This window comes from Pseudomonas chlororaphis, from assembly GCA_001023535.1.
Classification (GTDB): domain Bacteria; phylum Pseudomonadota; class Gammaproteobacteria; order Pseudomonadales; family Pseudomonadaceae; genus Aquipseudomonas; species Aquipseudomonas chlororaphis_E.
This window is the reverse complement of the sequence record CP011020.1, coordinates 3,269,011-3,499,696: the sequence shown is the minus strand read 5'-3', so window position 1 is coordinate 3,499,696 and position 230,686 is coordinate 3,269,011. Positions and strand designations below refer to the sequence as shown.

At 62.6% G+C, this 230,686-nt stretch carries 196 protein-coding genes, 10 tRNA genes and 1 pseudogene (2 of these 207 running past the window's edge); 126 read left to right on the top strand and 81 right to left on the bottom strand.

The window, feature by feature from the left end; translation table 11 throughout:
• From VM99_15520 to VM99_15440, 17 genes are all read left to right on the top strand, one after another.
• Nucleotides 1-842, top strand: partial view of a cell invasion protein gene (locus VM99_15520; GenBank protein AKJ99404.1) — the 3' portion only. 211 nt of this gene lie to the left of the window's left edge; only the last 842 of its 1,053 coding nucleotides appear in the window; its start codon lies beyond the left edge, outside the window; it ends in the stop codon at nt 840-842.
• A 13-nt stretch (nt 843-855) separates the two neighbouring features.
• Nucleotides 856-1,947 (top strand): Invasion plasmid antigen IpaD, encoded by a 1,092-nt coding sequence (locus VM99_15515; GenBank protein AKJ99403.1) that lies wholly within the window; start codon nt 856-858, stop codon nt 1,945-1,947.
• 18 nt (nt 1,948-1,965) lie between these two features.
• Complete coding sequence (locus tag VM99_15510; GenBank protein ID AKJ99402.1) at nt 1,966-2,220, top strand: hypothetical protein; 255 nt, start codon at nt 1,966-1,968, stop codon at nt 2,218-2,220.
• Between the two features lie 189 nt (nt 2,221-2,409).
• A complete protein-coding gene (locus tag VM99_15505) occupies nt 2,410-3,558 on the top strand; it encodes a hypothetical protein (protein ID AKJ99401.1) in 1,149 nt (382 codons plus the stop codon).
• Between the two features lie 243 nt (nt 3,559-3,801).
• Nucleotides 3,802-5,061 carry an invasion protein regulator gene (locus VM99_15500; protein AKJ99400.1) on the top strand — a complete coding sequence of 420 codons (1,260 nt, stop codon included), beginning with the start codon at nt 3,802-3,804 and terminating at the stop codon, nt 5,059-5,061.
• Complete coding sequence (locus VM99_15495; GenBank protein AKJ99399.1) at nt 5,058-5,552, top strand: invasion protein IagB; 495 nt, start codon at nt 5,058-5,060, stop codon at nt 5,550-5,552. The genes VM99_15500 and VM99_15495 overlap by 4 nt, the downstream gene beginning before the upstream one ends.
• Nucleotides 5,553-5,678: 126 nt before the next feature.
• A complete protein-coding gene (locus tag VM99_15490) occupies nt 5,679-6,854 on the top strand; it encodes a type III secretion system protein PrgH/EprH (protein ID AKJ99398.1) in 1,176 nt (391 codons plus the stop codon).
• A gap of 7 nt (nt 6,855-6,861) precedes the next feature.
• Nucleotides 6,862-7,122: a protein MxiH gene (locus tag VM99_15485; protein ID AKJ99397.1), complete on the top strand. Its 261-nt coding sequence runs from the start codon at nt 6,862-6,864 to the stop codon at nt 7,120-7,122.
• A gap of 58 nt (nt 7,123-7,180) precedes the next feature.
• A complete protein-coding gene (locus VM99_15480) occupies nt 7,181-7,489 on the top strand; it encodes an invasion protein PrgJ (protein ID AKJ99396.1) in 309 nt (102 codons plus the stop codon).
• Nucleotides 7,486-8,208, top strand: coding sequence for a pathogenicity island 1 effector protein (locus VM99_15475; protein AKJ99395.1), 723 nt, complete (start codon nt 7,486-7,488; stop codon nt 8,206-8,208). The genes VM99_15480 and VM99_15475 overlap by 4 nt, the downstream gene beginning before the upstream one ends.
• A complete protein-coding gene (locus VM99_15470) occupies nt 8,195-8,761 on the top strand; it encodes a secretion system protein (GenBank protein ID AKJ99394.1) in 567 nt (188 codons plus the stop codon). The genes VM99_15475 and VM99_15470 overlap by 14 nt, the downstream gene beginning before the upstream one ends.
• Nucleotides 8,733-9,434 carry an oxygen-regulated invasion protein OrgB gene (locus VM99_15465; GenBank protein ID AKJ99393.1) on the top strand — a complete coding sequence of 234 codons (702 nt, stop codon included), beginning with the start codon at nt 8,733-8,735 and terminating at the stop codon, nt 9,432-9,434. Before VM99_15470 ends, VM99_15465 begins: the two co-directional genes overlap by 29 nt.
• Nucleotides 9,415-9,861 carry a hypothetical protein gene (locus VM99_15460; protein AKJ99392.1) on the top strand — a complete coding sequence of 149 codons (447 nt, stop codon included), beginning with the start codon at nt 9,415-9,417 and terminating at the stop codon, nt 9,859-9,861. The genes VM99_15465 and VM99_15460 overlap by 20 nt, the downstream gene beginning before the upstream one ends.
• 203 nt (nt 9,862-10,064) lie before the next feature.
• Nucleotides 10,065-11,273 carry a hypothetical protein gene (locus VM99_15455; protein AKK01770.1) on the top strand — a complete coding sequence of 403 codons (1,209 nt, stop codon included), beginning with the start codon at nt 10,065-10,067 and terminating at the stop codon, nt 11,271-11,273.
• Between the two features lie 97 nt (nt 11,274-11,370).
• Entirely contained in the window at nt 11,371-12,390 is a 1,020-nt protein-coding gene (locus VM99_15450) for a dihydroorotate dehydrogenase (GenBank protein AKJ99391.1), read from the top strand.
• Nucleotides 12,391-13,464: 1,074 nt separating this feature from the next.
• Complete coding sequence (locus tag VM99_15445) at nt 13,465-15,738, top strand: 50S rRNA methyltransferase (GenBank protein AKJ99390.1); 2,274 nt, start codon at nt 13,465-13,467, stop codon at nt 15,736-15,738.
• Nucleotides 15,739-15,880: 142 nt separating this feature from the next.
• Nucleotides 15,881-18,265, top strand: coding sequence for a nucleotide cyclase (locus VM99_15440; protein ID AKJ99389.1), 2,385 nt, complete (start codon nt 15,881-15,883; stop codon nt 18,263-18,265).
• Nucleotides 18,266-18,634: 369 nt separating this feature from the next.
• Here the strand turns inward: VM99_15440 and VM99_15435 are convergent, their stop codons facing one another.
• The 5 genes from VM99_15435 to VM99_15415 all read right to left on the bottom strand — a co-directional run bounded on the left by VM99_15435 (nt 18,635) and on the right by VM99_15415 (nt 26,697).
• Nucleotides 18,635-21,040: a TonB-dependent receptor gene (locus VM99_15435; protein ID AKK01769.1), complete on the bottom strand. Its 2,406-nt coding sequence runs from the start codon at nt 21,038-21,040 to the stop codon at nt 18,635-18,637.
• Nucleotides 21,041-21,199: 159 nt separating this feature from the next.
• A complete protein-coding gene (locus VM99_15430; protein AKJ99388.1) occupies nt 21,200-22,849 on the bottom strand; it encodes a cyclic peptide transporter in 1,650 nt (549 codons plus the stop codon).
• Between the two features lie 290 nt (nt 22,850-23,139).
• Nucleotides 23,140-24,015: a chromophore maturation protein PvdO gene (locus VM99_15425; protein AKJ99387.1), complete on the bottom strand. Its 876-nt coding sequence runs from the start codon at nt 24,013-24,015 to the stop codon at nt 23,140-23,142.
• A gap of 34 nt (nt 24,016-24,049) precedes the next feature.
• Nucleotides 24,050-25,330: a class V aminotransferase gene (locus VM99_15420; protein AKJ99386.1), complete on the bottom strand. Its 1,281-nt coding sequence runs from the start codon at nt 25,328-25,330 to the stop codon at nt 24,050-24,052.
• Entirely contained in the window at nt 25,327-26,697 is a 1,371-nt protein-coding gene (locus VM99_15415) for a peptidase M19 (GenBank protein AKJ99385.1), read from the bottom strand. Before VM99_15415 ends, VM99_15420 begins: the two co-directional genes overlap by 4 nt.
• A 244-nt stretch (nt 26,698-26,941) precedes the next feature.
• Between VM99_15415 and VM99_15410 the strand changes: the two genes are divergently transcribed.
• On the top strand, nt 26,942-28,558 hold the full coding sequence (locus VM99_15410) for a PvdJ/PvdD/PvdP-like protein (GenBank protein AKJ99384.1): 1,617 nt from the start codon (nt 26,942-26,944) through the stop codon (nt 28,556-28,558).
• Nucleotides 28,559-29,053: 495 nt separating this feature from the next.
• Here the strand turns inward: VM99_15410 and VM99_15405 are convergent, their stop codons facing one another.
• The 3 genes from VM99_15405 to VM99_15395 are packed head-to-tail and all read right to left on the bottom strand — an operon-like array spanning nt 29,054 to nt 33,581.
• Nucleotides 29,054-30,448, bottom strand: a complete 1,395-nt coding sequence (locus tag VM99_15405; protein AKJ99383.1) for an RND transporter — start codon at nt 30,446-30,448, stop codon at nt 29,054-29,056.
• 10 nt (nt 30,449-30,458) lie between these two features.
• A complete protein-coding gene (locus VM99_15400) occupies nt 30,459-32,429 on the bottom strand; it encodes a macrolide ABC transporter ATP-binding protein (GenBank protein ID AKJ99382.1) in 1,971 nt (656 codons plus the stop codon).
• On the bottom strand, nt 32,430-33,581 hold the full coding sequence (locus VM99_15395) for a hemolysin secretion protein D (GenBank protein AKJ99381.1): 1,152 nt from the start codon (nt 33,579-33,581) through the stop codon (nt 32,430-32,432). It abuts the gene before it with no gap.
• A 474-nt stretch (nt 33,582-34,055) separates the two neighbouring features.
• On the opposite strand from VM99_15395, the gene VM99_15390 reads away from it, so the two are divergent.
• From VM99_15390 to VM99_15355, 8 genes and pseudogenes are all read left to right on the top strand, one after another.
• On the top strand, nt 34,056-34,538 hold the full coding sequence (locus VM99_15390; GenBank protein ID AKJ99380.1) for an RNA polymerase sigma factor: 483 nt from the start codon (nt 34,056-34,058) through the stop codon (nt 34,536-34,538).
• Nucleotides 34,539-34,686: 148 nt separating this feature from the next.
• Nucleotides 34,687-36,021 (top strand): ornithine monooxygenase, encoded by a 1,335-nt coding sequence (locus VM99_15385; protein ID AKJ99379.1) that lies wholly within the window; start codon nt 34,687-34,689, stop codon nt 36,019-36,021.
• 381 nt (nt 36,022-36,402) lie between these two features.
• Nucleotides 36,403-39,635, top strand: a pseudogene (locus VM99_15380) (histidine kinase).
• Between the two features lie 158 nt (nt 39,636-39,793).
• Nucleotides 39,794-40,228: a chemotaxis protein CheY gene (locus tag VM99_15375; protein AKJ99378.1), complete on the top strand. Its 435-nt coding sequence runs from the start codon at nt 39,794-39,796 to the stop codon at nt 40,226-40,228.
• A gap of 114 nt (nt 40,229-40,342) precedes the next feature.
• Complete coding sequence (locus VM99_15370) at nt 40,343-40,957, top strand: DNA-binding protein (protein AKJ99377.1); 615 nt, start codon at nt 40,343-40,345, stop codon at nt 40,955-40,957.
• Between the two features lie 160 nt (nt 40,958-41,117).
• Nucleotides 41,118-41,984 (top strand): quercetin 2,3-dioxygenase, encoded by an 867-nt coding sequence (locus VM99_15365; GenBank protein AKJ99376.1) that lies wholly within the window; start codon nt 41,118-41,120, stop codon nt 41,982-41,984.
• A gap of 214 nt (nt 41,985-42,198) precedes the next feature.
• Nucleotides 42,199-43,641, top strand: coding sequence for a mechanosensitive ion channel protein MscS (locus VM99_15360; protein AKJ99375.1), 1,443 nt, complete (start codon nt 42,199-42,201; stop codon nt 43,639-43,641).
• 280 nt (nt 43,642-43,921) lie between these two features.
• Complete coding sequence (locus VM99_15355) at nt 43,922-44,362, top strand: alkylhydroperoxidase (GenBank protein AKJ99374.1); 441 nt, start codon at nt 43,922-43,924, stop codon at nt 44,360-44,362.
• 59 nt (nt 44,363-44,421) lie between these two features.
• On the opposite strand, the gene VM99_15350 is transcribed toward VM99_15355, so the two are convergent.
• Nucleotides 44,422-45,573, bottom strand: a complete 1,152-nt coding sequence (locus VM99_15350) for an MFS transporter (GenBank protein ID AKJ99373.1) — start codon at nt 45,571-45,573, stop codon at nt 44,422-44,424.
• A gap of 205 nt (nt 45,574-45,778) precedes the next feature.
• Here VM99_15350 and VM99_15345 point away from each other — a divergent pair, with 205 nt between their 5' ends.
• Nucleotides 45,779-46,771 (top strand): DeoR faimly transcriptional regulator, encoded by a 993-nt coding sequence (locus VM99_15345; protein ID AKJ99372.1) that lies wholly within the window; start codon nt 45,779-45,781, stop codon nt 46,769-46,771.
• A gap of 197 nt (nt 46,772-46,968) precedes the next feature.
• On the opposite strand, the gene VM99_15340 is transcribed toward VM99_15345, so the two are convergent.
• From VM99_15340 to VM99_15325, 4 genes are all read right to left on the bottom strand, one after another.
• A complete protein-coding gene (locus tag VM99_15340; GenBank protein ID AKJ99371.1) occupies nt 46,969-48,216 on the bottom strand; it encodes a cytosine deaminase in 1,248 nt (415 codons plus the stop codon).
• Between the two features lie 128 nt (nt 48,217-48,344).
• The gene (locus tag VM99_15335) at nt 48,345-49,196 is read right to left on the bottom strand and encodes an alpha/beta hydrolase (GenBank protein AKJ99370.1); all 852 of its coding nucleotides are present in this window, start codon (nt 49,194-49,196) and stop codon (nt 48,345-48,347) included.
• 216 nt (nt 49,197-49,412) lie between these two features.
• A complete protein-coding gene (locus tag VM99_15330; protein AKJ99369.1) occupies nt 49,413-49,769 on the bottom strand; it encodes a 6-carboxy-5,6,7,8-tetrahydropterin synthase in 357 nt (118 codons plus the stop codon).
• Between the two features lie 83 nt (nt 49,770-49,852).
• The gene (locus VM99_15325; protein ID AKJ99368.1) at nt 49,853-50,932 is read right to left on the bottom strand and encodes a hypothetical protein; all 1,080 of its coding nucleotides are present in this window, start codon (nt 50,930-50,932) and stop codon (nt 49,853-49,855) included.
• A 240-nt stretch (nt 50,933-51,172) separates the two neighbouring features.
• Here VM99_15325 and VM99_15320 point away from each other — a divergent pair, with 240 nt between their 5' ends.
• The 6 genes from VM99_15320 (at nt 51,173) to VM99_15295 (ending at nt 57,321) form a co-directional block, all read left to right on the top strand.
• The gene (locus VM99_15320) at nt 51,173-51,481 is read left to right on the top strand and encodes a peptidase (GenBank protein AKJ99367.1); all 309 of its coding nucleotides are present in this window, start codon (nt 51,173-51,175) and stop codon (nt 51,479-51,481) included.
• Nucleotides 51,481-51,792, top strand: coding sequence for a peptidase (locus VM99_15315; protein ID AKJ99366.1), 312 nt, complete (start codon nt 51,481-51,483; stop codon nt 51,790-51,792). Before VM99_15320 ends, VM99_15315 begins: the two co-directional genes overlap by 1 nt.
• Entirely contained in the window at nt 51,792-52,460 is a 669-nt protein-coding gene (locus tag VM99_15310) for a transcriptional regulator (GenBank protein AKJ99365.1), read from the top strand. The genes VM99_15315 and VM99_15310 overlap by 1 nt, the downstream gene beginning before the upstream one ends.
• Nucleotides 52,461-52,470: 10 nt before the next feature.
• Entirely contained in the window at nt 52,471-53,784 is a 1,314-nt protein-coding gene (locus VM99_15305; GenBank protein AKJ99364.1) for a histidine kinase, read from the top strand.
• Between the two features lie 279 nt (nt 53,785-54,063).
• The gene (locus VM99_15300; GenBank protein ID AKJ99363.1) at nt 54,064-55,383 is read left to right on the top strand and encodes a sodium:proton antiporter; all 1,320 of its coding nucleotides are present in this window, start codon (nt 54,064-54,066) and stop codon (nt 55,381-55,383) included.
• Between the two features lie 258 nt (nt 55,384-55,641).
• Complete coding sequence (locus VM99_15295) at nt 55,642-57,321, top strand: chemotaxis protein (protein AKJ99362.1); 1,680 nt, start codon at nt 55,642-55,644, stop codon at nt 57,319-57,321.
• Between the two features lie 375 nt (nt 57,322-57,696).
• Here the strand turns inward: VM99_15295 and VM99_15290 are convergent, their stop codons facing one another.
• The gene (locus tag VM99_15290) at nt 57,697-59,016 is read right to left on the bottom strand and encodes a protease (protein AKJ99361.1); all 1,320 of its coding nucleotides are present in this window, start codon (nt 59,014-59,016) and stop codon (nt 57,697-57,699) included.
• Between the two features lie 147 nt (nt 59,017-59,163).
• Here VM99_15290 and VM99_15285 point away from each other — a divergent pair, with 147 nt between their 5' ends.
• Nucleotides 59,164-60,225 carry a membrane protein gene (locus VM99_15285; GenBank protein AKJ99360.1) on the top strand — a complete coding sequence of 354 codons (1,062 nt, stop codon included), beginning with the start codon at nt 59,164-59,166 and terminating at the stop codon, nt 60,223-60,225.
• Here VM99_15285 and VM99_15280 read toward each other — a convergent pair.
• The 4 genes from VM99_15280 to VM99_15265 all read right to left on the bottom strand — a co-directional run bounded on the left by VM99_15280 (nt 60,222) and on the right by VM99_15265 (nt 62,464).
• Nucleotides 60,222-60,404: a filamentous hemagglutinin gene (locus tag VM99_15280; protein AKJ99359.1), complete on the bottom strand. Its 183-nt coding sequence runs from the start codon at nt 60,402-60,404 to the stop codon at nt 60,222-60,224. The two genes, VM99_15285 and VM99_15280, sit on opposite strands and share 4 nt — an antisense overlap.
• 88 nt (nt 60,405-60,492) lie before the next feature.
• The gene (locus VM99_15275; GenBank protein AKJ99358.1) at nt 60,493-60,687 is read right to left on the bottom strand and encodes a hypothetical protein; all 195 of its coding nucleotides are present in this window, start codon (nt 60,685-60,687) and stop codon (nt 60,493-60,495) included.
• A gap of 245 nt (nt 60,688-60,932) precedes the next feature.
• Nucleotides 60,933-61,008 (bottom strand) — tRNA-Asn (locus VM99_15270).
• Between the two features lie 259 nt (nt 61,009-61,267).
• Nucleotides 61,268-62,464, bottom strand: coding sequence for an aromatic amino acid aminotransferase (locus tag VM99_15265; protein ID AKJ99357.1), 1,197 nt, complete (start codon nt 62,462-62,464; stop codon nt 61,268-61,270).
• Nucleotides 62,465-62,796: 332 nt separating this feature from the next.
• Between VM99_15265 and VM99_15260 the strand changes: the two genes are divergently transcribed.
• From VM99_15260 to VM99_15210, 11 genes are all read left to right on the top strand, one after another.
• On the top strand, nt 62,797-64,812 hold the full coding sequence (locus tag VM99_15260) for an excinuclease ABC subunit B (protein ID AKJ99356.1): 2,016 nt from the start codon (nt 62,797-62,799) through the stop codon (nt 64,810-64,812).
• Nucleotides 64,813-65,044: 232 nt separating this feature from the next.
• Nucleotides 65,045-66,526 carry a glutamyl-tRNA synthetase gene (locus VM99_15255; GenBank protein AKJ99355.1) on the top strand — a complete coding sequence of 494 codons (1,482 nt, stop codon included), beginning with the start codon at nt 65,045-65,047 and terminating at the stop codon, nt 66,524-66,526.
• A gap of 146 nt (nt 66,527-66,672) precedes the next feature.
• Nucleotides 66,673-66,748: transfer RNA gene (locus tag VM99_15250), tRNA-Ala, on the top strand.
• Between the two features lie 79 nt (nt 66,749-66,827).
• Nucleotides 66,828-66,903 (top strand) — tRNA-Glu (locus tag VM99_15245).
• 53 nt (nt 66,904-66,956) lie between these two features.
• Nucleotides 66,957-67,032, top strand: a tRNA-Ala gene (locus tag VM99_15240).
• 76 nt (nt 67,033-67,108) lie between these two features.
• A tRNA-Glu gene (locus VM99_15235) sits at nt 67,109-67,184 on the top strand.
• A gap of 182 nt (nt 67,185-67,366) precedes the next feature.
• Nucleotides 67,367-67,906: a TetR family transcriptional regulator gene (locus VM99_15230; protein AKJ99354.1), complete on the top strand. Its 540-nt coding sequence runs from the start codon at nt 67,367-67,369 to the stop codon at nt 67,904-67,906.
• A 28-nt stretch (nt 67,907-67,934) separates the two neighbouring features.
• Entirely contained in the window at nt 67,935-68,768 is an 834-nt protein-coding gene (locus tag VM99_15225) for a hydrolase (GenBank protein ID AKJ99353.1), read from the top strand.
• 45 nt (nt 68,769-68,813) lie between these two features.
• Nucleotides 68,814-69,272, top strand: a complete 459-nt coding sequence (locus VM99_15220) for a 4-hydroxybenzoyl-CoA thioesterase (protein AKJ99352.1) — start codon at nt 68,814-68,816, stop codon at nt 69,270-69,272.
• Between the two features lie 246 nt (nt 69,273-69,518).
• Nucleotides 69,519-70,478 carry a tRNA-dihydrouridine synthase C gene (locus VM99_15215; protein ID AKJ99351.1) on the top strand — a complete coding sequence of 320 codons (960 nt, stop codon included), beginning with the start codon at nt 69,519-69,521 and terminating at the stop codon, nt 70,476-70,478.
• 120 nt (nt 70,479-70,598) lie between these two features.
• A complete protein-coding gene (locus VM99_15210; GenBank protein AKJ99350.1) occupies nt 70,599-71,051 on the top strand; it encodes a heat-shock protein in 453 nt (150 codons plus the stop codon).
• A gap of 60 nt (nt 71,052-71,111) precedes the next feature.
• On the opposite strand, the gene VM99_15205 is transcribed toward VM99_15210, so the two are convergent.
• Together VM99_15205 and VM99_15200 are read right to left on the bottom strand one after the other, a co-directional pair.
• The gene (locus tag VM99_15205) at nt 71,112-74,390 is read right to left on the bottom strand and encodes a histidine kinase (protein AKJ99349.1); all 3,279 of its coding nucleotides are present in this window, start codon (nt 74,388-74,390) and stop codon (nt 71,112-71,114) included.
• Nucleotides 74,391-74,459: 69 nt separating this feature from the next.
• Complete coding sequence (locus VM99_15200; GenBank protein ID AKJ99348.1) at nt 74,460-75,350, bottom strand: LysR family transcriptional regulator; 891 nt, start codon at nt 75,348-75,350, stop codon at nt 74,460-74,462.
• A gap of 156 nt (nt 75,351-75,506) precedes the next feature.
• On the opposite strand from VM99_15200, the gene VM99_15195 reads away from it, so the two are divergent.
• The 19 genes from VM99_15195 (at nt 75,507) to VM99_15105 (ending at nt 94,680) form a co-directional block, all read left to right on the top strand.
• Entirely contained in the window at nt 75,507-76,925 is a 1,419-nt protein-coding gene (locus VM99_15195) for an isopropylmalate isomerase (GenBank protein ID AKJ99347.1), read from the top strand.
• Nucleotides 76,926-76,936: 11 nt separating this feature from the next.
• Complete coding sequence (locus tag VM99_15190; GenBank protein ID AKJ99346.1) at nt 76,937-77,581, top strand: 3-isopropylmalate dehydratase; 645 nt, start codon at nt 76,937-76,939, stop codon at nt 77,579-77,581.
• A 149-nt stretch (nt 77,582-77,730) separates the two neighbouring features.
• Nucleotides 77,731-78,495 (top strand): SAM-dependent methyltransferase, encoded by a 765-nt coding sequence (locus VM99_15185; protein ID AKJ99345.1) that lies wholly within the window; start codon nt 77,731-77,733, stop codon nt 78,493-78,495.
• Nucleotides 78,496-78,559: 64 nt separating this feature from the next.
• A complete protein-coding gene (locus VM99_15180) occupies nt 78,560-79,642 on the top strand; it encodes a 3-isopropylmalate dehydrogenase (protein AKJ99344.1) in 1,083 nt (360 codons plus the stop codon).
• A gap of 54 nt (nt 79,643-79,696) precedes the next feature.
• Nucleotides 79,697-80,809 (top strand): aspartate-semialdehyde dehydrogenase, encoded by a 1,113-nt coding sequence (locus VM99_15175; GenBank protein ID AKJ99343.1) that lies wholly within the window; start codon nt 79,697-79,699, stop codon nt 80,807-80,809.
• Between the two features lie 311 nt (nt 80,810-81,120).
• Nucleotides 81,121-82,131, top strand: coding sequence for an aspartate-semialdehyde dehydrogenase (locus VM99_15170; GenBank protein AKJ99342.1), 1,011 nt, complete (start codon nt 81,121-81,123; stop codon nt 82,129-82,131).
• Between the two features lie 208 nt (nt 82,132-82,339).
• Nucleotides 82,340-84,955 carry a peptidoglycan-binding protein gene (locus VM99_15165; protein AKJ99341.1) on the top strand — a complete coding sequence of 872 codons (2,616 nt, stop codon included), beginning with the start codon at nt 82,340-82,342 and terminating at the stop codon, nt 84,953-84,955.
• A gap of 368 nt (nt 84,956-85,323) precedes the next feature.
• On the top strand, nt 85,324-86,148 hold the full coding sequence (locus tag VM99_15160; protein ID AKK01768.1) for a pseudouridine synthase: 825 nt from the start codon (nt 85,324-85,326) through the stop codon (nt 86,146-86,148).
• Between the two features lie 63 nt (nt 86,149-86,211).
• Complete coding sequence (locus tag VM99_15155; protein AKJ99340.1) at nt 86,212-86,844, top strand: N-(5'-phosphoribosyl)anthranilate isomerase; 633 nt, start codon at nt 86,212-86,214, stop codon at nt 86,842-86,844.
• Between the two features lie 257 nt (nt 86,845-87,101).
• Nucleotides 87,102-88,022 carry an acetyl-CoA carboxylase subunit beta gene (locus VM99_15150; GenBank protein AKJ99339.1) on the top strand — a complete coding sequence of 307 codons (921 nt, stop codon included), beginning with the start codon at nt 87,102-87,104 and terminating at the stop codon, nt 88,020-88,022.
• Nucleotides 88,019-89,326, top strand: a complete 1,308-nt coding sequence (locus VM99_15145; protein ID AKJ99338.1) for a folylpolyglutamate synthase — start codon at nt 88,019-88,021, stop codon at nt 89,324-89,326. The genes VM99_15150 and VM99_15145 overlap by 4 nt, the downstream gene beginning before the upstream one ends.
• Nucleotides 89,310-89,972: a cell division protein gene (locus VM99_15140; GenBank protein ID AKJ99337.1), complete on the top strand. Its 663-nt coding sequence runs from the start codon at nt 89,310-89,312 to the stop codon at nt 89,970-89,972. The genes VM99_15145 and VM99_15140 overlap by 17 nt, the downstream gene beginning before the upstream one ends.
• 90 nt (nt 89,973-90,062) lie before the next feature.
• Entirely contained in the window at nt 90,063-90,623 is a 561-nt protein-coding gene (locus tag VM99_15135) for a colicin V production CvpA (GenBank protein AKJ99336.1), read from the top strand.
• Between the two features lie 41 nt (nt 90,624-90,664).
• Nucleotides 90,665-92,170, top strand: a complete 1,506-nt coding sequence (locus VM99_15130; protein ID AKJ99335.1) for an amidophosphoribosyltransferase — start codon at nt 90,665-90,667, stop codon at nt 92,168-92,170.
• A 50-nt stretch (nt 92,171-92,220) separates the two neighbouring features.
• Nucleotides 92,221-93,432, top strand: coding sequence for an O-succinylhomoserine sulfhydrylase (locus VM99_15125; GenBank protein AKJ99334.1), 1,212 nt, complete (start codon nt 92,221-92,223; stop codon nt 93,430-93,432).
• Nucleotides 93,429-94,202 (top strand): oxidoreductase, encoded by a 774-nt coding sequence (locus tag VM99_15120; protein AKJ99333.1) that lies wholly within the window; start codon nt 93,429-93,431, stop codon nt 94,200-94,202. The genes VM99_15125 and VM99_15120 overlap by 4 nt, the downstream gene beginning before the upstream one ends.
• A gap of 103 nt (nt 94,203-94,305) precedes the next feature.
• A tRNA-Val gene (locus VM99_15115) sits at nt 94,306-94,381 on the top strand.
• A 58-nt stretch (nt 94,382-94,439) separates the two neighbouring features.
• A tRNA-Asp gene (locus tag VM99_15110) sits at nt 94,440-94,516 on the top strand.
• Nucleotides 94,517-94,603: 87 nt separating this feature from the next.
• A tRNA-Asp gene (locus tag VM99_15105) sits at nt 94,604-94,680 on the top strand.
• A 188-nt stretch (nt 94,681-94,868) separates the two neighbouring features.
• Here the strand turns inward: VM99_15105 and VM99_15100 are convergent.
• Entirely contained in the window at nt 94,869-96,152 is a 1,284-nt protein-coding gene (locus tag VM99_15100; GenBank protein ID AKJ99332.1) for a gamma-glutamylputrescine oxidoreductase, read from the bottom strand.
• Between the two features lie 183 nt (nt 96,153-96,335).
• Between VM99_15100 and VM99_15095 the strand changes: the two genes are divergently transcribed.
• From VM99_15095 to VM99_15085, 3 genes are all read left to right on the top strand, one after another.
• Nucleotides 96,336-96,412: transfer RNA gene (locus VM99_15095), tRNA-Val, on the top strand.
• A gap of 291 nt (nt 96,413-96,703) precedes the next feature.
• On the top strand, nt 96,704-96,946 hold the full coding sequence (locus VM99_15090) for a hypothetical protein (GenBank protein ID AKJ99331.1): 243 nt from the start codon (nt 96,704-96,706) through the stop codon (nt 96,944-96,946).
• Between the two features lie 99 nt (nt 96,947-97,045).
• Nucleotides 97,046-97,666, top strand: coding sequence for a hypothetical protein (locus VM99_15085; protein ID AKJ99330.1), 621 nt, complete (start codon nt 97,046-97,048; stop codon nt 97,664-97,666).
• 610 nt (nt 97,667-98,276) lie between these two features.
• Here VM99_15085 and VM99_15080 read toward each other — a convergent pair.
• Complete coding sequence (locus tag VM99_15080) at nt 98,277-100,190, bottom strand: hypothetical protein (GenBank protein ID AKJ99329.1); 1,914 nt, start codon at nt 100,188-100,190, stop codon at nt 98,277-98,279.
• 473 nt (nt 100,191-100,663) lie between these two features.
• Here VM99_15080 and VM99_15075 point away from each other — a divergent pair, with 473 nt between their 5' ends.
• The gene (locus VM99_15075) at nt 100,664-102,040 is read left to right on the top strand and encodes a hypothetical protein (protein ID AKJ99328.1); all 1,377 of its coding nucleotides are present in this window, start codon (nt 100,664-100,666) and stop codon (nt 102,038-102,040) included.
• Between the two features lie 95 nt (nt 102,041-102,135).
• Here VM99_15075 and VM99_15070 read toward each other — a convergent pair whose 3' ends face one another.
• Nucleotides 102,136-102,561 carry a GTP pyrophosphokinase gene (locus tag VM99_15070; protein ID AKJ99327.1) on the bottom strand — a complete coding sequence of 142 codons (426 nt, stop codon included), beginning with the start codon at nt 102,559-102,561 and terminating at the stop codon, nt 102,136-102,138.
• Between the two features lie 162 nt (nt 102,562-102,723).
• Between VM99_15070 and VM99_15065 the strand changes: the two genes are divergently transcribed.
• Nucleotides 102,724-102,924: a hypothetical protein gene (locus VM99_15065; GenBank protein AKJ99326.1), complete on the top strand. Its 201-nt coding sequence runs from the start codon at nt 102,724-102,726 to the stop codon at nt 102,922-102,924.
• Nucleotides 102,925-102,949: 25 nt separating this feature from the next.
• Here VM99_15065 and VM99_15060 read toward each other — a convergent pair whose 3' ends face one another.
• A complete protein-coding gene (locus tag VM99_15060; protein ID AKJ99325.1) occupies nt 102,950-103,849 on the bottom strand; it encodes a LysR family transcriptional regulator in 900 nt (299 codons plus the stop codon).
• A gap of 124 nt (nt 103,850-103,973) precedes the next feature.
• Between VM99_15060 and VM99_15055 the strand changes: the two genes are divergently transcribed.
• Both VM99_15055 and VM99_15050 read left to right on the top strand, forming a co-directional pair.
• Entirely contained in the window at nt 103,974-104,417 is a 444-nt protein-coding gene (locus tag VM99_15055) for a membrane protein (protein ID AKJ99324.1), read from the top strand.
• A gap of 299 nt (nt 104,418-104,716) precedes the next feature.
• Complete coding sequence (locus VM99_15050) at nt 104,717-104,917, top strand: hypothetical protein (protein ID AKJ99323.1); 201 nt, start codon at nt 104,717-104,719, stop codon at nt 104,915-104,917.
• A 267-nt stretch (nt 104,918-105,184) separates the two neighbouring features.
• Here the strand turns inward: VM99_15050 and VM99_15045 are convergent, their stop codons facing one another.
• Together VM99_15045 and VM99_15040 are read right to left on the bottom strand one after the other, a co-directional pair.
• Complete coding sequence (locus VM99_15045) at nt 105,185-105,616, bottom strand: membrane protein (GenBank protein ID AKK01767.1); 432 nt, start codon at nt 105,614-105,616, stop codon at nt 105,185-105,187.
• 214 nt (nt 105,617-105,830) lie between these two features.
• A complete protein-coding gene (locus VM99_15040) occupies nt 105,831-106,037 on the bottom strand; it encodes a hypothetical protein (protein AKJ99322.1) in 207 nt (68 codons plus the stop codon).
• A 517-nt stretch (nt 106,038-106,554) separates the two neighbouring features.
• Here VM99_15040 and VM99_15035 point away from each other — a divergent pair.
• Nucleotides 106,555-107,049, top strand: a complete 495-nt coding sequence (locus tag VM99_15035) for an integral membrane protein (protein AKJ99321.1) — start codon at nt 106,555-106,557, stop codon at nt 107,047-107,049.
• Between the two features lie 128 nt (nt 107,050-107,177).
• Here VM99_15035 and VM99_15030 read toward each other — a convergent pair whose 3' ends face one another.
• The gene (locus VM99_15030; protein AKJ99320.1) at nt 107,178-109,028 is read right to left on the bottom strand and encodes a Fis family transcriptional regulator; all 1,851 of its coding nucleotides are present in this window, start codon (nt 109,026-109,028) and stop codon (nt 107,178-107,180) included.
• A 423-nt stretch (nt 109,029-109,451) separates the two neighbouring features.
• Between VM99_15030 and VM99_15025 the strand changes: the two genes are divergently transcribed.
• The 6 genes from VM99_15025 to VM99_15000 are packed head-to-tail and all read left to right on the top strand — an operon-like array spanning nt 109,452 to nt 115,403.
• Entirely contained in the window at nt 109,452-110,546 is a 1,095-nt protein-coding gene (locus VM99_15025) for an ABC transporter ATP-binding protein (GenBank protein AKJ99319.1), read from the top strand.
• Complete coding sequence (locus tag VM99_15020) at nt 110,546-111,655, top strand: ABC transporter ATP-binding protein (protein AKJ99318.1); 1,110 nt, start codon at nt 110,546-110,548, stop codon at nt 111,653-111,655. The genes VM99_15025 and VM99_15020 overlap by 1 nt, the downstream gene beginning before the upstream one ends.
• Nucleotides 111,652-112,518 carry an ABC transporter permease gene (locus VM99_15015; protein AKJ99317.1) on the top strand — a complete coding sequence of 289 codons (867 nt, stop codon included), beginning with the start codon at nt 111,652-111,654 and terminating at the stop codon, nt 112,516-112,518. The genes VM99_15020 and VM99_15015 overlap by 4 nt, the downstream gene beginning before the upstream one ends.
• Nucleotides 112,519-112,528: 10 nt before the next feature.
• Complete coding sequence (locus VM99_15010) at nt 112,529-113,329, top strand: sugar ABC transporter permease (protein ID AKJ99316.1); 801 nt, start codon at nt 112,529-112,531, stop codon at nt 113,327-113,329.
• A gap of 10 nt (nt 113,330-113,339) precedes the next feature.
• The gene (locus tag VM99_15005; protein ID AKJ99315.1) at nt 113,340-113,612 is read left to right on the top strand and encodes a membrane protein; all 273 of its coding nucleotides are present in this window, start codon (nt 113,340-113,342) and stop codon (nt 113,610-113,612) included.
• Nucleotides 113,613-113,660: 48 nt separating this feature from the next.
• Complete coding sequence (locus tag VM99_15000; protein AKJ99314.1) at nt 113,661-115,403, top strand: ABC transporter substrate-binding protein; 1,743 nt, start codon at nt 113,661-113,663, stop codon at nt 115,401-115,403.
• A gap of 302 nt (nt 115,404-115,705) precedes the next feature.
• On the opposite strand, the gene VM99_14995 is transcribed toward VM99_15000, so the two are convergent.
• The 17 genes from VM99_14995 to VM99_14915 all read right to left on the bottom strand — a co-directional run bounded on the left by VM99_14995 (nt 115,706) and on the right by VM99_14915 (nt 135,076).
• The gene (locus VM99_14995) at nt 115,706-116,647 is read right to left on the bottom strand and encodes an alpha/beta hydrolase (GenBank protein ID AKJ99313.1); all 942 of its coding nucleotides are present in this window, start codon (nt 116,645-116,647) and stop codon (nt 115,706-115,708) included.
• A 405-nt stretch (nt 116,648-117,052) separates the two neighbouring features.
• Nucleotides 117,053-117,847 carry a hypothetical protein gene (locus VM99_14990; GenBank protein ID AKK01766.1) on the bottom strand — a complete coding sequence of 265 codons (795 nt, stop codon included), beginning with the start codon at nt 117,845-117,847 and terminating at the stop codon, nt 117,053-117,055.
• Complete coding sequence (locus VM99_14985; GenBank protein ID AKJ99312.1) at nt 117,819-118,988, bottom strand: cellulose biosynthesis protein; 1,170 nt, start codon at nt 118,986-118,988, stop codon at nt 117,819-117,821. The genes VM99_14990 and VM99_14985 overlap by 29 nt, the downstream gene beginning before the upstream one ends.
• Entirely contained in the window at nt 118,988-119,677 is a 690-nt protein-coding gene (locus VM99_14980) for a hypothetical protein (GenBank protein ID AKJ99311.1), read from the bottom strand. Before VM99_14980 ends, VM99_14985 begins: the two co-directional genes overlap by 1 nt.
• Complete coding sequence (locus tag VM99_14975) at nt 119,674-121,569, bottom strand: hypothetical protein (protein AKK01765.1); 1,896 nt, start codon at nt 121,567-121,569, stop codon at nt 119,674-119,676. Before VM99_14975 ends, VM99_14980 begins: the two co-directional genes overlap by 4 nt.
• Before the next feature lie 161 nt (nt 121,570-121,730).
• Nucleotides 121,731-123,035 carry a polysaccharide biosynthesis protein gene (locus VM99_14970; GenBank protein ID AKJ99310.1) on the bottom strand — a complete coding sequence of 435 codons (1,305 nt, stop codon included), beginning with the start codon at nt 123,033-123,035 and terminating at the stop codon, nt 121,731-121,733.
• Nucleotides 123,032-124,036 carry a polysaccharide deacetylase gene (locus VM99_14965; protein ID AKJ99309.1) on the bottom strand — a complete coding sequence of 335 codons (1,005 nt, stop codon included), beginning with the start codon at nt 124,034-124,036 and terminating at the stop codon, nt 123,032-123,034. The genes VM99_14970 and VM99_14965 overlap by 4 nt, the downstream gene beginning before the upstream one ends.
• Nucleotides 124,037-124,051: 15 nt before the next feature.
• Nucleotides 124,052-125,188: a glycosyl transferase family 2 gene (locus VM99_14960; protein AKJ99308.1), complete on the bottom strand. Its 1,137-nt coding sequence runs from the start codon at nt 125,186-125,188 to the stop codon at nt 124,052-124,054.
• A complete protein-coding gene (locus VM99_14955; protein AKJ99307.1) occupies nt 125,181-126,140 on the bottom strand; it encodes a glycosyl transferase family 2 in 960 nt (319 codons plus the stop codon). Before VM99_14955 ends, VM99_14960 begins: the two co-directional genes overlap by 8 nt.
• Complete coding sequence (locus VM99_14950; protein AKJ99306.1) at nt 126,137-127,507, bottom strand: polymerase; 1,371 nt, start codon at nt 127,505-127,507, stop codon at nt 126,137-126,139. Before VM99_14950 ends, VM99_14955 begins: the two co-directional genes overlap by 4 nt.
• Nucleotides 127,504-128,607 carry a glycosyl transferase family 1 gene (locus VM99_14945; protein ID AKJ99305.1) on the bottom strand — a complete coding sequence of 368 codons (1,104 nt, stop codon included), beginning with the start codon at nt 128,605-128,607 and terminating at the stop codon, nt 127,504-127,506. The genes VM99_14950 and VM99_14945 overlap by 4 nt, the downstream gene beginning before the upstream one ends.
• Entirely contained in the window at nt 128,604-130,196 is a 1,593-nt protein-coding gene (locus tag VM99_14940) for a lipopolysaccharide biosynthesis protein (protein ID AKJ99304.1), read from the bottom strand. The genes VM99_14945 and VM99_14940 overlap by 4 nt, the downstream gene beginning before the upstream one ends.
• Nucleotides 130,197-130,210: 14 nt before the next feature.
• On the bottom strand, nt 130,211-131,236 hold the full coding sequence (locus VM99_14935; protein ID AKJ99303.1) for a polysaccharide biosynthesis protein: 1,026 nt from the start codon (nt 131,234-131,236) through the stop codon (nt 130,211-130,213).
• Between the two features lie 20 nt (nt 131,237-131,256).
• Nucleotides 131,257-131,901 carry a cobalamin biosynthesis protein CobQ gene (locus VM99_14930; protein AKJ99302.1) on the bottom strand — a complete coding sequence of 215 codons (645 nt, stop codon included), beginning with the start codon at nt 131,899-131,901 and terminating at the stop codon, nt 131,257-131,259.
• Nucleotides 131,902-132,648 (bottom strand): sugar transferase, encoded by a 747-nt coding sequence (locus VM99_14925; GenBank protein AKJ99301.1) that lies wholly within the window; start codon nt 132,646-132,648, stop codon nt 131,902-131,904. It abuts the gene before it with no gap.
• The gene (locus tag VM99_14920) at nt 132,645-133,715 is read right to left on the bottom strand and encodes a UDP-glucuronate 5-epimerase (GenBank protein ID AKJ99300.1); all 1,071 of its coding nucleotides are present in this window, start codon (nt 133,713-133,715) and stop codon (nt 132,645-132,647) included. The genes VM99_14925 and VM99_14920 overlap by 4 nt, the downstream gene beginning before the upstream one ends.
• A complete protein-coding gene (locus tag VM99_14915) occupies nt 133,712-135,076 on the bottom strand; it encodes a UDP-glucose 6-dehydrogenase (protein ID AKJ99299.1) in 1,365 nt (454 codons plus the stop codon). The genes VM99_14920 and VM99_14915 overlap by 4 nt, the downstream gene beginning before the upstream one ends.
• A gap of 428 nt (nt 135,077-135,504) precedes the next feature.
• Here VM99_14915 and VM99_14910 point away from each other — a divergent pair, with 428 nt between their 5' ends.
• The 5 genes from VM99_14910 to VM99_14890 all read left to right on the top strand — a co-directional run bounded on the left by VM99_14910 (nt 135,505) and on the right by VM99_14890 (nt 141,910).
• Nucleotides 135,505-137,202: a sulfatase gene (locus VM99_14910; protein ID AKJ99298.1), complete on the top strand. Its 1,698-nt coding sequence runs from the start codon at nt 135,505-135,507 to the stop codon at nt 137,200-137,202.
• A 190-nt stretch (nt 137,203-137,392) separates the two neighbouring features.
• Nucleotides 137,393-138,061 (top strand): ABC transporter ATP-binding protein, encoded by a 669-nt coding sequence (locus tag VM99_14905; GenBank protein ID AKJ99297.1) that lies wholly within the window; start codon nt 137,393-137,395, stop codon nt 138,059-138,061.
• Complete coding sequence (locus VM99_14900; GenBank protein AKJ99296.1) at nt 138,058-140,532, top strand: ABC transporter permease; 2,475 nt, start codon at nt 138,058-138,060, stop codon at nt 140,530-140,532. Before VM99_14905 ends, VM99_14900 begins: the two co-directional genes overlap by 4 nt.
• A complete protein-coding gene (locus VM99_14895; protein ID AKJ99295.1) occupies nt 140,529-141,602 on the top strand; it encodes an iron ABC transporter permease in 1,074 nt (357 codons plus the stop codon). Before VM99_14900 ends, VM99_14895 begins: the two co-directional genes overlap by 4 nt.
• Nucleotides 141,603-141,667: 65 nt before the next feature.
• Nucleotides 141,668-141,910 (top strand): hypothetical protein, encoded by a 243-nt coding sequence (locus VM99_14890; GenBank protein ID AKJ99294.1) that lies wholly within the window; start codon nt 141,668-141,670, stop codon nt 141,908-141,910.
• Between the two features lie 645 nt (nt 141,911-142,555).
• Here the strand turns inward: VM99_14890 and VM99_14885 are convergent.
• The 4 genes from VM99_14885 to VM99_14870 form a co-directional block, all read right to left on the bottom strand.
• Nucleotides 142,556-143,074 (bottom strand): Major exported protein, encoded by a 519-nt coding sequence (locus tag VM99_14885; protein AKJ99293.1) that lies wholly within the window; start codon nt 143,072-143,074, stop codon nt 142,556-142,558.
• Between the two features lie 209 nt (nt 143,075-143,283).
• Nucleotides 143,284-144,660, bottom strand: coding sequence for a hypothetical protein (locus VM99_14880; protein ID AKJ99292.1), 1,377 nt, complete (start codon nt 144,658-144,660; stop codon nt 143,284-143,286).
• A gap of 130 nt (nt 144,661-144,790) precedes the next feature.
• Nucleotides 144,791-145,720, bottom strand: a complete 930-nt coding sequence (locus VM99_14875) for an alpha/beta hydrolase (GenBank protein ID AKJ99291.1) — start codon at nt 145,718-145,720, stop codon at nt 144,791-144,793.
• A gap of 17 nt (nt 145,721-145,737) precedes the next feature.
• Nucleotides 145,738-147,189: a monooxygenase gene (locus VM99_14870; protein AKJ99290.1), complete on the bottom strand. Its 1,452-nt coding sequence runs from the start codon at nt 147,187-147,189 to the stop codon at nt 145,738-145,740.
• Between the two features lie 184 nt (nt 147,190-147,373).
• Between VM99_14870 and VM99_14865 the strand changes: the two genes are divergently transcribed.
• A complete protein-coding gene (locus tag VM99_14865) occupies nt 147,374-148,612 on the top strand; it encodes a glutamate carboxypeptidase (protein ID AKJ99289.1) in 1,239 nt (412 codons plus the stop codon).
• Nucleotides 148,613-148,750: 138 nt separating this feature from the next.
• On the opposite strand, the gene VM99_14860 is transcribed toward VM99_14865, so the two are convergent.
• From VM99_14860 to VM99_14850, 3 genes are all read right to left on the bottom strand, one after another.
• Entirely contained in the window at nt 148,751-149,083 is a 333-nt protein-coding gene (locus VM99_14860) for a hypothetical protein (GenBank protein AKK01764.1), read from the bottom strand.
• A gap of 510 nt (nt 149,084-149,593) precedes the next feature.
• Nucleotides 149,594-150,928: a membrane protein gene (locus VM99_14855; protein ID AKJ99288.1), complete on the bottom strand. Its 1,335-nt coding sequence runs from the start codon at nt 150,926-150,928 to the stop codon at nt 149,594-149,596.
• Nucleotides 150,929-151,211: 283 nt separating this feature from the next.
• Entirely contained in the window at nt 151,212-152,024 is an 813-nt protein-coding gene (locus tag VM99_14850) for an exonuclease III (protein ID AKJ99287.1), read from the bottom strand.
• 175 nt (nt 152,025-152,199) lie between these two features.
• Between VM99_14850 and VM99_14845 the strand changes: the two genes are divergently transcribed.
• The 7 genes from VM99_14845 (at nt 152,200) to emrB (ending at nt 163,450) form a co-directional block, all read left to right on the top strand.
• Nucleotides 152,200-152,850, top strand: coding sequence for a GNAT family acetyltransferase (locus VM99_14845; GenBank protein AKJ99286.1), 651 nt, complete (start codon nt 152,200-152,202; stop codon nt 152,848-152,850).
• Between the two features lie 65 nt (nt 152,851-152,915).
• Nucleotides 152,916-154,643: a membrane protein gene (locus VM99_14840; GenBank protein ID AKJ99285.1), complete on the top strand. Its 1,728-nt coding sequence runs from the start codon at nt 152,916-152,918 to the stop codon at nt 154,641-154,643.
• Nucleotides 154,640-158,326 carry a hypothetical protein gene (locus tag VM99_14835; protein AKJ99284.1) on the top strand — a complete coding sequence of 1,229 codons (3,687 nt, stop codon included), beginning with the start codon at nt 154,640-154,642 and terminating at the stop codon, nt 158,324-158,326. The genes VM99_14840 and VM99_14835 overlap by 4 nt, the downstream gene beginning before the upstream one ends.
• A gap of 225 nt (nt 158,327-158,551) precedes the next feature.
• The gene (locus tag VM99_14830; GenBank protein AKJ99283.1) at nt 158,552-159,025 is read left to right on the top strand and encodes a MarR family transcriptional regulator; all 474 of its coding nucleotides are present in this window, start codon (nt 158,552-158,554) and stop codon (nt 159,023-159,025) included.
• A complete protein-coding gene (locus VM99_14825) occupies nt 159,022-160,488 on the top strand; it encodes a multidrug RND transporter (protein AKJ99282.1) in 1,467 nt (488 codons plus the stop codon). Before VM99_14830 ends, VM99_14825 begins: the two co-directional genes overlap by 4 nt.
• Before the next feature lie 15 nt (nt 160,489-160,503).
• On the top strand, nt 160,504-161,706 hold the full coding sequence (locus VM99_14820; protein ID AKJ99281.1) for a hemolysin D: 1,203 nt from the start codon (nt 160,504-160,506) through the stop codon (nt 161,704-161,706).
• A gap of 214 nt (nt 161,707-161,920) precedes the next feature.
• The gene (emrB, locus tag VM99_14815; GenBank protein ID AKJ99280.1) at nt 161,921-163,450 is read left to right on the top strand and encodes a multidrug resistance protein B; all 1,530 of its coding nucleotides are present in this window, start codon (nt 161,921-161,923) and stop codon (nt 163,448-163,450) included.
• A 149-nt stretch (nt 163,451-163,599) separates the two neighbouring features.
• Here the strand turns inward: emrB and VM99_14810 are convergent, their stop codons facing one another.
• Both VM99_14810 and VM99_14805 read right to left on the bottom strand, forming a co-directional pair.
• Nucleotides 163,600-164,355, bottom strand: a complete 756-nt coding sequence (locus VM99_14810; GenBank protein ID AKJ99279.1) for a UDP-2,3-diacylglucosamine hydrolase — start codon at nt 164,353-164,355, stop codon at nt 163,600-163,602.
• Nucleotides 164,352-164,855, bottom strand: a complete 504-nt coding sequence (locus VM99_14805; GenBank protein AKJ99278.1) for a peptidylprolyl isomerase — start codon at nt 164,853-164,855, stop codon at nt 164,352-164,354. The genes VM99_14810 and VM99_14805 overlap by 4 nt, the downstream gene beginning before the upstream one ends.
• A gap of 249 nt (nt 164,856-165,104) precedes the next feature.
• Here VM99_14805 and VM99_14800 point away from each other — a divergent pair, with 249 nt between their 5' ends.
• The 3 genes from VM99_14800 to VM99_14790 all read left to right on the top strand — a co-directional run bounded on the left by VM99_14800 (nt 165,105) and on the right by VM99_14790 (nt 168,864).
• Nucleotides 165,105-166,802 carry a glutamate--tRNA ligase gene (locus tag VM99_14800; GenBank protein ID AKJ99277.1) on the top strand — a complete coding sequence of 566 codons (1,698 nt, stop codon included), beginning with the start codon at nt 165,105-165,107 and terminating at the stop codon, nt 166,800-166,802.
• Nucleotides 166,803-166,823: 21 nt separating this feature from the next.
• On the top strand, nt 166,824-168,206 hold the full coding sequence (locus VM99_14795; GenBank protein ID AKJ99276.1) for a cysteinyl-tRNA synthetase: 1,383 nt from the start codon (nt 166,824-166,826) through the stop codon (nt 168,204-168,206).
• A gap of 202 nt (nt 168,207-168,408) precedes the next feature.
• Nucleotides 168,409-168,864 (top strand): membrane protein, encoded by a 456-nt coding sequence (locus tag VM99_14790; protein AKJ99275.1) that lies wholly within the window; start codon nt 168,409-168,411, stop codon nt 168,862-168,864.
• A 197-nt stretch (nt 168,865-169,061) separates the two neighbouring features.
• Here the strand turns inward: VM99_14790 and VM99_14785 are convergent, their stop codons facing one another.
• Nucleotides 169,062-169,256 carry a carbon storage regulator CsrA gene (locus VM99_14785; GenBank protein AKJ99274.1) on the bottom strand — a complete coding sequence of 65 codons (195 nt, stop codon included), beginning with the start codon at nt 169,254-169,256 and terminating at the stop codon, nt 169,062-169,064.
• A gap of 260 nt (nt 169,257-169,516) precedes the next feature.
• Between VM99_14785 and VM99_14780 the strand changes: the two genes are divergently transcribed.
• Nucleotides 169,517-169,882, top strand: coding sequence for a sporulation protein (locus VM99_14780; GenBank protein ID AKJ99273.1), 366 nt, complete (start codon nt 169,517-169,519; stop codon nt 169,880-169,882).
• Between the two features lie 136 nt (nt 169,883-170,018).
• Here the strand turns inward: VM99_14780 and VM99_14775 are convergent, their stop codons facing one another.
• Nucleotides 170,019-170,708, bottom strand: a complete 690-nt coding sequence (locus VM99_14775) for a deoxyribonuclease (GenBank protein AKJ99272.1) — start codon at nt 170,706-170,708, stop codon at nt 170,019-170,021.
• Between the two features lie 5 nt (nt 170,709-170,713).
• Nucleotides 170,714-170,992: a hypothetical protein gene (locus VM99_14770; protein AKK01763.1), complete on the bottom strand. Its 279-nt coding sequence runs from the start codon at nt 170,990-170,992 to the stop codon at nt 170,714-170,716.
• Nucleotides 170,993-171,275: 283 nt separating this feature from the next.
• Here VM99_14770 and VM99_14765 point away from each other — a divergent pair, with 283 nt between their 5' ends.
• Genes VM99_14765 through VM99_14735 form a run of 7 tightly spaced genes read left to right on the top strand, consistent with a single transcriptional unit; the run spans nt 171,276 to nt 178,251 of the window.
• Nucleotides 171,276-172,232, top strand: a complete 957-nt coding sequence (locus VM99_14765; GenBank protein AKJ99271.1) for a LacI family transcriptional regulator — start codon at nt 171,276-171,278, stop codon at nt 172,230-172,232.
• 56 nt (nt 172,233-172,288) lie between these two features.
• Nucleotides 172,289-173,842 (top strand): sugar ABC transporter ATPase, encoded by a 1,554-nt coding sequence (locus VM99_14760; GenBank protein AKJ99270.1) that lies wholly within the window; start codon nt 172,289-172,291, stop codon nt 173,840-173,842.
• A complete protein-coding gene (locus tag VM99_14755) occupies nt 173,839-174,816 on the top strand; it encodes an ABC transporter permease (protein AKJ99269.1) in 978 nt (325 codons plus the stop codon). Before VM99_14760 ends, VM99_14755 begins: the two co-directional genes overlap by 4 nt.
• A gap of 3 nt (nt 174,817-174,819) precedes the next feature.
• Nucleotides 174,820-175,839, top strand: coding sequence for a LacI family transcriptional regulator (locus VM99_14750; protein ID AKJ99268.1), 1,020 nt, complete (start codon nt 174,820-174,822; stop codon nt 175,837-175,839).
• Between the two features lie 23 nt (nt 175,840-175,862).
• Entirely contained in the window at nt 175,863-176,777 is a 915-nt protein-coding gene (locus VM99_14745) for a ribokinase (GenBank protein AKJ99267.1), read from the top strand.
• On the top strand, nt 176,774-177,178 hold the full coding sequence (locus VM99_14740; protein ID AKJ99266.1) for a ribose pyranase: 405 nt from the start codon (nt 176,774-176,776) through the stop codon (nt 177,176-177,178). The genes VM99_14745 and VM99_14740 overlap by 4 nt, the downstream gene beginning before the upstream one ends.
• Nucleotides 177,179-177,222: 44 nt before the next feature.
• Nucleotides 177,223-178,251: a nucleoside hydrolase gene (locus VM99_14735; GenBank protein ID AKJ99265.1), complete on the top strand. Its 1,029-nt coding sequence runs from the start codon at nt 177,223-177,225 to the stop codon at nt 178,249-178,251.
• A 60-nt stretch (nt 178,252-178,311) separates the two neighbouring features.
• On the opposite strand, the gene VM99_14730 is transcribed toward VM99_14735, so the two are convergent.
• Complete coding sequence (locus VM99_14730; GenBank protein ID AKJ99264.1) at nt 178,312-178,509, bottom strand: hypothetical protein; 198 nt, start codon at nt 178,507-178,509, stop codon at nt 178,312-178,314.
• Between the two features lie 129 nt (nt 178,510-178,638).
• Between VM99_14730 and VM99_14725 the strand changes: the two genes are divergently transcribed.
• The gene (locus VM99_14725) at nt 178,639-178,944 is read left to right on the top strand and encodes a hypothetical protein (protein AKJ99263.1); all 306 of its coding nucleotides are present in this window, start codon (nt 178,639-178,641) and stop codon (nt 178,942-178,944) included.
• A 162-nt stretch (nt 178,945-179,106) separates the two neighbouring features.
• Nucleotides 179,107-179,421: a lipoprotein gene (locus VM99_14720; GenBank protein AKJ99262.1), complete on the top strand. Its 315-nt coding sequence runs from the start codon at nt 179,107-179,109 to the stop codon at nt 179,419-179,421.
• 68 nt (nt 179,422-179,489) lie between these two features.
• Here VM99_14720 and VM99_14715 read toward each other — a convergent pair whose 3' ends face one another.
• Nucleotides 179,490-179,702, bottom strand: a complete 213-nt coding sequence (locus tag VM99_14715) for a DNA-binding protein (protein ID AKJ99261.1) — start codon at nt 179,700-179,702, stop codon at nt 179,490-179,492.
• 289 nt (nt 179,703-179,991) lie between these two features.
• Nucleotides 179,992-180,294: a hypothetical protein gene (locus tag VM99_14710; protein AKJ99260.1), complete on the bottom strand. Its 303-nt coding sequence runs from the start codon at nt 180,292-180,294 to the stop codon at nt 179,992-179,994.
• Between the two features lie 375 nt (nt 180,295-180,669).
• Here VM99_14710 and VM99_14705 point away from each other — a divergent pair, with 375 nt between their 5' ends.
• The 9 genes from VM99_14705 (at nt 180,670) to VM99_14665 (ending at nt 188,137) form a co-directional block, all read left to right on the top strand.
• Entirely contained in the window at nt 180,670-182,592 is a 1,923-nt protein-coding gene (locus VM99_14705; protein AKJ99259.1) for a threonyl-tRNA synthetase, read from the top strand.
• 17 nt (nt 182,593-182,609) lie between these two features.
• A complete protein-coding gene (locus VM99_14700; GenBank protein ID AKJ99258.1) occupies nt 182,610-183,143 on the top strand; it encodes a translation initiation factor IF-3 in 534 nt (177 codons plus the stop codon).
• 60 nt (nt 183,144-183,203) lie between these two features.
• A complete protein-coding gene (locus VM99_14695; protein AKJ99257.1) occupies nt 183,204-183,398 on the top strand; it encodes a 50S ribosomal protein L35 in 195 nt (64 codons plus the stop codon).
• Nucleotides 183,399-183,428: 30 nt separating this feature from the next.
• The gene (rplT, locus tag VM99_14690; protein ID AKJ99256.1) at nt 183,429-183,785 is read left to right on the top strand and encodes a 50S ribosomal protein L20; all 357 of its coding nucleotides are present in this window, start codon (nt 183,429-183,431) and stop codon (nt 183,783-183,785) included.
• Between the two features lie 109 nt (nt 183,786-183,894).
• The gene (locus tag VM99_14685; GenBank protein ID AKJ99255.1) at nt 183,895-184,911 is read left to right on the top strand and encodes a phenylalanyl-tRNA synthetase; all 1,017 of its coding nucleotides are present in this window, start codon (nt 183,895-183,897) and stop codon (nt 184,909-184,911) included.
• 36 nt (nt 184,912-184,947) lie between these two features.
• Nucleotides 184,948-187,326, top strand: coding sequence for a phenylalanyl-tRNA synthetase (locus tag VM99_14680; protein AKJ99254.1), 2,379 nt, complete (start codon nt 184,948-184,950; stop codon nt 187,324-187,326).
• Nucleotides 187,327-187,329: 3 nt separating this feature from the next.
• On the top strand, nt 187,330-187,632 hold the full coding sequence (gene ihfA, locus VM99_14675) for an integration host factor subunit alpha (GenBank protein AKJ99253.1): 303 nt from the start codon (nt 187,330-187,332) through the stop codon (nt 187,630-187,632).
• Nucleotides 187,613-187,969, top strand: a complete 357-nt coding sequence (locus tag VM99_14670; protein AKJ99252.1) for a MerR family transcriptional regulator — start codon at nt 187,613-187,615, stop codon at nt 187,967-187,969. The genes ihfA and VM99_14670 overlap by 20 nt, the downstream gene beginning before the upstream one ends.
• Before the next feature lie 91 nt (nt 187,970-188,060).
• A tRNA-Pro gene (locus VM99_14665) sits at nt 188,061-188,137 on the top strand.
• Between the two features lie 313 nt (nt 188,138-188,450).
• Here VM99_14665 and VM99_14660 read toward each other — a convergent pair.
• From VM99_14660 to VM99_14650, 3 genes are all read right to left on the bottom strand, one after another.
• A complete protein-coding gene (locus VM99_14660; GenBank protein AKK01762.1) occupies nt 188,451-189,587 on the bottom strand; it encodes a ferredoxin in 1,137 nt (378 codons plus the stop codon).
• Nucleotides 189,588-189,596: 9 nt separating this feature from the next.
• Nucleotides 189,597-190,853, bottom strand: coding sequence for a (Fe-S)-binding protein (locus VM99_14655; GenBank protein AKJ99251.1), 1,257 nt, complete (start codon nt 190,851-190,853; stop codon nt 189,597-189,599).
• A gap of 137 nt (nt 190,854-190,990) precedes the next feature.
• Nucleotides 190,991-191,929: a LysR family transcriptional regulator gene (locus VM99_14650; GenBank protein AKJ99250.1), complete on the bottom strand. Its 939-nt coding sequence runs from the start codon at nt 191,927-191,929 to the stop codon at nt 190,991-190,993.
• 176 nt (nt 191,930-192,105) lie between these two features.
• Between VM99_14650 and VM99_14645 the strand changes: the two genes are divergently transcribed.
• Both VM99_14645 and VM99_14640 read left to right on the top strand, forming a co-directional pair.
• The gene (locus tag VM99_14645) at nt 192,106-192,813 is read left to right on the top strand and encodes a TetR family transcriptional regulator (protein ID AKJ99249.1); all 708 of its coding nucleotides are present in this window, start codon (nt 192,106-192,108) and stop codon (nt 192,811-192,813) included.
• Complete coding sequence (locus VM99_14640) at nt 192,803-193,588, top strand: pyrroline-5-carboxylate reductase (GenBank protein ID AKJ99248.1); 786 nt, start codon at nt 192,803-192,805, stop codon at nt 193,586-193,588. Before VM99_14645 ends, VM99_14640 begins: the two co-directional genes overlap by 11 nt.
• 48 nt (nt 193,589-193,636) lie before the next feature.
• On the opposite strand, the gene VM99_14635 is transcribed toward VM99_14640, so the two are convergent.
• Entirely contained in the window at nt 193,637-195,673 is a 2,037-nt protein-coding gene (locus VM99_14635; GenBank protein AKJ99247.1) for an N-methylproline demethylase, read from the bottom strand.
• 191 nt (nt 195,674-195,864) lie between these two features.
• On the opposite strand from VM99_14635, the gene VM99_14630 reads away from it, so the two are divergent.
• Entirely contained in the window at nt 195,865-196,767 is a 903-nt protein-coding gene (locus VM99_14630) for a glycine/betaine ABC transporter substrate-binding protein (GenBank protein ID AKJ99246.1), read from the top strand.
• 170 nt (nt 196,768-196,937) lie between these two features.
• On the opposite strand, the gene VM99_14625 is transcribed toward VM99_14630, so the two are convergent.
• Nucleotides 196,938-198,881, bottom strand: a complete 1,944-nt coding sequence (locus tag VM99_14625; protein ID AKJ99245.1) for a chemotaxis protein — start codon at nt 198,879-198,881, stop codon at nt 196,938-196,940.
• 286 nt (nt 198,882-199,167) lie between these two features.
• On the opposite strand from VM99_14625, the gene VM99_14620 reads away from it, so the two are divergent.
• Nucleotides 199,168-200,196: an AraC family transcriptional regulator gene (locus tag VM99_14620; protein AKJ99244.1), complete on the top strand. Its 1,029-nt coding sequence runs from the start codon at nt 199,168-199,170 to the stop codon at nt 200,194-200,196.
• 115 nt (nt 200,197-200,311) lie between these two features.
• Here VM99_14620 and VM99_14615 read toward each other — a convergent pair whose 3' ends face one another.
• The gene (locus VM99_14615) at nt 200,312-201,034 is read right to left on the bottom strand and encodes a quercetin 2,3-dioxygenase (protein AKJ99243.1); all 723 of its coding nucleotides are present in this window, start codon (nt 201,032-201,034) and stop codon (nt 200,312-200,314) included.
• 230 nt (nt 201,035-201,264) lie between these two features.
• Here VM99_14615 and VM99_14610 point away from each other — a divergent pair, with 230 nt between their 5' ends.
• Both VM99_14610 and VM99_14605 read left to right on the top strand, forming a co-directional pair.
• Complete coding sequence (locus VM99_14610) at nt 201,265-202,215, top strand: AraC family transcriptional regulator (protein ID AKJ99242.1); 951 nt, start codon at nt 201,265-201,267, stop codon at nt 202,213-202,215.
• 183 nt (nt 202,216-202,398) lie between these two features.
• Nucleotides 202,399-203,865, top strand: a complete 1,467-nt coding sequence (locus VM99_14605) for a transcriptional regulator (GenBank protein ID AKJ99241.1) — start codon at nt 202,399-202,401, stop codon at nt 203,863-203,865.
• Here VM99_14605 and VM99_14600 read toward each other — a convergent pair.
• Nucleotides 203,812-206,619: a transcriptional regulator gene (locus tag VM99_14600; protein ID AKJ99240.1), complete on the bottom strand. Its 2,808-nt coding sequence runs from the start codon at nt 206,617-206,619 to the stop codon at nt 203,812-203,814. The genes VM99_14605 and VM99_14600 overlap by 54 nt on opposite strands.
• A 257-nt stretch (nt 206,620-206,876) precedes the next feature.
• On the opposite strand from VM99_14600, the gene VM99_14595 reads away from it, so the two are divergent.
• From VM99_14595 to VM99_14565, 7 genes are all read left to right on the top strand, one after another.
• Complete coding sequence (locus tag VM99_14595; GenBank protein ID AKJ99239.1) at nt 206,877-207,698, top strand: chloroperoxidase; 822 nt, start codon at nt 206,877-206,879, stop codon at nt 207,696-207,698.
• 176 nt (nt 207,699-207,874) lie between these two features.
• The gene (locus tag VM99_14590) at nt 207,875-208,822 is read left to right on the top strand and encodes a LysR family transcriptional regulator (protein ID AKJ99238.1); all 948 of its coding nucleotides are present in this window, start codon (nt 207,875-207,877) and stop codon (nt 208,820-208,822) included.
• On the top strand, nt 208,819-209,232 hold the full coding sequence (locus VM99_14585) for a LysR family transcriptional regulator (GenBank protein ID AKJ99237.1): 414 nt from the start codon (nt 208,819-208,821) through the stop codon (nt 209,230-209,232). Before VM99_14590 ends, VM99_14585 begins: the two co-directional genes overlap by 4 nt.
• Nucleotides 209,225-209,842: an antibiotic biosynthesis monooxygenase gene (locus tag VM99_14580; protein AKJ99236.1), complete on the top strand. Its 618-nt coding sequence runs from the start codon at nt 209,225-209,227 to the stop codon at nt 209,840-209,842. Before VM99_14585 ends, VM99_14580 begins: the two co-directional genes overlap by 8 nt.
• Before the next feature lie 156 nt (nt 209,843-209,998).
• Nucleotides 209,999-211,837: an amidohydrolase gene (locus tag VM99_14575; protein AKJ99235.1), complete on the top strand. Its 1,839-nt coding sequence runs from the start codon at nt 209,999-210,001 to the stop codon at nt 211,835-211,837.
• 140 nt (nt 211,838-211,977) lie between these two features.
• A complete protein-coding gene (locus tag VM99_14570) occupies nt 211,978-212,607 on the top strand; it encodes a hypothetical protein (protein AKJ99234.1) in 630 nt (209 codons plus the stop codon).
• Between the two features lie 257 nt (nt 212,608-212,864).
• Complete coding sequence (locus VM99_14565) at nt 212,865-213,746, top strand: LysR family transcriptional regulator (protein AKJ99233.1); 882 nt, start codon at nt 212,865-212,867, stop codon at nt 213,744-213,746.
• An 82-nt stretch (nt 213,747-213,828) separates the two neighbouring features.
• Here the strand turns inward: VM99_14565 and VM99_14560 are convergent, their stop codons facing one another.
• The 15 genes from VM99_14560 to VM99_14490 all read right to left on the bottom strand — a co-directional run.
• A complete protein-coding gene (locus tag VM99_14560; protein ID AKJ99232.1) occupies nt 213,829-214,305 on the bottom strand; it encodes a hemerythrin in 477 nt (158 codons plus the stop codon).
• A gap of 339 nt (nt 214,306-214,644) precedes the next feature.
• The gene (locus VM99_14555) at nt 214,645-216,108 is read right to left on the bottom strand and encodes an NADH:ubiquinone oxidoreductase subunit N (protein AKJ99231.1); all 1,464 of its coding nucleotides are present in this window, start codon (nt 216,106-216,108) and stop codon (nt 214,645-214,647) included.
• 7 nt (nt 216,109-216,115) lie between these two features.
• On the bottom strand, nt 216,116-217,648 hold the full coding sequence (locus tag VM99_14550; GenBank protein AKJ99230.1) for an NADH:ubiquinone oxidoreductase subunit M: 1,533 nt from the start codon (nt 217,646-217,648) through the stop codon (nt 216,116-216,118).
• A gap of 39 nt (nt 217,649-217,687) precedes the next feature.
• Complete coding sequence (locus VM99_14545; protein AKJ99229.1) at nt 217,688-219,541, bottom strand: NADH-quinone oxidoreductase subunit L; 1,854 nt, start codon at nt 219,539-219,541, stop codon at nt 217,688-217,690.
• Nucleotides 219,538-219,846 carry an NADH-quinone oxidoreductase subunit K gene (locus tag VM99_14540; protein ID AKJ99228.1) on the bottom strand — a complete coding sequence of 103 codons (309 nt, stop codon included), beginning with the start codon at nt 219,844-219,846 and terminating at the stop codon, nt 219,538-219,540. The genes VM99_14545 and VM99_14540 overlap by 4 nt, the downstream gene beginning before the upstream one ends.
• 4 nt (nt 219,847-219,850) lie before the next feature.
• On the bottom strand, nt 219,851-220,351 hold the full coding sequence (locus VM99_14535) for an NADH dehydrogenase (GenBank protein AKJ99227.1): 501 nt from the start codon (nt 220,349-220,351) through the stop codon (nt 219,851-219,853).
• A 9-nt stretch (nt 220,352-220,360) separates the two neighbouring features.
• Nucleotides 220,361-220,909 carry an NADH dehydrogenase gene (locus VM99_14530; protein ID AKJ99226.1) on the bottom strand — a complete coding sequence of 183 codons (549 nt, stop codon included), beginning with the start codon at nt 220,907-220,909 and terminating at the stop codon, nt 220,361-220,363.
• An 11-nt stretch (nt 220,910-220,920) separates the two neighbouring features.
• Complete coding sequence (locus VM99_14525) at nt 220,921-221,928, bottom strand: NADH:ubiquinone oxidoreductase (GenBank protein AKJ99225.1); 1,008 nt, start codon at nt 221,926-221,928, stop codon at nt 220,921-220,923.
• Nucleotides 221,925-224,639 (bottom strand): NADH dehydrogenase, encoded by a 2,715-nt coding sequence (locus VM99_14520; protein AKJ99224.1) that lies wholly within the window; start codon nt 224,637-224,639, stop codon nt 221,925-221,927. The genes VM99_14525 and VM99_14520 overlap by 4 nt, the downstream gene beginning before the upstream one ends.
• Before the next feature lie 142 nt (nt 224,640-224,781).
• A complete protein-coding gene (locus VM99_14515; protein ID AKJ99223.1) occupies nt 224,782-226,140 on the bottom strand; it encodes an NADH dehydrogenase in 1,359 nt (452 codons plus the stop codon).
• Nucleotides 226,137-226,634, bottom strand: coding sequence for an NADH dehydrogenase (locus tag VM99_14510; GenBank protein AKJ99222.1), 498 nt, complete (start codon nt 226,632-226,634; stop codon nt 226,137-226,139). Before VM99_14510 ends, VM99_14515 begins: the two co-directional genes overlap by 4 nt.
• Before the next feature lie 2 nt (nt 226,635-226,636).
• Entirely contained in the window at nt 226,637-228,421 is a 1,785-nt protein-coding gene (locus VM99_14505; protein AKJ99221.1) for an NADH:ubiquinone oxidoreductase, read from the bottom strand.
• 74 nt (nt 228,422-228,495) lie between these two features.
• Entirely contained in the window at nt 228,496-229,170 is a 675-nt protein-coding gene (locus VM99_14500; protein AKJ99220.1) for an NADH dehydrogenase, read from the bottom strand.
• Nucleotides 229,171-229,180: 10 nt separating this feature from the next.
• The gene (locus VM99_14495; GenBank protein ID AKJ99219.1) at nt 229,181-229,594 is read right to left on the bottom strand and encodes an NADH-quinone oxidoreductase subunit A; all 414 of its coding nucleotides are present in this window, start codon (nt 229,592-229,594) and stop codon (nt 229,181-229,183) included.
• 624 nt (nt 229,595-230,218) lie between these two features.
• Nucleotides 230,219-230,686 carry the 3' portion of an isocitrate lyase gene (locus VM99_14490; protein ID AKJ99218.1) on the bottom strand. The gene runs 858 nt beyond the window's last position, so only the last 468 of its 1,326 coding nucleotides appear in the window; the start codon falls outside the window, past its right edge; its stop codon occupies nt 230,219-230,221.

Genomic DNA, 230,686 nt, shown 5'->3' with positions numbered 1-230,686 from the left:
TGGCGGCCTCGATGATGCTCAGCGACGACGCGCGCAACGAACTGATCTTCGACCCCGGTGCCTGGGAAAAGCACGCCAACGTGTTGGTGGCCGCGATCATCGCGCTGAACATCGCACGCGTCGCCAACGCGCAACTGCGCGGCCATTTCACCGTCATGGCGTCCGACGCGGCCAAGGCCCAGGGCAGGGCCATCGTCGAGTCCGGCCAGGCGGCGCTGTACAGCGCCATCACCGCGGCCGTGGTGTCCGGCGCCGTCGCCGGTTTTTCCATGGTCAAGACCCTTCACGGGCAGGCGCTGAAGCACGCCGACATCGACCTGCACAGGCGCAACGCCTTGGACGCCGGCAACCTCGAACGCGACCTCAAGCTGCAGCGCCAGCGGGAGGACTGGGACCCGAAAACCACCTACAAGATCAATACCCTGGATGATTTCGCCCGTCCGACCACCGTCGATTTCAAACCCAAGGGCGCCACCCTGACGCCCCAGGAACAGGCCTGGTTCGACGGTGAGATCCTCAAGGCCCAGAAGGTCGGCCAGACCTCCGACTGGCTGAGCCAGATGGGCAGCAAGGGCATCGAGAAAAAACTGGAAATCGGCCGCGCCCTCGGCGCCATGTCGATGAACTTAAGCCAGGTAGTGGCCAACGTGGTGCGCCTCACCGAGCACGCCGCCCGGGAGCAGGAAGTGCTGCAGCAAAGCGCGCAGAACAGCCAGAAGAGCCTGGCCGATGAAGTCGCGCAGAAAGACGCGGCCGAAGCCGCGTTGTTGCAGAAGCTGATGGACATGGTGATGCAGCTTTTCCAGTCACGCGCCGACGTCGTGCGTGCCGTTACCGCTTGAGGGCATTCATAAGATGGACATACAAGGTGTCACCCAAACGCCTCGGCAAGCGACCTATGCCGATCATTCGGATCCCGCGCCGGCCCCGCCTGAAATGAGCGCGATGGGTCAGTCGGCCTTCCAACCGGTGGACGTATTGGAGCGTTCTTTCAAGACGCTCAATCGCCACCTCCAACGAATGCTCGAATGCTCGGCAGACACGATCGGTCGTTTGAAGAGCCTGGCGGCCGAAGGCTTGGCGAAGATGGATCTCGCAGAGGCCTTCGAACAGATCCACGCCAAGCGCACACGGTCGCAGTTGTGGAGCTTGCAATTGCGTCAGTGCAGCGCGGCCATGACCGGCTGCATGAGTGCTCTGGACGAAACCCGGCTTCGCCAGCTCGAAAGCAAACAAGGCGAAATCCTGCGCGATCTCAAGGTGCACCTGGACAAGGACAAACCCATCGAGATCGCGGAGGCCCTGGACGCCTCGATCAATTCCTCGAACGATTTCTTCGAAAAGCTCCTCGAACTGATCGACCTGATCAAAAACGGCTACCTCGCCGGCTACGAGCACATCATCGCCGCCTATTCGGACTTCTTCGCCGACTTCAACGCCGAGATCACCGCGCAGATGAAGGACTGGATCGAGGGCGCGAACGACGGCAAGGACGTCAAGCTCGATGCCGGTGCCCTGCGCGCCGCACTGACCCGGCTGATCGAAAAATACAGCCACCCCAATCCGGCTTCGGTGCTGTTTCCAAAGCCCGGAGAAGGCGGCGCCAGCAAGGACGAAGCCGAGAAATGGCTCAAGGCCCTGGGCCTGCCCGGCAGGTGTCTCAAGCCAAACGGTGACGGCACCTGGTGCGTGGTCATCGACCTCGACCCGCTCAACCTCATGAAGAGCGGCCTGCCCGCCAGCGGCGGCACCGTGACCTGGGACACCGCCAAGTACAACCAGTGGCAGACCGGCTTCAACGCCCAGGAAGAACGCATGAAGAACCTGCTGCAATCGTTGACCCAGAAGTATTCGAACGCCAATGCCTACCACGACAACTTCAACAAGACGCTGTCGGCGCATTTGAATCAGTTTGCGGATATGTTGCGGGCGATGTTGAATTTTTAATTTGTGTAGGTGCTGTGGATGGGCTTGTCGGTCGTTGAGATTTCTGTTGAGGCTAAGGTTGCTTATATACTGTCCGAGTATTTGGGTGTGTCGTGTAAGTTGGAAAGTTGCTTGAGAATAGTTGAAGACTTGAATGTCGACTCTATGGGGGTGGTAGAAATTGTTGTGCTGATTGGTGAGGAGTTTGATATAGAGGTTCCTCCAGATCAGGTGGCAAGGTGGAGGTCTGTTATGGATATAATTAATACTGTGCAGGACGTGTTGAGGAGGTAATGATTTAAATATTGTCGTTTTGTTGATTTAATGTTTTGTCGATGTTGTTTTTGGTGCTTGAGGTTTATTATGTTTTGTCAGGCTTCTGCTGGTGCGGGTATTTCTTCTCTGGTTTCGGTCTGTGATGGAGTTAGTTCACTAGCCCTGGGTGAGTCGCGTCTTGATTTAAACGAGCAGGAAATTCAGGAGATGTTACAGTCTAGAGGTAATAATGACCTGCTTAGAGAGCGTACGGGGAATAACCTATTGCTTGTTGCCCATCGGGGTCTAGGTCCGACGAGTGTGTTTGGCTCCACCTTTCCAAAGGAGTTGCCTCCCGAAAACAGTATCTCTAGCATCAGGGCTGCCATCATGCAGGGCGCAGACGCTATTGAAATTGATATCTTCAAAGCGGCGGATGGCACTGTTGTTGTTACGCATGATGATGAAATTTGGCGCAATGAGTACGGAGCAGATCGTACGGGCGCTCAGTTACCTTTTGGTGAGACGAAAGACTCATATCTAGTCGGTAAAAAAACGATTGATCAGTTGAGAGAGGTGTCGATAGGGCGCGATGGAGAGGTTATGCCCACGTTTTTAGAAGTGGCTGAGCTCGTCAATAATGCTAATGATGTATTGGCGAAATATGAGCAGCGACCTATTTTGTTGAATATTGAAATAAAAGATTCGACAGTGGTCTCCGAAATATTGGATTTGGTATGTGAGGGAGTTAGGCAGGCTGATAAATTTCCACTGGAGGATATAATTTTCTGTTCGTTTAAGCATGACGCGCTCAAAGATCTAAAGGTAGAGGCGGAGCAGCGAGGTATGCTGAATGTTAATATTGCTCCTGGCATAAAAACGACTGAATTATTTGGGAGGGAGAATGTCAATAAAGATTTTTCATTAAAGCAAGCTGATGCTACATATCCCGAATGGGCAATGGACAGTCTTCGGGCTCTCGTGGAGGGTAACGGATTTCAAGGTTACGATGGGGTGCTATGGGATTTGCGTGAGCCAATCGTCGATTTGGCAGTGGCCGGAAATAAAGTGATTCATGCATCGACTTCAGATTTTAGACAATACAATGATAATCGGGGTTTTGCCTTGCTTTTGTTGGAATTGAGTGAGCGAGTAACTACTTTTTTCAAGTGTGATAACGTTGATGATGCAAGGAAGGTTCTGCTGGAGTCGAGTCTTCTGCTGAATGGTGTTGGGATGCAGATGATGTATAAGCAGACGGCGGAAGGCGAAGACTGCTTTTATTTCTATAAAAGTCACGGTTGGCAAGATAATAGCGAAATTCTTACATTGGGGGCGGGCAAGGCTAAACCCTATTCGCAACTCAGGAATTACTGAGTTCACTTTTTTCAGTTGTCGAAGTTTAAGTGCTTCGTTGTTTTTTGTTGGTTGGCTTTGGGTTGTTGCTGCTGGTGGAATAATCCTACAAGCCTGGTCGTGTTTTCATTGTGACATAAGTTGTTTTTTCCTACGGATTAGCCTGAGTCAACTTCCTATAGTCACGCACCTCGCCATCCCGAGCCTGCCCACCCGGCAGGCTCAATTGCGCTTCAGTAACTTTCTATAGAGAAATCTCAGAGTATGGACAGTGCAACTGATCAAACGCCGGTCGGATCATTCGTGTTCGACCACTGGCTATTGCAAAGCGATGGAACGCTGACGCGAGACGGACAAGGTGTCCATGTTCCCCCCAAAGAATTGCACGTGCTGCGCCTGTTGCTGGGTTCGGCGGGTTCGGTGGTCGGCAAGGACCACCTGCTGGACCAGGTCTGGCCCCGCATGGACACGGCCGAGGAGTCGTTGACCCGCTGCATCTATGCTTTGCGCAAGTTGCTCAGGGACAACAAGGATTTCATCGCGACGGTGTACGGCCAGGGGTATCGATTCACCTGCCCGGTGGTGGCGCTCGATGGGCCGAGCCAGGCGAGGGCTACGGCGCCTTCGCTGGCGGTGCTGCCGTTTCGCAATCTGGACGAGACGGCGGCGCTGGATCTGCAGGATGTAATGATCCGTCAGTTGAGCGTGGCGTTCGGCGAGGCGTTGCGGGTTATTCCCTCGGGCATGATCGCGGCCTGTGGGGCCGTGCAGGATGTGTGCTCGTGGGTCGGGCGGTTGTCGGTGGATTACTGCCTGAGTGGGCGTTTCAGCGGTTCGGGCGCGGCGCCGCTGTGGTCGGTCGAGTTGATGCGCGGCGCCGACCAGGCGTTGCTCCATGGGCAGACGCTGGACGCCCGCGATGCCGGCGAGGCGTTGGGCGCGCTGACGTGTCTGGTGGCCCAGCGCGTACCCGGCCTACGCCCGGTGGGTGATCGGTGTGGTGCCTATCCGGTGGCGGTGGCTTATCTCAACGGGCTGTGCCAAGTGCAACGACACACGGTCCAGAGCCTGCGCGATGCGGCGGTGCTGTTCAGGCAGTGTGTGAACCTCGATGCCGGGTACGCGCCACCGTGGTGCGGCATGGCCGATGTCTGGCTCGGGCAGGCGATGATCGGGGTGGTCGATCAGGTGCGGGCCATCGAAGAGGCCCATGTGGCGGTTTCCAAGGCCTTGGCACTGGACCCCGGCAGCCTGCCGGCGTTGACGCGATTGGCCTTGCTTACCAGTCTGCGCGGCTGCGAACAGGCGGCCGAGGTGTTGTTTCGACGCTGCCTGTTGTCGGCCGATCAGGCGGACGTGTTGTACTTTCACGCCTGGCATCACTGGTTCTGGCGCCGTAACGAACTGGCTGCGAGCGTCATCGACCAGTGCCTGGCGCACGATCCCGATTGTGTCCGGGCCCGACTGTTGAAGGGGCGCATTGACGAGCAGCTGACCTGGGCCGGCGAGCGGCGCCTGGCATGAAGGGGCGTCGCAATCCTTGGTTGTGCTGGCCGGTGTGTCTCGGTCTGGGCCTGGGCGTGACGCAGGCCAATGCCTGGTGCTGGAGCAAGGCCGGGCAGTTGCATGGCATCGAACCCGAGCTGCTGCAAGCGATTGCCGAGGTCGAGTCGGGGCAGCAGCCCGGCGCGATCAACCACAACCGCAACGGCACCCGCGACATTGGCCTGATGCAGGTCAACAGCAGCCATCTGCCGCGCCTGCAACGCCAGGGGATCACCGAGCGGCGGTTGCTGGAAGAGCCGTGCCTGTCGGTGGAAGTCGGGGCGTCGGTGCTGGCCGAATTCATCGCCCGCCATGGCTACAACTGGACGGCGGTCGGCGCTTACAACGCGGGCAACTCACCCCATCGCCAGGCCGCACGCCTGCGCTACGCGCGCAAGGTCTGGCAGCGCTACCAAGCGCTCACTCAGGGCCAGCCAGGACGACCTGCAACCGAACCGTCGGACGGATAAGCCTCGCCACGGGGCTTGCTCGGGATTCTGATCCCTTGCGCGGCACAACCGGCAGATTTCGATCAGGAAGCCTGTTTGCGCAGTGCCTACCATGGCGGCTCATTCGACTGCCCTGGAGTTTGGACGGTGACAGTGCCGACGACCCCTACGCTACAGCCTTGCGTCCTGCGGATACTCAATGGCCCGTTGCAGGGCTGCGAGTTTGCGCTGGGCGAAGGCACCACGGTGTTCGTGGTCGGGGCGGTGGAGCTGTTGGAGGAGGGCGCGCTTTCGGCCGGTGTGCCTGCCGAGGCCATTTTCGTTCCACTGCAGACCGGTGGCTGTAACTTCGAGGTGCTGGCCGACCAGGCCACGCCGCAGGGCGTGCCGTTGCGGGTGCTCGGCGATTCGGTCGAGGTTCGCCATGCGGCCTTCCAGGCCAGGGTCCAGGTCGGTGGTTTGTACATCGCCTTGCGAGCCCAGAACGAAGTTTGGGCGCCCGATCTTTTCAAGCATCCGAGCGCTGCGCCTGATCATGCAGCCGCCCCCATCGCGTGGAACAGCCCACGGCCCCGTTGGATCGCCTGCGGCCTGGTGCTGGCTGCACTGGCGATTGGGCTCGGCTTCGTGGCGCGACCGGGACCGGCGCCTGAAACCGCCGTTCGCGCGTTGATTGCCGGCGCCAGCGCCCAGGTACAGGTGCTGGGCGGGCGCGATGGGGCGGTGTACGTGTTCGTTTCCAGCGAGCGCGATGCCGGCTGGAGCCGTCAGGTGCTGACTCGCCACCCCGGCTTCGAGGGCACGGTGCTGCTGTTGGAGCAGGAGCGGCGTCGGCTGGAGCAGGTGCTGATCGACCATGACCCGCAACTGGCCTGGCATGTGCTCGATCTCAAGGACCCGTCATTGCCGCGCCTGTGGCTCAGCGCACAACGCAACCTGCTTACGCCCGACAGCCAGGCGCGCCTGCTCGAAACACTGCTGGCGGCGGCGCCGTATGCCCGCGATGTCCTGCTGCAGATGCAGGATGACCGAACACTGGCCGACCTGGCCCAGGGCGGTTTGCAACGCCTCTCGCTGGCCTTCAGCCGGGTCGAGCACAGCGACAGTGTCACGTTCGCCGTCGAGGGCAACTTGCAAGATGCCGAGCTGGCTGCGGCGCGCCAGTACGTCGACGATTTTTACCGGCAGTGGGGGGATCGCTACGTGCACTTCACCGTCGAGCTCAAGGACGACGCGCTCAAGGGCAAGTCGTTTCAAACCGGCCCCCAGGGCTACGTCAAGACGGGGTCTTCGTCCTGGCATTTTCTAAATCAGACAGAGTAGGTAACGCATGGCTGGTATCGGACTCCCCATCACATTCCCCGATGACTTTCTCGGTGAGCAGGCCGCGGCATTCGAAGAGGGTGCGAAGAAACTCAAGGAAGCCTTGGACGAAGCGCTGGAGAAGCTGAAAAACGATGCGTCCGACCCTGGGCTGCTGGCGGCCTACCAGACCGCGTTTTCCTCGTACACGGTCTTTCGCAACGCCCAGACCAACACGATCAAGGGCTTCAAGGACATCGACATGGCGATCATCCAGGCGGCGCGTTGACGCTTTCTCTTTCGGCTGGCCATCGCGTGTGACGATGGCCCTTTCATGAGTGCACCGTATGCCTTTGCAAGGTCTTTACCCGTCGGCCATCGAGCGGTTGGCCATCGCTGAATTGCATGGCCCCCAGGAGGGGCCGATCGTTTCGCTGGAGTCGCGACTGATCGACAGCTATGCCAGGGCTTTCGTTGACAGTGGGCAGGATGTCTCGGCCATCGGTCAGTTGCTGCGCCGCCCCGACGTCACCGACCCTGACGTGTTGGCCCAGTTGCAGGAGCTGACCGGGCAATACAACGTCGACATCAACTTGCTCAACGTGATGGTGCGCAAGGCCGTGGGCACCGCCGAAACCCTGTTGCGTGCTTCATGAGAACGAGCCTTTGTTGCGTGTTGCTGTGCCTGGCCCTGGCGGGGTGCCGCCAGCCGAGCCTGCTGGAGGGTCTGGATCAGCAACAGGCCAACGAAGTGCTGTCGGTGTTGCAGCGCAACAACATTGCCGCGGTGAAGGTTGACACCGGCAAGACCGGTTACGCGGTGAAGATCGATCCACTGGATTTTGCCGCCGCCGTCGACCTGCTCAACCTCTACGCGCTGCCTTCCAGGCCGCGCCTGCAAGTCTCCGAGATGTTTCCCGCCGACGCCCTGGTGGCCTCGCCCCGCGCGGAAAAGGCCCGGTTGTATTCGGCGTTGGAACAGCGCGTCGAGCAATCGCTGGGGGTGCTCGAAGGGGTGGTGTCGGCGCGGGTCCACATCAGCTATGACTTGGACGCCGGCGAGGGCGGTCGCAAGCCTGCGCCTGTGCACCTCTCGGCGATGGTGTTGCATGAGCGCGACGTCGAGGCGCAATTGCTGATCAACGACATCAAGCGTTTCCTCAAGAACAGTTTCGCCGCGGTGGACTACGAGAACATCTCGGTGGTGCTGTCCAGGCGCTCGCCGACCCAGCACGTTGCGCCATCGCGGTTGACCACCCAAGGGTATTCGCCCTGGCCGTGGTTGTTGGGGGTGATGAGCGGACTACTGGTGGCTGGTGGAGCGGCCTGGCTTTACCACTTTGCCGGTGTGAGGCGACGTGATGTCGGACGTTGAATGCCTGCGGCGTCTTCTCGTCGAGCCTTTGGCTTATCTGCACCCGCAGCGCCTGGTGGTGCCGCCGGACTTCGAGGGCGAAGAGGCGCGCCGGCGGCTCAATGACATGCTGCGTGATGGGCTGGCGCTGCCACTGGCGCTGCCTTCGACAGCGCTGGGCGGCGTGGCAAAACAGTGGGTTCGCCAGTGGCGGCAGTTGCCCTGCGTGGCGTTGCTGATGGGGGCCTATCGGCTGTGGCCCGCGTTGGCGCGAGGGGCGGCATGGCGATGCCTGCCGGCGTCGGTGCGCCGGTTCGCCGGCTGTCGCCTAGGGGCCCGCGGCGGCCTGCCGGTCGCGGGCCTGCCGGTTTCAATCGAGCAGGTCGAAGCGGCCGGCCTCAATGCGCTGTGGGGCTGGCACAGGCAGGTCCCACCGTGGCTGCTGGAGTGCCTGGCCTTGCAGTTTTCCGAACCGGTCGTGGGCTTGCATCGGCAGTGGCCGGTCCCTGAACCGGACCCGACGCTTTTCTTCCTGGCGGTGCAGCATGCTCGACTCGATCCGATCCATCGCTGACCTGCCCGTTGACGAAGACGTGCACCTGGCCCGCGAGGACATCGCCGCCGCCCGCCGCCGTCGACGCCTGCAACTCGAAGCCCAGCGCCGGGCCCGAGAATGTCTCGAACAGGCGCGGCGCGAGGCCGAAGCGGTGCACGCTGAGGCGTTTCGGCAGGGGTATGCCGAGGGCATCCTGCGGGCGGCCGGGCAGTTGGCGGAAGGCTTGTTGACCGCCCAAACCCTCGGCCAACAACTGCACCAGCAACTGATCCGGGCTGCGGGCGATCTGCTCGCCCAGGCCTTGAATCAGCCCCAATGGCTGGACGACATGCTGGCGCGCTGGCTGGTCGGGCAAGCCGGCGACAGCGACGCGGTGTTGCAGGTGTTATTGCCGCAACACTGTCGTCCGCGCGGCGATGAAATGCGCGAGTGCGTGGGCAAGCACTGGTCGGGTGAACTGCACCTGGAGTACCACCCGCAGGATCGCTACGTGCTGCGGCTGGCGGATCAACTGCTGGAGTTCGACCTGGAAGCCACGCGCGAGCGGCTCGCGCCGCGCTTGTTGGCGAGCATTGCCGACTTGCCGGATTCGGTGCGCGTGCTGGACCAGGCCGCGTTGCAAGCCCTGTCGGCGCTGTGCGCCAGTTTCGCCCCACACACCGCGTCTGCCGATGTGCCTTGTGAAGATTGAACCCACACCCGGCACCGTTGCCCTCGATCGCGACGCCAGCTCCCCGGTGCAAACATTGGAATCGCGTTTGCTGGCCGCCCATGAACCATTGACCGCCACCAAGCGTCCTGACCCTGGGTTCGAGCAACTGTATCAATGGCTGTTAGGGATGGAGGGGCAGGGCGAAAAGGCCCTCTATGAATTTTTGCGCGGGCTGCGAGGGCCAGACGGCCACACCGCGGCGTACCCCACCGCGAGCGCATTGAAGGCGGTCACGTTGCAGGTGCTGTTTCGATTGAAGGACGAGGGGCTGGAAAAGTCCCGGCTCTACAAAGAGATCAGCGGCGCCAATGGGCTGGCGTTTGCCATGGAGGTGTTTGTCACGGGGTGGATGCGTGAGGTGTTTGAGCCGATGGGGGATGAGGCGTGGGAGAGGAGTGAGTGGTGAGAAAGTTTTGATGGTTTATATGAGAGCAAGGAAAAATAACCATGCAAATTGGACAAGGTGCGAGCATTTCTACAGATGTCGCCCGAAGTGATTTCGTTTCATCTTCAACTAGTTCGGTAGAAACATCAGCGACGCTTGAATCTGTACTGCTGGACACTACTGATTTTCAATTGGACCAATTGGGGGCGCCTAAACATGTCGCAATGGGTTTTGTGCATCTGGGTAATGCCACGACGGCCTCGCTGAAGGAACTCTCTGCCGATCTGGGACAGTACGATCGCGATGTAACCGATCAGATTACGCAATTTGTCGAAACCGGTGTAACGCTTCACGAGCCTGACAGCCATGCAATTTTTGATTTAATAAATGAAAGGGCCGAAGGCTGCGAGAATCGTGAGGATCGCTTGAAGTCTGTACTTGAGGCTGGCATGGAACTGCTCGAATCCGCCAAGGGGCCAGGTCTCAATCTGTTGAATGTCGCCGGGAACACGGGGGTAATCATTGCGCTGACCACCTTGTTGCGCGAGTACGTTGGCTATCTCGTCGAACACGCTCTGGGTGCGGGTGATACACCTGAGGCCACGCGGGCATGGGCGGCTGTGGCGCTGGCAATGACGGGGCCAGCGTTGACGCTGATGGGGGCTATCCGCAGAGAGGTCTCAGGGGAGGCGAGCTGGAAATCTCGGCTGGGGAGTGTGTGCATAGCGTCTGCAGCGCTGGGAGGCTGTGTCGCGGCCGTTCTCACGGGAACGGCGTCAAAGCTTTTCCCTGCAATGGCCGGCGGGGTCGTGTACATCATGGCCCGGGCGCTGGCTCAATCCTTTTTCCCTTTGAAAGACAACGCAGGTTCCGCGAACGCAGCGTCAACCGCTGTTACAGCAGCGGCTTATGGCGCGTTTCAATTTGCATTGGCGGAACTGGGTAAGGTCATGCCATTGAGTGGGCCTGCCAGGGCCGTCGAGGCGATGGATCACGATTTCGGGGCGGACGCTATCAAAGCCGGATTGAATGCGCTCGGAATGGTAGCCGATGTGTCTACCTTGATTATCTGCAAGAGTTGGCATGTGCTATCCCCCCAGCCAGGGTCGGATTCGGTCTTTTCTGATCCGGAGTCTTTACGACAAATGGCGTTGGAGGTTCGCGCGGGTGTTCAGTGGCCCACCAGGACTCAATTAGCCGATGCATTCGTGAATGTGGCGGGGGCACGCCTATCGTATGGCCACGCTGTCAGTCTGGTCGTAGGTGCGGCAGGCGCTTTGTTGAGCGAGTACGACTTCGGAGAGGATACCCAGGGCCATCTTCTCAATGGCTGTTTCGCCGTGATGATGATGTTTCTTTACTTTCCACTTATCTTTGCCAACCTGAAGCAAACCAGCAACACCCATACGCTGCAGGAAACGACCACGGATTGATCCAGCCCAAGAGTGGGCAGCCATCGGCTGCTCGCTCCCAGCGCTCCACCCCGGCTATAATCCGCGGCTCATTTCGTCGATCGAGTCAAACCCGCCCATGTACACCCTGGCCCGTGAGCTGCTGTTCAAACTTTCCCCCGAAACTTCCCACGACCTGTCCCTGGACCTGATCGGCGCGGGCGGGCGGCTGGGGCTTAACGGTTTGCTGTGCAAGGCCCCGGCGAAACTGCCGGTGACGGTGATGGGCCTGGAATTCCCTAACCCGGTCGGGTTGGCGGCGGGGCTGGACAAGAACGGTGCGGCCATCGACGGGTTCGCCCAGTTGGGCTTCGGTTTCGTGGAAATCGGCACCGTCACCCCGCGTCCGCAGCCGGGCAACCCCAAGCCGCGGCTGTTCCGCCTTCCGCAAGCCGAGGCGATCATCAATCGCATGGGCTTCAACAACCTCGGTGTCGACCATCTGCTCGCCCGGGTGGCGGCGGCCAAGTATCGGGGCGTGCTGGGGATCAACATCGGCAAGAACTTCGACACACCGGTGGAGCGCGCCGTCGACGATTACCTGATCTGCCTGGACAAGGTCTACGCCCACGCCAGCTACGTGACCGTCAACGTCAGCTCGCCGAACACCCCGGGGCTGCGCAGCCTGCAATTTGGTGACTCCCTCAAGCAACTGCTGGCCGACCTGGCCCGTCGTCGTGCGGAACTGGCGGTGATCCATGGCCGGCATGTGCCGCTGGCCATCAAGATCGCCCCGGACATGAGCGACGAAGAAACCGCCCAGGTGGCCCAGGCCCTGGTTGAGACCGGCATGGACGCGGTGATCGCCACCAACACGACCCTGGGGCGCGAAGGTGTCGAAGGGCTGGAACACGGTGACGAGGCGGGCGGCTTGTCTGGCGCGCCGGTGCGTGACAAGAGCACCCACACGGTGAAGGTCCTGGCCGCCGAACTGGCGGGGCGCTTGCCGATCATCGCGGCGGGCGGGGTCACCGAGGGACGGCATGCCGCCGAGAAGATCAGCGCCGGTGCGAGTCTGGTGCAGATCTATTCGGGCTTCATCTACAAGGGGCCGGCGTTGATTCGTGAGTCGGTGGATGCGATTGCGGCGTTGGGTTGATTCAGCCTTTCTGAAAATCGGGCAAATCCATTGTGGCGAGGGAGCTTGCTCCCGCTGGAGTGCGAAGCACTCCCGAAATCTGCTAACGCGATATGACTGAATCACCGTGTGTCATGGTGTTTGGGCTGCCGTGCAGCCCAGCGGGAGCAAGCACCCTCGCCACACCTGTGTTCACAGCCAGGCATCGGCGTTGTTCATAAGATTCCGGCAATAAAAAGGGCTCCTCGAAGGAGCCCCTGGGCCGTAGCCCGCCGTCCGGATGGGACGCGCGTGGTTAAATCGATTGGCACATCAGATTGTCGAGTTCTTGAGTGTTAAGCCCTGTGTCAGCCGACGGCGTGAAGTTCGTTGAGTCTATGGATACCCGCAGTGCCGGTCATACCGTCCCAGTTGTCGCCGCGTCCTTCTCGCCAGCCGTTGATCCAGGCTTGACGTACTGACGGTAGAGTAAAGGGGCAAAGCTCACGGGATTTACCACCAACGCCATATTGGTAACCGCGTAAAAATGCTCTTTCCAACGGATCACGCTTAAGTCTTCTCATAGGGTGTTGCCCTCACTTGTTGACTGTTTCTTTAGCGTCGGCCCTTGTCGGGGCCGGGGCAGAATCATTCTGCCGTTGGTGGCTCGTTGCCGGCGTGACGAGCCAAGGTGTTGGCGCCGTGGCGACGTCAACCTGTGTTGAGTTCTAACCAAAGCGTCACATGGATGGAATGATCGTTTTGTCATAAGCACGTAACAATAAAGATGTTAGGGCGATAAGTAACTTGATGTTCAGCGTCCGCTTTTGAGCAAGACCCCTGTATGATCAGCCCTGCGCTCAAAGGCGCGGTCCTGACCCGGATGAGAATGTCCTCCCGTTGCACTCGGGTACTATTCGACGAAAGGGTCGGGTTTTCACAATTTGTTGCACAGAATTTTTTATCTGCCCCCGCATCTAAGCTCTTTTAACCTGAGCGGCGAGGGTGGAGCGGCACACCTTCGTGCCACGCGGGTGCTCTTGAGAAAAGCACCTGACTGAACCCGACCCGGCAATGCGTTGCCCGGTCCACTTAGCCAAAGGCGCTGGAATCCCCATGTCCGACCGTTTCGAACTCTTCCTCACTTGCCCCAAGGGCCTCGAAGGCCTGCTCATCGAGGAAGCCGTCGGGCTTGGCCTTGAAGAGGCGCGCGAGCACACCTCGGCCGTGCGCGGCATGGCCGACATGGAGACCGCGTACCGCCTGTGCCTGTGGTCGCGCCTGGCCAACCGGGTGCTGCTGGTCCTCAAGCGGTTCGAGATGAAGAACGCCGACGACCTGTACCACGGCGTGCTGGACGTCGACTGGCAAGACCACATGCTGGCCGACGGCACCCTGGCGGTGGAGTTCAGCGGACACGGTTCGGGCATCGACAACACCCACTTCGGCGCCTTGAAGGTCAAGGATGCCATCGTCGACAAGCTGCGTACCCCGTCGGGCGAGCGGCCGTCCGTCGACAAGCTCAACCCGGACCTGCGCATCCACCTGCGCCTGGACCGTGGCGAAGCGATCCTGTCCCTCGACCTTTCCGGCCACAGCCTGCACCAGCGCGGCTATCGCTTGCAGCAGGGCGCTGCGCCGCTGAAGGAAAACCTCGCCGCCGCGATCCTGATCCGGGCCGGTTGGCCGCGCATCGCCGCCGAAGGCGGGGCGCTGGCCGATCCGATGTGCGGCGTGGGCACGTTCCTGGTGGAAGCCGGCATGATCGCCGCCGACATGGCGCCGAACCTGCGTCGCCAGCAGTGGGGCTTCACCGCGTGGCTCGGCCATGTGCCGGCGCTGTGGAAGAAACTCCACGAAGAGGCCACCGCCCGCGCTGCCGCCGGGCTGGCCAAGCCGCCGCTGTGGATTCGCGGCTACGAGGCTGATCCACGGCTGATCCAGCCGGGCCGCAACAACGTCGAGCGTGCCGGCTTGAGCGAGTGGATCAAGATCTATCAGGGCGAAGTCGCCACCTTCGAACCCCGCCCGGACCAGAACCAGAAAGGCCTGGTCATCTGCAACCCTCCGTACGGCGAGCGGCTTGGCGACGAAGCGAGCCTGCTCTACCTCTACCAGAACCTCGGCGAGCGCCTGCGCCAGGCCTGCCTGAACTGGGAGGCCGCTGTGTTCACCGGCGCGCCGGACCTGGGCAAGCGCATGGGTATCCGCAGCCACAAGCAGTATTCGTTCTGGAACGGCGCCTTGCCGTGCAAATTGTTGCTGATCAAGGTGCTGCCGGACCAGTTCGTCACCGGCGAGCGTCGCACCCCGGAACAGCGTCAGGCCGAGCGCGAGCAGGCCCTCCTTGACCAGCAAGCGCCCGCGGCAACGCAGGAGCGCCAGTACAACAAGAATGGCAACCCGATCAAGCCGGCTCCTGTCCCCGCCCCGGTGGTGGAGCAGGCACGCTTGAGCGAAGGCGGGCAGATGTTCGCCAATCGCCTGCAAAAGAACCTCAAATTGCTGGGTAAGTGGGCCAAACGTGAAGGTGTGGACTGCTACCGGGTCTACGATGCCGACATGCCGGAATACGCCATGGCCATCGACCTGTACCATGACTGGGTCCATGTGCAGGAATACGCCGCGCCGAAATCCATCGACCCGGAAAAGGCCTCGGCCCGGCTGTTCGATGCCCTGGCGGCCATTCCCCAGGCCCTGAGCGTCGACAAGAGCCGCGTGGTGATCAAGCGTCGCGAACGCCAGAGCGGCACCAAGCAATACGAGCGCCAGAGCGCCCAGGGCAAGTTCACCGAGGTCAACGAAGGTGGCGTCAAGCTGCTGGTCAACCTCACCGACTACCTGGACACCGGGCTGTTCCTCGACCACCGGCCGATGCGCCTGCGGATCCAGAAAGAGGCGGCCGGCAAGCGCTTCCTCAACCTGTTCTGCTACACCGCGACCGCCAGCGTCCATGCGGCCAAGGGCGGTGCTCGGAGCACCACCAGTGTCGACTTGTCGAAAACCTACCTGGACTGGGCGCGACGCAACCTCTCGCTCAACGGTTTCTCCGACAAGAACCGCCTGGAGCAGGGCGACGTCATGGCCTGGCTGGAAGCCAGTCGCGACGAATACGACCTGATCTTCATCGATCCACCGACCTTCTCCAACTCCAAGCGCATGGAAGGGATCTTTGACGTGCAACGCGACCACGTCCAGCTCCTGGACCTGGCCATGGCCCGCCTCGCACCGGGTGGCGTGCTGTATTTCTCCAACAACTTCCGCAAGTTCCAGCTCGAGGACAACCTCGGCGAGCGCTACGCGGTGGAGGAAATCACCGCCAAGACCATCGATCCGGACTTTGCCCGCAACGGCAAGATCCACCGTGCCTGGAAGATCACCGCCCGTTGATCGATTGCTGATTGGATCCACGCAGGCCTTGTAACTCAAGGCTTTCAGCTCATCTTGGGGCTGGTCAAAATGATGGCTAATAGCTATAACTTAGCCTGTGGCCGGGTTGAACCTACTGCCTGGCCCTTTTTGAGTCGTGTTTATGGCCTTGCATCAGGTGCGCCCCAGGATCCTGGGCTTTATCAGCGAAGACGTCTCGGCCTGGCTCGTGGCAACGCTGGTCTTGCTGGCCGGCAGCTTTCTGACGGCGGTGCTGAGCTGGGCGATGATGAACCTGTTCGGCCAGCAACTGCGCCAGCGCTTCGAACTGCAGGCCGAGGAGCGTTTCAGCCGGATCGAGGAGCGCTTCCAGGAGCAGGAGCAGCGTCTGGATGGCCTGCGGCGCTTCTTCGCCAACTCGGAGTCGGTGTCCAATGACGAATTCCGCGGGTACGCCGAAGCCTTGTTGCGACGTACCCGGGCGCTTGCCTGGGCGCCCAGGGTGCGACGGGACGAACGGCTGGCGTTCGAACAGCAGGCGCGGGCCGACGGCTCGATAAACTTCACCGTCCGTGAAGCCGACGGCAGCGGTGGTCTGCGGCCGGCCGCCGAGCGGGACGAGTATGTGCCGGTGCTCTACGTGCAAAGCCAGGCCTCCTATGGCTCGCCCTTGGGCATGGACCTGCTGTTCGAGCCCGTTCGGCGGGCCACCCTGGACCGGGCGCGGCAGAGTGGCCGGCTGGCGGTTTCACAGCCACTGGACCTGATTGGCGTCGATCCGGCCTTCACCCGCGGCGTGTTGCTGGCGGCACCGGTCACCCGACCAGGGGCCACCGAACCGTTCGGGTATGTGGTCGCGGCCATCAGCATGCGCCAACTGGCGGGCGACGGCCTGCCGACGGCCGGTCATGACAATCTGTCGATGCGGGTTATCGACCTGTCTGCGGACGATCGCGAGGAAGCCCTGTTCGAATCGCCCACCCCGGCCGGCCACAGCGAATTGTCGGAGACCCGCCGAGTGCGTCTGGCCGATCGCGATTATCGGGTGGAGTTGCGGCCCAGCCGGACGTTCCTGACAACCAACCACTCATCGGCGGCAAGCCTGGTGGTGCTGGGTGGTTTGCTCAGCCTGTTGCTCAGCGCCTTGCTTTACGTGCTGGTCAGCCAGCGGCAACGGGCACTGAAACTGGTGGAGCAACGCACCCGCGAATTGCGGGCCAGGGAGCAGGAACTGCGCGGCACCCATGGCCAGTTGCGCGGGGTGCTGGATGCGGCGACGGAGGTGGCGATCATCGCCACGGACCTGCGCGGCGTCATCACGACTTTCAACGCCGGCGCCGAACAGATGCTCGGCTACCCCAGCAGCGAGGTCCTGCAAAGCATGACCCTCGAAAGCCTGCATGTGCCGCGTGAACTCCAGGCCCGGGCCGCCCAGCTCGGTGCGCGTTTCGGCAAGCCGATCCCCACCTGTCACGCGATGTTGCTCGAGGGGGGCGAGCAGGGCGGCCAGCAGGCACGGGAATGGACCCTGGTGCGTCGCGACGGCAGCCATCTGACCGTGAACATGCTGGCCACGCCGATGCTCGATGACCAGGGGCTGTGGGTCGGGCACCTGGCGATCTGCATCGACATCACCGAACGCAAGCGCGTCCACGAAGCCCTGGCGGCACGGGACCTGTTGCTGAAGAAACTCAGCGCCCATGTGCCGGGCGGCATCTATCAGTTCAAGATGGATTTCAACGGCCGTTTCAGTGTGATCTACGCCAGCGACGGCATTCGCGACATCTACGAATTGGAGCCGCACGTGCTGGTGCAGAACGCCGAGGCGATTTTCTCGCGCATTCATTGCCTGGACGCCAGCCGCGTGCGCAGCTCGATTCGTGCGTCGGCCGATACCTTGAGCCCCTGGCGTGAAGAATACCGGCTGCAGTTGCCGCAGCGGGGCCTGCGTTGGGTCCGGGGCGAGGCCACGCCGGAGGAACTGCCCGGCGGCGGGGTGTTGTGGCACGGCTACATCTCGGATATTTCCGACCTCAAGCGGGTGGAGGAAGAACTGCGGGCGCTGTCGGTTACCGATGCCTTGACGGGGATTCGCAACCGCCGTTATTTCCAGGAGCGACTGACCTCGGAGATGTCCCGGGTCGAGCGTGGTTCCGGGGGGCTGGCGGTGATCATGTTGGACATCGATCACTTCAAGCGCATCAACGACCAGCATGGCCATGCGGTGGGCGACCGGGTGTTGCAGGCGGTCTGCCAGCGGGTTGCCCAGCGGTTGCGACGTACCGATGTGTTCTGCCGATTGGGTGGGGAAGAGTTCGTGGTGTTGTGTCCGGACACGGACAGCGAGAGTGCCTATGCCCTGGCCCTGGGACTGTGGGAAGGCTTGCGCTCGGCCCCGATCGAGGACGTGGGAATCGTCACCGCCAGCTTCGGCATCGCCACCTGGCGCGCCGGTGAGGGCGCCGATGCCTTGTTGCTACGGGCCGACTCGGGCGTGTATGCCGCCAAGCAGGCTGGGCGGGATCGCGTGGAAACGCAGTTGGGATAGCGATGGGTCAGTGAGTGATGATGCGACCGTGCCGCCGTCTTCGCGAGCAAGCCCGCTCCCACAGGTTGATCGTTGGCGACCACAGATGTGTGTTCACCGTAAATCCCTTGTGGGAGCGGGCTTGCTCGCGAAAGCGGTGGGTCAGTTTGCATTGATGTTGAATGTACCGCCGTCTTCGCGAGCAAGCCCGCTCCCACAGGTTGATCATTGGCGACCACAGATGTGTGTTCACCGTAAATCCTTTGTGGGAGCGAGCTTGCCCGCGAAAGCGGTGGGTCAGTTGATGGAGATGTTGGACAGGCCTGGCCTCTTCTTCGCGAAGACGGCAGTCCAGACAACCTCAGCCGCAATCCTTTGCGGCGGTGAGGGTTACCAGTTGTAGGTCAGGTCGGTGGTGAGGGTGCGGCCCTGGCCGTAGTAGCAGTCCCAGTTGCTGCGGCAACTGGCGACGTATTTCTTGTCCTCGAGGTTTTCCATGTTCATCCGCACGCTCACGCCCTTGATGTGCAGCGGGGATTTCTCGAAGTCGTAGGACATCATGGCGTCGTAGACCGTGTAGGACGGAATCGTGAATGCGCCTTCGTAGTCGGTGCCGTAGCTCTCGCGCACATACCGTGCGCCGATGCCCGCGCCGAGACCGGCCAGGGGGCTGGCGCCGGTGAAGGTGTAGTCGATCCAGGCCGAGGCGGTGAGGGGTGGCGCACTGGCCGGGTGACGGCCTTCGCGACCGTCGTTGTCCTTGGTGTACTCGATGTCGTTGCGCGACACCGAACCGATCACCCGTACGTTCTTGTTGAGGTTGACCTTGCCTTCCAACTCGATGCCCTGGGAACGCACTTCACCGGACTGGCCGCTGAAGCCGGGGGTGAGCGGATTGGACGTCACCACATTCTTTTGCACGATGTCGTAGACCGACAACTGGATAAAACCGTCGATAGCCTTGGGTTCGTACTTGATCCCGGCTTCGTACTGCTTGCCTGTCGTCGGCTTGAACGCGGTGTTGCCAAACCCGGTGTCAGTGACGGGGAGGAATGACTCCGAGTAGCTCACATAAGGCGTCAGACCGTTATCGAACAGGTAGCCGAAGCCGGCCCGACCACTGAATTTTTCATCCCGGGTCTTGGTGCTGGTCCCGTCAAGCGGACGCTTGTTGTCGGTTTCGGCAAAGTCATAGCGGCCGCCCAGCGTGAGGAACCACTTGTCCCATTTGAGCTGGTCCTGGACATACAGCCCGGTCTGGCGAACGGTGTTGTCCCAGCGGTAGGGCGAGCTGAAATTGATCGCGCCGCCGTACACCGGGTTGTACATGTCGATGGCCGACGCGCTGCGATCGTACAGGCCGAGGAACTTCGATTCGAAATGGTAGTGGTCCACGCCCAGCAAGACGGTGTGGTCCAGTGCCCCTGTGTGGAATTTGGCCTGGGCAGTGGTATCGATGTTGTAGACCTTGTTGGTCTGCGACCAGTCCACTCCGTAGCGGCGCATGTAGCGTTGGTCGTTGGCCCCGGTGACCGGGTTGGCGATGAAGCCGTAGCCGTGCAGCGGATCCACGTACTGGTCATCGACCTGGGCGTAACGGGCGGTCTGCTTCAGCGTCCAGACATCATTGAGTTCATGGGAGGCCTCATAGCCCACGACGAACTGCTCGCGGTTGTACTTGTTCACGTCCGGCTCGCCGAAGAAGGTCGAGCGGCTGTACTTGCCGTTCGGGTTCGGCAGCACCGTGCCGGAGGCGGGCAGGCCCTGGGCGGACGGGGTGTCGTGGTCTTTCTGGTACTGGGCGAAGAAGGTGATGCTGGTTTCGTCGCTCGGGTTCCACGTCAGGCTCGGCGCCAGGAGCATGCGGTTTTTCTCGACGTAGTCGATTTCCGAACCGGAATCCTCCGCCACGCCGGTCAGGCGATAGAGGAATTCGCCCTGGTCATCCAGCGGGCCGGCCAGGTCGAAGCCGAGTTTCTTGCGGTCGTTGTCGCCGGCGCCCAGGGTCACCTCATGCAACGGCGTGGCGGTGGGGCGCTTGCTGACCATGTTGACGATCCCGCCCGGCTGGTTCTGGCCGTAGAGCACCGAGGCCGGGCCCTTGAGCACTTCGATGCGCTCCAGGGTGTACGGGTCGATCTGCAGGGCGCCGCCGGTGCTGCCGCCGCCGTAGGGCAGGTGCAGGCCGTCGAGGTACAGCGGCGTCGGGATGAAGCCGCGGGAAGTCGGTTCGTCGAAGATCGTCACACGGTCGGAGAAACCGCCGCCGGTCATGCCGGCGGTGTAGCGCAGGGCTTCGGTGACGCTCTGCGAGCCACGCAGCTTGACCTCGTCCTGGGTGATGACGTTGACGGTCTGCGGCACTTCGTTGAGCGGCGTGTCGGTCTTGGTGCCGGTGCCGGTTTTTTTCGCGACGATCCCATCCACCGGCCCCCATGCCGACTCCTGGGTGCCCGAAATGTTGATCGGCGCCAAGTCCAGGCCCGCGCCATCGTTGCGGCTGCGCAGTGTCATGCTGTTGCCCTGGACGCTGTAGGCGATCGGGGTGCCCTGGAGCAACCGGGCCATGGCGGCGGCCGGCTCCAGGTCACCGCTCACCGCGGTGCTGCGCAGGCCACTGACGTCGGCCGGGTTGTAGAGCACTTGCAGGTTGGTCTGGCGACCGAACTCCTGCAACGCGCTGCCCAGCGGTTGCGCCTGGATGTTGATCGGCAGGCTCTGGGCCTGGGCCGTCAGCGGCAGGCCCAGGACCAGCGCGCAGAGGACCGGGACATGCGGTCGAAACGAATGACGGATCAGTAGAGCCTGGGTGAGCGGTTTCAGTCCTAGCGGTGCTGGCATTATTTTTTCTCGTCAGAATGTTACTGAGAACTATTTCTATTGGCTGCTAGTAAGACGTTGGGCCTTTGGTAAACCGGAAAGACCCAGCGTCTTTTTTTAAAGAAATGTTCACCGTCAGGCCGGTTGCAGCTCGGTGACGACATGGCCGGCTTCCATACGCACCAACTGGTCGGCGATATCGAAGTAACGGTCGTCGTGGGAAATCACGATGATGGTCTTGCCCAGGCGCTTGAGGTCCGGCAGCAGCTCGGTGTAGAAAATCCGCCGGAAAGTCGGGTCCTGGTCGGCGGCCCATTCGTCGAACACCAGCACCGGGCGCTCTTCCAGCCAGGCGTTGACCAGGGCCAGGCGCTTGCGTTGGCCGGTGGACAGGTCGGTGGTGGTGAAGGTGCCGTCGCGCACGCTGACCTTGTGGGCGATCTCCAGGCGTTGCAGATACTGGTTGGCGTCGTCGGGGATGTGGGTCTCGCCCTGCACGACGTCGTCGAACAGGTAGTAGTCGGCAAAGATCGTTGTGAACAGTTGGCGGTAGTCGTCGCGGTCCAGGTCGGTCACCGCCCGGCCATTGAGGCGGATTTCCCCCTGTTGCGGGGCATACAGGCCCAGCAACAGCTTGATCAGCGTGGTCTTGCCACAGCCGTTTTCTCCGACGATGAAAATGATCTCGCCCTGGTCGATGCGCAGGTTCACCGGGCCCAGGCGAAAGGGCGTGGCGCCTTCGACCGACGGGAAGCTGTAGGCCACGTTGTTCAGTTCCAGGCTTCGCACGGAGGCCTTGCTATTGCCCGGGTCGCTGAGCAGCAGGTGTGGTTCGGGCGAGGAAAACCGTTCCGACAGCTCGGCGATCCGGCGGAAGGCGATCTGCGCGCGGCTGACGATCGGCAGGGTGCCGATCAAGTGTTCCAGCGGCCCCTTCATGTACAGCAGCACCAGCACGAAACCGCTCATCACCGCTTTGTCCGCGCTTGGCCACAGCGATTGCAGCGCCAGGGCCAGGCCGATAACCACGAAAAACAGCATGGAGCCTAGGGTCTTGGCGACCACGAAGATATTCACCGAGCGGATCTGTGTGTCGCAGATCGTGTCGGCGGTGCGTTCGATGCCCGAGACGAACATGCGCTGGCGACGGGGGCGGTGGATGCGCAGCTCCTTGGCGCCCTCGGCGATGGCGTTGTAGTGCTTCTGCAGTTCGTCCTCGTGTTCGCGGGCGTTCAGGAAACCCTGCATGCCGCGGCCTCGGGCGATGTACTGGATGACCGTGCCGATCAGGATCGCCACCACGGTGACCAGGAACATCGGCCACGACAGCAGCGCCAGGTAACCCATGCAACCGAGTGTGACGGTCAGGGAAATGGCCAGCGGGGCAAAGGCGAAGGCGAAGTCGCTGATGGTGTCGACGTCGTGGGTCAGCACCGGGATCAGGCGATGGCTGCGGTAGCGCTCGATCTGTTCGATGGGCGCCGACAGCACTTTTTCTCCCAGGGTCTTGCGCAAACGGGCGATGATTTTCTGGCCGACATAGTTGGTGCCGATGTCCGAGAAGATCGAGCTGGTCAGCGCCAGCAGGCACAGCCCGGCAAACACGCCGACCACCGTGGCGCTGAGGCCGTTGTCGGCGTGCAGGACCTGGTTGATCGTCGCCAGCAGCACCGTGACGCTGAGCCCGCCAAGCATGCCCAGCGCAATGGCGCCGATGACAATCAGCCGGAAAGGTTTGAGCAGCGTGAACAGCTCGTGCATCACCCCGCGTGTTGGTTGGTTCATGGCGGTTTCCTGCTTGAAGAAAGGGCGAAGGCCCCCGCAGGTATTCATCGCAAGGGCTTGAGGACGGAGCGCGCCGGTTGTGTCGCGCCCCCCTGTAGAACGGTTGGAAGAACATGGGATTTAGCGACCGGTGTCCGTGGCGAGGGAGCTTGCTCCCGCTGGCCGCGCAGCGGCCTCTCGTACCCTCAATCCGTCCGACACAACGCATGCCCAGGCTATGGGGGCACTGCGCGCGCCAGCGGGGATAAATCCCCTCGCCACAAAGTGCACCCCACAAGTGAATTCAAGGGCTACATATCCCGCACCACCCGAAACCCCAGCCAATCCCCACGCGCATCGGGGTACGCCGCGTTACGGTTGCCCGAGCGGGAAAACACTGGCGCCTCGCCCCAGTCGTTGCCACGGATACGCCGCACCTTGCAGTCGCCGTCGAGCCAGGCGCTGCCGTCGTTCGGGGCGCCGGTGTAGCTGTCGTTGTAGCAATCGGCTGTCCACTCGTAGACATTGCCGTGCATGTCGTACACGCCGAAGGCGTTGGCCGGGAAGCTGCCGGCCGGCGAGGTGAAGTTGAAGCCATCGGCGGCGCCGTAGGTGTTGGCATGCCGGGCGATGCTGTAGTCCTTGCCTTCATCGAACGGGAAGGGGAACGGCCCGGTAGTGCCGCCGCGCGCGGCGTATTCGCGCACCGACTCGCTGGTCAGTCGGTAGGGCTTGCCGGTTTTCTTCGACAACCAGGCCACGTAGGCATTGGCCTCGTTGAAGTCCATGCACACCGCCGGGTGGCGGTCGCTGTATTGCTTGCGCGGGTCGCTGCCCTGGTAATCCGGGATGCCGGCCTTGCAGGCGCGGCCAGGGCGGTCATCACCGTCTGGCATCGTGTAGCCGGTGTCGCGCAAATAGGCGAACCATTCACCCTTCAACACCTGGAAGCGGCTGATCGCCAGAGGCCGGGCGAACGTCACCGGGTGCATCGGGCCTTCGTCCGGCTCGCGGCCGACTTCGTCCGGCGGGGTGCCCATTTGGAAGGTGCCGGTGGGCAACACGACCATCTCCGGGCAATCCTTGCAATCGCGAAACACCTGGCCCGGTTGAGACGCTTCGGCGCCGCTGGGCAGCAGGGCGACCAAGGCCAATGCGGCAAGTACCTTCAGTGGAAAACGGTTCATTTTTTTCTCTCGATTAAAGTCCAACAAGCGCGGGTCAGATCGCCTGGTTCAACAGCGTCATGAAACGATCGATTTGGGCTTCGTTGTTGAGCAGGCCCGGTGCGGTGCGTATCACCGGCCCGGCATCGCGGTGAACGGCGTCGACGATCACGCGTTGCTTCATCAGGTCACCGGCCACCCGGTCGCTCTCGCGGCCCTTGATGCGGAAAAAGGTAAAGCCGGCCGACAGCGCCGGGCTCAACGGCGTGACCAGTTCAACCTGCGGCATCGCCACCAGCTGTTTTTTCAGGTAGCTGTTGAGGGCGTGAATGCGCGCCTGAACCTCGGCCTTGCCCAGCTCCAGGTGCAGCTTGAAGGCCTCGTCCACCGCCCAGCGGTGCTCGAAGGCATGGAAGCCGCCCGGGGTCATGACGGTGGAAAACGCCGTGGCTTCGGAAAAGGTCGGGATGATCGGCGTGACGTATTTGAGTTCGTCGCTGCGGCTGCACACCAGCCCCGTGCCGCGCGGGCCGAACATCCACTTGTGGGTGCCGGCGATGAAGAAGTCGCAGTTCATCGCCGCAAAGCCCACGTCCTCCACGCCGAAACCGTGTACGCCGTCCACCACGTAGACGATGCGTTGGTCATCGCGGCGGCCCTGGTTGTGCCGCTCCACCAGCGCACCGATCTGGTCGATGGGCAACTTCACGCCGCTGCCGGAGTGCACCCAGGTCATGCCCAGCACCCTTGTTTGCGGGCGGATGGCGCGGTCGATGGCGGCCAGGATTTCATCGTGACTGGCGCGGTGGGCGTCCTCGAACAGCTTGATCTTGCGCACGCGGGTGCCGTCCCGTTGGGTGCGTAGGTCGAGGATGGTGTGGGTGGCGTAGTGTTCGTGGACGGTGGTGAGGATTTCCTGGTCAGGCTTGACCTGGACCCCGCCGTAGATCATCGCCAGGCCCTGGGTGGTGCTGCCGGTGAGGGCGATCTGCCTGGGGCCCGCTTGCAGGTAGCGGCCGGCCCAGGTGCGCACGTTCTCCTCGCGGGCTTCGGTGATGCCCAGGTCCCAGTCCATCTGCAGGCCGGGGTTCTTGTCGAGGGCGGCGCGGTGTTGCTCGATGGCCTCGCGCACTGGGCGCGGGTGGGTGGTGACGAGGAAGTTGGCGAAATGCAGGTAGTCCGGATCCTGGTCGAACAACGAGCGCAGTTGCGCCCATTTATCCCGGGGCAGCGACGGCAGCGATGGGGTGCCGGCCGTGGCGGGCAGGCTGTTGGCCAGGGGTAGGCCGGCGGCGAGGATCCCGGCCCGCTTCAGGAACGTGCGGCGTTCATTCATGGCTGGCCGACCTTCTGGTTCGAGGCCACGGCCGGTCGCGCGGCCTTCTGGACCTGATCCCAGACCCGCAGGAAATTGCCGCCCCAGAGTTTGGCGATGTCGGCTTCGGAGTAGCCGCGGGTGAGCAATTCGGCGGTGACGTTGCGGATGTCGCCGACGTTTTCCCAGCCTTTCACGCCGCCGCCTTCGTTGAAGTCGGAGCTGATGCCTACGTGGTCGATGCCGATCTTGCGCACGGTGTAGTCGATGGCGTCCCCCAGGTCCTTGAGGCTGGCCTTGGGTTCTTCTTCCAGGATGCCGTAGAGCTGGGCGGCGTATTCACCGAACTTCTGCTCGGGCCAGGCGGCGATGATCGGATCGCCGGGCATCAGCGCCATGGCCAGGTTGGGCAGCGGCGGCAGATCGAAACGCGCGCGCAGGGCGTTGAGCTTGTCCTGGGTCTTTTGCGTGAGCGGGCGCAGGTACTGGGAGAAGCCGACGATCTGCACCACGCCGCCGCTGCGCTTGATCAGTTGCAGTTCCTTGTCGCTGAGGTTGCGCGGGATGTCCACCATCGCCCGTGGCGCGGAATGCGAGGCCACCAGCGGTGTGCGGCTCAGTTGCGCAACCTGCTCCAGGGCCTGGGTCGACATCTGCGACACGTCGATGATCACACCGAGGTCATTCAGGCGGGTCACCGCTTGCTTGCCGATGTCCGACAGGCCACCAAGGGCATCCGGCGAGTCGTTGAAGAACGGCAGCGGGCGCGAGGAATCGGCCCAGTCGTTGTTGCCGATGTAGCTGAAGCCGAACATGCGCATGCCTCGCGCCGTCCACAGGTCCAGCAGGTTCAGATCATCGCCAAGGGGGTAGGCGTTGAGCATGCTGATGAAAATCGCGAACTTGCCTTCACCGTGCAGCCGGCGAAAATCCTCCGGGGTGTAGGCGATGGCGACCTGGTTGGGGTAGTCGCGGACCAGCCCGGTGATGATCTTGTAGCGCACTTCCTGTTGATTGCGTGCCTCCTCGACGAAGCCGGCGGTGGGCTTGTGCGGCGCGTTGGGGCCGTTCCACAACTCCGGCCAGCCGAACACCGTCAGCGCCGCGCCGGACAACTGGCCGCGATTGGCTTTCACCAGGTCGAACTGGCCGTCGCCGTCCTTGTCGGCTTCGTGGCCGGCGGTGCCGAAATCCAGCGGCACGGTGATGTGGCTGTCGAAGGAGAGCAGGCGCTCATGCAGCGCCCGAGCCTCTTTCATCACCTTGACCGGGTAGCCGGGGTTGTCCCGCCACCCGTAGTCCCAGGCCGCGAGGCCACCGCCCACCACCAATGCCAGGGCCAGGGGCACGCCGGTGAACAGCGCCTTTTTCGAACGTCGTGTTGTCATTGCCGATCTCAGTCAGGTTCGCCTTTGCTGTCTGGGAAGAACGAGTGATCGGTGGGGAAATTTAGCGGTCTGGGAGGGCCTCTTCGCGAGCAAGCTCGCTCCCACAGGGGATCTCCTCCAGGTGGCTGACCTTTGTGGGAGCGGGCTTGCTCGCGAAGAGGCCCCCACAGTCTTTAAATTTGTCCCCCCAGCCATCGTCCTAGCTTGGATAACGCCCACCCCAGGGCTGAACACAGGTAAGGCAATGACGATTTCTCGACGAGGGTTCATGGCAGGCCTGGCACTGACCGGTGCCGCTGTGCCTGCGGTGTATTACGGACATCGCGAACTGACCCGCCCGGACCCGACCATCACCCCCGGCGAGGCGTCCTTCGATGTGGCGAATGTGGCGGGCCAGCGTCAGGCGGATACGTTGCGGGGGATCTGGACGATCCGTTTCAGCGGGCAGGAGGCCGGCCTTGCGGGCGTGCCGGACGACGATCTGCAGCTCTTCCTCGACATCGCCCACAAGGGCCGTGGCCTGGTGGGCTGCCTCGACACCGCCGAGCGGCTGCGCAGCGGCGGCGAGCCGCGCTACCGGGTGCTGGGTGACCTGGCCGGAACCGACCCCCGGCAGTTGAGCTGGCGGCTGGTCGATGGGGCGAGCGGCGTGCCGCGCTATGAATTCATCATGACCCTGGACGAAGTCTGGGCCGGTTTCGGCAATGCCGGCCCCGCGACCCTCAGTGGGCGCGCGTGGTCGTTGGATCGTCCGCTGGCCCAGCCGGAACTCGACAACCGCTTCATCGCCGTCAAGCAGCCATTTCCCGAAGCCCGCGACCGCGTGCCACTGAGCCCGGCGCTGTTGGCCTGGTTGGTGTCGCCCGAGCATCGCTTGTTCCATCAACTCTGGCATGCGACGCGGGACAAATGGCACACCCTGGACGAAGACAAGCGCAACGCCTTGCGCGGCATCGGCTGGCAGCCCGGACCAAGGGGCCAGGAGCGCGACGCTCGCGGGCCGCGCAAGGATCGCAACGGCTCGGGCATCGACTTCTTCTTCATGCACCGGCACATGCTGGGCACGGCGCGCTCGTTCCAGCCGTTGCCGTCCTGGCCGCGCTTCCCGTTGCCGCAACCGGAACTGGCGCGTGATCGCATTGGGTTCGCCCGCTATTTCGACAACCACGACGGCACGGCCTTGCCGCCCACCTGGCTGGCCGACGGCGACGAGCAGTACGCCCAATGGGTGAGCGACATCAAGACGGCCGAGACCTACCACAGCAATTTCCAGGTCTGGGAATCGCGCTACCGTGACCCGCGCTACCTGTCGAAACTGACCCTGGGCCAGTTGGGTTCGGAGATGGAACTGGGGCTGCACGACTGGCTGCACATGCGCTGGGCCTCGGTGCCCAGGGACCCGTCCAACGGCCACCCGGTGCCGTTCGCCCGTGACCCGGCCGACTTTGCCCAGCGCTGGTATGCAGCGGAAAACGACTTTCTCGGCGACCCGTTTTCTTCCCACGTGAACCCGGTGTTCTGGTCCTTTCACGGCTGGATCGATGATCGTCTCGAAGACTGGTTCCGTGCCCACGAACGTTTCCACCCCGGCGAAGTGAGCCGCCTGGACGTCAACGGCGTACCCTGGTTCGCCCCGGGCCGCTGGGTGGAAATCGCCGACCCCTGGCTGGGCCCGGACACCCACGGTTGCAGCACCACGCCGGGGCTGCAAGTGGGGCGTTCGGTGGAAATGGACCCGGAAACCATGAAACTGGCCCTGCGCATCACCTTCGGCAGCGATGACAAAAAGCTCTCCGAACTGTTTCGCCGGGTGCCGCAACGACCGTGGTATGCGCGCAATCTCAAGGCCAAGCCTGCTTAACCTTTCTGATTGGATGAACAGGGGCGGGAATTATTTGTGGCGAGGGAGCTTGCTCCCGCTCGGTTGCGCAGCGACCGCAAGATCTCAGGGCTGCTGCGCAGCCCAGCGGGAGCAAGCTCCCTCGCCACGGGTGTCACTTGGCTTGGAGGTATGCGTTTAGCGCGGCGCGGCGATGTCCAGGGCGCGGTTTGCTAGCAGTTCTGCCAACTCAAATCATTTGCTGGATGCCCAGCGCTCGCTTGCCACGGCGCAAGGCGATGTAGCCTGGCTGGGGAGTCCTACATGGCCGGATAAACAGAACCAAAGCCGAACACCCTTTATAGGGACGGGAATTACTTGTGGCGAGGGAGCTTGCTCCCGCTCGGTTGCGCAGCGACCGCAAGGTCTTAGGGCTGCTGCGCAGCCCAGCGGGAGCAAGCTCCCTCGCCACGGGTGCACTTGGCTTTAGATTGAGCTCAAGTGAACAGCTGGGTGACTTGATGGTGTGTTCGAGGCCTACATCACCCGCCACCCCCCACCCAACGCCTTGTACAACGCCACGCTGGCCTGGACTCGGGCCAGGCGCAGTTGCACGTTCATGTCCTGGGCGGCGTAGAGGGTGCGTTGGGTTTCCAGCACGGTGAGCAGGTCTTCGGCGCCGGCCTGGTAGCGGCGCTGGGCGATGTCGAAGGCGCTTTGGGCCTGTTGCAGTTCTTCGGCTTGCCACTGCCGTTGTCGTTCCAGGCCGTTGATGCCGTTCAAGGCTTTTTCGACGTCGGCGAAGCCGTTGATGATGGCCGCGCGGTAGGTTTGCAGCAGCTCTTCCTGGCGGGCGGTGGCCTTGTCCCGTTCGGCTTTCAGGCGGCCGTTGTTGAACACTGGCGCCGCCAGGCCGGCGGTGAGGTTGTAGACGTTGTTGCGCAACACCTGGTCGGCGATGTCGGCACCGCTGGCGAGGCTCAGGCCCAGGGTCATCGAGGGTAGCATTGCCGCGCGCGCCACGCGGATGTCGGCTTCGGCGGCGCTCAGGCGTGCTTCGGCGGCGGCGATGTCCGGGCGGCGGCGCAGCAGGTCGCTGGGCACGCCGGCGTCGATGGACGGCCAGTGCAGGCGGTCGAAGTCCTCGGCCTCGAGGCGGACCGCCTGCACCGGCTGCCCCAACAGCGTCGCCAGGGTGATCAGCGCCTCCCGGGCCTGTTGCTGCACCTGCGGCAGCCGGCGCTGCTGCGCTGCCACCAGGCCTTTCTGCTGGGACAGTTCCACGGCGGTGGCGCTGCCGGCGTCGTAGCGGGTCTGCACCAGGTCGAGCACGCTTTGGGCATTGGCCAGGTTCAGTTCGGCGATGCGTCGTTGTTCGCCCAGGGACAGCGCCTGGGTGTAGCTGTTGGCGACGCCACTGAGCAGGGTCAATTCCACGGTCGCCCGGTCGAACCGGCTGGCCGCCAGGGTGCCCAGCGCGCTGTCCCGGGCCGCGCGTTTGCCTCCCCAGAAATCCAGCTCATAGGTGGCGCTGAGGTTGGCGTCGTAGTAATCCAGCGAGCGGTTGTCCCGGTCCACGTCCAGTTGGCTGTAGCCCTTGCCGCGCAATAGTTCCTGGCGCGTGCCGTTGAGCCCGGCCTTGAGTTCCGGCAGCAGGGGCGCACCGGCGATCACTGCGTTGGCCTGGGCCTGGCGAACCCGTGCCATGGCGGCGGCGAGGTCGTGGCTGTCCAGGCGTGCCTGCTCGATCAGACGATTGAGTTGTGGGCTGCCAAATTGCGTCCACCATTGCCGGTTGTCTGCCTCGGCGGCGGGAGTTTCGAGGTGCTGCCAGGTCGATGGCGATTGGATGCCGCTGTCCGGGGGCGACAACGGAGTGCTGCACGCCGCCAGTAGCAGGCTGGCGGCCAGGAGGGTCAGGTGCGCTTTCATCGGCATGCATTCATTCACTGGTGAGGGCCGCGACGGGGTCGAGGCGGGCGGCCTTGCGGGCCGGCATGAAGCCAAACACAACGCCGGTGGCCAGGGCGCAACCGAAGGCGCCGAACACCGCCAGCCATTCGAACGCCACCGCGATCTTGCCCAGCAGCAACGCGCCGCCCACCAGCAAGGCCAGGCCGATGCCAGCCAGGCCGCCGACCACCGAGAGCATCACCGCCTCGGTGAGGAACTGGCGCAGGATGTCCCGTTGGCGGGCGCCGGTGGCCATGCGAATGCCGATTTCCCGGGTCCGTTCGCGCACGGTCATGAGCATGATGTTCATCACGCCGATGCCGCCCACCAGCAGCGAAATCGCAGCAATCGCCCCGAGCATCAGCGACAGCGTCCCTTGGGTGCGCGCCTCGGCCTGGATCATCGCGGCGTTGTTGGTCAGTTCGAAATCCTGCTGGCCGTCGTGCAGGCGCAACAGGGTGCGGGACACCGCCTGTTCGGCCTGACGGACCTTGCCGGAGTCCCGGGCGGCGATCACCACGTATTCCGGGTGCCGGCTACCGAACAGTCGCACGCTGGCGGCGGAGTAGGGCACGGCGATGCGGTTGTCGGCGTCGGAGTCGCCGGAGCTGGCGCCTTTTTCCGCGAGCACGCCGACCACCTGGAACGGTACGTTCTCGATCAGGATGTAGCGGCCGATGGGGTCGGCGACGTCCTTGAGCAGTTTCTGCCGGACCTTGTGGCCGATCACGGCGACCGCCGCCGCGCTGCGCTCATCGGCATCGCTGAAGTAACTGCCCTGGACCACCGGCCAATTGAAGATAAGCGGAAAGTGCGTGTCGTTGCCGCCGACGTAGCTTTTGTGGTCGAGGTTGCCGAAGCGCACACTGGCTTCGGCACCGTTGACCGGCATGATGCGTTGCACCTCGGGCAGGGCGGCGAGGGCGGCCAGGTCCTGTTCGCTGATGATGCCCTTGGTGGCGCGCGGGTTGGGCGCGATGCCGTTGAGGTAGATGATGTTGGAGCCGAAGGCGCCCATCTGGGCCATCACCTGGCGCTTGCTGCCTTCGCCCACCGCCAGCATCACCACCACCGACGCCACGCCGATGATGATGCCGAGCAAGGTCAGGGCGGTGCGGAAACGGTTGATCCACATCACCCGCCACGCGGCGTGCACGGCGTCGAGCAGTTCGCCTTTCCAGGCGCCGTTGTGTTCGCTGCCGGCACTCAGCCGCTGGCGCAGGTCCACGGCCTGCAACGCCTTTGGGTTGGCGCAGGGCGTCGCGGGCGCGCCGTTGGCGCTGTCGCTGATGATCGACCCGTCGCGGATTTCGATGATGCGCTTGGCCCGTGCCGCCACTTCGCGGTCATGGGTGATCAGGATCACCACGTGGCCCTGGCTCGCCAACTCGTCGAGCAAGGCCATGACTTCGATGCCGCTCTGGCTGTCGAGGGCGCCGGTGGGTTCGTCGGCGAGGATGATGTGACCGCCGTTCATCAACGCTCGGGCAATCGACACCCGTTGCTGTTGCCCGCCGGAGAGTTGGTGCGGACGGTTGCCGGTGCGGCTCGCCAGGCCAAGGCGTTCGAGCAGCGCCTGGGCCCGTGCGTGGCGTTCAGCGGCCGAGGTGCCGGCGTAGATGGCCGGCATTTCGACGTTTTCCTGGGCGGTGCCGGACGGGATCAAGTGGTAGCCCTGGAACACGAATCCGAAGGCTTCGCGCCGCAGCCAGGCCAATTCGTCGCTGCCCAGGCGGGCGACGTCTTCGCCGGCGAAGCGGTACTCGCCGCTGGTGGGCCGGTCGAGGCAGCCGAGAATATTCATCAGTGTCGATTTGCCGGAGCCGGACGCCCCGACGATTGCCAGGAATTCCCCGGCGTGGATCGACAGGTCGATGCCCCGCAGCACCTCCACCCGAGGGCTGTCGCCACCGCCGTAAGCCTTGCGGATGTCCCGCAGTTCGATCAGGGGCGTGTCCATTCAGCCTCCGCTGCCGGGCGCCGGGCCGATCAGCACCCGTTCGCCTTCATTCAGGCCATCGAGCACCTGGGTGCGCAGTCGATCACTGATGCCGGTGCGCACCGTGCGTGGTTGGACGTCGCCATTATCGGCCACCACCAGCACCTGGCCGGCGGCATCCTGCAACGCGGCGGTGGGCACGCTGAGCACGTCGTGGGCCTGGGCGGCGACGAAAAATACTTGGGCGGTCATGTCCGTCATCAGGGCGCGGTCGGCGTTGTCGACATCCAGCAGCACGGTGTAGAGCACCACGCGCTCGCTGCCGCTACGACCACCGGTGGGGCTGCCGCCCTGGCTGGCTTCCAGGGGGCGGGGCGGCACCGGGAGGATCTGGCGAACGGTGCTGCTCCAGCGCCGGGTGCCGCCCGCCAGGGTGGTGAAGTAGGCGTTCATGCCCGGTTTGACGTGGCCGATGTCGGCTTCCGAGACCTCGGCCCAGACCGTCATGGGCGTCAGCCGGGCGATGCGCAGGATCAGCGGAGTCTGTTGCTGCGCGTTGAGCGTCTGGCCTTCCCGGGCGCCGACGGCGACCACGGTGCCGCTCATGGGCGCGTAGATCCGTGTGTAGCCCAACTCGGCCTCGTCGCTGCGCAGGCTGGCTTGAGCTTCGCGGATCCGGGCCTGGAACATGTCGATGCGCGCCTGGGTGGCACGCACCTCGGCCTGGGCGGTCTGCACGTCTTCCTCGCGGGTAGCGCCGCCGGCCTGCAGTTGCTGCTGGCGGCGGGATTTCTGCTGGGCCAGGTCGTGTTGCGCCCGTTGCTCCTGCAACTGGGCCTTGAGGTTTTCGATGGCGAAGCGCCCGGCGTCCAGCTTGGCTTTTTGCGTGGACGGATCGATTTCCACCAGCAACTGGCCTTCGCGCACTTCGTCGCCGGCTTCCACGTGGATCTTCTGGATCTGTCCGGACGCCTGGGCGCCGACGTCCACGTAGCGCCGCGGTTGCAGGGTGCCGAGGGCGGTGACGCTGTTTTCGATGTCGCCACGGCTGACGGCGGCGGTCGCCCGGGCGGTGGGCGTCGGCGCGACGGCTTGCCAGGCGGCGAAGGCGACGGCGGGCAGCAGGGTGATGGTAAGGAGCCAGGCGCGTCGGGTAGGGCGGGGACGTTTCATGCAGGGTTCCGGCCGATGGGTTCAAGCCCGTCGTAGCAGGGGCAGGGACGGGAGGCTGTTCTGGTAAACGAGCGTTTTGGGCGGGAATTTACTGGTTGAAACACTTGGTAGCAGGTTGGCGCGTCAGCCGCCGCGACCGTGGCGAGGGAGCTTGCTCCCGCTGGGTTGCGAAGCGACCCCAAACACTCAACCTCCGATTTTTCTGGCTCGGTGGAAGTGTTTGCTCTTGGGCCTGCTGCGCAGTCCAGCGGGAGCAAGCTCCCTCGCCACAAAAGCTGTACTGGCCTAGAGATCTAGGGTGTGCGGCTGCGGTTCAACTTGAACGAATAGGCATCGACACAAACGAAAGCTTTAAATCTATATGAGAATTACTATAAATTACGCGATTGAATCTGCCACTATCGTGCCACTGCCTGTTCCAGGCACGCCGAGTGGACACAGGGATAGCGGTCGCAGCCATTGCGCACGGGAGTCATGTTGGAAAACTACTATCGCGAGCTGGTGTGTTTCCTGAACGCCAGGCTAGGCAGCCGCCAGGCGGCCGAGGATGTGGTGCATGACGCCTATGTGCGGGTTCTGGAGCGCGCCAGCGACACGCCCATCGAACAGCCGCGGGCCTTCCTGTATCGCACGGCGTTGAACCTGGTGATCGACGGCCATCGGCGCAACACCCTGCGCCAGGTCGAATCCCTGGACGTGCTGGACAGCGAAGAACGCTTCTTCACGCCATCGCCCCACACCTGTCTCGATCACGGCCAGCGCCTGGACATGCTCCAGCGCGCCCTGGCCGAGTTGCCGCCGCTGTGCCGCGAAAGTTTCCTGTTGCGCAAGCTCGAAGGCTTGTCGCACCCGCAGATCGCCGAGCGCCTGGGCATTTCCCGGGCGCTGGTGGAAAAGCACATCGTCAATGCCATGAAGCACTGTCGCGTTCGGGTGCGACAGTGGGACACGCCTTGATTTGCCGCTGGCGATTCGCGCGGCGGTAAATTTTTTTTCCTTGTCCTCGTTCCTCTCAACAGACGACTTGCCGGCCCTGCACTCGGGCCGGTCGGTTACCCCCAGGCTTTTCGCGCCCTGTTGAGGGGCTTCTCCAGAGGACACTGGAATGACACAGGCAATTGCATCGCCCATCGTTCACGACTTGATCGGCATTGGCTTCGGCCCTTCGAACCTGGCACTGGCCATTGCGTTGCAGGAGCGAGGGCCGGTCCAGGGCGAGCTGGACGTGCTGTTCCTCGACAAGCAGGCCGACTACCGCTGGCATGGCAACACCCTGGTGACCCAGAGCGAGTTGCAGATTTCCTTCCTCAAGGACCTGGTGACCCTGCGCAACCCCACCAGCCCTTATTCGTTCGTCAATTACCTCAAGCAGCACGGGCGCCTGGTGGATTTCATCAACCTGGGCACCTTCTACCCATGCCGCATGGAGTTCAACGACTACCTGCGCTGGGTCGCCGCGCAGTTCGCCGAACAGAGCCGCTATGGCGAGGAAGTGCTGCGTATCGAGCCGGTGCTGCACCACCAGCAGGTGGAGGCGCTGCGGGTGATTTCCCGTGACAGCCAGGGCGAGGAATTCGTCCGCACCGCCCGTTCGGTGGTGGTCAGCGCCGGCGGCACGCCGCGCATCCCGGACGCGTTCAAGGCGTTCAAGGACGATCGCCGGGTGTTCCATCATTCCCAGTACCTGGAGCGCATGGCAACCCAGCCGTGCGTGAGTGGCCAGCCGATGAAGGTGGCCATCATCGGTGGCGGGCAGAGCGCGGCCGAGGCTTTCATCGACCTCAACGACAGCTTCCCGTCGGTCCAGGTCGACATGATTCTGCGCGGTTCGGCCCTGAAGCCGGCGGATGACAGTCCGTTCGTCAACGAGGTGTTCTCGCCGGAATTCACCGACCTGGTGTTCCAGCAGCCCCACAGCGAGCGCGAGCGCCTGGTCAACGAGTACCACAACACCAACTATTCGGTGGTGGACATCGACCTGATCGAGCGCATCTACGGGATTTTCTATCGCCAGAAAGTCTCCGGCGTGGCCCGCCATGCCTTCCGTACCCTGACCACCGTGGAAAAAGCCACGGCCACCGACGCCGGTATCGAGCTGGCGGTGCGCAACAGCGCCACCGGCGAACTGACCGTGCGCCGTTACGACGCGGTGGTGCTCGCCACCGGTTATGAGCGGCAGATGCACCGTTCGCTGCTGGCCCCGCTGGCGCCGTACCTGGGCGATTTCGAAGTGGACCGGCACTACAAGCTGATCACCGACGAACGCTGCAAGGCGGCCATCTACATGCAGGGCTTCTGCCAGGCCAGCCATGGCTTGAGCGACACCTTGCTGTCGATCCTGCCGGTGCGCGCCGATGAAATCGCCGGCTCGCTGTATGACCATGGCAAGCACCGCGGGCAAGCGCGCCCGGTGCCAGACCTGCACCTGGCGTCGGCGTAACCGCCCACTGCCAGACTCCCCGTGGGAGCTTGCTCGCGAATGCGCTGGGGCAGTCGATGGCGATGTTGGCTGTGCGGCCGCTTTCGCGGGCAAGCCCGCTCCCACAATGGGCTAGGTGGCGACCACAGACTCAAGGCAAACCCAAAGTCCTGTGGGAGCGGGCTTGCCCGCGAAAGCGCTCCACCTGAATTTGCGCTGCATGGCAGGCAAATCCTCAGAAATTTCCTACACTCAGTCCACGCCTGCCGCCATTTGACAGGCCCATGGACGGTTCGCTGTTCTCCCGTATTGGCAGTCTGAACCCATCAGCCGGGTGTCCCGACTCGAACGCAGTCGGCGGCGTCCCGGGCCGACTACGCCAAGCGATACAACCTGACCCCGATGATGCAGCTTCTACGCACAGGCCTGGCGGCGCTGTTGCTGGGCTCGTTGAGTGTGACGCCACCGGTGGAGGCGGCGCCCGAGTCGTTGCAGGTGCTCGGGCGTTCGAACGTGGACGATTATTCGGTGTCCCTGGGCGCGGCGGACTGGGCCTGGCTGCGCCAGAAGGCACGTTGCGGCTGGGCGAGTCGGCGCCGGACTATGCGCCGTTCGGCATGACCGGCGACGGGCGCCACTACGAAGGCCTGACCGCCGACTATGCGCAACTGCTGGGGCAGCTCTTGCACGTCCAGGTGGTGGTCCAGCGCTATCCGTCCCGGGCCGAATCGCTCCAGGCCCTGCGTGGCGGCGAGATCGACCTGCTCGGCAATGCCAATGGCTTCGAGGCCGGCGACCCGGACCTGGCGATGTCCCAAGCCTATGCCGATGACCTGCCTACCCTCGTGGCGCGCACCGACGACAGCCAGGACTTGCCGCCGGACCTGGCGGGCAAGCGCGTCGCGATGCTGTACCACTACTTGCCGCCGGACACCGTCAAGGCGTTTTATCCCGAGGCGTCCTTGCAGTTGTACCCCTCGACCCTCAGCGCCATCGGCGCCGTGGCGTTCGGACAGGCCGACGTCTACCTGGGGGATTCGATCAGCGCCCATTACCTGATCAGCAAGAACTACCTGAACAATGTCCAGCTGGCGGATTTCTCTCGCCTGGAGGTGCAGCCGTTCGCCTTCGCGGTCAGCCGCGACAACACGCGCCTGCTGCGTATCCTCAACGCCGCGTTGCAAGCCATTCCAGCTGGCGAGCGGATGAGCATCCTGCGCCGCTGGAGTGCCGGCGGCGCCAGCGTGCCGGGGCAGCAGGCGCTGCATTTCAGTGTCAAGGAGCAGCGCTGGCTGGACACCCATCCGCGGATCAGGGTGGCGGTCAACGAGCATTTCCCACCGCTGACGTTCATCGATGACCAGGGCCAGTTGCGCGGTATCAGCGCCGACGTGCTGGCCAGGATCAGCCTGCGCACCGGCCTGAAGTTCGATCTGCTGCGCGGCGGTTCGCTCAACGAGCTCATCGAGCAGGTGCGCAGTGGCCAGGCCGATGTGCTGGCGGCCGCGCCCGTCAGCCCCGAACTGGAAGACCAGTTGCGCTTCACCCGACCGTACCTGACCAACCCGTTCGTGCTGGTGACGCCGCGCAAGGTCGCGCTGACCCTGGACCAGATGGACGGCAAGCGGCTGGCGCTGATCCGTGGCAACGTGCTGCGTGACTACCTCTCGGAAACCTTTCCCGGCGTGCACCTGGTGCCGGCTGAAAACACCGCCGACGCCATGGCGATGGTGGCCGCCGGCACGGTGGAGGGCGCGGTCAATTCGTTGATCAGCGCCCGCTACCTGATTTCCCGCCAGTACCGCGACCGGTTGCAGGTCACCAGCACCGTCGGCACCTTGCCGGCTCGCGTGGCCCTGGTGACCCGGCGAGACTCGACGCAACTGCATTCGATCCTGGACAAGGCGCTGCTGAGCATTTCCCCCGAGGAAATGGACGAACTGACCAACCGTTGGCGCAGTGAAGTGGTGATCGATGACAGCTACTGGCTGCGTAACCGCACGACCATCCTGCGCGGCTTCGCCATCGCAGCGCTGTTGTTGCTGGTGACCCTGGGCTGGGTCGTCTACCTGCGGCGCCTGCTGGAGCAGTTGCGCGTGGCCAAGCAAAGCGCCGACGACGCCAACCGCGCCAAGACCACCTTCGTCGCGACCATGAGCCATGAAATCCGCACACCGATGAACGCGGTGATCGGCATGCTGGAGCTGGCGCAGAAAAAAGCCGACCAGGGCGTCGTCGACCGGTCCGCCATCGAAGTTGCGTCAACGGCGGCCCGCGGCATGTTGGACTTGATCGGCGACATCCTCGACATTGCCCGCATCGAGTCCGGCAAACTCACGTTGATGCCGGAACGCGCCGCTCTGCATGAGCTGATCGAGTCGATGGCGCGCATGTTCGACGGGCTGGCCCGACAGAAACACCTGCGTCTGCTGCTGGACGTGGAGGCCACGCTCCAGCGCGATGTGTTGATCGATCCGCTACGCTTCAAGCAGATCGTCTCGAACCTGTTGAGCAACGCCATCAAGTTCACCGACCAGGGCGAGGTCCGCCTGAAGGTCCGCGGCGAACCGGGCCTGAAGGGTGAACGCCTGGACGTGTGCCTGCGGGTCGAGGACACCGGCTGCGGGATTTCGCTTGAAGATCAGCGGCGGCTGTTCAGCCCGTTCAGCCAGGCCGGTCAGAATGCCTCGTCGGCCCGCGGCGGTTCCGGGCTGGGTCTGGTGATCAGTCGAACCCTGTGCGAAATGATGGGCGGTACCCTGAGGTTGAGCAGCGTGCCGGGACAGGGCACGCAGGTCGAGGTGCTGCTCAGCCTGCCGGTGCTCGACGCCCGGCCCGGCGTGCCGCGCGCCGAGACTGAGACTGAGACTGCGGTGGCGGCTCGGGCGCTGAAGATCCTGGTGGTCGACGACTACCCGGCCAACCGCTTGCTGCTGAGCCAGCAACTGAGCTACCTGGGGCACCACGTCCAGGTTGCTGCGGATGGTGAGCAAGGCCTGCGGGCCTGGCGCAGCGAACCCTTCGACGTGGTCATCACCGACTGCAACATGCCGTTGTTGAGCGGTTACGACCTGGCCCGCGCCATCCGGGCCGAGGAGCGCGCCCGTGACGTGCCGGCAACGCTGCTCCTGGGCTTTACGGCCAATGCCCTGCCGGAAGAGAAGCAACGCTGCGCCGAAGCGGGGATGGACGACTGCCTGTTCAAGCCCATCGGCCTGAGGGAGCTCGCCGCGCGTCTGGCCCAGGTCCTGCCGGAGGCGGCGCCATCGTCGCCCAGCGCCGGTTTCGACCTGTCCACCCTCGAACAACTGACCGGCAGCGACACCGACTCTCTCAGGCAGCTGCTGCGCGAACTGCTCAGCAGCCATGTCGAAGATCAAGCCCGGCTGCTGCGCCTGTCCGATCAGCGCGACTTGCCGGGCCTGGCGGACCTGGCGCATCGGATCAAGGGCGGCGCGCGGATGATCAACGCCCAGCCGCTGATCGACGCCTGTGAAGCCTTGGAAAGCGCCTGCCGCGCCGCCGACCGGAGCACACTGGCGCCCGCCGTGGAAGACCTGCGCGTGGTCATGGAGCAACTGGCGCAGCGACTGGCGCGACACATGGCCGCGATGCCCGGTCCGGGGGGCGCATGAAAGGGTTTGCTGGGACGAATCCCAACGTCATGAGGAATGCGTCCTTCTTCAATTTGGGAATAGTCCTACAGCGCCTCTCAAAAGCTTCCTCTAGCCTGACGCCCCTTACTGTTTACGAGCCGGTTCCCGCCGGGCGCGTTGCTATTGGAATGCCTGCCATGCCGAATAAAGCACTACGTATCCTGATTGCCGACACTCAACATACCCATCGAATCGTGCTGGAACGCCTGTTCAATCAACAGGGCTACTTCCGGATTGTCCCGGTGAGCGACGTGCAAGCGCTGCTGACGTTGGTGGAGTACGGCAGCGAGCCCTTCGACCTGGTGGTGGTCAACGCCGGGCTGGCGGAGGGGGCGCTGGACCTGCACGATTTCATCCTCTACAACCCGCAGGTGCGTCACGCCATGCTCTACAACGTGCAGCAGATCGGCCTGTCGCCGGTGCCCGCCGTGCGCCGTTCCAGCCTGCACCTGAGTCACGCCCCGTTGCCTGACCTGACGGCGTTGCGGCGGGTGACGGAGCGGGTCGATCCCCCGGCCAGCGAGCCGATGCAACCCTGGGGACGGTCCTTGAGGCAAGGCCGTGGTGGTTGAGGTGGGCCGTTGGTCCGCACTGTCGGCCCTGACAGGTGGCAGGGCCAGTCACCTGTGGAACAGTCCGCTGCAAACATGGCATCGGCGCCTTTTACATTGACCGGGGGAACAGCCTTGAAAGACGTATTGATCGTGGATGACCACCCTGTGATCCGAGGGGCGCTGCGGCTCATTTGCCAGAACGAAGGCTTCCACCGCGTCAGGGATGCCAGTGGCGTGGCCGATGCCAGGGACCTCATCAAGGAGGGCGCGCCTGACCTGGTGATCCTCGACCTGGTGATGAACGGTTTCGACGGTCTGGACCTGCTGGTCTGGATCATGGGCCAGTTTCCCGCGTGCAGCGTGCTGGTGTTCACCGCCCAGGATGCCCAGCATTTCTGCAACCGTTGCATCTCGGCCGGAGCGCGGGGCTTCGTGACCAAGAAAAGCGACCTGAAGGAACTGATCAAGGCCATCCATGCGTTGAAGTCCGGCTATGCCTACTTTCCACAATTGTCCGTGCGCCTCGACTTCCAGCAGCGCACCGAACAGCAGGCCCTGGAAAGCCTCTCCACGCGGGAGCTGTCCATCTTGCGCATGCTGGCGATGGGGATGCGCGGCAAGGACATTGCCGAAAGCCTGTTCCTGAGCCCCAAGACCGTCAGCACCTACAAGACCCGCCTGTTGGAAAAGCTCGGGCTGAAATCGCTGGTGGGGCTCTCGGATTTCGCCAAGCGCAATCATCTCTAAGCACTTTTTGCCAGGCAGCGGCGGACGTGAACGGGCTCGCTCCCGCAGGGGTATCGTTCTTTTAATGGAACGCTAAGGCTGGTTTTTGCCGTCTAGTGTGTCAAAGGGTTGGGTTTTAAGCTGTGTCATCGAATCGCTACCCCTGATTGGGAGACACGGCATGAAAAACATCATTGGCCTCTACACCAGCCCCCGACCGCATTGGGTCGGCGATGGCTTCCCGGTCCGCACGCTGTTTTCCTACGACCACCTGGGCAAGCACATCAGCCCGTTCCTGCTGCTGGATCACGCGGCCCCCACCGAATTCGCCCCCACCACTGAACGGCGTGGGGTCGGCCAGCACCCCCATCGCGGCTTTGAAACCGTGACCATTGTCTACCAGGGCGAGCTGGAACACCGTGACTCCACGGGCAGCGGCGGCAAGATCGGCCCCGGTGATGTGCAATGGATGACCGCCGCTTCCGGCATCATTCATGAGGAATTCCACTCCGAAGCATTCGCCCGGCAGGGCGGGTTCATGGAGATGGTCCAACTGTGGGTCAACTTGCCCGCCAAGGACAAAATGGCCCCGGCCGGCTACCAGACGATCCTCAAGGCCGACATTCCCAACATCGCCCTCAAGGACGACGCCGGCAGCCTGCGCCTGATCGCCGGGCAATTCGACGGACAGCAGGGGCCGGCCAGGACGTTCACGCCCATCGACGTCTGGGACATCCGCTTGAACGCCGGCAAGACCCTCACCCTTGACCTGGTCGAAGGTCACAACACGGCCCTGGTGGTGCTGCGCGGTTCGGTCCAGGCCAACGGCCGCGAACGGGTCGAGGCCGGTCAACTGGCCCTGTTCGATCGGGCCGGCGACCAGTTGAGCCTGCACGCCAATAACGAGGCGGTGGTGCTGCTGCTCAGCGGCGAGCCCATCGACGAGCCGATCGTCGGCCATGGTCCGTTCGTGATGAACAGCGAGCAGGAAATCCACCAGGCCTTCGGCGATTTCCATTCCGGGCGCTTTGGGCGGATGGAGGGTTGAAGCGCACAAGTGTTGCAGATTGAATAACTAACGACACCGATCCATTGTGGGAGCGGGCTTGCTCGCGAAGGCGTAGTCACAGTCGACATCTTTGTCGAACTTGCCACCCTCTTCGCGAGCAAGCCCGCTCCCACAATGGGGTTTCGCGGTGTCTTCTACAGGCTGCGCAATCTGTGCCACTCTTGCCGTCGATGACCTGCCTGGAGCTGTCCCGATGCTGTCCTTGATCTCCGACCACCCGTTGCTCTGTGCCCTGGTGCTGCTGGTGCTCGACCTGCTGTTGTGGCGACTGGTCAGCGCGCAGCGGACCTATTGGAAAATCGGCACGCGGCTGGTGATTTTTTCGTTGTTCAGCGTGCTGCTGTTCAACGAAGGCCTCAACCCGATGGTACCGGCGCAGTGGGTCGACGACGTGCCCCGGCACCTGGCGGCCACCGGTTTGCAGATTGCCTGGTGGTTGTTTGCCGCGCGGACCCTGACGGAGTTGATCGGTGCGGCGATGATGCAGCGGGTTGGCCACACCGGGCGGTTGCTGCAGGACCTGCTCGGCGCGGTGATCTTCCTGATCGCCGTCATCGCGGCCCTGGCCTACGTGCTGGACCTGCCGGTCAAGGGCGTGCTGGCGACGTCCGGCGCGGTAGCGATCATCGTCGGCCTGGCCTTGCAGAGCACTCTGAGCGATGTGTTTTCCGGAATCGTGCTCAACACCACCAAGCCTTATCAACTCGATGACTGGATTTCCATCGACGGCACCGAAGGCCGGGTCACCGACATCGACTGGCGGGCCACGCGGTTGCAGACCTCCCAGGGCAGCATGGCGGTGATCCCCAACTCCCTGGCGGCCAAGGCCAAGATCATCAACTTCAGCCGGCCCAGCGACGTGCATGGTTTGTCCATCAGCGTCCAGGTCAGCCCGCACGCCCGGCCGCAAAAGGTCATCGAAGCGCTGGAGCGGGCGATGATCGGCTGCCGTGCGTTGCTCGCCAGCCCGGCACCCTGCGTGACGCTCAAGTCCTCCGGCAGCAGCGGGGCGGAATACGAAATCAGCGGGTTCGTGGCCTCGATGGGGCAAAAGCGCGACGTGCGCAATCAGCTGTACGACCTGGCGTTCCGGCATCTGCGGGCGTCGGGCATCAGCCTGTTGTCTACCACGGAAAGCGCGTCGGCCAGCGCGTTCTCGCGGCCCAGGGCATTGCTGGAAAGTTCGAGCATTTTCTCCACCCTGCGCCAGGAGGAAAAGGACACCTTCAGCCAGAACATGACCCTGCAGACCTTCCGCCCCGGCGACATGATCCTGCCGGCGGGAGAGGTCAGCGATCACCTGCTCATCATCGAATCCGGCGTGGTCAGCGTCACCCTCGTGCGCAACGGCCTGACCCTCGAAGGCGGACGCATGGGGCCGGGGGAGGTCATCGGCGAAGCGGGCATCGTCGCCGAGCAAGCCACGCTGGCGAATTTTTCGGCGAAGACGTTCTGCAGCCTTTATCGCATCGAGAACACCTACCTCAAGCCGTGCCTGGAGGCCCGTCGTGACATCAGCGATGCCATGAAGAACCTGCTGGACGTGCGCATCCACCTGGCCGAGAACCTGACGCGCGAAGCCCCCAAGCCGATCGCCAAGAAGCGCTTTCTGCAGTGGCTGCGTAGCCGGGCTTGAGCGAATCCTGAAGTTGCCCCGCCCCCCTGTGGCGAGGGAGCTTGCTCCCGCTGGGTTGCGTAGCGACCCCAGAATCCTTGCGCCTGCTGCGCAGTCGAGCGGGAGCAAGCTCCCTCGCCACAGGGGCGATATTTGCCAGCCCTTTTTGGTTCATGGCCCCTGCGCATAAGTCGCACCGATGGGCGCATTGGCTACCCGAACTTCCCAACAATTGGCTATTTGTCTTGCGCTATTGCAGGGCTAACGTAGCGCCACACCCACCTTTGTTCTGGAGTTCACCATGCAACCGCGCATCGATTTCTACACCGCTTCTCCTGACGCTTTCAAAGCGATGTTCGCCCTGGAAACCGCCGTCTCGAAACTGGGCCTGGAAAAATCCCTGATCGAACTGGTCAAGCTGCGTGCCTCGCAGATCAACGGCTGTGCCTTCTGCATCGACATGCACACCGCCGACGCCCGCAAGGACGGCGAGACCGAACGGCGCCTCTACGCCGTCACTGCCTGGCGCGAGGCGCCGTTCTTCACCGGCCGCGAGCGCGCCGCACTGGCCTGGACCGAAGCCCTGACGCGCCTGAGCGAGACCCACGCCCCGGACGCCGACTACGCTCTGCTGAGCGAACACTTCAATCCCAAGGAAATGGTCGACCTGACCGTGGCGATCAACGCCATCAACGGTTGGAACCGTTTGGCGGTCGGTTTCCGCAAGATGCCCGAGGCTTAAGCCCGCGCGGGTGAGCGAGCCCGACAGCGATCCGTGGGGTATGAAGGGCTGGCCAGGCCTCAGACCTTCAGGACCCTGCCGCTGGCTGCCACCGCCACCAGCGCCAGGGCGATCAGCCCGAAGGCCACGCTCAGGCTGCTGCCATGGGCCACGAAACCGATCAACGCCGGGCCGGCCAGGATGCCGGCGTAGCCAATCGTGGTGATGGCCGGCACCGCGATGGCCTCTGGCATCAGCGTCTGCTTGCCGACCGCGGTGTACAACACCGGCACGATGTTCGAACAACCGGCCCCCACCAACGCATACCCCAGCAAAGCCGCCTGCCACATCGGTGCCAGGGTCGCCAACAGGAACCCCGTCGCTGCGAGGGCCCCGCCGTAGATGATGATGCGTTTGGGCCCCAGGCGACGCACCACCGAGTCGCCTGTCAGCCGACCCACCGTCATGGTCAGCGCGAACGCGGCATAACCCAACCCGGCGTAGGCGGTCTCCACGCCACGTTCGCTGGTCAGGAATACCGCGCTCCAGTCCAGCACTGCGCCTTCGGCCAGGAACACGATGAAACACAGGATGCCGATAAACAGCACCACGCCGTGGGGAATCGCAAACGCCGGTCCCGAGCTTTCGCTGCCGTAGGGCAGCAGATGCGGCGCGGCCTTGAACAGCGCCAGCAGCAACAGCGCGTTGACCACCAGCGTCGCCCCCAGCGGCGACAGGCCCAGGCCAAGCAGAGCGCTGACACCGGCCGCGCCGATGATCCCGCCGAGGCTGAACATGCCGTGGAAGCCCGACATCATGGTCTTGCCACTGGCCCGTTCGACGATCACCGCTTGCAGGTTCACGGTCGAATCCACGGTGCCGAGCCCGGCACCGAACACGAACAGCGCCGCCACCAGCCAGGGAAGCGTCGTCATCGTCGCCAGCAGCGGCAGCGCCAGGCAGACCAGGATCGTGCCGCCACTGAGCACCCGGCGGCAACCGAACCGCGCCGCCAGCGCACCGGAAATCGGCATCGCCAGGATCGAACCCACACCCAGGCACAACAACAGCAGGCCGAGCGTGCCTTCATCCAGGTTCGCCCGCGCCTTGGCGTAGGGCACCAGCGGTGCCCAGGCCGCAATGCCCACGCCGGCGATGAGGTAGGCAAGGCGGGTGGACATCTGTTCAAGGCGTCCGGGGACAAAAGTGGGCGGAGGGGTAATGGCGGTCATGAATCGTCCTTGGTTTTCGGGCGGTGCGGTCGGGTGACGCAGGCAGGGGCCTATGCTTGCATATCCACTGACCGCACCGCGACCCCAAGGTGCCCATGCGTTGTCGCGTCCTTCTGGTGTCCAGTGGCTTTACGGGGATGAGGTGTGCTTTTGTGGCGCGGGACCTTAAAGTGGCGGCTCACCTGGCAGCTTCCGGACCCGATTCATGACGCAGTTCTATGACGCACGCGGCAATCTCTATGGGGTGGTTTCACCGCAACAGGTGCGCGCCTTCGGTGTGGGGTTGCCACCAACGGCTGCCCAGGCCGCCCAGGCCCGCGAATCCTGGGCCGCGGCGGCGATACAGGCATTCTGTGCCTGGCTGCCGGGCGAGAAGCCGGCCGGCGCCAAGGACCATCGCAGCGACGGCCTGTTGATCGGGCCCTTCCAGAAGAAGCCGCCGTTCGATGTGTTGATCGTCAATACCGACGGCACCCTGGCCGAACGCAGTGGCAACGGCCTGACGATTTTCTCCCAGGCGCTGCGAGAGCAGGGCTTGATGCCGGACGATGGCGAATGTGTGCTGCAGGTTCATCATGACAAGCGCCAAGGCTTTTCACCGTTGCAGACTTCGGTGCGTGCCGCTGAGTTCGAGGGCCTGCAAGGCTTCTGGCTGGACCTGGGGCAGCCACTGTTCGGGCCGCAGGCAGTGGGTGCCCAAGGGGTGGACAGTGTGACCTTCGATCAACGAGACCTCAGTCGAGTACCTGCGCTCTGTGAGTTGAACCCGGCCTGGGGCCACAGTCAGTTCGTCAACCTGGGCAACCCGCACTGCGTGACGCTGGTGGAGGATGCCGAGGCGTTGCCGGCCAATGCGCAGATGGGCGCTGCACCACTCTTGCAGGAACTGACCCGCATCGCGTTCGCCGCGCCCGGTGGCGACGGGGTTCCCTGTCCGCTGGGGGTGAACCTGCAATGGGGCTGGCGCGAAGCCGAAAGGCGACTGGCGGCCCGGGTGTTCGAGCGCGGCGAAGGGCCCACCGCCTCCTCGGGCACCAGTGCCAGCGCCGTGGCCTGCGCCGCGTGGCGGGTGGGTTGGGTGACAGCGGGGCCGGTCAGCGTAGTGATGCCGGGCGGCACGGCGCCGATTCTGTTGCAGGAAGAGAGTGGAGAGTTGGTGCGGGTGAGTCTGTTTGGGGCGGCCAGGGTCATGCCTTGAGGGAGTCGTGAGGCTGATGGCCTCATCGCGAGCAGGCTCGCTCCCACAGTGGATCTTCAGTAGTCATCAATCTGATGTACAACGCTGAACCCCTGTGGGAGCGAGCTTGCTCGCGATAGCGCCGGATCAGTCACCCCAGTATCAATTGATAGACCGCCATCGCGAGCAAGCTCGCTCCCACGGGACGGCATCAGAGGTCAGTCCAACTGCGTTCCGAATTCCACCACCGGCATCTGCCGCTTCATCAGCACTTCACCCTGGCGAATCGAGTAGAGCGGCAAGCCCTGGCTGCGGATCACTTCGTAGTCACTGTCGGCCGAGAGGATCAGCAGGTTCGCCGGGCGTCCGGGTTCCAGCCCGTAGCGCTCGCCCAGGGCCATGGCCTTGGCGCTGTTGTCGGTGACCAGGTCGAGGGCGCTCTGCAGGTTGCGGTAGCCGAGCATGTGGCAGATGTGCAGCCCGGCTTCCAGTACCCGCAGGATGTTGCCGTTGCCCAGGGGGTACCACGGGTCGACGATCGAATCCTGGCCAAAGCACACGTTCATCCCGGCTTCGAGCAGTTCGTTGACCCGCGTGACGCCGCGGCGCTTGGGAAAGGTGTCGAAGCGGCCTTGCAGGTGGATGCTCTCGGTGGGGCAGGACACGAAGCTGATGCCCGAGTGCCCGAGTAGCCGGAACAGTTTGGCGCAGTAGGCGTTGTCGTAGGAGCCCATGGCGGTGGTGTGGCTGGCGGTGACTAGAGCGCCCATGTCGCGGCTGCGAGCTTCCTCGGCCAGCACTTCGAGGAAGCGCGAGTGCGGGTCGTCGGTTTCGTCGCAATGCACATCCACCAGGCAACCGGTGCGTTCGGCCAGGTCCATCAAAAATTTCACTGAACTGACGCCCTGGTCGCGGGTGTACTCGAAGTGCGGGATGCCCCCCACCACGTCGGCGCCCATGCGGATCGCTTCTTCCATCAACTCGCGGCCGTTGCGGTAGGACTCGATGCCTTCCTGGGGGAACGCGACGATTTGCATATCGACCAAATGGCGGTTCTCTTCGCGCACCTGCAACATCGCCTTGAGGGCGGTGAGCTGGGGATCGGTGACATCGACGTGGGTGCGCACATGCTGAATGCCGTGGGCGGCGAGGGCCTGGAGGGTTTTGCGCGCGCGGGTCCGGGTGTCTTCCTCGGTGATGGTGGCCTTGCGTTCGCCCCAGCACTCGATGCCTTCGAACAGCGTGCCGCTCATGTTCCAGCGCGGCTCGCCGGCGGTGAGGGTGGCGTCCAGGTGAATGTGCGGCTCGACGAAGGGCGGCACCACCAGGTTACCGCCAGCATCGAGGTCCTGGGGGCCCAGGCTGGGGGCCTCGGTCTGGCGGGCGATGCTGGCAATCAGGCCATTTTCCAGGTGCAGTTCATGCAAGCCTTCGTGGTTGCGCAGGCGGGCGTTGATGATGTGCATCAGGCGAGTCCCTTTCAGAGGTCTTGGAGTGGCGCGTCAGCGGAGCGAGCCCCCATGGCGCTGATCAATAGCACATACGCCAGAGAGTGGCGAGTGCCCTTTACGGCAGTACATCGCGCGCGCGACGGTCAGCCCCGCGTCCCGGACACCGGGGTGTCCGCATTGGCGCCTATATATCGCAACACCGCGGCCACGATCGCCTCTGGCGCGTCCTCCTGGACAAGGTGCCCGGCATTGGGGACGGGCAGCAGTTGTGCGCCCGGAATCAACCGTTGCAGGGCCTGGCCGCGTTCGATGGGGATCCATTGGTCATTCTCTCCCCAGAGAATCTGCGTCGGGCAACGTACGCTGGTGTACAACCCCTCGACTTCGCGGGTGTAGCGCTCGTCCATTTGCGCGATCTGTCGATAGAACGCCGCCTGGCCGGTCTCGCCGAGCCAGGGCTGGACGTAGGGCGCCAGCTCCCGGTCCGGGATGTCCCGTTCGATCGCGCCGCGGATATAGGTCGGCACGATGGCCCGCTGGATGTAATCGGGCAGGCCGCTAAAGGCCGCTTCGTGCTGACGAACATGCTGCACGAAAGGCGAGCCCCAGGGCGATAGCGCCACCGGGTCGATCAGCGTCAGGCTGCGGTAGTTCTTACCATTGAGCAGATGCGTGCGCAGCGCGGTGGCGCCGCCGAAGTCATGGGCCACCACATCCGGGCAGTCCAAGCCCCAGTGCGCCAGCAACTGCGCGAGCAATGGGTTCTGCACGCCGAGGGACACATCGGCATCGGGTTGCGCGGATTGGCCGTAGCCCAACAGGTCGAAGTAATGCACCCGGTGGGTGGAAAAGAAGAGCGGGGCGATCCGGTGCCACACATAGGACGAGAAGGGCGTTCCATGGACAAACACCAGCGGTGGCCCGTCACCCTGGATGGCGTAGCGAATGGAATGTCCGTTGAAGTCGTATACCTGATCCAGCTGCCAGTCGGTCATGGTCGATGCTCCGCCGAGAAGGGTTCAGGGGGTAGAGCATAGGCCAATGCAGGATGGCAGGAGAGCACAGTTGTGGCGAGGGAGCTTGCTCCCGTTGGGCTGCGCAGCAGCCCCGAAAGCGGCGACAACGATCGACCTGACGACGCAGCCCCAGGCTTAAGGGCCGCTTCGCGGCCCAGCGGGAGCAAGCTCCCTCGCCACGGGAACAGCGTGGGGTCACTCGCCGTGATAGATGCAGCCGCTGGTGCAGGTTTCATGGATGCGAATCGCGCTGAGTTCCGGCAGCAATGGCTTCAGCTCGTTCCAGATCCACTTGGCCAGGACTTCGCTGGTGGGGTTTTCCAGGCCGGGGATGTCATTGAGGTAGTTGTGGTCCAGACGCTCGTAGAGCGGCTTGAAGATCGCCTTGATCTCTGAAAAGTCGCGGATCCACCCGGTATGCGGGTCGATGTCGCCGCTCAGGTGGATCGCCACCTTGAACGAATGCCCGTGAAGGCGCCCGCACTTGTGGCCGTCCGGCACGTGGGGCAGGCGGTGGGCGGATTCGAAGGTGAATTCTTTGAAAATTTCCACAGGTTCGGGCTCTTTGAAAGATCAGTCGCGAGGCAGGCGGCGCAGTTTATCAGGTTGCCAACGGTGGTGCGCGGCCATGCTGACTAAAGGGTCAGCAATCGCTCGGCCAGGCCACCGTTGGCGGTCAGCTCGAGAAACTCGTCACCGAGGCGGCGACTCTCGTCCATCGCCTTGCGCCAGTAGGTGCGGCGGCTCGGGTCATCGCCCATGAAACGCTTGAAATCGTTACGGTCTGGCAGTTTACCGTAGGGCAGGCGAGCCAGGTATTCCCGTGACGGCGCCAGTAACAGCACGTCCTGCAGGCGTTCGACGCTGGCCCGACGCCAAGGCAGGCCTTTGTCGAACCAGCCGGGGATCACCCGGTCAGTGAAGTGCGGGTACAGCACGATGTCGTTGCCGCTGTAGGGTAGGTCGAGGTGATAATCCAGCAGGCCGCCGTCGCGATAGGTGCCGGCGCCGGCACCGGGCAGGTCGCGCACCCCCTGCATCACCATCGGGATCGAGCCCGATGCCAGCAGCGCCTGGCGCAGGTTCGAGGCGTCCAGCGGCACGAAGCGGGACGGAAAGTCCTCCAGCGGATGCAGCGGCGGAGCCCGGCGCGGGTCGTGGATGATCAGGCGTTCGAAGTGCCTTGAAAGCCTTGCACGGCCGCGCAGGTTGTCGGCAATCACCGACGATAACCCCAGGCCCAGTCGCCCGCGATGGTCCTGTGCCAGCCAGCCGTGGCTCTTGACCACCATGATGTTGAGCCGGTAGTGCGGGGTTTCGAGGATAGTGTTGTCGCGGCCTTCGAGCAGGTCGTCGAGCATGCGTTGCGAGCTCTGGCTGACGCCGGCCATGGTCACGCCCTTGGCGAAGCTCTGTTCGTTGTACAAGGTGCCCAGGCGTCGGATCCCCTCGGCGGCATCCGGCAGGCAGGCACTGGCGAAGCGCCAGGAACCCACCGAGGCCCCGATCAGCGAGCGTTCCCGGGGCGCGGCAGGCAGCCACTCGCCGAACAGCGCCAGGTCCAGCCCCTGGATCCCCAGGGCTTTCGGGCCCCCGGCGGCACCTGGCAACGTGCCGACGTCGGCGGCATTCAGGCCGGCCTGGCGGATGCGTGCGAGCGCACGAGGGCCGGCCTTGAGGGTGAGGGCGGGGAACTTGATGTGGATGGCTGTCATACCGGTCTCGTGACTTGGGCAAGCGAAGGATTATAGCGACACACGCTATCTGTGGGAGCGGGCTTGCTCGCGAATGGGGTGGGCCAGCTTGCATCGATGTTGGATGTACTGACGCCTTTGCGAGCAAGCCCGCTCCCACAGGATCGCGACCTTGACCTGGGTTCGATGATGGCAATTCAGTTTCAGTTAAGTTCACCCCGATACAGTTCCAAGGTGACGACTATAAAAAGGAGACAACCCATGAACCGCCTGACTGCCTTATTCATCGCGACCCTCATGGCCTTCAACGCGGGCCTGGCTCACGCTCGCGACTTGGGGGCCGATGAGTCCCGCAAGCTGCAAGACGCTGGTACCATCCTGAGCTTTGAAAAACTCGACGCCGCCGCCCTGGCCGAACACCCGGGTGCCACCGTCACCGACTCCGAGCTGGAAGAGGAGTACGGCAAGTACATTTACCAGGTAGAGCTGCGCGATCCCCAAGGCATCGACTGGGACCTGGAATTGGACGCCGTCACCGGCAAGGTACTCAAGAATCATCAGGATACGTAATGAAGCTTAATTTACGCGCCCGCAGCCGCTGGGCGCTGGCGCTGCTGGCGGTCTGTTCGGTGGTGGTGGCCCGGGACCTGGACCAGGACGAAGCCCTGCAACTGCGCCAGCAGGGCGTGATCCTGCCGCTGGAGCAACTGCTGCAACAGGCGCTGGACCGTCATCCCGGGGCCAAATTGCTGGAGGCCGAGCTGGAAGAAAAGCACGGCGTCTTTATTTACGAGGTCGAGCTGCTGGACACCGACGGCGTCGTGCGCGAGCTGGACCTGGAGGCCGCGACCGGCCGTTTACTCAAAGATAAGGAAGACTGATGCGCCTGCTTCTGGTGGAAGATCACGTTCCCTTGGCCGACGAGCTGATGGCCGGGCTGACACGGCAGGGTTACGCCGTCGATTGGCTCGCCGATGGGCGCGACGCGGTGTATCAAGGCAGCAGCGAGCCCTATGACCTGATCATCCTCGACCTGGGCCTGCCGGGCGTGCCGGGCCTGGAGGTCCTGGCCCAATGGCGTGCCGGTGGCCTGGCCACGCCGGTGCTGATCCTGACCGCCCGCGGCTCGTGGGCCGAGCGCATCGAAGGCCTCAAGGCCGGGGCCGACGATTACCTGACCAAGCCTTTTCATCCCGAAGAACTGCACCTGCGGATCCAGGCGCTGCTGCGTCGCTCCCATGGCCAGTTCAACCAGCCGACGCTCCAGGCCGCCGGGCTGCACTTGGACGAGGGGCGTCAATGCGTGATCCGCGACGGCACCGACATCCAGTTGACCGCCGCCGAGTTTCGGCTGCTGCGCTATTTCATGCTGCACCCCGAGCAGATCCTGTCCAAGAGTCATCTCGCCGAGCACCTGTATGACGGTGAGACCGAGCGCGATTCCAATGTGCTGGAGGTCCATGTCAATCACTTGCGACGCAAACTGGGCCGCAGCGTGATCGAAACCCGTCGCGGCCAGGGTTACCTGTTCGGCGGGCAGGCCCAATGAGCGACCTGCCGTGAGATCCATCCAGCGCCGCCTGAGCCTGGGCCTGATCGGTGTGATGGTGGTGGTGGGCCTGGTCCTGGCCCAAACCAGCCTGTGGCTGTTCGAGTTGGGTTTGCAGCGTTACCTGGAAGCCGGGTTGCGCAACGACAGCGAGAACCTGCTGGTGGCGCTGGTGCGTGGCCCGCAGGGCCTGCAACTGGATGAGCGACGCTTGTCGCCGGCCTACCAGCGGCCGTTTTCCGGGCATTACTTTCGCATCGATTTTGCCGATGCCCACTGGCGTTCCCGCTCGCTGTGGGACCAGGAACTGCCCCGGCTCGACCATCCGGGCCTGCACAGCAACCTGCAACTGGGCCCCGAGGGCCAGAAGCTGCTGGTGTTGCGCACCGATTACCGGCGCCTGGGCCAGGCGATCTCCATCAGCGTCGCTCAGGACTACACCCCCGTGCGCGACAGTTTCCGCCGGATGCAGCAGATCGGCCTGGGCCTGGGGTTGGCGGGGCTGCTGCTGATCCTGTTGCTGCAACGCCTCACCGTGCGTCGGGCCTTGCGCCCGTTGGACCGGGCCCGGGAGCAGATTGCGCAGTTGCAACGCGGCCAGCGTTCACAGCTCGACGAGCAGGTTCCGCGCGAGCTGGAACCGTTGGTGGCGCAGATCAACCATCTGCTGGCCCACACCGAGGACAGCCTCAAACGCTCGCGCAATGCCCTGGGCAATCTCGGCCATGCCTTGAAAACACCCTTGGCGGTGCTGCAGAGCCTGGCGTCGAACGAGAAACTCGATCCACACCCCGAGTTGCGCAAGCTGTTGCTTGAGCAACTGGAGCAGGTACGCCAGCGCCTGAACCGTGAGCTCAATCGCGCCCGGTTGGCCGGCGATGCGTTGCCCGGCGCCCACCTCGATTGCGACGCCGAACTGCCTGGCCTGCTGGCGACGCTCAATATGATCCACGGCGAACACTTGCATTTAAGTTACCTCGGCCCTCCTGGCCTGCACCTGCCATGGGACCGCGAGGACCTGCTGGAACTGCTGGGCAACCTGCTGGATAACGCCTGCAAATGGGCCGACGCCGAAGTGCGCCTAACGGTGACCGAGACGGCCGGGGGATTCAGCCTGGCCGTGGAAGACGACGGCCCAGGCATCCCTGAAGACCGCCGCGACCAGGTGTTCAGCCGCGGCACACGGCTGGATGAACAGACCGATGGCCACGGCCTCGGGCTGGGGATCGTGCGCGACATCGTCGACAGCTGGGGCGGCAGGCTGGTGTTGGACGCCAGTGAGTGGGGTGGGTTGAAGGTGGTGATCGAACTGTCCAAGCGCTGAAGCCTGCACTTGCCACTGTGGGAGCGGGCTTGCCCTTTGTGGCTGGCACAAATCCCTCTGTGGGAGCGGGCTTGCCCGCGAAAGCGCAGTGTCAGTCATGAATGTTTAGCTGATACACCGCCTTCGCGGGCAAGCCCGCTCCCACATTTGACGGAGAGAGGCCCGGCGCTTTGTGGCTGGCACAAATCACCACCTTGGCCCTTGCAGCTTGCCGCCGCTTCCTGCAAAGTCGCGCCCTTTTTGTCCGGTGGCTTTCCATCGCTGTGCTTTGAGGTAACGATGATAAATGCAGTAATTGCCGCGGTTGGCATCATGCTGGTGCTCAGCTTGTCTCGTGTGCATGTGGTAATCGCGCTGATCATTGGCGCGCTGGTGGGGGGCTTGACCGGGGGCTTGGGCATCGACGCGACGCTCAAGGCGTTCAACGCCGGCCTTGGGGGTGGTGCGACGGTGGCGCTGTCCTACGCGTTGCTCGGCGCGTTCGCCGTGGCGATTGCCAAATCCGGCATGGCCCACGCCCTGGCGGACAAAGCCCTGGCCATGGTGGACCGTCAGGACGCCGCCGGCGGGTCCGGCGTCAAATGGGTCTTGATCGGCCTGTTGGGCACCGTCGCGGTCGCCTCGCAGAACATCCTGCCGATCCACATCGCCTTCATCCCGCTGCTGGTGCCGCCGCTGCTCTATGTGCTGACCAAGCTGCAACTCGATCGCCGGTTGATCGCCTGCGTCATGACCTTCGGCCTGATCACTCCCTACATGTTTTTGCCGGTGGGCTTTGGCAACATCTTTCTCAATGAAATCCTGCTCGCCAACATCGCCCGCAGCGGTGTGGACGTCAGCGGCATCAACGTCACCCACGCCATGGGCATCCCGGCGTTGGGCATGGTGTTCGGCTTGTTGCTGTCGTTGTTCAGCTACCGCAAGAAACGCGCCTACGACCTGAAGAAAATCGCCCGGGTCGAGCAAGTGGCGGTGCGCTACAACCCGATGAGCCTGATGGTGGCCGGGTTGGCCGTGGCGGCGGCGTTCGCCATCCAGTTGCTGGTGGACTCGATGATCATCGGTGCCCTGGTCGGCTTCCTGATTTTCTCCCTGTCGGGGGTGGTGCGTTGGCGTGAGACCGACGACCTGTTCACCGAAGGCATGAAGATGATGGCGATGATCGGCTTCATCATGATCGCCGCCTCGGGGTTTGCCGAAGTGATGAAGGCCACGGGTGAAGTCCAGAGCCTGGTGGAGGCCTCGGCGGCCTGGATCGGCCATAACAAGGGGATCGGTGCGCTGATGATGCTGCTGGTCGGGCTGCTGGTGACCATGGGGATCGGTTCGTCGTTCTCCACGGTGCCGATCCTCGCGACGATCTTCGTCCCGCTGTGCCTGCAACTGGGCTTCAGCCCACTGGCGATCGTCTGCATCGTCGGCACCGCCGGTGCCCTGGGCGATGCCGGCTCGCCTGCCTCGGACTCGACCCTGGGCCCGACCTCCGGCCTGAACATCGACGGCCAGCACCATCATATCTGGGACACGGTGGTCCCGACCTTCATCCACTACAACCTGCCCTTGCTGGCGTTTGGTTGGGTGGCGGCGATGGTGTTGTAAGGGATATTCAAACAGGCTCAGGACCGAGCCGAACCCTTCGCGAGCAAGCCCGCTCCCACAAAAGATCTGCTGTGAACACCCAATAGGTGCTGCCAGCAGTCCAGTGTGGGAGCGGGCTTGCTCGCGAAGAGGCCATTAAATCCGATGACAAATCGGTAGACCATTCGCGCCAAGCTTTTTCACCTTGTCCTACAGTTTTGCCGTGCGCTGCCGCTAACCCAGCTAACCACGCCAATAACACCAACAAGAGTGAACAGCATGCGCCTGAGCCTGAAGGCTAAAGTCCTGTCCCTGGCAATACTGCCGGTCCTGTTGTCTGCGGTGATCATCAGCCTGACCACGGCCTTCATCCTCACGGAGCAGGCCGGCAAAGAGGTGCAGCAGACGCGCGAACGCCTGCTCGCGGAGGCCAAGGCGACGCTGCAGAACTACGTGGCGGTGGGGTTGACCGCCATCAAGCCGCTGTACGATGCCGCCGCTGCCGGTGACAACGAGGCGCGGGCCCAGGCGATCAAGCTCCTGTCGAACATCAGCTACGGCAAGGACGGCTACTTCTTCGGCTACGACTCCGAGACCGTGCGCCTGTTCAAGGCCAACAGCGCCGACGGCGTGGGCAAGAGTTTCAAGGACAACCGCGATCCCAATGGGGTCTACGTCAACCGTGACCTGGTGAAAGTCGCCAAGGACGGTACCCACTACCTCGAATACAGCTCGCCACTGCCCAACAGCCAGGAACTGGTGCCCAAGCTCGGCTACACCGAATACCTGCCCAAGTGGGACATGGCGGTCGGCAGCTCGGTCAACCTGGACGGCATCGAAGCCCAGGTCGCCCTGGTGGAGACCAAGGTCCATGAGCGCGTGCAGGGTGTGATCCTGAGCATCGTCGGCATCGCCGCCGTGGTGTTGCTGGTGATTGCCGTGGTGGGCCTGCTGCTGGCGAACACCATCCTGCGGCCGCTGCACCTGATGAAGGACAACCTCGATGACATCGCGGCGGGCGAGGGCGACCTGACCCGGCGCCTGGCGATCACCAGCCAGGATGAGCTCGGCCAACTGGCCGGTTCGTTCAACCGCTTCGTCGACAAGATCCACGGCCTGGTGCGGCAGATCACCGACATGACTTCGCAACTGACCGGGCTGGTGACGCAAGTGTCCGAGCAGGCCCAGCGCTCGGAGCAGGCCATGGAGCGCCAGCGCCACGAAACCGACCAGGTCGCTACGGCGATCAACGAAATGTCTTCGGCCGCCCAGGAAGTGGCACGCAGCGCCCAGGGCGCGGCCGTCGCCGCCCAGCAGACTGACGAAGAAGGCCAGTCGGCCAAGCGCGTGGTGGCCGGTAGCATCCAGCAGATTCATGCGTTGGTGAACGATATCCGCAGCAGCGGCGTGTCCCTGGACAGCCTGCAACAGGACGTGTCCTCGATCGTCAGCGTGCTCGGGGTGATTCGTTCGATTGCCGAGCAGACCAACCTGTTGGCCCTCAACGCCGCCATCGAGGCCGCACGTGCCGGGGAGGCGGGGCGTGGCTTCGCGGTGGTGGCCGATGAAGTGCGGGCCCTGGCCAGCCGGACCCAGCAAAGTACCCAGGAAATTCAGGGCATGATCGACCGCCTGCAATCAGGCACCCATGCTGCCGTGGAGGCGATGCGCCGCTCCAGCGAGGCCGGCGACGGCACGTCGGTGCGGGCCAACGAGGCGGGCGCGTCCCTGGACACCATGGCGCAGTTGATCGGCACCATCAACTCGATGAACGCCCAGATCGCCAGTGCCGCCGAAGAGCAGACCGCGGTGGCCGAGGAAATCAACCGCAGCGTGCATCAGATCGCCGTCGCGGTGGACAATGTTGCCGACGAAACCCAGCTCGGCGCCCAGACCTCCCGCAGCCTCAACGAGCTGGGCCAGCGCCTGGGCAAATTGGTCGGCCAGTTCCGCATCTGACCGGCTGGAGCTGCCGAAGGCTGCGATCTTTCGCGCCCGATCCAGATGTGACGCCCGGGCAGCCGGGCCCTATCGGTCGGGGAGGATCGCAGCCTTCGGCAGTTCCTGTCGCGGTCCAACGGCCAATACTGGCCCCAGTGGGAGCGGGCTTGCTCGCGAATGCAGTGCGTCAGGCAATGTATTCACTTCTGACACACCACTTGCTTTCACAAGGAATGGCGGCAGCACCAGGCCTAGGCTCTGTCTGAAAAGCCTTGATACTCGTTCATGCTGCGTTGAAAACCGGCTCGGAATGCTCATTTACTCCAGTAAACTCCGCTTCCTCTCCGGTTTTCGCCTTGCCTGACCTTCGTCTCAAGACTTTTCAAACAGAGCCTAGCGCACATCCCGCATCAACAACCCGAACTGCAGGTCCACCGCATCTGGAATCGGCACATACACCACGTGCCCGTCCCCCGGCGCGACGTCGATGCCCTGGCCTTTGATGTCCTGCAACTGGTGCAGGTCGAAATGAAAGTTGCCCTTGGGGGTCATCAGTTCCAGATGGTCTCCCAGGCCGAAGCGGTTCTTCACCCGCACTTCGGCCAGGCGCTCGCGCCGTTCTCCGGTCAGCTCGCCGACGAATTGCTGGCGCGCCGACACCGAACTGCCGTTCTGGTAGTTCTGATACTCATCATGCACATGGCGTCGCAGGAAGCCCTCGGTGTAGCCGCGTTGGGCCAGGGATTCCAGGTCGGTCATCAAGGTGCGGTCGAAGTCGCGGCCGGACACCGCGTCATCGATGGCCCGGCGGTACACCTGGGTGGTCCGGGCGCAATAGAAGTGCGACTTGGTGCGGCCTTCGATCTTCAGTGAGTGCACGCCCATCCGCGCCAGCCGGTCGACGTGCTGCACGGCGCGCAGGTCCTTAGCGTTCATGATGTAAGTGCCGTGCTCGTCCTCGAAGGCCGGCATGGATTCCTCCGGCCGGTTCGCCTCCTGGAGCAGGAACACCTGGTCGGTGGGGGCACCGATGCCCAGGGTCGGCTCGGGCGTATAGGTTTGCACGATGTCGCCCACCAGGTTCTCGGTGGCTGGCTGCGCCGAATACTTCCAGCGGCAAGCGTTGGTGCAACTGCCCTGATTGGCGTCGCGCCGGTTCAGGTAGCCCGACAGCAGGCAGCGCCCCGAATAAGCCATGCACAACGCACCATGGACGAAGACCTCCAGTTCCATGGCCGGCACCTGCTGGCGGATCTCGGCGATTTCCTCCAGGGACAACTCCCGGGACAGGATGATCCGGCTCAAGCCCTGTTGCTGCCAGAACTCGACGCTCGCCCAGTTCACGGTATTGGCCTGCACCGACAAGTGGATGGGCATCTGCGGGAAATGCCGGCGTACCAGCATGATCAAGCCCGGGTCGGACATGATCAGCGCGTCCGGCGCCATGGCGATCACCGGCTCCAGGTCTTTGAGGAAGGTCCGCAGCTTGGCGTTGTGCGGGGCGATGTTCACCACCACGTAGAAGCGCTTACCCATGGCCTGGGCTTCGCGTATCCCCAGGGCCAGGTTCGCGTGGTCGAATTCGTTGTTGCGCACCCGCAGGCTGTAGCGCGGTTGGCCGGCGTACACCGCGTCCGCCCCGTAGGCGAAGGCATAGCGCATGTTCTTCAGGGTGCCGGCGGGGGCGAGCAGTTCAGGGGCGGCGAGGGTCATGGTGGCGTCGGTCGCAAAAAGCGGCGAGGGTACGCCACGCCGGACCGGGCCTTATTGATGTGGATCAAGGCACAAGCGCAGAACCGACGGCACTCCGGCGATTCCTGGCTGACTAATGTGTAACCCGCCTCAGGACATGGAAAGCTGATGAATCGAAAGATGCTGCAAAACAAATCCCAGATGCTGTTACTGGTCCTGGTCACCCTGGCTTTCATCTGGATCCTGTTGCCATTCTACGGCGCGGTGTTTTGGGCGGTGATCCTGGGCATCGTCTTTGCGCCGATGCAACGGCGGCTGCAACTGAAGTTCGGCTGGCAGCGCAACGTCACCTCGTTGTTCACCCTGAGCACGTGCGTGGTGATCGCGATTTTGCCGGTGATCGTCATCGGCTTGCTGCTGGTCCAGGAAGGCGCGGCGCTGTACAAGAGCCTGGAGAGCGGAGAGCTGGACATTGCCGATTACCTGGCCCGCTTCAAGGATGCGTTACCACCGTACTTCCAGCACCTGCTGGACCGCTTTGGCCTGGGCAACCTCAATGGCCTGCGTGACAAGATCGTCAAGAGCGCCATGCAAGGCAGTGAGTTCTTCGCCACCCAGGCGTTCAGCTTCGGCCAGGGCACTTTCCAGTTCCTGGTCAGCCTGTCGGTGATGCTGTACCTGCTGTTCTTCTTTCTGCGCGATGGCCCTGAGCTGGTGCGCAAGGTGCGTGCCGCGGTGCCGCTGGCCGAACACCAGAAGCGGCGCCTGCAGTTGAAATTCAACCGCGTGGTGCGGGCGACGGTGAAAGGCAACCTGCTGGTGGCGATCACCCAGGGCGCGCTGGGCGGGTTGATCTTCTGGATCCTGGGCATTCCGACGGTGCTGCCCTGGGCGGTGCTGATGGCGTTCCTGTCGCTGCTGCCAGCGGTGGGGGCAGGCCTGGTCTGGGCGCCGGTGGCCGTGTACTTCCTGCTCTCGGGGGCCATCTGGCAGGGCGTGGTGCTGATACTGTTCGGGGTATTCGTGATCGGCCTGGTGGACAACTTCCTGCGACCGATCCTGGTGGGCAAGGACACCAAGATGCCCGACTACATGGTGCTGGTCTCGACGTTGGGCGGGCTGGCGGTGTTCGGGCTGAACGGGTTCGTGATCGGCCCGTTGATCGCCGCGTTGTTCCTGTCGTGCTGGGCGCTGTTCGTCGAAACCGCGCCTCGGGTGCAGTTGCCCTAGGCGGTCAGCAGGTACGGGCCGATGCGTTGCGACATGGCCTGGGCGGCGGGCAGTGAAGTCAGCGGGCCGCTGATGGTCACGCCATCTTGCACCAGATACCAGCAGGCCAGCAGACCGCGCTCCCTGAGCGGGGCGGGGACGGCACTGCCAATGACAGACATGATTTGAACCTTGGGCATGGGAACCTCCATCAATCGATGGGGTTACCTTACGACTCAGCCGCGGTAACGAAAAATCAACCGGCTCAATAGTGGGAATCGATGTCGCTCAATCGACCACCAGATCGAGCATGTGCACCACTTCCTGCTCATGGAGCACGCCTTTGCGCACCAGGTTCTCCGCCAGCAGTGAAATGAACTTGGCGGTTCGGTGGCCTTCCAGGTGCTTGAGTTCTGTGAGCGCGTTGTAGACCTTGCTGGAAGTGCACAGGCCAACGATGCGATGGGGATTTTGCGTGGGCATAGCTTCGTCCTTGTTGTTATGAAGCTGTTGTTGACGGACAGCGTCAGTGTGCGGCACCGCCATGACGCTCACGTGACAGCCTGGGTTGCAGGAAAACAAAGCAGGATTCAGACCATAATGCCTTTTTGGCGCCGGATTATTGTTCCGGTAGCGACCTCGACGAGCTTTTTCAGCCAGCAGCGTTTTTCTTTGACCCACGAAAAAGCCCCTGAACCTTTCGATTCAGGGGCCTTTTTATTGCTGTCTGGCTCCACGACCTGGACTCGAACCAGGGACCCAGTGATTAACAGTCACTTGCTCTACCAACTGAGCTATCGCGGAATGGCGCGTATGTTACTGATTGGAAAAGAGAAGTCAAGCTTTGGATGATGATTGGCGCGTTGCAAGGGCGGTCAGCGGTCCATTGCTCACCTGTTACCGCTTCAGCCAGCCTTAAATGCAAGAAACAAAAAAACAATGTAGGAGCTGGCTTGCTCGCGAATACGGTGTGTCAGCTAAGAATATTTCAACTGACATATCGCCTTCGCGAGCAAGCCCGCTCCCACAGATCTCACCTGGTTCTGCTTTTAGTGAGCAAGCCTCAGATCACCTGGACGATGGCCTGGGTCACCGCGCCGATGTTGTTCTGGTTCAGCGCCGCCACGCAGATGCGGCCAGTGTCCAGGGCATAGATGCCGAACTCGTTGCGCAGGCGGGTGACTTGTTCAACGGTCAGGCCGGAATAGGAAAACATCCCGCTCTGGCGCGCGACGAAGCTGAAGTCATGCTGCGGCGCGGCTTTGGCCAGCATGTCCACCATCTGGGTGCGCATACCACGAATCCGCAGGCGCATTTCGCCCAGTTCCGCTTCCCACTGGGCGCGCAGCTCAGGGCTGTTGAGCACGGCGGCAACGATGCTGGCGCCGTGGGTCGGTGGGTTGGAGTAGTTGGTGCGGATCACGCGCTTGACCTGGGACAGCACGCGGGCGCTTTCTTCTTTCGACTCGCTGACGATCGACAGGGCGCCTACGCGCTCGCCGTACAGGGAGAACGACTTGGAGAACGAGCTGGAGGCGAAGAAGGTCAGGCCCGACTCGGCGAACAGGCGCACGGCCGCGGCGTCTTCGTCGATGCCCGCGCCAAAGCCCTGGTAGGCCATGTCCAGGAATGGAACGTGGTTCTTGGCCTTGACCACGGCCAGCACGTTTTTCCAGTCTTGCGGGCTCAGGTCCACGCCGGTCGGGTTGTGGCAGCAGGCGTGCAGCACGATGATCGAGCGGTCGGGCAGGGCGTTGAGGTCTTCCAGCAAGCCGGTGCGGTTCACGTCATGGGTGGCGGCGTCGTAGTAGCGATAGTTCTGCACCGGGAAGCCGGCGGTCTCGAACAGCGCGCGGTGGTTTTCCCAGCTCGGGTCGCTGATGGCCACGACGGCGTCGGGCAGCAGTTGCTTGAGGAAGTCTGCGCCGATCTTCAGGGCGCCAGTGCCACCGACCGCCTGGGTGGTGATGACACGGCCGGCGGCGATCAGCGGGGAGTCCTTGCCGAACAGCAGGGTCTGGACCGCCTGGTCGTAGGCCGCGATGCCGTCGATCGGCAGGTAGCCGCGCGAGACATGCTGAGCCACGCGAATCGTCTCGGCTTCGACCACGGCGCGCAGGAGTGGAATGCGCCCCTCCTCGTTGCAGTAAACACCCACGCCCAGGTTGACCTTATTGGTACGGGTATCGGCGTTGAATGCTTCGTTGAGGCCCAGGATGGGATCGCGGGGTGCCAATTCGACAGCGGAAAACAGGCTCATTATTGCGCGGCTCTGAATGGAGTGAGGGGGGACGTGTCGCGCTCCAGCCGGATGCACTAGAGCGGTGCACAAACGGGGAGCTAGTATAGAGGCCATCACAGGGCAGGGCGACAGGCGATTCGGTTTTTACGGTAAGTATTTTCGATTTTTTTCGACCGTTAGTCTCTTCTCGACGTCAAAGTCTGCAAGGCGTGTAGGACGTTCGTCTTGAAAGCGAAGGCATTCACCTCCACATTGTGTGCATTCCAGTTTTTTCCTCGGGCGACATCAGTCGTTTCGGTCTTTCTCGTTCCTGTTGGTTGGCCAGCAGGAGTGAATCCAGGGGTTATGTCATGTCTGAATTCCAGCTAGTCACCCGATTCCAGCCCGCCGGCGACCAGCCGGAAGCCATCCGCCTGATGGTCGAAGGCATCGAGGCCGGGCTGGCGCACCAGACGCTGCTCGGTGTGACCGGGTCGGGCAAGACCTTCAGCATCGCCAACGTGATCGCCCAGGTGCAGCGCCCGACCCTGGTGCTGGCGCCGAACAAGACCCTGGCGGCTCAGTTGTATGGCGAGTTCAAGGCGTTTTTCCCCAACAACGCGGTGGAGTACTTCGTCTCTTACTACGACTACTACCAGCCCGAGGCGTACGTGCCGTCGTCGGACACCTTCATCGAGAAGGACGCCTCGATCAACGACCACATCGAACAGATGCGACTGTCGGCGACCAAGGCGCTGCTGGAACGCAAGGATGCGATCATCGTCACCACCGTCTCGTGCATCTACGGCTTGGGCAGCCCGGAAACCTATCTGAAGATGGTCTTGCACGTGGACCGTGGCGACAAACTCGACCAGCGCGCCTTGCTGCGCCGCCTGGCGGATCTGCAATACACCCGCAACGACATGGATTTCGCCCGGGCGACGTTCCGGGTGCGCGGTGACGTGATCGATATCTATCCGGCCGAATCGGACCTGGAAGCGATCCGCATCGAGCTGTTCGACGATGAAGTAGAGAGCCTCTCGGCGTTCGACCCGCTGACGGGGGAGGTGATCCGCAAGCTGCCACGGTTCACCTTCTACCCCAAGAGTCACTACGTCACGCCACGGGAAACCCTGCTGGACGCCATCGAAGGGATCAAGGCCGAGCTGCAGGAGCGCCTGGAATACCTGCGCACGAACAACAAGCTGGTGGAGGCCCAGCGCCTGGAGCAGCGAACCCGTTTCGACCTGGAGATGATCCTCGAGCTGGGCTATTGCAACGGTATCGAGAACTACTCGCGCTACCTGTCGGGGCGTCCGGCGGGTGCTGCGCCGCCCACGCTCTACGACTACCTGCCGGCCGATGCCTTGCTGGTGATCGACGAGTCCCACGTCAGCGTGCCCCAGGTCGGCGCGATGTACAAAGGCGACCGCTCGCGCAAGGAAACCCTGGTGGAGTACGGCTTCCGCCTGCCGTCGGCACTGGACAACCGGCCGATGCGCTTCGATGAGTGGGAAAGCGTCAGTCCACAGACGATTTTCGTCTCGGCGACCCCGGGCAACTACGAGGCCGAGCACGCGGGGCGGGTGGTCGAGCAGGTGGTGCGACCGACCGGCCTGGTGGACCCGCAGGTCGAGGTGCGGCCGGCCTTGACCCAGGTCGACGACTTGCTCTCGGAAATCACCAAACGCGTGGCTCTGGAAGAGCGGGTGCTGGTCACCACGCTGACCAAGCGCATGGCCGAAGACCTCACCGACTACCTGGCCGACCACGGCGTGCGGGTACGTTACCTGCACTCGGACATCGACACGGTGGAGCGGGTTGAGATCATCCGCGATCTGCGCCTGGGCACCTTCGATGTGCTGGTGGGCATCAACTTGCTGCGCGAAGGCCTGGACATGCCGGAAGTGTCGCTGGTGGCGATCCTGGACGCCGACAAGGAAGGCTTCCTGCGTTCCGAGCGTTCGCTGATCCAGACCATCGGTCGGGCCGCGCGTAACCTCAACGGCCGGGCGATTCTCTATGCCGATCGCATCACCGGTTCCATGGAGCGGGCCATCGGCGAGACGGAACGGCGCCGCGACAAGCAGATTGCCTTCAACCTGGCCAATGGGATCACGCCAAAAGGGGTGTTCAAGGACGTCGCCGACATCATGGAAGGCGCCACCGTGCCCGGCTCTCGCAGCAAGAAGCGCAAGGGCATGGCGAAAGTCGCCGAGGAAAGCGCCCGCTACGAAGCCGAACTGCGCTCGCCGAGCGAAATCACCAAACGCATCCGGCAGTTGGAAGAAAAGATGTACCAACTGGCCCGGGACCTGGAGTTCGAAGCGGCGGCGCAACTGCGCGACGAGATCGGCAAGTTGCGTGAGCGGTTGCTGGCTGTCTGAGGTTGTGTGGCGACCTTAAGGGCCTCATCGCGAGCAAGCTCGCTCCCACAGAAGACCGCTTGCAGCCTGGACGACGCGGCCCACTGTGGGAGCGAGCTTGCTCGCGATGGGCGCGACTCGGTCCGACGACGAGCCACACAAATCCCGCTCTCACTGGAGCCCGCCCGCCATCGCCTGTTACCATTCGCCCCCTGTTTGACCTCCGCTTTTATCTTCTTTTCCGAGACATGCCATGACCACCGTCCGCACCCGCATCGCGCCTTCGCCCACTGGCGATCCCCATGTCGGCACCGCCTACATCGCTTTGTTCAACTATTGCTTTGCCAAGCAGCACGGCGGTGAGTTCATCCTGCGCATCGAGGACACCGATCAGTTGCGTTCGACCCGTGAGTCCGAACAGCAGATTTTCGACGCCCTGCGCTGGCTGGGGATCGACTGGAGCGAAGGCCCGGATGTGGGCGGTCCCCATGGTCCGTATCGCCAGAGCGAGCGCGGTGCGATCTACCAGCAGTACTGCCAGCAACTGGTGGACATGGGGCATGCGTTCCCGTGTTTCTGTACCGCCGAAGAGCTGGACCAGATGCGCGCCGAGCAGATGGCCCGCGGCGAAACCCCGCGCTATGACGGGCGTGCGTTGCTGCTGTCCAAGGAAGAAGTCGCCCGCCGCCTGGCCGCTGGCGAGCCCCATGTGATCCGCATGAAGGTGCCGTCCGAGGGCGTCTGCGTGGTCCCGGACATGCTGCGTGGCGACGTCGAGATCCCGTGGGATCGCATGGACATGCAAGTGCTGATGAAGACCGACGGCCTGCCGACGTACTTCCTGGCCAACGTGGTCGACGACCACCTGATGGGCATCACCCACGTGTTGCGCGGTGAGGAATGGCTGCCATCGGCGCCGAAACTGATCCTGCTCTACGAGTATTTCGGCTGGGAACAACCGCAACTGTGCTACATGCCACTGCTGCGTAACCCGGACAAGAGCAAGCTGTCCAAGCGCAAGAACCCGACTTCGGTGACGTTCTACGAACGCATGGGCTTCATGCCCGAGGCGATGCTCAATTACCTGGGGCGCATGGGCTGGTCGATGCCGGACGAGCGCGAGAAGTTCTCGCTGCAGGAAATGGTCGAGCACTTCGACCTGTCGCGTGTTTCCCTGGGCGGCCCGATCTTCGACATCGAGAAACTGTCCTGGCTCAACGGCCAGTGGCTGCGGGACCTGCCGGTGGAAGAGTTCGCCGCGCGCGTGCAGAAGTGGGCGCTGAACCCCGACTACATGATGAAGATCGCCCCTCATGTGCAGGGCAGGGTGGAGACCTTCAGTCAGATCGCACCGCTGGCCGGCTTCTTCTTTGCCGGTGGCGTGACGCCGGATGCGAAGCTGTTCGAATCGAAGAAACTTTCGGGCGACCAGGTGCGCCAGTTGATGCAACTCATCCTGTGGAAGCTTGAGAGCTTGCGCCAATGGGAGAAGGACAGCATCACTGCGACCATCCAGGCCGTGGTCGAGTCCCTGGAGTTGAAGCTGCGTGATGCCATGCCGCTGATGTTCGCCGCCATCACGGGCCAGGCCAGTTCTGTGTCGGTGCTCGATGCGATGGAAATCCTCGGGCCGGACCTGACCCGTTTCCGCCTGCGCCAGGCCATTGATCTGCTCGGCGGCGTGTCGAAAAAGGAAAACAAGGAGTGGGAAAAACTGCTGGGCGCGATCGCTTAAGCGGTCGATGAGGCAGGGCACACCCCGGTTTTCCGGGGTTTGTCGGTAAGTGATTGTTATCCCGGCAAAAAATTTTCAAATTTGTTGAAAATAAATTTGACAGCCCTCCGATACGCCCTTAAGATTCGCCCCGTCCTCAGCGATGAGGGGCTATAGCTCAGCTGGGAGAGCGCTTGCATGGCATGCAAGAGGTCGACGGTTCGATCCCGTCTAGCTCCACCAATTTACACTTCGAGGTCTGGCCACACCGGCCTCGAAGCGATCAACACTCAGCGTTGATCAGTGGTATAGAAGGGTTTGCGTCCCCTTCGTCTAGTGGCCTAGGACACCGCCCTTTCACGGCGGTAACAGGGGTTCGAGTCCCCTAGGGGACGCCAGTTTTACAGAAGCGATGTTGCAAGATGTCGCTCCGCCGCGAGGCGAAAAACCTGGGGCTATAGCTCAGCTGGGAGAGCGCTTGCATGGCATGCAAGAGGTCGACGGTTCGATCCCGTCTAGCTCCACCAATTTACACTTCAAGGTCTGGCCACACCGGCCTTGAAGCGATCAGTTCTCAGCGCTGATCATGTTCAGAAGGTTTGTGTCCCCTTCGTCTAGTGGCCTAGGACACCGCCCTTTCACGGCGGTAACAGGGGTTCGAGTCCCCTAGGGGACGCCACGATTACCCGCTCTGCGGGATTTTATAAGGGTCATTCAATTCTTGAATGGCCCTTTTGTTTGTCTGGCGTTCGGCCAATTCTCCTAACCTTTGAAAACAGGCTTCTGACCGACGGGCAGATATTCCGCTTGCGGAAAATTATTATATGGATAATATTTCAATCGTAATATTCGGAGGCGACGATGAGCGATAAGAAGGCACAAACCCGCGAACGCATTCTCAAGGCCGCCAGTGCGGCGTTGATCAAGCATGGCCCGGCCGAGCCGAGCGTGGGTGAGGTGATGGGCGCGGCGGGTCTGACGGTGGGCGGTTTCTATGCGCACTTCGAAAGCAAGGATGCCTTGATGCTGGAGGCGTTCAAGCAGTTGCTCAGCCATCGTCGCGACTTGATCGCCGGCCTGGACGCAGGGCTGACCGGTGAAGAGCGGCGCACGCTGTCGGCGGCGTTCTACCTGTCGCGCAAGCACCGCGACTCCAGCGAACAAGCCTGCCCGATCCCGGCCTCGGTGGGTGAGCTCGGACGCCTGCCGGATGAGTTTCGCGCGGTGCTCAATGAACACATAGAACTCATGGCTGCGCAGTTGGCGGCCAGCCCCGAAGACACCGACAAGGCCTTGGCCGACATCGCCCTGATGGTCGGCGGCTTGTCCCTGGCGCGGGCGCTGGGCCCTGGAGAGTTATCGGATCGTTTGCTGCGCGCTGCCAAATCGGCGGTGCGATGAGCTAAGGCGCAAGCCCTGGAGATGAGCAATGGACAGGTTGAGCTGGATTCGTGGTGTCAATGGCACGCTTGGGCGGGTAGCGCCGCGCCTGGTGGCGAAGAAAATGCGCTCGCTGTTCATGCGTCCGCGAAACCTGCCGCCACGGGACTGGGAACTGCCATTGCTGGCAACGTCCGAGCGCATCACCTTGCGCTTCGGGCTTTCGGCCCTGCGTTGGGGCAAAGGCCCGACCGTCCTGCTGATGCATGGCTGGGAAGGGCGGCCCACGCAGTTCGCGGCGCTGATCACGGCGCTGGTGGACGCCGGCTACACGGTGGTGGCGCTGGATGGTCCGGCCCATGGCCGTTCGCCGGGGCGCGAGGCGAATGTCCTGTTGTTTGCCCGGGCCATGCTTGAAGCCGCCGCGGAACTGCCGCCGCTGCAAGCAGTGATCGGTCATTCAATGGGCGGTGCCAGCGCCATGCTGGCGGTCCAGTTGGGGTTACGCACCGAGACGCTGGTGAGCATCGCCGCCCCCGCGCGCATTCTTGGCATATTGCGCGGCTTTGCCCGGATGATGGGCCTGCCGCCCCAGGCACGTTCGGCATTCATCCGTCAGGTGGAACTCGACGTAGGCATGCCGGCCTCGAAGATGGACGTGGCGCACTACCAATTGGACATCCCAGGGTTGATCGTCCATGCCGAGGACGATACGTCGGTCTCGGTCAAAGAGTCGCAGGTGATTCATGAGGCCTGGTTCGACAGTCGCCTGCTGCGGCTGCCCCAGGGTGGGCACCAGCGGGTACTGGCTGATCCGCGGGTCATCGACGGGGTGCTGTCCCTGCTGGCCGGGCGCAGTTTGCAGGCACGGCAATCGGCTTGAGCATCCGGTACACTGCCCCGATCCATATTCGACCGGGAGAGGGGCATGGGCTGGGATCGAGCAACGCCGTTCATCATTGATCTTCAAGTGAATGCAGAGGACATCGACGGGCTGGGTCACGCCAACAACGCGGTGTACGTCACCTGGCTCGAACGTTGCGCCTGGCGCCACTCACAGCGCCTGGGGTTGGATCTGGTGGAATACCGGCGCCTGGACCGCGCCATGGCGGTGGTGCGGCATGAAATCGATTACCTGGCGGCGGCCTATGAGGGCGATGAGCTGCAACTGGCCACCTGGATCGTCGACTGGGACCAGCGCCTGAAGATGACCCGACACTTCCAACTGGTCCGCCCCCGTGACAACGCCACCTTGCTGCGGGCCCAGACCACCTTTGTCTGCATCGAGCTGTCCAGCGGCAGGCCCAAGCGCATGCCGGCGGAGTTCATCGACGGATACGGCCCGGCGCTGGAGTCCCAGGTCGCGCCTGGTGTCATCACCAGCTGACCCACCGCCTTCGCGGGCAAGCCCGCTCCCACAAAGGATTTACGGTGGACACACATCCTGTGTCCGCCAACGATCAACCTGTGGGAGCGGGCTTGCCCGCGAATGCGGCGGTACATTCAACATCAATGCAAACTGACCCACCGCTTTCGCGAGCAAGCCCGCTCCCACAGGGATTTATGCTGAATGCCGGATATGTGGGCAAAATCCGGTAAACTGCCGCACGTTTTTCCGTTGAGTGTGTGTTTCATGCAAATTGCCCTGGCGCCCATGGAGGGGTTGGTCGACAACATCCTGCGCGATGTTCTGACCCGCGTTGGCGGAATCGACTGGTGTGTCACCGAGTTCATCCGCGTCAACGATCGCCTGCTCACGCCGGCGTACTTCCATAAGCTCGCCCCGGAGCTGCTGACCCAGGCTCGGACCGCCGCCGGCGTGCCGCTACGGGTGCAATTGCTGGGGTCCGACCCGGTGTGCCTGGCGGAGAACGCAGCGTTGGCCTGCGAGCTGGGCTCGGAGGTGATCGACCTGAACTTCGGGTGCCCGGCCAAGACCGTGAACAAATCCCGCGGTGGGGCGGTCTTGCTCAAGGAGCCGGAACTGCTCAACCAGATCGTCGAACACGTACGCCGCGCAGTGCCCCGGCACATTCCGGTAACCGCCAAGATGCGCCTGGGCTTCGACAGCCCGGACGGCGCGCTGGTGTGTGCCACGGCGCTGGCCGAGGGCGGTGCAGAGCACATCGTGGTGCATGCGCGGACCAAGACCGACGGCTACAAGCCACCGGCTCATTGGGAATGGATTCCCCGAGTCCAGGACGTGGTCAAGGTGCCGGTGTTCGCCAATGGCGATATCTGGAGTGTCGAGGATTGGCGGCGTTGCCGCGAAATCAGTGGCGTCGACGACATCATGCTCGGTCGCGGCCTGGTTTCCCGTCCAGACCTGGCTCGGCAGATTGCCGCTGCCCGGGCCGGCGAAGAAGTGGTGCCGATGTCCTGGGCCGAACTGCAACCGATGCTGCAAGATTTTTGGGGGCAAGTGGTCGAGCAACTGACGCCCCGCCAGGCCCCTGGCCGATTGAAGCAGTGGCTGGCGATGCTGACGCGCAATTACCCCGAGGCGGTGACGTTGTTCAGTGCGTTGCGCCGGGAGACCGAGCTGGAAGCGGTGGGGCATTTGTTGGGTGTGAAGCGCACGGAAGCGGCCTGAAAAAAATTTCAAAAAAAGCTCTTGAAAAGTATTTGGCGGCCCCTAGATAGGGGTTACGCGATGCCGAATTCGGGTCGCGGAGACAAAAAACCTTGCTGAATTTTTCAGGAGATTTGAATCATGAGTACTGCATTTTCGCTGGCCCCACTGTTCCGTTCCTCGGTAGGTTTCGACCGTTTCAACGACTTGTTCGAAACCGCGCTGCGCAACGAACCAGGCAGCAGCTATCCACCCTACAACGTGGAAAAATACGGTGATGATCAATACCGTATCGTGGTCGCCGCCGCAGGTTTCCGGGAAGAAGACCTGGACCTGCAGGTGGAAAAAGGTGTGCTGACCATCAGCGGCGGTAAGCGCGAGGCCAGCAACGACAGCGTGACCTACTTGCACCAGGGCATCGCCCAGCGTGCATTCAAGCTGTCCTTCCGGTTGGCGGATCATATCGAGATCAAGTCCGCTGGCCTGAGCAACGGTCTGTTGAGCATCGACCTGTTGCGGGTCATCCCGGAAGAGGCGAAAGCCAAGCGCATCCCAATCAACGGGGTGCAGCAACAACCTGCGTTGCAGAACTGATGCATCGCCACTGAAAAAGGGCGCCGAAAGGCGCCCTTTTTCATGTCCAGCCTTTCACCTTCAGGGCAGCAGCCGTTCAAACGCCTCCAGCGGCAGCGGCCGGCTGTGCAGGTAGCCCTGGTACAGATGGCAGTCGAGCCCTTGCAGGAATTGCAGTTGTTCCAGGGTTTCCACGCCTTCGGCGATCATTTCCAGGTTCAGGCTGTGGGCCATGGCGACGATGGCGCGGATGATTTCAGCGTCGTTGGGGTCGCAGGTGGCGTCGCGCACGAACGACTGGTCGATTTTCAGCGTGTCTACCGGCAGGCGCTTGAGGTAGGTCAGTGATGAGTAGCCGGTGCCGAAGTCGTCCATGGCGAAACTCACCCCCAGTTTTTTCAGCCGGCGCATCTTGCCGATGGTGTCGTCCAGGTTCTGGATCACGATGCCTTCGGTGATCTCCAGTTTGAGCATGGAAAAGGGCAGGCCGTGGGTGACCAGGCTGCTTTCGATGCGTTCGACGAAGTCGCTCTGGCGGAACTGCCGGGGGCTGATGTTCACGCACAGGCTGAATCGCCGCGGGTCGATCCTGCCCCGGGCGATCAGGTCCTTGAAGCCGACACAGGCCTCATCGAGGATCCAGGTCCCGACTTCGAGGATCAGGCCGCTGTCTTCCAGCACCTTGATGAACTCGTTGGGCGACTGGGCACCCAGTTCCGGGTGATGCCAGCGAACCAGGGCTTCGGCGCCGACGATGCGGTTGTCCCGGGCGTCGACCTGGGGCTGGAAGTGCAGGCTGAATTCGCCACGGGCCAGGGCCTGGCGCAGGTCGGTTTCCATTCGCAGCCGTTCGCTGGCGGCTTTTTGCATGGTGGCGTGGAACATCTGCGAAGTGTTGCGCCCTGAATCCTTGGCGCGGTACAGCGCAATGTCGGCGCGCTTGAGCAGGTCGGCGGGCGTGGAGCCGTGGTCGGGAATCAGCGCCATGCCGATGCTCGGCGTGACTTGCAGGCGCTGGCCATCGAGGAACATCGGCTCCGAGAGCAGCTCACGCAGGGTGTCGGCCAGTTTCTGCACTTGCTCGCTGACGGCGGCACGGTTGCCCTCCAGCCCGCTGAGCAGCACGACGAACTCGTCGCCGCCAAGTCGGGCCACGGTGTCTTCCAGGCGTACGCTGGCCTCCAGTCGCGCCGTGATGATCTTCAGCACGGTGTCGCCCACGGGGTGGCCGAGGGAGTCGTTGATGTGCTTGAAATGGTCCAAGTCGAGAAACAGCAGGGCACCGCGCAGGTTGTGGCGCTTGAGCAGGGCGATCTGTTGGCTCAGGCGGTCCATCAACAGGGCGCGGTTGGGCAGGTTGGTCAGCGGGTCGTGGTAGGCCAGGTGGCGGATCTGCGCTTCGGCATTGCGCAGCAGGCTGACGTCTCGGGCGGTGAGCAACAGGCAGGCGGTTTCGTTCAGGGTGATCGGCTCGACGGACACCTCCACCGTGAGGATTTCCCCGCGCTTGTTGCGCCCGAGCATTTCCCGGTGGTGCACGCGGCCCTTGAGTTGCAGCTCGGCCAGCAACGCCGTGCGCTGTTTTTCATCGGCCCAGATGCCCACTTCATAGACTGTGCGGCCCAGCACCTCGTCGGCGCGGTAGCCGGTCAGGCGATAGAAGCCGTCGTTGATCTCCAGGTAGCGGCCGCTTTCGCGTTCGGTGATGGTGATGGCGTCGGGGCTGGAGTGAAACGCCTTGGCGAATTTTTCCTCGCTGGCCTTCAGGGCCGCTTCCGAGCGCTGCTGGTGGGTGATATCGCGCAGGGTGGTGACGATACAGGGCTGGTTGCCGACGTTGATCTGCCGGCTGGAGATCACGCAGGTCAGTGGCTGGCCGTCCTTGTGGTGGACGACGATGGCGACATTGCTCAGCGATTGCTCGCGAATCACTCGTTCGATGCGCTGCAGGCTGCTGCCCGAGGCTTCCCAGAGGCCGATTTCGTCGGCGCTGAGGCCGATCACGTCCTTGGCGCTCCAGCCGAAGGTCTGGGTGAAGCTGGAGTTGATCTCCAGGAACCGGCCGCTGTCCTGGTGGGTCACGCAAATCGGGTCGGGACTGACCTGGAACAGCGTGGCGAATTTCTCTTCCGAGGCCGCCAGGCTCTGTTCGCGCTCGACCTGGTCGGTGATGTCCAGCAGCGTGCCGGCCATGCGCAGGGGGCTGCCGTCTTCGTTGCGGTAGAGGCGCGCGCGGCTTTCCAGGTAGCGGGAGCTGCCGTCCGGCAGTTGCACGCGGTAGGTCAGTTGGTAGTTGCCTGCCGGGCCTTCGCGCAGGCTGCGGTAGGCATTGCGCATATTGTTGCGTTCTTCATCGGGCACCCCTTCGAAAAACGCATCGAACGATTCATGGAACGCCTTGGGCTCCAGGCCATGCAATTGCGCGGCGCGTGCGGAGCCGTAGAGCATGCCGCTGGGAATGTGCCAGTCCCAGGTGCCCAGTTGCGCCGAGTCGAGGGCCAGGTCAAGGCGCTCCTGGCTGTCCTTGAGGGCCTGTTCGGCGAGTTTGCGCTCGGTGGTGTCGAGAAAGGTGCTCAGCAGATAGGGTTGGCCCTCGAGCTCGACCTTCTGCGCGCTGAGGATGCCGTTGTGGATCTGGCCGTTACTGGCCCGGAACTCCACTTCCATGCTGACCAGTTCGCCCTTGGCCTTGGTCGCCTGCACCAGTTTCTGTCGTTGGCTGGGGTCTACCCACAGGCCCAGCTCCAGGGTCGTGCGGCCGATCACGGCATGGACCGGCCAGCCGAACAGGCTTTCGAAGTACTGGTTGACCTCGCTGATCAGGCCGTCTTCCTGGCGCGTCAGCAGCACCATGTTCGGGCACAGGTGAAACAGCGTGGCGAAGCGTTTCTCCGAGCTGCGCAACGCCTGCTCGCGTTGGCGCTGGTGAGTGATCTCGCGGATCACCCCGATCATGCGCGGGCGCCCGTGTTTGTCAGGCTGGACGCTGCCACTGATCTCCAGCCAGTGCAGGCTGCCGTCGGGCCAGACGATGCGGTGGTGCATCGCCTGTTCCAGCGGCGCGCCGGCCACGGCGGCGCGAAAGGCGCGGATGGCCCGGGCGCGATCTTCGGGCAGCAACAGGTCCAGGTAGTCCATGTCCGCCGGCAGCGGTTGGCGCGGGTCGAAGCCGAAGAGTGCCTGGGTTCCGCGGGACCAACTGATCTGGCCCGTCTCGATGTCCCACGACCAGGCGCCCAGCCGCGCACCGTTGAGCGCGGCCAGCAACTGTGGCGCACTGTCCCAGCTTTGCTCGGACCGCTTCGGGTCAAGCGCCTGGATACGCGGCAGGGGCGGTAGGGGATCTACGGGTTTGGGCATTCTCTGGCGAGCCTTGGGCAGGTTTGGGACTTAAGCGCGGGTGGCGTGGCGCTACAGGCGTCGCACAACCTATGCCTGAGTCCCTGGCAGATCGATTTGTGCGTCCAGTAGCGCCATGAAGGCCCGTGCAGCATTCGACAGCGTCCGTTCGGTGTGCAAGATATAGCCTAGCTGGCGAGTGAGCTGTATGCCTGGCAAAGGAATACGCGCCACCTGTTCGTCGAGCATGGTGCGCGGCAAAACGCTCCAGGCCAGGCCGATGGAAACCATCATCTTTATGGTTTCCAGATAATTCGTGCTCATGGCGATGTTGGGCGTCAGACCCTGGGCCTCGAACAGCCGTCGCACGATGTGATGGGTGAACGTATTGCCGCCCGGGAAGACCGCGGGGTGCAAGGCGATGTCGGCGAGGCTGACGGCGCCGTTTTCCAGCAGCGCATGTTCCGGCGCCACCACGAAATCCAGCGGGTCGTCCCAGACCGGCGTGGCACGCACCAGCGTGTGCGGTTCGGGGGCGAGGGTGATAACCGCCAGCTCCGCCCGGCCATGGAGGATTTCCTCGTAGGCCACTTCCGAATCCAGGAACTGAATATCCAGCGCCACCTGTGGGTAGCGTCGGGTGAATGCCCTCAACAGCGGTGGCAGGCGGTGCAGGCCGATGTGGTGGCTGGTGGCGAGGGTCAGTCGCCCGGTCACTTCGCCGGTCAGGTTGGTCAGGGCGCGGCGGGTATCGTCCAGTACATTGAGGATTTGATAGGCCCGTGGCAGCAGCGCGCGGCCGGCCTCGGTCAGGCCCACTTCACGGCCCAGGCGGTCGAACAGGCGTACGTTGAGTTGTTGTTCCAGGCCGGCAATGCGCTTGCTGATGGCCGGTTGGGTCAGGTGCAGGCGTTCACCGGCGCCGGAGAAACTGCCCGTCTCGGCGATGGCAATAAAGGCGTTGAGGTTGGCGAGGTCCATGGCGGTCGGGGTCGAATTCCAGTTGGTTATGCAAAGTATAAAAAATATGAATTTGAGTTATTCAATGTAACCCCATAGCATCAGCCTCACAAGCCAAAGGGTTATTGAAACGTTCAAGGCCCGGGGCATAGAAACAAGCTGATGAGGAACCGTCTGATGGCCTGCAAAACGCTCTACGACAAGCTCTGGGATTCGCATTTGGTCAAGCAGCGCGACGATGGCTCGGCGCTGATCTATATCGATCGTCACATCATCCACGAAGTGACGTCGCCGCAAGCCTTCGAAGGCCTGCGCCTGGCTGGGCGCAAGCCGTGGCGCATCGACGCCAACATCGCCACCCCGGACCACAACGTACCGACCACCCCGGAGCGCAAGGGCGGCATCGCGGCCATTGCCGACCAGGTCTCGCGCCTGCAGGTCCAGACCCTCGACGATAACTGCGACGAGTACGGCATCGTCGAATTCAAGATGAATGACGTGCGCCAGGGTATCGTCCACGTCATCGGCCCGGAGCAGGGCGCGACCTTGCCCGGCATGACCGTGGTCTGCGGCGACTCGCACACTTCCACCCACGGCGCGTTCGGCGCCCTGGCCCATGGCATCGGTACTTCCGAGGTCGAGCACGTGCTCGCCACCCAGTGCCTGGTCGCCAAGAAAATGAAAAACATGCTGGTTCGCGTCGAAGGCAAGCTGCCGTTCGGTGTGACTGCCAAGGACATCGTCCTGGCGGTGATCGGCAAGATCGGCACCGCCGGCGGCAACGGCCATGCCATCGAGTTCGCTGGCAGCGCGATTCGCGACTTGTCCGTCGAAGGCCGCATGACCATCTGCAACATGTCCATCGAGGCCGGTGCCCGCGTCGGCCTGGTGGCGGCCGATGAAAAAACCGTGGAATACGTCAAGGGTCGTCCGTTCTCGCCAAAAGGCGCGGAGTGGGACATGGCGGTCGAAGCCTGGAAGGACCTGGTGTCCGACGCCGACGCCCACTTCGACACCGTGGTCGAACTCGACGCCGCCCAGATCAAACCGCAGGTCAGCTGGGGCACTTCGCCGGAAATGGTCCTGGCCGTTGACCAGAACGTCCCGGATCCGGCCAAGGAGATGGACCTGGTCAAGCGCGACTCTATCGTCCGTGCCTTGAAATACATGGGCCTGAGCGCCAACCAGGCGATCACCGACATTCAGCTCGACCGCGTGTTCATCGGCTCGTGCACCAACTCGCGGATCGAAGACCTGCGCGCTGCCGCGGTGATCGCCAAGGGCCGCAAGGTTGCTTCGACCATCAAGCAAGCCATCGTGGTGCCAGGCTCGGGCCTGGTGAAAGCCCAGGCTGAAGCGGAAGGGCTGGACAAAGTGTTCATCGAGGCCGGTTTCGAATGGCGTGAGCCGGGGTGCTCGATGTGCCTGGCGATGAACCCGGATCGCCTGGAGTCGGGCGAGCATTGCGCTTCCACCTCCAACCGTAACTTCGAAGGCCGTCAGGGCGCCGGTGGTCGTACGCACCTGGTGAGCCCGGCCATGGCCGCGGCAGCGGCTGTCAACGGCCGTTTCGTCGACGTCCGCGAATTGATCTGAAGGAGCGCAGCATGAAAGCTTTTACCCAGCACACCGGTCTTGTCGCGCCTTTGGATCGTGCCAACGTCGACACCGACCAGATCATTCCCAAGCAGTTCTTGAAGTCCATCAAGCGCACCGGTTTCGGCCCGAACCTGTTCGATGAGTGGCGCTACCTGGATGTGGGCCAGCCGTACCAGGACAACTCCAAGCGCCCGCTGAACAAGGATTTCGTACTCAACGCCGAGCGTTACCAAGGCGCCAGCGTGTTGCTGGCCCGCGAGAACTTCGGCTGCGGTTCGAGCCGCGAGCACGCGCCGTGGGCCCTGGAAGAGTACGGTTTCCGTAGCATCATCGCGCCGAGCTACGCCGACATCTTCTTCAACAACAGCTTCAAGAACGGCTTGCTGCCGATCATCCTGAGCGACGCTGAAGTCGACGAGCTGTTCCAGCAGGTCGAAGCCAACCCGGGTTACCAGTTGCAGATCGATCTGGCGGCCCAGACCGTCACCCGTCCCGACGGCAAGGTGCTGGGGTTCGAGATCGATGCCTTCCGCAAGCATTGCCTGCTCAATGGCCTGGACGACATCGGCCTGACCCTGCAGGACAGCGATGCGATTGCCGCGTTCGAAGCCAGGCACCGGGCGAGCCAGCCTTGGCTGTTTCGCGATGCTTGATTGATTTGAGCTTTAAATAGGCAGGGCCGGCCTCTTCGCGGGCAAGCCCGCTCCCACGAGGTTTTGCGAACATTCAGTGTGGGAGCGGGCTCGCCCGCGAAGACGGCAGCAAAAACACCACCAGGCTAACCCCAAAAAAGGAAGTGCCCATGACCAGCACCGCCCACAGTCAGGTTGTACAGAAACAATTCGGTGAACAGGCCTCGGCCTACCTGAGCAGTGCCGTGCACGCCCAGGGCGCCGAGTTCGCGCTGCTGAAGGCGGAGCTGGCCGGTCATGAGCAGGCGCGTGTGCTGGACCTGGGATGCGGTGCCGGCCACGTGAGTTTCCACGTGGCGCCGCTGGCCGGTGAAGTGGTGGCCTATGACCTGTCACAGCAGATGCTCGATGTCGTGGCCACGGCGGCTGCGGACCGTGGCCTGGACAACATCACCACGGTGCGCGGTGCCGCCGAGCGCCTGCCGTTCGCCGATGGCGAGTTCGACTTCGTGTTCAGCCGCTATTCGGCGCATCATTGGAGCGACCTGGGCCTGGCGTTGCGCGAAGTGCGCCGCGTGCTCAAGCCGGGTGGGGTGATGGCGTTCATCGATATCCTGTCGCCGGGCACGCCGTTGCTGGACACTTACCTGCAAAGCATCGAAGTGCTGCGCGACACCAGCCATGTGCGCGACTATTCGGCTGACGAGTGGTTGCGCCAGGTCAGCGAGGCGGGGCTGTACACCCGCAGTCTTTCGCGCCAGCGCCTGCGGTTGGAATACCAGTCCTGGGTCGAGCGCATGCGCACCCCCGAGGTGATGCGCGGGGCGATTCTGGCGCTGCAGCGGGCGATGGGCGATGAAGTGCGTGAATATTTTGAGATTGAGGCCGATGGTTCGTTCAGTACAGATGTACTGGTGCTGTGGGCCGAGCGATAGCATTTTTCCTGGTGCGACCTGGGTTTAGAACCTGGTGCGTGCCGATAGAGCAAACGAGGAAAGCATGAGCAAGCAGATTCTGATTCTCCCCGGCGACGGTATTGGCCCGGAAATCATGGCCGAGGCGGTCAAGGTCCTGGAGTTGGCGAACGACAAGTACGACCTGGGCTTCGAGCTCAGCCACGACGTCATCGGTGGCGCAGCCATCGACAAGCACGGCGTGCCGCTGGCCGATGAAACCCTGGAGCGTGCCCGTGCGGCCGATGCCGTGCTGCTGGGCGCCGTGGGCGGCCCGAAATGGGACAAGATCGAGCGTGACATCCGCCCCGAGCGCGGCCTGCTGAAGATCCGTGCGCAACTGGGCCTGTTCGGCAACCTGCGTCCGGCGATCCTCTACCCGCAACTGGCCGATGCTTCGAGCCTGAAGCCGGAAATTGTCTCGGGCCTGGACATCCTCATCGTTCGTGAGCTGACCGGCGGTATCTACTTCGGCGCCCCCCGTGGCACCCGTGAGCTGGATAATGGCGAACGCCAGGCCTACGACACCCTGCCGTACAGCGAAAGCGAAATCCGCCGCATCGCCCGGGTCGGTTTCGACATGGCCCGCGTGCGGGGCAAGAAGCTGTGCTCGGTGGACAAGGCCAACGTGCTGGCGTCCAGCCAACTGTGGCGCGAAGTGGTCGAGCAGGTGGCCAAGGATTACCCGGACGTCGAGCTGAGCCACATGTACGTCGACAACGCCGCCATGCAACTGGTGCGTGCGCCGAAGCAGTTCGACGTGATGGTCACCGACAACATGTTCGGCGACATCCTGTCCGACGAAGCGTCGATGCTCACCGGTTCCATCGGCATGTTGCCGTCGGCGTCCCTGGATGCCAACAACAAGGGGATGTACGAGCCATGCCACGGTTCGGCGCCGGACATCGCCGGGCAGGGCATCGCCAACCCGTTGGCGACCATCCTGTCGGTGTCGATGATGCTGCGCTACAGCTTCAACCGCAGTGACGCGGCCGACGCCATCGAGCAGGCGGTCAGCGTGGTGTTGGACCAGGGCTTGCGCACAGGCGATATCTGGTCGGCCGGTTGTACCAAAGTCGGTACGCAGCAAATGGGCGATGCAGTAGTCGCCGCGCTGCGGAATCTGTAATCTTTCGGGCCCACTGCTTCGACGGTGGCCCACTTTTGTATAGGTGTAGTTGCGATGAAACGTGTAGGTCTGATCGGTTGGCGCGGCATGGTCGGTTCCGTGCTCATGCAGCGAATGCTGGAAGAGCAGGATTTCGATCTCATTGAGCCGGTGTTTTTCACCACCTCCAACGTAGGTGGCCAGGGCCCGTCCGTGGGCAAGGATACCGGCGCGCTCAAGGATGCCTACAGCATCGAAGAGCTCAAGACCCTCGACGTGATCCTGACCTGCCAGGGCGGCGACTACACCAGCGAAGTCTTCCCCAAGCTGCGTGAAGCCGGCTGGCAGGGTTACTGGATCGACGCCGCTTCCAGCCTGCGCATGCAGGACGACGCGGTGATCATTCTCGATCCGGTGAACCGCAAGGTCATCGACCAGCAGTTGGATGCGGGCACCAAGAACTACATCGGCGGCAACTGCACCGTCAGCCTGATGCTGATGGGCCTGGGCGGCCTGTTCGAGGCCGGCCTGGTGGAGTGGATGAGCGCCATGACCTACCAGGCGGCGTCCGGTGCCGGTGCGCAGAACATGCGCGAGCTGATCAAGCAGATGGGCGCGACCCACGCCGCCGTCGCCGATGACCTGGCCAACCCGGCCAGCGCCATCCTGGACATCGACCGCAAGGTGGCCGAGGCGATGCGCAGCGATGCCTATCCGACCGAGAACTTCGGCGTGCCGCTGGCCGGCAGCCTGATCCCGTGGATCGACAAGGAACTGCCTAACGGCCAGAGCCGCGAAGAGTGGAAGGCCCAGGCTGAAACCAACAAGATCCTGGGCCGCTTCAAGAGCCCGATCCCGGTGGACGGCATCTGTGTGCGCATCGGTGCCATGCGCTGCCACAGCCAGGCGCTGACCATCAAGCTGAACAAAGACGTCCCGATCGCCGACATCGAAGGGCTGATCAGCCAGCACAACCCATGGGTCAAGCTGGTGCCGAACAACCGCGACATCAGCATGCAGGAGCTGAGCCCAACCAAGGTCACCGGCACCCTGAACGTGCCAGTGGGGCGTCTGCGCAAGCTGAACATGGGTTCGCAATTCGTCGGTGCCTTCACCGTCGGCGACCAGTTGCTGTGGGGTGCGGCCGAGCCGCTGCGCCGCATGCTGCGGATCCTGCTCGAGCGTTGATTCGATGTGGCTGTGAAAGAACCCGTGCCTTGTGAAAGGTGCGGGTTTTTTTATGGTTACAGATAAACGCGTCCTTGTGGGAGCGGGCTTGCTCGCGAAAGCGGTATGTCAGTTTGCACCTGCGTTGAATGTGCCCCCGTCTTCGCGAGCAAGCCCGCTCCCACAGGTTCTTTGTTCGCCGCGAAATCCCATGTGGGAGCGAGCTTGCTCGCGAGGAGGCCAGTCCAGGCACTGCAAGTCCCCCAGCCAATTGCCTGCATACCCACCACCCGGTAAAGTGCCGCTCCCCCCGTGTTACCTGAGGTAGACCCATGAGCCAGTCCTTTGATATTGCCGTGATCGGCGCCACCGGTACTGTCGGCGAAACCCTTGTCCAGATTCTCGAAGAGCGCGATTTCCCGATCGGCAACCTGCATTTGCTGGCCAGCAGCGAGTCGGCCGGCAGCTCGGTGCTGTTTCGTGGCAAGAACGTGCGGGTGCGGGAGGTCGCTGAATTTGATTTCAGCAAGGTTCAACTGGCGTTTTTCGCCGCAGGCCCGGCGGTGACCCTGAGTTTCGCCCCGCGTGCCACGGCGGCCGGCTGTGCGTTGGTCGATCTGTCCGGTGCGTTGCCGCCGGAGCAGGCGCCGCAGATCGTGCCGCAAGCTAACGCCCAGGTGCTGGCCGGCCTGGCAAAACCTTTCCAGGTCAGCAGCCCGAGCGCTTCGGCCACGGTACTGGCCATGGCGCTGGCGCCGCTGCGCGAGTGTCTGGTGATGCAGCGCGTCAGCGTGACCGCCCACCTCGCCGTGTCCACCCAGGGCCGTGTCGCCGTGAACGAGTTGGCGCGCCAGACCGCCGAACTGCTCAACGCCCGCCCGTTGGAGCCGACCTTTTTCGATCGGCAGATGGCGTTCAACCTGCTGGCCCAGGTCGGTACGCCGGACGAGCAGGGTCACACGCTGCTGGAAAAGCGCCTGGTGCGCGAATTGCGCCAGGTGCTGGAGCAACCTTTGTTAAAGATTTCCGGTACTTGCATTCAAGCGCCGGTGTTTTTTGGCGATAGCTTTAGCGTGACGGTGCAGACGGCCGATGCCGTCGACCTGGCGAAGGTCAATGCGGCCCTCGAAGCTGCGCCGGGTATCGAGCTCGTGGAGGCGGGCGACTACCCGACGCCGGTGGGCGATGCGGTGGGGCAGGATGAGGTCTACGTCGGGCGTGTGCGACTGGGTATCGACGATCCGGCTGAACTAAATATGTGGCTGACGTCAGATAACGTACGCAAAGGCGCGGCGCTCAATGCGGTGCAGGTCGCTGAGTTGTTGATAAAAGACTTGCTGTAAAAGATACTTGGCGTCAATTTGTCGAATGGTTCTAGCTGGGCGCTATGCTTGGCCAGAGAGCTGAAGGCGAACCTCCCTCCGGGGGCTTCCCGGGACATGAGTGAAACGATCGCGCGCACCGTCGCTTCGGGGCTGCGCGCAATGCCTTACGGCAGCGGCATCAATACCTTCTCGCTGGCCGAGGAATGTTCAAACAAAGGAAGAGGCTATGGTTCAAGTTCGCAAACTGGTGTTAGCAATAGCGGCCGCCTCGGCGCTGTCCTCCGGTATGGCGCAGGCGCTCGGGCTTGGGGAATTGACCCTGAAGTCGACGCCGAACCAGCCCCTGGTCGCCGAGATCGAGCTGCTCGACGTCCAGCAGTTGACCGCCGCCGAAGTCGTGCCGAGCCTGGCCTCGCCCGAAGACTTCGCCAAGGCCGGCGTCGACCGCCAAGCCTTCCTCAACGACCTGAGCTTCACGCCGGTGATCAACGCCAATGGCAAGAGCGTCTTGCGGGTCACCTCCAGCCGGCCGCTGTCCGAGCCGATGGTCAAGTTCCTGGTGCAGGTGATGTGGCCCAACGGTCGCCTGCTGCGCGACTACAGCGTGCTGCTCGACCCGTCCAAGTTCTCCCCGCAGGCGGCGGATGCTGCCCGGGCGAAACCGCCTCAGGTGGTGTCCACGCCGGTCACCGGTGCCACCAAGCCTTCCCAGTACACCACCACGCCGCGCGATACCCTGTGGGAAATCGCCGCCAAGGTGCGCAACGGCGGGTCGGTCCAGCAGACCATGCTGGCGATCCAGGCGTTGAATCCGAATGCATTCATCAACGGCAACATCAACCTGCTCAAGACCGGCCAGGTGCTGCGCTTGCCGGACTCGGTGCAAAGCACCGCGCTGCCGCAGCCCCAGGCCATTGCCGAAGTCGCCGCGCAGAACGCCGCCTGGCGTTCGGGGCGGCGTGGCGTGGCGGGTGCGGGCCAGCAACAGCTGGATGCAACCCGGCGTGGCCGCGGTGAAGGCGCGCCGGCCCAGACCGCTGGTCGCGATAACCTGAGCCTGGTGTCGGCCGAGTCGGCGAAGGCGGGCGGCAAGGGCAAGGGCGCTGCCGGTGATGCCCAGGCGCTGAGCAACAAGCTGGCGGTGACCCAGGAGAGCCTCGATTCGGCCCGCCGGGACAACGAAGAGCTGAAAAGCCGCATGGCCGACCTGCAAAGCCAGTTGGACAAGCTGCAACGCCTGATCGAGTTGAAGAACAATCAGCTGGCCAAGATGCAGGCCGAAGGTGGCGCAGTGCCGCCTGCGGGTGAAGCGGCCCCGGCGATGTCCGCGCAATTGACCCCCGCACCGGCTGCGCAAACGCCGGGGGCGCAGGCTCCGACTGTCGCGCCCGAGGCTGCTCCCGCACCGGCCGCCACCCCGGAAGCGACACCGCCGGCCACGCCGATCGAGCCAGCGCCGGCGGCTTCCAATGAGCAGAAGTACAACGATCTGCTGACCAACCCGGTCCTGCTGGGCCTGGTGGGCGGCGGCGTGTTGATCCTGCTGTTGCTGCTGTTGTTGCTCGCCCGCCGCCGCAAGGCCCAGCAGGAAGCCGAGAAACATTTGCGCATGGCCCGAGCCCTCGAGGAGGAGGCCGACTTCTCCCCGGAGCTCGATCTGCCCCCGAGCAGCTTCGAGGGCATTGAAGTTCCACCTCCCAGCGTCAAACTCGAGCCAAAACCGGCGCCTGCGCCAGTGCCCAAGCCGGCCCCGCTCGTTGCCCCGGTGATCGTCACGCCGCCGATCGCCGCACCCTTGGTGGCGCCGGCCGCCGAGCCTTCGGATGACGTGCTGCCCCTGGCCCAGTCCCACATCGACCGCGGTCGCCTGAACCAGGCCGCCGACCTGCTGGAACAAGGCATCAAGGCCGAACCCCAGCGCAGTGACCTGCGCCTGAAACTCATGGAAGTCTACGGCCAGCAAGGCGATCGTGATGCGTTCGTCGCCCAGGAGCGCCAGCTCGTGGCCAACGGCGACAACTACGCCCAGGTCGAGCAGCTCAAGAGCCGCTTCCCTGCCATGGTCGTGGCGACCGGCGCCGGCCTGGCTGCGGCGGCACTGGCCGCCGAGCTGGATGCGCAGTACGTCAAGGACCTGCTGGAAGACAAGCCGTTGTCCGATGAGGAGCTGGACAGTGCCTTTGACCTGAGCCTGGATGACCTGGAAACGACGCCGGTGCCACCGGCCGCCGAGCCGATCGCCGAGCTGGATGCATTCCCGGAAGACGACGACCTGAGCTTCGAGTCGGTGCTCAAGCAGCAGACCGAAGCCAACCAGAGCCTCGATGACCTGTCCGAGTTCGACCTGGACCTGGGCGCCGATACCCCGGCCCCGACCGCAGCCCTCGATGACGAGGACTTCCTGCTGGACCTGGGCGACGACCTCAAGGGCTTCGACTTGCCGCCGGCCGATGCGCCTGCGTTGCTCGACACTCCGTCCGACGATCTCGAGCTGCCCGCGGATTTCGACCTGTCCCTGGCTGATGAAATGGATGTCCCTGGCGCGCCGAAGGATGCCTTCGAGTCCGAGCTGGACGACGTCAATGCCGAGTTGGACCGCCTGTCGGACAGCCTGAGCGAGCCAACCTTCACCGCCGAAGATGCGCTGGCCGGCGCCGAGGACGAGCCGGATTTCGACTTCCTCAGCGGCACCGACGAGGTGGCGACCAAGCTCGACCTGGCCCAGGCCTACATGGACATGGGCGATAACGACGGCGCCCGCGACATCCTCGGCGAAGTCCTCAGCGAAGGCGATGCTACGCAGAAGAGCGAAGCGCAGGAGATGTTGTCGCGGCTGGCGTGAATCAGTGGTTATACAAAAACGGCAGCCGGTGAGGCTGCCGTTTTTGTTTGTGGGTCATTTGCGCTGCTCTTGTGGCGAGGGAGCTTGCTCCCGCTGGGCTGCGAAGCAGGCCTCTCCATGGCACGTCGAGCACTTTTGCGAGCGCTGCGCACTCGAGCGGGAGCAAGCTCCCTCGCCACAAGGACTTGTCTTGGTCTGAAAACCATCTGAACCCCTGTGGGAGCAAGCGTGCTCGCGATAGCGCCAGCCCATTCAACACAGATCACCCGCCGGACTGGCATCCCAAGCCATCGGCCTTATAATGCCCGCCTTTGCGTCCCTCAGCAGGCTGTAATTCCTTGGCAAACATAGACAATCCGGCCGCCGAAATGGCGGCCGACGGCTTTTTCCGGATCGCCCTGGGCGTTGAATACAAAGGCTCGCGTTATCGAGGTTGGCAGCGCCAGGCTTCTGGTGTGCTGACGGTGCAGGAAACCCTCGAGAATGCGCTGTCCAAAGTCGCCGACTCGCCGGTGTCGCTGCATTGTGCCGGTCGTACCGACGCGGGCGTGCACGCCTGCGGCCAAGTGGTGCATTTCGACACCCAGGTCGAGCGCTCGATGAAGGCCTGGGTGATGGGCGCCAACATCAACCTGCCGCACGATGTCAGCGTCAGTTGGGCCAAGGTGATGCCGGCGCACTTTCACGCGCGCTTCAAGGCTATCGCCCGGCGTTATCGCTATGTGATCTACAACGATCAGATCCGCCCGGCGCACCTGAACGAAGAAATCACCTGGAACCACCGTCCACTGGATGTCGAGCGCATGGCCGAGGCGGCGCAGTATCTGGTCGGTGTGCATGATTTCAGCGCGTTCCGCGCCGGCCAGTGCCAGGCCAAGTCGCCGATCAAGGAGCTGCATCACCTGCGCGTGACGCGGCACGGCAAGATGATCGTGCTCGACATCCGCGCCAGCGCATTCCTGCATCACATGGTGCGCAACATTGCCGGTGTGCTGATGACCATTGGCGCCGGCGAACGCCCGGTGGAGTGGATCAAGGAAGTGCTCGACAGCCGTATCCGCCGCTCCGGCGGGGTGACCGCGCATCCGTTCGGCCTGTACCTGGTGCAGGTGGAATACCGCGATGAATTCGAGTTGCCCGAGCGTTACATCGGGCCACATTTCCTCACCGGCTTCTCGGAACTCGACGGCTGACGCCTTTCGCAGCATTTGCTACCATCCGGGACTTTCACGGATTTGCCTTGGAGTTTTCACGACATGTCGGCCGTTCGCAGCAAGATTTGCGGGATCACCCGCGTCGAGGACGCGTTGGCGGCGGTCGAGGCCGGAGCCGATGCCATCGGGTTGGTGTTCTACGCCAAGAGCCCGAGGGCGGTGACGGTGCAGCAGGCGAGGGCAATCATCCAGGCCTTGCCGCCGTTCGTGACCCCGGTCGGGCTGTTCGTCAATGCCAGTCGTTGCGAGCTGGGCGAGATACTCGATGCGGTGCCGCTGGCGCTGTTGCAGTTCCATGGCGACGAAACCCCGGAGGACTGCGAGGGCTGGCACCGCCCGTACATCAAGGCGTTGCGAGTCAAGGCGGGCGATGACATCGCCGCCGCATGCGAGACCTTCGCCGGAGCCAGCGGTATTTTGCTGGACACCTACGTGGAAGGCGTTCCCGGGGGTACTGGCAAGGCGTTCGACTGGTCACTGGTGCCCAAGGGGCTGAGTAAGCCGATTATCCTGGCCGGTGGCCTGACGGCAGAGAATGTGGCCGAGGCCATTCGCCAGGTTCGTCCGTATGCGGTCGATGTGAGCGGCGGCGTGGAGCAGGGCAAGGGGATCAAGGATCCGGCAAGGATTCGCGCGTTCATGGCGGCTGTACGCAGTAGCCAGTCGCCAATGTGACGGCTGGCAGACTGCCGCCGTCCATACCTGCACTGTACACAGCAGGCAGGCACCGCCTCCGGGTGGGCCGATAGCGTAGTGGCAACCACGATGAAGCGGTTGCCGGGATGGCTGAGGAAGGTTGGGTTGCACGCAGGTCATGTCTCGCGCTGACCGTGGTGGCCCTTCGGCCCTCGCCGCACAATGAATTTAGCTCAAGGGCATACTCGGGGCCGCGAACCAGAGCGTTCGGGCCGCCGGTACTGGAGAAAGAAAGCATGAGCAACTGGTTAGTAGACAAACTGATCCCTTCGATCATGCGTTCCGAGGTGAAGAAAAGCTCGGTGCCTGAAGGTCTGTGGCACAAATGTCCTTCCTGCGAAGCGGTGTTGTATCGCCCGGAGCTGGAAAAGACCCTGGACGTGTGCCCCAAGTGCAACCACCACATGCGCATTGGTGCGCGTGCCCGTATCGATATCTTCCTGGACGCCGAGGGCCGTGAAGAGCTCGGCGCCGACCTGGAGCCGGTGGACCGCCTGAAGTTCCGCGACGGCAAGAAGTACAAGGACCGCCTGACCGCTGCCCAGAAGCAGACCGGCGAAAAAGACGCCCTGGTGTCCATGAGCGGCACTTTGCTGGGCATGCCGGTGGTGGTCTCGGCGTTCGAGTTCTCCTTCATGGGCGGTTCCATGGGTGCCATCGTTGGCGAGCGTTTCGTTCGTGCCGCCAACCATGCCCTGGAAAACCGTTGCCCGATGATCTGCTTCGCCGCCTCCGGCGGTGCGCGGATGCAGGAAGCGCTGATTTCCCTGATGCAGATGGCCAAGACCTCCGCGGTGCTGGCACGCTTGCGTGAAGAAGGCATTCCATTCATCTCGGTGCTGACCGACCCGGTCTACGGCGGTGTCTCCGCCAGCCTGGCCATGCTGGGCGACGTGATCGTCGGCGAGCCTAAGGCGCTGATCGGCTTTGCCGGCCCACGCGTGATCGAGCAGACCGTGCGTGAAAAACTGCCCGAAGGCTTCCAACGCAGCGAATTCCTGCTGGAGCACGGTGCCATCGACATGATCATCCATCGCCAGGAACTGCGTCCGCGCCTGGGCAACCTGCTGGCGCAACTGATGGGGCTGCCGACGCCGAAGTTCGTCGCCGCTCCCGTCGAGCCGATCGTGGTTCCGCCGGTGCCTGCAGGCCTATGACCCAACGTACCCTGGGCGACTGGCTTGCCTACCTCGAGCAGTTGCATCCGTCGGCCATCGACATGGGGCTGGAGCGCTCGCAAGCGGTAGCGTCCCGCATGGGACTGGCCAAGCCGGCGCCCCGGGTCATCACCGTTACCGGCACCAACGGCAAGGGTTCGACCTGCGCCTTCCTGGCCTCGCTGCTGCGGGCCCAGGGGTTGAACGTCGGTGTCTACAGTTCGCCGCACCTGCTGCGCTACAACGAGCGGGTGCAGGTCAACGGCGTCGAGGCCACTGACGCCCAACTGTGCGAAGCCTTTGCCGCGGTGGAAACCGGGCGGGGCGAGACTTCCCTGACCTATTTCGAAATGGGCACCCTGGCGGCGTTCTGGCTGTTCGCTCGGGCAGGCCTCGATGCCGTGGTGCTGGAAGTCGGCCTGGGCGGGCGCCTGGATGCGGTCAACCTGGTGGACGCCGACATCGCCTTGGTCACCAGCATCGGCGTGGACCATGCCGATTACCTGGGCGATACCCGCGAATCCGTGGCGTTCGAGAAGGCCGGTATCTTTCGCCAGGGCGCACCTGCGCTCTGCGGCGACCTCGATCCGCCTCAACCGCTGCTGGACAAGGTCCGCGAGCTGGGCTGCCCATTCTTCCTGCGTGGGCGGGATTTTGACCTGGCAATGACCGAGCAGCACTGGCAATGGCGCGGCAGCGATGCCCAGGGCCAGCCAGTGGAACTGCGTGACCTGCCGCTGCTGGACCTGCCGATGGAAAACGCCGCGCTGGCGCTTCAGGCCTACTTGCTGCTCGGCTTGCCGTGGGAGGCGGGGCAGATTGCCGAGGCGTTGCAGGCAACGCGCGTTGTCGGGCGGTTGGATCGTCGCCAGTTCGAGTGGCAGGGCAAGCGCCTGAACCTGTTGCTGGATGTCGGGCACAATCCCCATGCCGCGCAGTACCTGGCCGAGCGTCTGGCCCGGCGGCCGGTCGTGGGGCGGCGCCTGGCGGTATTCGGACTGCTGTCCGACAAAGACCTGGATGGCGTTGTCGAGGCGTTGGGTGCTAGTGTCCAGCAATGGGCGGTGACGCCGCTGGACTCGCCGCGTTCGCGTCCGGCGACCGAGTTGCAGGCCACTTTGCAGCGTCACGGTGCTGCTGTACAAAGCTATGGCAGTGTGGCCGCCGCGCTGGAAGGGCAGTGCGCCGCGGCGACGGCCGATGACGAGATCCTGTTGTTCGGATCATTTTTTTGTGTTGCCGAGGCCCTTCAATGGCTGGCCCGGCGCTCCACGGAGGACGCGGCAGATGGCAATGCTGGATAAGGCGTACAAGCAGCGCATGGTCGGTGCCCTGGTGTTGGTGGCCCTGGCGGTGATTTTCCTGCCGATGCTGTTTTCCCGCCAGGACGAGCAGCGCCAGATCACGGTGGATGCGCCGGCTGCGCCCCAGGCGCCTGCCGTGCCGCCCGTGCAGGTAGAGCCGGTGGCGGTGCCTGAACCACAGGCACTGCCCCAGGAACCTGTACCGAGTGACGAGGAGCTGGCGCAGCAGCCAGCTGCGCCGTCGACGCCTATCGCACCCGCACCCGCTGCGCCAGCGCCGAGCAAACCGGTCGTCGCGCCGACGCCTGCTCCGGCGGCGCCTGCCGTCAAGCCGGCCCCGACCCAGCCGATTACCGCCGCACCCGCCAAGCCGGACACCACGCAAAGCCGTGTGGATGCCAACGGCCTGTCGGTCAGTTGGTCGGTGCAACTGGCCAGCCTGACCAGTCGCGAAAGTGCTGAAAGCTTGCAGAAAAACCTGCGCAGCCAGGGCTACAACGCTTATATCCGCTCCGCCGATGGCAAGAACCGGGTATTTGTCGGGCCGTTGATCGAGCGCGCCGAGGCCGATCGCCTGCGTGACCTGCTCGGGCGCCAGCAGAACCTCAAGGGTTTCGTGGTACGTTTCCAGCCAGAGCGTGGTTGACCGGCGATTTAGCTGATTTGAATCACGCAGCTTACCGACAGCCCTGGGCTCTGCTAAAATGCGCCGCCTTATCCGTCTGCAGGCTGCACCGTGCCATTTACCTGGGTTGACTGGGCGATCGTTGCGATCGTCGCCATCTCCGCTTTGATCAGTCTGAGCCGAGGCTTCGTCAAGGAAGCCCTCTCGCTGCTGACCTGGATCATCGCGGGAGTCGTGGCCTGGATGTTTGGTGGCTCGCTGTCCCAGTACCTCGCCGGATACATCGAAACCCCGTCGGCTCGCGTGATCGCGGGCTGTGCCATCTTGTTTATCGCCACCTTGCTGGTCGGCGCAATGATCAATTATCTGATCGGCGAACTGATTCGCGTCACCGGGCTTTCCGGGACGGACCGGTTCCTGGGCATGGCCTTCGGCGCGGCGCGTGGCGCGTTGCTGGTGGTCGTGGCCGTCGGGCTCCTGAGCCTGGGGCCGGTGCAGCAGGATACGTGGTGGCAGGAGTCCCGGCTCGTGCCACAATTTCTATTGGTCGCAGACTGGTCTAAAAACCTGATTCTGGGTTGGAGCAGTCAGTGGCTTGCCAGCGGTATCAGCGTACCCGCTGAAATACCGTTCAAGGAGCAGCTCTTGCCGATGGCCAAAACGCCGCAGTGAGTGCTGTTCAGTTCAGATCCATTAAGTAGGGGTTGCGTCGCATGTGTGGCATCGTCGGTATCGTCGGTAAGTCGAACGTCAATCAGGCGCTGTATGACGCGCTAACCGTGCTCCAGCACCGCGGCCAGGACGCTGCCGGTATCGTGACCAGCCATGACGGCCGGTTATTCCTGCGCAAGGACAACGGCCTGGTGCGTGACGTGTTCCACCAGCGTCACATGCAGCGCCTGGTCGGCCACATGGGTATCGGCCACGTGCGCTATCCGACGGCGGGCAGCTCGACGTCGGCTGAGGCCCAGCCGTTCTACGTCAACTCGCCATACGGCATCACCCTGGCGCACAACGGCAACTTGACCAACGTCGAGCAGCTGGCCAAGGAAATCTACGAATCGGACCTGCGCCACGTCAACACCAGTTCCGACTCGGAAGTGATGCTCAACGTGTTCGCCCATGAGCTGGCCCAGCGCGGCAAGCTGCAGCCTACCGAGGAAGATGTGTTCGCGGCGGTGACCGACGTGCATAACCGTTGCGTCGGCGGCTACTCGGTGGTGGCGATGATCACCGGCTACGGTATCGTCGGCTTCCGCGATCCCCACGGCATTCGTCCGATCGTGTTCGGCCAGCGTCACACCGACGAAGGCGTCGAGTACATGATCGCCTCCGAAAGCGTGTCCCTGGACGTGCTCGGTTTCACCCTGATTCGCGACTTGGCCCCAGGCGAAGCGGTCTACATCACTGAAGACGGCAAGCTGCACACCCGCCAATGCGCGACCAACCCGAGCCTGACCCCCTGCATCTTCGAGCACGTCTACCTGGCGCGCCCGGACTCGATCATCGACGGCATCTCTGTCTACAAGGCCCGCCTGCGCATGGGCGAAAAGCTGGCCGAGAAGATCCTGCGCGAGCGCCCGGACCATGACATCGACGTGGTCATCCCGATCCCGGACACCAGCCGCACGGCGGCCCTGGAGTTGGCGAACCACCTGGGCGTCAAGTTCCGCGAAGGCTTCGTGAAGAACCGCTACATCGGCCGTACCTTCATCATGCCGGGCCAGGCTGCGCGGAAAAAATCCGTACGCCAGAAACTCAACGCCATCGAGCTGGAATTTCGCGGCAAGAACGTGATGCTGGTGGATGACTCCATCGTACGCGGCACCACGTGCAAGCAGATCATCCAGATGGCCCGCGAAGCCGGCGCCAAGAACGTGTATTTCTGCTCGGCCGCTCCGGCGGTGCGTTATCCGAACGTCTACGGCATCGACATGCCGAGTGCCCACGAACTGATCGCGCACAACCGCAGCACCCAGGACGTGGCCGACCTGATCGGCGCCGACTGGTTGATCTACCAGGACCTGCCGGACCTGATCGAAGCGGTGGGCGGCGGCAAAATCAAGATCGAGCAGTTCGATTGCGCGGTGTTCGACGGCAAGTACGTCACCGGCGACATCGACGAGGCCTACCTGAACCGGATCGAGCACGCGCGTAACGATGCGTCCAAGGCCAAGACCCAGGCGGTCAGTGCGATCATCGATCTGTACAACAACTGAGTGACGAACCGGCCCCGAGGGGCCGGTTTGCGATTTGAAGGAGTGGCAGCATGAGTCAGGATTGGGATGCCGGTCGGCTGGACAGCGACCTTGAGGGCGTAGCGTTCGACACCCTGGCGGTGCGCGCGGGTCAGCACCGCACACCGGAAGCCGAACATGGCGATCCGATGTTCTTTACCTCCAGCTACGTATTCCGCACGGCCGCCGATGCGGCAGCGCGGTTTGCCGGCGAGGTGCCAGGCAACGTCTACTCGCGCTACACCAACCCGACCGTGCGCGCTTTCGAAGAGCGCATTGCCGCCCTGGAAGGCGCCGAGCAAGCGGTCGCTACCGCTACCGGCATGGCGGCGATCATGGCGGTGGTGATGAGCCTGTGCAGCGCCGGCGACCATGTCCTGGTTTCGCGCAGTGTCTTCGGTTCGACCATCAGTCTGTTCGAAAAATACTTCAAGCGCTTTGGCGTGGAAGTCGACTACGTGCCCCTGGCGGACCTGTCCGGCTGGGACGCGGCGATCAAGCCCAACACCAAGCTGTTGTTCGTTGAATCGCCCTCCAACCCCTTGGCCGAGCTGGTGGACATTGCCGCGCTGGCGGAAGTCGCCCATGCCAAGGGCGCCATGCTGGTGGTCGACAACTGCTTCTGCACCCCGGCGCTGCAACAGCCGCTGAAACTGGGGGCTGACGTGGTGGTGCATTCGGCGACCAAGTTCATCGACGGCCAGGGCCGATGCATGGGTGGCGTGGTGGCCGGTCGCGGCGAGCAGATGAAGGAAGTGGTGGGGTTCCTGCGCACTGCCGGGCCGACCCTCAGCCCGTTCAACGCCTGGATCTTCCTCAAGGGCCTGGAAACCCTGGGCCTGCGCATGAAGGCGCACTGTGCCAACGCCCAGGCCCTGGCCGAATGGCTGGAGCAGCAGGACGGCATCGAGAAGGTCCATTACGCCGGTCTCAAGAGCCATCCGCAGCATGACCTGGCCCAGCGCCAGCAGCGCGGCTTTGGTGCAGTGGTGAGTTTCGAGGTCAAGGGGGGCAAGGAGGGCGCCTGGCGCTTCATCGACGCGACCCGGTTGATTTCCATCACCGCCAACCTGGGCGATAGCAAGACCACCATTACGCACCCGAGCACCACGTCCCACGGTCGCCTGTCGCCCCAGGAGCGTGAAGCGGCGGGTATTCGTGACAGCCTGATTCGCGTTGCGGTCGGCCTTGAAGACGTGGCCGACCTGCAAGCCGACCTGGGTCGCGGGTTGGCGGCCTTGTGATCGAGTTGGCAACGCCGCCGGGCGGCACTCACGGCCGGGTTGCACTGGTCACGGGGGCCGCGCGGGGCATCGGCCTGGGCATTGCTGCCTGGTTAATTTGCGAAGGCTGGCAAGTGGTGTTGACCGACCTGGATCGAGAGCGCGGTTCCAAGGTTGCGAAGACCCTGGGCGACAACGCCTGGTTCATCGCCATGGACGTGGCGGACGAGGCGCAGGTCGCCACCGGTATCGCCGAGGTGCTTGGCCAGTTCGGCCGTCTCGACGCGCTGGTGTGCAATGCGGCCATTGCCGACCCGCACAACATCACCCTGGAAAGCCTGGACCTGGCCTACTGGAATCGGGTCCTGGCGGTGAACCTGGGTGGGCCGATGCTGCTGGCCAAGCATTGTGCGCCGTACCTGCGTGCCCACAACGGCGCGATCGTCAACCTGGCCTCGACCCGCGCCGCACAATCGGAGCCGGACACCGAAGCCTATGCGGCAAGCAAGGGCGGCCTGCTGGCCCTGACCCATGCCCTGGCAATCAGCCTCGGGCCGGAGATCCGCGTCAATGCCGTCAGTCCTGGCTGGATCGATGCGCGCGACCCTTCGCAGCGCCGTGCAGAGCCACTCACCGATTCCGATCACGCCCAACATCCGGCGGGCAGGGTAGGGACCGTGGAGGACGTGGCGGCGATGGTGGCATGGCTGTTGTCGCGCAATGCCGGTTTTGTCACGGGCCAGGAGTTCGTGGTGGACGGCGGCATGACCAAGAAGATGATTTACAAATAAGTCCATGGGCGCGCGGCGCTTGAAACTGTTTTGAAAAAACTTCAACCCTGCTATTGACTTAGCTTCGGTACCTGCGTAAATTTCGCGGCCTCAGCAAAGCAAAGGGTGATTAGCTCAGCCGGGAGAGCGTCTGCCTTACAAGCAGAATGTCGGCGGTTCGATCCCGTCATCACCCACCATGTTTCAAGAGAGTCTTGCGAAAGCAAGATGGAAGCTGTCAAAAGCCTCCACCGACGCGCAGCGGTAGTTCAGTCGGTTAGAATACCGGCCTGTCACGCCGGGGGTCGCGGGTTCGAGTCCCGTCCGCTGCGCCATATTTTCCGAAGCAGGTTCGCCTGGTTCGAGATCAATCCCAAGGGGCTGGTCAGACGAGTTAACTGGACGCAAGTCCACAGCGATACGCAGCGGTAGTTCAGTCGGTTAGAATACCGGCCTGTCACGCCGGGGGTCGCGGGTTCGAGTCCCGTCCGCTGCGCCATATCTGCTTCGAGGCCCACTGAACGCCTTGAAGCCAGGAAGAGCGCCAAGCGCCTCTTCTGATCGATAGCAAAAACCCTGGTCGAAAGACCGGGGTTTTTTGTTTCTGTCATTCGGCTTTTTGCTTGCCGTGCCCGGCGGGCTGCTTGGCAGCCCTTCTGTGGTCCTGCGAACGCTAGGGCGCTGGCCTCAGAACCCAAGTCTATCCCGCAGCCCGTAATACCATGCACCCATCGCCGCAAACGGCGTACGCAGCAGTTGGCCGCCGGGGAACGGGTAGTGGGGCAGGTCGGCAAACGCATCAAAACGCTCAGCCTGACCACGTAGCGCCTCGGCCAGGACCTTGCCTGCCAGGTGCGTGTACGTCACGCCATGGCCACTGCAGCCCTGGGAATAGTAGATGTTGTCCCCCAGGCGCCCGACCTGAGGAAGACGCGACAACGTCAGTAGGAAGTTTCCGGTCCAGGCGTAGTCGATCTTCACCTGTTTGAGCTGAGGAAACGCCTTGAGCATTTTCGGTCGGATGATGGCCTCGATGTTCGCCGGGTCCCTGGCGCCGTACACCACGCCACCCCCGAAGATCAGGCGCTTGTCGCCGGTCAGTCGGTAGTAGTCGAGCAGGTAATTGCAGTCCTCGACACAGTAATCCTGCGGCAACAGACTGTGGGCCAACTCGTCCCCCAGTGGCTCGGTCGCGATCACCTGGGTGCCGCACGGCATGGATTTGGCAGCCAGTTCCGGCACCAGGTTGCCCAGGTAAGCATTGCCGGCCACGATGATGAACTTGGCCCTGACCTTACCCTGAGGCGTATGCACGACGGGACTGGCGCCGCGCTCGATACGCACTGCAGGTGACTGCTCATGGATGACCCCGCCGAGCGACTCGACGGCCGCTGCTTCACCCAAGGCCAGGTTCAGTGGATGGATATGCCCGCCGCTCATGTCCAGCATGCCGCCAACATACTCCTCACAAGCCACCACCTCGCGAATGCGACGCTGGTCCAGCAACTCCAGCTGGGTATGCCCGAAACGCTCCCATAAGCGCTTCTGCGACTCCAGGTGGCCCATCTGCTTGGCGGTCAGGGCGGCAAACACGCCACCGTCCTTCAAATCGCACTGAATCTGATACTTGGCCACTCGTTCCCGAATGATCCGTCCGCCCTCGAACGCCATATTGCCCAGCAATTGCGCCTGTTGAGGGCCGACGCTGCGTTCGATCACATCGATGTCACGGCTATAACTGTTGACGATCTGCCCACCGTTGCGACCCGACGCACCGAAGCCCACCTTGGCCGCTTCAAGGACGGTGACCTTGAAGCCGTTTTCCAGCAGGAACAGCGCAGAGGACAGGCCGGTGTACCCCGCACCGATTACACACACATCCGTCTCGACCTCACCCTGCAGGGCTGGGCGCGACGGAGCCGGGTTGGCCGACGCGGCATAATAGGACGCTGGGTAGGATGTGTTCGCCATTCTGCAACCTCTGTTTTATATTTTTTACGAATGCGCCGATCCTACCCGAGATAAAAATCGGCCGCCAGCCACTGCAATATCTTCGTCGCGTGGGCGAAATTAAATATTTTGCATATTCATAGGGTTAGGTGAAAAAAAGGTGTTGACACCCCTTTGGAATTCCGTAGAATGCCGCCTCACAGCAGGCACGTAGCTCAGTTGGTTAGAGCACCACCTTGACATGGTGGGGGTCGTTGGTTCGAGTCCAATCGCGCCTACCAAACAAAATCCGCTCTGCTGGGCGGTCTAGAAGGGGTTACCGGAAACGGTAGCCCCTTTTTGCTTTCTGCCATTTGCAAAACTCTTGCAAAACCCCCACCTCAGAACGCCAATTCGGCGCCCACCTCGACGTACTCAATCGTCTTTTCCCCCATTCCCTTCCGGATATTGCTTGGTCATAGACGAACCACTTGTTCTTGTACGAAGCGTTAGGTGTATAACTGTTGGGGCAAACCCGCAAGAACTCAGGCAGGAGGCGCCGCTGCTAAGAGCAGGGGGGCAAACGGTTTACCATGTCCAATGACACCTTTCGATTCGAAGCACACCAGTCACTTTTAGAGCTGGACGCCGCCACAACCAAAATGATGATGCTGGTGGTTGCTGGCGAGGTCTCAGGTTGCCTTTGGAAGGAAGCCTTTTCTCGGGTTGGTTCCGCCTACACGGCTCTTGCGAGCGTCGTGGCTGGAGTTCAAATAGACCCGATGCCAGCTTTGGATGGCCGCTCGAGTGATGATCTGATCACCCCGGAAAAGTGAGAATGGATGGGGCGACATATTGAAAAAAGTCCCGTGATCCGTTTCCAGGCTGTCCGCTAGTAGTGGTAACGTCTGCGCCGCAATCCTTGAGACAGCCAGATGAATCATCGAAGACCCGCTAGCGTTACAGCAGCACCTGCTGGCGTGCCGGGCACTGCCCACCCACCTATCTGGTATTACGGTCCTGAAATACCCATTATCGAAAGCAATGGCATGGGCGTTTTTGGCTTCTCTCTTGCGTTGCTTCTGCTTTTACCGGCCTATGGGCTTGTGACGTTCCTTTTCCCAGGGCCGGAGGTCATGCATGGGGTGCAGCCTGACCATGGTGAGAGCCTCACAGGGTCATCCTTTATTCTGTTAATGCTGGCCAGTGCAGTGTTCATCGGTGCGTTCTTTGCGTGGATTGTCCCTGCGCCTCAAGTGCGGGCTTTCACGTTTGACGAAAACCAGCAGATGTTGACCCTCACCATCACTCGTCGTGGCCTAAAAGCCACTGAAGTGCGCGTGCCATTTAGCCAAATCATTCACATCCGTCCTTGCGTGCTCGCAGCGTTTGATCACGATGGCTATTTTCTCGTCGCTTATCGGGGGGCGAAGGGTAAGGTTTTCGAATACCCGTTAGCGCACGGTACCTCGCTGGAAAACATTGAGTTTCATAGTGCGTGGTTACGTGGAATGTTAGGGGAGCGGATGTGCGAGATGCTAAATCTCGACAAATGAAAGCAACCTAAAGCCAGCCTGACCTGGCGCACTATTGGTCGGCCCCATCAGGTATTCAGCTATGCGGTCTTCCTTGCCGGGCAAGGCCCGGGCGGTGGTGTGGAGGCGTTACGCAGCGTGTGCGTCGCGTTCTTCCTCCCAAAGGACGAAAGGCCAGTTGCCAGGGGATTTAAATAGCGCTGTCACAAGATCGATGGGGTTGCGAATGCCCGTTCAGGTGGTGGCTGTTTTCAAGATGGCCGGATGGCAATAAAGCTGTCTGTTGCCGAATGGGTTGGACTGGTATGAGAAAAGTAGTTTTGGCTCTTTTGTTGGTCACACTGGTAGCCTGCATGCCTTATCAAACAGTGACTTCGACCGATCCGAACTGGATGCGTCTTGGTGGAGATGAGCCTGAAGGCTACCCAAGGACGTTTGTCGAGAACCTGGGCGGTAATTGCGCTTTGGTTACCGAATCGTGGTCTGAGGGAAGAATCAACGGTCGTCTGCTGTGGACCAAGAAGCAGTCTCGAAAGGCTGTTACCTGCCCATAGGCGTCTTTGTAAAATCGCGCTTTCCAAACAAACACGGAGCCTGCTTTCACGCGTCAGGCTCCTGCCGAGGATGGCTTTCACCAAAGATTTTTCGTGTTCGCAAGGATATCGAAAGCTTTTGCAGAACCTACGTATGACAAGTGCCCTGAATCACGGTACATGGGCACTCCGTCTACAACGGTGCGGCAAACCGTGTCATCACACAGTGCATTGCTTAGACGAATGACCCGTATCGCGTATTTCGTTTCAATGGTATCGAGCAACGTAAGGACGCCGGCGTTGTATTCCCTGTAGTTCTTTAATGGGATGGTGCAGTCGTGTGCAGTTGTGCTGTTGGACAGCTGCTGCTGCATGCAGCTGATATTTTCATTGCCTACGGAGGGAGGTGGGCCAATGACGATGACTTCTTTGCCGATCCGCTTAAGCTCGCTGATGGTCCTGCCCAGGTCATTTTCAACTTGATCAAGGCTTGTAGGCACTATGCGAGTCGAACCCTTGTCTTGTTCGTCCCTTGTCAGCATTTTGTTGGTGGGCACGGTGTATTGCCAAAAAGAGGCGGCAAGGATGACCGTCTCAATGGTTTTGTCTGCTTTGATCGCAGAAAATACAGTGTCGTTAAATGCTATGCAGTAATTTGCTAGCTTCCCTGCATCTGCTCGTGCCGGGTTGTAAGGCGCAGTATCCAAGAAGGGAGGGCAAGCGCTGTAGGTCGCCTGTGCGATCCCTCCTTTTCTGTGGTTCTTAACTCCCTCGATGGTGTGCATGGCATAGGAATCGCCCCAGACTATATTGCGAGCCGGGGTGGAGGTTCGGCATTTTTCATCGTTCTTGAACAGATAGTTGTCGCAAGCTTTATCAAGGCCGTAATTGGGCCGTAACAAAGCGTCGAAATCTACTTGATTATTGTTGTGTCGGGTTGCGGTGTATTGGATTGATACCAGTACGGCCGCTCCGAGAGTTATCGTCCATGTCAGTCCGGCTTGAGGAATCAGGGACCGACGACTGGGTTGCTCAACGAAGATGTAAAGAACCCCCGCACATAACAGCGATACTAGAAACAAGGATATTTGACTAAACAGTGTAAGCTCATTAGGCAGTACCGCGTGTGCGAAAACAATGACCGGCCAATGCACTAGGTACAGGGAGTAGGAAATATCGCCAAGCTTGACAAGTGGTCTGATAAAAATGGACGTATTGGCTATCGTGCTATTGGCCCAGATGATGAAAAGGGTCGAGAGGCATACAACAACTGCTGCCGGTCCTGGGTGGCCCCATTTAATTTCCATCGTGGGGATGATTAGAACTGCAAGGATGGCCAGTAAAAATACGGGGCGGGGAATCTTTATGTTGAATTTCTGGGCAGCCAGATAGCCGCCCGAGCCGATCAATAATTCCCAGCAACGCGTGGGCAGCAGGAAAAAAGTCGCTGAGGGATGGGTTTGTTTCAGGTACAGGCAGGCTAAGAGGCTGCCGATTAAGACAGTGATAACAATGCGCAACCAGAGGCGAGCGGGGCTGAGAATAAGAATAAGTGGAAAAATCAGGTAATACTGTTCCTCGACAGCCAGAGACCATAAGTGCAGCAATGGCTTGGTGGACGCATCTGCATCAAAATATCCAGTCTGATTCAATAGAACAAAATTGGTAGTGTAGGTCACCGCTCCTGCAACTTGAGAGAGCAGGTTCCTGTTTTCCATCGGAGTTAATAACAGATAGGCGCCGATGCAGGTGGCTAAAATTGTCACGTAGGCAGCCGGCACCAATCGTTTGGCGCGCCTGTAGTAAAAATCAGAAAGATCAAAGCCTCCATTGGTTATCTTGCTGGCGATGATTCCGGTAATTAGATACCCGGAGATGACAAAGAATATATCTACGCCTAAAAAACCAGCTTTCAAAGCTGTGAAGCCAAGGTGATCTATCACTACAAATGCTACGGCAAGCCCCCTGAGAGCTTGTATGTCGAGCCGAAAATTCATACGTCCTCTGTACATTATCAAGCTGCTGTCCGGCAGCTGTTTCTCATTCAAGGTTGCGGTCACGTGCGCTTAGCGTGCACGCTTTCGGGTTTTTCATCCTCTAGGCTGGATGGTGGGGTTGCACCTCGGGACTGAGCGTAGCAGCTGGAGGCAATGAGGCCAGTGTGGATGTTACCAATGGGAGAGCGCTGTAGGAGTCTTCGACAATTCATCGATTTTTTGGGAGCGTTCTGGGGATTTCCACCGCTGTGCGTCGATTAAATTTCTTGTAAATGAGGGGTTTGGTCCTATCATCCGTTGAGCGGAATGCAGGGGGCGATTCGAGGCCCGCACTGCATACGAAAAATTGCAATGGGGGGCTCAAGTAGGGTTGTCTGAAGCTCCGCGCTGGTTTCTGTTATAGCCGGCGTTGAGACGTCTGCGCCAAATCTTCCTGATGGACCAACTCTGTTTCGTCCGCGAGCTGGGGGTAGGCTGCGGGGTGGTTAATGGGCGCACTGATGATCTTGCGTGGGATTTTTATAAGGCTGTACGTGACTATGCTAATAAACTCAAAAAAACTGCTGTTTCTTTTCTTCTGTTTGGCGATGTCCTGTGTTTCTGTACAAGCGCAGCAGTCAGATCTACTCAAGTTTTATGCAGAGGGCTCGCCCAATTATCCTTGGGCATTTGGAACCAGCAAGGAGTGTGATGCGACAGTGGGGATGTCCAGTCGGACAAAGAATTTCAGGTCCCCAAGCAAGCTGGCAATACGGGGTCTTGAGGCGGCACTGTCCGGAGACCTTGCCGGTGCTGTGGTGTGTGAAGAAAAGTTGAGAGTTTTTGAAAAGATGAGAGATGGCGGTCTCTTTTATGCCTTTATGGATGATTACATAGATGCGTGGCCTTTCCAGCTCAGGGCGCCTTGGGTATCTGCTTTTACCCAAGGCATTGCGCTTGAGTTTTATATGGAAATGGCAAAAAAGACGGGAAACATCTACTACAAAAACAAGGCTGAAGCGATTTATTTGTCATACTCGATGCCCGTTGACAAAGGAGGTTTTGCCAGGACTGTTGGCAAGGATGTGTTGTTTGAAGAGTATCCGGTAAACGAACGGATTGCGGTGCTGAATGGTAATTTGATTGCAACCATTGCCTTGTATGATTATGCGCAGTTTTCTAAAAGCAAGGCACCCTTGCGACTGGCTACTCGATCAGTTGCCTGGCTTGAAAAAAATATCCAAAGCTATGTAATTCAACGCCCTGAATACCCCGGGCCGATTTCGGCGTACTCTCTGGCTCCTTCAAGGCTCGATGTGCTATTTAGATTTTATCTGACCCATGAAACGCTAGATGTTTTTTCTATAAAACTGGCTGCGAAGGATGTTTCGAGGAGCATTCTTCCCGGTACGCCTGGAGACCATGATATTACTCGGGATGCAAGTCTGATCGTGTCTGCGGACATGAATTGGTCCGAGCCGTACAAAGAGTCGAAACAGCCACGGACTGATTTCAGGAAAATAGTCGAAGCAGCAGGGGCGTTTAACCATGCACCCTTCAGGGTGGAGGTAAAGACGATCGAAGAGTTGAGCTCCTTGAAGCAAGGTGCTTCCCTTGAGGTGTCCTACAGGGCCCAGGGCAGTTCCGATGTACAAATTTCCGACGGGAAGACGTTCTACAAAATAGGCACGTTAGGCCCTACTCGTGGGGAGGTTGTGACGGTGGTATTCGAGCTTCCCGCAGCAGCTATTGCCAATCTCACGTTTCCCGTTGATTTGAAATACAACGTGTTGTATCTGGAGCACAACCAGAAGCTGCTGGAGATCGTCGCAGGCCTCTCTGAATCTGACGTGTTGAAAAAATATGCGACGTTACTAAAGCGGTAATCAGTAAATGATCCAGTCACTTGCAGCGCAAGTGCAGCCCTGATCTGGCGTTGGGGATCATCTCCCACTTCTGCTCGTGATAAGGGTCAGGGGTGTCACGCTTGCGTTGCCAGGTAATCGATGGCCTCACGGTACTTTGCAATGCGCTCCAGATCTTTTTGGCTGGGTGTGCCCAGGCGTGACAAGTCACTGTTCTCCGCCAGGTCGGCCAGTTTCACCCGGCGCGCCATAGGGTCACGTGCGGCGCGTTCGATAAAGGCCTGATAGGTTTCGCCGTCGCGCTTGGTGAGTGAATCGATGGCATTCAGAGTCGCTTCGCTGAAGCCTGCATCGCGCAGGTCTGCCAAGGTAACGGCAGTGTCTTCGACGACGTCGTGCAACACCGCGACGATGCGTTCTTCGTCACCGGATAGACGCAACATGACTTTCAACGGGTGCAGGATATAAGGAGCCCCCCCTTTATCGGCTTGCCCTTCATGGGCCAGCGCGGAAATCGATATGGCTCTTTCAAGCGTACTCATTGCTCGCTTCCCCTTGTCAGTCCTTGGTTTCCTATCGGTCATTTCCCTGGGCGCATTTTGGGTAGACGTTCGGAAAGTCCAGCGCAAGTATAGGGCTCGGCTCGCACGTGAGCCCAGCGTACAGTGGAGCGTCTTGATCCAGGTTCCGAAGAGAGTAAGGCAATGCCGAAGAAACATCAGGAAAGCACCGCCGTGACGGCTGCCGACATTGAGCGCTCTATCCAGGCGTTGAACAAGATGGCGGAACGTCTTTGGGGCGACGGTCGGGAAGCCGAGGCGAAGGCGCTATTGGGCGCTTTGGATGCTTTGAACAGGGCGCTCGATCGCATCAGGATTGGCGAGAGCCGCAGGGTTCTTCATTGACCTGAAGACAGTGTAGGGCCCCGGGTTAATGCCCCGCCTGCGCCATGAGCGCCTGTTCCCGCAACCACTCACTGAACCTGTGCACCACCGACTGGCGCTCCCGCCCCGGCACGCACACTACGCTGTATCGCGCGCCAGCCAGGCGAATGTCAGGCCGATAGCCGACCAGTTGTCCACGAGCGACCGCTTCGGCAACCAATACATTGCTGGCAAGCACCAGGCCATGCCCGATGATGGCGGCCTGCAGGGCGTGCTGTTCCTCGTCGTAGCGTCGAAAGCGCGCGGTACCCAACCAGTCCGGGGTGCCTGCCTTGGCGCACCAGGTCGGCCAGTCGACCGCTGCGCTTGAGCTGCTCAGCCAGGGCACGTCGATCAACTCCACGGGTGAGTCGGCGGTGGGCGGTTGCCAGTCGGGGCGGCAGTAGGCGCCGAAGAACTCTTCCAGCAACGGTTGCTGGAATAGCTGAGGATCAGGCGTGAACTGGGCGCGGATGGCCAGGTCGATGCTGGCGTCGCGGAGCAGGTCGACCACCTCGTTGCTGCTATGCAGCCTCACGTCGATCTCCGGGTATAACCGATGAAAGTCCCCGAGCCGAGGGATCAGCCACAGGCTGGCGAACGCCGGGGTGGTGCTCACCACCAGCGACTGTGAAGCGCAGGGCGGTGACAGCGCCTGCAAGCCGTGCTGGATGTCCAGCAGGGCGCGGTGCAATTGTGGGTGAAGGCGCTCGCCGTCGGCGCTCAAGCGCACGTTCTGGCTGGAGCGTTCGAACAATCGCACGCCCAGGAATGCCTCGAGGCTCTTGACTTGATGGGAGATCGCCGCCGGGCTGACGTGCAGCTCCTGGGCCGCCGCCTTGAAGCTGCCCAGCCGTGCGGCAGACTCGAAGCCGCGTAAGGCGGTGAGGGGCAGTTTGGCAAACATGGGCGGCTGGATTACTCGGGTTGAGCGTGGCTCAATTTAGCTCATTTGTACGCGTCGGCTCAACTTGCCAGGTCGGCTCAACTTGCCAGGCTGTGGTCCCGCACTGCCAACAGGAGATCACCCCATGCAAGGCGCGCCCCGTAAAATCCTCCAGGCCGTACTCTATGAAGCCGGCGGTGTGCTGTTCGTGGCACCGGCGCTGGCGCTGATCTATGGCCAGGGCATGGGTTATTCGACCCTGTTGTCGCTGGTGATTTCTGTCGTCGCACTGGCCTGGAACATGCTTTTCAACGGTCTGTTCGAATGGTGGGAACGCCGTCAGCACAACCGTCATCGCAGTTGGCGGCGACGGTTGCTTCACGCCTTGGGGTTCGAAGGTGGCTTGACCCTGATCCTTACCCCGGTGATCGCGGCGTGGCTGGGCATCAGCCTGTGGCTGGCGCTGGTGACCAACCTGGGGTTGTTCGTGTTCTTCTTTTTTTATTCGCTGGTGTTCCAGTGGGCGTTCGATCGGGTCTTCGATGTTCCGCTCTCGGCGCAGCCTGCCCGGCCACTCGAAACAAATTGAACTGCCGGTACCGCAGGCAGCCCAACGGGGTATCACTCGGAGGGCAACGCCATGGCAGATGAAAAAGAACAGCAACAACCCAACAATGACACGCCGGCTCATGCCACTGAGCAAGAGCGTGAGCGTCTGAAGGATTTCAACAAGGACGGCATTCCGCCCGGTTCTTCGTGAGTGCTGGAATAGAACGGTTGAGCACCCACAACGCCCTGCGCCGTTCATCCATTGCCCCGCACTTGCGATGTTCCGCTGCCTCTTATGTTTTAGCGCGGCTGTCCCGCGCGCCAGAATGGAGAGCCAGCATGGAAATCGACGAAAATGCGCCTGGAAACAGGTCCCAGCAGGAAGTCACGCGCGGCACGGATAACGAAACAGGTCACGACCCCAGCAAGGATGCACCTGAAGTCCCGCTGCCGCCGGACGACGACGCACCTATCGAAGAGGATATGTCCGATGTGAATGCCGCCGATTCGGTGACGACCGAGCATCCCGACCCTCGATGATGATGCCTTTGCTCCTGAAGCCCGGCCACTGCGCCGGGTTTTTTGAGCCCCAAGTCTGGCCTGCGCCGGTTTCCCTGATGCTATTGAGTACCTGAACATTCACTGTTCGTGTTCCCCGCCTCAGCCTTGTTCGAAGAGGCGTTCAAGAACTACTTCGACACTGTCGTGAGTGGCAATACCCGTCATCAGTTTCGCGGGCCTCAATAGCTTGAGGCGCGAGGGCCTGCACATCCGTGGAGAAGTGCGGGCCCTCGCCAAGCAAAATCGCTACCGCAAACTCATCCCTTGGAACGGGTTCCAGCCTTGCTCGCCTTTGACTTCTTTCAAGTAGTAGGCGTAGTTGGTCATGATGGCGTACATCACCGAGGTGGCACCGTTCAGGCCGGCGTTCAGCGGCTTGGGGAAGTCCATGCCCAGGGCCGCGAAGATCACGCTCAGCACAATGTTGACCAGCAATATGATGCCCAGCAGGGCCAGGTTCTTTTTCCACAGGCCCAGTACGAACAGGTAGATGGGACCGAAGAAAAACGCGATCACGTTGGCATTGATGAGGATTTTTTTCTTGAAGCCGGGCAGCTTCTTGAGGGCTTCCTTGTAGCGCGGGTCGGTGGGCGCGCCATAGGTGTCAAAGAAGTTGAAGCGTTCCTGCCATTTGGCGCTGTATTTTGCGCTGTTGTGCACGTGTTCGGTTGCGCTCATTTTTTGCTGCTCCTGGTGTTCCATTAAACGAAGTTGTTCTTCCGAGAAATCCTGTGCTCGGCTTTATAATCGTTCGGATGGAAAAATGCCCCTGCTCGCTGAAGCGGCCGTTCAATTTGTGATGGGCATCACTGTGCGCAGAGTTCTCACCTGAAGCAGGAATCCGTGGCGAGGGCGCAAGCCTCGCCACAAGAAGCAGTATTCGCGTCGCCCGTCAGAACGCCAGCGCAGCGGCCTCTGCGAAGCCATGTTCCGGTACACCCGCCATGAAGTGCAACGGTATCGGCTGTTTCTCCTCGATCGGCGAAATTTCAAAGCTACCGACTATTTGCCCCTGGAGCGCCCCCAGCCGTATCGACTCTTCTTCCTTTGCCTTTGCCATTCTCGCGTGGTTCGCTGCGATTTCGTTGAGAGTTGACACGGTACATCTCCGTTTGCTGACCCTAGCCTTGATTGATTTGCCGCCGCGTCAGAATCACGTCGTTCTTGGCTGCTGGAGCAAGCCGAAGCAAACCCTAAGCCAGACACGGTCACCGGTTGATCTTGTTATTGGAGAGGCGACGGATGGCGGTTTGCCGTGGAAGCCCTAGCCCAGACCCCGCGACGACGCTGCAACGTGCCAACCATGCCTTAGCAATAAGTCATTGATAATACAAACCGGGACATTCGAGTCGCCGTCCAGCTGGTACCCGTGCCGCTTATTGCGGATCGACGCCATAGGCGCCTGGCGCGGGTGTCGCGTTCCTGTACATCACGATCACGGCGATGCCGATCAAACTGGTGGCGCATGCCAGCTGCAGGCTGACCTGTTGCGTGCCGATGGGCGCGGCCAGCACGGCGACCAACAGCCATGCCAGCGGCGTGTAACGTGATAGGCGACTAATATCATCCTTGGCGTCTATATAGGCAGCCATCTTCCCTTTTTAGTGAGAACCATCATGTTTGAATCGCGCTCGTTGATGGCTGTACTGACCTGCTTCGCCCTGGTGGCCGGGCCTGGGGTTGTCGTGGCAGACCCAGGTAACGGCAAGGGCAATGCCCCATTCGACCAAGGGCCCGGCCATGGCCAAGGCAAGGGTGGGCAAGGCCACAAGGGCGATCAGGGCAATCAAGGCAACCCGGGAGGGCAGGGTAACCGAGGTGGCGGCGACTGGCATAACGGCCCCAGTATCGACCGCGGCGGCGTGCTGGGTGTGATCGGTGGCTATCGTGACTACTGGAGTCCGGGGCCTGCGTTGCCGCCGGGGATCCAGAAAAACCTCGCCCGGGGCAAGCCGCTGCCACCGGGCATTGCCAAGAAACTCGATTCACGCCTCTTGGGCCGGTTGCCGCACTACGACGGTTATGAATGGCAGCAGGTAGGCACCGACCTGATCCTGGTGGCCATCGCCAGCGGCATTATCTATGAAGTGCTGAACGGCGCGTTCGACTGACACGTTGGACAGTCAGTGAAACGAACCTTATGTGGGAGCGAGCCTGCTCGCGATGACGGCCTGTCAATTACTGCATTATTGGCTGAACTGACGCTATCGCGAGCAAGCTCGCTCCCACAGGTTTCGTCTCAGTTTTCAAGTTGGCGCAGGCGCTTGTACAAGGTGTTGCGGCTGACCCCCAGCCGTCGCGCCAGATGCGAGATATTCCCGCCGACGGCCTGTAACTGCCTGTTCAAGTCCTCGGCATCGTTCAAGTCCACCGCCAGCGGTTCGGGGGTGTCTACCGGCTCCATTTCAAGGTCGACGAAGAAGTCGTCCGGCAGGTGTTCCGGGCGGATCGGCTGTTCCTCGGCCATGGCCAGGGCGACTTGCAGCACGCTGCTGACTTGGCGCAGGTTGCCCGGCCACGGGTGGCGGTCGAACAGTTCCAGCACCTCCCGACTCAGGCCGGCCCATTGGGTCGGTTCACGGTGGTGTTCCCAAAGGCGTTTGAACAGGGCCTGTTTGTCGCTGCGTTCGCGCAGCGGTGGCAGTTCGAGGGTCAGGCCGCCGATGCGGTAATAGAGGTCTTCGCGAAAGCGCCCCAATTGCACCTGTTCACGCAGCGAGCGGTTGGTGGCGGAAATGATGCGGATGTCCACCGGGAACAGCTCGGCGCTGCCTACCGGTTGCACGCAGCGCTCTTGCAACACCCGCAGCAGCCGAGCCTGGGTCGGCAGGGGCATGTCGCCGATCTCGTCGAGGAACAGCGTGCCGCGGTCGGCCTTGCGGATCAGGCCGATGCTGCCCTTTTGATTGGCGCCGGTGAAGGCGCCTTTTTCGTAGCCGAACAGTTCCGACTCCACCAACTCGGCGGGAATCGCTGCGCAGTTGACGGCAATGAACGGTTGTTTGCAGCGCGAACTGGCCTGGTGAAGGGCCTTGACGAACACTTCCTTGCCGACGCCGGTCTCGCCATGGATCAGCAGCGGAATGTCTTTCTCCAGCAGGCGCTCGGCCTGGCGCACGGCTTTTTCCACACGGCTGTCACCGAAGTGCAGAGTGTTGAGGTGGATGACGTTGGCGGCAGGCGCGGGGGCCGGCGAAGGGGGGGCTTCGGTGAATACTCGCGCCTTGATCGAGACCTGGCTCGGCCGCCGCAGCAGGCACTGGAAGCGGTTGCGTCCAGACGCTTGCAGGGCGAACGGCAGGCCATCGGGCTGGTTCAGCAGTTCCAGCAGCGAAACCTTGAACAGGCTTTCGATGCTGACCCGTGACAGGCTCAGGCCCAGCAGGTTGTCGGCCCGGCGGTTGGCGGAAAGCACCTGGCCGCTCTCGTCGAAGATCAGCAGCCCGGCCCATTGGCTGTCCAGGTTGTTCAGCCCGGTGTTGAAGGTCAGTTGGAAGTGTTCGCCGCGAAACAGGTTGAGGATCAGCCGGTTCTCCACGGTCTGGCTCATCATTTTGACCATGCCCAGGGTGTGGGAGGGCGGCAGGTAGCTGTCGCTGGAGACGTCCAGCACGGCGATGACCTTGCGCTCGGCGTCGAAGATCGGCGCGGCGGAGCCGGTCATGAAACGGTTGGCCTTGAGGAAATGCTCATCGTGCTCGATGTGCACGGCCTGCTCGCAGGCCAGCGCGGTGCCGATGGCATTGGTGCCGGTGCAGCGTTCCATCCAGCTCGCCCCGGCGCTGAAACCGTGGGCCAGCTTGGGTTCGATGAAACGCTGGGTGCCCCAGGACGTCAGGACCTGGCCCTGATTGTCGGCCAGCATGATCAGGCAATTGGAGTTGCTCAGGATGTTCTCGTAGTACGGCAAGACTTCCTGGTGGGTGGTCTGCACCAGTGAGTGCTGGCTCTCCAGCAACTGGGCGATGCCATCGACGGGCAGCGGGTCGAAGGCCGGTATGCTCTGATGGTTCAGGCCGAAAGCGCGGCAACGGGACCAAGAGGCCTGGATGATGGCCTCGTGGGACAAGGCGGGGGCAGGTGCGGCCATGGGGCACTCTCGCAGGTGCTGTTTTTATTGTGGTGGTGAGTCTCGCACATACTCCTTGTGCAGGGGCAGGTCTGGATAAGACTCAATTCACATTCCCATGTAGGAGCGGGCTTGCTCGCGAAAGCGGTGGCTCAGCTATACACGTGTCGGCTGATATACCGCTTCGCGGGCAAGCCCGCTCCCACAGGAGGATTGCCTGCGGCCCGGCTAAAGCATTCCAGTCAGTGTTGTTCAAATTTGTTCATTGTCAAGGCTCGAACTGTTCAGTTGTTCAATCCGAGTTGTTCACTTTTGTTCATCAACGAACACGTTTTTTTGAGAAATCCCGGACAGACGCAGCTAGATCAATGGCTTGCATTTTCTGGCACGGCTTTCGCTTTGAAGCTCGGGTCGCTTGACTCCAAATAATAAAAAGGCCGAGCCATGTCATTAAAGCTTGAGCACATCTGTCGCACCGTCGAAGGCCAGACCTGGATCGACGATGCCAATCTGAGTTTCGAACCCGGATCCTTCAACGTCCTGCTGGGCCGCACGCTGTCCGGCAAGACCAGCCTCATGCGCTTGATGGCCGGGTTGGACAAGCCCGACAGCGGACGCGTGCTGATGAACGGCGTCGACGTCACGAACAAGCCCGTGCGGCTGCGTAATGTGTCGATGGTCTATCAGCAGTTCATCAATTACCCGACCATGACCGTCTTCGAAAACATCGCCTCGCCGCTGCGCCAGGCGGGTGTGTCCGACGAGGTGATCCAGGACAAGGTGCTGCAAACCGCCAGGATGTTGCGCATCGAGAAGTTCCTCAAGCGCCATCCGCTGGAGCTGTCCGGCGGCCAGCAGCAGCGCACCGCTATGGCCCGGGCGTTGGTCAAGGACGCCGAGCTGATTCTGTTCGACGAGCCGCTGGTGAACCTCGACTACAAGCTGCGCGAGGAACTTCGCCAGGAAATGCGCGAGTTGTTCCAGGCCCGCCACACCATCGCCGTCTACGCCACCACCGAGCCCAACGAGGCCTTGGCCTTGGGCGGTACCACCACGATCCTGCACGAAGGCCGGGTCATCCAGAGCGGCAAATCGTCCTCGGTGTACCACCAGCCGCAAACCGTGCTGGCCGCCGAGCTGTTTTCCGAGCCGCCGATCAACCTCATGCCGGGCCGCATCGCGGGCAACGAGGTAAGTTTCGCCAATTTCGTGCACTTCCCGCTGAACGTCGACCTGCGGCCGGTGGGCGAGGGTGAGTTCCGTTTCGGCGTGCGCCCCAGCCATATTTCCCTGGTGCCAAGCAACGACGATGACCTCGAGCTGGCGGTGACCGTGGAGGTGGCCGAGATCAGTGGTTCGGAAACGTTCCTGCATGTGCGCAACGAGCATTTCCTGCTGGTGCTGCATTTGCCCGGCGTCCATGAATACGACGTGGATGCGCCGATCCGCATCTACATCCCGACCCATAAACTGTTTGTCTTCGATGCCCAGGGCAAGTTGGTCCAGGCGCCGGGCCAGCGCATCGCGAGGGTTGCCTGATGGCTGAAATTCGTTTGCAGAACCTCGCCCACAGCTACACCAGCACCCCGGCGAGCCCCGAAGACTATGCGATCCGCGAGATGAACCACATCTGGGAGCAGGGCGGCGCCTATGCCTTGCTCGGGCCCTCGGGCTGCGGCAAATCCACTTTGCTCAACATCATTTCCGGCCTGCTCAGCCCGTCCGAGGGCCAGGTGCTGTTCGACGGCAAGGCCGTCAACGAACTGAGCCCGGAGCGGCGCAACATTGCCCAGGTGTTCCAGTTCCCGGTGGTGTACGACACCATGACGGTGTTCGACAACCTGGCGTTCCCGCTGCGCAACCAGGGGCTGGCCGAGGCGCGGGTCCACACCAAGGTGCAGGAAATCGCCGAAGTCCTCGACCTGCAGAACCTGCTGGACAAGAAGGCGCGCAACCTTACCGCCGATGAAAAGCAGAAGGTCTCCATGGGGCGCGGGCTGGTGCGCGACGACGTGTCGGCGATCCTCTTCGACGAGCCGCTGACGGTGATCGACCCACACCTGAAATGGAAGCTGCGGCGCAAGCTCAAGCAGATCCACGAGCAGTTCAACATCACCATGGTCTACGTCACCCACGACCAGTTGGAGGCCTCCACCTTCGCCGACAAGATCGCCGTGATGTATGGCGGCCAGATCGTCCAGTTCGGCACGCCCCGGGACTTGTTCGAGCGTCCGAGCCACACTTTCGTCGGCTATTTCATCGGCAGCCCGGGGATGAACCTCATCGAGGTCACGGCGCAACCCGGAGGCGTCGGTTTTGCCTCGACCCACCTGCCTTTGTCGGGCCCCCTGCAACAGCGCGTGGCCGAGGCCCAGGGCAAGCGCCTGAAGGTCGGCATCCGGCCAGAGTTCGTCCATGTCTGGGACGGCCCCTACGACGACGCGATGCGCGCGCAAGTCGTCCACGTCGAAGACCTGGGCACTTACAAGATCCTGACCCTCAACCTCGATGGCGCGCCTTTGAAAGTGCGCCTGGCCGAAGACAAGCCTGTGCCGGAAGGCACCGCGTACATCAGTTTTCCGGCCCAATGGTTGATGGTCTATGCCGATGAATACCTGCTGGAACCGTTGAGCGAGGTGCAGCCATGAACAAGGTGCAGAACAACAAAGCCTGGTGGCTGGTGCTGCCGGTGTTCCTGCTGGTGGCGTTCAGCGCCGTGATCCCGATGATGACGGTGGTCAACTACTCGGTGCAGGACATCTTCGACCAGTCCAGCCGCTATTTCGTCGGTGCCGACTGGTACAAGCAGGTGCTGCTCGATCCGCGCCTGCACGACTCGTTGCTGCGCCAGTTCATCTACTCGGCGTGCGTGCTGCTGATCGAGATCCCGCTGGGCATCGCCATCGCCCTGACCATGCCGACCAAGGGCAAGTGGTCGTCCCTGGTGCTGATCATCCTGGCGATTCCGCTGCTGATTCCGTGGAACGTGGTGGGCACCATCTGGCAGATATTCGGCCGCGCCGACATCGGCCTGCTGGGTTCGAGCCTCAACGCCCTGGGCATCAACTACAACTATGCGGCCAACACCATGGACGCCTGGGTCACCGTGCTGGTGATGGACGTCTGGCACTGGACCTCTTTGGTGGCCTTGCTCTGCTACTCGGGGCTGCGGGCGATTCCCGACGTGTATTACCAGGCGGCGCGGATCGACCGGGCCTCCAACTGGGCAGTGTTCCGGCACATCCAGTTGCCGAAGATGAAGAGCGTGCTGTTGATCGCGGTGATGCTGCGTTTCATGGACAGCTTCATGATCTACACCGAGCCGTTCGTGCTCACCGGCGGCGGGCCGGGCAACGCCACCACGTTCCTGAGCCAGACGCTGACGCAGATGGCCATCGGCCAATTCGACCTGGGCCCGGCAGCGGCGTTTTCCCTGGTGTACTTCCTGATCATTCTGTTGGTGTCGTGGCTGTTCTATACCGCCATGACGCACTCCGACGCCAACCGTTGAGGCCCGCACGATGAGCAAGAAAAAGCTGGTTCCATTGCTGATCTACATCCTGTTCCTGCTGGTGCCCATCTACTGGCTGCTGAACATGTCGTTCAAGAGCAACACCGAGATCCTCGGCAGCCTGACCCTGTGGCCCCAGGACTTCACTTTCCACAACTACAAGGTGATCTTCACCGACCCGAGCTGGTACACCGGTTACCTGAACTCGCTGTACTACGTGAGCCTGAACACGGTGATTTCCCTGGCCGTGGCGCTGCCGGCGGCCTATGCGTTCTCGCGCTACCGGTTCCTGGGGGACAAGCACCTGTTCTTCTGGCTGCTCACCAACCGCATGGCGCCGCCGGCGGTGTTCCTGCTGCCGTTTTTCCAGCTGTATTCGTCCATCGGGCTGTTCGACACCCACATCGCCGTGGCCCTGGCCCACTGCCTGTTCAACGTGCCGCTGGCGGTGTGGATCCTCGAAGGCTTCATGTCCGGGGTGCCGAAAGAAATTGACGAGACCGCCTACATTGACGGCTACAGTTTCCCCAAGTTCTTCGCCAAGATCTTCATCCCGTTGATCGGCTCCGGCATCGGTGTGACGGCGTTCTTCTGCTTCATGTTTTCCTGGGTCGAATTGTTGCTGGCCCGCACGCTCACCTCGGTCAATGCCAAGCCGATCGCCGCGGTCATGACCCGCACCGTGTCGGCGTCCGGCATCGATTGGGGCGTGCTGGCGGCGGCGGGGGTGTTGACCATCCTGCCGGGCATGCTGGTGATCTGGTTCGTTCGCAACCACGTGGCCAAGGGCTTTGCCCTGGGCCGGGTCTGAGGAGTCGATGATGGAATGGATGAACTGGACCGTCCCGACGGCGGCGTTTTTTGGGGTCATCGCCTTGTTCCTGATCGGCATGACCACTTGGGAGTTGCGTTCGCCGAGCATCCCTCGGCGTGGTTTCCTGCCGATTACCACGACCCGTGGCGATCGGTTGTTTATCGGTCTTCTCGGTAGCGCCTACCTGCATCTGCTGGTCATCGGCGCCACCGACTGGAGCATCTGGACAGCGTTCGCGTTGTCTTGGGTGTGGCTGTTGGCAGTGATGCGGTGGGGCTAGTCGCGCGTATTTGACGATCAGGCTCTCAAATCCAAACAGGAGGTCTCTATGTTCAATAAAAACAATAAGCTGCGACATAGCGTTTCATTGGCAGCCGCACTGGCACTCAGCGGCTTGAGCGCTGTGGCCTGGGCTGACGCCTATGAAGACGCCGCTAAAAAATGGATCGGCAGTGAATTCAAACCGTCAACCTTGACAGCCGAGCAGCAGCTCGAAGAGCTCAAGTGGTTCATCAAGGCCGCTGAGCCGTTTCGTGGCATGAAGATCAACGTGGTGTCGGAAACCCTCACCACCCACGAATACGAGTCCAAGGTACTGGCCAAGGCCTTCACCGAAATCACCGGGATCCAGTTGACCCACGACCTGCTGCAAGAAGGCGACGTGGTGGAAAAGATGCAGACGGTGATGCAGTCGGACAAAAATATCTATGACGGCTGGGTCAACGATTCGGACCTCATTGGTACGCACTTTCGCTACGGCAAGACTGAATCGATCACCGACCTGATGGCCAACGAAGGCAAGAACTTCACTTCGCCGACCCTGGACCTCAAGGACTTCATCGGCACCTCGTTCACCACTGCGCCGGACGGCAAGCTGTATCAACTGCCCGACCAGCAGTTCGCCAACCTCTACTGGTTCCGCGCCGACTGGTTCGAGCGTGCGGACCTGAAGGCCAAGTTCAAGGAGAAGTACGGCTACGAGCTGGGCGTACCGGTGAACTGGTCGGCTTATGAAGACATCGCCAAGTTCTTCAGCGAAGACGTCAAGGAAATCGACGGCAAGCGCGTCTACGGCCACATGGACTACGGCAAGAAAGACCCATCCCTGGGCTGGCGCTTCACCGATGCCTGGTTCTCCATGGCCGGCGGCGGCGACAAGGGCCTGCCCAACGGCTTGCCGGTGGACGAGTGGGGCATCCGCGTCGAGGACTGCCATCCGGTCGGCTCCAGCGTGACCCGCGGCGGCGACACCAACGGCCCGGCGGCCGTGTTCGCGACCACCAAATACGTGGACTGGCTGAAGAAGTACGCGCCACCGGAAGCGGCGGGCATGACGTTCTCCGAATCCGGCCCGGTGCCGTCCCAGGGCAACATTGCCCAGCAGATCTTCTGGTACACCGCTTTCACCGCCGACATGACCAAGCCGGGCCTGCCCGTGGTCAATGCCGACGGCACACCGAAATGGCGCATGGCACCTTCGCCGCGCGGTCCATATTGGGAAGAGGGCATGAAGCTGGGTTATCAGGACGTGGGGTCCTGGACCTTCATGAAGTCCACGCCTGAGAAGCAGAAATTGGCGGCCTGGCTGTACGCGCAGTTCGTGACGTCGAAAACCGTGTCGCTGAAGAAGACCATCGTTGGCCTGACCCCGATTCGTGAGTCGGACATCAACTCGCAGGCGATGACCGACTTGGCGCCCAAGCTCGGTGGCCTGGTGGAGTTCTACCGCAGCCCGGCCCGCGTGCAATGGACCCCGACCGGGACCAACGTGCCGGACTATCCGCGCCTCGCGCAACTGTGGTGGAGCCACATCGCCGAAGCGGCCAGTGGCGAGAAGACCCCGCAACAGGCGCTCGACGGCTTGGCCAAGGACCAGGACGCGATCATGACGCGCCTGGAACGCTCCAAGGCCCAGGCGACCTGCGCCCCGAAAATGAACCCGGAGCGCGATGCGCAGTACTGGTTCGATCAACCGGGGGCACCGAAGCCGAAGCTGGCGAACGAGAAGCCTAAAGGTGAGACCGTGAGCTACAGCGAACTGCTGAAGTCGTGGGAAGCGGCCCGCAAGTAAAGCGTCTGACAGTGAAAGACAAACGGCACCGAAAGGTGCCGTTTTTTTTCGTCCAGCCCCCTGGTTGATTGGGGTGGATTCGAGCCTTGCGGCTGGCGCGAGCCTTGTGGGAGCGGGCTTGCCCGCGAAGGCGTCAGCCCATCCAGCCTCTCAGCAAACAGACCCACCGCCTTCGCGAGCAAGCTCGCTCCCACAGGGGGTTGGTGGTGTTTGCAGGTGCTTGATTCACTGCACTCATCTGTGGGAGCGAGCTTGCTCGCGAAGGCGGCCTGCCCGTCGACCCATCCCTTTGGCGGATCGGCTCAGCCGGCCTTGGCGGCGCTCACCTGGGGCGCTCCGGCCACAGGGGAAGGGCGGGGTTTGAGCAAGGCGTCCAGTGCCTGGCGATACTGCCGGCCGGCCAGGCTCATGCTGTTGTTGTGGGTGGCACCCGGCACCAGCAGCAGGCGCTTGGGCTCCTGGGCGGCGTTGAACAGCTGTTCGCTGAAGCGTGGCGGTACGTAGCGGTCGGCGGCGCCATGGACCACCAGCAAGGGCATGTTGATCTCATGAATCTTGTCGATGGAATCGAATTTCTGCGACAGCAACCAGCGTACCGGCAGCGACGTGTCGGCCATGGCCGTGGCGACATCGCCCAGGGACGTGAAGGTGGATTCGATGACCAACCCCCGGGCCGCTACGACGCTGCCGTCTTTCGCCGCTTTTTGGCCCAGTTCCGCTGCCAGGTCCACCGCGACGGCACCGCCCAGGGAGTGGCCATAGATCAGCCGCAGCGCCGGGTCGGGTTGCAGCGTTTCCAGGCGTGCCCAGGCGATCCGGGCGTCTTCGTAGACACTGGCTTCCGAGGGCAGGTCGCCATGGCTTTTGCCAAATCCCCGGTAGTCGATTGCCAGCACCGAAAAGCCCAGGTCCCTCAATTGCTGGATGCGAAACAACTGCCCGGTCAGGTTCCAGCGCACACCGTGCAGGTACAGGATCGCCGGCGCACTCTTGCGCTCGGCCGGCCACCACCAGCCGTGGATATTCTCCCCGGCCTTGAACTGACTGGGCCTGAGGTCAAACTCCTGCACGCTGCTCGGCAAGCCGTTGAACCAACTGGCCGTGCCGGGCTCGATCCTGAACACCAGCTCGCGCTCCTTGTGCTGCAACACCGCACAGCCCACCGGCAGCCCGACGACCATGGCCGCCATGCACAGCATCGCCAGCCAGCGCCGATCAGGACGAGGAAGAAAAAAAGCACGCATCAAAGGGTTTCGCTACTCAAGACAGAAGATGCTTTTTAACAGATTCGCCCGAAGGATGGCGTGATTTCAGACGGCTGCGGGCTTTCGCTCATGCGGTCGTCGGATTCTGCGTGGGAGTGGGGCGTGCACATAAATCGATACCCATTGCGTGGACGACCTTGAGTACGGTATCAAAGCGCGGCTTCGCCCCCCGGAGCGAAGGCCTTATAGAGACTTTCACGGCCCATACCGGAGTCTTTGGCTTCGCCTCACTCGAAAACTCGACCCCCTAAAACATTGAGGACGATGCCATGATGACTCAGGCCTCCAGAGACCAGGCCCGGACGAATGGAACAGGCGGGCGCGGCGGCGACGGATGCCAGTGGCGAACCGGTTGGGGGCAGCGTGATGTCCATTATCCGCCGGTCAGTGCACGTCCCCATACTCAGCCAACCTCAGAGGCTGCCGCTTGCTGCCGTAGGGCACTTTGGGCACGCCCGCCAGGCGCTTGTGCAGCACCTGGGTCAGTGATTCGCCGGGTGCCAGGCTGGCGTCGCCGAAGTCGCCGTCCAGGTCCTGCGGGTGGACGATCACTTCGAGTGAGCCATGCTCCGGCGGGGCTGCGTGGTCCAGGTCGGCCGGGGTGCAGACGTAGTCGGCCGTCGCGCCGCTGAGGCTGCGCATGCGTCGGTTGAGCAGGGTCTTGAAGATGCGTTTGGGCACGTTCAGGTTTGCCCCCAGGTTGCGCGCCAAGCGGATGGGCACGCCATGGCGCTCGGCGAAACGAGCCACCAGCTCGCCGATGGGCCAGATGTTGTGGACGTGTTGGTGGGAGTCGAGGTGGCTGGGGTGCAGGCCGTGGTCCAGGCAATGTTGCCATTGCGCCTCAAGTTCGTCTTGCACCGCCGCGAGGTCTTTTGAGCCCAGGCGCAGGCAGTAGCGCGACACGTTGAGGTCGAATTCGCCGTTGGGGGCACAGAACGCGGGTCGCGAGGTGATTGCCTGGCTCAGCGGCGCACCGTGGCTGAGGTTGAAATGCAAGCCGATACGTCCGTTGAGCAGGGGTTGACGGGCCAGCTCGCAAGCCTGTTCGAACCCTGGCATGTTGGCCATGGCGGTGGCGGAGCTGATCACGCCGGCCTCGAAGGCTCGCAGGATGAGTGCGTTTTCACTGAGGCAGAGCCCGAAATCGTCAGCGTTGACGATCACTTGTTGAGGCATTCACGTTCTCCTGGCGCTTGGAAGTGGGGGGCAAAGGTGTTGCGGCGGCCGGGCGCTTGCGTAGCCATGGCTTGAGACTCTTCCATAGTCGCAAGGCGAACCCCAGGACCAGCCCGCCGGGTTGCCATGAATAAAAACTCCAACGCCAGTGTTCCAATTGTCCGGTCATGCGTTCATGCAGTTGATGGCTGGAGTTTTCCAGGCTGACCCGGGACGCATCGACCCAGCGCCAGTTGTCCTCCAGCCCCCAGCGGATCCATTCCTCCAGCAGTACCCGGCCGCTGCCCAGGTCGGCATGCTCCGGCAGGAACGCCAGGTTGTAGTCGTACAGTCGGCCCTGTCCCAGCAGGCCCAGTCGGTAGCTGATGCAGCGTCCTTCCAGCTCCAGCACCACCACGCGCACCAGGCCTTGGGCGGCGAGGGCGGTGAAGGCGTGTTTCATCCATTGCCGGCGCACCGGGTCGGAGAAAATGCCGACGCCTTCTTCACCTTTCCAACTGGCCGACTCGACCTCGGCAAGTTCCTGCAGCAGCAGGCCCATGCTGATGGCATCGGGGGTCAGTCGACGGATCTGTGCGCCGCATGCGGCGATACGCTTGCGTGCCTTACGTAACTTATAGCGTGGATCGCCGGAAATTTCCTGATGGTCACTGTCGCTGATCAGATGCACCGGGACCCGGCAGCTCAACCGCCGCTCCCCGGTGGAGCTCAATGCCATCCAGGCACTCAGCGCGCTTTGCTCGCCGACGGCCTCGACCACTTCATTCAATTGCAGCAACGCGTGGGGCAGTTGTTGCCGGATCTGCATCAACGCCTGGCCCATGCTGTCAGCGTCGACGCGCACCAGCAGGGCGATGCGGTCCGCCAGCGGATGACCCAGGTGACGCAGCACCCGGAACCGCAGCCCGCCGATGCGCTCGCGCGCGCTGACCAGGGGCAGGCACAGGCTCAGCGCCTGGTCTTGCCAGCCCAGCAGCACGTGCAGGTCCTGGCCGGGTTGCAGCGCCAGTTCCGCCGCTTGCAGCCAGGCCAGGTTATTGAACGGCGTGTAGTCGGCCACCCGGGTGCGCAGCTGCTCATAAGCCGTTGCCGGGAAGTCCGTGGCGAGCAGTGAGCGTCGCCATTCGAAGCGGATTGCCATCAGGCCGCCGCCGCCGTGGGGGCGGGCTGGGCCGGTTTGCGAAAGGTATCCAGCACCGAGCCGGTGTAGAACGTATCGCGGAAGAAGCGCCAGCGCCCGAACAGGCAATACACGTGAGTGATCTGGCCGCGCTCCTTGAAGTCCATGCGGATGTGCATCTTGATCGCCGGGATGTTCTGCAAGTCGCAGACATCGACCATCTTGGTGCAGCCTTTTTCCGCCATGATCCTCCACATGTCCTGCTGGACGTCCGCCGACATCTGGGTTCCCCAGTAAGCGCGGGTCATCTCCCCACCGAACTGGAAATACTCGCCCGGCTTGATCGGGAACAGGCAGCGATAGAAATGCCGATCGAAATAATCTCGGGTACTGCCCCAGGCAAACCCCACGGCGTCGCCCTGGCCGTCCAGGTACATCAAGCCGGTGTAGCCTTCGGCCGCCAGTTCGCGCATGGTTTCGACGCGGTCGCCGAAGTACTTGGCAAACGCGTCGGCATTGCTGACCGTGATGAATTCCCGGCGCGCCGGCGGGTAGGGCTTGAGGTTATGGGGCGGTAGCGGGACTCGCACGTCGTGTTCCAGCCACACCAGTTGCGAGTGGAAAAACACGAAGTGCCGGATCACCTGTTTGAACACGGCGCGCAGGCCTTTCTTCTGGATGCGATCACGCAGTTTCTGCAGTACGTTCATGGTGCCTCCTGACGGGTGGCGGGTTGAGGAATGGAAGAGGTGGTCCAGCCCAGGGCAAACAGGGTTTGGCCTGGCAATAGAAAATGGATTTGCCCAGCTTCGCAGGTGAATGAGGCGCTGCGGCTGCGGTTGTCCGGGCCGAAATACACCAGGGTTGCCTGCGCCTGTGGACAGAGCCCGGCGTCGATATCGACCTGTTGCGCCCGGGTGCTTTTGTTCACGCCCAGCAGGCCGCGCTGCATGCCGGTGGCCATGGCCAGTGCGTCGACTTCGAAGGCGTCGTTGTCCAGGCGTAACACCTGGTCGAACCAGTGCTGCTGGATGAACTGCTGGGCCAGGCCCACCGGCTTGAGCTCGAAGCGATCGTTGTCCAGGACCCTCACCATGCCCTTGGGATACTCCGGCTCGTCGGCGGCCTGGAACCAGTTGAGCATGTCGAGCAGGCCATCGGCGGAGGCGTTGATCACCACCGAGGTCCACCACAGGGCGGCGTAGTGGGTTTCCTGGTCGTAGGGGCTCAGGCTCGAGCCGCTGGACATATTGGTCTGGTCCAGCAGCAGCGCCTTGCGTGGCCGGCCCGTGGCGTCCAGGCCCACCAGCCTGGCGGCGCGCCGCACACTGCTGCGATACACCCGTGTCGCCAACAGGTCGCGAATCATCCATTCATGCCAGGCCAGGGCGTCGACCTGGTCGCCGTACTGGGCCAGCAGGCGCCGGGCCCAGTCGATGCCGAGTTTGTCGGCGGCGTTTTCGGCCAGCGGACCGTTGGTGAACCGGGAGCTGGCCGGGATCGCGATGCGCACCCCCGCGCGGACGTTGGCGGGCAGGGCGCGGACCTCATTGGCCATGCTCTCGAACACCGCCTGATAACTGGCGAAGTCGGGGTAGTTGAGGTTCGGCTCATCGGCGAAACCTAAGTAATGCACGCCTTTGCCGCCCAGGGCGCGGGTGGACTTGAGCCAGGCTTGCAGGCCGCTGTTGCTGGTCCGATCGGCCACAAGGTCGGCCTTGCGTCCGCTGCCGGCGAGCAGGGTAATGTCCTGGTTGATGCCGAAGCGATCCTGGTACAGGCGCCGGAACCGATCCTCGTGGTCGGGCTTGGCGGCGGTCACGTCGACCATGCTGTAGTAACTGGCCGCCTGGGGCTTGAGTGCATCGATGACCGCGTAGGCGGCGGGCGGCGGCATGACGTAAGGCAGCGAAATCCCCAGTTTCGGCGTGTTGCCCAGCACCTCGGGGTAGACCTTCAACTGCACGTGCCCCGGGGCTTCGCGAAGCGGCTGCAGTTGCGCCGGGGCTTGGGCGAACAGGTTGGCAGTGCCGTCCAGCCAGAACGCCGCCTTGCCGTTGCCCAGCAAGTGCAGGCGCCAGACCTGCTCGACGTCGGCGACCGGCAGGGCCACTTGGTCGAACTGCCAATAGGCGGGGTACGGCTTGAGGTTCAGTTGCAGTTGTTTGCCGTCGGCCACGCGCCGGGCTTGCAGGCCGCGCACGCCACCGTGGAACTTGCCCGCCAGCACGGCACGCTCGCCCGCGGCGACCTTGAAGTACAGTTCGTCGCCGTCATGGGCTTCGGCGCTGAAGTGCACCTTGGCCGGGGCGAACAGCGCCTGGGTGCGTGCATCGTGTTCAAGGGTATAGCGACGGAAACTGTAGCCGGGGATTTCCAGCCGATAGCTGGCGGGGCCGGGCAGCAAGGGCCATTGCTGCTCGCCGCGTTCCTGCTCGGCCTTGATGAGGCGTTCACCCACCAGGCGGCCCTGGCCATTGAGCAGGTAGATATGCTCGGCATTGGCGTTGGCTTGCCAGGCCGGCACCCAGCGCACGGTCACGGTGTCTGGCCGATCGGTCTGCAAGTACAGGCTGCCGTCGCGAATGCCGGTCCAGGCCATGGATGCGCCATGGGCCGAGAGCGCCAGCGCCCACAGGCAGGCGCCCAACGCCCAGTGCCGCGTCGTCCTTTTGGCGAGCAAGCTCGCTCCCACAGGGTTCGGTGCCGCGCCTGTGGATGCGAGCCAGCTCGCGAAGGCGCACGGCCAGGCGCCAGGAAACTTCATGCCGATTTCCCCAGTAGCATCTGGCGCATCGGCAGTAAATCGCTGGGCAGGATGATCAGTGTCTGCCACGGCGCCACGCCGCTGAGGCGGCAATACATCGCCAGCAGCGCCAGGGTCACGCCCAGGTAGGCGATGGACGATGCGGCGGCGGCACCGACGATGCCATAGCGCGGGATCAGCAACACATTCAGCGCCAGGTTCAGCAGCGCCCCCAAGCCCATCAAAAACGAGACAGCACCGGGCCGGTTCTTGCCCAGCAGGTCCAGGCGCAGGATGCTCGCGTAGCACAGCCCGAACAGCCCCGGCAGCAGTGCCAGCAGCGCCGGATACGCCGGTTGGTAGGCGACGCCGAACAAGGTGACGATCAACCATTCGCCGATCAAGGCCATGCTCAGGCAGGCCCCCAGCATCACCGTGGCGGTCAGGCGCAAGGCCAGTGGGGTCAGGCGCTGCATGTCCCGGTCCTGCTGCAACAGGCGCTTCATCAGCGGTGTGGTGACGGCTTCCGGCACGATCAGCAGCAGCTCGGCGGCGGCGCTGGCCATCGCGTAGTGACCCAGGGCGGTGCTGCCCAGCAGGGCGCCGATGAACAGGTAGTCGGAGCGCAAGATCACTTGCTGGAACAACAGGTCCGGGTGGCTGCGGGCGCCGTAGCGCAGCAGCTCGTTCTGGCCGCTGCGATCCCATTGCAGGGTGACGTCCTGGTCCCGGCACAGCCAGACCCAACCGGCCAGCACCACCAGGCTCAGGCCGGCCAGCCAACTGATCAACGCCGCTTCCAGGGCCGCGTCTTTCCAGAGCCAGAACAACGCCAGGAACAGCAACAGCGGCGCTACCGATTCCACCAGGCGCAGGGCATTAAAGGCGCCGACGCTGCCGGACGCGTTGTGCAGGGTCAGCAGGCCGCTCTTGAGCACGGTCAACGGCACGGCGAGCAACAGCAGCCAGGCCAGTAACCCCAATTGTGTGGTGACGTCCAGGTCAGTGCCAAACTCGCGCGCCAGCGCTACCACCAGCAAGGTCAGCAGCCCGGCCAGCAGGCAACCGAACACCAGCACCTGGCTGAGCAACAAACCCATCGAACGCTGCTGTGCTGCCTGGTAGCCGACGGCGGAGTTCAGGCCGCCGCTGGTGGCGGCGCTGATCAGGTCCGGCAGGGTGCTGAGCAGGGCGAACAGTCCGCGTTCGCTGGGCCCGAGCACCCGTGCCAGCAGCACATTACGCAGCAGGCGCAGGCCGATCATCGCCAGGCGCGTCCCCATGCTCAACAGCAGATGCTTGAGGTAATGACCACGGCTCATGAGCGTGTTCCTCGGCGAATTCGCCAGGCCAGCAGTTCAGGGTGATGAGCGTTGCGTTGGCTGACGCCGAAGCGCGGCAGGTTCAAGGGGTCGCCGTCGTGGCGGTACAGGCCGGTCTCGGTACCCAGGGCAAACGGATAACCGTGGGCGGCCACCTGCTGGCGCACGCGGGCATCGTGGTCGCCGTTGGGGTAGCAATACACCGGCAGGGGTTGTGCGCAGCCGTTTTCCAGGGCGATGCGGCTGCGCGACAGTTCTTCGTGCAGGCGCTGGTCGTCCAGCCCGGTGAGGATCGCGTGGCTGGCGCCGTGAGGGCCGAAGCGAATCAGGCCGGAGTCTTCCAGCATGCGTACTTGGGACCAGTCCAGCGCCTGGGGCTGGGCGCCATGGGGACAGCTTTCGGTGAGGTCGCTCAGCACCTGTGGGTCGAGGCTCTTGAGGCTTTGCAGGTAGTGCACGAGCGCCAGGCTGCGGCGGTCGTCGTCGATGTCATCGAGCAGCACCGGCAGTGGCCGGCCGACTTGATGCAAATGTTCGATCAGCGAGTGACGCGCCACCTGGCCGTGGCTGCCCCAGAGGGTTTCGCCGAGGGTTTCCCACCAGAAATGTTGACGGCTGCCGATGAAGTCCGTGGACAGGAAAATACTCGCCGGCACCTGGTACTGGCGCAGCAGTGGAAAGGCATTCATGGCGTTGTCGCGCCAGCCGTCGTCGAAGGTCAGTGCCACCCGTGGGCGGTTCGGCACGTGTTCCGGGTCGGCCAGCAGCAGCGTCATCAAGGGCACGCAATCGAAGTGGCGTTGCAGCCAGAGCAGCAGGTGCTCGAAGGCTTCCGGGCCGACGCACAGCTCGTTGCGATGGGGCAGTTCGGCGGCGCGGTCGTTGCTCAGCACCCGGTGCAGCATCAGGATCACCCCGGCACCGCGCAAGGGCCCGCGACCCAGGGCCGTGTTCAGGTACAGCCAACCGCCGGTGCGCTTGAAAACGTGTTTGATCGACATCGGCCATCCTCCTTTTCAGCGGTTCTGCTCGGGGTTCCATTGGCTGTAGCGCTGGCCCCGCAGAAACTGCCACAGCCCGATGCTCATGCCCGCCAGCGTCACCAGCACGAACGCGGCCAGGCGAAAGGGTTTGGGCAGGCGGTGTTGCGAGTCCATCAGCCCGAGCAGCGCCATGCTGTAGCCGATCAGTTGTGCCAGCAGGCTCAGGCGATAGAACGGATGCTCGTTCCACAGCCAGGCATTGCTCAGCAGCAACGGCAGCAGCAGCACCGGCGCCAGGCGGCGGATCAACTTGTGGCTGATCAACCCGATGGCGTAGAGCCCATGACGCAGTGGGTTGAGCAGCGCGCGCCGCTGGGCCAGGCTTTGCAGGCCGCCGACGGTGACCCGCTGGCGGCGACGGAACTGCTTGTCGGCCTCGTCCACGCCCTGGTCGAGCACCCGAGCCCGTGGCGCATAGACGATGCTCTTGCCGGCGGCCGGCGCGCAGGTGCTGAGGAAGAAGTCATCGTTGACCTGCGCCGGTATGGGTTCGAACAGTTCGCGCCGCAGTGCCAACAGCGCACCGTCGGCCGACACCATGCAACCGGTGCGGCTTTCCACCCGGCGCAGCCAGCCTTCGTAGTGGCGATACAGGCTGTCGCCCAGGCTCAGGCCTTTGCCTGGCACGGGGATTTCCATGTGCCCGGCACACGCGCCCACTTCCGGGTCGCTCAGCGGCGCCAACAGGTGGCCGAGGGTGTCGGTGGCCCATTGGTTGTCGGCGTCGGTGAACACCAGGATCGCGCCGCGGCTGTGGGCCACCCCGGTGTTGAGGGCGGCGGCCTTGCCTTGGCGGGGCAGGTCGAGCACGGTGATGCGCGGGTCCGCCACGTTGCGCGCGCAGGCCACTGTGTCGTCGCTGGAGCCGTCGCTGGCCAGGATGATCTGCAGCGAATGGGCCCGGTAATCCTGGGCCAGCAAGGTGCGCAGCTTCTGTTCGATGTGCCGCGCCTCATTGTGGGCGGCAATCACGATGCTGACGTCCATCGGCACCGCCTTGGCGTAGTAGCGCAGCGGAAACAAGGGGGCTAGCAGGCTCAGGATCACCGGGTAGCCGAGGTAGGCGTACACCGGCAGCAACAGGCACGACCAATAGATGAATTCAGCCACGGGCAGGTCTCCTGACGTTCCAATGACAAAGGTTGAGCAGCAACGCGGCGCCGGTCAGGTGCAGGCGCACCCCGTGCAAGGCCCACAGTTGCAGGGTCAGGCGCGGGTCACGCCGGCTCTGGCGCAGGCTGAGCAACAGCGGCGGGAGTGCGGTGATCAGCAGCAGCATCAGGGCTAGACGCGGCTGGCCCTGGAGCAAGGCGAGCAGGGCCAGGACGTCCAGCGCCCAGGCGCCCACGGACAGCGCCGGGAAGCGCAACAGCCGCAGGCTCGGGCCATGGCTGCGCAGCAGTTGCAGATGACTGCCCTGGCGCCACAACTCCTTGCTCATCCATTCGCGCCAGCTGCCTTCGTAACCCCAGTGCAGGGCCACGCTTTCGTTGACCAGCAGCAGCTGCGCGCCGGCCTGGCGCAGACGCAGGGAAAAATCCTTGTCCTCGCCGGTGCGCAGGGTTTCGTCGAAACCGCCGATCTGGGCGAACCAGGTGCGGCGCAGCAACAGGTTGGCGCTGGGCAGCCACTGCACCCGGTGCAGGCGATGGGCCCCCGGACGCTGGCTGCGACGTTGCCAGGCTTCGGCGAACCAGGGGGCTTGGCGCGGCGTGTCCAGGTCGAGGCCGAGCACATCGCCCTGCTGGCCTTCGAGTTCCAGCAGCAGCTTGAGCCAGTTGGCCGGCATTTCGATGTCGGCGTCGATGAACGCCAGCCAGTCGCCGTGAGCCACCGCCGCACCGCGGTTGCGCAGCGCGCCGATGTGCACGCCGGGCACGATCAGCACCCGTGCGCCCAGCTCGCTGGCGATGTGTGGGCCGCGGTCGTCGGAACCGTTGTCCACCACGATCAGCTCGCACTCCAGCTCGGCCTGACGCGCCGCTTCCCGGGCCGCCAGCAGTGTCCGGCCAATGTGTCGGGCCTCGTTGTACATCGGGATGACGATGCTGATCCGCTTCATGGCTGGGTCTCCCGTGGCGCGCCCTGTTCGGCTTCGTAGCGCAGCACGCTGGTGAGGGCGAGCATGATCCACAGCAACTTGTGGTTCGGCGCACTGAGGAACATCAGGAAAAGGGTCAGCGACAGGAAGCTCATGCCCAGGTGCGTCAGCAGGTCGGCTTGCGCCCAGTCCCGGCGTTGCAGCCAGAGCTGGCGGGCGTGCATCAGGTTGTACAGGCCCAGGCCGAGCATGCCGACGAACATCAAGCCGCCCGGTATGCCGATCTCACTGAAAATCTCCAGGTAAGTGTTGTGGGCCCGGCGATACAGGTCCCCCAGCTTGCGATTGGCCGAGAACGCCTTGGCGTAACCGGTGGGTGCGTAGTGCAGGGGGAAGGTCCCAGGGCCTGCGCCCAGCACCGGGTTCTCGCGGATCATCTGGCTGCCGACCACGATGTACGAGGCGCGCCGTCCGAGGGACTCGTCCTTGTGGGCATTGGCGCCGGCACTGAGGATGCTCAGCGACTGGATGCGTGCCACGTAGCCGGCCGGCAGCACCGCGACCGCCAGCGGGACCATCAGCGCCAGCCCGAGCATCGCGAACCCCAGGTGCCGCGGACGGATCCGTGGCAACTGCGCGCGGTAGTGGTACAGGCCGATGATCAGGCTGAGCAGCAGCACCACCAACCCCGAGCGCGATTCGGTCTTGGTCATCCCGCCCAGCAGCAGGACGAGGCAGCCACCCCAGAACAACCGGTACAGCAGGTACGGGCCACGCACGATCAGCAGCAGGGCCAGTGGCACGGTGAAAGCGATTAGCAGGGCAAAGGCGTTCGGGTCTTCCAGCAGGCCGGACGCGCGGCCCTGGTCCTGGTACTTGGCCGAGAACATCGCGAGCACGCAGGTGGCGGTCACGCTCAACGTCACCAGGCGGCAAAACATGTCCAGGTTCAGTTCGCGACCGATCAGCAACGTGATGCCGAACAGGATCAGGCCCACGCTCAGTTCGCGAAAATGGGTCATGGACAAGTCCATGTTTTCCGTCAGCAGCATGCTCAAGCCGTAGAGCAGCATGAAGCCGATCAACGGCCGCCAGATGTTGCTGCGCAGGCGCGTGGCGGGAATCTGGTGCACGGCCAGTTGCAACATCAGGATCAGCGCCAGGGCCAGGCCGAAGAACTTGGTGCCGGAGAAAGCGTTGTCCTTGAACAGGCCTTCGAAGGGCACCAGGGCGGCGATGCCCAGCAGCCCCCAGCCGGGCTTGCGGTACAGCACGGCGACACCGACCAGGCCCAGCACCGCGCCTGGCGCCAGGAACGGATAAGGACTGGCCAGCAACGCCAGGCAAGCCAGGCCCAGCAGGCTGATGATCGAGAGCGGGACGATCATGGGTGAGCCTCCTGTGCCGTGCGGATGTAGAGCTGCGACCAGCGCTCGGCCAGCGTGCGCAGATCGTAGCAATCCTGCTGGGTGCGGCGGGCGTTGTCGGCGAGGATCCGCGCCAGGGGCGGTTCGCTGAACAGCGTCTCGATCTGTTGCGCCAGTGCGTGGCTGTCGGCCGGTGTCGCGAGCAGGCCGTTGTGCCGGTCCTGCAGGACATCGGGAATGCCGCCGACGCCGAACGCCACCACCGGCACACCGGCCTGCATGGCTTCGAGCAGGATCATCGGCGTGCCTTCGGTGCGCGAGCTGATCACCAGGGCATCGAGGCGACTCCACCAGGCGTTCATGTCGGTCTGGTAGCCCGGCAGCTCGATGCGCGTCGGCAGGCCGGCGTCGTTGATGCGCTTGAGCAGCGTCTGGCGTTCCGGACCGTCGCCGAGCATCACCGCATGCAGTGACGAATGCCGCTGGCACAGCGGGATCATGGCGTCGAGGAACAGGTCCGGGCCTTTCTCGCTGCTCAAGCGCCCGACGTAGCCGACCCGCCAGCGCTGTTCATCGGCGCGGTGGGCCGGCGGCGCGGTGACCGCCGGCAAGCCGTTGGGGATCACGTCGAGTTTCGACGCGCGCACGCTGGCCTGGCGGTGCAGGGCGGCAATGCTCTCGGCCACGCAGACCACTCGCTTGACCGAGCCGGTGCGGCACAGTTGCAGGCTCAGCCAGGTGTAGAAGCGCTGCTTGGGGCTGCGCGGGGTGAAGCCGTGCTGGGTGATCACCAGTGGCAGGCGCAGCAACGTGGCGGCGGACCAGCCGAACAACAGCCCCTTGAAGTTGTGGGTGTTGATCAGCGGCCGGTCCTCGCGGCGCTGGCGCAGGTGCTGCAACAGCTCGGCCCAATTGGCGCAATGGCGGCAGTCGACCCCGGCCTGGCGAAAGCGCGTGATCAAGGTCGGCGGCGCCGCCAGGAACAGCACCTGGTGCTGTCCGGGCGTGGCCAGGCAATGATCGAGCAGCATCCGCTCGGCCCCGTAGAAGCCGCCGCTGTCGAGCAGGTGAATGATCGACAGGGGGCTGCTGTGGCGGGTCGGGCCGAACGGCGCGTTCAATTGCGCACCCAATGGACAAGGCTGGGCAGGCTCCAGTTGCGGTGCGGGTTGACCTGGTCGGGGGACTGCTCGTTGATCACCAGCAGCACCGGTACATCCAGTTGTTGGCTGATCTGGGCCGGATGCTTGAAGCGATGGTCGAAGAACTCACGCACATAGACCAGGGCGATCGCCAGCAACAGGCCGCTGAACAGGCCGAACGCGATGATCAGCATCGGTTTGGGGAACGCCGGGGCGGTCGGTTCGAAGGGTGGGCTCAGGACCCGGGCGTTGGACAGGTCGCTGTCCAGCGAACGGGCGGTGCTGGCTTCGGCGAACCGTTGGGCGTAGGTGGAGAACGCCGCATGCAGGGCGTCGATCTCGGTGTCCATCTGCCGCAGCTTGCTCTGGGTTTCCTGCAATTGGTGGATGCGTTCCTTGAACTCGGCGATGCGCTCGATCTTCTGGTTGATCACCGAGCTGACCACGGCCAGGTCGGTGGTGCGTTCCTGGATTCGGTTGCTCACCACCTTCAGGAACTGCTGGCGGGTGCGCACGATCTGCTCCCGGGCCAGCAGCATCGGTTCGCTGCCGGGTTGGAAGATCGCCAGGTCATTCATGTAGCGGGCGACCTGGCCGGTCAGTTGCTCGCCCAACTGTTTGATTTCCCGGTCTTCGAAGGCGATGTTGTCCACGGTGGTGGTGAAGGTGAACGGGAAGGTGTAGTCGTTGAACCGCGAGCTGTTCGCCGACGCCAGGCTGGTCTTGAGGTAGTCGAGCCAGCGTTGGCTTTGCAGCAGGCGATCCTGGTACAGGTTCAGGGCCTGTTCTTCGGTGTTGATGGCGTTCAGGCGGAAGGTGATTTCCTCCTTCGGATCCGCCGAGCCGACGCCTTCGAGCAAGGTCAGGCGGGTGCTTTCCAGGCCGTCGAGGCGATGCTGGTACTGGCTTTTCTTCTGTTCGTAGAAGGTTTGCGGCAGCTCGATCGATTGCAGTTCCTGGCGACTGGCGAGGTAGTTCTGCAGCAGTTGTGCGACGAACCGGGTGCCTTGGGCCGGGTCACCGAAGCTGTAGACGATGGAGATGACGTTGGAGCCGGGCAGGGTCTCGATCTTGAGGTTTTCGACGGCTTCGTCGGTCAGGGTATCGAGCACGGTGTCACGCACCGGATCCACCTCCAGCCCCAGCGCGTCGCGCAGCGGGTTGATGGCGTACTCGCGCAGTGGCGTGGTGATGTAGCGCTTGAACGGATCGCTCACCCACCTGTTGAAGATGCCGGGGCTGGGCGTGTACTCGCCCTGATCGCGCAGGGTGCTGATGGTCTGGCGGATCAGCGCGGGCGAACGGAGGATATTGCTCTCGGTTTCCATGTCCGCCAGGGACGGTGGAATGAACGTGGCGTTCTCCTGGTTGAGCGACGTGGTGGCGTCGCCCTGGGAGATTTTTTTCGACTGCACGATCACCTGGGCGGTGATATCGAAGCTCTGCTTGAGCATCAGCGGCAACACCAGGGCGATGACGGCGAAAATCAGGAAAACACGCTTCACCCACTGCTTGTTGGCGAAGAAGATCCTGAAGAACTCGTGCAGATAATTTTCCTTGGGATTCATGTCGATCACCTGGGTCAGTTGCTGTTGCTGCCTTTGTTATCGAGGCGGTAGCCGAAGCTGACCCCCACGCCCTGGAACAGCACCACGTCGGCCAGTTGCCTGGCGAGTTCGCCGGCGCTGGCGAGCTTGGTCTTGGGTACGAACAGCATGTCTTCGGGTTGCAGGTAGGCGATTTGCGACGCGTCGCCGCTCAGGGCTTTTTCCACGTCGTAATGCCGGGCTTCGACCTGGTTGCCGTTGCGGCGCATGATCACCACCGAATCGAGCCGGGCCTTGACGTTGGTGCCGCGGGCCAGGGTCAGCGCCTCAAGCACCGAGATCGGCCGGCGGATGGGGTAGGAGCCGGGTTGGGCGACTTCACCGAGCACGTAGATCTCGTTGCCGGCGGTGGACTTGAGCAGCACATCGACGGTCATGTGCCCGGGCAGTTGGGCGTAACGCTCATTGAGAAACGCCTCCAGCTGGGTGACGGTCATGCCTTGCAGCGGCACGGCCCCGATTTCCGGAAAGCTCGCATAGCCGTCCCGGCCCACGGTGATTTCCCGGCTCATGCCGGTGCCGGGATGACTCAAGGTGCTGCGCAGGTTGTTCTCGCCGGCCAGCGGGCTGGTGACCAGCACCGTCAACTGGTTGCGGTTGGGTTGGAAGAGCATTTTCTGGTCGTAGGCCCGTTGCACCGCGAGGCGGGCTTCGTCGGTGGTCAAGCCGGCGACCTTGACCGCGGTGTTGGCGCCCGGCAGTTCAATGCTGCCATCGGGCATGACCTGTTGCGTGCCGTTGAGCTGGCTGGCGGCGGTGAAGTTCAGGGCCACCTGGTCACCCGGTTGTACGCGGTAGGCCTGTGGGCCGGTGGTGCTGATGTGAAAGATCACATCGAGCACATCCTGAGGCCGCAGGGTCTGCTCGACCTTGGGCATGTCGGTGGCCTGGGCGTTGGCCGGCGCGGCCGTGAGGATCTGCACCGGCATCGAACGGGTATCGGTGGTGCTGGAGCAACCGGCGAGCGGCAGCAACAGCAGGACAAGCATTCTGGCGTTCATCTCGTCATCCTTCTGCACGCTTACAGGTTGTTGTAGAGCCATTTGGGCATGTAGTACTTGCGGCGGTTGAACACGCTGCCCACCACCTTCGCGCCGGCCTGGGACAAGCGCTGGCGAGTGGCCTGGGCCACTTCCCAGCGGGTGTCTTCACCGCGCACCACCAGCACCACGCCGTCCACCTGGGTGCTGAGCACCAGCGTGTCGCAGGCCGAATACACCGCGTCGGCGTCGATCACCACGAAGCGGTACTGCGCCGCCAGTTGCCGGAACAGCGGGCGCAGTTGCTCGGGGCTCAGGCGTTCGGCATTGCGGCCCAGGCGTCCGAGCGGCAGGAAATCAAAGGGCAGGCTGGAGATCTGCACCACGCAGTCCTGCAACAGGGGCGGGGCGAGGCTGTTGAACAGCAGGTCGCTGAAGCCACGCTCCTTGTACAGCGACAGTTGCTGGCTGAGGTTGCGCGTCGAATGGCTGGCATCTACCAGCAACACGCGCCCCGTGCTCATCTGCGCCAGTTGAGCGGCCAGCGCCATGGCGCTGGTGCTGGTGCCGGTGCCGGTGTTGGCGGCCGTCAGCAGCAGTATCCGCAAGGAAGGGTCGAGCACGGTCGAGGTCAGGTTGGTCTCGCTCGGGCTTGCTATGGTGAGAATATTCGTCGAACCGTCCATTTAACTCGCTCCGTGGCCGCTGAACACTTTGAAGGGGGTCATCATCAGGATCTTCAAATCCAGCATCAGGCTTTGCTCGGCGATGTAGCTGAGGTCCAATTCCACGCGCTGGTCGAAGTCGATATTGCTGCGCCCGGAGATCTGCCAAAGGCCGGTCATGCCGGGGTAGATGCTCAGGCGCACAAGGTGGTTGTCCTTGTAGCGGTAGGCGTTGAACGAGGTCGGCCGTGGGCCCACCAGGCGCATGTCGCCGGTCACTACATTGATCAGGTTCGGCAGTTCGTCGAGGCTGCTGCGTCGCAGGAACCGGCCGATGGGCGTGATGCGCGGGTCGTTGTCGATCTTGAAGTCGATGGCATCGACGCCGTGTTTGTTGAGGTGGCGCAGCGACTCCTTGAGGGCTTCGGCGTCGGCGACCATGGTGCGAAACTTGTACATGCCAAAGACTCGGCCGCGGTAGCCGGTGCGCTTCTGCACGAACAGCACCGGCCCCGGGCTTGAGAACTTGACCAGCAGCGCCAGGCCCAGCAGCAATGGGCAGAGCATCAGCAGAATCGTCAGGGCACCGAGGCAGGCCATCACCCGATTGGTCCGTGAGACCGTCCAGGGCCGGCCGCCGTCGCGGCCGGTCAGCCAGCCCCGGCCTTGGCGGTGGATGGCCGCGTCGAGGCGCCTGCGGTGGTCGGGGTCGACACGTTTGTCGCGTCCGGGTGCGTTGATCGGTAGGTCATGCTCATGTCGGGTCATAGACTCCTCCGCTGAGGTTCGTGCGCAGGTTCAGCCGCGAGCGGCGGGTGGGCAGCAGGCCGCGCGTAGTACTCCAGAAACCAGGCGATGAAGCGGCCGAGGCCTTCGTCCAATTCGATGCGCGGCTGGAACCCGGTGGCCCGCGCCAGGCCACTGGCGTCGGCGCAGGTGTTGAGTACGTCCCCGGCTTGCAGGGGCAGCAGTTCGATGCGGGCGCTGCGGCCCAGGTGTTTTTCCAGCAGCACCACATAGCTGCGCAGCGCCACCGGGTGCTGCCCGCCGATGTTGAAGATCCGCCAGGGCGCCCGGCTGGTGGCCGGGCCCGGTTGTTCGCAAGCCTCCTGTGGAGTGGCCTGGGGCGGTCGGTCGATCAGCCGGGCGATGCTCTCGATGATGTCGTCGACGTAGGTGAAATCCCGTTGGTGTTCGCCGTGGTTGTACAGCGACAGCACTCGACCTTCGGTGATGGCGCGGGCGAACTGGATCGGCGACATGTCCGGCCGGCCCCAGGGGCCGTATACGGTGAAGAAGCGCAGCCCCGTGCACGGGATGCCGAACAGGTGGCTGTAGCTGTGGGCCATCAGCTCATTGGCTTTTTTGCTGGCCGCGTACAGCGACAACGGATGGTCGACGTTGTCCTGCTCCGAGTACGGGGTGTGCGGGTTGGCGCCGTACACCGAGCTGGAAGAGGCGTAGATCAGGTGCCTGACCGGGTAGCGGCGGCAGCTTTCCAGGATGTTGAGGAAACCGCCGAGGTTGCTGTCGACATAGGCCCGCGGGTTCTCCAGGGAATAGCGCACGCCGGCCTGGGCGGCGAGGTGGATCACCACCTCCGGGCGGTGGTGCTGGAACAGCGCATCGATGGCCGGTGCGTCGCTCAAGTCGATCCGGGCCAGCGGGAACTCGCCGGCCTGCTCGTGCACCCAGGCCACGCGGTCGTGCTTGAGCTGCGGGTCGTAGTAGTCGTTGAAGTTGTCCAGCCCGCACACCCGATGGCCGTCGCGCAGCAGGCGCAGCACGCAATGTGCACCGATGAACCCGGCTGCGCCGGTCACCAGGACATTCACGCTTGCGGCCCTGGTGCAGCGGTGTCCGGCAGGGTGTGCCGCAGGCCGATGCCGCGATACAACAGCCCGGCGGCGGCCAGGTGTTCGGGGTTGTACAGGTTGCGGCCATCGATGATCACGCGGGCGCGCAACTTGCTGGCCAGCAGGTCGAAGTCCACTACGCGGAAGTTTTTCCACTCGGTGCAGATCACCAGGGCGTCGGCGTCTTCCAGGGTGTCATCGCGGGTGGCGCACAGGTTCAGGTCTTTGCGGTAGCCGTAGAGACGGCGGCATTCGGACATGGCTTCCGGGTCATAGGCCTGGACCCGGGCGCCTTCGCGCCACAGCGCTTCCATCAGGTAGCGGCTGGGGGCTTCGCGCATGTCATCGGTGTTGGGCTTGAAGGCCAGGCCCCAGATGGCAATCGACTTGCCGGACAGGCCGTCGGGGAATTGTTTGGCGAGCTTCTCGAAAAGGATGTGCCGCTGGCTGTCGTTGACGTCGGTGACGCTGCGCAGCAGGCGCAGGGGCATGCCGCTCTGTTCGGCGGTGTGCAGCAGGGCTCGCAGGTCCTTGGGGAAGCACGAGCCACCGAAGCCGCAGCCGGGGTAGATGAAGTGATAGCCGATGCGCGGGTCTGAACCGATGCCTTTGCGCACCGCTTCGATGTCGGCCCCCAGGCGTTCTGTGAGGTTGGCCAGCTCGTTCATGAAGCTGATGCGTGTGGCGAGCATCGCGTTGGCGGCGTACTTGGTCAGTTCGGCGCTGCGGTTGTCCATGAACATCAGTTTTTCGTGGTTGCGGCAGAAGGGCGCGTACAGCTCGCTCATCTGGTCGCGGGCCAACTGATCGGCGGTGCCGACGATGATCCGGTCCGGGCGCATGCAATCGGCGAGGGCGCTGCCCTCCTTGAGGAATTCGGGGTTGGACACCACCCGCACATTCAGTTGCTTCAGGCCGCGGCGCGCCAGCGCCTGGCGGGCGCAGTCGGCAACTTTGTCGGCCGTGCCCACCGGCACCGTGGACTTGATGATCAAGGTGCGGTCGCTGTCCATGAAGTCGGCGATCTGGCGGGTGACGCCCAGCACATGGCTCAGGTCGGCTGAACCGTCCTCATCGGCGGGCGTGCCGACGGCGATGAAGATCAATTCGCCGTGATTGACCGCATCGCTGGCCTGGGAGCTGAACGCCAGCCGCCCGGCCTTGATGTTCTCTTCGAGCAAACCGGACAGGCCCGGTTCGCTGATAGGCGGCACCGCTTGTTGCAGTTGCCGGATCTTGTTCGGGTCGATGTCGATGCACAGCACGCGATGCCCGACATCGGCCAGCGCGGCGGCCTGGATCAGCCCCACATACCCCGTTCCAAATACGCTCACGTCCATTCTTGGCGCGCCTCGCAAAAACCCGTTTATGTAACTCGGATGAAACTGTTATGAGGGGGTATAGCGCAGCCTCAGAAAAGCGTGTCAGCAAAATGACAGTTGTCAGTGTTGGCAAAACTCGAAAGAACAGGGCCTTTTGATATCAAGTTATTGACTGTCTTGGAAAAGTCTCTGTTTTAAAGGGTTTTAGAGGCGTTTAAGAAAGCGATGAATGGTCATAATCCATAGATTTTTCGATTTTAAGAGCCTTAATCGTGTCATTTTTGGGCTAACTTTTTTTTGACGCGCTCGTTGGTCAGGGCATTTCTTGCACTTTGGAAGGCCGCTGCTACTGTGCAGAAACGAAGCCTGTCCGAGCACCGCAAAAGCGCCGCTTTCCTGGCGCCGGAACGCGCCTCTTTTCAACGTCGCGACCCACCGAGAACGTCATGACCCGATACCTCAAGGAACTGTTGCTGGTGCTGTACCTGGTTCGGGGTCACGAGTACTACCTCGATCGTCTGGGCGCGCTGGGCGTGGGTGTTGCCACACTGCTGTTCGGCGCGATGTTCGTGGTGCTGGTGATTGCCTTATGGCTGGCCGCGCACATTCGCCTGGCGCTTGTGCGGCACCTGTTCGCCCTGGTGATGTTCGTCTCGGCGGTGTTCTTCGAGGTGTACACGCGGGTCACCGACAGCTACCTGACCTACAGTCAGTTCGTGTCGCTGGTGTATTCGGGCGGGTTCATCCAGGAGGCGGCCTACCAGTATCGCGAGGTGATCATCAGTGCCATGGCCGGTGGCCTGTTGCTGTTGCTGGGTGTCGGGCTCAAGCCGCGGCGGCGGCTGGCGATCCCCGGATACCTGCCCATCGCCGCACCGGTGCTGGGCGTGCTGTTACTCAGTGGGGTGCTGTTCGTACGGGCGGGGGAAGGTGCCCGCGGGTTACCGGTGATGTACACGCCGCTGGCCTACTTGAACCTGTTTCTCTACGAGGCCTGGCACAACACCGTCGGCCCTCGGGAACCGGTGGATATTGCGCGGTCAACGGCGCCCATCGACCACGATATCGTGCTGATCATCGATGAAAGCATTGCCGGCAACTACCTCGACATCAATACCCCTTCCGGCGTGCACAGTGGCCTGGAAACGGCGCCGGACGGCGTGGAAATTTTCAACTACGGGTATGCCGCCTCCATCGCCAATTGCAGCGCCGACACCAACGTCACCCTGCGCTATGGCGGCACACGCGCCGACTACATGCGCATCAACAGCACCCTTCCATCGATCTGGCAGTACGCTAGGAAAGCGGGCCTGCGCACGGTCTACATCGACGCCCAGCGCACCGGCGGCAACCTGCAGAACCTGATGACCGACCTGGAAAAGCAGGACATCGACGCCTTCGTCCAATTCGACCAGGTGCGCGTACGCGACCGCGACATGGCGGCCGCGGCGAAGCTGGTCGAACTGCTGGGTGACGGCCAGGCCGAGCTTGTGGTGATCAACAAGGTGGGCGCGCACTTCCCGGTCCACGACAAATACCCCGACGATTTCATGAGCTATCGACCGGCCCTGCCGCGCGGGCAGTACCAGGACGTGGCCGACACCGGCAAGCGCGACGGTTTCAACGGCCAGAACGACGATTGGGTGTTGTACCGCAATGCCTATCAGAACACGTTGCTGTGGAATGTCGGGGAGTTCTTCAGGCGCATTTTCCAGCAGGCCGACCTGAGCCATGCCGTGGTGATCTACACCTCCGATCATGGCCAGGACCTGCATGAGCGCGGCAACCCGGGCCTGAACACCCACTGCGGCGGCGACCCGGTGGCAGAGGAGGGGCTGGTGCCGTTGGTGGTCATCCAGGGCAAGGCCTTGCACACCCTCGACTGGCGTGATGCCCTGGCGCAGAACAAGGACCGTTCGAGTCACTACAACATCTTCCCGACCCTGTTGCAGTTGATGGGCTACGACACTGCTGGCGTCGAGTCGGTCTATGGCAGGTCGCTGGTCCAGCCTACCGATGACGATTTCACCTTCAACTACCGCTTCAACGCGCGCCTGGGGGCGAAACCGGCCTGGCGGCACATCGACCTGAGCCACATCGTCACCCCGAAACCGACCCAGGCAGAAATGGCCGTGGGGCATTGATCAGGTCGCCCACTGTTGGGCCTGTGGGATCGTGCCAGGTCGGGCCCTGACTGATCGCTGGAAATTAACGCTAAACGAACGTGCCTCCAGCCTCTGACAAGCGGGCGAGCGCAATAACAATGCACCAACGAAGGGGCTTGGCGCATAACTCCGCTATCCTGAGCCTCACGTTTCCCATCCGAGCCTGTCCATGCTGGAAGTCCGCGACGTTTTCAAAAGCTACCCTACGCCCCAGGGCCCGCTGCCGGTGTTGCAGGGCGTCGATTTGACGCTGGCGCCGGGCAGCAGCCTGGCGTTGATGGGGGAGTCCGGCAGCGGCAAGAGCACGTTGTTGCATCTGGTTGCCGGGCTGGACAAGGTCGATCGCGGCAGCATCCGCAGTGGCGAGTACCGGCTCGACGGCATGAGCGAAAGTCAGCTGGCCAACTGGCGGCGTACGGAAATCGGCCTGGTGTTCCAGCAGTTCAACCTCATCAGCAGCCTGTCGGTGGCGGACAACCTGGCGTTCCAGGCGCGGCTGTGTGGTCGGCACGACCCGGCGTGGCAGGCGCACCTGGTGCGGCGGCTTGGCCTCGCAGATCTGCTGCGGCGTTATCCCGAGCAGTTGTCCGGCGGCCAGCAGCAACGGGTGGCGCTGGGTCGGGCGCTGGCATCGCGCCCGCCGTTGTTGTTGGCCGATGAGCCCACTGGCAGTCTTGACGAGGCCACCAGTGACGAAGTGCTGCAATTGTTGTTGGAATTGCTGGCCGACAGTCCCACCAGCCTGTTGATGGTGACCCACAGCCCTCGGGTGGCCGCCCGCCTGGCGCAGCGTGTGGTGTTGCAGGGGGGGCGGCTCGCGCAGGTGGCCCAGGGGTGATGATTTTTCTTCAGACCCTCAAGGCGCTGCTCAGCCATTGGCGCCGGCATCCGGTGCAATTTTTCAGCGTGCTCACCGGGCTGTGGCTCGCCACCAGCCTGTTGACCGGCGTGCTGGCACTCAACAGTCAGGCCCGGGACAGTTACGCCCGGGCCAGCCAGCTCATCGGCGGCGAGCCGCAGGCCAGCCTCAGCGCCCCCGGCGGCGGGCCGTTTCCCCAGCAGTGGTTTGTCGATCTGCGCCGCCAGGGCTGGCCGGTGTCGCCGGTGGTGCAGGCCCGGGTGAACCTTGAAGGGCACGATGACCTGCGTCTGCAACTGATGGGCATCGACCCGGTGTCGCTGCCGCCCGGTGCGGCACTGGCAGGGCAGGCGCGGGACATGAGCGAGGTGGTGGCTTTTTTCAGCGATCCGGGGCGCACCTGGATCGCCCCGCAGACCCTGCAAGCGCTGGGGATGGGCGAGGGCGATCGGCCTCGGACCGTCGATGGACGATCCTTGCCACCCTTGCACGTCCAGCCGGACATGGCCCCAGGCATGCTGTTGATGGACATCGGCTTTGCCCAGCAAGCCCTCGGGCTGCCGGACCAGGTGTCGCGCTTGCTGCTGCCCGCCGCCTTCAACGCAGCCTTGCCGGAGGCGTTCAATGGCCGGTTGCAGTTCAAGCGCGCCGATGAAGAAAATAACCTGTCGCGCCTGACCGAAAGCTTCCACCTGAACCTCGATGCCCTGGGGTTTCTGTCGTTCGTGGTGGGGCTGTTCATTGCTCACGCGGCGATCGGCCTGGCGCTGGAGCAACGCCGCGGCCTGCTGCGAACCTTGCGGGCCTGCGGGGTCAGTGCGCGGCGACTGGTCGCCAGCCTGGCCCTTGAACTGGGAGTGCTGGCGTTGCTCGGCGGCGTGGCTGGGGTGCTCAGCGGGTATTGGCTGGCGAGCCTGTTATTGCCGGATGTCGCTGCGAGTTTGCGCGGGTTGTACGGCGCCGAAGTGGCCGGGCACTTGAACCTCAGCCCGTGGTGGTGGCTCAGCGGAATCGGCCTGAGCCTGCTGGGTGCGCTGCTGGCCGGGGCCGACAGCCTGCTGCGGGCGGCGCGCCTGCCCTTGCTGGCGTTGGCCAACCCCCAGGCCTGGCACCAGGCCCATGCACGCCGGTTGCGCCGCCAGGGTTGGATAGCGGCGTTGGTCGCATCGATCGGCGCGTCGGCGTTGATCTGGGGCGACAGTCTGGCCAGCGGTTTTGTCTTGATGACGGCGCTGTTGCTGGGCGCCGCCCTGGCCTTGCCCGTGCTGCTCAACGGCGCCTTGGATGGGTTGTTGCGTCGTAGCCGCTCGGTGCTGGGGCAGTGGTTTCTCGCCGATTGTCGCCAGCAACTGCCGACGCTGAGCCTGGCGCTGATGGCCTTGTTGCTGGCGTTGGCGGCGAACATTGGCGCCGGCAGCATGACCTCGGGTTTCCGCCAGACCTTCAACCATTGGCTTGAACAACGGCTGACCTCGGAGTTGTATGTCAGCCCGCAAACCCCGCTCCAGGCCGCAGCGCTGCACGCCTGGCTCAAGCAGCAACCGGCCGTCACCGCGGTGCTGCCCAACTGGCAAGTCTCGGTGCCCCTGCGCGGGTGGCCGACAGACCTCTTCGGCATCATCGATCACCCTGCGTATCGCCAGCACTGGCCACTGCTGGAGGCGTCCGACGGCGACCCGTGGGCGCAACTGGCCGATGCCGACACGCTGATGCTCAGTGAGCAACTGGCGCGGCGTCTCAAGGTGACGATCGGTGAGCGCTTGACCCTGCCGACCCCGCAGGGGCCATGGACGCCACGGATCGTCGGGATCTACGCCGACTACGGCAACCCCAAGGGCCACGTGCTGATCAACGCCGACCACCTGCTGGCGCACTGGCCGCACTTGACGCCGTATCGCTTCAACCTGCGGATCGAGCCGTCCGCGATCCCGGCGCTGGTGAACGCGCTGCAAAGTCGCTTCCACCTGGATGACAGCCGTATCGTCGATCAGGCCCGGCTCAAAGGCTGGTCGACCCAGGTGTTCGAGCGCACCTTTGCCGCCACCGCCGCCCTCAACAGCCTGACCCTGGCGGTCGCCGGCGTCGCGTTGTTCATCAGCCTGCTGACCCAGAGCCAGAGTCGCCTCGGCCAGTTGGCTCCGTTGTGGGCATTGGGGGTGACCCGCCGCCAATTGATGCTGCTCAACCTCGGCCAGACCTGGCTGCTGGCGTTGCTGACCCTGGTGCTCGCGTTGCCGCTGGGCATCGCCCTGGCCTGGTGCCTGGACACGGTGATCAACGTGCAAGCCTTCGGCTGGCGCCTGCCGTTGCAGGTCTTCCCATTGCAACTGGCCCAGTTGCTGGCCCTGGCGATGTTCGCCACGCTGCTGGCATCGGCCTGGCCGCTGTACGCGTTGTACCGTACGCAACCTGCGGATTTGCTCAGGCATTTTTCCGAGGAAGGACCATGAAGCTCAGCGTTGGCCTGATGCTGCTGGCGTCGTTGCTCGGCGGCTGCGACAACCCGCCGGCGCCGGAGAAGGGCTTTGCCGGCCTCGGCGACCAGGCCGTCGCCTTCACCCCGGTGGTGCCGGGGCGCACGTTCAGTTTCCCGGCCGATCATGGCGCCCACGAAGGCTTTCGTATCGAGTGGTGGTACGTCACCGCCAATCTCAAGGACGCTCAGGGCCGTGACTTTGGCGTGCAGTGGACGCTGTTTCGCAGCGCCTTGGACGCCGCGCCCCAGGCCGACGGCTGGCGCAACCAGACGATCTGGCTCGGTCACGCGGCGGTCACGTCCGCCACCGTGCACCATGCCGCCGAGCGTTATGCCCGTGGTGGCGTAGGGCAGGCCGGGGTGCAGGCGGTGCCTTTCAATGCCTGGATCGATGACTGGCAGTTCGGCACCCAGGCGTCGAGTGCCGATCCGTTGGCGGATATGCAGTTGAAGGCCCACGACTCGCGGTTCAGCTACGCACTGCGGCTTACTTCGACCCGACCGTTGGTGCTGCAGGGGGACAACGGTTTCAGCCAGAAGTCCGAGCAGGGCCAGGCTTCGTATTACTACAGCCAGCCGTTTTTCCAGGCCAGCGGCCAGTTGGAAATCGACGGCCAGCGCTACACGGTCAGTGGCCCGGCCTGGCTGGATCGGGAGTGGAGCAGCCAACCGCTGACGGCCAACCAGACTGGCTGGGACTGGTTCTCCCTGCACCTGGACAGCGGCGAACACCTGATGCTCTACCGCATGCGCCACAAGGACGGCGCGCCCTACCTCACCGGCACCTGGATCGATGCCCAGGGCCATTCGCAAGCGTTGCAGGCCGGTGACATCGAGCTGGCGCCGCTGGGCACGGCCAAGGTCGCCGGCCGTGCAATGCCGGTGCGCTGGTCGATCAAGGTGCCCGGCAAGCACCTGGACGTGACCACCGAAGCCTTGAACCCTGCCGCCTGGATGGACCTGCGCATTCCTTATTGGGAAGGGCCGGTGCGGCTGGAGGGCAGCCACGGCGGCAACGGCTATCTGGAAATGACTGGCTATTGATAATCGCCGGAACTCCCCGCGAACCTCGGCCCTCATAGCTTATGAACGTCTCGCAGGAGCCCGCTATGAGCGATGACCTCACACCTGGGTCGCTGGCCGATTGGCAGCGGCTGTTCGACGACCAGGCCTATTGGCAGCAATCGCCCGATGCTCATTTCACCGCGCTGATGCAGGTGGCCAACGACCTGTTCGGCCAGGGTGCCATCGATCTGGAGCAGTGGCAGGCGTTGAAGGCCAAGGCCGAGCAACTGCACCAACGCTCCCCGCAAGCCAACGTCGCGCAAGAAGTCGATGACCCCGATGCCTGATTGCACGCTTGAAAAAGACTCAAGGAGTCCGTCATGAAACACCGCACCGAATCCACCCAGCACAACCCTGACGAACCGGCGATGCCTGGTGAGGTGGAGCGCGACAACGACGCGCTGCGCCCTAATGATCCGGCCAAGCGCAAGCATGAGGGCGGCGATGAACAGGCGGGGGATACCGACGCGCAGAAAACTGCACGGCGTGGTTGATGCGTTGTATGCCCGTTCACTCGGTGGCGGGGCGCTTAAGTGCTCGGCGTTGCCGATTTTAGAAGAGACGGGTCAATGACTGTTTAACTTGCCGAGTCCCGTTGCAGGACTCGGCGTGAAGTTTTTTTGTACAGTTTGATTGTTTTTGTAGACGTGTCTGTATAAGTGTTACCGACACGGTGGTTGCACTCGGCACTGTAATAAAACCCTGGGTTTTAAACAGTGCGCCATACATAAACAATTATTTAAACGTGGTCGGCGGACATACTCTGCAGCTTCCACTATGATTGTGTCCGTTCGCCCAGTGTCAGGCTCTTTACCAGTGCATGGAATGCCGAGGCCATCGCACTGGGCGAACACCCTTGGCGTTAATGTTCTCCTCTTCCCGTGCACACCGCCAAACCAGCCCTGGCGGGTGCATCGAGCATCTGGCTGGACCTAGCCTGCGGCAGGCACACGCCAATCATCGACGCCCATCGTGCCGCAGACCTCGTGGTTCCAGGTGATCTTGCGATACGAGAAATGCACGTCTTCCAGATGGGTGAAGTGCGCGTTCGCCGGATCCTGGCAGTTGAACATGTAGTCTTTGATCTCGACGATGACCGCGTCAAACATCTTCGTCGTGAAATAGTGTTCCTGGGTGCCCTCAGCCGAAGTCCGCATCCACTGGATCTCGACTTCTTCCAAGGTTTCGCCACTTGTAAGCGCCGCTTGCAGCAGAGGTGTGGCCTTGTCGAACACTTTTGTGATGATCAGAGGATGGTGCACGCGCTGGCCGGTCGGTTGACCGGACTGTGGGTCTCGCGGGACGGTAATGTGATGTTGGAAGCCTTGCACCAGGATCTGGTCTTCACGACCCTCCTGGTAGATGTTGCCAACCGATTCGGCCGAAAAGGCACCGGCTGTGATCAGGCCTTGCTTACGACCTTTGATAACCATGTACGCGGGGGTAGCCAATGGATGCTCTCCTTCCTGGATAGCCTGGGACGGAAGTCGTGCCAGGGGACCCGACGGTTATCAAGAGCTATGCCATTTCTTAAAAGATCATATAAATCAATCTGTTGAGTGAATTGCCGGCCTATAGCTATCGCATCTGGGCAGGAAAAACGCCTCAAGGCTTGCGCGGATCAACGCAGTTTCCTGCCGACGTACCCGACAGTCCGTTCCTACACGCCCAGCGCGGCCATGCATTCATCGATCGAGCGCTGCTGCGTCTGTGCGTACAGCCCCAGTTCATCGATGGTCGAGCGTCCCAGGGCTTCTTCAAAGGCCTGGCGGTTGGATTGCCCGGCGTAGTGGCTCTGGGCGGCGTCGCCAAGGTTCGACTGGAAGATGCCAGCGGCACTGACGGGCAGGAAATCCTCATACACGAGGGGTTCGGCGCGCAGGTAGCGCAGTTCCAACAAGCGCTCCAGAGAGGCCTGCGGTTCGAGGGTGCCCTTGGCGGCGAGGCCTTCTGGCGTCACGAAATAGCGGAAGTAGGCCAGTGCCTGGTGACGCAGCGCTTCGTGGTCGTCCGGGAAGGCCGCGAAGTGCTCGCTCATCAATGCGTCGTAGCGCAGGGCATTGGCCTCGTTGGGAAACTCGCCCAGCGCATCGCGGGCCGCGTTCAGCAGTTGGTCGTAGAGTGCTCGGCCCTTGGGCGTGAGGGCGGCGCCGCGTTGTTCGATTTCGCCGAAACGGGCGCTGTGACTGCCCTGGCCGTCGGGCTGATCGGTGAAGGCGACGGGTTCATCGAGGGCCTTGAAGCTGGTCTGGCGCAGCAGGATAGGGCATTGGCGACGGGGCGGGCCTTCGATCACCGCCTTGGGCGTGATGCCCTGCACGGGCATCTGGGCCTGGACGATGTCGATGTCCAGGGTCCGCGGCGTCAGGTGGTTGATGTGCGGGCCCTTGAAGGCCACCACGTCGGCGATCAGCCGATGTTGCGCGCTCAGTTGTCGGTATTGGTCCGCCGTGACAGTGGCGCTGTGGTGCCAACGGAAGGTTTCCAGGGCCTGGCGGACAAAGTCGTCCGCCTGGGGCTCGGTCAGGCCTCCCTCACGTTCGGCGAGGGCAATGAGTTCCAGCGCGCCAGGGGTGAAGATCTGCCGCCTGGCCAGCACGGATTCGGCAAACGCTCGCAGTTCGGTGTTCTCGATCAACTCCAGGCGCAGCAGGGAGGTAAACACCCGGAACGGGCTGACCTGCAACGCGCTTTCATGCACGGCGCGGAACGCGGTGGAATGCACCGGCACCCCGGCCGGCGTGAGGTCGTAGTAGCCCACCGGCTGCATGCCCATGACCGCGAACAGTCGCCCCAGGGTGTTGAGCTCTGCCGCGGTGCCGACGCGGATCGCACCGTGGCGTTCCAGGTCCAGGCGTTGCAGTTCGCCGGTGCTGCGCAGGTGCGCGGCCAGTGACGGGTCTTCGGCCAGCACCTGGGCGTTGGTGTGCTCCACCAGCTTCATCAACGCGCCATACAACGGCACCTCGTCGCGGTACATGTCGGACATCGCTCGGGAGAAGCGTTGACGGATCAGGTCGGGGCTGACGAAGCTCATGGTGGGCGTTCCTGGCTATGGCTATCGGGAGGAAGAAGTTGCACGAAAGATCGCAGCCTTCGCCGGTACCGACAAACGAAGAATCTTCAGGACTTCATTCTGCCAGGGACTGACCCGTGCCAGGGGGCGGCTACTGCCCCAGACCCTTGAGAAACTCCCGGTACAACGCCGCGGTTTTCCTTGGTTTCTCGACCATGGGCATGTGGCCGACCCCGTCCCAGATTTCCACCCGCAGGTCCGCGATACCCTTGCTCCACACCGGCACGCTGCTGACGTCGATCAGCCGGTCCTTGCGGCCCCAGAGCAACAGCGACGGCGCGCGGATCTGGGACAAGCGCGGTTCCATCGGCGGGCTGGCGCGAAAGTCGACGAAGATCTCCGCCAGTTCATCCCGGCGCTGCTCGTAGCGTTGCGCCAATGCCGCCAGCACCACGCTCGGCACCCAGGGCGGCGAGGCCATGGTCATGGCGTAGAACGGCGCGAACTCATCCCGCGAGTGCACAAGGAACGGGTTATGCCCGGCGGCCAGGTGACGCTCCATGTCGCTCGGCTCGGGTGCGGTGACGCCGGCGGGGTCGATCAGCGCCAGGGTCGATACGCGCTCGGGATAGGTGGCCGCCAGCCATGCCGCGAGGTAGCCGCCCATGGAGTTGCCGATCACATGGACCTTGTCCAGCCCGCAGGCGTCGAGCAACTCGATGGCGCGCCGGGCCTGGGTCGGGATGTCGTAACCGCCGCCGGCCTTGAAGCCGGTCTCGCCATGGCCGGCCAGGTCGGGAACCACCACCCGGTAGTCGCCGACAAAGTGCCGGGCAAAGCGCAGCCAGAGGTTTTTGTCAGCGCTGTAGCCGTGCAGCATCAGGATGCTGCCGGACGCTTCATAGGGTCCGCCCTGCCAGGTCGATACGGTCATCTCGCTGATCGGCACGGTGATCTTGTGCAACCGGTAAAGTCGCGCCTCCAGGGCCATGCTCAGGTCATACAACACATGGCCGATGCCCGGGTACGTCAACCAGCTCCAGGCGATAAACACGGCAAGAACTGCGCACAACACCAGCATGTCACGCCCTCCATGGGTTACGACAGGATGTGATCCGCCGGCTTCAGCCGGCGGGTCAGCCAGTAATAAGTGAAGCTGAAACCTGGGAACATCGCGATCACATGGCCGCTTTTGCTTTGATACCAGCTGTGACAGCCGCCGGATTTCCAGACGGTGCGCTGCATTTCCCGGTGGATCATGTCCGTGTAGCGTCGTTCCGCCGCCGGCTGCACTTCGATGCAGCGCAGGTTTTGCCGCTTCAACGTGCGGATGCAGTCGAGGATGTAGTTCATCTGCGCTTCGATGATGAACAGCGCCGAGGTGTGGCCAATGCCGGTGTTGGGCCCGGTAACGATGAACAGGTTGGGAAAGCCCGGCAGGCTGGTGCCCAGGTACGCTCGTGGATATGGGTCCCAGACTGCGCGCAGCTCGGTGGCGTGCTTGCCGGTCACCGGGTAGGAAATCACCCCGTCGGTGGCGTCATAGCCGGTGGACCAGACGATCAGGTCCAAGGCGATGTGCCGGCCGTCGCGGGTGATGATGCCGGTTTCGTCGAGGGCGGCGATGCCTTGTTCCTGCCCGTGCACGCTGACGTTGGGCCGGCACAGCGCCGGGTACAGCGTGCTGGAGAGGATGACGCGCTTGCAGCCGATCAGGTAGTCCGGGGTCAAGCGCTTGCGCAGCTGCGGGTCGGGCACTTGGCGTTTCAGCAGTTTCAATGCCTTGCGCTGGACTATGCGCACCGCCGGCCGCGAATACTTGAAGGCAATCACGCGGGTCTCGAATTGCCAGTAGATCGACCAGCGCAACAGCGTGCGCACCGGGGCCAGGCCCAGCAGCCAGCGCTCCAGGCGGTTGAACGTGTGATCGGGACGTGGCAGCACCCAGTGCGGCGTGCGCTGGAACACGTGCAGGTGCTCGACCTGGGGGGCGATGGCCGGAATCACCTGGGCGGCGCTGGCACCGCTGCCGACAATGGCCACGCGTTTGTGGCGATAGTCGTAGGCAGGGTCCCACTGGTTGGTATGAAAGGCCTGGCCCTTGAAGCGCTCCCGACCGTCGAACGCCGGGATCACCGGCTGGCTGAGGGGCCCGGTGGCATTGATCAGGAACTGTGCGCGATAGACCTGGTGGTTGGTCTGGACCACCCACTGCCGGGCGCTGTCGTCCCATTCCACACGCTCTACGTTCGTCCCCAGCCGCACTTTGTCCCGCAGCTTGAAACGCTCGATCACGGTTTGGGTGTAGCGGTGCAATTCGTCCTGCCCGGCGAACATCTGACGCCAGTCGTAGGCGGCGAACGACAGGGAATACAGGGGAGAGGGAACGTCCACCGCCGCGCCAGGGTAGGTGTTCTGGCACCAGGTGCCGCCGAAAAAGTCCCGACGCTCGAGCATCAGGAAATCCTCGAACCCTGCTTTGAGCAGATTGACCGCCGCACACTGGCCTCCAAACCCGCTGCCGATGATCAACACCTGGTAACTGTCCATGGGCCTCCTTCCTCGGGATGTGCCGGACCCCCTTGTCATGTATAGCCAAAATTCACGGCGAGCCAAGCCTTTTGATGAGGCAAGCCTCGGCAAATGTCCCAATCAGCCCTCTGCGGTCTAGAGCCCTGGTCCAGAGTCGGGTAGGGTGCCTGTGCACTCTTTCGCAACGAACAAGGATGAAATCATGACGATGACCGCTCTTCGCACCCGCCTGGCCGTCAGCCTCGGTCTGAGCCTGGCCCTCGGCGCGCTCTCGCCCGTTGCCTTCGCGCAGCCCCAGCAGCAGGTCCTGGCCCACGCCGAACAGTACAAGGGCGAGGCCCTGAAACTGCTGGAACGACTGGTCAACATCGACTCCGGTTCCGGGTATGTGCCGGGCCTGACCCAGGTTGGCGACATCACCATCGAAGAATTGAAAAAGTTGGGCGCCACCATCGAGAAAGTGCCGAACTCGGACGGCACCCAGCACATCCTTGCGACCCTCAAGGGCAGCGGCAAGGCGAAGATTCTGCTGATGGCCCACATGGACACCGTGTTCAAGGAGGGCTCTGCCGCCGAGCGTCCGTTCCATATCAAGGATGGGCGGGCCTACGGGCCGGGGGTGATGGATGACAAGGGCGGCATCGTCGCTGGGGTCTATGCCTTGAAGATCCTCAAGGATCTGGATTTCAAGGACTACGCACAGATCACCTTCCTGCTCGATGCCAGCGAAGAAACCGGCTCGGACGCCGCCACCGACCTGATCAAAAGGACCGCCAAGGTCCATGACGTGACCCTCAACCTCGAGCCGGGCCGCCCGGCGGATGGCCTGGTGGTGTGGCGCAAGGGCAGTGCCACGGCGTTGCTGGAGGTCAAGGGCAAGGCGTCCCACGCCGGTGTTGCGCCGGAGCTGGGGCGCAATGCGGCGATGGAAGCGGCGCACCAGATCCTGCAGTTGGGCAAGCTGGGCGATGTTGAAAAGAAAACCACCATCAATTTCACCGTGATCCAGGCCGGCGACAGGACCAATGTGATTCCCGACAAGGCCAGCGCCAAGGCCGACGTGCGCGCGGCGGTGCCGGAAGAGTTCGACCGCCTCGAAAAAGACCTGGCCCGGGTGTCGCAAGACAAGTTGATCGCCGACACCGAGGTCACCACCAGCCTCAAGCGCGGCCTGCCACCGATGCCGCAGACCGCGGAATCGGATCGCCTGATGGCGATGGCCCAAGGCATCTATGGCGAACTGGGCCGCAAACTCACCGAAGAAGGCAGCGGCGGCGCGGCGGATGCCAGCCTCTCCGCCGGCGTCGGCACGCCGACGCTGGACGGCTTTGGCATCGTCGGCGGCAACATCCATACCCCCGAGGAATACGCCGAGGTCGAGAGCGTGGTGCCGCGGGTTTACCTGTTGTCGCGGATGATCATGGAGTTGGCGAAGCGATAGTTGCGTCCAATAGTGTGATCGACTCAAACCCTGTGGGAGTGGGCTTGCTCGCGAAGGCGGTGTGTCAGTTGATGAAGGGTACCTGACACTCCGCTTTCGCGAGCAAGCCCGCTCCCACAAGGGTTATGTGTTGGTTGACTAACGCGGGTCGACGTTATCCAGCGCCCGGTTCGCCAGCAGGCTGCCGAGCTCGATCAACTGCTGGATGCCCAGCGCCACATGCCGCCTGGAGCCGTCCAGTTCAAACGCCAGGTCGCTGACCATCGCATTGGCCGACGCCAGGGTTTCGCTGAGGTTGGCAAGCAGGCATTCGGTGTCGATGCCGTTGACGACGGTGAAAAGTTGGCCTGGATCGGAGGTGGGTTCTGTGGGCTTGGGCTTGAGGTAGAAGTCGAGGGCGCGGTCGGCGGCTTTGTCGAAGGCGCTTGAGTCCGGATCGGTTTCCGGTGGGTTGGGGGTAACTTTGAACATGATGAAACTCCGATGCATCTGAATGGGAGCCATCGCCTTTTCGCTACCAAACGAAGGGTGGTGGCCATACGAAGGTTGGTAGACCGGGCATCGGAGCCGGCGCCTCCGAAGAGACCCTGCGCATGGCCACCAAAAAGCGAAGTGCGCATTGCACTTGCAGAGGTGACGCTATGCACCGAAAGCCCGGGCTACCAAACCCGATCACTGATTTGTCAGCGACCGGAAAACGATAAAGCCCAGCCCCAAGGTGCACAAGCCGGCGGATTCTGGCGTAGTTGTAGGCAATGGCGCAAGGTGAGGGCGCCTGTGCCTACACCGAAACGAACGGAGTAAACACGCGTTTCCTGTGGCGAGGGGATTTATCCCCGTTCGGCTGCGAAGCAGTCGTAAAACCGGCTGGCACGGTTCCTCTGTCACACCGCAGCGTCTGGCTTTGGGGCTGCTTCGCAGCCCAGCGGGGATAAATCCCCTCGCCACAGGGACACAGGGACACAGGGAGCTGCCAAGGTCTCAATAAACCCACACCTCCACCCGCCGATTGCGGATCCGGCCTTCATCCTCGCTGTTGGCCGCCACCGGCATCAGCGCGCCGAAGCCACGTACCTCGCGCAGTGTCACGCCGTTCTTGACCAGTTCGCGGCGCACGGCCATGGCCCGCAGTTTGGACAACAGGTCGGCGCGTGCCGGGTCGTCCTTGGCGTCGCCGAAACCCACCAGCGTCACGCGTCGATCGAGCTTGCCGTGCTGCTTTATGTAGTCGAGCACCCGCCCCAGGTCCTGGTGGGCCTTGTTGTCGAGGCTGGCGCTGCCTTCTTCGAAGCGGAAGTTCACGGACAGGCGTTGTGCATGGCGACTCAGGGCCTGGTAACCCTCGGGCATCAGCGCGTTTGGCGTCACCGACATGGCTCGTACGGTCTGGGCGATGAAGCCGTTGGTCGCGACGATGGCCTGGCCCTTGTCGCTCTGGGTGAAGTCGACCAATGCCTGGGCCCAGGGGTTCTGGTCCCACGGCGGCAGGTAGAAGAACAGCCGGCGGGACAGCGGGTAGTCCTCGGTGGCGATCAGGGTGTTCAGCGGCAACATGGGTTGGGAATCGCCGTCGACGATCGCCAGTGCCTTGGCTTGGCGTACGTAGGGCAAACCGATGAAACCGATGCCTTGCGGGTCCTGGCTGACGGCGTCCGACAACTGTTCGCTGGATTCGAAGCGTCGCGCTGTAGGATCCAGCCGCTTGCCTTGTCGGCTGAGCACCAGTTCCTTGAAGGTGTCGTAGGTGCCCGATTGTTCATCCCGGGCGTACAGGTGGATCGGTCCGCCCACGCTGCCCACCGCTTCCCAGGTCTTTGCCTCGCCGCTGAAGATCTTCGCCAGTTGCACGGTATCGAGCTGACGCAGCGGGTTCTGGGGATGAAGGATGATCGCCAGGCCGTCGATGGCAATGACCTGCTCGGCGGCAGGACTTTTCAGATCGCCGAGGGCTGACAGTTCCTTCAGCTCGCTGTCCTTGATCGGCCGGGATGCGGCCGCCAGGTCGGTGCTGGCCTGCTTGAGGGCGGCGAAACCGGTGCTGGAGCCGTGGGCAGCGATGTCGACTTCGACCCGACGACCATCGCGGGTCTGGCCGACGATGCGCTGTTCGTTATCCCGGCCGGTGATTTCGGCACTGACCTTGAGCAGGCCCTGATCTTCCATCAAGCCCTTGACCAACGCCGGCCCCAGCGCCGCGCCGATGGTGTTGGAGCCCTGGATGCGCAGTGCCGGTCCACGCTCAGGCACCGGCAAGCTGCCGGCCCACGTCGCGAGCGGCAACCAGAGCCCCATCAACACACCCAACCACAGCCGCATGCCGGCACCTTCAGAACCTGAGGAAGTGCCGGAAGATTAAGTCAGTCAGGTGACTGAAAGATGACAGCGAGGCGACCGATCCATCTGTGGCGATCACAGACCCAAGGCAAACCCAAAAAACTGTGGGAGCGGGCTTGCCCGCGAAAGCGGCCTTACAGCCAACCTCGCCATCGACTGACCCGGCGCCTTCGCGGGCAAGCCCGCTCCCACAATGGATTCTGTGGCGATCACAGGCTCAAGGCAAACCCCAACCCCTGTGGTGGCCCAGTACCTGTGGTTGCGGTCAGCTCAGTTGCAGCCAGATCGGTGCATGGTCCGACGGCTTTTCCATGCCCCGCAGTTCATAGTCGACGCCGGCATCCTTGACCCGGTGCAGCAGGCCATGGGAGGTGAGGATCAGGTCAATGCGCAGGCCGCGCTTGGGTTCGTCTTCGAAGCCGCGGCTGCGGTAGTCGAACCAGCTGAAACGGTCGCAGACGTCCGGGTTCAGGTGGCGGAAGCTGTCCACCAGGCCCCAGTTCTTCAAGCGGGCCATCCACTCGCGTTCCTCCGGCAGGAAGCTGCATTTACCGGTTTTCAGCCAGCGCTTCATATTGTCCGGGCCGATACCGATGTCGCAGTCTTCCGGGGAGATGTTCACGTCGCCCATCACCACCACCGGCTGATCGTTGCTGAAGCGGCTTTCCAGCAATTGCTGCAAGTCGTTGTAGAACCGTTCCTTGGCGGGGAACTTGGTCGGGTGGTCGCGGCTTTCACCTTGAGGGAAATAGCCGTTCATGATCGTCACCGGCACACCGTTGGCATCGGCGAAGGTGCCCCAGATGAAGCGCCGCTGGACGTCTTCGTCGTCGCTTTCGAAACCCTTGTACAGGCTCAGTGGCGGCTGGCGGGAGAGCAGGGCGACGCCGTAGTGGCCCTTTTGCCCGTGGTAGTGCACGTGGTAACCCAGGGCCTGGATCTCGGCCAGCGGGAACTGCTCGTCGTGGACCTTGGTTTCCTGCAGTCCGATCACGTCCGGCTGGTGCTTGTCGATCAGCGCCGCCAGCTGATGAGGACGGGCGCGCAGCCCGTTGATGTTGAAGGAGACGATCTTCATGGTCGGCAGTCCTGGCAAAACTGCGATGCTAGCTGACATGTCGGAAGGGGGCCAGCGTGGCAGTAGGACAAATGCGCTGCTAATGTCCTTTGCTTGTAGGAACGATCACAGCCCTGCCGGGTTCGTAGTCAATAAGAGCAGGGCCTCACCGAGCCCGCCCAGGAGATCCGCCACCATGCCTGAAACCGCCACCGCCCTCGCCGACATCCATATGCTCGACAGCGGTTATTCCCGCGAAGCCCGTTCGTTGCTGTACCAGGCCTATCGCCATGAGCCGACCTTCAGCTTCCTGTTCGAATCCGAGCGTCCCGGCTACGAGCAGCGAGTGCGGGCCACGGTGCGGGAGTTGGTGAAGCAGCATTTTCTCCAGGACCTGCCGGCCATCGGCCTGCTGGTCAACGATCGGCTCATCGGCATCGCCTTGATCGCCCCGCCACAGCGGCGCCTGGGCATCACCGAAAGCTGGGCGTGGCGGTTGCGCATGGTGTTGAGCACGGGTTTTCGCTGCACCCGGCGCTACCTGGAGTACCACGCGGCGGTCACGGCCTGCCTGCCGTCGGATGCGGTTCATGTGTTGCCGTTGCTGGGCATTCACCCACAGTTCCAAGGCCAGCATTATGGCGAGCAATTACTCACGGCCGTGCACAACTGGTGCGCGGTGGATGAGCATTCCCAAGGCGTTGTGCTGGACACCGGCAACCCCCGTTACCTGGATTTTTATAAGCGCCAGGGCTACGAGGAAATCGGCGAGATTGCCGTAGGACCGATCCGCGAACACGTGTTTTTCCACGCCAATCCGCAGGTCCTGCACAGCGCAACGGCCTGATCGGACGAACTTTTAGGACGAGTCTGGCTCTATCAGGCTCCCAAGCCCGTGATAGCATCCGCGCCATGAATGTTTCAGGAAGAATGACCAGCGGCGTGCTCATGCTGTCCCTCAGCTGCGCGGCGCTGGCGAACAGTGAACTGGAGGTACGGGTCAAGCCGGCCAACGACGCACTCAAGGCCAACGTAGAAGGTTACATCGGTGGGGTGGGCGATCGCGACGAAGAGGCGCTGTTGCGCTTCAGCCGCGGCGCCGAGGAGCAGGCCCGCAAGGCTGCCCAGGCGCTGGGCTACTACCAGCCGCAGATCGACAGCGAGGTCAAGGGCGGCAAGGACCCGCGCCTGGTCCTGAGCATTGACCCTGGCGAACCGGTGCATCTGCGCAACGTGACCCTGCGCGTCGAGGGCCCGGCGGCGTCCCTCAAGGCGTTTCGCCTGCCGGACGATCCCGGCCTCAAGCCCGGTGCGGTGCTCAACCACGGCCGTTACGAAGACGCCAAGCGACTGATCCAGAACCAGGCCTCGCGCTACGGTTTTTTCAGTGGGCGATTCACTCGCCAGCAATTGTCCGTGGACCCCCAGGCCGGTATCGCCGACATCGAATTGATCTACGACAGCGGCCCGCGTTACGCCCTGGGCCCGGTGAATTTCGAGGGCGATACGCCGTTCGACGAAGACCTGCTGCGGCGCATGGTGCCGTTCAAGGCGGGCACCCCCTACGACTCCGAACTCATTGCCGAGCTCAACCAGGCCTTGCAGTCGAGCGGCTACTTCGAAGGCGTGCGGGTCGACGCGGCACCGACCGCGGCCACCGATAACGTGATCCCGGTGGCGGTCAAGCTCGACACCCGCAAGCCCCGTACCATGGGCTTGGGCCTGGGGTTTTCCACCGACGTCGGCCCGCGGGCCAAGGCCAACTGGACGCGTCACTGGGTCAACCCCCAGGGCCACAGTTATGGCTGGGAGGCCGAAGTCTCGGCGCCCCGACAGAACGTCGGCCTATGGTACGACGTGCCGCTTGACCCACCGCTGACCGACAAGCTGCGCTACGCCGGCGGCTACCAGTACGAAGAGTTGGCCGGCACCGACACCCTCAGCAAGCTGCTGACCGTCGGCCCGGAATGGCACAGCAAGTTGCCCAGCGGCTGGCAACGGGTGGTGTCGCTCAAATGGCAGCGCGAGGAATACCGCCTCGGCGACGATTCGGGCTTGAGCACGTTGCTGATGCCGGGCGTCAGCTATTCCTACCTGCGCAGCGACAACCGCATCGACCCGCACAACGGCTACCGCTTGCAGTTCGACACCAAGGTCGCCAAGGAAGGGCTGGGTTCGGACAACAACCTCGTCTACGGCACCGCCATGGTCAAGGGTCTGACCACCGTGTTCGATAAGCACCGCCTGCTGGCCCGCGCCCAGGTCGGGGGCAGCGCGACCAATGGCTACAAATCCATCCCGCCGTCCCTGCGCTTTTTTGCCGGCGGCGACCAGAGCGTGCGTGGCTACGACTACCAGAGCCTGTCGCCGGAGAACGCCGAGGGTGATCGCATCGGCGGCCGCTACATGGTGGCCGGCAGTCTCGAATACCAGTATTCGGTCGCAGAGAAATGGCGGGTGGCGACCTTCGTCGACCAGGGCAATTCGTTCAACAATCTTGAATTGCCAAGCCTCAAGACCGGCGTGGGTATCGGTGTGCGCTGGGTGTCGCCGGTGGGCCCGATCCGCCTCGATCTGGCCCATGCGCTGGACGATGAGGGTGGCATTCGTTTGCACTTTTCCATGGGGCCCGAATTGTGAGTCGTGGTTTGAAGGTAACGCTGCTGGCGTTGGGTACGCTGCTGGCCGTGGTGGTATTGGCGCTGGGCCTTATCCTGGGCAGCGCATTCGGCAGCCGCTGGGCCCTTGGCCTGGTGCCAGGGCTGAGCGTGGACAATTTCCAGGGGCGCCTTGGCGGGCAATGGAGCGCCGATCATCTGCTATGGCAACAGGACCGCAGTCGGATAGAAGTCGATGGGCTGATCTTCGCCTGGTCGCCGCTGTGCCTGACCCGTCTGACCTTGTGCATCGAACGGCTCAAGGCCGATCAGATCAGCCTGCAATTTCCGCCTTCCGCCGATGAGCCGAGCAGCGGTCCGATCAGCTTGCCCGACCTGGACTTGCCGGTGGCCATCGAACTGGGAGAGGTGCAGGTCGCTCGCCTGCTGTTCAATGGCAGCGAGCAGCTCAAGGGCTTGCAATTGGCGGCCCATTGGACGGCCGAGGGCTTGCGGATCGACTCGCTGCAACTGCAACGCGACGCACTGAGCCTACAGCTTTCCGGTCTGCTGAAACCCGGCGCGGACTGGCCGCTGAAGGCCGCCGGCCAGTTGACGCTGCCCGCACCGGGGGACGTGCCCTGGACCCTGGACTTGAACGTCGATGGCGACCTGCTCAAGACGCTCAACCTCAGCGCTGACAGCCGCGGTTACCTGCAAGGCCGTCTGGTGGGCGAGCTGCAACCCTTGGCCGACCACCTGCCGGCCAAGGTGCGCATCACCGCCGACGGCTTCAAGGCGAGCGCCGACCTGCCGGACACCCTGGTGCTCAATCAGCTCGAGTTGACCGGCGAGGGCGACCTGGACACCGGTTACCAACTGCTCGGCAAGGCGATCCTGCCGGCCGAGAAAGGCCCCGTGGCGTTGCTGCTGCAAGGCAAGGTGGACGCCAAAGGCGCGCAGATCGCCGCCCTAGACCTGGACGCTGGCGAGCAGCAGAGCCTCAAGCTCAGCGGCCAGGTGGACTGGCGCGAGGGCCTGAGCGCCGACGCCAAGATCGCCTGGCTGGATTTCCCCTGGCATCGGCTTTACCCGCTGATCGATGAGCCACAAGTGAGCGTGCGCCGCTTCGACGGCGAAGTCTCGTACACCGATGGCAACTACCTCGGCCATTTCCAGGCCGCATTGGATGGGCCCGCCGGCGCCTTCAGCCTGGGCAGCCCGTTCAGCGGCGACCTGACCCAGATCCATTTGCCGCAACTTGAGCTCACCGCCGGCCAGGGCAAGGCCGAAGGGCACCTGGACCTGCAATTTGCCGAGGGTATTGCCTGGGACACGGCCCTGGCGTTGTCGGCCATCAACCCGGCGTACTGGCTCGGCGAATTGCCCGGCACCCTGGCGGGGCCGTTGCGCAGCAAGGGGTCGATCAACAACGGCACCCTCAACCTCGACGCGGACCTGGACCTCAAGGGCAAGCTGCGCGGTCAACCGGCGCTGTTCCAGGCCCGGGCCAGCGGCGCCGGCGAACAATGGAACCTCAGCGCGCTGGACATCCGCCTGGGGGACAACCGCATCAACGGCAGCGCCAGCCTGCAACAGACGCTCACCGGCCAGGTCGACATCAAGCTCGCGCGCCTGGCCCAGCTCTGGCCGCAATTACGCGGCCAGGTCATGGGGCGCGTCGACGTCGCGGGGACACTCAAGGCCCCTCAGGGCAAGCTCGGCCTGCAAGGCACCCAACTGGCGTTTCAGGACAACCATCTTCAACGTCTGAACCTGGACGCAACCCTGGACAAAGCGCAGCGAGGCAAGGTCGACCTCAAGGCCAGTGGCATTCGTGCCGGCGACACGGCGCTGGGTGTGCTGACCGTCAGCGGGCAGGGTGATATCAAGCAACAGACACTCACCCTGGACTTGCAGGGGCCACAGCTCGACACGACATTGGCGCTGGATGGCCGGCTCGACCAGGGCAACTGGCGCGGACGCCTGGCCAGCGGCGACGTCCAGGCCGGCGGCCAGGCCTGGCGCCTGCAAGCCCCGGCGAAACTGGAGCGCCTGGCCAACGGTACGCTCAACGTGGGCGCCCATTGCTGGCGTTCCGGCCAGGCCAGCCTGTGTGGTGAAGACCAGCGGCTGATGCCGGAGCCGAAGCTGCGCTATCACCTCAAGCAGTTCCCCATCGAAAGCCTGGCCCAGTGGATGCCCAAGGATTTCGCCTGGAAGGGCCAGCTCAATGCCGACCTGCAACTGGACCTGCCGGCCAGCGGCCCGAACGGGCGGATCCTGGTGGACGCCAGTGGCGGCACGTTGCGCATCCGCGACAAGGAACACGAGCAGGCGCCGTGGCTGGACTTCCCCTACCAGACCCTGACCCTGGACAGCCGCCTGACCTCCAAGCGCATCGACACCCAACTGAATTTCGTCGGCGCCCGGCTCGGCGAGCTGATGCTCCAGGCGCAGATCAACCCGCTGCCGGCCAGCAAACCCCTCAGCGGTTCGTTCCGCCTGACCGGCCTGGACCTGTCCGTGGCCCGGCCATTCGTGCCGATGGTGCAAACCCTCACCGGCCACCTGAACGGCAGCGGGACCTTGTCCGGAGGCTTGCTGGCGCCCCAGGTCAACGGCAACCTGGTGCTCAGCGACGGCGAAGTGTCCGGGCCTCAACTGCCGGTCAGCCTCGAAGCCCTGCAGGTGCGCGCGATGATCGCCGGCGACACAATGCGGCTCAACGGTGACTGGAAAAGCGGCAAGGACGGGCAGGGCAGCCTGACCGGGGACATCGGCTGGGGCGAGGCCTTGAGCATGAACCTGGCGCTCAAGGGCTCGCATTTGCCGGTCACGGTCGAGCCGTACGCGGTGCTGGACGTGGCGCCGGACCTTGACATCACCCTGCAGGGCGAACGGCTGGCCATTGCCGGCAAGGTCCTGGTACCCAAGGGCGAGATCACCATCCGCGAACTGCCACCTTCCACCGTCAAGGTCTCGGACGACACGGTGATCGTTGGGCACCAGACCGAGGAGGGCAAGCCGCCGATGGCCATGGCGATGGATATCGACGTGATTGTCGGCCAGGACAAACTCGCGTTTGCAGGCTTCGGCCTGACCGCCAACGTCCAGGGCCAGGTGCACATCGGCGACAACATGGACACCCGCGGCGAACTCTGGCTCAACGACGGTCGCTACCGGGCCTATGGGCAACGGCTGACGGTCCGTCGCGCGCGCCTGCTGTTCGCTGGGCCTATCGACCAGCCTTACCTGGACATCGAGGCAATCCGCCAGACCGACGATGTGATCGCCGGCATCCGCTTGAGCGGCAGCGCCGAGCAGCCGACTACGCAGATCTTCTCGGAACCGGCCATGAGCCAGGAACAGGCGCTGTCCTATCTGGTGCTGGGTCGGCCGCTGAGCACCACGGGCGAGGACAACAACATGCTCGCCCAAGCGGCGCTGGGTCTGGGCCTGATGGGCAGTGCCGGGGTGACCACCAGCCTGGCCAACAACCTGGGCATCAGTGATTTCCAACTCGACACCCAGGGCAGCGGCGATACCACCAGTGTGGTCGCCAGCGGCAACCTGTCGGAAAAACTCAGCCTGCGCTACGGCGTCGGCGTGTTCGAACCGGCCAACACCATCGCCTTGCGTTACAAGCTCAGCAAAAAGGTCTACCTCGAAGCCGCCAGTGGGGTCGCCAGCTCCCTGGACATCTTCTACAAGCGCGATTTCTAACCGTTCCCCAAAACCTCAATGTGGGAGCGGGCTTGCTCGCGAAGAGGGTGAATCAGCTGATGAAGATGTTGGCTGACCCACCGCATTCGCGAGCAAGCCCGCTCCCACATTTTGTTTCTGTGCCTGCCCTCATGAATAGCAAGCTAACTATTTTATTTGACATTTGCTGCCTAAGCAGTAATATCTCGACATACATTCACTGCCTAGGCAGCAAACGGTGCTCAGATGAAGCATTTCACCCCAGACGAATTCCACAAGTGCCATCTCGGCATGCTGCTCGGACGCGCCGCGCTGCTCAAGGATCGGATCATCGATACCCACATGGAACCCGTCGGCATCACGGCCGCGCAGTTCAAGGTGTTGATCATCATGGCCCAGCACGGCATCGACACACCCGCCGAGCTGTGTCGCTACCTGTCCCTGGACAGCGGTTCGATGACCCGCATGCTCGATCGCTTGCAACAGAAAGGTTTCCTCGCTCGTCAACGTTCGGTGGATGATCGGCGGCAAGTGCTGCTGGTGCTGACCGACGCCGGCCAGGCCCTGGCGGATCGGCTGCCGGTGATCGGTGCCGACGCCATGAACCAGTTGGCCAGCGTCATCAGCCGCGAGGAGCTGCAAACCCTCGAACAGATTCTCAAGAAAATTCTGCTTGCCGCCGGTGATCCCATCACCGTGTTGCGATTGGGGGACAAATGAAGCGTAAGACCTTGCGTACCCGCCTGAGCCTGGTGCTGCTCGCCATGAGCCTGGCCGGTTGCGCCAGCTATAGCGGCCTGAAGACCGAAGGCGTCAGCCTTGAGGCCCAGAGCCTCAAGGCCGGGCAATCGCTGAACGGTGTCAAGTTGTCGCCGGCCGCATGGCCGAAAAACGATTGGTGGAAAAGCCTGGGCGACCCGCAGCTCGACGGCCTGATCCGTGAAGCCTTGCGCGACAGCCCGGACATGCAGATCGCCAGCGCCCGGGTGCATCAGGCCAGTGCCGCCGCCTACGCCGCCAATGCGGCGCGCCTGCCCACCCTGGATGCCAGCGGCGGTGTCAGCCGTTCGCGTCTGTCCCGCGACGAGGACCCGGCGGGCGAGGGCGGTGCCTACAGCACCTTGCGCACGCTGGGGGTTAACTTCAATTACACCTTCGATCTCTGGGGTGGCCAACGGGCCGCCTGGGAAGCCGCGCTGGGCCAGGCCCGTGCCGCCGAGATCGACCGCCAGGCAGCGCAACTGACCCTGGCCGCCGATGTGGCCCGGGCCTACAGCGACCTGGGCCAAGCCCACATCATTCGTGACCTGGCGGCCGAAGACCTCAAGCGCACCCGGCAGATGCTCGACCTGAGCAAGCGCCGTCTCAACGCCGGGATCGACAGCGAGTACCAGTTCCAGCAGACCGAAAGCCTGGAGGCCAGCGCCGATGCGACCTTGATCGACGCTGAGAAACGCCTGCAAAGCGCCAAGATCGCCTTGGCGGTGCTGTTGGGCAAAGGCCCGGACCGGGGCAGCGAAATCGCCCGGCCCAACGTGCTGCAATCGAGCGCGGTCGCCTTGCCGTCAAACCTGCCGGCCGAGTTGCTGGGCCGTCGCCCCGACCTGGTGGCCGCCCGTTGGCGGGTCGAAGCGGCGAGCAAGGACATCGAGGCCGGCAAGACCAACTTCTACCCCAACCTCAACCTGAGCGCGGCGGCGGGGGTGCGGTCACTGTTGGGCGATGCGATGTTCGGCTCGCCCAGCCGTTTCTTCAACGTGGCGCCGACGGTCTCGCTGCCGATCTTCGATGGCGGGCGCCTGCGGGCTGACCTGGATGCCCGGGACGCCGACTACGACCTGGCGGTGGCGCAGTACAACAAAAGCCTGGTCCAGGCCCTGGGGGATGTCAGCGACACCATCAACCAGCTGCGTGACATCGCCCGCCAGATTGGCGCCCAGCAACATGCCACTGATATCGCCCAAAGCTCATACGACACCGTGGTCCAGCGCTACGGCTCGGGCATCGGCAATTACCTGGACGTGCTGAGCATCGAGCAGCAATTGCTCCAGGCCCAACGTCAATTGGCGAACCTGAATGCCGAGCAGATCGACCTGTCGATCCAGCTGATGCAGGCCCTGGGCGGTGGTTTCGAACCCCAGGCCCTGGCTGCGGCCACACCGGCCTCTGCGCCGAATAACTGATTCGAGGGACTTGTCATGGCCACTGCCGACACTACGCAACCTACCCAAAACCCGCAGGACAGCGGCAACCCGCGCAAGCGCAAGGTCATGTTGCTGGCCCTCGCGGTCATCGTCATCCTCTGCGGCCTGGGCGTCTGGGCCTGGCACGAGCTGTACGGGCGCTGGAACGAAAGCACCGACGATGCCTATGTGAACGGCAACGTGGTGGAAATCACGCCGCAGGTCACCGGCACCGTGGTGAGCATCGGCGCCGACGACGGTGACCTGGTGCGCGAAGGCCAGATTCTGGTGCAATTCGACCCGAACGATGCCGAAGTCGGGCTGCAGAGTGCCCAGGCCAACCTGGCCCGCACCGTGCGCCAGGTGCGTGGCTTGTACAGCAACGTCGACGGCATGCGCGCACAGGTCAATGCCCAGGAAGCCGAGGTGCAGAAAGCCCAGGAGAACTACAACCGGCGCCGCAACCTGGCGGCCGGCGGGGCGATCTCCCAGGAAGAACTCTCCCACGCCCGGGACGACCTGACCTCGGCGCAAAATGCCCTGGCCAATGCCCGGCAGCAACTCAAGACCACCAGCGCCCTGGTGGATGACACCGTGGTGTCGTCCCATCCCGACGTGCAGTCCGCCGCCGCGCAACTGCGCCAGGCCTTCCTCGCCAACGCCCGCAGCACCTTGATCGCACCGGTCACCGGCTACGTCGCCAAGCGTACCGTGCAGTTGGGGCAGCGGGTGCAGCCGGGGACGGCGTTGATGGCGGTGATCCCGCTGGACCAGTTGTGGATCGATGCGAACTTCAAGGAAACCCAACTGCGTGATATGCGCATTGGCCAACCCGTGGAGATCGAGACCGACCTTTACGGCAGCGACGTGAAATACAGCGGCACGATCGACAGCCTCGGTGCCGGGACCGGCAGCGCGTTTGCCCTGTTGCCGGCGCAGAACGCCACGGGTAACTGGATCAAGATCGTCCAGCGGGTGCCGGTGCGCATTCATGTCAATGCCCAGGAACTGAGCGAGCATCCCTTGCGGATCGGCTTGTCGACCCTGGTCAACGTCAACCTGCACGACCAGAGCGGCCCGGTCCTGGCTCAACAGCCTCCGCAGAAGGCCACCTTCAGCACCCAGGTCTACGACCGCCAACTGGCCGATGCCGACGCGATGATTGCCCGGCTGATCCACGAGAACAGCGCCGCGGCAAGCAAGACGGTACAGCGTTAGCCCTTGATGGCGCGCTCCCACGGGCAATTGCAGTGAACACCGATCCTGCGAGCGCCCGGGCCCAATGTGGGAGTGGGCTCGCTCGCGAATGCGCAGTTTCAGGCAGCAATTATTGAATGTGGAATCGCCTTCGCGGGCAAGCCTGCTCCCACAGGTTCTGTATCTGTGTCTTGAGTTGGACGATTCCGCCACCTTCGCTTCATAGGGTTTCGTAATGAGCAATAACGCGTCCTTCACACCGCCCAGCCTGTTGCTCAGTACCATCGGGCTGTCGCTGGCGACGTTCATGCAAGTGCTCGACACCACCATCGCCAACGTGGCCTTGCCGACCATTTCCGGCAACCTGGGCGTCAGCTCGGAGCAGGGCACGTGGGTGATCACCTCGTTCGCGGTGAGCAACGCCATCGCGCTGCCGTTGACCGGTTGGTTGAGCCGCCGGTTTGGCGAGGTGAAGCTGTTCCTGTGGGCGACGATGCTGTTCGTGCTCGCTTCCTTTCTATGTGGTATCTCCACCTCGATGCCCGAGCTGATCGGCTTCCGCGTGCTCCAGGGCCTGGTGGCCGGGCCGTTGTACCCGATGACCCAGACCTTGCTGATTGCCGTGTACCCGCCGGCCAGGCGGGGCATGGCCCTGGCGTTGCTGGCGATGGTCACGGTGGTGGCGCCCATTGCCGGTCCGATCCTGGGCGGCTGGATCACCGACAGCTACAGTTGGCCGTGGATTTTCTTCATCAACGTCCCCATCGGTGTTTTCGCGGCGATGGTGGTGCAGCAGCAGCTCAAGGCGCGTCCGGTGGTCACCAGTCGCCAGCCGATGGACTACGTCGGGTTGATCACGCTGATCATCGGCGTCGGTGCGCTCCAGGTGATCCTCGACAAGGGCAACGACCTGGACTGGTTCGAGTCGAACTTCATCATCATTGGCGCGTTGATTTCGGTGATCGCCCTGGCGGTGTTCGTGATCTGGGAAATGACCGACCGCCATCCGGTGGTCAACCTGCGGCTGTTCGCCTATCGCAACTTCCGTATCGGCACCATCGTGCTGGTGGGTGGCTACGCCGGGTTCTTCGGCATCAACCTGATCCTGCCGCAGTGGCTGCAGACCCAGATGGGCTACACCGCCACCTGGGCCGGGCTGGCGGTGGCGCCCATCGGTATCCTGCCGGTGCTGATGTCGCCCTTCGTCGGCAAGTACGCCCACAAGTTCGACCTGCGCCTGTTGGCCGGGCTGGCGTTCCTGGCCATCGGCCTGAGCTGCTTCATGCGGGCAGGCTTCAACAACGAAGTGGACTTCCAGCACATCGCCCTGGTGCAGTTGTTCATGGGCATCGGCGTGGCGTTGTTCTTCATGCCGACGCTGAGCATCCTGATGTCGGACCTGCCGCCGCACCAGATTGCCGATGGCGCCGGGTTGGCGACGTTCCTGCGGACCCTGGGCGGCAGCTTTGCGGCGTCGCTCACCACCTGGATCTGGATCCGTCGGGCCGACATGCATCATGCCTACCTGAGCGAGAGCATCAGCACGTTCGAACCGAGTACCCGCGAGGCCCTCAACCAGCTAGGCGGCGCGAGCGCGCCGGCGTATGCCCAGCTCGATCAGATTCTTACCAGTCAGGCGTACATGCTTTCCACCGTGGATTACTTCACGTTGTTGGGGTGGGCGTTCATGGGGTTGATTGTGTTGGTGTGGTTGGCGAAGCCGCCGTTTGCGGCGAAGGCGGGGCCGGCTTCGGCGGGGCATTGATCCGCAAGTGAAACGCGATCTCAAGTGTGGAGATCCTATTCACTTGAAATCATTGTGGCGAGGGAGCTTGCTCCCGCTGGGCTGCGCAGCAGCCCCTTTGTGAGTGCTTCGCACTCAAGCGGGAGCAAGCTCCCTCGCCACAGGGGCATTCAGGTTGGGTCAGGTACTGGTAGTTGCGGCGGCGGGGCAAACCCGAACGGCGCCAACGCAAACCCTTGTTCATCCACCTGCAGCGCCCAGCCTTGCTTGTCCCAGTCCCCCAGCACGATGCGTCTCGCTGCATGTTCGCCGAGTTGCAGCTTGTGGATGGCGGGGCGGTGGGTGTGGCCGTGGATCAGGGTCTGTACGCCGTACTGCTGCATGATCCGCGGGATTTCTTCAGGCGTGACGTCGACGATGTCATTGGCCTTCATCCGTGTCTGTGCCCGGCTTTCGCTGCGCAGTTTACGCGCCAGTTTCTGCCGGCTGCCCAAGGGCAGGTGGCGCAGGATGAACAGCGTGACCGGGTTGCGCAGCCAGCGCCGCAGCTTCATGTAGCCTTCATCGCGGGTGCACAGGCTGTCGCCATGCATCAGCAGCACCGGCTCGCCGTTGAACTGCACGACACTCGGGTCCTTGACCAGGGTGCAACCAGCGGCCTTGCAGAAGGCCTGCCCCAGCATGAAATCGCGATTGCCGTGCATCAGGAAGATGGCCGTGCCGCTGTCGCTCAATGCGCGCAGGGCCTGGCAGATGGAGCGCTGGAACGGGGTCATGGCATCGTCGCCGATCCAGGCTTCGAAAAAATCGCCCAGGATGTACAACGCTTGCGCCGAGCGGGCGCGGGTGGCGAGTAAATCCAGAAACGCCCGGGTGATGTCCGGGCGCTCCTCTTCCAGATGCAAATCTGAAATCAGTAGTATCACTCAATGATCTCGGCTTTCTCGATGATCACGTCTTCTGCCGGGACGTCCTGGTGGCCAGCTTTGGACGTGGTGGAAACGCCCTTGATGCTGTCGACCACGTCGGTGCCTTCGATCACTTCACCGAACACGGCATAGCCCCAGCCCTGTACGGTCTTGGCGCTGTGGTTGAGGAAGCTGTTGTCAGCCACGTTGATGAAGAACTGCGCGGAGGCCGAATGCGGCTCCATGGTGCGGGCCATGGCAATGCTGTACTTCTTGTTCGGCAGGCCGTTGTCGGCTTCGTTCTGGATGCTTGGGCGCTTGTCTTTCTTTTCCTTCATGCCCGGCTCGAAACCGCCGCCCTGGATCATGAAGTTGCCGATGACGCGGTGGAAGACGGTGTTGGTGTAGTGACCGGCCTGGACATACTCGATGAAGTTGGCGACGGTCAGCGGCGCCTTTTCTTTGTTCAGTTGCAGAACGATGTCACCGTGGTTGGTGGTCAGTTTGACTTTGCTCATGATCGCTACTCTTTCTAGGAATTCTTGGGTTTTGGGGCTGTGAGGCCCGCAACCGGTCTGGCTATGATCGGCCAGGCTGGGCAGTTTAGCCTGCCAGGCACGAATTTCGAGGCTGTTTTTCATCGGGTCGTCGATTAAATTCAATCGTTTGCCGGCCTGGCCTGTCAGGTGCTTGACAGCATCGGCTATGATACGGGCTTTGATTTATCAGGCCGCACCCGGCCGCGCACTTGTCTGTTCAAGGATCCTATGAGCAAGCCCACTGTCGACCCTACCTCGAATTCCAAGACCGGCCCGGCCGTGCCGGTCAATTTCCTGCGCCCGATCATCCAGGCGGACCTGGATTCGGGTAAGCACACACAGATCGTCACCCGTTTCCCGCCGGAACCCAACGGCTACCTGCACATCGGCCATGCCAAGTCGATCTGCGTGAACTTTGGCCTGGCCGAGGAGTTCGGTGGCGTCACGCACCTGCGTTTCGACGACACCAACCCGGCCAAGGAAGACCAGGAATACATCGACGCGATCGAAAGCGACGTCAAGTGGCTGGGCTTCCAATGGTCCGGTGAAGTGCGCTATGCCTCGCAGTATTTCGACCAACTGCACGACTGGGCGGTGGAACTGATCAAGGCCGGCAACGCCTATGTCTGCGACCTGACCCCCGAGCAGGCCAAGGAATACCGTGGCAGTCTGACCGAGCCGGGCAAGAACAGCCCGTTCCGTGACCGCAGCGTGGAAGAGAACCTCGACCTGTTCGCCCGCATGCGCGCCGGTGAGTTCCCGGACGGTGCGCGGGTGTTGCGCGCCAAGATCGACATGGCCTCGCCGAACATGAACCTGCGCGACCCGATCATGTATCGCATCCGCCACGCCCATCACCACCAGACCGGTGACAAGTGGTGCATCTACCCCAACTATGACTTCACCCACGGCCAGTCGGACGCCATCGAAGGCATTACCCATTCGATCTGCACCCTGGAATTCGAAAGCCATCGTCCGCTGTACGAGTGGTTCCTCGAGCACCTGCCCGTGCCGGCCAACCCGCGCCAGTACGAGTTCAGCCGCCTGAACCTGAACTACACCATCACCAGCAAGCGCAAGCTCAAGCAACTGGTGGACGAGAAGCACGTCAACGGCTGGGACGACCCGCGCATGTCGACGCTGTCGGGCTTCCGGCGTCGTGGCTACACGCCGAAATCGATCCGCAACTTCTGCGAGATGGTCGGCACCAACCGTTCCGACGGCGTGGTGGACTTCGGCATGCTGGAGTTCAGCATCCGTGACGACCTCGACCACAGCGCCCCGCGCGCCATGTGCGTGCTGCGTCCGCTGAAGGTGGTGATCACCAACTACCCGGAAGGCCAGGTCGAGAACCTCGAGCTGCCGTGCCATCCGAAAGAGGACATGGGCGTGCGCGTCCTGCCGTTCGCCCGGGAGATCTACATCGACCGCGACGACTTCATGGAAGAGCCGCCAAAGGGCTACAAGCGCCTGGAACCGGCCGGTGAAGTGCGCCTGCGCGGCAGCTACGTGATCCGCGCCGACGAAGCCATCAAGGATGCCGATGGCAACATCGTCGAGCTGCGCTGCTCCTACGACCCGGACACCCTGGGCAAGAACCCGGAAGGGCGCAAGGTCAAGGGCGTGATCCACTGGGTGCCGGCTGCCGCCAGCGTCGAGTGCGAAGTGCGCCTGTACGATCGCCTGTTCCGTTCACCGAACCCGGAGAAGGCCGAAGACAGCGCCAGCTTCCTGGACAACATCAACCCTGACTCCCTGCAAGTACTTACCGGTTGTCGTGCCGAGCCATCGTTGGGCAACGCACAGCCGGAAGACCGTTTCCAGTTCGAGCGCGAAGGTTACTTCTGCGCGGATATCAAGGACTCAAAACCCGGTCGTCCGGTCTTCAACCGTACCGTGACCTTGCGTGATTCCTGGGGTCAGTGATCAAGTCTTAAGGGAAACCCTGTGCTAACGATCTACAACACGCTCACCAAGAGCAAAGAAGTCTTCAAGCCGCTGGATGGCAACAAGGTGCGCATGTACGTCTGCGGGATGACCGTGTACGACTACTGCCACCTTGGGCATGGCCGCAGCATGGTCGCCTTCGACCTGGTAACCCGCTGGCTGCGCTACAGCGGTTATGACCTGACCTATGTGCGCAACATCACCGACATCGAAGACAAGATCATCAATCGGGCCCGCGAGAACGGCGAGCCCTACGATGCGTTGACCGCCCGCATGATCGAGGCCATGCACGAGGACGAGGCGCGCCTCAATATTCTCAAGCCGGACCTGGAGCCTCGTGCCACGGATCACATTCCCGGCATGCTGGCGATGATCCAGACCCTGATCGACAAGGGCTATGCCTACGCAGCGGGCAATGGCGACGTGTATTACCGCGTTGCCAAGTTCATGGGCTACGGCAAGTTGTCGCGCAAGAAAATCGAAGACCTGCGCATCGGCGCACGCATCGAGGTCGGCGAGTCGAAAGAAGACCCGCTGGATTTCGTGCTGTGGAAAGCCGCCAAGCCGGGTGAGCCGAGCTGGGAATCGCCGTGGGGCGCCGGGCGTCCGGGCTGGCACATCGAGTGCTCGGTGATGTCCACCTGCTGCCTGGGCGAGACCTTCGATATCCATGGCGGCGGCAGCGACCTGGAGTTCCCGCACCACGAGAACGAGATCGCCCAGAGCGAAGCGGCTTCCGGCAAGACCTACGCCAACGCGTGGATGCATTGCGGCATGATCCGGATCAACGGCGAGAAGATGTCCAAGTCCTTGAACAACTTCTTCACCATCCGCGACGTGCTCGACAAGTACCACCCCGAGGTCGTGCGTTACCTGCTGGTGTCCAGTCACTACCGCAGCGCCATCAACTATTCGGAAGACAACCTCAAGGACGCCAAGGGCGCCCTGGAGCGTTTCTACCATGCGTTGAAAGGCCTGCCGAGCGTGCCTGCCGCCGGTGGCGAAGCCTACGTGGCGCGGTTTACCGAAGTGATGAACGACGACTTCGGCACGCCGGAAGCCTGCGCGGTGCTGTTTGAAATGGTGCGTGAGATCAACCGCCTGCGCGAGAGTGATCTCAATGCGGCGGCGGGCCTGGCGGCACGCCTGAAGGAACTGGCCAATGTGCTGGGGGTGTTGCAGCTCGAGGCGGATGACTTCCTCCAGGCCGGTGCCGAAGGCCGCGTGGACGCCGCCGAGGTCGAGGCATTGATCCAGGCGCGCCTGACCGCGCGGGCCAACAAGGACTGGGCCGAATCCGACCGTATCCGCGATCAGCTCACCGCCATGGGCGTGGTGCTGGAAGACGGGAAGGGCGGCACGACCTGGCGTCTGGCCGACTAGAATCTTTTAGCGTTCGCAATACCCCTGTGGGAGCGGGCTTGCTCGCGAATGCGCTGTATCAGTGAGTGATTTGTTGACTGATACGCCGCATTCGCGAGCAAGCCCGCTCCCACAGTTTTTTTGCATGCCAACCCTGGCAATCATTGTTTTATGAGCTAGTACTGTCAGGTCGACCCGACGTTCACTGACAGGCGCCTCTCTCATGTTGGCTCATTGGTCTCTCGCGGCAATTCATCTCCTGGCCTTCGCCCTTGGCTTCTGGGCGGTGCTGACGCGCGGCACGGCACTGCGGCGCGTGGCGGATGGCGCGGACGCGGTTCGCAACGTGCTGGTGGCGGATAACGTGTGGGGCGTGTCGGCGCTGGTGCTGTTGGTGACCGGGGGGATGCGGGCGTTCGCGGGGTTCGAAAAAGGCTCGGACTACTACCTGCATCAACCGCTGTTTCACCTGAAGATGACGCTGTTGCTGCTGATCCTGTTGCTGGAAATCGCGCCAATGATCGCCCTGGTCAAATGGCGCATAGCCTTGGGCAAGGGCATGGCTGTCGATCCGTCACGGGCTGGCCGGTTTGCCCGGGTCAGCCACATCGAAGCCTTGCTGCTGGTCTTGATGGTGGTGGCGGCCACCGGCATGGCGCGGGGTGTGAGCCTGGGCTGAGCTGCCACGCGCGCCTGCTTCACCGCCATTAAAACGAAACGTCTGACAGCCAGGCTACGAGCCATGCCATTAGTATCGGTTCACGGGCTGGACGACAATCAAGAGGCGGGGTGGATCGGGGTAAGGCTCGATCGGCCGGAATCTTTAGCCAGCCATTGCGGCGATGCAAACGGGCTGGCTACGGACTGCTGCAAGGCTCAGGGCGTTTGCGGCTTGTCGGGGGCGGTGAGGCCTGCCTGAATACGTTGGTAGATCTCTTCGCGGTGTACCGCGACGTTTTTCGGGGCGTTGATGCCGATCCGGACTTGTTGGCCGCTAACGCCCAGAATGGTGATCGTGATGTCGTCACCAATGTTTATGCTTTCACCGACTTTGCGGGTGAGTATCAGCATGGTGTTCTCCTTGATTGCTTTATAGGGCACCTGATTCAGACAGTGCAGATGTCGGTACTGCTTATAGATTAGTGCTAAGTGTCACAACGTGGGTGCCTCTTTCTGACGTGCAGACGCAGCATTAATTCCCAGAGTGAATTCCCAGGGTGCGACTATACAGAGACGTCGGGCAGGATTCTCGTGTTTTGAGCGTCGTTCGCGGGGTTCTTGCTGGATGTGAGTGTTAAAATCCGTGCCTCATGTCTTCCAGGGGAAACGTTGTGCGCAAATTGGCTTGGGTTATCGCGGTATTGATGCTGGCTGGGTGTGGTGAAGGGCGTGACGCCGAGGCACCGAAGCCCAAACCCGCCGCGACCTCCGCGCCGGCTGCCGCTGCCGCGCCGCAATGGGCGGTCGAGGTTCGAGGCGAGACCCCGCAAGCGATCAGCGACCTGACCGGGTGGCTCATCGAGCACAGCTTCATGTCGACCGTGGTGCGGGAAAATGGCAAGGAGCGAGTGCTGGTCGGCCCATTCAACTCCAAGGCCGACGCTGAAGCAGGTCAGGAGAAAATCACCGCTGCCCTGGTCCGGGCGAAAAAGCGCAACATCGAGACCCTGGTGGTGGATTACCCGACGGCCCAATAATCGGGCAGCACCCCATCAACGGTGGGCGCGAGCTTGCTCGCGAAAGCGTCGGATCAGTCAGCATTGATGTTGGCTGATATACCGCCATCGCGAGAAAGCTCGCTCCCACAGCCGATTGTGTTTTCACTCGGGTGAGTCAGCCGCAGGCCTTGAGGTCCACCGGCCCGACGAACTCGTTACCGTGCCCCATGACGCACGCCACACTCTGGTTGCGTTGGCGTTCCCAGCTTTCGACCGGGTAGGTCTTGTCCCAGGCTTCGTACAGGCGTCTGTCCTGTTTCGACAAGCGCAGGCCGTACTGCTTGCTCATGTAGAAGTAGGTGCGGGCGATCATGCCGCGAATGGACGGGCGGGGCATGACCTTCTTGGCCTTGAAATCCACCTGGGTCAGGCACGAACCGTATTGGCCCTTCTGCACCGGCAGCCAGCCGAAGCTGAAATTGTTCCGGTCGCCATTCACTTCGCCAATGCTCGGCACCAGGTTATGCAGGTCGGCCTCGGCCCGTTGATAGACCGGGTCGTAGCGGGTGCATTGTTTGCGGCCGCCTTCCTGCCAGCATTGGCGCTGATGGCCGATCTGCCACGCCGGAACAATGTGCTCCCACTCGATGCGCGCGGCGCGGCTGGCATTCTTGCGCGGCACGTAGCCGCAAGCCGCCAGGTTCACGCGATTGCCGGTGTACTTGCAGCCGCAGTAGAACTCGGTGGATTGCGGCGCGTAGAGTTTCCAGGCGATTTTCTTGGCTTCGTTGAAGGTGCGCGGCGCAGCGGCCTGTGCCCCCATCGCGGCGAAAGCCAGCAATAAAGCAAAACAGCGAACACTCATCACGCTCAATCTTCCTTCGGCACAACCCAGAAAACCTGCACACCGCCATCGTCGCGATAGGCGAGGGTCACGTTGTCGTTCTCGTCGATTTCTTCCAGCAGGCGTTCCCACTCATCCACCGGCTCATCGGGAAGACGGAAGATCAGGGCGGCCTTGGCTTTTTGAGCGGTGGGACCGTTGATGATTTTCGAGACGCGAAGGGCGAGTCGTGCGTAGGCGTCTAAAGGGGAAGTTGCAGCGGAGGGCGGGGCCACAGGATTATCCTTATTAAGCTGTACGTGCATACAGTATTTAACCGTAGGCATTTACGCAACTACTTAAAATTCAAGAAAATCGTCTGACAGCGCTTTTGGCGTTTTGATGTAGGAGGAGAATTTTTATTTGCAGACGCGACAGATAAAGCCGACCGCTGTACCTTCAACCGATGGCCTCGGCCGGGCACTCGATCGCGCCTATCGCGACGTTGACAAATCAGCAAACCCTTACCATAGTTCACTTCACGCAAACGTTTGCGCGGCGTTCCGTGCAATGATTTGCCCACAATAATCATAAGATCGGAGTGAACCCATGAAGTTGCCATTCGCTGGACGTCTCCTCGCTGTCGCCATGCTCGCGGCCGCATCCGCTGCGCTGCCTCTCTCCTCGGCATTTGCCCAGACCGCTGAAAAACCCAAGGTCGCTTTGGTCATGAAATCCCTGGCCAACGAGTTCTTCCTCACCATGGAAGACGGCGCCAAGGCCTATCAGAAGGAACACTCCGCCGATTTCGAGTTGATCTCCAACGGGATCAAGGATGAAACCGACACAGCCAACCAGATCCGTATCGTCGAGCAGATGATCGTGTCCAAGGTCGATGCACTGGTCATCGCACCCGCCGATTCCAAGGCGATGGTGCCGGTGATCAAGAAAGCCGTCGACGCCGGTATCACCGTCATCAACATCGATAACCAACTCGACCCCGCCGTGGTCAAGAGCAAGAACATCAACGTGCCGTTCGTAGGCCCGGACAACCGCAAGGGCGCCCGCCTGGTCGGTGAATACCTGGCCAAGCAGCTCAAGGCCGGTGACGAAGTCGGCATCATCGAAGGTGTTTCCACCACCACCAACGCCCAGGCGCGCACCGCAGGCTTCAAGGACGCGATGGAAGCGGCGCAGATCAAGGTCGTGTCACTGCAATCGGGCGACTGGGAAATCAACAAGGGCAACCAGGTGGCCGCTTCGATGCTCAGCGAATACCCGGACATCAAGGCGCTGCTGGCCGGCAACGACAGCATGGCGGTCGGCGCCGTCTCGGCCGTGCGCGCGGCGGGCAAGGCGGGCAAGGTCCAAGTGGTCGGCTACGACAACATCAATGCCATCAAGCCGATGCTCAAGGACGGTCGCGTCCTGGCCACGGCCGACCAGTTCGCTGCCAAGCAGGCGGTGTTCGGCATCGAGACGGCCCTGAAGATGCTCAAGGGCGAGAAAGTCGACAGCGGTGCCAATGGCGTGATCGAAACGCCGGTCGAGCTGGTTACGAAGTAATCATCCTGGCGATGTAGCGGTGCTCGCCCATCCGGGCGAGCGCATGGAGAGTCTTTATGTCCGTTTTTGACCCGAACGCTGTCCTGTCTGTCAGCGGCATCGGTAAAACCTATGCCCAGCCAGTACTGACCGGCATCGACCTGACGTTGATGCGCGGGGAAGTGTTGGCGCTGACCGGTGAAAATGGCGCCGGCAAAAGCACCTTGTCCAAGATCATCGGCGGGCTGGTGACGCCGACGACCGGGCAGATGCAATTTCTGGGGCAGGACTATCGTCCCGGCAGCCGTACCCAGGCGGAAGAGTTGGGCGTACGCATGGTGATGCAGGAGCTCAACCTGCTGCCGACCCTTTCCGTGGCGGAGAACCTGTTTCTCGACAATTTGCCCAGTTGCGGTGGCTGGATCAGCCGCAAGCAATTGCGCAAGGCAGCCATCGAGGCCATGGCCCAAGTGGGGCTTGATGCGATCGATCCGGACACGCCGGTGGGTGAGTTGGGCATCGGCCACCAGCAGATGGTCGAGATCGCCCGCAACCTGATCGGCGATTGCCGTGTGCTGATTCTCGATGAGCCGACCGCCATGCTGACGGCGCGGGAAGTCGAGATGCTGTTCGAACAGATCACCCGCCTGCAGGCTCGGGGCGTGTCGATCATCTACATTTCCCATCGCCTCGAAGAACTGGCACGGGTGGCCCAGCGCATCGCGGTGTTGCGTGACGGCAACCTGGTCTGCGTCGAGCCGATGGCCAACTACAACAGTGAGCAACTGGTGACCCTGATGGTCGGCCGGGAGCTGGGCGAGCATATCGACCTGGGCCCCCGCCAGATCGGTGCGCCGGCGCTGACGGTCAAGGGCCTGACCCGTTCCGACAAAGTCCGCGATGTGTCCTTCGAAGTGCGCAGCGGCGAGATCTTCGGCATCTCCGGCCTGATCGGGGCCGGGCGTACCGAGCTGTTGCGGTTGATCTTCGGTGCCGATACCGCCGACAGCGGCAGCGTGGCGCTGGGTTCGCCAGCCAAGGCGGTGAGCATTCGCTCCCCGGCCGATGCGGTGGCCCACGGTATCGCGCTGATCACCGAAGACCGCAAGGGCGAAGGCCTGTTGCTGACTCAATCCATCGCCGCCAACATCGCGCTGGGCAACATGCCGGAGATTTCCAGTGCCGGCGTCGTCAATGGCGATGCAGAGCTGAGCCTTGCGCAGCGGCAGATCGATGCCATGCGCATCCGCAGTTCCAGCCCCACGCAATTGGTGTCCGAGCTGTCGGGCGGCAATCAACAGAAGGTGGTGATCGGCCGCTGGCTCGAACGCGACTGTTCGGTGCTGCTGTTCGACGAGCCAACCCGTGGCATCGACGTGGGTGCCAAGTTCGACATTTATGCGTTGCTCGGTGAACTGACTCGCCAGGGCAAGGCGCTGGTCGTGGTGTCCAGTGACCTGCGCGAGCTGATGCTGATCTGCGACCGGATCGGCGTGCTCTCCGCCGGGCGCCTGATCGACACCTTCGAGCGCGACAGCTGGACCCAGGATGACTTGCTGGCGGCCGCGTTCGCCGGCTACCAGAAACGTGATGCGTTGCTCAACGAGGCAGCGCCTAGGGAACTCTCATGAAAACCGTATCCGCCGTCGGTAAATCGAGTGGCAACTTCTATGGCCTGGGCACTTACCTGGGCCTGGCCGGCGCGTTGCTGGCGATGGTCGCGCTGTTCTCGACCCTGAGCAGCCATTTCCTGTCGTACGACACCTTCAGTACCCTGGCTAACCAGATTCCCGACCTCATGGTGCTGGCGGTCGGCATGACGTTCATTTTGATTATCGGCGGCATCGACCTGTCGGTGGGGTCGGTGCTGGCGCTGGCGGCCTCGACCGTCAGCGTGGCCGTCCTCGGCTGGGGCTGGAGCGTCTGGCCGTCGGCCTTGCTCGGCATGGCCGTGGCGGCGCTGGCGGGCACGGTCACCGGCTCGATTACCGTGGCATGGCGGATCCCGTCGTTCATCGTCTCCCTCGGCGTGCTGGAAATGGCCCGGGGCCTGGCGTACCAGATGACCGGCTCGCGAACCGCCTACATCGGCGATTCCTTCGCCTGGCTGTCCAACCCGATTGCCTTCGGCATTTCCCCTTCGTTCATCATCGCCTTGCTGGTGATCTTCATTGCCCAGGCCGTGTTGACCCGCACGGTGTTCGGTCGCTACCTGATCGGCATCGGCACCAACGAAGAGGCCGTGCGCCTGGCGGGCATCAATCCAAAGCCGTACAAGATTCTGGTGTTCAGCCTCATGGGCCTGCTTGCGGGTGTTGCGGCGCTGTTCCAGATTTCGCGCCTGGAAGCCGCAGACCCGAACGCCGGTTCCGGGCTCGAATTGCAGGTGATCGCGGCGGTGGTGATCGGCGGCACCAGTCTGATGGGCGGGCGTGGCTCGGTCATCAGCACCTTCTTTGGCGTGCTGATCATCTCGGTGCTCGCGGCAGGCCTGGCGCAGATCGGCGCCAGCGAGCCGACCAAGCGCATCATCACCGGTGCGGTGATCGTGGTGGCGGTCGTGCTCGATACCTACCGCAGCCATCGCGCCAGTCGGCGAGGCTGAACCATGGCAACGATCAAGGATGTGGCGGCGCTCGCGGGGATCTCCTACACGACCGTGTCCCACGTGGTGAACAAGACGCGGCCGGTCAGTGAGGAGGTGCGGCGCAAGGTCGAGGCGGCCATCGAGCGCCTGGACTATGTGCCCAGCGCGGTGGCCCGTTCGCTCAAGGCCAAGACCACCGCGACCATCGGCCTGCTGGTGCCCAACAGCCTCAACCCTTATTTCGCCGAGCTGGCCCGGGGCATCGAGGATTACTGTGAGCGCAACGGTTACTGCGTGATCCTGTGCAATTCCGACGACAACCCGGACAAGCAGCGCAGTTACCTGCGGGTGCTGCTGGAAAAACGCATCGACGGCCTGATCGTCGCCTCGGCCGGCGGCGATGTCGGCCTGGTGGAAGGCTTAACTGGGGTGCGTACACCCATGGTGATCGTCGACCGTGGGCTCGACGGCATCGACGCCGACCTGGTGCGCATCGATCATGAGTTCGGCGCGTACCTGGCGACCCGCCACCTGCTGGAACTGGGCCACCGGGACATCGCCTTCATCGGCGGGCCGGCCGACACCAGTGTGGCGCAGATGCGCCTGGCGGGTTACTGCCGGGCGCTGGAAGAGGCGGGGATCGAACGGCCGGTCGAACACATGCTTGAAAGCGATTTCACCAGCACCGGTGGCTACCGTGCCGCCGCCGAACTGCTTGACCGGCAGCCGCCCAGCGCGATCTTCGCGGCCAACGACATGATCGGCATCGGCGTGCTGCGCGCCGCCGCTGAGCGCAACGTGCGCGTGCCCAGCGAATTGTCGGTGATCGGTTTCGATGACATCCAGATGAGCCGCTACGTCTACCCGGCGTTGACCACGGTCGGGCAGTCGATCCTGCAACTGGGCGAAATGGCCGCCGAGGTGCTGCTGCGCCGCATCGCGACGCCGGGCCTCGCCACTGACCAGCGGATCGTGACGCCCAGCATTGTCTTGCGAGAGTCGACTGCGCCGCTGTCCGGCACATTCGCCCAATACCGCTGAACCGAATTGATGAGTACTGATGTATGCCAGCAAAAGTAGTGGTAATAGGCAGCCTGAACATGGACCTGGTCACCCGGGCACCGCGCCTGCCCCGTGGCGGTGAAACGCTGATCGGCCAGTCGTTCTCCACCATCCCCGGCGGCAAGGGCGCCAACCAAGCGGTGGCGGCCGCGCGCCTGGGCGCGCAGGTGGCCATGGTCGGGTGCGTGGGCAGCGATGCCTACGGCCAGCAATTGCGTGGAGCACTGCTGGACGAGGGGATCGATTGCCAGGCGGTCGGTGTCGTGGAAGGCTCCAGTGGCGTGGCCCTGATCGTGGTCGATGACAACAGCCAGAATGCGATCGTGATCGTGGCCGGTGCCAACGGTGCGCTGACTCCCGCCGTGCTGGACAGCGTCGATGAGGTGCTGCAAGGCGCCGATGTGATCATCTGCCAGCTCGAAGTGCCGGACGCCACCGTGGGGCACGCCCTCAAGCGTGGCCGCGAACTGGGCAAAATCGTCATTCTCAACCCGGCACCGGCGTCCCATGCGTTGCCGGCCCACTGGTACGGCTACGTCGATTACCTCATCCCCAATGAAAGCGAAGCCGCGGTCCTCAGCGGGTTGGCGGTGGACTCCCTGGACACCGCCGAAGCCGCCGCGACGCAGTTGATGAGTGCGGGCGCCGGCAAGGTGATCGTGACCCTGGGGGCCCAGGGCCTGATGTTCGCCAACGGCAGCAGCTTCGAGCATTTCCCGGCGCCCCGGGTCAAGGCAGTGGACACCACGGCGGCAGGCGATACCTTTGTCGGTGGTTTCGCCGCCGCCCTGGCGAGCGGCAAAAGCGAGGTCGAGGCGATTCGTTTCGGCCAGGTTGCCGCCGCGCTGTCGGTCACCCGCGCGGGCGCGCAGCCCTCTATCCCCACCTTGCAGGAAGTACAGGCGTTCAAGGCATGAAAAAGACTCCGTTGTTGAATGTGGCACTGTCGCGACTGATCGCTTCGCTGGGTCATGGCGACAAAGTGGTGATCGGCGATGCCGGCCTGCCGGTGCCGCCAGGCGTCGAGTTGATCGACCTGGCGTTGACCCATGGCATTCCTGATTTTGTCAGCACCCTGAAAGTGGTGCTCAGTGAGATGCAGGTGGAAAGCCATGTCCTGGCCGAAGAAATCCTCGAGAAGCAACCCGCGGCCCTGACGACACTGGATGCCCTGCAGGCCGAGGGTGCGCTGGGCACGCGGACGATGGTCAGCCACGAGCAGTTCAAGATTCTTAGCCGACAGGCTCGGGCGATCATTCGCACAGGAGAATGCTCTCCGTACTGCAACATCGTGCTGATCGCTGGGGTCACGTTCTAACCCGTCGTTGTCGTGTTCTTTCAACCTTGCACAAGGAGTGCGCCATGCACCGCTATGCTCAGAAAATGCATCACCTGTTCCGGAGCCTGCTGCTTTTGTCCCTGATCACCGCTACGAGCGCCCACGCGGCGGAAAAAATCGACTTGATCATCGACACCGATCCTGGCGCCGATGACGTGGTGGCGCTGTTGTTCGCCCTGGCTTCGCCGGAGGAACTGAACATCCGCGCCCTGACCACCGTCGCCGGCAATGTGCGCCTGGACAAGACCTCGCGCAACGCTCGCCTGGCGCGGGAATGGGCAGGGCGCGAAGAGGTGCCGGTCTATGCCGGGGCGCCGAAGCCGCTGATGCGTACGCCGATCTACGCCGAGAACATCCATGGCAAGGAAGGCCTGTCGGGCGTCACCGTGCACGAGCCGAAGAAAGGCCTGGCCAAGGGCAACGCCGTCAACTACCTGATCGACACCCTCAAGGCCGCCAAACCCCATAGCATCACCATTGCCATGCTCGGTCCGCAGACCAACCTGGCGTTGGCGCTGGTCCAGGAGCCCGACATTGTCCAGGGCATCAAGGAAGTGGTGATCATGGGCGGCGCGCACTTCAACGGCGGCAACATCACGCCGGTGGCTGAGTTCAACCTGTTCGCCGATCCCCAAGCGGCCGAAGTGGTGGCCAAGAGCGGGGTGAAACTGACGTACCTGCCGCTGGACGTGACCCACAAGATGCTCACCAGCGAAGCGCGCCTGAAGCAGATCGCGGCGGTCAACAACAATGCCAGCAAACTGGTCGGCGACATCCTCAACGAATACATCAAGGGCGACATGGAACACTACGGCCTGACAGGCGGCCCGGTGCATGATGCGACGGTGATTGCCTACCTGCTCAAGCCACAACTGTTCACCGGTCGTTCGGTCAATGTCGTGGTCGACAGTCGCGAGGGCCCGACGTTCGGCCAGACCATCGTCGATTGGTACGATGGCCTGAAAGCGCCGAAGAACGCCTTCTGGGTCGAGAACGGTGATGCCCAGGGCTTTTTCGACCTGCTGACCGAGCGCCTGGCGCGGCTCAAGTAAGCGGTCCCAAGCAACAGACCTGTGGGGCCCGTTCGGCTCCCACGGGTTGTTCATGTCGCCTCAATCCACCGCATCGATCAGGCTTGGATAGCGCTCGAATGCCTGCTGGATAAAGCCGCGGGCGACTTCCGTCCCCAACTCCTTCACCAACAGTTCTATGCCGATGATCGCCAGCTCTTCCGGGCTGCTCGGGCTATAGGAACTGTGGCCCTCCGACCATTTGGCCTTGATGGTGGCTTCGATGCTGAGGGTGCTCATGGTGATGCTCGCGCGTTGGAGGGCTGTGGGCTGAGTTAAACATTTTTGCCCGGGGTTTGGCACTGCGACTTAGGCATCAGGGGAGGGCTGTGCGACACTTGGCCTTTGATTCTTTCAGGGAGAGCTGCAGTGCAGATCGATTTGAACGCGCCAGGCGGCCTGACCTTGGAGGCGGTTCGCCAATTGCTAGCCTCAGCCAGCGATGATGAGCATACCCAGCTGCGTGTGACCCGGGAGGGCATCGCCTACCTGTCGTCGGGTGTGGTCGGTGGCACCGATATCGGTGGCTTGCTGTTCCGCCTCGAGACCTGGGCGAAAGGTTCCGGCTACGTGGGGCGGGTCGCCGCCAGCGATGAGGTCTGGGTGATGCAGATCTATAACGCGCTGAAAGACAACTGGCCGAATCCACCCTTCGATTACATCGACGTTTACTGAGCGGCGTTCATATTCAGTCACGATTGAGCGCTGAACGAGGCGTTGGCCTCAGGCAAACTGCCGGTTTTTCGCAGGTGGCAGGCTGATAGGGCCGGTGTTGAAACCAAAGCGCCGTTTAGGCTGTCGCACGTTCTCTGTTTATTTATCAAGAAAGGAGGCTTCATGCCTTGGAAGCTTGCGTCATTGAGTACTGTGCTGGTCGTTGCGCTCTTGAGCGGTTGCAGCAGCACATCCGAGTCGACCCCCGATCCAGTGGCCACCGACGCCGGTAACGGCCGCTGCGACGCAAAAGGCGCCGAATTCGCCATTGGCAAGCAGGCCTCGCCGCAATTGCTGGAGCAGGCCCGTACGCGCGCCGGAGCGCAGAACGCTCGCATCCTCAAGCCCAATGACATGGTGACGCTCGAGTACCGTTCCGATCGGCTGAACCTCACGACCGATGCCAAGCTGGTGGTCAATCGAGTCAACTGCGGCTAAGCGTAAGGTTTACCGCCGCCCATAAAAAACCCCGTCACATGGACGGGGTTTTTTAGCGCGCCGAGAAATTACTCTCCGCGAACCTGTGCAGCTTGCATACCCTTTTGGCCTTTCTCAGCCACGAAGGAAACGGTTTGGCCTTCTTTCAGGCTCTTGAAACCGTCGCTTTCGATAGCTTTGAAGTGTACGAACAGGTCGTCACCGCCACCTGTAGGAGTGATGAAGCCGAAGCCTTTTTCATCGTTGAACCATTTAACGGTGCCGGTTTGGCGATTAGACATGGTGTATCTCCAAGAAACATATATTTTCAGTGTACTGTGCTGCTCAGGCCAACTGGGCACACCTGGGTATCATAGTCGAAATGTTCGATTTGGGAGCCCCCCGCAGGCGCTGTTTGCCAATCAGTCGTGTTTTCTTTACCGTCTGAACACGCTGGAAGCCCCGGTTTTAAAGGCTGTCAGCGGAAAGTAAAGGCGATAAAAAAAGCTGTAAAACCTGCGTTAATCGTCGGAAAAAAGGCTGATTCGGCAGGTTTTATCGATTCAGGGTCACCTCAAAAGCCTGCCTGGCTCACTTTTTCGCCGGAGCCTGGGCCTTGCATTTGGCGATTTCACCGAGGGCTTTGCGTTGCAGGGCCTCGGGTGCCTTGTTGTCCATCAGGGCCTGGATATCGGCGGCCGGGTAGGACTTGATCGCATCGGCGCCGCACGCACAATGGGATTTGGCCGCCGCTTCTCCGATCTGTGGTGTAGCCGCTTGGGTGCACTGGGCCATGTATTTGTCGCGCTCGCCCTTGGGCCAGTCGGCATGGGCGGACAGCGGAAGCAGCAGGACAAGGGGGGCGACGGCTGCGAGCAAGGTATTCAGACGCATGCGAAGATGCTCCTTTTGGGTCAATGTCTTGTTATCTGAGGCGTTGGGCTCGTTTCAGTTCAGCACTGTGGCATAAAAACCGTGGATTTACGCTGGCGGCGATTCGAGCGCGGCGATGACCGTTCATCTGTGCTAGCATGCCGGGCTCGGGTATTTTCAAGGCCCCGGATGACCACGGGTCCCGGTGGCGGCAAATGTTCGATTTAACCCTGATTTGAATCCCAGTCACTCTGGTTCGGTTTCCACGGTTGGCCGCAAGGCTCCTGCCGCTGTAAGGCAGGCGTTCGTCATTGAATGGCCTGGACTGGATCTTGTACTGGCTCATCCCAACCCACGTGACCTTTGGTAGGGGTCACCACTAGGAGAGGAGGCGCCATGCCAACTATTACTCTTCCCGACGGCAGTCAACGTTCATTCGACCACCCGGTTTCCGTAGCCGAGGTCGCCGCATCCATCGGTGCGGGCCTGGCCAAGGCCACCCTGGCCGGCAAGGTCAACGGCAAGCTGGTCGACGCCAGTGACGTCATCGACAGCGACGCTACGCTGCAAATCATCACGCCCAAGGATGAAGAGGGGCTGGAGATCATTCGCCACTCTTGCGCGCACCTGGTCGGTCATGCGGTCAAGCAGCTGTACCCGAGCGCGAAGATGGTCATCGGGCCGGTCATCGACGAAGGCTTCTATTACGACATCGCCTTCGAGCGTCCCTTTACGCCGGAAGACATGGCCGCCATCGAACAGCGCATGCAGCAGCTGATCGAGAAAGATTACGACGTGATCAAGAAGGTCACCCCGCGCGCCGAAGTCATCGAAGTGTTCAAGGCCCGTGGCGAGGACTATAAGCTGCGTCTGGTGGAAGACATGCCGGACGAGCAGGCCATGGGCCTGTACTACCACGAAGAATACGTCGACATGTGCCGTGGCCCGCACGTGCCCAATACCCGCTTCCTGAAATCCTTCAAGCTGACCAAGCTGTCCGGCGCCTACTGGCGTGGCGATGCCAAGAACGAGCAATTGCAGCGCGTCTATGGCACGGCCTGGGCCGACAAGAAGCAACTGGCAGCCTACATCCAGCGCATCGAGGAAGCCGAGAAACGCGACCACCGCAAGATCGGCAAGCGCCTGGGCCTGTTTCACACCCAGGAAGAGTCGCCGGGCATGGTGTTCTGGCACCCGAACGGCTGGACCCTGTACCAGGTGCTCGAACAGTACATGCGCCAGGTCCAGCGTGAAAACGGCTACCTGGAGATCAAGACGCCGCAAGTGGTGGACCGCAGCCTGTGGGAAAAATCCGGGCACTGGGCCAACTACGCCGACAACATGTTCACCACCCAGTCGGAAAACCGCGACTACGCGATCAAGCCGATGAACTGCCCTTGCCACGTGCAGGTGTTCAACCAGGGGCTCAAAAGCTACCGCGAGCTGCCGATGCGCCTGGCCGAGTTCGGTGCCTGCCACCGCAACGAGCCATCGGGTGCCTTGCACGGCATCATGCGCGTGCGCGCCTTCACCCAGGACGACGCGCACATCTTCTGCACCGAAGAGCAGATGCAGGCCGAATCCGCCGCGTTCATCAAGCTGACGATGGACGTCTACCGTGACTTCGGCTTCACCGAAGTCGAGATGAAACTGTCCACTCGTCCGGAAAAACGCGTCGGCTCCGACGAATTGTGGGATCGCGCCGAGGCGGCACTGGCCGCAGCCCTCGACAGCGCGGGCCTTGCGTACGAGCTTCAGCCGGGCGAGGGGGCCTTCTACGGTCCGAAGATCGAATTCTCGCTGAAAGATTGCCTCGGTCGCGTGTGGCAATGTGGTACCTTGCAGCTCGATTTCAACCTGCCGATCCGTCTGGGCGCCGAATACGTGTCCGAAGACAACAGTCGCAAGCACCCGGTCATGCTTCACCGCGCGATCCTCGGTTCCTTCGAGCGTTTCGTCGGGATTCTGATCGAGCACTACGAGGGCGCGTTCCCCGCGTGGCTGGCGCCGACCCAGGCAGTGATCATGAATATCACTGATAAACAGGCAGATTTTGCCGCCGAGGTCGAAAAAACTCTCAACCAAAGCGGATTTCGTGCCAAGTCTGACTTGAGAAATGAAAAGATCGGCTTTAAAATCCGCGAGCATACTTTGCTCAAGGTTCCCTTTCTCTTGGTTATCGGAGATCGGGAGGTCGAGATGCAGACTGTCGCTGTGCGTACTCGTGAAGGTGCTGACCTGGGCTCGATGCCCGTCGCCCAATTCGCCGAGTTTCTCGCGCAAGCGGTTTCCCGGCGTGGTCGCCCAGATTCGGAGTAATTATTATTAAGCGTGATATGAGACAAGATAAACGAGCTGCACCGAAAGCCCCGATCAACGAGAATATCTCGGCACGCGAGGTTCGGTTAATTGGCGCTGACGGCGAGCAGATTGGCATCGTCTCGATTGATGAAGCGCTTCGAATTGCTGAAGAAGCCAAGCTTGATCTGGTAGAAATTTCCGCAGACGCAGTCCCACCGGTATGTCGGGTGATGGACTACGGCAAGTCGATCTTCGAGAAGAAGAAGCAGATTGCCGCGGCGAAGAAGAACCAGAAGCAGATTCAGGTAAAAGAAATCAAGTTTCGTCCAGGGACGGAGGAAGGGGATTACCAGGTAAAACTGCGCAACCTGGTACGTTTCCTGAGTGACGGGGACAGGGCCAAGGTATCCTTGCGATTCCGCGGCCGTGAGATGGCCCACCAGGAGCTGGGGATGGAACTCCTCAAGCGGGTTGAACAAGACCTGCTCGAGTACGGTTCGGTCGAACAGCATCCTAAGATGGAAGGACGCCAGCTGATCATGGTCATCGCCCCGAAAAAGAAGAAGTAATCACCAGGGCACGGCAGGCCTTGCGATTATGTTTATCAACTGAATGCGGAGTATCCGAACATGCCAAAGATGAAAACCAAGAGTGGTGCTGCTAAGCGGTTTCTGAAAACTGCTAACGGTATCAAGCACAAGCACGCTTTCAAGAGCCACATCCTGACCAAAATGTCGACCAAGCGTAAGCGTCAACTGCGCGGTAGCAGCTTGCTGCATCCGTCTGACGTGGCAAAAGTCGAGCGCATGCTGCGCCTTCGTTAATTTTTGGATCAAGAATAGAGGAAGTAACTCATGGCTCGTGTAAAGCGTGGCGTCATTGCCCGTAAGCGTCACAAGAAAATTATGAAACTTGCTAAAGGCTACTACGGTGCGCGTTCCCGCGTATTCCGTGTTGCCAAGCAAGCCGTAATCAAGGCAGGCCAATACGCCTACCGTGACCGTCGTCAGAAAAAACGTCAGTTCCGCGCTCTGTGGATTGCTCGTATCAATGCTGGTGCTCGTACCAACGGTCTGTCCTACAGCCGTTTGATCGCTGGCCTGAAAAAGGCGTCCATCGAGATCGACCGTAAGGTTCTGGCTGATCTGGCAGTGAACGAAAAAGCGGCGTTTGCTGCGATTGTCGAGAAAGCTAAAGCCACCTTGGCTTAAGTACCCCCGGCAGTCACCGGGGTCCACCTCTGTGGGCCTGGGTGTTAAACGTCATAAATAGGGGAAGAGCCTTAAAGCTCTTCCCCTATTTTGTATCTGGAGTCTGTACATGGAAAACCTGGATGCGCTGGTCTCTCAAGCACTAGAGGCTGTGCAAAGCGCTGAAGATATCAATGCCCTGGAGCAAATCCGGGTTCACTACCTTGGTAAGAAGGGCGAGTTGACTCAGGTGATGAAGACCCTGGGGAACCTGCCGGCCGAAGAGCGTCCGCAAGTCGGTGCGCTGATCAACGTCGCCAAGGAACGTGTCACAGAAGTCCTCAATGCGCGCAAGGCGTTGTTCGAGGAGGCCGACCTGGCTGCCAAGCTCGCCGCCGAGTCCATCGACGTGACCCTGCCTGGCCGTGGCCAGACCTCCGGCGGCCTGCATCCGGTAACCCGGACCCTGGAACGCATCGAGCAGTTCTTCACCCACATCGGCTACGGCATTGCCGAAGGCCCCGAGGTCGAAGACGACTACCACAACTTCGAAGCGCTCAACATCCCAGGCCACCACCCGGCCCGGTCGATGCATGACACCTTCTATTTCAATGCGAACATGCTGTTGCGCACCCATACCTCGCCGGTACAGGTCCGCACCATGGAGTCGCAACGTCCGCCGATCCGCATCGTCTGCCCGGGCCGTGTGTATCGCAGCGACTCCGATATCACCCACTCGCCGATGTTCCACCAGGTCGAAGGCCTGCTGGTGGATCGCGACATCAATTTCGCCGACCTCAAAGGCACCATCGAAGAGTTCCTGCGGGTGTTCTTCGAGAAAGAGCTGGCGGTACGTTTCCGCCCTTCGTACTTCCCGTTCACCGAGCCATCCGCCGAAGTCGATATGGAATGCGTGATGTGCAGCGGCAAAGGCTGCCGTGTCTGCAAGCAGACGGGCTGGCTGGAAGTCATGGGTTGCGGCATGGTTCATCCGAACGTGCTGCGCATGTCCGGGATCGATCCGGAAGAATTCTCGGGTTTTGCTTTCGGCATGGGCGTCGAACGTCTGGCCATGCTGCGTTACGGTGTGAATGACTTGCGCCTGTTCTTCGACAACGACTTGCGGTTCCTTGCGCAATTTCGCTAGGTCGCGGGCCCGTAACGAATCTATTAGGAGAGCAGGATGAAATTCAGTGAACAATGGCTGCGCGGCTGGGTAAGCCCGCAGGTTAGCCGGGACGAGCTGGTTGCTCGCCTGTCGATGGCCGGCCTTGAGGTCGATAGCGTAGCGCCGGTTGCCGGCGCGTTCAGCGGTGTGGTGGTGGGCGAGGTGCTGAGCACCGAGCAGCATCCGGACGCTGACAAGCTGCGGGTCTGCCAGGTCAGCAATGGCGCGGAGACCTTCCAGGTCGTCTGCGGCGCGCCAAACGTGCGCCCGGGCCTGAAGATCCCGTTCGCCATGATCGGTGCCGAGCTGCCGGGCGACTTCAAGATCAAGAAAGCCAAGCTGCGCGGCGTCGAGTCCAACGGTATGTTGTGCTCCCAGGCCGAGCTGCAGATCGGCGAAGGCAACGATGGCCTGATGGAGCTGGCAGTCGATGCGCCGGTCGGCCAGGACATCCGTGAATACCTGAGCCTGGACGATGCGAGCATCGAGGTCGACCTGACGCCGAACCGTGGGGACTGCCTGTCCCTGGCCGGCCTGGCCCGTGAAGTCGGCGCGCTGTACGCCACGGCGGTGACACGTCCGGTGGTCGCGCCCGTGCCGGCTGTGCACGATGAAGTGCGTTCGGTCGAAGTGCTGGCTCCCTCGGCATGCCCGCGTTACCTGGGTCGTGTGATCCGTAACGTCGATCTGTCCAAGCCGACGCCGCTGTGGATGGTCGAGCGCCTGCGCCGCGCCGACGTGCGCAGCATCGACGCCGCCGTCGACATCACCAACTACGTGATGCTGGAGCTGGGTCAACCGCTGCATGCGTTCGATCTCGCCGAAATCAATGGCGGCATCCGTGTCCGCATGGCTGAAGAGGGCGAGAAACTGGTATTGCTGGATGGCCAGGAAGTGTCCCTGCGCAGCGATACCCTGGTGATTGCCGACCATTCCCGCGCCCTGGCGATTGCCGGCGTGATGGGTGGCGAGCACAGCGGTGTCTCCACGACGACCCGTGATGTGTTCCTTGAGAGTGCGTTCTTCGACCAGATTGCGGTCGCTGGCAAGGCGCGTTCCTACGGCCTGCACACCGATGCCTCGCACCGTTACGAGCGTGGCGTGGACTGGCAACTGGCCCGTGAAGCCATGGAGCGCGCCACTGGCCTGCTGCTGGAGATCACAGGCGGCGAAGCCGGCCCGATCATTGAAACCGTCAGCGAACAGCACCTGCCCAAGATCGCTCCGGTCACCCTGCGTGCCCAGCGCATTTCCCAGATGCTGGGCATGGACATGGACGCCAGCGAAGTCGAGCGTCTGCTCAGTGGCCTCGGCCTGGGCATCAGCGCCGACGGAGCAGGGCAGTGGCGTGTGGAGGTGCCCAGCCACCGCTTCGATATCAGCCTGGAAGTCGACCTGATCGAAGAGCTGGCCCGCCTGTACGGCTACAACCGTCTGCCGGTCCGCTACCCGCAAGCCCGCCTGGCCCCGCAGGCCAAGGCTGAAGCCCGTAGCGGCCTGCCGGAACTGCGGCGCCTGCTGGTGGCCCGTGGGTACCAGGAAGCGATCACCTACAGCTTCATCGATCCGCGCCAATTCGAGCTGTTCAGTCCCGGCGTCGAGCCGCTGTTGCTGGCCAATCCGATCTCCAACGACATGGCGGCCATGCGCTCGTCATTGTGGCCGGGTCTGGTCAAGTCGCTGCAGCACAACCTGAACCGCCAACAGGATCGCGTGCGCCTGTTCGAAAGCGGCCTGCGCTTTGTCGGTCAGTTGGACGGCTTGAAGCAGGAGCCGATGCTGGCCGGTGTCGTCTGCGGCAGCCGCCTGCCGGAAGGTTGGGCGCAAGGTCGCGACGGCGTCGACTTCTTCGACGTCAAGGCTGACGTGGAAGCGGTCCTCGGTTTCGCCGGTGCGCTCGACGCGTTCACTTTCGTGCCGGGCAAGCATCCGGCCCTGCACCCGGGGCAGACTGCGCGCATCGAGCGGGATGGGCGTGAAGTCGGTTATGTCGGCGCCATTCACCCTGAACTGTCGAAAACCCTGGGCCTCGATCGGCCGGTGTTCGTCTTCGAGCTGATCCTGGCCGAAGTCGCACTGGGGAAAATGCCGAAATTCCAGGAGTTATCGCGCTTTCCTGAAGTACGTCGTGACCTGGCCTTGCTGGCTGATCGCGAAGTGGCGGCCAGTGCTGTATTGGACGTAATTCGTGAAAATGCAGGCGAGTGGCTGACGGACCTCAGGCTATTTGACGTGTATCAGGGTAAAGGCATTGATCCGCATAGAAAAAGCCTTGCAGTCGGCTTGACCTGGCAGCATCCATCGCGCACTCTTAACGACGATGAGGTGAATACCGCAACGCAAAACATCCTCACCTCGCTCGAAACCAGGTTGAACGCCACGTTAAGGAAGTGACGTATGGGGGCTCTGACGAAAGCTGAGATGGCGGAACGTCTGTATGAGGAGCTGGGCCTGAATAAACGGGAAGCCAAAGAACTGGTTGAACTGTTTTTCGAAGAAATCAGGCACGCTCTGGAAGACAACGAACAGGTCAAGTTGTCCGGTTTCGGCAATTTTGACCTGCGGGACAAACGCCAGCGGCCTGGCCGCAATCCAAAAACGGGAGAAGAAATCCCGATCACGGCTCGCCGTGTGGTCACCTTTCGTCCAGGGCAGAAGTTGAAGGCCCGAGTTGAGGCTTATGCTGGAACCAAGTCATAACGACGAGCTACCCGTCATCCCAGGCAAACGCTACTTCACCATCGGTGAAGTCAGCGAGCTGTGTGCGGTAAAACCGCACGTGCTGCGCTATTGGGAGCAGGAGTTTCCTCAGCTCAACCCGGTCAAGCGCCGCGGAAACCGCCGGTACTATCAGCGACAGGACGTGCTGATGATCCGGCAGATCCGCGCGCTGCTCTATGACCAGGGCTTCACCATCGGCGGCGCACGCCTGCGCTTGTCGGGTGACGAGGCCAAAGACGACACCACCCAGTACAAACAAATGATCCGCCAGATGATCGCCGAGCTTGAAGATGTGCTGGTGGTGCTCAAGAAATAAAATTTCTGCTTTTAAATACTTCCAGTTTTCAAAAGCTTGCGATATATTCCTGAGCGTTCCGCTGAGAAGCGAAACAAGATTCACGCCTAGTCGGGGCGTAGCGCAGTCCGGTAGCGCACTAGCATGGGGTGCTAGGGGTCGAGTGTTCGAATCACTCCGTCCCGACCATTATTCCTGAGTAACATCAGACACTTAAGCCGATCAGCTAGATCGGCTTTTTTGTGCCTGCGTAAAACCTGCGCAAAGCGACCCCGTGCTCACACGGTGTGTTTCCCGCATCCAGCCCAACCCAAAACAGGTCGGGCGCGTGCCTACATCCCCTCAGTCCTCTCAAATCACCACCCGCCGCACCCTCCCACCCAACGGCACAATCCGCCCCCCCGGCGCCGGTAACGGCCGTCCCGTCAAGCCCATGCCTTCGCTGATCAATACCGCACCGTCCACCACGCAAAGGACTCGTCAGGGGCTCCAGAAGAGCTTGTCAGAGATCGATCACCAGGTCCGACGTCGGCTTGCTGCAGCACAGCAGGCGCAGGCCCTTGTCGATTTCCCGTTGGCGGATCCCGCCGTTGTGGTTCATGTCCACCGTGCCTTCGAGCAGCGCCGTCTTGCAGGTGCCGCACACGCCCTGGCTGCAAGAGGAGGGCACGATGGCGCCGGCTTTCTTGGCCGCACTCAGCACGGTCTGGGTGCCGGTCATGGTGAAGGTCTTTCCCGAGCGGGACAGGGTCACCGTGAACAGGCTCGCCTGATCCAGCGAAGGCGCTTGTTCGATCACCGGCTCTGCGTTCAGCACCGTGATGTCGAAGCTCTCCTGGTGGTAGTGGGCGAAATCGAACCGCGCGTCCTTGAGCAGCGATTTGACGGCCTCCATGTAGCCTTGAGGGCCGCAGGTGAACACTTCGCGTTCCCTGAAGTCCGGGACGTGTTGGCTGAGCAAAGGCAAATCGAGCCGGCCGATGGGGTGTTGCCAGTCGACGGTGGTGCCCGGGCTTTCGCAGACGTGCAGCACGCGCAGGCCGGCCATGCGCGCCTGCATGCCCTGGAGTTCGTCGTGGAAGATGATGTCGGTCGGCGTACGGGCGCTGTGCACGAAGACGATGTCCAGGTCGCTGGCCATGTCGAAGGCTGTGCGGGTCATCGACATCAGGGGCGTCACGCCGGAGCCTGCCGACAGGTAGAGCCATTTCTTCGCCGGAATGCCGACCGGGGTAAAGCTCCCCGCCGGGCCGGACGCGCGCAGGCAGTCCCCGGGCTGGAGGCGGTCGTGCAGCCAGTTCGACACGAGCCCACCCGGCACCCGCTTGACGGTGATGGCGAACGCGAACGGGCGAGTGGGGGACGACGACACGGTGTAGCAGCGGGCGATGGGCTGGCCGGCGATGACCGGTGATAGCGTGATGAATTGGCCCGCTTCGAAACTCAGCGCGCTGAAGTCCGCGCAGCGAAACACGAACGTCTTCACGTCATGGGTTTCCGGGTACACGGCGCAGCACACCAGGGTTTTCTGTTCGCCGCTGTTCCATTGCGCGCCAAACGTGCCCCATGTCTGTGGGTCGGTAAAGCGTCTGGCAGCGTCGGTAGGCTCAAGGGGGGCAAGGTTTTCGTAAGTTGTCATGTCCATTGCTCACACGCCATGGGCGGCCAGGCGCGCCGAGTACCAGCGCGAGAACTGATCGACATAGGATTCGGTGAAGGCCGAGAACGGTCCCGGTGCGTAGGCCGGGTCCTGGGTGCCGCTGTGGGTGATGCCCACGAGGCTGGCGTCCTGGAGGTTGGTCGCGGCCCAGACTTCGGTCAGTTTATCCAACTGGTAGTCCACGCCCTCGATGGCGTCCGCGTGGACCAGCCACTTGGTCCGCACCAGGGTTTTGTCCGGTGCCAGGGGGATGATGTAGGAGATCACGGCGTGGTCGCTCATGACGTGCGTCCATGAGTTGTGCGTCCACAGGTGCATGTCTCCCAGGTCACGGCGGGTGATGTGGCCGAACAGGCGCGTGCAGGCCACTCGGGTATCGAGGGTCTGGGATTCGCCATGGCCGGCGATGACCAGGCGCTGGGAGCGGAATTGAGTGACCACGTCCTCGCCCAGGTGTTCGACGGCGTCGCAGAGGTAGCCCTCGTTCTCCCAGTTGCGCTTGGTGTCGGCATTGCGACGGTGGTATTCGTCGAGCGCCTGAAGCGAGTCCTCGCTGAGCCCGTCGGTGCAGAAGCCGAAATCTTCCGGCAGGAACGACGCTGTCAGTTCGGGATGAGTACCGGCGCAGTGATAACACTCACGGTTATTCTCGATGACCAACTTCCAATTGCCGTTCTCGATAATTTCCGATTCATGGGCAATCTTTGAATAAGTAAGTTCGTATTGGGCAAAGCGCGGTGACATGACGTGGTCAAGGTAACTGATATCTTCCGGCGCTTCGTCAGCCAGGCAAACGAATATATGCGTGCCGACTACTTTGGTGTGAACCGGTATCAGGCGCTTGCAGGTAGGGTCGAAGTTCTGGCCCATGTGCGCGGCATGTTTCAAACTGCCGTCCAGGTCATAAGTCCACTGATGATAAGGGCAGACCAACAGACCCACGGTGGATTTGCCCGCCGGCTTCAAGCGCGCCCCGCGATGCCGGCAGACATTGCGAAACGCCTGCACCTGCTCGTCATCGTCGCGTATCAGGAGGATCGAAGACTTGCCGATGTCGAGGGTGGAGACATCCCCGGGCTCGGCTATGTCGCTGGTCACACCGACCAGTATCCAATGCTGGGTAAAGAAGATATCCACGTCGTTTTCGAAGACATCCTGTCGACCGAACAGGCCGCCGGGCATGCCGTGCCCGGTTGCGCGATCAGTCAGAAGTTCACGGTGGGTTTTCACGGCGCTGAGGGTCATTGAGGGATCTCGCTCGAACTATAAAAGTCGCTAAGTGGGCGGCCAGTACAGTATCGAAACGGGGTATTTTTCCGTCAACGCGCTTTATTTTCACCTTGGCATAACCCGCAGTTATGCCAGCAAAGTATTACGGTCGATCAATGTTTCAGGTGGCTGTCGTCCTGTAACCAATCAACTAACGTGGGAGTGATCGCGCCCGGTTCTCGACCGGTGGGCACGACCACGTAGTAGGCGTCCTTGGGCTTGACCACGTAGGGGGTGATCCTGACCAGTTCGCCACTGTTGAGCAGGTGCGCAATCAGTCGGCCCCAGCCCAGCGCGATGCCGTACCCCTGGAGAGCGGCCTGGATCGCGTCGTTGTAGGCGCTGCACCGCAGTGAATAATTCAGCTTGGGATGCATGTCCCCGAGTTCCCGGCACCAGCCGTTCCAGGTCATCCAGCCTTCGAGGGTGGCGTCGGAGTCGATCAGGGCCACGTCCAGGAAATCATCGATCGACGTTGGCGCCGGGTGGGCCGCCAGCCAGGCGGGCGAGCACACGGGAAATACCTCTTCGTCGAACAGGAAGATCGAGCGGCCGTCATCCCATTTGCCGTTGCCGAAGCGGATGGCCAGGTCCGCGTCATCCCGGTAGGCGCCCGTCGAAAGCAACGGCGTGATCAAGCGCAGTTTCAATTGCGGTTGCAGCGTACGCAGCGACATCAACCGAGGCAGGATCCTCATGTGGGAAAACGCCCCGGTGCAGGCCAGGGTGATCTCCTGTTCGCCGATGCCCTCGGCAATCTTGTCGAATACGCTGGCCATGCGGTGAATGGATTCGGCCACGACCGAATGCAGCAGATAGCCCTCGTGTGTCAGCTTGATGGCGCGGTGCAGACGATGGAACAGCTTGGTGCCCAGCGTATCTTCCAGCAGGCGGATCTGCTTGCTGACGGCCGCCTGGGTCACACCCAGCTCCTGGGCCGCGAGGGTAAAACTGGCAAGCCGCGCCACGGCTTCGAACTCCAACAGGGCGGTCATGGACGGGATCAACCGTCGATAGCCCTTGACCTTTTTATCCATCTCGCTGGGTTGCATGGGCACATTCCGCTGCGGGGCTTGTGGGCGTTCATGGGGGGGGTTTGCACCGAAGAACACGAACCGGATCAAGCCTGCCTGCTCTCAACTGTTTGGTCAATGAAATGTACTCAGATGTACATTTTTCGGTCGGCAGGGTACATTCGGTTCAGGTTTTTTGAAGAAGGTGAAGCGAGATGTCCCAGTTAGGGAAGGCGCGTGGCAAGGCCCAGGACAGCGGTTGGCGCGGGTCGCCGGAAGGTTGGCTGGAGGCCGCCTACGACGCCTTGAAGGAATCGGGCATCGACGCTGTCAGGGTCATGCCGCTCGCCAAGCGCCTGGGTCTGTCGCGGACCAGCTTCTACTGGTTTTTCGAGGATCGCGAACAGTTGCTGGCAGCCTTGCTCTCTCGCTGGCGGGAGACCAACACCGGCGGACTGATCCGCCAGACCGAAAGTTATGCCGAGAGCATTTCCGAAGCGATCCTGAACGTGTTCGAGTGCTGGCTCAACCCGCAACTGTTCGACTCCCAATTCGAGTTCGCGGTGCGCAGTTGGGCGCTGCAGTCGGCGGAGGTGGCCCAGGAAGTCGCTACCGTGGATGAACAGCGGATGAATGCGCTGGCGAGCATGTTCAAGCGTTTTGGCTACGACAGCCAGGGGGCCGACACCCGGGCCCGGACGATCTACCTGACCCAGATCGGCTACATCAGCATGAACACCCGTGAGCTGATCACCACGCGTTTCGAGCGTATTCCGCATTACGTGAGCATCTTCACCGGCAAGGTGCCCAAGCAGCGCGAGCTGGATCGTTTCTATGGGAAGTTCGGCTACGCCGAAAAAGAACCGGGGGTCTTCGTGCCCTTGGCCGAGACGTTCGAGGAAGGGGCGGGTGATGATCAGTAAGACCCTGGGCATCATCGGCGGAACCGGCTGGCTGGGCGGGGCAATCGCCCACGCGTTGCTGGCCACTGCGCGGCTGCCGGCCGCTAACCTGGTGCTCTCCAACCGTTCGGGCAGTCATCCGCTGGCCGGGCAAGGTGTGTGCCTGGTCACGGACAACCAGGCCTTGGTGGCGCGCAGCGATGTGGTGATCATTGCCGTGCGACCCGAGCATTTCGCCAGCCTGGACATCGATGCGACAGGCAAGGTCGTCATTTCGTTGATGGCCGGGATCACCGCGCAGGCGATTGCCACGCAGACCTCGGCTTCGGCGGTGGTGCGGGCGATGCCCAACGCGGCGGTGGAAATCCGGCAATCCTTTACGCCCTGGTTCTGTTCGGGGACGGTGGACACCGCGACGCGAGAGCTGGTGCAGCAGTTGTTCGAATCCGTGGGCACGGCGGCAGAGGTCCGAGAGGAGGGGTTCATCGATTACCTGTCTGCGCTGTCGGGCACTGGCCCGGCTTTTCCGGCCTTGCTGATGACCGCGCTGGCCAACCAGGCAATAGCCGCCGGCCTGCCTGCCGATATCGCGCAATTGGCCGCCAGGAACGTGGTGGTCAACAGCAGCCAACTGCTGCAAACCCATGACGCGCAGCAAATGATCGAGGCCTTGGTGGCCTATCGAGGCGTCACGGCCGCGGCGTTGCAGTCAATGGTCGACAGCCGCTTCGAAGAACACCTCGGCCAAGCCTTGCAGGCCGGGGCGGCGGTGGCTCGCAAAGGGCTTCACGGCTGAGACGGATAACCCCTGTGGCAAGAGCCCTCGCCACAGGGGGGCAAGACCTCAAATGTCCTTGAGCAAGCGCAGTGCATCGTAGATGGCCGCGTGGGTATTGCGTGCCGACACGGCATCGCCGATGCGGAACAGTTGGAAGCGGCCTTCCGGGTGGGTCACGATGTTCTGGGGCTTGCCGGCGATCAGATCCTGCTGCTCGACCGCACCGTTGTTGCGCGAGTAAGGGCGCAATTCGAAGTACAGATCATCGAGGGGAAGGGTGCCGTGGTTGATCACCACCTGATCGACCACGCGCTGCTTGTGTACCTGGCCATAATCGCTGCCGAAGGTGGCCACCAGTTGCCCATCGCGTTGCTCGACGGTGTCGACCCGGTAGGTGACGGTAAAGGTGACGTTCAGGTCTTGCAGGCTGCGCATGTAGGGCACCAGGTTCATCGCCATCACTTCCGGGGCGAATGAGCGGTCCGGTGTGACGATCTCCAGTTTCGCGCCGCTGCTGGCGATGACTTCGGCCGCCTGCAGCGCGGCGTGGTCGCCCGCGTCGTCGAAGATCAGCACGTTCCTGCCGGGTTTGACGTCGCCGCAAATGATGTCCCAGGTCGACACCACCAGTTCATTGCCGTGCTTGAGCACCTCGGTGTGGGGCAGGCCGCCGGTGGCGACGATCACCACGTCCGGTTCCTCGGCCAATACCGTCTCGGCCTCGGCCCAGGTGTTGAAGTGGAACTTGACGCCCAAGCGTTCGCATTGCGCCATGCGCCATTCGATGATGCTGATCATCTCGCGGCGGCGTTCGCTGAGGGCCGTCAGGCGGACCTGCCCGCCGGGTTGGTCCGCCACCTCGAACACCGTGACGGCATGCCCGCGTTCACCGGCCACCCGTGCCGCTTCCAGGCCTGCCGGGCCGGTGCCGATCACCACCACCTTGCGCTTGAGCGGCGCCTTGGAAATCTCGTGGGGCATGGTGGTTTCGCGCCCGGTGGCGGCGTTGTGGATGCAATACGCCGCTCCCCCCTGGTAGATGCGGTCCAGGCAGTAGTTCGCGCCCACGCAGGGGCGGATGTCCTCTTCGCGTTTTTCAATGATCTTGCGCACGATGTGCGGATCGGTCATGTGCGCGCGGGTCATGCCGATCATGTCCACCTTGCCGGAGGCGATGGCGTGGCGTGCCGTGGCGACGTCGGGAATCTTGGCGGCGTGAAAGGTCGGGAAACCGGTGGCCGAGCGGATCTCGCCGGCAAAGTCCAGGTGCGGGGAATTGCGCATGCCCTGGATCGGGATCACATCGGTGAGGCCGGCGTCGGTGTCGATGTGCCCGCGAACGACGTTGAGGAAGTCGACCAGGCCGCTGTCCTTGAGCATATGGGAGATCCGCAGACCGTCGCTGGCCCCGAAACCGCCGGGCAGGTCTTCATCGCCGGTGTAGCGAATCCCCAGCAGGAAGTCTTCGCCGCAGCGTTGGCGGATGCCGCGCAGGATATCGAAGGTAAAGCGCAAGCGGTTCTCCAACGAACCGCCGTAGGGGCCATCGAGGTCGTTGGTCAGGGGCGACCAGAACTGGTCCATGAGATGACCGTAGGCCTGCAATTCCAAGCCATCGAGTCCGGCCGCCTTCATGCGCTCGGCGGCGTCGACGTAGTCCTTGATGATGCGATCGATGTCCCAGTCTTCCAGCTTTTTCGGGAAGGCCCGGTGCGAGGCCTCGCGGCGATGCGAGGGCGAGACCACCGGCAGCCAGTCGGCCTTGTCCCAGCGTGTGCGCCGCCCCAGGTGGGTCAGTTGAATCATCACCGCCGCGCCATGCTCGTGGCACTCGTCGGTCAGGTCCTTCATCCATTTGACCACTTCGTCCTTGTACGCCAGCACGTTGTTGAACACCGGCGGGCTGTCCCGCGATACCGCGGCGGACCCGGCGGTCATGGTCAATGCCACGCCGGCCTTGGCACGTTCGACGTGATAGGCCCGATACAGGTCTTTCGGCATGCCGTCGACTGGGTAAGCCGGCTCATGGGAGGTGGTCATGATCCGGTTTCTGAGGGTCAGGTGTTTGATCTGGTAGGGCTGCAGCAAGGGATCGCTGGACATGGTGTTGCGCTCCGGGAACAGAACATCAGGCTGGGTTTTGACATGACGGTATGTGCAATGTTCACCTGTGTCAACGGTTGTGACACTGGTGTACATTTCCCTTGCCCAACCCCAAGGCCGGGATTACTATCGGCTTGAAATTTTTTCTACTGCCCTGCCAATAACCATTAATACAGACGCGGAGACGCACCATGATCACGTTATCCAGTAGAAGCTGTATCGGCTGGCTCGCCGGCCTGGCGATGGCCTCCAGTTGCCTGGTTGCACAAGCCGAGGAACCCACGCCTATCCGGATCGGGTGGGTGAATTGGTCGGATACGGAAATCGCCGTGAAACTGGCAGACACGGCCCTGCGAGACCATCTCAAGCAACCGGTCAAGCTGGTCCTGGCCGATATCGGCATTCAGTTCCAGGCACTCGCCAACGGCAGCATCGACCTGATTCCGATGGTCTGGCTGCCAAACACGCACAAGTCGTTCTATGACAAGTACCAGGACAAGCTCGAAGACCTGGGCTGGTTGTATGAAGGGCGGATCGGCATGGCGGTGCCGACGTCCGTTCCCACCAGCGAGCTGGCCAGCGTCGAAGACCTCAACAAGCCTGAGGTGCGGGAGAAACTCGGCGGCAAGATCCTCACCTCCGAAGTGGGCAATGGGCAGTACAAGCTCACCGAGAAAGCCATCCAGGCCTACAAGCTCGATGGCTACAAGATGGTCGCGTCCTCGGAGTCTGGCATGCTGAGCGAGCTGGACCGCAACCTCAAGCGTGACCGGTGGTCACTGATCAACGCCTGGAGCCCCCATTGGATGTTCTCCAAATGGTCGCTGCGCTACCTCGATGATCCCAAGCAGATCTTTGGCGGCGCCGAGCAGATCCACGCCGTTGCCCGCAAAGGCTTCAGCGCGCAGCACCCTGACGTCGCGCGGTTTTTCGCCAATTTCAAGATTCCCCAGGCTGATCTTGAGAAGTTGATGGCCAGCGCCCGCGACAGCTCGGCTGACAAAGTGGTTGCCGAGTACTACGCCGCGAACAAGCCGCGTTTCGAAGCCATGTTCGGCAACCAGACGGCGTCCGCGACAACGGGCCAGCAATGATCGCCGGCGTTGAGTGATGGGGCGGGCCGGTGCCCGTGATGGACGGTGAGGGGCACCGGTTTTGTTGGCAGTTTTTGCAGAAGCATCGTCGCTGATGACGATTGATCGATCAGGCGATGCATTAGACAGTCTGACCCCGGAGCCGTCCCTGGCTCCCTTGGGGCCATCTCTTAGAACTTGAAGCGTCCCACCAGCCCCTTGAGCTGCCCGGAAATGTCCGTCAGGCGGCCCGAACCGGTTTGTGCCGAGTGGGCGAATTCCTCGACCAACTGGGCGTCGGCATGGATCTGCGCGATGTGCCGGTTGATGTCTTCCGCCACCTGATGCTGTTCCTCGGCGGCCGTGGCGATCTGGGTGTTCTGGTCGCGAATCGAGTCCACCGAGTGGCGGATCTTGTCGAAACTGTCGCGGGCCTGCTGGATGCGCTCGACACTGGTTTGCGACACTTGCAGGCTGCTCTGCATCTGCTGCGTCACTTCCTGGGTCCGTCGGGCCAGGTTGCCCAGCAGGCTGTCGATTTCACCGGTGGAGTCGGCGGTGCGCCGTGCCAGTGCCCGTACTTCATCGGCCACCACGGCAAACCCGCGGCCCTGGTCGCCGGCGCGCGCGGCTTCGATGGCGGCGTTGAGGGCCAACAGGTTGGTCTGTTCGGCAATCGAGCGGATGGTGTCGAGGATGGTGTTGATGTTCTTGCTGTCCTGCTCCAGGGCCTGCATGGTCTGGGTCGACTTCTGCAGGTCCTCGCTCAGTTTCAACACGCTGCCGGTGGCTTCGCCGATGTGATGCTGGCCGTCGTGTACGTCACGGTAGCCGGTGTCGGCACTGGAGGCGGCTTCGCTGCACGAGCGCGCCACTTCGTTGGCGGTGGCGACCATTTCGTTGAACGCGGTGCTCACCAGTTCCACGGCCTGGCGCTGGCGCCCGGCGGCTTCGTTCATGTTCTGGGCGACATCGCTGGTATCGGCGGCGGCGCTCTGCAGATCGGACGACGCACTGCCGATGCGTTGCACCAACTGGGCGATCATGCCCAGGAACTGGTTGAACCAGCTCGCCAGGGTGGCGGTTTCGTCCTTGCCTTGCACGCTGAGCTGACGGGTCAGGTCGCCTTCACCTTCGGCGATTTCCTGCAGGCCGTTGGCCACGCCGCGGATCGGACGCACGATCACGCTGGCAAAGCTCGCCCCGACCACCGCGAACACCGCGGCCAGTACGGCGGCAATCACTGCGATCAGCCACGTCAGGCTCGACGCCTCGGCCATCACTTCGTCGCGCTTGATCAGGCCGATGAAGCGCCAGCCCAGGCCCTTGGAACTGACCACGTTGGCCATGTAGGGCACGCCGTCGATCTCGATCTGGGTCACGCCGTCGCCGCTCTTGGCCAGTTCGGCATAGTTGGGGCCGAGGTCGGCGAGGGGCTTGAAGTTGTGCTTGGCGTCACTGGCATCCACCAGGACGTTGCCGTTGCCCTCGATCAGCATCAGGTAACCGCTGTCGCCCAGCTTGATGGCCTTGACCAGTTCGGTCAGTTGCTTGAGCGACACGTCCAGGCCGACAACGCCGATGACCTTGCCGTTGGCGTCGGTGACGGTGTGGACCGTGCAGATCAGTGTCACGTCGTCCGGCGCCCAATAGTAGGCGTCGGTGCGGGTGGTGGTGCCGGGCGAGGCCAGGGCAGCCTTGTACCAGGGGCGCACGCGCGGGTCGTAGTTGGACAACTTGGCGTCGTCAGGCCAGCTGGCGTAGCCGCCGTCATTCTGGCCCAGGGAAAGGTACGCGGTGGTCGGATGGGACTTGGCGAAGCCGTCGAAGATCGCCAGCAACTGCTGGTTGGTTTCCGTCAGGGGAATTTGTGCGGCGTCGGCGCTCGAATAGTTCTTCAATCCCTTGGCCGAGACAATCCGCGGATCCTTGGCGAAGAACTCGACGTTTTGGCTGATGCCGTCGAAGAACATCTTCATCCCGTTGTCGATCTGGCGGATCTCGCGGCCGCTGCTGTCCAGGAAGTTGGTCTTTGCCGCGTCTCGCAGGTTCAATACGACGAGCACCGCCACCAGGATAACCGGGAGGCAGGCAATGGTCGCGAACGCCCATGTCAGCTTTTGCTTGATATTCATGACTTCTCCCGCGGAATATTTTTGATGTTGGAACGGCGGAAACGATAGCGGTTGGCGTTGCGAGTTTCTGGAAAGGGAAAAGCGCCCATGCCCACACCCGGTATATCGACCAAAGTCGTAGGCACTTGAGACCATTCAGCGTAATTTGGACCGGCCGCTGCGCCGCGCAGCAAGGTGATTGCAGCGAACGCGGCCAGGCTGGAAAATAGCGCGGATGGCCTTGCCGCCTTTGCGCGAACGCAAAAGTGAAGCAAGTCCTGATCGTCTTCTGTATTCACGAGGCCCTATGCCAAGCGCATTCGAGAGCGTACTTAAAAACAAGAACATGGCTTATCGACCCCAGGGGGCGACCCCGGCCAGCCAAGCGCCCATTCGCGTCGCGTTTGTATTGATGGACAATTTCTCGATGATGTCTTTCACCGGCGCGGTCGATGCGCTGGTGACCGCTAACCTGATGAGCGACAAGCCCCTCTATGAGGTGCTGACGGTGGGCGTCTCGGGTGGGCAGGTGACGAGTGACCTGGGAATTGTCATCTCGACCGACATCGAGCTGGCACAGATGCCGGAAAACCAGGACGTGATGATCGTCGCCGGCGGTTTTCGCGTGAAACTGCAAGGTCATCCGTTGCTGCGCCGCAAGCTGCGCGCCAATGCCACGGCCGGGGCGATCATGGGCGGGCTGTGGAACGGCGTGTTCTTTGTCGCCGATGCCGGCCTGCTGGAAGGGTTCGAGTGCGCCGTCCACCCGGAAAGCCGGGCGATGATGGCCGAAGTGTTCCCCAACGTGAAGGTGTCCAGCCGTGCCTATGTCCTGGACCGCGGACGCGTCAGCTGCGCCGGGGCCAACAGTTCGTTGCGCATGATGCTCCAGTTGATCCGCCAGACGGGCGGCGAGGCGCTGGTGGGCGCGATCGAGGAAATCCTGCGCTGTGATGAATCGGGCGATGCGTCGGACCTGCCGCCGGTGTTCGTCGAGACCGACCCAACGCTGCCGGAAAGCCTCAAGTTGGCCTTGGAATTGATGTGGCAAAACGTCGAGGAGCCGCTGACGATCGATGAGCTGGCGGCCTGCGTGAAGATTTCCAAGCGCCAGCTGGAGCGGCGTTTCTGCAGTTTTCTCGGGGCGACCCCGACGCGTTACTACCTGGAGCTGCGCCTGACCCGCGCCCGCCAGCTCATCCAGCAGACCAATCGCTCGGTGACGGAAATCGCCGTGGCAACGGGGTTCGTCAGTTCGCCGCATTTCCAACGACGCTTCCGGGACTTCTTCGGCGTGCCGCCGGGCAGCTACCGTTCGACGTTCGCGCGCAAGTAAGCGCTGTGGGTGGGGGATGCGCCGAGGCCTCGTCTTGTCGGACGAGGCCTGCGCCTTTTGGGGTATTGCGGTCGCTTGAACGTTGCCTCGGTCATGCCCGGAGCCCTGTCGCGGCTCATGGCATTTGCGGCAGTTCCCGCGGTTGCAGGTCGAACACCAGCACTTCCGAATCCACGCCGTTGCTCAATGTCAGCACCTGTTCCTCGCGGACTCGCACGCCGTCGCCTTCCTGCAGTGACAGGCCATTGAGCTCGACCGAGCCCCGGGCGACGTGCACATAGGCGTAACGGTCCGGTGCCAAGGTCAGGGTGGCGCTTTCGTTGCCGTCGAACAGCCCGGCATAGACCCGTGCATCCTGGCGCACCTCGAGCGAGCCGTCGGCGCCGTCCGGGGAGATGATCAGTTGCAGGCGACCGCGTTTCTGTTCGGCGCTGAAGTGCTCCTGTTGGTAGCGTGGCTTGGCGCCGCTGACATTGGGCACGATCCAGATTTGCAGGAAGTGCACCCGTTCGTCCGCGCTGTGGTTGAACTCACTGTGGGCCACGCCGCTGCCGGCGCTCATCAACTGTACGTCGCCGGGGCGGATCACCGAGCCTGTGCCCAGGGTGTCCTTGTGTTCCAGCGCGCCTTCGAGCACGTAGGAGAAAATCTCCATGTCCCGATGGGGATGCTGGCCGAAACCTTTGGCGGCGGCGACGCGGTCATCGTTGATGACCAGCAGGTCGGAGAAGCCCTGTTGGTTGAGGTCCCGGTAGTTGGCGAAAGAAAAGGTGTGGAACGAGGTCAGCCAGCCGTGGCGGGCGATGCCGCGATCCGAAGCTTTGCGAAGGGTCAGCATGATGGATTCTCCTGATGTCTGTGGGCGGCGGCTGGGCCGTTCGCCGGGTTCAGAAGAAGATTAATGGTTATCGTAATCTTCGATAAGTAGATGAAAAACGAAATACTGTCTCTTGTGAGTGGACAATAGTCAGCTCGCCCCCGGCGCTTGGCTTCGTCATAATGCCCCTCCACCGACCTCGTGGGCTTGAACGTTTACTGTGTCTCTCTGATTTCCTGGCGTTTCTACTGATGAAAACCGTTGCAATGGTGCTGTTCCCCGATTTCTTGTTGCTCGACATGGCCGGGCCGCTGGAAGTGTTTTCGATTGCCAATCGGTACCTCGACGCGGATAACCATTATCAACTGTTGACCCTGGGCACCGAGCGCGGCCCGATGCGCGCTTCCAACGGCGTGACCGTGCAGGCCGACATCCACATCGACCAGGCGTGGGCCGCCTACGACGTGTTGCTGGTGCCGGGCGGGCCGGGCGCCTACAACGACCGGCACCCGGGCTTGCACATCTGGCTGAAGGCCGCCGCGCAGCGGGCCACGCGCTACGGCTCGATTTGCACCGGCGCCTTTGTACTGGGCGAGGCCGGGTTGCTTGACGGTTACCGCGTCACCACCCACTGGCACTACACCGAGCGGCTGATCCAGCGTTTCCCCAAGGCGCTGGTGGAGACCGATAAAATCTTCCTGCAGGACCGGCGCCTGATCACGTCCGGTGGCGTCACCGCCGGTATCGACCTGGCGCTGTCCATCGTTGCCCAGGATCACGGCCGCAAAGTGGCGCTGGACGTGGCCAAGGTGTTGTTGGTGGTGATGAAGCGCCAGGGCGGCCAGGCGCAGTTCAGTCCGCTGGTGGCCGCGGTGGCGGCGCAGGAATCGGCCATTACCCGGGTGCAGAACCATGTCATGGAACACCTGGAGGAACCGTTCACCATCGAGCGCATGGCGGCGCTGGCTTCCATGAGCTCGCGGCATTTCGCCCGGCTGTTCGCTCGCGAAGTGAAGATGACCCCGATGGAGTTCCTGCAAGGCGCGCGCATTGACCGGGCCCGCCAGTTGCTCGAAAGCACCGACCTGCCGCTCAAGACCGTGGCCTTTCGCAGCGGCTTCGGCAGTGTCCGGCACATGCGCTCGCTGTTCAGTGAAAAGCTCGGCCTGACCCCCGTCCAGTACCGCCAACAGTTCAGTTGAGCCGAAGATGTCCGTCCAGGGCATCGTCATGTCCGTGGTGCGTCCTGTGCCAGCATTGTTCTGCAAACGATGGCTGCCAAGATAACGGCACACCCTCTGGAAAGGATGTGCAGGAGCCGGGGCAGACGCGTTCGTTGATTCGCGACGTCATGCCCGCCGCGGTGATCCGGCGCTTGATTGCTCATGAACAGTCTCGTCACACCCGATACCGAAGCGGCGGTGGGCTTCGGTCCGTTTGTCTTCTACCCCCAGCAACGCCTGGTGACCCGCGATGGCGAACCGCTTGTGTTGGGGGGGCGGGCCCTGGACATTTTCCAGGTGCTGGTGGAGCACGCCGGCGCCTACGTCAGCAAGCAAGCCTTGTTGACCCGCGTCTGGCCGGACAGCGTCGTCGAGGAAATCAACCTGCGGGTGCACATCGCCGCCCTGCGCCGAGCCTTTGGCGACGGGCAGGACGGCTGCCAGTACATTCTCAACGATCCCCGGCAAGGCTATTGCCTTGCCGCCTCCCTGGCCCCGACGACCGACCTTGAACGACACAACCTGCCGGCCCGGCTGAGCCCGGTGATCGGTCGCGATAAAGTGCTGGGGCGGTTGCTGGCCGACGTGCCCCGTCAGCGCCTGACCACCGTGACCGGCCCGGGTGGCGTCGGCAAGACCACCGTGGTGCTGCGGGTGGCGGAGCTGTTGCTGGAGCATTTTGCCGACGGCGCCTGGTTTGTCGACCTGGCCACCCTCACCGAGCCGCACCAGTTGCAGGCACACGTGGCGCAGGCCCTGGGGCTCGCGCCCGACGCCCTGATCCGGCAACTGCAAGCCCGGCGCCTGTTGCTGGTGCTTGATGGCTGCGAGCATCTGTTGCAGGCCTGTCGGGAGCTGGCGCTGAGGGTGGGCGCCTCGGCGCCCGGTGTGACATTGCTGTTGAGCAGCCGCGAAGCCTTGAACATGGTCGATGAATGCACTGTGCAGTTGCCCGGCCTGGCACGGGTGTCGCCCCTTGAACTTGAGCCGCAACTGTTGGCGAGCCCGGCCACGCAGCTGCTGATCGAACGGGTTGGCGCCCGGCAGCAAGGGTTCGCCGCCACCGACCGCGACCTGGTGGCGATCGCGCAAATCTGCCAGCGCCTGGACGGCTTGCCGCTGGCGCTGGAACTCGCGGCGGCCCAGGTCGGGGTGCTGGGCGTGGCCGGCGTGCTGGAGCAACTGGAGCAGGGGCTGTCATTGTTGAGCCACGGGCGGCGTACCGCGGTGGCCCGGCATCAAAGCCTGGAGGCGATGCTGGATTGGAGTTTCGAACGCCTGAGCGCCGCCGAGCAACGGGTGTTCCAACGGCTGGCGGTGTTTGAGCGGCCCTTTACCCTGAAGGCGGCGATGGCGGTCATCAGTTGCTCGGAGCTGGGCGTGGATCAACTGCCGTGGTTGCTGTCACGCCTTGCCAGCCAGTCCCTGGTGATGGTCGAGGCCTGTGCCAATGGCGTCCGGTTTTTCTGGCTCAATACCACGCGCGCCTATGCCCTGGAAAAGCTCCGGCGCAGCGGCCAGTGGTCGTTGTACCACCGGCGCTACCTCTTGCAGGACGCCGTCAAACCCTTGCATTCAAGGCCCGCACCGCCCCGACAAGGCTTGGAGCAGCGCGTCGGCCTCCATTAGGTCGGGGGTGTCGAAGCCTTCGGTGAAACGCCGATAGACCGGGCCGAGCAACCCGTGTGCGTCCAGGTCCTGGCCCCGACGTTGCCACAGCCGCGCCAGGGTCGTGGCGCTGCGCAGTTCCCAGGCCAGGGCGTTGTCTCGCCGGGCCACCGCCAGTGATTTGAGCAATTGTTCTTCGGCACGCGCCTCCAGCGCGGGGTCGTTGCGTGCCAGCAGGGTTTGCGCGTCGGCCCGAAGGATCTCCGCCGCACACCAGCCCGCCGCGCCGCTGTGGGCGCGTTCCAGTTGTGCCGGGGTGACGCAATCGGCGCGCAGGGTGGTGACGATGTCCTGGACCAATCGGGCGCTGGTCGAGTCGATGTCCGGCGGCGGGTTATCGAAAGCGCGGACGTAATGCCGGGCCCAGTCGTGGAAGAACATCACGAAGTGCTTTTTCGTCTGGTGCTGCAACAGGTCGAGCCTGTCCTGGGCGGTTGCGTGATCGCCGTTGTAGCGGGCGATCACGCAACTGGCCAGCGCCAGGGTGTAGCAGATCGAGGTGCCATGGTTGATCTGCAAGGCAATCTGCAACGCCAGGTCGGCGGTCCGCTGGGCTTTCTCGGCGAAGCCCTGTAGCCACAGGATGCGCGCCAGAATGGTCAGCGATGCCACGCTCTGGTCGTACTGCACGCCGAAACCGTGGGTGAAACGGCTCAGATGCCCGCTCTGGGCCATGCGCTGGATCACCTGCTCGGCGTCGCGACGGGCCACGGCCTGGTTCCCGGCGAAGTGCAGCGCCAGGACACGCAGGCGCTGGGCGCTGAGGGACAGGATCGGGTCGCCCTGAGGCCCCAGCCGGTCGAAATCCTGGCTCTGCTCCAGCGCCTGGCGGTAATTGCCGCAACTGAGGTTGACCGCCATGTGGCCGGACACCGCCCGCAATTCGCCGGCCAGGTCCTGGCTTTGCCGGGCCAGCCGGCGCGCCGTGATGAAGGCATTGATGGTGGCCGGGGTGCCGCCTTCGGTGTGGTAACGGTAGCTGCCGTGCGCCAGTTCCAGGGCAAGGGTCAGCTTCGGACATGGCGTGGGCGTGGCCCGCAGCAAGGCCAGCGCCTTGCTGACGTAGAGGCCATGCTCCTTGAGCAAGGACAACTCCTGCCAGAGCGGCAAGGTTCGGGCGGTCAGGCGGATCGCCACGGCCCGCACACCCTGCGCGCCCAACCCCCAGTCGAGCGCCGCGCGAATGTCGTCGCGATAGGCCGCGTAACGGCCGATCCACAGTCGCGTCGGGGTGGTCTGCCAATCGTCCTCGGCCTGTTCCATCAGCGTCAGGCAGCGCTCGGCGTGACGTTCCCGGCTCGCGGACAGTTCTGCGGCATCGGTGAGTTTTTCCAGGGCATAACTGCGCGTGGTGTCCAGCAGGCGGTAGCGCACTTCTTCGTCGCCGATCTCGACGTTGAGCAATGACTTGGCCACCAACTGGCTGACGGACACCAGCACCTGTTCGGGCGCCACCTGCTGGCCGACGATCACCGCCGCCGCCGAGACCAGGTTGAAACTGCCCATGAACACCGCCAGCCGTCGCAGGCAGGTTTGCTCGCAAGGGGTGAGCAGGGCGAAGCTCCAGTCCAGCGTGGCGCGCAAGGTCTGCTGGCGGGGGGCGGCATCGCCGCTGTTGTGAAGCAAGGCCAGGCTGTCCAGCAGTTGCCGGTGCAGCTGTTGCACGGTGAAGCGGCTGATCTGCGCGGCGGCCAGTTCGATGGCCAGGGGAATGCCGTCCAGCCGCCGGCAGATGTCCACCACCAGCGGCACGTCGGCGTCGGTCAGCTCGAAGTCGTCGCGGCTGGCCATCGCGCGCTCGGCAAACAACTGCAGGGCCGGGTACGCCAGGGCCGGGAAGCCTTCGATGGGCATTTCCGGCGGTGGGAACGCCAGGGCGTCCAGGCGCTGGACGTGTTCGCCTTCGGCACGCAGGTCTTCGCGGCTGGTGGCGAGGATGTGCAAGTGCGGGGCGCCGCGCAGCAAGGTTTCGCTGAGCTGGGCGACGGCGTCGATCAGGTGTTCGCAGTTGTCGATGACCAGCAGCAGGTGCCGTTCCTTGAGTTGCCGGGTGATGGTCTCCAGCGGGTCGCCGTCCTGCAACGGCAGGTCCAGCAGCGCCGCCAGGTTGGGCGCGATCATGGCCGGGTCGTTCAGTGGGGCCAGGTCCAGCAGGTAGGTGCCATCACGGTAGCGGCCGATCAGCCGTTCGGCGACCCGCAGGGCAACGGTGGTCTTGCCGATGCCGCCGGTGCCCACCAGGGTGATGAAGCGTTTGCGCGGCAGTTGCGCCACCAGGTTTTCCAGCAGGGCGTGGCGTCCGATCATTCGCGTGTGCCGCAGCGGCAGGTTGTGCGCCAGGGAAGGGTGGGGCGTGGGCGCCGATGGTTCGAGAGGGGCCAATGACACGGGGGCCACGAAGCTGTAGCCGCGCTGCGCCACGGTGATGATGTAGCGCTGGCCAGCCTGGCCGTCGCCCAAGGCCTTGCGCAGCGCCGCGACGTGCACCCGCAGGTTGGTGTCTTCGACAACGCTCTTGGGCCAGACGCGGGCGATCAGTTGTTGTTTGCTCACCACCTGCCCGGCGTGTTCGAGCAGTACCAGCAGGATATCCACCGCCCGTCGTCCCAGGCGCAACGGTTGCCCGGCTTCCATCACCAGGCGCTGTCGAGGGTGGACCCGGTAAGGGCCGAAATGCACCGTCTGGTCGACGGGCAGGCTGGGGGATTGACTCATCATGCGCTCGATATTCTGTCCCGGTGCAGGGCGGGTATACCCGAGCATGTTCCTCAGGTTTGTCGGCAAGTGCAACGGTTTAGAGCCTTGCAGGCGCAAAAGCTTGCTCGTGATGAAGCCGCTTCGGCCCCCAGGAAACGTCACACCCTCATCGCGGGATGGTCTTGCTCCGACAAAAAATTAACAACGTTTAACTCACGCTCACACCCCTGCTGACCAGACCATGAAGCCATTCACTCACCTCAAGGAATCATGGCATGAGTACCTTCATCACCCGCGACGGCACCGAGCTCTACTACAAGGATTGGGGCAGTGGACAACCGGTGGTGTTCAGCCACGGCTGGCCATTGAACTCGGACAGTTGGGAAGCGCAGATGATGTTCCTGGCTTCCAACGGCTACCGGGTGATCGCTCACGACCGCCGTGGGCACGGGCGCTCCAGCCAGCCTTGGGACGGCAACGACATGAACACCTACGCTGACGACCTGGCCGAGCTGATCGAGCGACTGGACCTGAAGGACGCGGTGTTGCTGGGCTTCTCCACCGGCGGTGGCGAAGTGACGCGCTACATCGGTCGCCACGGTGCCGCGCGCGTCGCCAAGCTCGGCCTGATCTCGGCGGTGACCCCGCTGATGCTCAAGACCGCGTCCAACCCGGGCGGCTTGCCCATCGAGGTGTTCGACGGCTTCCGCCAGGCCTCCCTGGCCGACCGTTCTCAGCTATACAAGGATGTGGCCAGCGCGTTTTTTGGCGCCAACCGTCCGGGCGCCAAAGTCTCCCAGGGCATGATCGACTGGTTCTGGATGCAAGGCATGCTCGCCGGGCACAAGAACACCTATGACTGCATCAAGGCGTTCTCGGAAACCGACCTTTCCGACGACCTGCGCGGCATCGACGTGCCGACCCTGGTGGTGCATGGCGACGACGATCAGGTGGTGCCGATCGAAGCCGCCGGCATCGCCGCCGCCAAGCTGCTCAAGAACGCTCAGTTGCTGGTCTACCCCGGCGCACCCCATGGCCTGACCGATACCCACAAGGACCGACTGAACGCTGATTTGCTGGCGTTTATCCGGGGCTGAAGGGGGCTGCCCTGATGCTTGGGGCAAGCCACAAAACCTAATGTGGGAGCGAGCTTGCTCGCGAAAGCGCAGGGTCAGTCGACGAGGATGTTGAAGGTCGGTACGCCTTCGCGAGCAAGCTCGCTCCCACAGGGACTTCACCCATCCCTGGCCATTCAACAGGATCAAATAACCCGATGAACCGCAACGATTTACGCCGTCTCGACATGAACCTGCTGGTGATCTTCGAGGCGCTGATGTTCGAAAAGAACCTGACCCGCGTCGCCGAGAAGCTGTTCATGGGCCAGCCGGCGGTGAGCGCGGCGTTGGGGCGGCTGCGGGATCTGTTCGACGACCCGTTGCTGATCCGCCATGGTCGTGGCATGGAGCCGACGCCTCGGGCCTTGGCCATTCTGCGGGAACTGCAACCGGCCATGGACACGATTTCCGGCGCGGTCAGCCGGGCCAAGGCGTTCGACCCGTCCACCAGTTGCGATGTGTTTCGCATTGGCCTGTCGGACGATGCCGAGTTCGGCCTGTTTCCACCCTTGCTCAGCCAACTGCGTGAAGAAGCGCCGGGCATCATCGTGGTGGTGCGTCGGGCCAACTATCTGCTGATGTCGTCGTTGCTGGGCAGTGGCGAAATCAGCGTGGGCGTCAGCTATACCACCGATTTGCCGGCCAATGCCAAGCGCAAGAAGCTGCGGGACATCCCCTGCAAGGTCTTGCGCGGCGACAATCGCCCAGGGCCACTGACCCTGGATGAGTACTGCGCAAGGCCCCACGCCATGGTGTCGTTTTCGGGCGACCTGAGCGGCAACATCGACCTGGACCTGGCCCGCATCGGCCGGACCCGCAAGGTGGTGCTCGGGGTGCCACAGTTCAGTGGTTTGCGCGCCTTGCTGGCAGGCACCGAGCTGATCGCCACCGTGCCCGACTATGCCGCCTGTGCCCTGGTCGAAGGCTGCGCGCTGCGGGCCGAGGACCCACCGTTCGAGATCAACGCGGCGGAACTGTCGATGGTCTGGAGCGGCGTGCATGACAACGACCCCGCCGAGCGCTGGCTGCGCTCGCGCATCGCCACCCACATGTCCCAACCGTTGCCGGCCGCGGCTTACGCAGATTCGGACGGAGCCCACCGATGAACATCACCGATGAACGGCCGATGCAGGATCTGGGCTTGCTGTTCCTGCGCCTCAGTGGCGCGCTGTTTTTGCTGTGGGTTCATGGGTTGCCGAAGCTATTGCACTACAGCGCCGAACTGACCCGCATCGAAGACCCGTTTCACCTTGGCGCGGCGCCCACGCTGATCCTGGCGATCTTCGCCGAAGTGGTGTGCCCGCTGCTGATCATGGCCGGCGTGCTGGTGCGCCTGGCCTGCCTGCCAATCCTGTTTTTGCTGGCCGTGGCGCTGCTGGTGGTGCACCCGCAGTGGAGCCTGGAAGAAGGGCAGTTCGGTTGGTTGCTGCTGATTGTATTTACCAGCGTCTTCATCGCCGGCCCTGGCCGCCTGGCGATGAACACGCGCTTTGTTGGAGTGCTTCGTCATGTCTGAATTGCAAACCGTTGAGCCCAAGGCCAAGCCTGGCGTCGACGAAATCGTCACCCTGGTGGTCAAGCACCGGATCAAGGCCGGCCAGGACGCGGCCTACGAGGCCTGGCTGCGGCGCATCGTGCGCGTCGCCGGTGGCTGGCCAGGGCACTTGGGGGTGGACGTGGTGCGAGGCAAGCAGGACGGCCTGTCGCTGTTCACCTGCGTGCTGCGCTTCTGTTCCACCGAGGCCTTGCAGCGCTGGCTGGATTCGCCCGAGCGCAGCGAGTTGGTGCAAGAGGCGGCGCCGTTGCTGGCCGATGGCGACCAGACCGAAGTCGCGTCCCACAAGGAGTTCTGGTTCACCCCGCTGGCGGACGCCGCCACACCGCCACCGCGCTGGAAGCAGGCCGTAGTGACCTTGCTGGTGATCCTGCCGCACACCTTGCTGGTGCCGCTGATCTGGGGGCCCGTGCTGCAACTCCACGCGATTCTTTCCAACTACGTGGTCGCGACGTTCTTGATCACCCTGACCATCGTGCTTTCGGTCTGCTACGTGTGCATGCCGCTGGCGACCCGTCTGTTCGCACCGTGGATGGAGGCTTCGAAGGCGCATGAGCATTTGGAGCCTTAGCTGACACCGTTGTAGCGAGGAAGGCTTGTGTGGCGAGGGAGCTTGCTCCCGCTGGGGCGCGAAGCGGCCCTGAGTTTTTTGGGGTGGCTGCGCCACCCAGCGGGAGCAAGCTCCCTCGCCACGGTATTCATTTTTTGATCGTTGAAGGAAAACCCTATGAACGCCGATCTGATTCTGTTCAATGGCCAGTTCCACACCGTCGACCGGGAAAACCCCCGGGCCAGCGCCGTGGCGATCAGCCAGGGCAAATTCGTTACCGTGGGCACCGACGCCGAAGCCATGGCCCTGCGCGGCAGCGGCACCCAGGTCATCGACCTCAAGGGCCGCACCGTCATCCCCGGGCTCAATGACTCGCACCTGCACCTGATCCGGGGTGGCTTGAACTACAACCTGGAACTGCGCTGGGAAGGCGTGCCGTCCCTGGCCGATGCTCTGCGCATGCTCAAGGACCAGGCCGACCGCACGCCGACGCCTCAATGGGTGCGTGTGGTGGGCGGCTGGAACGAATTCCAGTTCGCCGAAAAACGCATGCCGACCCTGGAAGAACTCAACCAGGCGGCCCCGGACACCCCGGTGTTCGTCCTGCACCTGTATGACCGCGCCTTGCTCAACCGCGCCGCGCTGCGCGTGGCCGGCTACACCCGCGACACGCCGAACCCGCCCGGCGGCGAGATCGTGCGTGACAGCAACGGCGAGCCGACCGGCATGCTGGTGGCGCGACCTAACGCGATGATCCTCTACTCGACCCTGGCCAAGGGACCGAAGTTGCCGCTGGAGTACCAGGTCAACTCCACCCGCCAGTTCATGCGTGAACTCAATCGCCTCGGGCTGACCAGCGCCATCGATGCCGGCGGTGGTTTCCAGAACTACCCGGACGATTACGCCGTGATCGAGCAGTTGGCCCGGGAACAGCAGTTGACGGTGCGCATCGCCTACAACCTGTTCACCCAGAAACCCAAGGAAGAGCTCAGCGATTTCAAGAACTGGACCGGCAGCGTCAAGCTGCACCAGGGCGACGACTTCCTGCGGCATAACGGCGCCGGCGAAATGCTGGTGTTCTCGGCGGCCGACTTCGAGGATTTCCTCGAACCGCGTCCGGACCTGCCGGCGAGCATGGAGCAAGACCTGGAACCGGTGGTCCGGCACCTGGTGGAACAGCGCTGGCCGTTCCGCCTGCACGCCACCTATAACGAATCCATCAGCCGCATGCTCGATGTGTTCGAGAAGGTCAACCGCGACATCCCGTTCAACGGCCTGCCGTGGTTCTTCGACCACGCCGAGACCATTACCCCGCAGAACATCGAGCGGGTCCGCGCGCTGGGCGGCGGCATCGCCATCCAGGACCGCATGGCCTTCCAGGGTGAGTATTTCGTGGACCGCTACGGCGCCAAGGCCGCCGAAGCCACGCCGCCGATCAAGCGCATGCTGGCCGAAGGCGTGCCGGTCGGCGCCGGCACCGACGCCACCCGGGTGTCGAGCTACAACCCATGGACCTCGCTGTACTGGATGGTCAGCGGCCGCACCGTCGGCGGCCTGGCATTGCACGAAGAAGGTCTGGCTCGCCTGACCGCCCTGGAACTGTTCACCCACGGCAGCGCCTGGTTCTCCTCGGAGCAGGGCAAGAAAGGCCAGATCAAGGTCGGCCAGCTGGCGGACGTGGCAGCCCTGAGCGCGGACTTCTTCAGCGTCGAGGAAGAAGCCATCAAGTGGATCGAGTCCGTGCTGACGGTGGTGGGCGGCAAGGTGGTCTACGCCGCCGGCGATTTCGAGAAGCTCGGCCCGGCCAGCGTTCCGGTGCTGCCGGACTGGTCGCCAGTGGTCAAGGTCCCTGGTCACTGGCGCCCGAGCTCGCCGTTGCAGGCGCAAGTCCACCAGTGCAGCGGGCCGTGCACGGTGCACGCCCACAGCCATGAACGGGCACGCCTGTCGAACGTTCCGGTCAGCGATTTCCAAGGCTTCTGGGGCGCGTTCGGCTGTTCCTGCTTTGCCTTCTAACTGATCCATCAAGCCCTCTGTGGGAGCGAGCTTGCTCGCGATAGCGGTTGAACATTCAGCATCGCTGTCGCCTGACACTCCGCCATCGCGAGCAAGCTCGCTCCCACAGGTTCCATACTTCCATCCAAAGGAGTCATCCCATGAGCAATGTTCCCAGCTACAACCGCCTGAACAAAGACGACGCTGTGGTCCTGCTGGTCGATCACCAGACTGGCCTGATCTCTCTGGTCCAGGACTTTTCGCCCAACGAGTTCAAGAACAACGTGCTGGCCCTGGCTGACCTGGCGAAGTTCTTCGAACTGCCGACCATCCTGACCACCAGTTTCGAAAAAGGTCCGAACGGCCCGATCGTGCCGGAACTCAAGGAAATGTTCCCGGACGCACCGTACATCCCGCGTCCAGGCCAGATCAACGCCTGGGACAACGAAGACTTCGTCAAGGCGATCAAGGCCACCGGCCGCAAGCAACTGATCATCGCTGGCGTGGTGACCGACGTCTGCGTAGCGTTCCCGACCCTGTCGGCATTGGCTGAAGGTTTTGACGTGTTCGTCGTCACCGACGCTTCGGGCACCTTTAACGAAACCGTGCAACAAGCCGCCTGGGTCCGCATGACCGCCGCTGGCGCGCAAATGATGAACTGGTTCTCGGTGGCCTGCGAACTGCACCGTGACTGGCGCAACGACATCGAAGGCCTGGGCAACCTGTTGTCCCAGCGCATTCCGAACTACCGCAACCTGATGAACAGCTACTCGGCGCTGACCGCCAAGTAAGCTGAGCTCACAGGCTAAACGGATGCCCGCCATCGTGCGGGCATCTTTTTGCCTGGCGAAAACCTGTGGCGAGGGGATTTATCCCCGTTGGGCTGCGTAGCAGCCCCAAAGTTGATCACCTGGTGTGTCAGACTGTTTACCGGAGTCAGTAATCAGGTCTGCTGCGCAGCCCAGCGGGGATAAATCCCCTCGCCACAGGGTTGAGTTCACCCTGAACACCTTTATAAAGTTCTTGATTATTCACCCACGGATCCCCAATGAACCCCTTCGAAGACATGCGCATTTTCGTCCAGGTCATGGAGTCGGGCAGCTTTACCGCGGCGGCGGACAAGCTCGGGCTGTCCAAGCAGTTCGTCAGCCGCAAGCTGATGGAGCTGGAGCAGCGTCTGGGCGTGCGCCTGCTCAATCGTTCGACGCGGCGCCTGGACATTACCCCCTTGGGCCAGCGTTATTACGAATCAGCATTGCGCCTGCTCAGTGAAATCGAAGAGGTGGAGCAGGGCATCAGCGGCCAGACCGACGCGCCCCGCGGCACCATTCGCCTCAGCGCGCCGCTGTCGTTCGCCGTGGCGCACCTGGGGAGCCTGCTGCCGGTGTTCCTGCAACGCTACCCCGACGTCAGCGTCGAAGTGGATTTGAGCGACCGCTCGGTGGATCTGCTGGGGGAGGGCTACGATCTGGCGTTGCGCATTGGCGTGCTGGAGGACTCGACGCTGATTGCCCGGCGTATCGCCAGCATCGAGCGGCTGTATTGCGCCAGCCCGGCCTACCTGGCAGAACGCGGTACGCCCGAGCGACCTGAAGACCTGCGCAATCACGATTGCCTGCCTTATGGTCACAGCCGGCAAGTCCAATGGCGCTTCGAAGGACGTGGCAAACCTTTGTCCCTGGATGTCACCGGACGCATGCGGGCCAACAACGGTGACCTGCTTCGGGACGCGGCCATTGCCGGCATGGGCATCACCTACTTGCCCACCTTCATTCTCGGCGATGCACTGAAGGACGGTCGATTGACCCGGGTGCTGGAGGGTTACGAGACCGAGCCACTGACGCTGTCAGCGGTTTACCCGCAACATCGGCAGGGCTCGCGCCCGGTACAGGCGCTGGTGGAGTTTCTGCGCGAACAGATGCAGCCGTGACGCACGGGGCTGGATCGGTTAGTACAGGACCCCATAACGACGTTCAGCCGTCCGGAGACGGCTGAAGCATTCGAGGCAAGGATCAGGCGGCGAGGTTGGCGCTGCCCAGTTCCTTTTTGTACTGCGCTTTCATGGTTTCCATTTCCGCGCCCAAGGCATCCAGCTTGGTCTTGCCCAAGACTTTCTTGGCCTGGGGGAACATCTCCTTTTCTTCTTCTTCGATGTGGTGTTCGAGCAGTTCCTTGACCACCTTCACCCGACCGGCGAATTCAGGCTGGGATGGATCGGTGGCTTTCAGGTCCGGCAGCACCAGCGAGTCGACGGTGCGATGCTCTTCCTTGGCCTCGTAATACATTTCCGCTTCGTCCTTGCCACCCGCTTGCTTGAAAGCCGGATACAGGATCTCTTCTTCCAGGCGGGTGTGGATGGTCACTTCCATTTCCAGTTTCGCCAACAGATCGGTGCGTTTCTTGATGGCGCGATCAGTGGATTCGCTCAGTTGGGTCAGAATCGCTTTCACGCGTTCATGGTCGGCTTTCAAAAGGTCGATGGCGTTCATAAGTAGCTCCTGGCAATTCACGGTTGCGGGTAGGCTTCAAGCGCCGACGCCGCGTATGGGGTAAATTGCATCAGCCATGCCAGCCAGCGCTTATAAAAAAGTACAGGTAAAACAAAGAGTTGGATGAGTGGTAAGTTCCGGCTTCGTGCAAGCTGCAAGACCCGGGGTAAAAGCTCGTTGCACTTTGCGCTGACGCGCGGCTAAAAGCTCCTGTTGACACACCTGGCCCGTGGCGAGGGAGCTTGCTCCCTCGCCACGATTTGTCATTCTTCAGAACCAGCCATAAAAAAACCCGTATCTCGCGATACGGGTTTTTTCACAGCGGTGCTGCCGAGGCGATCAGCCCACCAGGCCCGCTTGCTGGACCAGGGTCAGCAACGGTTGTGGGTACACGCCCAGGAAGAACGCCAGTACGGCGATAGCCAGCAGCATCACGCCGCCTGCCTTCTGCTCCCAGTGCAACTCGGCGTCGTGGCGACGCAGGTTCGGTTCCATCAGGTACAGGGTGACCATGACGCGCAGGTAGTAGAACACGCCGATGGCACTGCCCAGCACCAGGGAGCCGACCAGCCACCATTGGTGCGCCTCGACGCCGGTGGCGATGATGTAGAACTTGCCGATGAAGCCGGCGGTCAGCGGAATGCCGGCCAGGGACAGCATCATCACGGTCAGTACGGCGGTCAGGTACGGACGGCGCCAGAACAGGCCACGGTATTCGTACAGGGCGTCGGCGTCGCGGCCGTTGTATGGCGAGGACATCAGGGTGATCACGCCGAACGCGCCGAGGCTGGTGATGACGTAGGTGACCAGGTACACGCCAATGGCTTCCACCGCCAGGCCCTTGCTGGCGATCAACGCGATCAGCAGGTAGCCGAAGTGGGCGATGGACGAGTAACCCAGCAGGCGCTTGAGGTTGCTCTGGGTCAGTGCCAGCAGGTTACCGAACAGGATCGACACGATGGCAATGATCGTCAGCACGTCGTTCAGCACGCCGCTGCTGGCCACCGGGGAGATCTGGAACAGGCGAACCATCACCGCGAACACCGCCACTTTCGACGCGGTGGCCAGGAACGCCGCCACCGGTGCCGGGGCGCCCTCGTAGACGTCCGGGGTCCAGAGGTGGAAGGGCACCAGCGACAGCTTGAACGCCAGGCCGATCAACATCATGCCCAGGCCCAGTTGCGCGATCGGGCTTGGCAGGCCGGTGGCCGCCAGGGCCTGGCCGATACCGACGAAGCTCAGGGTGCCGGCTTCTGCATAGAGCAGCGCCATGCCGAACAACAGGAACGCGGAACCGGCCGCCGACAGCACCATGTACTTGATGCCGGCTTCCAGGGAGCGCTTGTTGAAGAAGGCGTAGGCCACCAGACCGTAGACCGGTACCGACAGCAGTTCCAGGCCGATGAACAGGCTGGCCAGGTGCTGCGCGCTGACCAGGACCAGGCCACCGGCGGCGGCCATCAGGATCAGCAGGTACAGTTCTTCGCGGTTGCCCGGGTAACCCGAACCGCCATCGCCGAGGTAGGCGTGGGCGAGGGTGACGCAGGCGAGGGTGGCGACCAGGATCAACGCCATGTACAGGCAGGCGAAGCTGTCGATCTGGATCAGCGGCGTGACCACCAGGGGCGCGACTTTCAGGGCCGGCAGGATCGACAGCAGGGCCAGGTTCAGCCCCGCCACCGACAGCAGGAAGGTCTGTGAGTGATTGCGCCGCCAGGCGATCGCCAGCATCACCACGATGATCGTGGCGCTGGTGATCAACAGCGGCGCAAGCGCGATAAAGTGTTGAATCGTGAATTCCATAGCGCTCTTACCGGGCCGAAGCGAGTTGAGAGAAGGCGGTGCCGAGCCACTGCTGCACGCCATGCATCGTGGCGGCAGAGGTGTCGAGGAACGGTTGCGGGGAAACGCCGAGGTAAACCAGCAGCACCGCAAGGCCAAGCACCATGATCAGTTCGCGAGCGTCCATGCCGCGCAGCACTTCATCCGACTTGGCCGGACCGAAGTAGGCGCGGTGGATCATGATCAGCGAGTAGACCGAACCGAACACCAGGCCGGACGTGGCGATGGCCGTGATCCACGGCGCACTGACGAACGAGCCGATCAGGATCAGGAACTCGCCGACGAAGTTGCCGGTGCCCGGCAAGCCCAGGGACGCGGCCGCGAAGAACAGGCTGATGGCCGGCAGGTAGGCGATGCGCGACCAGACGCCGCCCATCTCGCGCATGTCGCGGGTGTGCAGGCGCTCGTACAACTGGCCGCTGAGGATAAACAGCGCCGCCGCCGACAGGCCGTGGGCGAGCATCTGGATCACCGCGCCTTGCAGGGCCAGCTGGCTGCCGGAGTAGATACCGATCAGTACGAAGCCCATGTGCGAGACGCTGGAGAAGGCGATCAGGCGCTTGATGTCGGTCTGGGCGAACGCCAGGAACGCACCGTAGAAAATCCCGATCAGGCCCAAGGTCATGGCGATGGGCGCGAACTCGGCCGAGGCGTTGGGGAACATCGGCAGGGCAAAGCGCAGCAGGCCGTAGGCCGCGGTCTTGAGCAAGATACCGGCCAGGTCCACGGAACCGGCGGTCGGCGCCTGGGCGTGGGCGTCGGGCAGCCAGGAGTGGAACGGCACCACCGGCAGCTTCACCGCGAACGCGATGAAGAAGCCCAGCATCAGCACGTACTCGGTGGTGCGCGACATCTGCACTTTCAACAGGTCGGCGTAGTTGAAGGTGATCACGCCGGTGTTGTTGAAGTTGACCAGCACCAGGCCAAGGATCGCCACCAACATGATCAGGCCGGACGCCTGGGTGAAGATGAAGAACTTGGTCGCCGCGTAGATCCGGGTCTTCTTGCCGTCCGAGGAACTGTGACCCCAGAGCGCGATGAGGAAGTACATCGGCACCAGCATCATTTCCCAGAAGAAGAAGAACATGAACAGGTCCAGCGCCAGGAACACGCCGACGACACCGCCCAGGATCCACATCAGGTTCAGGTGGAAGAAGCCGACGTGACGCTGGATCTCTTTCCAGGAGCAGAGCACCGAGAGGATACCCAGCAGGCCGGTCAGCAGGATCATCAGCAGCGACAGGCCGTCGAGGGCCAGGTGCACGCTGATGCCGAAGCGCGCGATCCACAGGTGCTTGAATTCAAGCGCCCAGGTCGGCTCGGCGCCAGGCGCCGGGGCAAATGTGAAGTCGCCGGTCGCCCACAGCCAGAGGCCGAGCGCGAGTTCCAGGGACATGGTCAGCAGCGCAATCCAGCGCGGGAGCGTGGAGCTGGAGCGCTCCGCGATCCAGCACAACAGGCCGCCGATGAAGGGGATCAGGATTAGCCAGGGCAGAATCATGACGGGCTCGTTTCCTTTCGCAAGTTCGCAAGGTTCATATCAGACCGCTACCAGCACGATGGCGCCGATAACCAGCACGGCGCCAGCCGCCATGGAAGCCGCATACCAACGCAGTTGACCGGTCTCGGTACGGCTCAGGGCGGTGTGGCCGCCCTTGGCCATGCGCGGGATCAGGCCAATGGTCTGGTCGAGCGGGTCTTTGCGCAGAATGTGGCTGATCGCAAGGTATGGCTTGACGAACAGTTTGTCGTAGATCCAGTCGAAGCCCCAGGCGGCGAACCACCAGGCCGAAAGGACACGGCCCAGGCCGCTGTTGGCGATGGCGGTGACGAAACGACGCTTGCCCAGGAACAGCAGGGCGGCCAGCAGGATCCCGGCCAGGGCGATGGCGCCCGAGGCGATTTCCAGGCTGTGCTTGGCTTCGCCGCCGGCATGGCCGACGCTTTGCGGCAGTACGCCGTGCAGTGGCGGGGCGATCATGGCGCCGACGAAGGTCGACAGCACGATCAGCACCGACAATGGCAGCCAGTGGGCAATGCCGTGGCCGGCGTGGGCTTCGGTCTTGGCTTCACCGTGGAACGCGATGAAGATCAGGCGGAAGGTGTACAGCGAGGTCATGAACGCACCCACCAGGCCGGCATAGAGCAGGCCTTGGTTACCGCTGGCGAACGCTTCCCAGAGGATCTCGTCCTTGGAATAGAAACCGGCGGTGACCAGTGGCAGGGCCGCCAGGGCCGCGCCGCCAACGATGAAGCTGGCGTAGGCCAACGGCAGTTTCTTCCACAGGCCACCCATCTTGAAGATGTTCTGCTCGTGGTGGCAGGCAACGATTACCGCACCGGAAGCAAGGAACAGCAGGGCCTTGAAGAAGGCGTGGGTCATCAGGTGGAAGATCGCGCCTTCCCAGGCACCGACGCCCAGGGCCAGGAACATGTAGCCGATCTGGCTCATGGTCGAGTAGGCGAGGATACGCTTGATGTCGGTCTGCACCAGCGCGGCGAAGCCGGCCAGTACCAGGGTTACGCCACCGACGATGCCCACCAGGTGCAGGATGTCCGGCGCCAGGGCGAACAGGCCATGAGTACGGGCAATCAGGTAGACGCCCGCGGTCACCATGGTTGCGGCGTGGATCAGTGCCGAGACCGGGGTAGGGCCGGCCATTGCATCCGCCAACCAGGTTTGCAGCGGCAGTTGCGCCGATTTACCGACAGCGCCGCCCAGCAGCATCAGGGTCGCCAGGACGATCCAGAAATCGCCGACCTTGAAGTGCTCGGGGGCCTTGACCAGCAGTTCCTGGATATTCAGCGTACCCAGCTGCTGGAACAGGATGAACAGGCCGATGGCCATGAACACGTCGCCGATGCGGGTGACGATGAACGCCTTGAGTGCCGCGTTACCGTTGTTGCGATTGGTGTAGTAGAAACCGATCAGCAGGTACGAGCACAGGCCCACGCCTTCCCAGCCGAAGTACAGGAACAACAGGTTATCGCCGAGCACCAGGAACAGCATGCTGGCGATGAACAGGTTGGTGTAGGCGAAGAAACGCGAGTAGCCGTCTTCACCGCGCATGTACCAGGACGCGAACAGGTGGATCAGGAAACCCACGCCAACCACGACGCCGAGCATGGTGATCGACAGGCCGTCGATGTACAGGGCGAAGTTCGGCGTGAAGCCTTCCACCGCCATCCAGCGCCACAGCACCAGGGTGTAGTGCCCGCCTTCAGGTGGTGCGACGTTGAATTGCCAGATCACGTAGGCAGCGACAATCGCCGACAGGCCGATGGAACCGACACCGATCAGTGCCGAGAGGTTTTCCGAGAGGCGTCCCCGGGAGAACGACAGCAGCAGGAAACCGATCAGGGGAAATACGAAAGTCAGAAAGATCATGTTCATCCGCGCATCTCACTGGCAGCGTCGATATCGAGCGTGTGGAAGCGGCGATACAGTTGCAACAGGATCGCCAGGCCGATACTGGCCTCGGCGGCTGCCAGGCTGATCACCAGGATGAACATGATCTGTCCATCCGGTTGCGCCCAGCGAGCGCCTGCCACGATGAAGGCCAGGGCAGAGGCGTTCATCATGACCTCCAGGCTCATCAGCACGAACAGGATGTTGCGACGGACCATCAGGCCGACCAGGCCGAGACAGAACAGGATGCCGGCGACTGCCAGGCCATGCTCGAGAGGGATAGCAGGCATGTGATTACTCCTTCGCCTCGTTACGGCCCAAATGGAACGCCGTGACGGCTGCGGCAAGCAGCAGCATCGAGGCGAGTTCGACCACCAGCAGGTATGGGCCGAACAGGCTGATGCCCACGGCCTTTGGACCTACGGTGGTGTGGCCGATGGCCTGGCCGCTCTGGTGGGCGAACAGCACGTACAGCAGTTCCCCCAGCAGCAGGACGGCGAGAATCACCGGCCCTGCCCAGATGCCGGGCTTGAGCCAGGAGCGCTCCTGCTGCACCGAGGCGGGGCCCAGGTTGAGCATCATCACCACGAACACGAACAGCACCATGATGGCGCCGGCGTAGGCGATCACTTCCAGCGCACCGGCAAACGGCGCGCCGAGGGCGAAGAAGGTCATGGCCACGGCGATCAGCGAAATGATCAGGTAGAGCAGGGCATGGATGGGGTTGGTGTTGGTGACCACACGAAGCGTGGACACCACCGCGATACCCGATGCGAAATAGAAAGCGAATTCCATCTTTCTTCCTTAAGGCAGCAAGCTCTTCACGTTGATCGGTTCGGCTTCGTTCTGCGCGGCGCCTTTGGGCTTACCGGCAATGGCCATACCTGCAACACGATAGAAGTTGTAATCAGGGTTTTTACCGGGACCGGAAATCAGCAAGTCTTCTTTCTCGTACACCAGGTCCTGACGTTTGAACTCGGCCATTTCGAAATCCGGCGTGAGCTGGATCGCGGTGGTCGGGCACGCTTCCTCGCAGAGGCCGCAGAAAATGCAGCGCGAGAAGTTGATGCGGAAGAAGTCCGGGTACCAGCGACCGTCTTCGGTTTCAGCTTTCTGCAACGAGATGCAACCGACCGGGCAGGCCACGGCGCACAGGTTGCACGCCACGCAACGCTCTTCGCCGTCGGGATCACGGGTCAGGACGATGCGGCCGCGATAACGCGGAGCCAGGTAGACCGGCTCTTCGGGGTATTGCAGGGTGTCGCGCTTGCGAAAGCCATGGCCGAAGATCATGACCAGGCTTCGCAGTTGGGTACCGGTACCCTTAACGATGTCGCCAATATATTTGAACATGGGTCAAATCCTCACTGAACCGCGGCCGCAGGCGCGTTCATTAAAACGATCGCAGCGGTCACCAGCATGTTGATCAGGGTCAGCGGCAGGCAGAATTTCCAGCTGAAGTCCATCACCTGGTCGTAGCGTGGGCGCGGGATCGAGGCGCGCAGCAGGACGAACAGCATGATGAAGAACGCGGTCTTCAAGGCGAACCAGACGAAGGACAATTGCGGCAGGATGCCGAACGGACCGTGCCAGCCACCGAAGAACAGCGTGACCAGCAGCGCCGAGATCAGGATGATGCCGATGTACTCGCCGACGAAGAACATGCCCCATTTCATGCCGGCATATTCAATGTGGTAACCGTCGGCCAGTTCCTGTTCCGCTTCCGGCTGGTCGAAGGGGTGACGGTGAGTCACGGCCACGCCGGCGATGAAGAAGGTACAGAAGCCGAAGAACTGCGGAATGATGAACCACAGGTTCTGCGCCTGGTACTCGACGATGTCACGCATGTTGAACGAGCCGGCCTGGATCACGATGCCCATGAGCGCCAGGCCCATGAACACTTCGTAGGACACGGTCTGGGCCGAGGCCCGCAGGCTGCCCAGCAGGGCGAACTTGTTGTTGCTCGACCAGCCGGCGAACAGCACCGCGTACACCGACAGGCCGGCCATGGCGAAGAAGAACAGCAGGCCGATGTTCAGGTCCGCCACGCCCCAGGTCGGGGTGATCGGGATGATCGCGAAGGCGATCAGCAAGGCGCTCATGGCCACGACCGGTGCCAGGGTGAAGATCACCTTGTCGGCAAACGGCGGGGTCCAGTCTTCCTTGAAGAACATTTTCACCATGTCGGCGGCGATCTGGAACATGCCGAACGGGCCGACGCGGTTCGGACCGTAGCGGTCCTGCCACCAGCCCAGCAGGCGACGTTCGACGAAGCTCAACAGTGCGCCTGCGACCACCACGGCCAGCAGGATCACGATGGCCTTGAGGACCGTCAGGATCACGTCGATCACTTCAGGGGTGAACCAGCTCATTGCGCTGCCTCCTGCAGACCGTCGACGGTTTTGCCGAATATCGCCGGTGGGATGCCGGCCAGGCCGGCGGGCAACGCCACCAGGCCGGCGCCCAGTGCTTCATTGATACGCAGCGGCAGACGCAGGGTCTGGCCCGCCACGTTCAGGCTCAGCAGGGCCCCGTCGTTGACGCCCAGGCGATCGGCTTCGGACTTGGCCAGCGCCACGTAGGCGGCCGGGATGCGCTCCTGCACCGGTGCGGCCTTGGAAGAGTTCTCTTCGCTGCCGAACAGGTGATGGAACGGCACGACCTGCCAGGTCCCTGGTGCCGGGTTGAAGGCGCGCGGCACGCTGGCGAACCAGCTGAGGCCATCGCCCTGGCTTTCGATCAGGCGCTTGCCCGGGTCACCGGCACGCAGGTGACCGCCGACCTCGTCCTGGAACTTGTTCCAGGCTTGCGGCGAGTTCCAGCCCGGCGACCAGGCGAACGGCACTTGCGAGCGCGGTTCGGCGGAGCCCGAGTAACCTTCCATGGAGAAGGCGAATGGGGTGTCCTGGTCTTGCGGGGTGCGCGGTTCGTGCACGCTGATGTTGGCGCGCATGGCCGTGCGGCCGGAGTAACGCAGCGGCTCGCGGGCCAGCTTCATGCCCTTGATGCGGAACGCGGCGGACGGCGCGGCGTCGACGATGGCAGCCAGTTGCGGGCTGCTCGACGCGCAGGCGGCGGTGACGTGATCCAGTTGGGTCCAGTCGATCGGCTGGTTCAGCAGGGTGGCGCGCAGGGCATGCAGCCAGCGCCAGCCTTCGTGGACCAGGATGCTGGCGTCCAGGTATTGCGGGTCGAAGACCTGGAAGAAGCGCTGGGCGCGACCTTCCTGGCTGACCAGCGTGCCGTCGCCTTCGGCAAAGCTCGCCGCCGGCAACACCAGCTGGGCACGGTCGGTGGTGGCGGTCTTCTGGTGGTCGGCGACGATCACGGTTTTCGCGGCGTTCAGGGCGGCGTCCACACGGGCCTTGTCGGTCCGGGTGTAGAGGTCGTTTTCCAGCACCACGATGGCGTCGGCGTTACCGTCGATCACCGCTTGCAGGGCTGCATCCACCGATTCGCCACCGAGCATGGCCAGGCCGAGGCTGTTGGCTTCCGGCACGACCAGGCTGATGGAGCCGTTCTTCTCGCGCAGCTTCAAGGCCTTGGCGATGTTGGCGGCGGCTTCGATCAACGCCTTGGAACCCAAGGACGTGCCGGCAATGATCAACGGACGCTTGGCGGCCAGCAGGGCGTCGGCGATGCGCTGCACCAGTTCGGCGGCTTCGCTGTCGAGGCCTTCGACGGCCGGTGCACTGGCGTCCAGGGCGTGGGCGACGGCAAAGCCGATGCGGGCCAGGTCGTCAGGCGCGGCATGCACGCATTCTTCGGCGACGTCGTCGAGCTTGGTTTCGGCGAGGCTGGCGATGAACAGCGGGTTCAGCGCGTGCTGGCCGATGTTTTTCACCGCGGCGTCGAGCCAAGGCTGCACGCGCATGGCGTCGGCCATGTCCTCGGCCTTGCCCTTGACCGACTGGCGCAGGGCCAGGGCCATGCGCGCGGCGGTCTGGGTCAGGTCTTCGCCAAGGACGAACACGGCGTCGTGGTCTTCGATGTCGCGCATCGTCGGCACGGGCAGCGGGCTGTCCTTGAGCACTTGCAGCACCAGGCGGATGCGCTCCAGCTCGGTGGCTTCGATACCGCTGTAGAAATGTTCGGCACCGACCAGTTCACGCAACGCGTAGTTGCTTTCCAGGCTGGCCCGTGGCGAACCGATGCCGACGATATTGCGGCCGCGCAGCAGGTCGGCGGCCTTGTCCAGTGCTTCGTCCAGGCTCAGCTTGGTGCCGCCCGCCAACAGCGGTTGGCGCGGACGGTCGGTGCGGTTGACGTAGCCGTAGCCGAAACGGCCGCGGTCACAGAGGAAGTACTGGTTCACCGAACCGTTGTAGCGGTTCTCGATGCGACGCAGTTCGCCGTAGCGCTCGCCCGGGGAGATGTTGCAACCGCTGGAGCAGCCGTGGCAGATGCTCGGCGAGAACTGCATGTCCCACTTGCGGTTGTAGCGCTCGGAGTGGGTCTTGTCGGTGAACACGCCGGTCGGGCAGACCTCGGTGAGGTTGCCGGAGAACTCGCTTTCCAGGGTGCCGTCTTCAACGCGTCCGAAGTACACGTTGTCGTGGGCGCCGAACACGCCCAGGTCGGTACCGCCGGCGTAGTCCTTGTAGAAACGCACGCAGCGGTAGCAGGCGATGCAGCGGTTCATCTCGTGGGAAATGAACGGGCCCAGTTGCTGGTTCTGGTGGGTGCGTTTCTTGAAGCGATAACGGCGCTCGTTGTGGCCGGTCATCACCGTCATGTCTTGCAGGTGGCAGTGACCGCCTTCCTCACAGACCGGGCAGTCGTGCGGGTGGTTGGTCATCAGCCATTCGACGACGCTGGCGCGAAACGCCTTGGATTCTTCATCGTCGATGGAGATCCAGGTGTTGTCGGTGGCGGGGGTCATGCAGGACATGACGATCCGACCACGGGTGTCGTTCTCGTCGGTGTATTGCTTGACTGCGCACTGGCGACAGGCGCCGACGCTGCCAAGGGCGGGGTGCCAGCAGAAATAAGGAATGTCGAGGCCCAGCGACAGACATGCCTGTAACAGGTTGTCTGCCCCGTCGACTTCGAGCGCTTTGCCGTCTACGTGGATAGTGGCCATGGTTCAAAGTTCTTCGTTGGCCCGGTGTCAGCGGGCGTGGCTAATGGAATCTTGTCGTTCGTCCGAATCCAAACAGCCTCGGTGAAAAGGCGTCATCGGACGAAAGGCGAAGGGCACGGACCCTTCGCCTGGTAAAGCGTCGTTACGCGCCGACCATGGTCGGCGTGACCACCTGATTGAGGTCACCGGCGCGGGTTGGCGCGATGCCGGCCTCGAATTCAGGGCGGAAGTATTTGATTGCGCTGCCCAACGGCTCCACGGCACCCGGTGCGTGAGCACAGAAGGTCTTGCCTGGGCCGAGGAAACCCACCAGGCCCAGCAGGGTCTCGATGTCGCCAGGCTGGCCTTGGCCGTTCTCGATGGCCATCAGCAGCTTGACGCTCCACGGCAGGCCGTCACGGCAAGGGGTGCAGAAGCCGCAGGATTCACGGGCAAAGAACTGCTCCATGTTGCGCAGCAGCGACACCATGTTGACGCTGTTGTCCACCGCCATGGCCAGGCCGGTACCCATCCGGGTGCCCACCTTGGCGATGCCGCCGGCGTACATTTGTGCGTCCAGGTGTTCCGGCAACAGGAAGCCGGTACCGGCGCCGCCTGGCTGCCAGCACTTGAGCGTGTAGCCGTCGCGCATGCCGCCGGCGTAGTCCTCGAACAGCTCGCGCGCGGTGACGCCGAATGGCAGTTCCCACAGGCCCGGGTTCTTGACTCGGCCGGAGAAGCCCATGAGCTTGGTGCCCATGTCTTCGCTGCCGTCGCGGGCCAGGGATTTGTACCAGTCCACGCCGTCGGCAATGATTGCCGGCACGTTGCACAGCGTCTCGACGTTGTTCACGCAGGTCGGCTTGCCCCACACGCCCACGGCGGCAGGGAAGGGCGGCTTGGAGCGTGGGTTGGCGCGGCGGCCTTCCAGGGAGTTGATCAGCGCGGTTTCTTCACCGCAGATGTAGCGCCCGGCACCGGTGTGGACGAACAGCTCGAAATCGAAGCCGCTGCCCAGGATGTTCTTGCCCAGCAGGCCCGCGGCCTTGGCTTCTTCCACGGCACGGTTGAGGTGCCTGGCGGCGGTGGTGTATTCGCCACGCAGGAAGATGTAGCCGCGGTAGGTCTTCAGCGCGCGAGCACTGATCAGCATGCCTTCGATCAGCAGATGGGGCAGTTGCTCCATCAGCATGCGGTCTTTCCAGGTGTTGGGTTCCATCTCGTCCGCGTTGCACAGCAGGTAGCGGATATTGATGGATTCGTCCTTGGGCATCAGGCCCCACTTCACGCCCGTGGGGAAGCCCGCACCACCGCGGCCCTTGAGGCCGGAGTCCTTCACGGTCTGGACAATGTCGTCCGCGGCCATGTCGGCGAACGCCTTGCGCGCGGCGGCATAGCCGTTCTTGGCCTGGTACTCGTCCAGCCACACGGCTTCGCCGTCGTCGCGCAGGCGCCAGGTCAGGGGATGGGTTTCGGCCGAACGCTGGATGCGGTTGGCGGGCCCGAAGGAAGTCAGGGTCATACGTAGCCCTCCAGCAGTTTGGCGACGCCTTCAGGCTTGACGTCACCGAACGTGTCGTCGTCGATCATCAGCGCCGGTGCCTTGTCGCAGTTGCCCAGGCAGCACACCGGCAACAGCGTGAAGCGGCCGTCGGCGGTGGTCTGGCCCAGGCCGATGCCCAGCTTGCCCTGGATCTCGCTGACCACGGACTCGTGGCCGCCGATGTAGCAGACCATGCTGTCGCAGACGCGAATGATGTGGCGGCCCACCGGCTGGCGGAAGATCTGGCTGTAGAAGGTGGCGACGCCCTCGACATCGCTGGCCGGGATGCCGAGGATCTCGCCGATGGCGTAGAGCGCGCCGTCAGGCACCCAGCCACGTTCCTTCTGGACGATCTTCAAGGCTTCGATCGACGCCGCGCGCGGGTCTTCGTAGTGATGCAGCTCGTGCTCGATGGCCGAGCGCTCGGTTTCGCTGAGGGCGAAACGGTCTGTCTGGATAAGCGTGCTGTTCATGCTTAGCGGTCCACGTCGGCCATAACGAAGTCGATACTACCCAGGTACGCGATCAAGTCCGCGACCATGCTGCCTTTGATCACCGAAGGGATCTGCTGCAGGTGCGGGTAGCTTGGGGTGCGAATCCGGGTACGGTAGCTCATGGTGCCGCCGTCGCTCGTCAGGTAATAACTGTTGATGCCCTTGGTCGCTTCGATCATCTGGAAGGACTCGTTGGCCGGCATGACCGGGCCCCACGAAACCTGCAGGAAGTGCGTGATCAAGGTCTCGATGTGCTGCAGCGTGCGCTCCTTGGGCGGCGGCGTGGTCAGCGGGTGGTCCGCCTTGTACGGGCCTTCCGGCATGTTGCGCAGGCACTGGTCGATGATCTTGACGCTCTGGCGCATTTCCTCGACGCGAACCATGCAGCGGTCGTAGGCGTCACCGTTGGCGGCCAGCGGGACTTCGAATTCGAAGTTCTCGTAGCCGGAGTAAGGGCGTGCCTTGCGCAGGTCGAAGTCGCAACCGGTGGAACGCAGGCCGGCACCGGTGACGCCCCATTCCAGGGCTTCCTTGGTGTTGTAGGCGGCGACCCCGATGGTCCGGCCCTTGAGGATGCTGTTCTGCAGGGCAGCCTTGGTGTATTCGTCCAGGCGCTTGGGCATCCATTCGACGAAGTCCTTGACCAGCTTCTCCCAGCCGCGCGGCAGGTCGTGGGCGACGCCACCGATGCGGTACCAAGCCGGGTGCAGGCGGAAACCGGTGATGGCTTCGATCACCGTGTAAGCCTTCTGGCGGTCGGTGAAGGTGAAGAACACCGGGGTCATGGCGCCGACGTCCTGGATGTAGGTGCCCAGGAACAGCAGGTGGCTGGTGATACGGAAGAACTCGGCCATCATGATGCGGATGACGTCGACCTTCTCCGGTACCTTGATCCCGGCCAGCTTCTCGACCGAGAGCACGTACGGCAGGTTGTTCATCACCCCGCCGAGATAATCGATGCGGTCGGTGTACGGGATGTAGCTGTGCCAGGACTGGCGCTCGGCCATTTTCTCGGCGCCACGGTGGTGGTAGCCGATGTCCGGGACGCAGTCTACGATTTCTTCGCCGTCCAGTTGCAGGATGATGCGGAACGCACCGTGGGCCGAAGGGTGGTTCGGACCCAGGTTGAGGAACATGTAGTCCTCGTTGGCGCCCGAACGCTTCATGCCCCAGTCTTCAGGCTTGAAGCGCGCGGCTTCTTCCTCGAGCTGTTGTTTGGCCAGCGACAGGCTGAAGGGGTCGAACTCGGTGGCCCGGGCCGGGAAGTCCTTGCGCAGCGGGTGACCTTCCCAGGTCGGCGGCATCATGATGCGCGACAGGTGCGGGTGGCCGGGGAAGTCGATCCCGTACATGTCCCACACTTCACGCTCGTACCAGTTGGCGTTCGGCCAGATACCGGTCACGGTCGGCACGCTGAGGTCGCTCTCGGACAAGGCGACCTTGATCATTACGTCACTATTACGCTCGATCGACAGCAGGTGGTAGAACACGGTGAAGTCGACGCCGTCGGGCAGGCCCTGGCGCTTGGTGCGCAGACGCTCGTCCACGCCGTGCAGGTCATAGAGCATGACGTACGGCTTGGGCAGGTTGCGCAGGAAGGTCAGGACTTCGATGAGTCGGGCGCGGGCAACCCACAGCACCGGCATGCCGGTGCGGGTCGACTGGACGGTGAACGCGTCGGCGCCAAAACGGTTGTTCAGTTCGACGACCACATCCTGGTCGTCTGCCTTGTAAGGCGGGATGTACAGAGCACTGCCTGTAGTCATGGTTATTTATCGCTTTCGGTCAACGTAAAGAATGAAGCCAGGTTCTCGTTTCTACTGTGAGGAACAGAGCTGGATCAGACTTCGTCGGGGCTGCGCAGGTTGGTGACTGCGATACGCTGTTCGCGACGCTGTTCCTTTTGCGACGGCATCTCGGCGCGATAAACGCCTTGATCACCAACGACCCAGGACAGTGGGCGACGCTCCTGGCCAATCGACTCCTGCAACAGCATCAAGCCTTGCAGGAAAGCTTCAGGGCGAGGCGGGCAGCCAGGCACGTAGACGTCCACGGGCAGGAACTTGTCCACCCCTTGAACGACGGAATAGATGTCGTACATGCCACCGGAGTTGGCGCACGAACCCATGGAGATCACCCACTTGGGTTCGAGCATCTGCTCATAGAGACGCTGGATGATCGGCGCCATCTTGATGAAGCAGGTTCCGGCGATAACCATGAAGTCCGCCTGGCGCGGCGAGGCCCGGATCACTTCGGCGCCGAAGCGCGCGATGTCGTGGGGCGCCGTGAAGGCGGTGGTCATTTCCACGTAGCAGCACGAAAGGCCGAAGTTGTACGGCCACAGGGAGTTCTTGCGACCCCAGTTGACCGTGCTGTTCAGCACGTCTTCGAGCTTGCCCATGAAGATGTTCTTGTGGACTTGATCTTCTAACGGATCGGCGACGGTTTCCCGCTTGCCAATCGGATACTGCTCGTTAGGAGCATCGGGGTCGATCCTGGTGAGATTGTATTGCATTGCCAAAGCCTCATTGTTTCAGCTTCGCTTGCCGCTTGCGCCGAGCTTCCGGAGCCCAATCAAGTGCCCCCACCCGGTAAAGGTAGACAAGACCTGCCAACAGAATTGCTATGAAAACGAGTGCTTCGACGAATCCGGTCCAGCCGCTTTCGCGGACGGACACAGACCATGCAAAGAGAAAGAGGGCTTCGATATCGAAGATCACGAAGAGCATCGCGACCAGATAGAATTTGGCTGAGAGCCGCAAGCGGGCGCCACCGGTAGGTAGCATGCCGGACTCGAACGGTTCGTTTTTGCTGCGGCCCCAGGCTTTTGACCCGAGCAGGCTCGACACGCCGAGCATGAAGGCACACAGGCCGACGACGCCCAGAAGGAAAATGGCAAAGCCCCAGTTGTGGGCCATGAGTCCTGTCGCTTCGGGCATGCTGGAAATCCTTAACAGAGGGCAAGGGCCTCTGAGCTTGAAAAGAAATAACGCAGTGACGATATGTCGCAGCAATCAATCGCGGTGATTTTATGGCTAAACACCGGGCAAGTAAAATTCCTATAGCGAAATTATTTATTGGAATAAGGAGATAGCGCACCTCCAAGGCCCCGCGGCCCCGGTGGGATGGGCATTGGCCGTTGATTCTTCAATAATATTTCGCGTTGGTTGTAACAAAGAGATGTTCGCCTAAATGATAATTGTTATTGTTTGTGCGGGCGTTCCATCAAGTAAGCCCGCGCAGTAGCTGAGTACTTTTCTTACAGGGTAGTGACTGCAATTGTCAGCGCCGGCCGTTTTACTCTTTTTCAGACTGCCCGATACTGCGTTCGATCAATTTTTCTGAAGGTTCTTCCGTTTCTGGTGGGAGCGGGCTTGCTCGCGAAAGCGGTGTGTCAGTTGTGCATTCATTGCCTGGCGCGTCGCCTTCACGAGCAAGCCCGCTCCCACAAGGGCGCTTCGCCCCTTGAAGCGTAGGCGAAAAAAAGCCCCGAACCAGTCGGGGCGTCAGATATAGGCCTTGCGGTTAGTTTTTACTCGGTCCGCAAGGGCCGTTCAGGCGGATCAGTGGAACTGTTCTTCTTCGGTCGAACCGGTCAGCGCGGTCACCGACGAGGTGCCGCCCTGGATCACGGTGGTCATGTCGTCGAAGTAGCCAGTGCCCACTTCCTGCTGGTGGGCCACGAAGGTGTAGCCTTTGGCAGCGTCAGCGAATTCCTGCTCTTGCAGCTTCACGTAGGCGGTCATGTCGTTGCGGGCGTAGTCGTGCGCCAGGTTGAACATGCTGTGCCACATGTTGTGAATGCCGGCCAGGGTGATGAACTGGTGCTTGTAGCCCATGGCGGACAGTTCGCGCTGGAACTTGGCGATGGTCGCGTCGTCCAGGTTTTTCTTCCAGTTGAAGGAAGGCGAGCAGTTGTACGACAGGATCTGGTCCGGGTATTCCTTCTTGATCGCTTCGGCGAAACGACGGGCTTCGTCCAGGTCCGGCTTGGCGGTTTCGCACCAGATCAGGTCGGCGTACGGCGCGTA

Bases quoted from the DNA above. Each gene is read 5' to 3' on its own strand.
- VM99_15355 (AKJ99374.1), top strand. From the start codon at position 43,922: ATGCAACCGCGCATCGATTTCTACACCGCTTCTCCTGACGCTTTCAAA.
- VM99_14850 (AKJ99287.1), bottom strand. From the start codon at position 152,024: ATGAAGATCGTCTCCTTCAACATCAACGGGCTGCGCGCCCGTCCTCAT.
- VM99_15055 (AKJ99324.1), top strand. From the start codon at position 103,974: ATGCAAGGCGCGCCCCGTAAAATCCTCCAGGCCGTACTCTATGAAGCC.
- VM99_15160 (AKK01768.1), top strand. From the start codon at position 85,324: ATGGCGGCCGACGGCTTTTTCCGGATCGCCCTGGGCGTTGAATACAAA.
- VM99_15335 (AKJ99370.1), bottom strand. From the start codon at position 49,196: ATGACCGACTGGCAGCTGGATCAGGTATACGACTTCAACGGACATTCC.
- VM99_14750 (AKJ99268.1), top strand. From the start codon at position 174,820: ATGGCAACGATCAAGGATGTGGCGGCGCTCGCGGGGATCTCCTACACG.
- VM99_14540 (AKJ99228.1), bottom strand. From the start codon at position 219,846: ATGCCTGCTATCCCTCTCGAGCATGGCCTGGCAGTCGCCGGCATCCTG.
- VM99_14965 (AKJ99309.1), bottom strand. From the start codon at position 124,036: ATGTCGATCAAACACGTTTTCAAGCGCACCGGCGGTTGGCTGTACCTG.
- VM99_14935 (AKJ99303.1), bottom strand. From the start codon at position 131,236: ATGAACGCCAGAATGCTTGTCCTGCTGTTGCTGCCGCTCGCCGGTTGC.
- VM99_14660 (AKK01762.1), bottom strand. From the start codon at position 189,587: ATGACAACTTACGAAAACCTTGCCCCCCTTGAGCCTACCGACGCTGCC.
- VM99_15400 (AKJ99382.1), bottom strand. From the start codon at position 32,429: ATGGACACGCCCCTGATCGAACTGCGGGACATCCGCAAGGCTTACGGC.
- VM99_15030 (AKJ99320.1), bottom strand. From the start codon at position 109,028: ATGGCCGCACCTGCCCCCGCCTTGTCCCACGAGGCCATCATCCAGGCC.
- VM99_14505 (AKJ99221.1), bottom strand. From the start codon at position 228,421: ATGACTACAGGCAGTGCTCTGTACATCCCGCCTTACAAGGCAGACGAC.
- VM99_14650 (AKJ99250.1), bottom strand. From the start codon at position 191,929: ATGCAACCCAGCGAGATGGATAAAAAGGTCAAGGGCTATCGACGGTTG.
- VM99_14995 (AKJ99313.1), bottom strand. From the start codon at position 116,647: ATGCGTGCTTTTTTTCTTCCTCGTCCTGATCGGCGCTGGCTGGCGATG.
- VM99_14685 (AKJ99255.1), top strand. From the start codon at position 183,895: ATGGAAAACCTGGATGCGCTGGTCTCTCAAGCACTAGAGGCTGTGCAA.
- VM99_15510 (AKJ99402.1), top strand. From the start codon at position 1,966: ATGGGCTTGTCGGTCGTTGAGATTTCTGTTGAGGCTAAGGTTGCTTAT.
- VM99_15210 (AKJ99350.1), top strand. From the start codon at position 70,599: ATGAGTACTGCATTTTCGCTGGCCCCACTGTTCCGTTCCTCGGTAGGT.
- VM99_14940 (AKJ99304.1), bottom strand. From the start codon at position 130,196: ATGAATCCCAAGGAAAATTATCTGCACGAGTTCTTCAGGATCTTCTTC.
- VM99_15275 (AKJ99358.1), bottom strand. From the start codon at position 60,687: ATGCCCACGCAAAATCCCCATCGCATCGTTGGCCTGTGCACTTCCAGC.
- VM99_15180 (AKJ99344.1), top strand. From the start codon at position 78,560: ATGAGCAAGCAGATTCTGATTCTCCCCGGCGACGGTATTGGCCCGGAA.
- VM99_15125 (AKJ99334.1), top strand. From the start codon at position 92,221: ATGAGTCAGGATTGGGATGCCGGTCGGCTGGACAGCGACCTTGAGGGC.
- VM99_15045 (AKK01767.1), bottom strand. From the start codon at position 105,616: ATGAGCGCAACCGAACACGTGCACAACAGCGCAAAATACAGCGCCAAA.
- emrB (AKJ99280.1), top strand. From the start codon at position 161,921: ATGAGCAATAACGCGTCCTTCACACCGCCCAGCCTGTTGCTCAGTACC.
- VM99_14680 (AKJ99254.1), top strand. From the start codon at position 184,948: ATGAAATTCAGTGAACAATGGCTGCGCGGCTGGGTAAGCCCGCAGGTT.
- VM99_14695 (AKJ99257.1), top strand. From the start codon at position 183,204: ATGCCAAAGATGAAAACCAAGAGTGGTGCTGCTAAGCGGTTTCTGAAA.
- VM99_15300 (AKJ99363.1), top strand. From the start codon at position 54,064: ATGATAAATGCAGTAATTGCCGCGGTTGGCATCATGCTGGTGCTCAGC.
- rplT (AKJ99256.1), top strand. From the start codon at position 183,429: ATGGCTCGTGTAAAGCGTGGCGTCATTGCCCGTAAGCGTCACAAGAAA.
- VM99_15415 (AKJ99385.1), bottom strand. From the start codon at position 26,697: ATGACAACACGACGTTCGAAAAAGGCGCTGTTCACCGGCGTGCCCCTG.
- VM99_14970 (AKJ99310.1), bottom strand. From the start codon at position 123,035: ATGAGCCGTGGTCATTACCTCAAGCATCTGCTGTTGAGCATGGGGACG.
- VM99_14605 (AKJ99241.1), top strand. From the start codon at position 202,399: ATGAACAGTCTCGTCACACCCGATACCGAAGCGGCGGTGGGCTTCGGT.
- VM99_15010 (AKJ99316.1), top strand. From the start codon at position 112,529: ATGAGCAAGAAAAAGCTGGTTCCATTGCTGATCTACATCCTGTTCCTG.
- VM99_15060 (AKJ99325.1), bottom strand. From the start codon at position 103,849: ATGTTTGCCAAACTGCCCCTCACCGCCTTACGCGGCTTCGAGTCTGCC.
- VM99_15340 (AKJ99371.1), bottom strand. From the start codon at position 48,216: ATGCACATCATCAACGCCCGCCTGCGCAACCACGAAGGCTTGCATGAA.
- VM99_14820 (AKJ99281.1), top strand. From the start codon at position 160,504: ATGGCCACTGCCGACACTACGCAACCTACCCAAAACCCGCAGGACAGC.
- VM99_15185 (AKJ99345.1), top strand. From the start codon at position 77,731: ATGACCAGCACCGCCCACAGTCAGGTTGTACAGAAACAATTCGGTGAA.
- VM99_15205 (AKJ99349.1), bottom strand. From the start codon at position 74,390: ATGCCCAAACCCGTAGATCCCCTACCGCCCCTGCCGCGTATCCAGGCG.
- VM99_15195 (AKJ99347.1), top strand. From the start codon at position 75,507: ATGGCCTGCAAAACGCTCTACGACAAGCTCTGGGATTCGCATTTGGTC.
- VM99_15475 (AKJ99395.1), top strand. From the start codon at position 7,486: ATGAGAACGAGCCTTTGTTGCGTGTTGCTGTGCCTGGCCCTGGCGGGG.
- VM99_15170 (AKJ99342.1), top strand. From the start codon at position 81,121: ATGAGCCAGTCCTTTGATATTGCCGTGATCGGCGCCACCGGTACTGTC.
- VM99_15190 (AKJ99346.1), top strand. From the start codon at position 76,937: ATGAAAGCTTTTACCCAGCACACCGGTCTTGTCGCGCCTTTGGATCGT.
- VM99_14615 (AKJ99243.1), bottom strand. From the start codon at position 201,034: ATGCTGACCCTTCGCAAAGCTTCGGATCGCGGCATCGCCCGCCACGGC.
- VM99_15480 (AKJ99396.1), top strand. From the start codon at position 7,181: ATGCCTTTGCAAGGTCTTTACCCGTCGGCCATCGAGCGGTTGGCCATC.
- VM99_15150 (AKJ99339.1), top strand. From the start codon at position 87,102: ATGAGCAACTGGTTAGTAGACAAACTGATCCCTTCGATCATGCGTTCC.
- VM99_14575 (AKJ99235.1), top strand. From the start codon at position 209,999: ATGAACGCCGATCTGATTCTGTTCAATGGCCAGTTCCACACCGTCGAC.
- VM99_14595 (AKJ99239.1), top strand. From the start codon at position 206,877: ATGAGTACCTTCATCACCCGCGACGGCACCGAGCTCTACTACAAGGAT.
- VM99_14905 (AKJ99297.1), top strand. From the start codon at position 137,393: ATGCTGGAAGTCCGCGACGTTTTCAAAAGCTACCCTACGCCCCAGGGC.
- VM99_15085 (AKJ99330.1), top strand. From the start codon at position 97,046: ATGAATCATCGAAGACCCGCTAGCGTTACAGCAGCACCTGCTGGCGTG.
- VM99_14700 (AKJ99258.1), top strand. From the start codon at position 182,610: ATGAGACAAGATAAACGAGCTGCACCGAAAGCCCCGATCAACGAGAAT.
- VM99_14950 (AKJ99306.1), bottom strand. From the start codon at position 127,507: ATGATCGTCCCGCTCTCGATCATCAGCCTGCTGGGCCTGGCTTGCCTG.
- VM99_14625 (AKJ99245.1), bottom strand. From the start codon at position 198,881: ATGAATATCAAGCAAAAGCTGACATGGGCGTTCGCGACCATTGCCTGC.
- VM99_15285 (AKJ99360.1), top strand. From the start codon at position 59,164: ATGAATCGAAAGATGCTGCAAAACAAATCCCAGATGCTGTTACTGGTC.
- VM99_14710 (AKJ99260.1), bottom strand. From the start codon at position 180,294: ATGCGTCTGAATACCTTGCTCGCAGCCGTCGCCCCCCTTGTCCTGCTG.
- VM99_14985 (AKJ99312.1), bottom strand. From the start codon at position 118,988: ATGGCAATCCGCTTCGAATGGCGACGCTCACTGCTCGCCACGGACTTC.
- VM99_14515 (AKJ99223.1), bottom strand. From the start codon at position 226,140: ATGACCCTGACTTCCTTCGGGCCCGCCAACCGCATCCAGCGTTCGGCC.
- VM99_14910 (AKJ99298.1), top strand. From the start codon at position 135,505: ATGACCCGATACCTCAAGGAACTGTTGCTGGTGCTGTACCTGGTTCGG.
- VM99_15395 (AKJ99381.1), bottom strand. From the start codon at position 33,581: ATGAAACGTCCCCGCCCTACCCGACGCGCCTGGCTCCTTACCATCACC.
- VM99_14735 (AKJ99265.1), top strand. From the start codon at position 177,223: ATGCACCGCTATGCTCAGAAAATGCATCACCTGTTCCGGAGCCTGCTG.
- VM99_15075 (AKJ99328.1), top strand. From the start codon at position 100,664: ATGGGCGCACTGATGATCTTGCGTGGGATTTTTATAAGGCTGTACGTG.
- VM99_15200 (AKJ99348.1), bottom strand. From the start codon at position 75,350: ATGGACCTCGCCAACCTCAACGCCTTTATTGCCATCGCCGAGACGGGC.
- VM99_15495 (AKJ99399.1), top strand. From the start codon at position 5,058: ATGAAGGGGCGTCGCAATCCTTGGTTGTGCTGGCCGGTGTGTCTCGGT.
- VM99_15265 (AKJ99357.1), bottom strand. From the start codon at position 62,464: ATGAGCCTGTTTTCCGCTGTCGAATTGGCACCCCGCGATCCCATCCTG.
- VM99_14585 (AKJ99237.1), top strand. From the start codon at position 208,819: ATGAACATCACCGATGAACGGCCGATGCAGGATCTGGGCTTGCTGTTC.
- VM99_14860 (AKK01764.1), bottom strand. From the start codon at position 149,083: ATGTTCAAAGTTACCCCCAACCCACCGGAAACCGATCCGGACTCAAGC.
- VM99_15215 (AKJ99351.1), top strand. From the start codon at position 69,519: ATGCAAATTGCCCTGGCGCCCATGGAGGGGTTGGTCGACAACATCCTG.
- VM99_14740 (AKJ99266.1), top strand. From the start codon at position 176,774: ATGAAAAAGACTCCGTTGTTGAATGTGGCACTGTCGCGACTGATCGCT.
- VM99_14620 (AKJ99244.1), top strand. From the start codon at position 199,168: ATGCCAAGCGCATTCGAGAGCGTACTTAAAAACAAGAACATGGCTTAT.
- VM99_14895 (AKJ99295.1), top strand. From the start codon at position 140,529: ATGAAGCTCAGCGTTGGCCTGATGCTGCTGGCGTCGTTGCTCGGCGGC.
- VM99_14560 (AKJ99232.1), bottom strand. From the start codon at position 214,305: ATGAACGCCATCGACCTTTTGAAAGCCGACCATGAACGCGTGAAAGCG.
- VM99_15505 (AKJ99401.1), top strand. From the start codon at position 2,410: ATGTTACAGTCTAGAGGTAATAATGACCTGCTTAGAGAGCGTACGGGG.
- VM99_15365 (AKJ99376.1), top strand. From the start codon at position 41,118: ATGAAAAACATCATTGGCCTCTACACCAGCCCCCGACCGCATTGGGTC.
- VM99_14720 (AKJ99262.1), top strand. From the start codon at position 179,107: ATGCCTTGGAAGCTTGCGTCATTGAGTACTGTGCTGGTCGTTGCGCTC.
- VM99_14545 (AKJ99229.1), bottom strand. From the start codon at position 219,541: ATGAACATGATCTTTCTGACTTTCGTATTTCCCCTGATCGGTTTCCTG.
- VM99_14670 (AKJ99252.1), top strand. From the start codon at position 187,613: ATGCTGGAACCAAGTCATAACGACGAGCTACCCGTCATCCCAGGCAAA.
- VM99_15325 (AKJ99368.1), bottom strand. From the start codon at position 50,932: ATGACAGCCATCCACATCAAGTTCCCCGCCCTCACCCTCAAGGCCGGC.
- VM99_15020 (AKJ99318.1), top strand. From the start codon at position 110,546: ATGGCTGAAATTCGTTTGCAGAACCTCGCCCACAGCTACACCAGCACC.
- VM99_14655 (AKJ99251.1), bottom strand. From the start codon at position 190,853: ATGACCCTCAGCGCCGTGAAAACCCACCGTGAACTTCTGACTGATCGC.
- VM99_14645 (AKJ99249.1), top strand. From the start codon at position 192,106: ATGTCCCAGTTAGGGAAGGCGCGTGGCAAGGCCCAGGACAGCGGTTGG.
- VM99_15220 (AKJ99352.1), top strand. From the start codon at position 68,814: ATGGGCTGGGATCGAGCAACGCCGTTCATCATTGATCTTCAAGTGAAT.
- VM99_15345 (AKJ99372.1), top strand. From the start codon at position 45,779: ATGACGCAGTTCTATGACGCACGCGGCAATCTCTATGGGGTGGTTTCA.
- VM99_15255 (AKJ99355.1), top strand. From the start codon at position 65,045: ATGACCACCGTCCGCACCCGCATCGCGCCTTCGCCCACTGGCGATCCC.
- VM99_14990 (AKK01766.1), bottom strand. From the start codon at position 117,847: ATGCCTCAACAAGTGATCGTCAACGCTGACGATTTCGGGCTCTGCCTC.
- VM99_15155 (AKJ99340.1), top strand. From the start codon at position 86,212: ATGTCGGCCGTTCGCAGCAAGATTTGCGGGATCACCCGCGTCGAGGAC.
- VM99_14890 (AKJ99294.1), top strand. From the start codon at position 141,668: ATGAGCGATGACCTCACACCTGGGTCGCTGGCCGATTGGCAGCGGCTG.
- VM99_14955 (AKJ99307.1), bottom strand. From the start codon at position 126,140: ATGAAGCGGATCAGCATCGTCATCCCGATGTACAACGAGGCCCGACAC.
- VM99_14500 (AKJ99220.1), bottom strand. From the start codon at position 229,170: ATGCAATACAATCTCACCAGGATCGACCCCGATGCTCCTAACGAGCAG.
- VM99_15460 (AKJ99392.1), top strand. From the start codon at position 9,415: ATGTGCCTTGTGAAGATTGAACCCACACCCGGCACCGTTGCCCTCGAT.
- VM99_14765 (AKJ99271.1), top strand. From the start codon at position 171,276: ATGAAGTTGCCATTCGCTGGACGTCTCCTCGCTGTCGCCATGCTCGCG.
- VM99_15175 (AKJ99343.1), top strand. From the start codon at position 79,697: ATGAAACGTGTAGGTCTGATCGGTTGGCGCGGCATGGTCGGTTCCGTG.
- VM99_14930 (AKJ99302.1), bottom strand. From the start codon at position 131,901: ATGGACGGTTCGACGAATATTCTCACCATAGCAAGCCCGAGCGAGACC.
- VM99_14790 (AKJ99275.1), top strand. From the start codon at position 168,409: ATGTTGGCTCATTGGTCTCTCGCGGCAATTCATCTCCTGGCCTTCGCC.
- VM99_14875 (AKJ99291.1), bottom strand. From the start codon at position 145,720: ATGCTGGTGTTGTGCGCAGTTCTTGCCGTGTTTATCGCCTGGAGCTGG.
- VM99_14805 (AKJ99278.1), bottom strand. From the start codon at position 164,855: ATGAGCAAAGTCAAACTGACCACCAACCACGGTGACATCGTTCTGCAA.
- VM99_14550 (AKJ99230.1), bottom strand. From the start codon at position 217,648: ATGATTCTGCCCTGGCTAATCCTGATCCCCTTCATCGGCGGCCTGTTG.
- VM99_14745 (AKJ99267.1), top strand. From the start codon at position 175,863: ATGCCAGCAAAAGTAGTGGTAATAGGCAGCCTGAACATGGACCTGGTC.
- VM99_14845 (AKJ99286.1), top strand. From the start codon at position 152,200: ATGCCTGAAACCGCCACCGCCCTCGCCGACATCCATATGCTCGACAGC.
- VM99_14635 (AKJ99247.1), bottom strand. From the start codon at position 195,673: ATGTCCAGCGATCCCTTGCTGCAGCCCTACCAGATCAAACACCTGACC.
- VM99_15295 (AKJ99362.1), top strand. From the start codon at position 55,642: ATGCGCCTGAGCCTGAAGGCTAAAGTCCTGTCCCTGGCAATACTGCCG.
- ihfA (AKJ99253.1), top strand. From the start codon at position 187,330: ATGGGGGCTCTGACGAAAGCTGAGATGGCGGAACGTCTGTATGAGGAG.
- VM99_14510 (AKJ99222.1), bottom strand. From the start codon at position 226,634: ATGAACAGCACGCTTATCCAGACAGACCGTTTCGCCCTCAGCGAAACC.
- VM99_14535 (AKJ99227.1), bottom strand. From the start codon at position 220,351: ATGGAATTCGCTTTCTATTTCGCATCGGGTATCGCGGTGGTGTCCACG.
- VM99_14915 (AKJ99299.1), bottom strand. From the start codon at position 135,076: ATGGACGTGAGCGTATTTGGAACGGGGTATGTGGGGCTGATCCAGGCC.
- VM99_14580 (AKJ99236.1), top strand. From the start codon at position 209,225: ATGTCTGAATTGCAAACCGTTGAGCCCAAGGCCAAGCCTGGCGTCGAC.
- VM99_15310 (AKJ99365.1), top strand. From the start codon at position 51,792: ATGCGCCTGCTTCTGGTGGAAGATCACGTTCCCTTGGCCGACGAGCTG.
- VM99_14825 (AKJ99282.1), top strand. From the start codon at position 159,022: ATGAAGCGTAAGACCTTGCGTACCCGCCTGAGCCTGGTGCTGCTCGCC.
- VM99_15485 (AKJ99397.1), top strand. From the start codon at position 6,862: ATGGCTGGTATCGGACTCCCCATCACATTCCCCGATGACTTTCTCGGT.
- VM99_15225 (AKJ99353.1), top strand. From the start codon at position 67,935: ATGGACAGGTTGAGCTGGATTCGTGGTGTCAATGGCACGCTTGGGCGG.
- VM99_14880 (AKJ99292.1), bottom strand. From the start codon at position 144,660: ATGAGCTTCGTCAGCCCCGACCTGATCCGTCAACGCTTCTCCCGAGCG.
- VM99_14830 (AKJ99283.1), top strand. From the start codon at position 158,552: ATGAAGCATTTCACCCCAGACGAATTCCACAAGTGCCATCTCGGCATG.
- VM99_14980 (AKJ99311.1), bottom strand. From the start codon at position 119,677: ATGAACGTACTGCAGAAACTGCGTGATCGCATCCAGAAGAAAGGCCTG.
- VM99_14525 (AKJ99225.1), bottom strand. From the start codon at position 221,928: ATGAGCTGGTTCACCCCTGAAGTGATCGACGTGATCCTGACGGTCCTC.
- VM99_14530 (AKJ99226.1), bottom strand. From the start codon at position 220,909: ATGTTCAAATATATTGGCGACATCGTTAAGGGTACCGGTACCCAACTG.
- VM99_15005 (AKJ99315.1), top strand. From the start codon at position 113,340: ATGGAATGGATGAACTGGACCGTCCCGACGGCGGCGTTTTTTGGGGTC.
- VM99_15440 (AKJ99389.1), top strand. From the start codon at position 15,881: ATGGCCTTGCATCAGGTGCGCCCCAGGATCCTGGGCTTTATCAGCGAA.
- VM99_15145 (AKJ99338.1), top strand. From the start codon at position 88,019: ATGACCCAACGTACCCTGGGCGACTGGCTTGCCTACCTCGAGCAGTTG.
- VM99_15410 (AKJ99384.1), top strand. From the start codon at position 26,942: ATGACGATTTCTCGACGAGGGTTCATGGCAGGCCTGGCACTGACCGGT.
- VM99_14630 (AKJ99246.1), top strand. From the start codon at position 195,865: ATGATCACGTTATCCAGTAGAAGCTGTATCGGCTGGCTCGCCGGCCTG.
- VM99_15320 (AKJ99367.1), top strand. From the start codon at position 51,173: ATGAACCGCCTGACTGCCTTATTCATCGCGACCCTCATGGCCTTCAAC.
- VM99_14590 (AKJ99238.1), top strand. From the start codon at position 207,875: ATGAACCGCAACGATTTACGCCGTCTCGACATGAACCTGCTGGTGATC.
- VM99_15500 (AKJ99400.1), top strand. From the start codon at position 3,802: ATGGACAGTGCAACTGATCAAACGCCGGTCGGATCATTCGTGTTCGAC.
- VM99_15425 (AKJ99387.1), bottom strand. From the start codon at position 24,015: ATGAACCGTTTTCCACTGAAGGTACTTGCCGCATTGGCCTTGGTCGCC.
- VM99_15140 (AKJ99337.1), top strand. From the start codon at position 89,310: ATGGCAATGCTGGATAAGGCGTACAAGCAGCGCATGGTCGGTGCCCTG.
- VM99_15470 (AKJ99394.1), top strand. From the start codon at position 8,195: ATGTCGGACGTTGAATGCCTGCGGCGTCTTCTCGTCGAGCCTTTGGCT.
- VM99_15290 (AKJ99361.1), bottom strand. From the start codon at position 59,016: ATGACCCTCGCCGCCCCTGAACTGCTCGCCCCCGCCGGCACCCTGAAG.
- VM99_15100 (AKJ99332.1), bottom strand. From the start codon at position 96,152: ATGGCGAACACATCCTACCCAGCGTCCTATTATGCCGCGTCGGCCAAC.
- VM99_15035 (AKJ99321.1), top strand. From the start codon at position 106,555: ATGTTTGAATCGCGCTCGTTGATGGCTGTACTGACCTGCTTCGCCCTG.
- VM99_15025 (AKJ99319.1), top strand. From the start codon at position 109,452: ATGTCATTAAAGCTTGAGCACATCTGTCGCACCGTCGAAGGCCAGACC.
- VM99_15385 (AKJ99379.1), top strand. From the start codon at position 34,687: ATGACACAGGCAATTGCATCGCCCATCGTTCACGACTTGATCGGCATT.
- VM99_14870 (AKJ99290.1), bottom strand. From the start codon at position 147,189: ATGGACAGTTACCAGGTGTTGATCATCGGCAGCGGGTTTGGAGGCCAG.
- VM99_15165 (AKJ99341.1), top strand. From the start codon at position 82,340: ATGGTTCAAGTTCGCAAACTGGTGTTAGCAATAGCGGCCGCCTCGGCG.
- VM99_15070 (AKJ99327.1), bottom strand. From the start codon at position 102,561: ATGAGTACGCTTGAAAGAGCCATATCGATTTCCGCGCTGGCCCATGAA.
- VM99_14715 (AKJ99261.1), bottom strand. From the start codon at position 179,702: ATGTCTAATCGCCAAACCGGCACCGTTAAATGGTTCAACGATGAAAAA.
- VM99_15465 (AKJ99393.1), top strand. From the start codon at position 8,733: ATGCTCGACTCGATCCGATCCATCGCTGACCTGCCCGTTGACGAAGAC.
- VM99_14865 (AKJ99289.1), top strand. From the start codon at position 147,374: ATGACGATGACCGCTCTTCGCACCCGCCTGGCCGTCAGCCTCGGTCTG.
- VM99_14840 (AKJ99285.1), top strand. From the start codon at position 152,916: ATGAATGTTTCAGGAAGAATGACCAGCGGCGTGCTCATGCTGTCCCTC.
- VM99_14785 (AKJ99274.1), bottom strand. From the start codon at position 169,256: ATGCTGATACTCACCCGCAAAGTCGGTGAAAGCATAAACATTGGTGAC.
- VM99_15090 (AKJ99331.1), top strand. From the start codon at position 96,704: ATGTCCAATGACACCTTTCGATTCGAAGCACACCAGTCACTTTTAGAG.
- VM99_15280 (AKJ99359.1), bottom strand. From the start codon at position 60,404: ATGCCCAAGGTTCAAATCATGTCTGTCATTGGCAGTGCCGTCCCCGCC.
- VM99_14520 (AKJ99224.1), bottom strand. From the start codon at position 224,639: ATGGCCACTATCCACGTAGACGGCAAAGCGCTCGAAGTCGACGGGGCA.
- VM99_14800 (AKJ99277.1), top strand. From the start codon at position 165,105: ATGAGCAAGCCCACTGTCGACCCTACCTCGAATTCCAAGACCGGCCCG.
- VM99_15350 (AKJ99373.1), bottom strand. From the start codon at position 45,573: ATGACCGCCATTACCCCTCCGCCCACTTTTGTCCCCGGACGCCTTGAA.
- VM99_14755 (AKJ99269.1), top strand. From the start codon at position 173,839: ATGAAAACCGTATCCGCCGTCGGTAAATCGAGTGGCAACTTCTATGGC.
- VM99_14570 (AKJ99234.1), top strand. From the start codon at position 211,978: ATGAGCAATGTTCCCAGCTACAACCGCCTGAACAAAGACGACGCTGTG.
- VM99_15015 (AKJ99317.1), top strand. From the start codon at position 111,652: ATGAACAAGGTGCAGAACAACAAAGCCTGGTGGCTGGTGCTGCCGGTG.
- VM99_14640 (AKJ99248.1), top strand. From the start codon at position 192,803: ATGATCAGTAAGACCCTGGGCATCATCGGCGGAACCGGCTGGCTGGGC.
- VM99_15405 (AKJ99383.1), bottom strand. From the start codon at position 30,448: ATGAAAGCGCACCTGACCCTCCTGGCCGCCAGCCTGCTACTGGCGGCG.
- VM99_15130 (AKJ99335.1), top strand. From the start codon at position 90,665: ATGTGTGGCATCGTCGGTATCGTCGGTAAGTCGAACGTCAATCAGGCG.
- VM99_14555 (AKJ99231.1), bottom strand. From the start codon at position 216,108: ATGGAATTCACGATTCAACACTTTATCGCGCTTGCGCCGCTGTTGATC.
- VM99_15315 (AKJ99366.1), top strand. From the start codon at position 51,481: ATGAAGCTTAATTTACGCGCCCGCAGCCGCTGGGCGCTGGCGCTGCTG.
- VM99_15050 (AKJ99323.1), top strand. From the start codon at position 104,717: ATGGAAATCGACGAAAATGCGCCTGGAAACAGGTCCCAGCAGGAAGTC.
- VM99_15000 (AKJ99314.1), top strand. From the start codon at position 113,661: ATGTTCAATAAAAACAATAAGCTGCGACATAGCGTTTCATTGGCAGCC.
- VM99_14600 (AKJ99240.1), bottom strand. From the start codon at position 206,619: ATGAGTCAATCCCCCAGCCTGCCCGTCGACCAGACGGTGCATTTCGGC.
- VM99_15430 (AKJ99388.1), bottom strand. From the start codon at position 22,849: ATGAACCAACCAACACGCGGGGTGATGCACGAGCTGTTCACGCTGCTC.
- VM99_15450 (AKJ99391.1), top strand. From the start codon at position 11,371: ATGTACACCCTGGCCCGTGAGCTGCTGTTCAAACTTTCCCCCGAAACT.
- VM99_14495 (AKJ99219.1), bottom strand. From the start codon at position 229,594: ATGCCCGAAGCGACAGGACTCATGGCCCACAACTGGGGCTTTGCCATT.
- VM99_14775 (AKJ99272.1), bottom strand. From the start codon at position 170,708: ATGAGTGTTCGCTGTTTTGCTTTATTGCTGGCTTTCGCCGCGATGGGG.
- VM99_15260 (AKJ99356.1), top strand. From the start codon at position 62,797: ATGTCTGAATTCCAGCTAGTCACCCGATTCCAGCCCGCCGGCGACCAG.
- VM99_15230 (AKJ99354.1), top strand. From the start codon at position 67,367: ATGAGCGATAAGAAGGCACAAACCCGCGAACGCATTCTCAAGGCCGCC.
- VM99_14975 (AKK01765.1), bottom strand. From the start codon at position 121,569: ATGGCCTGGACCGGCATTCGCGACGGCAGCCTGTACTTGCAGACCGAT.
- VM99_15390 (AKJ99380.1), top strand. From the start codon at position 34,056: ATGTTGGAAAACTACTATCGCGAGCTGGTGTGTTTCCTGAACGCCAGG.
- VM99_14855 (AKJ99288.1), bottom strand. From the start codon at position 150,928: ATGCGGCTGTGGTTGGGTGTGTTGATGGGGCTCTGGTTGCCGCTCGCG.
- VM99_14565 (AKJ99233.1), top strand. From the start codon at position 212,865: ATGAACCCCTTCGAAGACATGCGCATTTTCGTCCAGGTCATGGAGTCG.
- VM99_15515 (AKJ99403.1), top strand. From the start codon at position 856: ATGGACATACAAGGTGTCACCCAAACGCCTCGGCAAGCGACCTATGCC.
- VM99_14770 (AKK01763.1), bottom strand. From the start codon at position 170,992: ATGCACGTACAGCTTAATAAGGATAATCCTGTGGCCCCGCCCTCCGCT.
- VM99_14760 (AKJ99270.1), top strand. From the start codon at position 172,289: ATGTCCGTTTTTGACCCGAACGCTGTCCTGTCTGTCAGCGGCATCGGT.
- VM99_15360 (AKJ99375.1), top strand. From the start codon at position 42,199: ATGCTGTCCTTGATCTCCGACCACCCGTTGCTCTGTGCCCTGGTGCTG.
- VM99_15455 (AKK01770.1), top strand. From the start codon at position 10,065: ATGGGTTTTGTGCATCTGGGTAATGCCACGACGGCCTCGCTGAAGGAA.
- VM99_15065 (AKJ99326.1), top strand. From the start codon at position 102,724: ATGCCGAAGAAACATCAGGAAAGCACCGCCGTGACGGCTGCCGACATT.
- VM99_15445 (AKJ99390.1), top strand. From the start codon at position 13,465: ATGTCCGACCGTTTCGAACTCTTCCTCACTTGCCCCAAGGGCCTCGAA.
- VM99_15375 (AKJ99378.1), top strand. From the start codon at position 39,794: ATGCCGAATAAAGCACTACGTATCCTGATTGCCGACACTCAACATACC.
- VM99_14610 (AKJ99242.1), top strand. From the start codon at position 201,265: ATGAAAACCGTTGCAATGGTGCTGTTCCCCGATTTCTTGTTGCTCGAC.
- VM99_14730 (AKJ99264.1), bottom strand. From the start codon at position 178,509: ATGAGCACCCTCAGCATCGAAGCCACCATCAAGGCCAAATGGTCGGAG.
- VM99_14705 (AKJ99259.1), top strand. From the start codon at position 180,670: ATGCCAACTATTACTCTTCCCGACGGCAGTCAACGTTCATTCGACCAC.
- VM99_15420 (AKJ99386.1), bottom strand. From the start codon at position 25,330: ATGAATGAACGCCGCACGTTCCTGAAGCGGGCCGGGATCCTCGCCGCC.
- VM99_15080 (AKJ99329.1), bottom strand. From the start codon at position 100,190: ATGTACAGAGGACGTATGAATTTTCGGCTCGACATACAAGCTCTCAGG.
- VM99_14925 (AKJ99301.1), bottom strand. From the start codon at position 132,648: ATGACCCGACATGAGCATGACCTACCGATCAACGCACCCGGACGCGAC.